Consider the following 205,471-nt stretch of genomic DNA (forward strand, 5'->3'; position numbering starts at 1 on the left):
TTGGCGGTCTGAAAATCACCCGTCACGCCCCTCTCCGCACCCACCCCCTCCACCGCCCCCTCCCGCAGCGCGTCCCTCTCGCCTGGGGCGAGGGAAGGGGGAGGGGGGTGGGGGGGTGGTTGGGGTGGGTGGGTTGGTGCGGGTGAGTGGGTGGGTGGGGTGGTGTGGGCGTGGGTGCGGGTGGGGTGGTGCGGGGGTGTGCGTCATAGGTGGGGGGTGTCGGGGGTATGGGCACGGCATGGGATTCGACGAGAAGTGGGTGCCGGTGACCGGGGCTGGGCGGGACGGGCTTCGGGGGATCCTTGCGGCGCCTGGGGATGCTGTGGTTGCGCTGGACTTCGACGGGACGTTGGCGCCGATCGTTGCGGATCCTTCGCAGGCCCGGGCGCATCCGGGGGTGCGGGGTGCCTTGGGGGTGCTGACGGGGAGGGTGGGGGCGGTGGTTGTCATCACGGGGCGGCCGGCGGCTTTGGCGGTCGAGTACGGGGGGTTGGCGGGGCTTCCCGGGGTGGTGGTGCTCGGGCACTACGGGGCTGAGCGGTGGGAGGGGGGTGAGGTCTCGGCGCCCGAGGTGCATCCGGGGGTGGCTGCGGTGCGGGGGGCGTTGCCGGGGGTGCTGGAGCGGGTGGGGGCGCCCGGGGGGACGTGGGTGGAGGACAAGGGGCGCTCGGTGGCCGTGCACACCCGGCGGGCGGCGGAGCCGGAGCGGGTGTTGGAGCTGTTGCGCGGGCCGGTCGGGGAGTTGGCGGCGGAGCACGGGCTGGTGGTGGAGCCCGGGAGGCTGGTGCTGGAGCTGCGGCCGCCGGGGGTGGACAAGGGGGCGGCGCTGACGGGGTTCCTGCGGGAGCGCGGGGCGCGGGCCGTGCTGTACGCGGGGGACGACCTGGGGGACGTCGCGGCCTTCGCGGCGGTCGAGAAGCTGCGGGGGGAGGGACTCGCGGGCGTGCTCGTGTGCAGCGGCGCGGTGGGGGACGCGCCGGTGCGGGAGCTGGCCGAGCGGGCGGATCTGGTGGTCGACGGGCCCGAGGGCGTGGTGGAGCTGTTGGCGGATCTGGGGGAGGTCCTTACAGGGCGTTGAGCTGGTCGAGGAACCACTGCTGCGGGGGGAGGGCGGTGGCCGCGGCGGCGAGGCGCTTGGTGCGGTCGGCGCGTTCCCCGCGGCTCATGGTGAGGCCGGTGTGCAGGGCCTCGGCGGTGGCGATGACGTCGTACGGGTTGACGGTGAGGGCGTCGTCGCCGAGTTCGGCGTGGGCGCCGGCCTCGCGGGAGAGGACGAGGGCGCAGCCGTGGTCGGAGACCACGGGGACTTCCTTGGCGACCAGGTTCATGCCGTCCCGGATCGGGTTGACGAGGGCCACGTCGGCGAGGCGGTAGGCGGCGAGGCTGCGCGGGAAGTCGTCGTTGACGTGCAGGATCAGGGGCTGCCAGGTGGGGGTGGCGAATTCGGCGCTGATGGCGGCGGCGAGGTCCTGGACCGCGGCGGTGTAGGCGCGGTACTCGGCGAGGTCGGTGCGGGACGGGTAGGCGAAGGCGATGTGGACCACCCGGTCGTGCCACTCGGGGCGGGTGCGGAGCAGGTGCCGGTAGGCCTGGAGGCCGCGGACGATGTTCTTGCTCAGCTCGGTGCGGTCGACCCGGACGATGGTGCGGCGGTCGCCGACGGCGGCCCGGAGGGCGGCGAGGCGTTCGTCGACGTCGGGGCGGTGGGCGCGTTCGCGCAGGAAGTCGGCGTCGGCCCCGAGGGCGTGGACGCCGAGGTGGGTGGTGCGGCCGTCGTGCGTGACGGTGAGGGCGGTGGGGTCGAAGGCGGCGCCGAGGAGGTCTTCGCAGCAGGCGGCGAAGGCGCGGGCCCAGCGTTCGGTGAGGAAGCCGGCCCGGTCGGCGCCGAGGATGCCGGTCAGGACGGCCCGGGCGACGTCGTCGGGGAGCAGCCGGTAGTACTCGGGCGGGGCCCACGGGGTGTGGGAGAAGTGGCCGATCCGCAGGTCGGGGCGGGCCGCGCGGAGCAGGGCCGGGGTCAGGGACAGGTGGTAGTCCTGGACCAGGACGGCGGCTCCCGGGGCTGCTTCGGCGGCCAGGGCGGCCGAGAAGGCGGCGTTGTAGGCCTGGTAGGCGGCCCATTCGGTGCGGAAGCCGGCGTCGAAGGAGGGCGCGGTGGGGGTCGCGTAGAGCAGGTGGTGGACGAACCAGAGGGTGGAGTTGGCGACGCCGTTGTAGGCGCGGGCGAAGGTCTCCGGGTCGATGTCGAGCATTCGTACGGCCTGGCCGCCGACCTCGTGCCCGGCGAGGTCGAGGCGGCCGTCGGGGGCTTCCCGGGCGGCTCTGCGGTCGGCGTCGCCCAGTGCGGCGCAGACCCAGACGGCGTTGGGGTCGTCGATCGCGGACAGGCCGGAGACCAGGCCTCCGCCGCCGCGGCGCAGGGTCAGGGTGCCGTCGTCGGCGGTGCTGAAGGACACCGGTCCCCGGTTGGAGGCCACCAGGACGGGGGCGGTTCCGGTCGCACTCGAACGTTCGGTCGTGAGATCGCCCATGGTTGGGATGTTGCCGGGGGGTCGGGGTGGCAAACCCCTCAGCGGTGGGTGGAGTACTCGGGGACGGTGTGCATCGGGGGGCGTTCCAGGGCCGTCACGGGGTGGGTGTGGGCGGTGAAGATGGGGGTCCCGCCGGCCGGGGTGCGGGTGAACTGGGTGAGGTGGGGGTGGACGAGGTCGGCGGAGGCCTTGAGGCGGTGGGTGCGGTCGAGGCGTTCGAGGGCGGTGCGGTAGATGGTGGCGGCCATCCGGCCGAGGGCCTGGCCGTCCTGGTGGCGGTGGTGCCGGACGCCGACGTCGACCTGGGCCAGGGCGTCCAGGCCGACCAGGTCCAGGGCGTCGACCAGCAGGCCGAGTTCGACGCCGTAGCCGGTGGGGAAGGGCAGCCGTTCGAGCAGTGAGCGGCGGGCCGCGTACTCGCCGCCGAGGGGCTGGACGAAGCCGGCGAGTTCCGGCCAGTGGAGGTTGAGCAGGGGGCGGGCGACGAGTTCGGTGACCCGGCCGCCGCCGGCCGGGACGACCGCGCCGCTCTCCGTCTCCAGGGGGCGGTCGTACATGGCCTTGACCAGGTGGATGTCGGGTTCGGTGAGCAGCGGGCCGACGATGCCGGAGACGAAGGCCGGGTCGAACTCGCGCAGGTCGGCGTCGACGAAGCAGACGATGTCGCCGTGGGTGACCAGCAGCGAGCGCCAGAGCACCTCGCCCTTGCCGGGGACGGCGGGCAGCCGGGGGAGGATCCGGTCGCGGTGTTCCACCCGGGCGCCGGCTGCGGCGGCGACGGCGGCGGTGGCGTCGGTGGAGCCGGAGTCGACCACGACGAGTTCGTCGACCAGCGGGATCCGGTCCATGAGCTCACGCCGGACGGTGCGGACGATGTCGCCGACGGTGGCCTCCTCGTCGAGGGCGGGGAGGACCACGCTGACCGTCTGGCGGGTGCGCCGCTTGGCGGCGAGGAGGGCGTCGACCGGCCGTTCGGCCGCGCTCCACGAGCGGCGGTGGAGCCAGGACGCCGCCTGCGGGAGAAGTGCGGGGGTCGGTTCGGCGGGCACGGTGACTCTCCTCGGCGGGATCGGTGGAACGGGCCATCTCGCTTGGCGGACGGTCCCTTTCGGGGTGGACGCCTTCGGATACAGTCTTCGTACAGCGGTCGGACCTTTGCACGCCGGGGTCGCCGCTGAACCATAACTTCACATGCTCATCCAGAGGGACTGAGGGAACGGCCCGTTGACGTCCCGGCAACCTTCTCGCTCGGCTGTCGTCGACAGGCCCCGGCGGGACAGGTGCCAATTCCGGCCTGTGGCGCGACCGCGCCGCGGGGAAGATGAGGAGAGAGGCCTCCGCCATCATGGCTATCGACATCGCCGCACCTGTTTCGGTCGACCTCGGCCCCGCCGCCGCCCTGTCCTGTCGGGAGTGCGGAACCCGCTTTCCGCTCGGCCCCAGCTTCGCCTGCCTGGAGTGCTTCGGGCCGCTGGAGATCGCCTACGAGTTCGGCAGCGAGCGCGCCGAGGAGCTGCGCAAGCGGATCGAGTCCGGTCCCGCGTCCATCTGGCGGTACGCGCCGCTGCTGCCGGTGCCGGCCGACGTCGCGTCGAAGCCGAACCTCAACCCCGGGTGGACCCCGCTGGTGAAGGCGGACAACCTGGGCCGTGAGCTCGGTTTCACCGCGCAGCTGCACGTCAAGGACGACTCGGGGAACCCGACGCACTCGTTCAAGGACCGGGTGGTGGCCTGCGCGATCGAGGCGGCCCGGGCGTTCGGGTACACCACGCTGTCCTGCTCCTCGACCGGCAACCTGGCCGGCGCGGTGGGTGCGGCGGCGGCCCGGGCCGGGTTCCGCTCCTGCGTGTTCATCCCGCACGACCTGGAGCAGGGCAAGGTCGTGATGGCCGGGGTGTACGGCGGCGAGCTGGTCGGCATCGAGGGCAACTACGACGACGTGAACCGGTTCTGCTCGGAGCTGATCGGGGACCCGGCCGGCGAGGGCTGGGGCTTCGTCAACGTCAACCTGCGGCCGTACTACGGCGAGGGCTCCAAGACGCTGGCGTACGAGATCTGCGAGCAGCTCGGCTGGCGGCTGCCGGAGCAGATCGTCATCCCGATCGCCTCGGGCTCGCAGCTGACGAAGATCGACAAGGGGCTGCAGGAGCTGATCAAGCTGGGGCTGGTGGAGGACCGGCCGTACCGGATCTTCGGCGCCCAGGCGGAGGGCTGCTCGCCGGTGTCGGCGGCGTTCAAGGCCGGCCGTGACGTGATCAAGCCGGTCAAGCCGGACACCATCGCCAAGTCGCTGGCGATCGGCAACCCGGCGGACGGCCCGTACGTGCTGGACATCGCCCGCCGGACGGGCGGCGCGGTGGAGGACGTGACGGACGCGGAGGTCGTGGCGGCGATCCGGCTGCTGGCCCGGACCGAGGGGATCTTCGCCGAGACCGCGGGCGGGGTGACCGTCGGGGTGCTGAAGAAGCTGGTCGAGTCCGGCCGGCTGGACCCGTCCAAGGAGACCGTCGCGATCAACACCGGGGACGGCCTCAAGACGCTGGACGCCGTCTCCGAGGCGGGCATGACCGCCGTCATCCGCCCGACGCTGGACTCCTTCCACGCCGCCGGCCTCGCGTCCGCCTGAACCACCCACCCCCGCTAGGAGAGCCATGAGCGCCAACGTCCGCATCCCCACCATCCTGCGCACCTACACCGGCGGCGCGGCCGAGGTGACCGCCGAGGGGGCCACCCTGGCCGAGGTGATCGCCGACCTGGAGCAGAACCACGCCGGCATCGCGGCCCGGATCCTGGACGACACCGGCAAGCTGCGCCGCTTCGTCAACGTGTACGTGAACGACGACGACGTGCGGTTCGCCGAGGGTCTGGCGACCGAGATCAAGGACGGCGCCGGCATCTCGATCATTCCGGCGGTGGCCGGCGGCTGCTGAGCCGTCCGGTCCGCTTCCCGGCCGCCCGCACGTACGGAGACTGGAATTCCGTACGCGTGGGCGGCCGCTTGCATTTCGGCGGGAATATTTCAGGGTCAAGTCGGAGTAGAGTGTGGCTCTGCTGGGAACAGGGTTCCTCTTCCGGCGCACGGGGTGCTTCACCGGAGGTCGTCCGGCTGCTCGGACCGGTTGCGGGCCGGGGCCGTGAAACATGTCAGGCAGATGTCAGAATTCCTGCGGGCATTTGGGTAATTCGTCCGCTATGCCCGGCGCGGAATGCCGAGTTTCTTCCGGTTTGTTCGCTCTTGTCTCTTGACGGGCCTAGGGAATTCCCGGCGGTTGACCCTGTTGCAGAGGGCGTCGATCCGGATACATTCAGCGGCGGTCGACGTAATCAGCCGCTCACGGAAGCCGTCCGGCACCCCCGTTGCGGAGGATTGCGGCGTGCACGGCTGCGCCCAGGGGGGGTTCCCCGGGCCGGCCTTCAAAACCAGACCCGGGCCCGCGACCTGCGGGACCGTGAAGGGCCAGCACAGCACTAGGGGAGTTCGGAATGGCTCAGGGCACCGTCAAGTGGTTCAACGCGGAGAAGGGCTACGGCTTCATCGCGGTCGACGGTGGTGCGGACGTCTTCGTCCACTACAGCGCGATCCAGATGGACGGCTACCGCACCCTCGAGGAGGGCCAGCGGGTCGAGTTCGAGATCTCCCAGGGACAGAAGGGCCCGCAGGCGGACATGGTCCGCGCGGCGGTCTGACCCCTTCCGGACCCAGGAGCTCGGCGCGGCCCACGGCTGGTGACCACTCGCTTCTCGACGGGCCCGTACGACACGCGTCGTACGGGCCCGTCGGCGTTCCCGGGGCGGGCCGGGCGGGGGCGGACGGCGGCTCGCGGGTTGGCTATTGGGCTTGCACTCGACCACCCGGAGTGCTAATCATTGGCGTTAGCACTCACAGTGTGAGAGTGACAGCGGACCGGGTCGGTGAGGCCCCCGGGAGCGGCAGGGGAATGGACCTCCGCACACCAGGGCCGTCCGTCGCGGGCACCCCTTGGTCCGAGCAGTCGACCGTGTCCCGGAGGACCACTTCTGATGGCCAAGATCATCGCCTTTGATGAGGAAGCTCGCCGCGGCCTTGAGCGTGGCATGAACCAGCTCGCCGACGCAGTGAAGGTCACGCTCGGCCCCAAGGGTCGCAACGTCGTGCTGGAGAAGAAGTGGGGCGCCCCCACGATCACCAACGACGGTGTCTCCATCGCCAAGGAGATCGAGCTCGAGGACCCGTACGAGAAGATCGGCGCGGAGCTCGTCAAGGAGGTCGCCAAGAAGACGGACGACGTCGCGGGCGACGGCACCACCACCGCCACCGTGCTCGCCCAGGCCCTGGTTCGCGAGGGTCTGCGCAACGTCGCCGCCGGCGCCAACCCGATGGCCCTGAAGCGCGGCATCGAGAAGGCCGTCGCCGCCGTCTCGGACCAGCTGCTGGCCCAGGCCAAGGACGTGGAGACCAAGGAGCAGATCGCCTCCACCGCCTCCATCTCCGCCGCTGACACCCAGATCGGCGAGCTCATCGCCGAGGCCATGGACAAGGTCGGCAAGGAAGGCGTCATCACCGTCGAGGAGAGCAACACCTTCGGTCTGGAGCTCGAGCTCACCGAGGGCATGCGCTTCGACAAGGGCTACATCTCCGCCTACTTCGCCACCGACCTGGAGCGCATGGAGGCGACGTTCGAGGACCCGTACATCCTCATCGCCAACTCCAAGATCGGCTCGGTCAAGGACCTGCTCCCGCTGCTGGAGAAGGTCATGCAGAGCGGCAAGCCGCTCGTCATCATCGCCGAGGACGTCGAGGGCGAGGCCCTGTCGACCCTGGTCGTGAACAAGATCCGCGGCACCTTCAAGTCCGTCGCCGTCAAGGCCCCGGGCTTCGGCGACCGCCGCAAGGCCATGCTCGGCGACATCGCCATCCTCACCGGTGGCACCGTGATCTCCGAGGAGGTCGGCCTCAAGCTGGAGAACGCCGGCATCGACCTGCTGGGCACCGCCCGCAAGGTGGTCATCACCAAGGACGAGACCACCATCGTCGACGGTGGCGGCGACAGCGACCAGGTCGCCGGCCGTGTGAACCAGATCCGTGCCGAGATCGAGAACAGCGACTCGGACTACGACCGCGAGAAGCTCCAGGAGCGCCTCGCCAAGCTGGCCGGCGGCGTGGCCGTCATCAAGGCCGGTGCGGCCACCGAGGTGGAGCTCAAGGAGCGCAAGCACCGCATCGAGGACGCCGTCCGCAACGCCAAGGCCGCCGTCGAGGAGGGCATCGTCGCCGGTGGTGGCGTCGCGCTGCTGCAGGCCGGTGTCGCCTTCGACAAGCTGGAGCTGGACGGCGACGAGGCCACCGGTGCCAACATCGTCAAGGTCGCGCTGGAGGCCCCGATCAAGCAGATCGCGACCAACGCCGGCCTCGAGGGTGGCGTCGTGGTGGAGAAGGTGCGCAACCTCCCCGCCGGTCACGGCCTGAACGCCGCCACCAACGAGTACGTCGACCTGGTCGCCGCGGGCATCATCGACCCGGCCAAGGTCACCCGCTCCGCGCTGCAGAACGCCGCCTCCATCGCGGCGCTGTTCCTCACCACCGAGGCCGTCATCGCCGACAAGCCGGAGAAGGCCGCCGCGGCCGCCGGCGGCGGCATGCCGGGCGGTGACATGGACTTCTGATCCTGATCGGACTCCGATCGGATCGGCTGATCCTCGTCCGCGTGGGCGGTTCCCTTCGGGGGGCCGCCCACGCGGCGTTTCGGCGCCGGGGCCGTTTTGAACCGGTGGGCGGGCCGCGGAGAATGGACGGATGGCTTCCGACGACATCGAGACCGCCCTGCACAACGCCCGGGCCCTGATCCTGGCCGACCTCACCGCGCGGGACGTGGCGGACGCCGCCGTCGTCTCGTTGGTGGAGCAGGCCGTCACCCACCGGCGGTGGTGGCTGGAGCAGTGGCCGGACGGCACCGACTACGTGCTCGGGCTGGTCGCCCAGGACGTCCAGGACGCGCTGCTGGAGGCGTACGGGCGGTGGCCGCTGTGCAGCGCCTGCGCGGCCGACGGGGACCCGCACGCGCTCGGCGTGGAGCCCGAGCTGGGGCCGGAGCCGCACTGGGTGTGCGGCAAGCAGGGGGCCGTGGTGGCGCCGGTGGGGGAGCTGGACTAGTCCTCCAGCGCCCGGAGTTCGGCGGCGAGGTTGGTGCGGGCGGCCGCGGCGAGGCGGCCGTGGGCGGCGGGGGTGCGGTAGAGCGCCGGGAGTGCCAGGAGGTGGCGCAGGACGGCGGCCCGGCCGGTGCGGAAGTCCGGTTCGGGGACGAAGGCGTACTCCTCCCGGACGGCGGTCGCGTACGCCGCGTAGGCCTCGGGGGCGCCGCCGAGGACGGCGAGGTCCGCGTCGCAGAGCACCTCGCCGTCGCGGTCGCCGGGGGCCGGGTCGTGGGCGACGGTGAGCAGGACCAGGCGTTCGACCTCGGCGACGCGCCCGGCGGGCAGGCCGGCGGCGGTCAGCGCGCGGACGGCGAGGGCGGCGCTGCGCTCCTCGTTCTCGGTGCGGTCGGGGCGGTACACGGCGTCGTGGAACCAGGCGGCGAGCCGGACGGTGTCGGGGTCGGCGGCGTGCCCGGCGAGCTCGTCGACGTGGCGCAGGACCGCGCGCAGGTGCTCGGTGGTGTGGTAGCGGCGGTCCGGAGCCGACCAGCGGCGCAGCAGCTCCCGGCCGTACGGGTCGGGGTCGTCGGTGGCGCCGCAGCGGTGCAGCAGGGCGGTCCAGGCGGTGAGCAGGTCCTCGGTCGGCATGGGGCACATTGTGGCGGGTCGGTCCGGTGGACGGGATGTGCCGTTCAACGATATATGTAGGTGTATGACAGAACGCTCCATGCAGGAGCCGACGCTGCTGCTGCTCACCGCGCTGGCGGACGCCCCGAGGCACGGCTACGCGCTCATCCAGGAGATCGCCGCGATCTCGGACGGCCGGGTCAAGATGCGCACCGGCACGCTCTACGGCGCGCTCGACCGGCTGCTGACCCAGGGCCTGATCGAGGTGGCCGCCGAGGAGGTCGTGGACGGCCGGGCCCGGCGCAGCTACGCGCTGACCGACGTCGGCCGAGCCGCCCTGGCCGCCGAGGCCGGGCGCCTGCGGGCGGTCGCCACCGAGGCCGAGCGCCGGCTGACGAAGATCCGGTCGATGCTGCCGGGGAACACCGGGTCCCAGGGGCGGCCCGCCGCGGGGGGAGGACTCTCATGACCGTGCCGGTGATCGGTCCGACCTCCTCGGGGCTGCTGCGGGCCGCGCTGCAGCTCTACCCGGCGCGGTACCGCCGTGAGCGCGGCGAGGAGCTGGCCGAGGTGTTCGCCGACACGACGGCCGAGGGCGGCCGCGCCGCGGTCGCCCGGGAGGTGCTCGGCCTGGCGGTGTACGGGCTGCGGGTGCGGCTCGGGCTGACCGGCGGGTCGGCGGCCGGACGGCTGCTCGCGCTGGTGGCGCCGATGATCGCCGGTGCGGTGGTCGGGGCGACCATGGCGCCCTGGGCGGCCACCCTGGAGCGGACCACCAGGTGGCTCGCCTGGGACGACTCGGTCGGGAACCACCTCCGGGCCTTCGCCCCGCCGGTGGCCGCGCTGCTGCTCGGGGTGGCGGCCCTGCTGGGGCGGTGGACGGCCGTCCGGGTCACCGCGCTGCTGCTGGGCGCCGTCGGACTGTACGACCTGGGCCGGGCCGTCTGGCGGCCGGACGTCTTCGACGTCTGGTGGGTCGGCTACATCGGGATGGCCGCGCTGCCGTTCGTGGCGGCCGCGCTGCTGCTGGTCGCCGCGCCGGCCGACCTGCTGCCCCGGCCGAACCTGCGGACCGCCGGACTGGTGCTGGTCTCGGCGGTCGTCGGCGGGCTGCTCCAGGCGGTCCAGGGCTGGGACGACGCGACCTTCCCGCTGGGCCTCCATTGGTTCGTGGTGATGCTGATCGCCCCGCTGCTGCTGACCCTCGCCGGGCTGCGCGGGCGGATGGGGCCGGCCGGGGTCGGGCTCGCGATGCTGGTGCTGACCGGGCCCGGCAGCGTCTTCAACATCTGGCGGGAGTCCCGTGGGATCTCGCACCTGCTGCCGGTGGCGGTGCCGGTGCTGGCCCTGCTGGTGCTGGTGGCGGTGGCGGAGCGCCGGTTCGGGCGGCGGGAGGCCGTCGGGGTGGTGCCCGGACGGGTGTGACGGCCGGCCCGGCCCGGCGCGGCGCAGCCGGATCGGGGGTGCCGCACCGGGGTGCCGGGCCGGGGGTGCGGTCTCGCCGGGGGCGGGCGGATGTGGCAGGCTGTCTGATATGTCTAGACCAATTTTCGAAGTCATCGCGCTGACGCCCCAGGACGCCCAGGCTGCCGAGTCCGGCGGCGCCGACCGGCTCGAACTGGTCACCGACATGGCCGCCGACGGACTCACCCCCTCCGTCGAGGACTTCGCCCGGATCCGGGCCGCCGTCGGCATCCCGCTGCGCGTCATGCTCCGGATCCGGGACGGCTTCGCCCCCGGCGACCTGGACGAGCTGTGCGCCCGCGCCGTCGCGCTGCGGGCCGAGGGCGCCGAGGAGTTCGTGCTCGGCTTCCTCGACGCCGGGGGCGCCGTCGACCTGGCCGCCACCACGGCCGTCGCCGAGGCGATCGCCGGCTGCCGCTGGACCTTCCACCGGGCGATCGACCACAGCGCCGACCGGGCCGCCCTGCGCGCCGCCGTCGGCGCGCTGCCCGGGCTGGACACCTTCCTCACCTCCGGCGCGCCCGCCGGGGTGGACGCCGGCCGCGAGGTGCTGGCCGCCGAACTGGCCCGCAGCGGCGAACCCGGCCACACCCAGCGGATCCTGATCGGCGGCGGCCTGCGGGCCGAGCACCTCAAGGAGCTGCGGGCCGAGGGCTTCGACGCCTTCCACGTCGGCGGTGCGGTGCGGGCCGACGGCTGGCGGACGCCGGTCGACGCGGCCAGGGTCGCCGAGTGGCGGGCGCTGATCGACGCGTGAGCGACCGGGAAGGGGCCGGTGACGCCACCGGCCCCTTCCCGGTCAGCCGAGCTGCTCGGGCAGCGGCTCGCGGTGCAGCACCGTGAGGCCGGAGACGGCGCGGGTGAGCGCCACGTACAGGCGGCGCAGGCCGGTCCGCTCGTCCGGCTCGCCGGCGACCACCGCGGCCGGCTCGTCCAGCACCACGTAGTCGTACTCCAGACCCTTGGCCAGCGAGGCCGGGACGAGGGTCAGCCGGGACTCGGTGCTGGTCTCGGTGCCGGGGGAGAGGTGCGCCAGCCCGGCTGCGGTGAGCAGCTCGGCGAGCCGGGGGATCCGGGCGTCGGCGGCGATCAGGCCGGTCGAGCCCTCGTGCTCCAGTGCCTCCCGGCAGGCCGCCAGGACGGCCTCCTCCCAGTCGTCGACCGGGCGGATCTCCAGCGCGCCGGGGGTGTCGCGGACGGAGGTCGCCGGGGCCAGGCCGGGGGCGATCGAGGGCAGCAGCCGGGAGGCGTAGGCGATGACCTCCTCGGGCACCCGGAAGCCCTTGGTCAGCTCCTCCACGTGCGCCTCCGGCTTGCCCAGGTGGAGCAGGGCGTCCGGCCAACTCGCCGTCGCCCAGGGGGTGGTGCCCTGGGCGAGGTCGCCGAGGACGGTCGCCGAGCCGGTGGTGCAGCGGCGGCCCACCGCGCGGTACTGCATCGGGGAGAGGTCCTGGGCCTCGTCCAGCACCACGTGCCCGAGTGAGGGCGTGCGCTGCACCAGGTCCGTCGCCTCGTCCACCAGGACGGCGTCGGCGGGGGTCCAGCGGGCGGTCTTCACCGAGCGGCCGGGCTTGGGCCACAGCACCGCCCGCTGCTCCTCGGCGGTCAGCACGCCCTCGGCGCACTCGGCCAGGAACTCCGGGTCGGAGAGCAGCCGCAGCACCAGCTTGGCCGGGTCGACGGCCGGCCAGCACTCCTTGACCACGGCCTTGACCGCGGTGTTGCGGGCCACCGCGTCCTGCACCCGGTCGTCCGGGGCCTCGCCGCCCTGCTCCATCTTGAGCAGCACGGCGTGCGCGATGCGCTGCGGCAGGGCGTCCCGGGCGGCGCCGTAGCGGACCTCTCGGCCCTTCAACTCCTCGATGATCTCGACCAGTTCGTAGGCCGGGACGCGCCAGCGGCGGGAGCCGCGGACCACCACGCAGGGCTCGGTGGGCAGTGTGATGCCCGCCCGCACCGCCCGGCGCAGCACCTCGGCCATCCGGGCGTCGCCCTTGAGCCGGGCCGCCTCCGGGTCGTCCTCGCCCCGCACCTCGACGTGGGCGACCAGCTGCTGGACGGTGGCCTGGGCGACCTCCAGCTCGCCGAGGGCCGGGAGGACCTGCTCGATGTAGGAGAGGAAGGCGTTGTTCGGCCCGATCACCAGGGTGCCGGTGCGGGCCAGCCGTTCGCGGTGGGCGTACAGCAGGTAGGCGACGCGGTGCAGGCCGACCGCGGTCTTCCCGGTGCCGGGCGCCCCCTGGACGCAGATGGTGCCCGTGAGGTCGGAGCGGACGATCTCGTCCTGCTCGGGCTGGATGGTGGCGACGATGTCGCGCATCGGGCCGACGCGGGGCTTCTCGATCTCGGCGGCGAGCAGGGCGGAGGAGGTCTCCTGCTCGGCCGGGTCGGTGAGGTGCTCGTCCTCGTAGGCGGTGAGCTCCCCGCCGGTGTAGCCGAAGCGGCGGCGGCGCTCGACGTCCATCGGCTCGACGCGGCTGGCCCGGTAGAACGGCTGGGAGACCGGCGCGCGCCAGTCGATCACCATCGGGTCGCCGTCGGCGTCGTGGACGTGGCGGCGGCCGATGTAGAAGCTCTCCCCGCCGCCGCCCTCGCTGAGCTCCTCGCTGACCGCGTGGAGGTAGTCGAGGCGGCCGAAGAACAGCGGGGTGTCGGAGAGGTCGGCCAGGGCGGCGATCCTGGCCTCGATCTGGTTCTGGAGGATGACGGCGGACACCCAGGTGCCGGTCACGTCGCGCAGGTCGAGGGACTGGACGTCCTCGCGCATCGCCCGCAGCGCGGACCGGGACGAGGCCAGGTGGTCGCGTTCGCGCTGGAGCGGGTCGGTGGTGGGGGTGGCGGGCACAGCGAACCTTCCCGGCTGCCCCGGTGGCGGGCGCAGCGGATCGATGGAGCTCACGGTGGGGTACAGCCGACCGGTTGCCGTGCGGTCGGCACCTCCCCCGGCTGCCGGCGGAACACGCCAGGTACCACGGTTCGGGAGGGGGCAGACGGACGATCTTAGACCTGTCGGTCTCGGGGTTCCAGCCCCGCAGGTCTCAGGGGGTGCCGTACACCAGGAGGAGGACGTCCGTCCTGGTGGATACGGCCTTCGGAGTGATGCCGTGGGCCGTCCGGGTGCCTACCGTTGAAGACATGAGCACCGAGAACCGCACCCCCCGTACGGGCCCGGCCGGCGCGACCGCCGTCCAGGGCCGCCACCGCAACCCGCTGAGCACCGCCGTGCGCAACGTCGGGATCGTGCTGGACACCGCCGCGCGCGTGATCTTCCTCGGGCGCGACGGTGTCCGGTACTGAGCGTGCCTGCTCCTGAGTTGCTGCTCCTGAAGCGCTGCTGCTGAGCGTGTCCGCGGCTACAGCACGTCGTCCGCGTCGATGATCCGGTACGCGTAGCCCTGCTCGGCCAGGAAGCGCTGCCGGTGGGCGGCGAAGTCCTGGTCCACCGTGTCCCGGGCGACCACCGAGTAGAAGTGCGCCGAGTGCCCGTCCGCCTTGGGGCGCAGCACGCGGCCGAGGCGCTGGGCCTCCTCCTGGCGGGAGCCGAAGGTCCCGGAGACCTGGATGGCCACCGTGGCCTCGGGCAGGTCGATCGAGAAGTTCGCGACCTTGGAGACGACCAGGACGCCGATCTCCTTGTTCCGGAAGGCCTCGAAGAGCTTCTCGCGCTGGGCGTTGCTGGTCTCGCCCTTGATCACCGGCGCGTCCAGGACCTCCCCGAGCTCGTCCAGCTGGTCGATGTACTGGCCGATGATCAGCGTCTGGTCCTTCTCGTGCTTCTTGACCAGGGCCTCCACCACCCGCCGCTTGGTCGCGGTGGTCGCGCAGTAGCGGTAGCGCTCCTCCGGCTCGGCGGTCGCGTAGGTGAGCCGCTCCGAGTCGGTCAGGGTGACCCGCACCTCGCAGCAGTCGGCGGGCGCGATGTAGCCCTGGGCCTCGATCTCCTTCCACGGGGCGTCGAAGCGCTTCGGGCCGATCAGGCTGAACACATCGCCCTCGCGGCCGTCCTCGCGCACCAGGGTGGCGGTCAGGCCGAGCCGGCGGCGGGCCTGGAGGTCGGCGGTGAACTTGAACACCGGCGCGGGCAGCAGGTGCACCTCGTCGTACACCACCAGGCCCCAGTTGCGGGCGTCGAACAGCTCCAGGTGCGCGTAGACGCCCTTCCGCTTGGTCGTCATCACCTGGTAGGTGGCGATGGTGACCGGGCGGATCTCCTTCCTGGTGCCGCTGTACTCGCCGATCTCGTCCTCGGTCAGCGAGGTGCGCTTGACCAGCTCGTGCTTCCACTGGCGGGCCGAGACGGTGTTGGTGACCAGGATCAGCGTGGTCGACTTGGCGTGCGCCATGGCGGCGGCGCCGACCAGCGTCTTGCCGGCGCCGCACGGCAGCACCACCACGCCGGAGCCGCCGTGCCAGAAGCCCTCGACGGCCTGCGCCTGGTACGGGCGCAGCTGCCAGCCGTCCTCGTCCAGGTCGATCGGGTGCGCCTCGCCGTCCACGTACCCGGCGAAGTCCTCGGCGGGCCAGCCGAGTTTGAGCAGCACCTGCTTGATCTGCCCGCGCTCGGAGGGGTGCACCACCACGGTGTCGGGGTCGATCCGGGCACCGACCAGCGGGACGATCTTCTTGGAGCGCAGCACCTCCTCCAGCACCGGGCGGTCGGTGGTGGTCAGCACCAGGCCGTGGGTGGGGTGCTTGGACAGCTGGAGCCGGCCGTAGCGGCCCATGGTGTCCGCCACGTCGACCAGCAGGGCGTGCGGCACCGGGTAGCGGGAGTACTTCACCAGGGCGTCGACGACCTGCTCGGCGTCGTGCCCGGCCGCCCGGGCGTTCCACAGCCCGAGCGGGGTCACCCGGTACGTGTGCACGTGCTCGGGCGCCCGCTCCAACTCGGCGAACGGGGCGATGGCGCGACGGCAGTCGGCGGCCCCGGGGTGGTCGATCTCCAGGAGGAGAGTCTTGTCGCTCTGGACGATGAGTGGTCCGTCGTTCACGCGGGGGAGCCCTCCACTGGCTGACAGGCTGGATTGACCGGCTGGGATCGCCAGACCGGACGGAAGCAGACCCTCCAGTGTCGCTCATTCCGCGCGGAATGTGTCGGGCTACTTCCACTCGTAGAACTTGCCGGTGGACTTGCCGCCGGCGTCGGTCTCGTACTCGAAGAGGCCCACGACGCCGTTGAGGCGTTCCAGGTCGGGGGAGACGGTGGAGAAGAAGAGCGCGCCGCGGAAGCTGGTGCCGCCGTCGGCGGTGAAGTGGCCGACGCCGCTGCCGTGCCAGGTGACGCCCTGGCCGTCGGCGGTCATGTCGACGCCCTGGCCCTCGCCGTACAGGGAGCCGTCGGAGCGCACTTCGGACTCGTAGGTGCCGAGGGAGTTGACGGTGATGCCGTAGTAGCTGCCGGTGCCGCGGAAGGACACTTCGACGACGGGGTGTCCGTCGGCGCCGCCGATGACGCGTCGGCCGCTGTCCTCGCCCTGGAATTCGCCGATCAGTTCGCCGAGCATGGTGGGTGCCTCCTTGTCGCGAACCCCCTGTTCCCGGAGTACGCCGGGTGCGTCCGCCCGTCAACTGCTCCGAGTGACCACGGTGCGTGCTCGCTCGTTGAGCCGGTCATGAAGACCTCCAAGCGCGTTCTCACCGCCCTCGCCCTGATGGGCACGGCCTTCGCCGCCACCGCCTCCTCGGCGGGCTCCGCCCATGCCCTCGCGGGCATCGGGGAGGGGCCCGGCGGCCTGCTGGCCGCTCCCGGATTCCTGATCGCCGACCAGGTCGGCGGCGGCTCGCTGCCGGTCGGGCAGGGGGAGATCGGCAGCCTGGCGGACCAGGCCGTCAAGCAGAAGATGAAGGAGTCGCAGGGTCACTGACGCCCGGTCGGCTCGATGGCGTCGGCTACTCGTCCAGCTCCGCGACGCCGGTGATCCGGTGCAGGGCGAAGGTGCGCAGTTCGTCGGCGTGGTGGTCGAAGGCGGTGACGAAGCCGCCTTCGACCTTGACCGGGTCGATGATCCGCTGGCTGGCGATGCCCTCGGCGTTGAGGTAGCCGATCCACATCCGCTCGCCGAGCAGGACGGCGGTCTGGAGGGCGGCGAGGGTCTCGGCGGCGGCGGTGCGGGGCAGGTGACGCGGGTCGGGGGTCGGCTCGCGGCGGGAGGCGGTGGCGGCGCGGTCGCCGGCCCGGATGGCCTTGATGGCGGCGGCGAGCAGGGTGTCGTCGGGGGCGGGCGGGCCGTCGGGGACGGGCGTGGGGGCGGTGCGGGGCGGGGTGCGGTGGCTGTCCGGCCGGGTGATCAGGACATCGCCCTCGGCGGATTCGGCGGCCGGGGCGTAGCCCATGGTGCGCAGGGCGGTGAGCAGGACGTCCGGGGCGGCCTGGGAGGCGAGGACGGTCGGGGCGAGCAGGCGCAGCCGCAGGTCGGCGGCGCGGCGGTCGGCGAGCACCTCGCCCAGCAGCGCAGGGTCGTCGCAGCGCAGGTAGGAGGAGGCGGCGCCGACCCGCAGGATGCCGTGCCGCCGGGCCACGTCGTCGATCAGGTAGGCGAGCGGCTGGGGGACGGGCGTGCGGCTGTGCTGGGCCAGGAAGGTCTGCAGGTCGGCGGCGGTGCGGCCGGCGTCCAGGGCGCGGCGTACGGAGGTCGGGGTGAAGCGGTAGACGGTGGCGCCGCCCTTGGACTCGATGTCGGCGCACAGGGCGAGCGCCTGGGCGAGCGGGGTGAGCAGCGGGCCGGGGGCGATCGCGGTGAGGTCCGGCTGGAGGATCACGTGGTCCAGCGGCTGCGGCAGCAGCGGGGCGAGCACCTCGGCCGGGTCGGACTCGGCGGTGAGCAGGGCCCGGGCGGGGGCGGCGAGGGCGCCGCGGCCGGTGATGCCGAGCAGTTCGGCCTCGGCGAGGGTCCAGGTGGTGAGGTCGTCGCGCAGTTCGCGGCCGTCCGGGCCGCTCGGGCCGCCGCGCAGCGGGCGCTGCCAGCGCAGGGTGGGCAGCAGTTCCGCGGCGGTGGCCGGGGTGCCGGGCGGGAGTTCGGCGAGCAGCGCGAGGGCGGCGCGGCGGACGGACGGGGCGAGGGTGCGGTCGAGTTCGGGTCCGAGGGCGGCGCGCGGCTTGCCCTTGCCGTCCTGGGTGCCGGTGAGGGCGGCGACGCGGGTGGCGGCGAGCCAGGCGGCGGCCAGGACGGACCAGCGTTCGGCGGTGTCCAGCTGGAGCCAGCCGTCGTACGCCGGGGTCGGCGCCCAGCATTCGTCGGCTTCGCCGTCGGGGGCCAACAGGCCTGCGGTGTAGGCGAGTTCGAGCCAGAAGGCGGCCTGCTGCTCGGTGGTCTCCAGGGTCTGGGCGGCGCGCTTGAGGTCCCGTACGCCGAGGCCGCCGGCCCGCAGGGTGGGCGGCGGGGTGAGGCCCCAGGTGTCGAGGAGTTCCTCGACGGTCTTGACGGCGGTGTGCGCCTGGCCGGCCGCGGCGCTGTCCACAGCCTGTGGATCGCGCGGGGGCGCGGCGGGCGCGGGCTCGGGCTGGAGCGGTTCGACGGTGCGGTGGGTGCGGCCGCCGCGCAGGTGCAGGGCCAGCTCGCGGGGCAGCACCACGCTGCCGGGGCTGGTGGGCAGCAGCAGGCCGCGGGCCAGCAGCCATTCGACCGGGCTCTGGGCGTCCTCGGCGGTGACCGGGCGGGTGGCGTCCGGGACGGTGCCGGTGGGCGGGCCCCAGACCAGCCGCTCCAGCAGCCGCAGCGCGGCCTCGGGGGCGGTGTCGAGCAGGGCGGCGCAGCGGGCGCGGTCGGTGAGCAGGGCGGTCAGGGCGGCGACCGCGGTGACCGGGTCCGGGGTGGCGGGCTGCCCGGCCGAGGCGAGCAGCTGCTGCAGCCGGGCCGGGGACATGCCGGTGGTGGCGTCGGCGAGGGTCGGGCCGAGGCCGGTGCGGCCCGGGTTGGCAGCGGTCGGGGCGAGTGCCTCGCGGACGGCCAGCACCAGCCGCAGGCCGTTGTCGGGGCCCCAGAGCAGGGCCCGGTCGCGCAGGACGGCGATGGCGCGGGGGAGGGCGGCGGTGACGGCGGCGCGGTCGGCCGGGGTGAGCGGGGTGGCGCCGGGGTGCGGCTTGACCTTGGCCGGGCCGGTCAGCAGGGTGCGGACGGTGGCCAGGCCGGTGCCGTCCGGGGTGGTCGCCAGGGCCTCGGCGACCTGGAGGGTGAACCGGTCGAGCCGCTCCAGGGCGCGCAGCGCGGAGGCGCGGGAGGACAGCCGGGCGGAGAGCTGGGCGAGGTCGCCGGGGACGGGGTTCAGCAGGTCGGGGCGGGACCGGAGCAGGGCGGCGAGTGCGTCGTCGGGGCGGGCGCGCAGCTCCTCGGCGAGGGTGCGGGGGCCGGCGGGCGTCCTGCTCTGGCGTTGAGGGCCCTGCTGTGTGGTCATTCGACCTAGGTTAGTCGGGCGCGCGGACGGTGGGGGCGCGCGTGGGGCGGGGCGGGCCGGGCCTGGGCGGGCCTGGCCGGGGCGGGCCGGGGCGACAGGTGGGGCGCCCGGCGGCCGGGTGCGCGGTGGGACTCGCGCGGGCGGGGCGCGGTGGGTAGCGTCACGGCCGAGGGCGGTCGGGTGGTCGCCGTACCCTCAGCATCAGCAGGCGGCGCGGGCGAGGCGGGGTGTCGGTGATGACGGACGGCGAGTGGTGGCGCAAGAGCGGGCCGTGGAGCGAGCGGGCGGGGGCGCCGGGTTCGGCCGTCCCGTCGACGCCGGCCATGCCGTCGACGTCGCCCGCCTCGTCTGCTCCGGCCGGCGCGCCGGAGGGGTCGTCGGCTGAGGACAGCGTGTACGGCCCGTCGGTCGCCTCCGGGTACACCGGGACGGGCGGCATCCCGAACGTGTCGCTGGACCTGCCGGGCGTCGCCTCGCCCGGGGGCGGCTCGGACGTCATCCCGCCGCCGACGGTGCAGAGTTCGAGCCCGTGGACGATGACGATGCTCGACTTCTCGGACACCCCGCAGGCCGCGCCCAAGCCGATCCCCGAGCAGCGCGCGGAGGAGGAGGCGGGGCAGCAGCCGCCGGTGGAGCCGGTCGGCGGGAAGGCGTCGCGCCCGTCGAGGCGGGAGCGGAAGGCGAGGGCCAGGGCCAACGCCAAGGCCGGCGCCGCGCCGGCCGCCGCCGCGGGCAAGGGCGCTCGCAAGCCGTCCCCGCTGATCCTGCTGTCCTGTGGGCTGCTGGTCGGCGGTGCGGTGTCCGGGTTCTTCCCGGCCATGCTGGCGGGTTGGGGGCTCGGCTACCTTTCCCGTCAACTCTCCGATCTGACGCGCAAGTTCGTGATCCTGGGCATTCCGCTGGCGACGATGAGCGCGACCGCGCTGTTCGCGATGCGAAGTGCCAAGCAGACGGCGGGCGGTGGCGGCGCCGGGGTGCAGGCCGGTTCCCCGCTGGGCCAGTTCAGCTGGTCGATGGCCCCGGGCGTGCTGCGCACCGCGGCGGTGCTGACGGCGGTGGTGCTGCTGCTGTTGAGCATGCGCCGACGTCCGCCGCAGCAGGGCTGAGCGCGGGGCCGCCACCGTGCCCGCGGGCGGCCCCGCGCCCGGGCTCAGGAGAGCGCAGTGAAGCCCGTGCAGAGCAGGCGCACGCTCCGGGTGTACTTCTCGTCCTGGCTCAGCCGCGGGATCAGGTCGCCCATGATCAGCGGGAAGTTCTCGCGGAGTTCGGCGTAGAGCTCGGCGGTGACGGTGGGCGGGGCCGCGGGCTGGTTCTGCTCCTGGAGCACGAAGCCGGTGATGTGGCTGAGCAGGGTGTCGGCGGCGATGCCGCAGTGCTCGGCGGGCAGGCCCGCGTCGAGGAGGGTGCGCAGCAGGCGTTCCATCAGGGAGAGGCCGCCGGTGCTGAGCACGCCGGGGCTCTCGGCGAGGAGTTGGGCGCCGCCGGGGTGCTGCTTGATCTCCTGGCGCAGGGTGGCGGCCTGGGCCTCGACGCGGTCCTGCCAGGTGGCATCGGGCGGGAGGGCGGCCAGGGCGGCGGTGCCCGCGTCGTATGCGCGGCGGCTGATCCGGTCGGCCATCAGGGCGAGCAGTTCGTCCTTGCCGCGTACGTGGTAGTAGAGGCTGCCGGCGTGGGCGTTGAGGCGGTCGGCGACCTGGCGCATGGACAGGTTCTGGTAGCCGACCTCGGCGAAGACGGCCATGCCCGCGTCGACGATGCGCTCCTTGGTGAGCTTCATGGGGTCCACCGTACAACTTTTTCCAACGCCGTTCGAAAACTGTGCTAGCTTTACCCCATCAGGTTTCGAACGGTGTTAGAAAATGCCGGAGGCAGGGGGAGGGGCCAGTCATGGAGGCGATCGTCTTCAACGTGACCACGGCTGCGCTGATGGTCATGATGGTCAACTGCGGGCTCGGCGTGGTCGGCCGCGACACCCTGCGCGGACGCCCGCTCCCGTGGGCGGCGATCGCCCTGACCGCCGTCGCCGTCGGCGGGGTGCTGCTCCAGCTGGTGTGGTCCGGCGCCATGGACGCGCTGGACGCGGACCCGGCCAAGTCCGGCTGGTGGCGCGAGCTCACCTCGGTGTTCATGCAGAACGGCGGCCTCTTCGGCGGCCTGTGGAACCTCGTCACCCTCGCCGCCGTCGCCGCGCTCGCCCAGTGGTACTGGGGCGGCCCGCTGACCCTCGGCTTCTTCCTGGCGGGCATCCTGCTGCCCGGCCGGATCGACACCCTGCTCGGCATCGGCGGCGGCCCCAGCACCGATCCGCGCAACTTCGCCGGCAGCTCCGGCGCCACCTACTTCCTCGGCGCCACCCTCGCCCTCGCCTTCCTCACCCGCACCCGGCTGCCCAAGGAGGTCGCCCTGGCCGCCGGTGTCCCGGCGCTCGGCCTGGCGATGTGGTTCGCCCAGGAGAACGGCCACGGGCTGGTGTCCGCCTACGGCTTCGTGCTCGGCGGGGCGGTCTGGGCGGTCCGGGGGCGGGTGGCGCGCCGCCAGGGGGTGCGGGGGCGGGCCGCGTGACGGTGTGAAGGTAATGTGTCGGACCCCGGGTCCGTCGTCCAACTCCCTTGCGGGGTACGGCGACGGGCCCGGTCCCGTTCCGCGACCCGGAGGTGCCCCGGTGGCCCGTCTGTACGTCCGCTCCGACCTCGACCCGAGCGACCGGGACGCGCACGTCGCCGTCCTCGTCGTCGACCCCGACGGCACCCCCGGCGAACGGGCACTGGACCGGCTCGGCTCGTACTGCTACGAGGGGGACGGCGTGTTCTTCCTGCTGCCGACCGACGGCTGGGCCGAACGCACCCTGGACGGAGGCCGGTTGACGGTGTCGATCGCGGTCTACCCGTACGCGCTGGAGCAGGTCAGGGTCGATCCGGCCGACTTCCCGGTCCGGTCGTCCGTCGACCCGGACGCCGCCGTCGTGCTGACCGCCGAGGTGGCCGTCCCGGCGCCGCCGGTCCGGTTCTCCGAGGCCACCGCCGTGTTCACCGGGGCGCCCGGCACCCCGCTGGAGGCCCTGTTGGCCGCCGGGGAGGACTGGCCGATGGTCCTCGCGGACGGGCCCGCCGAGGAGGAGCCGGTCAACTGACCTGGGATGCCGCCATGGTGAGGATCCCGTCGAGGACGGCCGCCGGGCTGCTGGCGATGGTCAACGGGCTGGGGGCGAGTGTGCTCGGCGGTCAGCGCACCGGCGAACAGGCGCTGGCCGTCCTCACCCACCACCTGGACGAGCTGTTCCGGGTGCCGCGCGGTTAGGGCGTCAGGCTCTGGTACAGCCCGTCCGCCCACTGCTCGGCGTACTCGCAGACATGGGTGGTGTCGTCGGCGTTGCGGGCCTGCATCACGGCCGAGGCGTAACCGCCGTTGGCCGTGGGCCACTCGACCCGGCAGAGGCTCATGTGGGGGTCGTTGAAGGTGTCGATGTACTCCTGGCCGGTGACGGCGTTCGCGATCCGCACCGGGTGGGACTTCGCGTTCACGCTGTACGGGCCACGGTAGGTCTGCGCGCTGGCGAAGTTGTACGGGAACTGGGAGGAGCCGTCGGTCCACCAGTCGCACCGGCGCCGTTCGGGCTTGACGTCCTCGCGGCCCGTGTTGGTGAGCCCGAGCTTGGCGGCGAGGACGGCGGAGACGCGGCAGGGGGTCGGCAGGTCCGGGAGGCCGGGCGGCCGGCTGCTCACCGGCAGTGCGGAGGTGGTGGACCCGGCCTTGGCCGCGGCTCCGGCCGTGGGCTGAGCGGTCCCGTCGTCCCCGGGGAGCGTGGCGATCAGCACCCCGGCCACCGCGGCCAGCATGACGCCGACGAACACGCCCATGGCCGTCCGGGCCGAGCGCGACATCGGGGGGCCGGTGGGGGCCGTCACCGCGAGGTCCTGTGCCGCCGGCGCGGGAATCGGCGAGGTTGTCACGGTCGGCGCCGGGAGCGGATGGTCGAGCGCGGTGGGCACGTCCGGGACGGACCGGTCGAGCATCGCCAACGCCTGTGCCGTGCTGGGCCGTTGCTCCGGCTCCTTGGCCAGCAGCGCCAGGATCAGCGGCGCCAGCCGGCCGGCGTTGCGCGGCGGCGCGGGCGGGTCGAACAGCACGGCGGTGAGCGAGGCCGTCGCCGAGTCCCGGCGGAACGGCGAGACGCCCTCGACCGCCTGGTACAGGGTGACGCCGAGGGAGAACAGGTCGGAGGCGGCCTGCCCGTCCACGCCGCGCGCCCGCTCGGGCGCGATGTACTCGATCGAGCCGACGAACGCCCCGGTCGCGGTGAGCGTCGTGTCGGCCTGGTGGACGGCGATCCCGAAGTCCGCGAGCAGCACCTCGCCGTCGTCGGCGAGCATCACGTTGGCGGGCTTGACGTCCCGGTGCACCACCCCGGCCGCGTGGGCGGCGCCGAGGGCGGTCAGCAGAGCGCGGGCGACCGCGGCCGCCCGCTCGACCGGCAGCGGCCCGTGCGCGGCCAGCCGGTCGCTCAGCGAGCCGCCCGACACCAGCTGCATCACCATCCACGGCATGCCGTCCTCGATCAGCACGTCGTGGACGGACACGACGTGCGGCCGGTCGCGCAGCCGGGCGGCGTTGCGCGCCTCCCGCTCGGCCCTGGCCAGCCGTTCGGCCCGCTCGCCATCGGAGGTCGCGGGCGGCAGCCACAGCTGCTTGACGGCCACGTCGATGCCCAGCGTCTCGTCGTGGGCCTGCCAGACCCGCCCGAAGCCGCCGGCCCCCAGCTGCCGGACCAGCCGGTAGCGACGGCCGATCAGCCGTCCTGCTGTCGCCTCTTCGGTCACGGCCCCGCCCCGCTCTCGATCGCTTCCGGCGCCCCCGATGCCGCCGCGAGCCGACAGTACGGGTACGGCTCCGGGCGGATCAACCGGCCGCGGGAAGGGACCCGGCCTCCGGGCCTGCCGCCACCCATCCCGCTGCGGGGGTTAACACCCGTACGGGAGGGGTGCTTTCCCCGTTCTGCGGCCCCGCCCGGCGCACCAGACTCGGGGCATGCCCACACAGTCCGTGACGATGACCAAGGCCGCGGCCGCCCCGGCGCCCGCCGCCCCGCAGCCGGAGAGCGGCGGCAGCGACTTCGCCCAGCTGAGCCGCCGGATCGCCGCCGAGGGCCTGCTCGACCGCCGCCCCGGCTACTACGCGGCCCGCATCGGGCTGGTGCTCTTCGCGTTCGTCGACGGCTGGTGCGCCCTGTTCGCGATGGGCGACACCTGGTGGCAGCTCGCCCTGGCCGCCGTGATGGCGGTCGTCTTCGCCCAGGTCGCCCTGTTGTCCCACGATCTGGCGCACCGCCAGGTATTCAGCCGGCGGGTGCCCAGCGAGGCCGGCGGGCGGATCGCCGCCAACCTGCTGCTGGGCCTGAGCTACGGCTGGTGGATGAACAAGCACACCCGCCACCACGCCAACCCCAACCACGAGGAGCGCGACCCGGACGTCTCGCCCGACCTCGTCGTGTGGTCCCGGCGGCAGGCCCGGCAGGCGAGCGGCCTCGCCCGGTTCATCGGCCGCCGGCAGGCGTACCTGTTCTTCCCGCTGCTCCTGCTGGAGGGCCTCAACCTCAGCTTCAACAGCTTCCGCGCGCTGCGCGGCCCCGCGGTGAAGCGCCCGGTGCTGGAGGGCGTCCTGCTGGTGGTCCACTTCGCGGCCTACTTCGGGCTGGTCTTCGCCGCGCTGCCGGTCGGCAAGGCCGTGGCCTTCCTCGCCGTGCACCAGGCACTGCTGGGCGTCTACCTGGGCTGCGTCTTCGCGCCGAACCACAAGGGCATGCTGATGGTGACGCCCGGCATGCGGCTCGACTTCCTGCGCCGCCAGGTGCTCACCTCGCGCAATGTCCGCGGCGGCCCGGTCCTCGATGTGGTGATGGGCGGCCTCAACTACCAGGTGGAGCACCACCTGTTCCCGAACATGCCGCCCCCCGCGCTCCGGCGGGCCGCCCGGATCGCCCGGGACTTCTGCGCCGAGAAGGGCATTCCGTACTACGAGGTCGGCCTGCTCCGCTCGTACCGCGAGATCCTCACCCACCTGCACCGGACCGGGGAGCCGATCCGCTCCGGGGGCTGAACCGCCCTGGGGTCGACCGCAACCGCAGTGACGTCCGGTCATTGCGCGCGGGGTCGATGGGGCCGGTCGGGGCCTTCGGCCTGGGCGGTTACGGGGCGACGGGGTACGGCCGCAGGACCATGAGCGAGTCCTCCACGGCCGCGACCATGGCGAAGGGGAACCGGTCGAGTTCGAGGCAGAGGGCGACGTCGTCGGGGTGTACTCCCTGCCGCACCCCCTCCGTGAGCTCGGCGGCGGCGCGCGACTCGGCGGCTCGGCGGCTCGGCGGAGGAAGGCGGAAGCGTCGGCCCCGGCGTCGGCCCCGGCGTCGGCCGACCTGAGGGCGATGTATTCGGCGCAGGCCAGGTCCTCATCGGCCTGTCCGTCCTCACCGGTGACCACGAAGGTGACGCCGCCGTGCCCGCCCGTCCGCAGGAGTCGGGCGGTCGCTTCCGCCACCACGAAGCCGGCGCACAGCACCAACGATGCGTCCTTCACAGCGAGGGCGCCGACCGTCCCCGCGGTGGTCTTCTGTACGACGGTGCGCCCGCGGAGGTCGGCAGTCCGCAGCAGGCCGGGGGAGTTGACCAGGTCGAACCCGGCCGTGGCCGGGCCGTCCTTGAGCGCGATCCAGTCCGGGTGGCGGGTTTTCAGCGCCAGGGCGTCGTCCAGTGACTCGGAGAGGACGATCTTCTCCGCGCCCTGGGCGAAGGCCCACGCGGCCACGGTGAAGGCGCGCATGACGTCGACCACGACCGCCACGGACGGGACTTCCACCAGCTCGGCGATGCCGACGAAACGTGTTTCCATTCCGATCATGCCGGCGCAGTGTACTCACGGTCCATGCGGCCGGAGCACTGGTTTTTCGGTTCGACCGGGCGGCTGGGGCCTCAGCGGACGTCGGCGACGGCGACCGTGGTGGTGCGGTCGTCGGCCTCGGCGAGGGGGGTGCCGTCGGGGGCCCAGAGGGCGGCGCCGCCGCAGCCGGTCCAGGGGCCGGAGGGGCCGACGTGGTTGGCCAGGACGACGTGCATGCCGGTCTGCTCGGCGATGCCCGGGTAGACGGTGGCGCGTTCGTGGATGCCGCCTCCGGTGCCGTACAGGGAGCTGGCGAGGTGGACATGGCAGCCGTCGGCGGCGCCGCGGCCGGTGAGGTCGGGGAAGTGGTTGTCGAAGCAGGTGGCGAGGGCGAAGCGGAGGCCGCCGAACTCGAAGCGGCCGTCCTGCTCGCCCGCGGTGAAGAGGCCCTGCTCGTTCTCGTAGAGGTGCTGCTTGAGGTAGGTGGTGATCAGTTCGCCGTCGGGCCCGTAGACGTAGGTGCCGATGGCGGGCCGGGGGCCGGAGGTGGGGACGGCGCAGTTGAGGACGACGGCGATTCCGGTGGCCCGGAGGGGTGCCAGGCGGGGGTCGTCCGGGGTGACCCAGAGGGTGGGGTCGGCGGCCAGGGCTTCGAGTTCGTAGCCGGTGAGAGCGAATTCGGGGAAGACGATCAGCTCGGCGCCCTGGGCGCGGGCCTGCTCGGCGAGGGTGACGAGTTGCCGGACGTTGGCGGGCAGGTCGGCGGGGACGCAGGAGAGCTGGGCGGCGGCGATCTTCATGGCGTCCAGCATGAGGGAGGGGTGCGGAGCGGGAAGTCGGCGGGGTCGACTTCCTGCTCCGGTGGCCTGCCCGAAAAAACTTCACGATCCACGGCAACCTGCTCGTGGGCGGTGGCAACTGGGGGGTGTCCGGACAGGCGGTCTGGTCAGAGGCAGCGGCTGAAAGCGAGCATCGACATGGTTCCTCCCCCTTCCACGTCGCCGGGGGCGTCGTCCCGTTCGGCCGCTCCGGGGCGGCGGCAGACGCACCGTCGCCGTCGGCTGTACCAGCGTCGGAGTCTCTGGGCGGCCGTCGGCCTGGCGATCGTGGGCGGTTCCGTGGCCGTGGTCAGCACCGCCTCCGCGGGGACCGTGGACACGAACGCCTGGTACGTGCTGGTCAACCGCAGTACCGGCGAGGCGCTGGACGCCTACGGCTACGCCGCCGCCGACGGTGCTCCGATGGTGCAGTGGGCCCGTCACGACGGGACCAACCAGCAGTGGAAGTTCATCGACGCGGGTGACGGGAACTACCGGCTGCAGAACCGGAACTCCGGCAAGGTGCTGGACGACTACAACTGGTCGAAGAGCGAAGGCTCCGAGCTGGTGCAGTGGCGTGACCTGAACGGCGCCAACCAGCAGTTCCACCTGGAGAAGTCCTCGGACGGCTACGTGCGTCTGATCAACCGCTTCAATGGCAAGGCCGTCGAGGTCCCGGGCGGCTACAAGGCCGACGGGAGCCACCTCGCCCAGTTCCACGACTGGAACGGGCCCCAGCAGCAGTGGAAGCTCGTCCCGGCCGGTAGTGCCGGTGGAGCCGCCGGCGCCGGGGGCTCCGGCAGCGGCGCCACGCCCACCCCGCCGGGCGGCGGTGCTCCGGCGGGGAACTCCGGCAGCAGCGCCACGCCCGCCAAGCCGGGCGGCGGCGCTCCGACGAGCCAGGCTCCGAGCGGCACCCGCCCGACGTCGGCGGCTCCGGCGTCCCCCGCCGCTCCGGCCCCGGCCCCGGCTGGCGGTGGCGGCAACTCGGCGAAGAGCTTCATGGGCAGCAGCACGGTGCTCGTCGGCGGTTCGATGTCCGACGCCTCGGCGAGCGCCGCGCCGTTCGACGCGCAGTACGCCTATGTGCACAGCCAGCCCGCGCCCTCCTCGGACTACTACACGGCGGCCCGCTGCCAGGACGGGTGGTCCGGCTGGTGGGGCTGCTGGACCGGCAGCACCACGGCGCCCGGCACCTACGTGACCTACCGGGACGCCAAGGCGGCCCAGGAGACCTACCAGGGCAAGCCGCGCCCGCAGAAGTTCCTCTGGACCTGGTACTCGCTGCGCGACCTCGGCGACGCGGCGGGCGAGGGCGACGGTCCGGGCGAGGTCAAGGCCATCAACAGGGCCGACCTGCTCACCCGGTACCTGAACGACTACCGCTTCTTCCTCCAGAAGATCGGCACCTCGCACGACATGATCGACCTGGAACCCGACTTCTGGGGCTACGTCCGGTCCCTCGGCGACCCGCACCAGGTCGCCGCGCAGGTCACCGCCGCGAACCCGACGGACTGCGGATCGCAGGAGAACAGCGCTGCCGGCCTGGCCCAGTGCCTGATCTCGATGGGGCACAAGTACGCGCCGAACACCGCCGTCGGAATGCACCTGTCCTGCTTCGACTGGGAGCAGAACACCCCGCAGTGCGTCAAGGACTACGCGAGCCTCGGGGCGCGGAACGCCGACTTCCTGGCCACGGACGTGTCGGACCGCGACGCGGGCTGGTACGCGCAGCCCGCCCACGGCGGCCTCGACAAGTTCTGGACCGACCAGAAGGCCGCCGCCCAGATGGCGTTCTACAAGACGATGGCCGAGTCCGTGGGCAAGCCGGTCGTCCTGTGGCAGATCCCCGTGGGCAACATGGCGCAGAACAACACCCTCAACCACTACAAGGACGACAAGGTGGACTGGTTCTTCGCGCACATGGACCAGGTGGCGAACGCGCACATCGCCGGCCTGATGTTCGGCTCGGGACAGCAGGAGCAGACCACGCCCGAGACCGACGGCGGCAACCTGATCAACAAGGCGACCGCGTACCGCAACTCGGGCGGCACGCCGCTCAAGTAGCCACCCGCAGCGGGAAACCGGGCGCACGAAAGGCAGAGCCCCAGGCCACTTGGCCTGGGGCTCTGCCCGTGGACGGAGCGCGCCGTCGTGGTGCGGGTCCTGCGGCTAGATGCTCGATCCGCCGCCGGAGGTGTTGTTCCACCAGGCGCTGTAGGCGTTCAGCGAGTACCGCTCCGGCGGCGCGGGGTGTCAGGAGTGGTGGTCGAACTCGCCGGCCTTGACGCCGTGGAGGAGGGAGGAGAGGGCGGCGGGGGTGGTGCGGAGGATGACGTGGCTCTCGTCGGACTCGCGGAGTTCGACTGCCTCGTTGGTTGCACGGACCTCCACGCATTCGCTGGACGCCCCGCTGTAGCTGGACTTCTGCCAGTTGGAGTCACGCATACTTGCCTCGCATTTCATCCCCGATGGATCGAATGAACTCCCGCGACTCGGCCTCGGAGAGGGCAGTGGAGTTCAGATGCTCAAAGACGCTCCGGTGGCGGATCAGGCTGGTCTGGGCGTCAAAGAACATGCATCCCGCGACAGTATCCATCTGGAGCGTGGCAAGCTCAGGCACGGGGCCTTCCACGAACATGATGTTCTCGCCGCAGCCGGGGAAGGTATCGAGGTCGAAGGGCACCACGCGTACTGAGATTCGGCCGCTCAGCGAGTCATCGATGAGGTGGTCGAGCTGATCGGCCAGGATCCGGGGGCCGCCGAACTGCATTCGCAGCGCCGCTTCGTGGATGACGGAGACATAGGGGATTCCACTTTGCCGGACCGCTTCCTTGCGGCGCATACGGAACGCCGTCCTGATCTCAAGATCGTGACTGGGGGTAAAGGGGGCGAATCGCGAGAACACCGCAGCTGCGTAGGCCTCGGTCTGTTGGAGCCCGGGAAGGTAGGTCGTGGCCCAGGTCGAGATGCTGCATGCGTTCGCCTCAAGCTCGGCGATCTCCAGATAGTCGGTGGACAGGGCTCCCCGATACTCCTCCCACCAGCCCTTTCCGCGTTCGGAGACCATGTCGGCCAGTGCGTCGATCAGGGGTTGGTTGTCGAACATGCAGGCTGCAGCGATGGTCCGGAGCCGCTCGACGCTGATTCCGCCCTTTCCGCTCTCCGTCTGCGTGATTTGTGCGGGTTGGATGCCGAGTTCGCGCGCCAGCTGACTGCCGCCGAGGCCAGCCTGCTCCCGCATCCTCCGCAGCTCGGTCCCGATCCGCCGCTGGCGAAGGGTTGGGTTCGGTCGTAGGGCCATGGTGACCAGTCTGCCGCAGGTGCCGAGAGCAGATGTGCCACGTTCGGGGGAATCCCCAGACGGCTGGCTCAAATTTGAGTCACTGTGCGCTATCGTCGTTCTCACGTCGATCCGACGGATCGTCAGTAATGCCTGCTAGCAAGCACCGCAGAGCAGCCATGCCCATTTGCCTGGCCTGGCTCACGGCGACGTGTGTCCGTCGGATCTCCACCCCACACCACGCCCGGGAGAACTCCCATGCGTCACCTCAACACGCCCTCGCTCGCCCTCGGCCGCCAGTCCCTCCAGGACGCCATGCTCCGTCTCGGCTGGCCGCCCTCCTCCACCTTCGACGCCGAACTCGCCCTGGGTGAGCTGATCGTGAACGCCTGGAACCACGCGAACACCCCCGCGCCGGTCGTCCAGATCCTCTCCGTCACCCCCGGCACCCTCCGGGTCGGCGTCTCCGACGAGAGCCCGATGCTGCCCGAGATGCAGTCCCTCGACCTCCTCGCCGAGTCCGGCCGGGGCCTCCAGCTGGTCGCGGCGCTCACCAGCCGCTGGGGCGTCGCCCCGCAGGAGCGCGGCAAGTGCATCTGGTTCGAGTGCGACCTGGACGCCGCCTGATGCCCGTTCCCCACCGTCCCATGCTGCCCACCGATCCCCGGATCCGGGCCTACACGGACGACCACATCCGCACGCTCCTCGCCGAACTCCAGGAGCGCGGCAAGAAGTTCGGCCTCCTCTTCCCCTCGGCCGACATCGACCACACCCTCGACGGCCGCGTCCTGGTCCGCTTCAACACGGCCCCGGCGTCGACCCTCCTGAACCTCCTCACCCTCCTCCTCCACGCCGACCGCGAGCGGAACACCCCGTGCGATTCCTGATCGCCGTCGCTTTCGCGACGCTCCTCGCCCTCGCGATCGCCACGGTCGTGCTGGGTGTCATCACCGCTCTCAGGGCGATGCCGCCCGACGAGGACGCCTGAGTCCGAACAGCCGAAGAGGGCCGTCACCGCCCCCCGGCGATCACGGCCACCCTGCTGTTCCGCCCGCCCCTCAGGCCTTCTTCTCGAACCCCGCCAGCACCTCGCGCGGGTCGAAGGTCACCCGGATCCGCGCGATCTTCCCGTCCTCCACGTGCATCCAGTTCGCCGTCGGCGCCGGCGGCGCGATGCTGGTGTTCAGCTCGAACCAGGTGATGACGTCGTCCCCCTCCGCCACCCGCACCTTCACGTCGATCTTCTCCAGCACCTGACCGAGCCCCCTGAGCCCGCCCAGCGCCTGTTCGATCCCTGCTGCCTTCCCGAGCGGCCCGACGAAGTCGACGTCCTCGGCCAGCAGGCCCCGGATGGTGTCGAAGTCGCCCGCCTCCCAGGCGGTGAAGTAGGTCTCGGCCAGCTCGCGTGCACTCTTCGTCGTCGTCATGCCTCCATCCTTCCGCCGCCCCTTCCATCCGTCCAACAGATAGATCCGATGCCAGCTATCATCATCAGATATGGAGATGCACCAGCTGCGCTACTTCGCCGCCGTCGTCGACGAGGGCTCCTTCACGGCGGCCGCCGCCCGCCTGCACGTCAGCCAGTCCGGCGTCAGTACCCAAGTGGCCAAGCTGGAGCGCGAGTTGGGCCAGCAGCTGCTGGACCGCGCCGGTCGCCGCATCCACCTCACCCCGGCCGGCGAGGCGATCCTCCCGCTCGCCAAGAACGCCCTGGCCAGCCTCGATGCCATCCGGCACACCGCCGCCGAGTTCGCCGACGCCGTACGCGGCCGGGTCCGGCTCGGGATGATCATGGGCTGCGCGATCCCGCCCTTCCTGGACACCGTCGCCGACCTCGGCCGTACTCACCCCGGCATCGAACTCAGCCTGCACGAGGGGCACTCCGACCTGCTCCAGTCCCAGGTCCTGGCGGGCGCCCTCGACCTGGCCCTGATCGGCTACGCGGGCGAGGTGGCCCCCGGACTGGAGGCCGGTGTGGTGGTGGACGACCCGATCGCCGCCGTCGTCCCGGCCGGGCACCCGCTCGACCGGACCGGCCTGAAACTCGCCGACCTGCGCGGTGAGAAGATCCTCTGCCTCTCCCCGGGCACCGGGCTCCGCGCCGCCTACGACCGCTCCTGCGCGCAACTGGGCCTCGATCCGCGCGTGGACATCGAGGCGAGCTCCCCGGCGGCGGTGCTCCGCCTGGCCGAGCGCGGCGCCGGGGTGGCGGTGCTCAGCCCCTCCGCCGTCGAGGGCGACGGCCTGCGGGCCGTCCCGCTCACCGACGCCGGTACGAACGCCCGCCTCGGCCTGGTCGCCCGCCGCGACCAGCACTCCCCGGCCGTCCGCCTCCTCCTCGACAAGCTCCGTACGGCGATGCGCCCCGCCTGACGATGCCCGGAAGCCGGGGCCCGAGCGCATAGGTGTGATGAAGTGGCCCTCAGTGTCCGCATCCAGGGAGGCCGCCGTGTCCCGCACGCCGCAACAGATCTTCGAGGGTTACATCTACGCGGGCACCGTGACCCGGAACGCCGACGCCTTCGCCGAGTGCTTCACCGAGGACGGCGTCTTCGAGGCGCCGCTCGTCCCGGCCGGTGCCGTCTTCCCCCGACGGCTGGTGGGCCGCGAGGAGATCCGCACCGCCATGGCGGCGCACTACGCGCAGCAGCAGGTGAAGGGCGACCGCGCGCCGAACTTCGAGAAGTCCGGGTACGTGCTGCACACCACCGCCGACCCCGACGTGTTCATCGCCGAGATCGACACGGTCTTCGACGGTGAGGGCGGCGAGGAGGACAGGGCCGTCTCCCTGGTGCAGATCTTCCGGGTCCGGGACGAGAAGATCGCCCGACTGCGGGACTACTTCGCGCCCGATCTCGTGAGCTGAGCGCCGGTACTCCTCGGCGCCGCAACTCCCCACCGCTGCGGGGCCGGTCAGCCCTTCCAGTGCGGGTCACGCCCCGAGGCCGCCAAGGCATGCTCCCACGCCGAGGCGTCCTCGGGCAGCGCGACGGGCTCGGCGAACCCGCCGTACTGCCGGAACAGTTCGGCGTTCTCCGCGACGATCTCGCCCGCCAGCAGCGCGAGTTCCTCGTCCACCTCGATGCTCCCGCCGACCGCCCGCGCCACGTCCCAGCCGTGCAGCAGCAGCTCCAGGATCAGCATCCGGGCGATCCCCACCGCCGGGAACGGCGACCCGCCGAGGTCGACGTCCCCCTCCCAGGCCGCCGGCTCGCCCCAGGCCGCGACCGCCCGCTCCAGCTGGGCCGCGTAGGCGGCGCGCCAGTCCGCGTCCGCGGTGAAGTCCCGTTCGACCAGCTCGGCGGGCAGGTCGAGGCGCCGGGCCCGGTGCTCCAGGCCGTGCGAGGTGTACAGCACCCAGTGGTTGATCAGGGCCCGGGTGTCGAACTCCCCGCAGGGGGTCGGCGCGTCCGACGGCACCTCGGCCGGGACGCCGGCGGCGACCTCGGCAGCGGCGGCGGCCGCACGGGCCAGGAAGGGATGCAGGGGGTGAGCGTTCATGCCCCCGATCGTGCGCCGGCGTGCGCTGCCCGGTCTTGAAGAAACGCGACGACTAGCCTGGCAACCATGGAGGATCCCGACCTCGGCCGGGGCGTGCTGCACCCGGCCCGCGCCGCCGAGCTGATCAGCGTCGAACGGCTCGCCCCGGCGCCCGCCGTGGCGCGCTTCGTGGAGTTCTACTGGCTGGTCCGCTGGGACTTGGCCGGCCACCCGCCGTACGACTCGAAGGTGCTCGCCCACCCGAACGTCCACCTGGTCTTCGAGGCCCCGAGGGCCCGCGTCTACGGCGTGGACCGCGCGCTCTTCGTCCGCCGGCTGGAGGGCGCCGGGCACGTGTTTGGCGTGAAGTTCCGGCCCGGCGCCTTCCGGCCCTTCGCGGGGCATCCGGTGGGCGAACTGGCCGACCGCTCCGTTCCCGCCGCCGACTACTTCGGCCCCGAGGCGGACGAGGCCAACGCCGAGATCCTGGACGGGCCGAGCGCCGCGCGGGCCGACGCCTTCCTGCTGCCCCGGCTGCCCGCGCCGGACCCGGTCGCGGAGGAGGTCGCCGCGATGGTGGAGCGGATCACCGGCTCCCCGGACCTGTGCCGGGTGGACGACCTCGCCCGCGAACTGGGCCTGACCGTCCGCCGCCTCCAGCGGCTGTTCGCCGAGTACGTCGGCGCCTCCCCGAAGTGGGTGCTGCGCCGCGCCCGACTGCACGAGGCCGCCGAACGGGCCTCGAAGGACGGCGAGTTGGACCTGGCCGCGCTCGCCGTCGAACTCGGCTACGCCGACCAGGCCCATCTCACCAGGGACTTCACCGCCGCGGTCGGCATCTCCCCTTCCCGCTACGCGAGTTCGCGCTAGATCAGGCGGCGGCGGCAGCCGCCTCGGCGGCGGCCCGGCCCCGGGCGCTGGCCCGCTTGGCATAGGTGATGGTGAAGTAGATCAGCCCGCCGAGCACCGCGAACGGCAGGATGCTGTTGATCGTGACCACCGTGCCGTGCGAGAGCGTGTAGACGAACACGATCCGCAGCGCGGCCTCCAGGATGAACGCGATGCCCCACACGACGGTCAGGTTGCGCTGCACCAGCCGGAAGCCCGGGTACTGCCACATCGAGTTCCACCAGGAGACCATCTCCGGGGTGCCGTCGGTGGCGAACTTGCGGCCGAAGTAGAACATGATCGGCTTCGGCGCGGCCAGCGAACCGAGGTAGAGCACGCCGAGCAGGCCCGAGACGAAGGAGTCCTTGGCCAGCAGCATCTTCGGGTCGGTCGGGCCGACCAGCGACACGATCAGGGTCAGCGCGACGAAGACCAGCGAGACGACGGCGAACTCGTCGATCCGGCGGTGCCAGGCCAGGTAGATCACGGTGTCGAGCACCGGGCCGAGACCGGAGAGCAGGATGGCGGTGGACTCGCTGTAACCGTGGTCGTGCAGCTGGTTGTAGACCATGATCGGCGCGACCACGTTGAAGGCGATGCTGATCAGCCAGCCGAGCGCGGCGGCCTTCCCCTTGCGGGCTGGAGCGGTCGGAGCTACCGAAGTCGACATGGTGGGTCCCCCGGAGTGAGTGCGAAAGTGGCGGCCCATTGTGGCGGACCGGCGGGTCCTCTGCCCACAGCCGTTCGCCTACGCCCCCAGGAAGCGCTGGAGTTCGTCCAGCATGACGTTGGCGCCGGTGTACCCGATGCCCTGGAACCAGAGCTGGTCGTCCACCGGGAACGCCCGGTGCGCCTTGACCGCGCCGAGCGCCTGCCAGCCCGGGCTGGCCAACGCCGCCTCGGCGCCCGCCTTCTCCGGGTCGCCGTAGGTCGCGTAGAGCAGCAGGTCGCCGTCCGCCCTGCCGATCTGGTCCAGCGGGATCTCGACGTCCGACTGGTCGACGTTCTGCGCGTCCGGCCGCCCCACCCCGGCGTCGGCGAGCACCGTCCCGGGGAAGCTCTGCCGCCCGAACAGCCGGATCCCGCCGCCCTCCGTGAACCGCACCAGGCTCACCTTGCGCCCCGACAGCTTCGCCGCCGACAGCGCCTCGCCCACCTGCCCGGCGTGCTTCTGGTACGAGGCGGCGAAGGCCGCCGCGGCCGCCACCCGGCTCAACGCCTGGGCGTGCAGCTGGAAGTTCGCCTTCCACGGCGCCCCGGTGGTCTGGGTGAGCACGGTCGGGGCGATCGCCCGCAGCTGCTCGTACCGGTCGCCGTCGCGGGCCTGGTTGGAGAGGATCAGGTCCGGCCGCAGTGCCCGGACGGCCGCGAGGTCGGGCGCGCCGGCCGGGCCGACCAGCCGGACGCCCGCCGTGCGGGAGACCGGCCAGTAGTCGGGGAGGCGGGTGTCGGCGGCCGGCAGCGCGGCGCCGACCGGGTCGATGCCCAGGGTCAGCGCGGAGTCGAGCACGTCGGTGTCCAGGACGACCACCCGCAGCGGCTCGCCCGGCACCTGCACCGGCCCGTTCGCGGCGTTCACCGTCACCGGCGGCAGCGGGGTGGGGGACGGCGAGCCGCTCGCCTCGAAGTCCGCGGCGGGCGGCTGTGCGCCCCCCGAGCCGCTGCACGCCGCGAGCGCGGCGGCCCCGCCGAGTCCGCCGAGCCCGGCGAGGAACGTACGGCGGGAGATCCGGTGCATCGGCGGGTCCTCGGGCGGGTGAGGCTGCGGTGGGCCCGTCGATTATGTCCGAAATGGGGTCTAAAGAGCCGTTAAACGTCCACGGCCCCGGCCGTTTCGGCCGTCGCCGCCCAGGGCGCCCCCGGGACGACCAGCGGAGTGCCCGTCACCGGATCGGGCACCACCACCGAGTCCAGCCCGAACACCTCCCGCACCAGCTCCGCCGTCACCACCTCGCCCGGCGGGCCCTCGGCGACCACCCGGCCGTCCCGCATCGCCACCAGGTGGTCCGCGTACCGGGCGGCCTGGTTGAGGTCGTGCAGCACGGCGACGACCGTCCGCCCGCGCTCGACGTTCAGCCGGCGCACCAGGTCCAGCACCTCCACCTGGTGCGCGATGTCCAGGTAGGTGGTCGGCTCGTCCAGCAGCAGGACGTCGGTGCCCTGGGCGAGCGCCATCGCGATCCAGGCCCGCTGGCGCTGCCCGCCCGACAGCTCGTCCATGCTGCGCTCGGCCAGCTCCGCCGTCGAGGTGCGCTCCAGCGCCTCGGCGACCGCCGCCTCGTCCTCCGCCGACCACTGCCGCCACCAGCTCTGGTGCGGCTGGCGGCCGCGCGAGACCAGGTCCGCCACCGAGATGCCCTCCGGAGCGGTCGGCGACTGCGGCAGCAGGCCGAGCCGCTGGGCGATCCGCTTGGTCGGGATCCGCGCCAGCTCCTCGCCGTCCAGCAGTACGGCGCCGCGCACCGGCTTCAGCAGCCGGCCCAGCGCCCGCAGCAGCGTCGACTTGCCGCAGGCGTTCGGGCCGACGATCACCGTGACCCGCCCGTCCGGGATGCCGACGTCCAGGCCCTCGACGACCGTGCGCGCCTCGTAGGCCAGGGTGAGGCCGCGGGCCTCCAAGCGGTGCGGGCCCGCCGTCGTACGCTGCGTGCTCGCGGTCATCGGGAACCTCCACGGCGGGATCGGATCAACAGCCACATCAGGTACGGCGCGCCGACCATGCCGGTCACCACACCCACCGGCAGCTCGGTCGGGGCGAGCAGGCGCCGGGCGATCAGGTCCGCCAGGACCACCACCAGCGCCCCGGTCAGCGCCGAGCACAGCAGCGGCACCTGCGCCGACCGGGCCAGCCGCAGGGCGATCTGTGGGGCCATCAACGCCACGAAGTCCACCGGCCCGGCGGCGCCCGCCGCACAGGAGGCCAGCACGATGCCCAGCAGTGCCATGCCCAGCCGGATCCGGTCCAGCCGCAGGCCGAGGCCCACGGCCGTCGCGTCGTCGAAGGAGATCGACCGCTGCGCCCGGGCCGCCCACAGCGCCACCGGCAGGGCCGCCGCCAGCACCCAGGCCAGCCACCCGGCCTGGTCGAAGCCGGTGCCGTTCAGACTGCCGGTCATCCACACCTTCGCGGCCTGCGCCTGGAAGCCGTCGCCCTTGGTGAGGAAGACGGAGGTGAGGGAGGACAGCGCCACGCTGATCCCGATCCCGATCAGCACGAACCGCTGGGCGTGCAGCCCCCGCCGCCAGGCCAGCGCGTACACCAGCAGCCCGGCCGCCAGCCCGCCGCCGACCGCCGCGTACGGGGCCTGCCCGGTGGAGCCGACCACGCCGTACGCCATCAGCCCGACCACGGTGACGGTCGCGCCCCAGGTCACGCCCACCACGTCCGGGCTGGCCAGCGGGTTGCGGGCGACCGTCTGGACCAGCGCCCCGGCCAGTCCGAGCGCCGCCCCGACCAGCAGCCCCACCACCACCCGCGGCAGCCGGAACTCCCCGACCACCAACTCGTCCGGACTCGGCTGCCCCAGCACCACCTTGACGACCTCGGCCGGCGAGACCGTCGACTCGCCCAGGCAGAGCGAGGCCACCACCGTCGCCGCCAGCACGACGACCAGCCCGGCGGCGGCCAGTGCCGACCGCCGGTGCAGCAGGAACGAGGCCCGCCCGGCCCGCACCACCGAGTACCCGCGCAGCGACACGGACGTCATGCGCCCACCCCGCTGCGCTCGGCCGGGGCATGCCCCGACGCGCGCCTCTCAACGGTTCTCCCCCAGCCTTCGGCCGGGGGGACCCCCATGCTCCGCCCGCTCACGCCGCCACCACCCTCCGCCGCCGGACCAGCGCCACCAGCACCGGCACCCCCACCAGGGCCGTCATCACACCCGCCGGGACCTCCGACGGCGGGAACAGCACCCGCCCCAGGGTGTCCGCGAGCAGCAGCAGGGCCGGGCCGAGGACGGCCGAGAAGGCCAGGATCCAGCGGTGGTCGGCGCCGGCCACCGCGCGGGCGGCGTGCGGTACGGCGAGGCCGATGAAGGCGATCGGGCCGGCCGCCGCGACCGCCGAGCCGGTCAGCACGGTGGCGCCGAGCGCGCCGACCGCCCGGACGGCGCCGGTCCTCGCGCCCAGCCCCTTCGCGGTGTCCTCGCCGAGCGCCAGCGCGTCCAGTCCGCGGGCCACCGCCACCACCAGCAGGGTGCCGACGGCCAGGAACGGCAGCAGCTGCCAGGCCACGTCCGCCGTCCGGCCGGAGAGCGAGCCGACGTGCCAGAACCGGAACTGGTCCATGGTGGCCGCGTCGGTGGTCAGCACCAGGGTGTTCAGCGAGGCGATGAAGGCGGACATCGCCGCGCCCGCCAGCGCCAGCCTGATCGGCGTGGCCCCGCCCCGGCCGCGCCCGGCCAGGCCGTACACCAGCACCGTGGCGACCACGGCGCCCGCGAAGCCGAACCAGACGTACCCGGTGAGGGTGGAGACCCCGAAACCGGAGATGGCGACCACGACGCCCGCCGCCGCGCCCTGTGAGACCCCGAGGATGCCCGGGTCTGCGATCGGATTGCGGGTCAGCCCCTGCATCACGGCCCCGGCCAGTCCGAGCGCGGCGCCCACCGCCAGCCCGACCACCGTCCGGGGCACCCGCAGCTCGCGGATCACCACGGCGTCCGCGGAGCCGCCGCCGTGCAGCAGCGCGTCGACGGTCCCCGACAGCGGCACGGTACGGCTGCCGACCGCCAGGCTCAGCAGCACCGCGACGGCCAGCACGGCCAGCGCGGCGGCGAGCCACAGTATTCGGTGACGGGGTGTCCGCCGCTTGCCCGGTGGTGCGGTGGTGTCGGTCATGAGCCCTCTCCGCGGAAAACTCAGGTAAACCTAAGTTCCGCCTCGGAGCCGGGGCAAATCGCCTCGTCCGCACCTGGACCCGTTGGATAGCCTGGCCCCATGCCAGCGACCGCGCACGCCCCGCTCACCATCGGCTTCGACCTCGACATGACGCTGCTGGACACCAGGCCCGGCATCCACGCCACCTACCGGGCGCTCTCCGCCGAGACCGGCACCCCGATCGACGCCGACCTGGTGGTCACCCGGCTCGGCCCGCCGCTGCTGGACGAGATCCGCAACTGGTTCCCGGAGGGCGAGGCGGAGCAGGCCGTGAACCGCTACCGCGAGCTCTACCGCGACCACGCCTTCGCCCCGACCGTGCCGCTGCCCGGTGCGCACGCCGCCGTCGAGGCGGTCCGCGCGCACGGCGGCCGGGTCGCCGTGATCACCGGCAAGTACGAGCCGAACGCGCACCTCCACCTGGAGCACGCCGGGCTGGCGGCCGACATCGTGATCGGCGACCTCTGGGCGGAGACCAAGGGCGAGGCGCTGCGCGCGCACGGCGCGAGCATCTACGTCGGCGACCACCTCGGCGACATCGTGGGCGCCCGGCACGCGGACGCCCTCGCGGTCGCCGTGGCCACCGGCCCGTACGGCGCGGACGAGCTGCGCGCGGCCGGGGCGGACGTGGTGCTGGCCGACCTCACCGGCTTCCCGGAGTGGCTCGACCGGCACCTCGGCTAGGACCGGCTAGGACTCCTGCGGCTCCACCCGGGCGCGCTGGGCCCGGGCGTTCAGGAACAGCCCGGTCAGCGCGGACAGGAAGCCGGCCGGCATCAGCATGCTCAGCCAGTACATGGCCGTCGGCAGCGGCGTCAGGTGCAGGAACAGCGGCACGAAGGTGACCAGGGTGGCGAGCGCGCCGATACCGAAGACGACCGTCCCGGCCTTGACGTACACGTCGCCGGGGTCGGCGCTCTGGCTGCTCACGTCCGCTCACTCCTCCGAGCCGCGCCGGGCCGCCCGTCCGGGGCCCGGTCCGCGCCCCAGTCTGGCAGAGCCGCCCGCGCGGCGGCCCACCGGAGCGGCTCGGTCACGTTGCGCAGTTTCCCGGCCGCGATGCGTTTTGATCCCTGCTGGGCGAGGGTATGCACGGGGTGCCGAGGGGCGCTACAAGTGCGTCCCGTGTCCTCAGACCCGGGGGTGAGAGCCGATGGACTGCGCCGAACCGCGCCCCGGCCGCGCCAGTACCGGGTCGTCCGTGACCGCGAGATCGCCGCGCTCCCGCCGGCCCGACCGGCCCTCGGAACGCGGATCCATCGCGGACCGCTGATGAGGCAGTGACGGACCGTTAGTCTGCTCCTGACAACGCGCCGGCCGTGAGCGCCCACGGGCACCGAGCCGAGGTCGGCCGCGTTCTTCCCACCCCACCCAGTGATCCCCGGCCAGGGCCGGGATCCCTCACACCCATTCGAGGACTGTTCGAGATGCCCACCGGCCAGGTCAAGTGGTTCAACGAGACGAAGGGCTTCGGCTTCCTGTCGCGCGACGACGGTGACGACGTCTTCGTCCACACCAAGGCGCTGCCCGCCGGTGTCACCGTGCTGAAGCCCGGCCAGCGGGTCGAGTTCGGCGTGGTCGCCGGCCACCGCGGGGACCAGGCGATGGCCGTGCAGCTGCTGGACGCGCTGCCGTCGGTGGCCGCCGCCCAGCGCCGGAGCGCCGACGACATGGCGCCGATCGTCCAGGATCTGATCACCACGCTGGACGCGGTGCTGCCCGGCCTCCAGCGCGGGCGCTACCCGGCCAAGCCGACCGGCCAGAAGCTGGCCGGCCTGCTGCGCGCGGTGGCGGATCAGTTCGACGTGTAGGCCCGCACCGGGCTCAGCACGCGAGCGTCGGAGCACGCGAGCGTCAGAACGCGAGCGCACCCGGGTCGAGCAGGGGCACCAGCCCCTCCGCGGCGGCCCGGGTGAGCAGCGCGCGGACGGCTTCGTAGCCCTCCTCGCCGAGGTCGGCGGTGAACTCGTTGACGTACAGCCCGATGTGCTGGTCGGCCACGGCCGGGTCCATCTCCTGGGCGTGCGCCAGCACGTACTCCCGGCTGGCCGCCGGATCCGCCCAGGCCTGCCGGACAGAGGCGCGGATCGTCGCGGCGAGCTCGCGCAGCCGCTCGGCGCCCAGCGAGCGCCTGGCCACGATGGCGCCCAGCGGGATCGGCAGGCCGGTCTCCGCCTCCCAGGCCTCGCCCATGTCGGCCAGGCTGTGCAGGCCGTACTGCTGGTACGTGAAGCGGGCCTCGTGGATCACCAGGCCGGCGTCCACCCGGCCGTCCCGGACGGCGGGCATGATCTCGTGGAACGGCAGGACGACGATCTCGCCGAAGCCGCCCGGCACCGCCCGCGCCGCCCAGAGCCGGAACAGCAGGTAGGCGGTGGAGCGCTCGGACGGCACCGCGACGGTCTTCCCGGCCAGGTCCGCGGGCGAGGCGACACCCGGCAGGGTGAGCACCAGCGGGCCGCAGCCGCGCCCCAGCGCCCCGCCGCAGGGCAGCAGGGCGTACTCCTCCAGGACCCAGGGCAGCGCGCCGTAGCTGATCTTCAGCACGTCCAGCTCGCCGCGCTCGGCCAGGCCGTTGGTGATGTCGATGTCGGCGAAGGTCACCTCGGGGGCGTCCGCCCCGGGGACCTCGCCGTGCGCCCAGGCGTGGAACACGAAGGTGTCGTTGGGGCAGGGCGAGTACGCGATGCTCAGCCGTTCAGCCACGGCCGGCCTCCTCGATCAGTTCTCGGACGGGCAGTGCGGCGAAGGCCCGCTCCAGGGCGGCCAGCGCCTCGCCGATCCGCCAGGCGGCCCGGTCGCGCGGGCCCACCGGGTTGGACACGGTGCGCAGTTCGAAGGCCGGCACGCCGAAGCGCGCGGCGGCCTCGGCCACGCCGAAGCCCTCCATCGCCTCGGCCGCGGCGCCCGGGTGGCGCGCCGCCAGCGCGGCGGCCCGCTCGGCGCTGCCGGTGACGGTGGAGACGGTCAGCACCGGGCCGGTCACGGCATGGCCGGTCCGGGCCGCCAGGGCCCGCTCCGCCACGGCGACGACGGCCGGGGGAGGGGTGTGCCGGGCGGTGCCGAAGCCCAGCTCGGCGACGTCGGCGAAGCCCTCGGGGGTCTCGGCGCCCAGGTCGGCGGCCACGATCGCCGCGGCCAGCACGGTGGCGCCGACCGGCGCGTGCGGGGCGAAGCCGCCGGCGATCCCGGCGGAGGCGACCAGGCCGTACGGGCCCGCGGCCAGCGCCGCGGCGGCGCCGGCCGCGGCGGCGGCCGGTCCGACCCCGGCGGCCAGCACGTCCACGGGTGCGCCCGCGCAGCGGTGCAGGGTGCCGCCGGGCAGCGGTATCGCACCGGCCCCGCCGGGCAGCCCGCGCAGCACCGCCTCGGCCTCGGCCTGCACCGCGACGACCACGAGCAGCCGGGCCCGTTCGGGGCCCGGCTGCCCGGGGTGCGCGTCGGCGACGTGCGCGGTCATCGCGGGAGCGTCAGCCGTTGCTGCCGGCGTCCTGGGAGTCCTGGGCGTTCTTGCCGTTCAGCTGGAAGTACCAGACCGCGATCGGGGCCTCGGCCTTCTTGTTGATCTCGACGACCGTGATCAGGGTGCGGCCGCTGGAGTTCAGCACCGTGCTGGCCGCCCGGAGGCCGGAGAAGGTCGGGCCCTGGGCGTACGAGAACAGGCTGGTCTGCCCGCCCTGGGCGGTCGAGCCGCCGTTGGAGGAGGCCCACCAGCCGGTGTCGGCCACGTTCGGGCTGACGCCGACGCCGATCCGGTCGCTCGCCGACACGTCGGAGGAGGGCAGCTTGCCGTCCTTCAGGGCCTGCGTGGCCTTGGTCTTGCACTCGTCCTGCTGGTCGTCGGTCAGCGGGCTGCCGTTGTTCCAGCAGAACGGGTCCGCTGCGATCGAGGTCGTGCCGACCGTCAGGGTGGCCCGGTGGCTGTTGTGCTCGGTCTTGCCGGCGGCGATCGCGACGGAGGTGCCCACCGTGGCGGCGCCGACCACGACGACGGCGCCGAGGGCGGCGATGACACGGGAATTGAGGCTCATGGGACAGAATCTACCGGGCCCGGGCGGTCACGCTACGCGGGGGTCGGCCACCGCGTGTTGCCCCGGGCGTGTCGAGCGCCCGGTTCAGGCCACCCTGGGTGCGGTCGGGTGCCGCCGCAGGCCCAGTCGGAGCAGCGAGCGGACCGTCCAGAGCAGCACCAGGCCGACCACCGAGGCGGCGATCGACAGGCCCAGCACCCCGTTCAGCGGCAGCACGATGCCGATCCCGCCGCCGGCCACCCAGGACAGCTGCATCAGCGTCTCCGACCGGGCGAACGCCGAGGTCCGCACCGCCTCCGGGACGTCCCGCTGGATCAGCGCATCCAGTGCCAGCTTGCCCAGCGAGGCGGCCATCCCGGACACCCCGGCGACCAGAACCACCGTCACCACGCCGTACCAGAGCGCGGCCGCGGCCGTCACGCACGTCGCCAGCAGCAGCATCGCGGTGACCGTCGCCTCCGGGCCGCGGGTGCGCAGCCAGGAGCCGAGCACCGAGCCCAGCGCGTTGCCCGTCCCGGCCGCCAGTGCCACCAGGCCCAGCGCCAGGGTCGGCCGCAGGCCGCCGATCGGGTCGGTGCGCAGCAGGAAGGCCAGGAAGAACACCAGGAAGCCGACCAGCCACCGCATCCCCGCCATCGCCCGCAGCGCCAGCACCACCGACGGGCCGACGGTGCGCAGCGAGGCCTTGACCTTCGGCGGCTTGTGGTGGATCAGGTGCGAGCCCCCGCCGGGCACCTCGGTGGACAACTCGGCGTGCAGCACGGCCCGCTGCTCGCCCTTCGCGGAGTCCACCGTGTGCGGCAGGTGGAAGGCCATCAGGGTGCCGACCACGAACACCAGGAAGGCGCCGCGCAGCGGCCAGCCCGGCCCGATCAGGTGCAGCAGCCCGCCCACCGCGGCCGCCACCCCGGTGGCCAGCAGCCCGGCCAGGGTGACCCGGGAGTTCGCCTTCACCAGGGACAGCCGGTGCGGCAGCAGCCGGGGCACCACGACGCTGCGCACCACCCCGTACGCCTTGGACGCCACCAGGACGCCCAGCGCCTCCGGGTAGAGCGCGATGCCGCCGCCGGCGATCACCCCGGCCATCGTCCAGGCCAGGACGGCCCGGGCGAGCATCGACATCGCCATGGCGGCCCGGCGGCCGTGCGGCAGCCGGTCCAGCAGCGGGCCGATCACCGGGGCGAGCAGGGCGAACGGGGCCATCGTGATCAGCAGGTAGAGCGCGACCCGGCCGCGGGCCTCGCCGGTGGGGACGGAGAAGAAGATGGTGGAGGCCAGGGCGATGGTGATCAGCATGTCGCCGAAGGAGTTCAGCGCGTGCAGCTCGATCAGCTTCGCCAGGCCCGATTCGCCCGCGCCCTCGGCCGAGGTGGCCCGGCGGATCCGGCGGCCGGTGCCGTGCACCAGCTTGCCGGTGCCCAGGCCGGCGGCGGAGGCGGTGCGGACCAGGAAGTTTCGGCGGGGCTCGGGGGACTCCTCCGCGGACTCCTCGTCGAGGTCCTCGTCGAGCGCGTGGAGGTGCCGGGTGCGGACCTCCTCGGGGGTGTTCCCGGGGGTTTCCGCTCCGGGTTCCGGCTCGGGTTCCGGCTCGGCGCCCGGGGCGGCGTCGGGTTCGGCGGCCCGGGTCTCCCCGGCGGCGCGGGCGGGTTTCTCCAGGCTGACCGGCGCGGTCGGGGACGGCCCGCCACCGCCCACCGGCTGCGGTTCGCCCGCAGCGGGGACGGGAAGCTGCTGTCGCGGCACGGCGTCCGCCTCGTCGGGGGTGCCGGCCTGCGAGGGGCGCAGTGCGTGCTGCGACGGGTTGTCGTCCGCCACAAGCCCATCCTGCCCCAGATTCACCGTGGTGACGCGGGATTCGGACCTGCTCGGCGCGGCCTCCGGAAGACCCGGCTCCGCCCCGGACTGTGCCGGGGTGCCGACCGGCGGGTAGCCTGCCCCAGGGTCCGCTCGTCGGGGCGCCGGGGCGCCGCCAGGCCGGACGAGCGGCGCGGTCGGTACCCGCGGCGGCCCCGGGTCGCGCAGAATGGACGCGGGACTACCGAGCCGCGACGGAGAAGGCAACACGCCGTGGGCGACAGAAGAACTGGGAGAGAATCGACGCCGTGAGTGCTGCGATGCGAAGCCGTACCCCCGACCGGCTCTGTGCCGAGGCCGTCGAACTCGCCCGCCAGGCTGCCGAGGAGGCCGTCGGGCCCGAGGTCGTCGGACCGCACCTCGGCGTGCAGGCGGACGCCGACCGCGTCGTGACCCACACCTTCGAGTGCCTGGACGCGGCCTACCGCGGCTGGCACTGGGCGGTCACCGTCGCCCGCGCTCCGCGCGCGAAGAACGTCACCCTGGACGAGGTCGTGCTGCTGCCCGGCCCCGACGCGGTGCTGGCGCCCGAGTGGGTGCCGTGGAGCGAGCGACTGCGCCCGGGCGACATGGGCCCCGGCGACCTGCTGCCCACCGGCGCCGACGACGCGCGGCTGGAGCCCGGCTGGAGCGGCGAGGACGAGCCCGCGCCGAACTCCGCGGTCGCCCTGGCGGCCCAGGAGGACGTGGTCGTCTCCGACCCGCACGTCCAGCCCGCCCCGGCCCGCGCCCAGATCAACGCCGTCGCCGAGGAGCTCGGCCTGGGCCGCAGCCGGGTGCTCTCCCGGCTGGGCCTGCACCTGGCGGCCGACCGCTGGGAGAAGGCCCACGGCCCGCAGACCCCGATGGCGCAGGCCGCCCCGGCCGCTTGCGGCAGCTGCGGCTTCCTGATCCCGATCGGCGGCTCGCTCGGCCAGGCCTTCGGCGTGTGCGGCAACGAGTTCGGCCCGGCCGACGGCCAGATCGTCTCCTTCGCGTACGGCTGCGGCGGGCACTCCGAGGCGGCCGTCATCCCGGCCCCGCCGGCGCCGTCCGAGCTGATCCTGGACGAGCTGGTGGTCGAGCCGCTGCAGCTGCACCCCGACCGCGCCTCCGGCTCGGTCGAGCCGGACGCCCCGGCGGAGGAGCTCGGCCACTCCTGAACCGGCCACTCCTGAACCGGCCACTCCTGCGCCGGCGCTGCCCGGGCCCGCTTCTTGATCCGCGGCCCGTCCCACTGAACCGGTGGGGCGGGCCGCGGCGTTCTTCCGGGTAGGGGCGCCTGCGAGGCCGCGGGGCCCCGCCCGCCTGCCGCCCATGGGGATTCCCCCAGCCCACGGGCGGCAGCAGGGTGGGCCGTCGGACCCGGCAGTGGGGTGCCGCCCCGACGGCCCCCCTACCCTCCCGCCGCCGCCTCCCCCCGTCCCCGCCTCCCGTCGCCGCCGCCGGTGCCCCCGGGGCGGGAGTGCCGGACCGTACGGTCGGGCCCGCCGCCGCCGCACCGTCCCCGCCTGCGGATTCCCGCGCCGGCCCAGCTGCGCGCCGCCCCCGGAGCGGGCCGTGGTCGGGAGCAGTCGGTGGGGCAGGGAAGAATGCCCTACGACGTACAGGGCGGCGGAAGGCGGCAGGTCCCGTGGAACCTCGGATCATCGGCAGCGGCACGGACGAGCACCTCGCCGACCCGTTCGGGAGCGCCGCGCTGCGCCGACGGGTGCTGGACGCCTGGGCCGCCTCGCCGGCCCGGTTCCGGGAGGACGCCAACGCCGAGGAGGAACTGGCGCTCGGCGGCTACCGCGACCGCCTGGTGGTCGAGTTGGCGCAGAACGCGGCCGACGCGGCGGTCCGGGCCGGGCACGGCCCCGGGCGGCTGCGGCTGACCCTGGCCGACGGCGTGCTCGCCGCCGCCAACACCGGCGCCCCGCTGGACGCGGCGGCCGTCGAATCGCTGTCCACCCTGCGTGCCTCCTCCAAGCGCGGTGAGGAGCCCGCCGTCGGCCGGTTCGGCGTCGGCTTCGCCGCCGTCCTGGCCGTCACCGACGAGCCCGCCGTGCTCGGCGCCGCCGGCGGGGTGCGCTGGTCGCTGGGCGAGGCCCGCTCGCTCACCGAAGCACAGCCCGCGCTGGCCGACGAGCTGCGCCGCCGGGACGGCCACGTGCCGCTGCTGCGGCTGCCGTTCGCGGCCGAGGGCCCGGCGCCGTCCGGCTACGACACCGTGGTGGTGCTGCCGCTGCGCGACGCCGCCGCCGAGGACCTGACCCGCCGTCTGCTGGCCGCCGTCGACGACGCCCTGCTGCTCACCCTGCCCGGCCTGTCCGAGGTCGTGGTGGAGACCCCGGAGGGCACCCGCACGCTCACCCGCGAGGCCGCCGAGCCCCGCCCGGACGGCGTCACCGAGGTCACCGTCACCGACGACGGGGGCGGCCGGCTGCGCCGCACCGTCTGGCAGACCGCCGGCGCCTCCGGCCGGCTGGACGCCGAGCTGCTCGCCGACCGGCCCACCGAGGAACGCGCCCGCCCGTACTGGACGGTGACCTGGGCCGTCCCGGTCGAGGAGGACGGCACCCCGCAGCGGCCCGCGATCGCGCCGGTGCTGCACGCGCCCACCCCGAGCGACGAGCCGATCGGCCTGCCCGCGCTGCTGATCGCCTCCTACCCGCTGGACTCCACCCGTCGGCACATCGCCCCCGGGGCGCTCGCCGACTTCCTCACCGAGCGCGCCGCCGACAGCTACACCGACCTGCTGCGCGCCCGCGGCGCCGACCTCGGCTCGCTCGGCCTCGTCCCCGGGCCGCTCGGGCAGGGCGCGCTGGACAACGCGCTGCGCGCGGCGGTGCTGTCCCGGCTGCCCGGCACGCCGTTCCTGCCGCACCCCGGCGGGGTCGAGGAGGGCACGCCCGCGCTGCGGCCGCAGGACGCCACGCTGCTGGAGGGCGCGGACGGCTCGGTGGTGGAGGCGCTGGCGCCGATCTTCCCCGGGCTGCTGCCGGCCGGACTGGAGCGCCGCACCGAGCTGCGGGTGCTGAACGTGCGTCGGGTGCCGCTGGCCGAGGTGGTCGACCAGCTCGGCGGCCTGGACCGGGACCCGGCTTGGTGGCGCAACCTGTACGCGGCGCTCGGCGCGGCCGACCCGGAGGCGCTCGGGGCGCTGCCCGTCCCGCTCGCCGACGGACGGACCGTCACCGGGCCCCGGCGGGTCCTGCTGCCCTCCGAGGACGCCGACTGGGCGGCCTTCCCCGGCTACCCCGAGTCGCTGGCCGGGGCGCTCGCCGCGCTCGACCTGCGGCTCGCCCACCCCGAGGCCGCCCACCCGCTGCTGGCCAAGCTGGGCGCCGGCACCGCCACCCCGGCCGGGGTGCTGGACACCCCCGAGGTGCGGGCCGCCGTCGCCCGCTCCTACGACCTGACCGACGACGACCTGGACGCCGCGCTGGAGCTGGCCGACGCCGTCCTGGCCCTGGTGAAGGCCGCCGCCCCGGCCGTCGGCGAGCACCCCTGGCTGGCCCGGCTGGCGTTGCTGGACGACGAGGGCGAGCCCGCCCGCGCGGGCGAACTGGTGCTGCCCGGCAGCCCGTTCGCCGCCCTCGCCCGCGAGGAGGACGCCGGCTGGGTGGACGACGAGCTGCTGGAGCGCTGGGGCCCCGAGGTGCTCACGGCGGTCGGCGTGCTGGCCGACTTCGTGCTGGTGCGCGCCGAGGACGTGGTGCTCGACCCGGACGACCTGGAGCGGCTCGACCCGACCGTCCCCGCCGACCGGGCGGCCGGCGGCCACCCCACCGGGCTGCTGGACGAGGCCCCCGACGGGCTCGCCGAGTGGGCCGAGGACGCGTTGGAGGCGCTGAACGCCGACGAGGTGGTCGGGGTGCCGCCGGTGGCCGCCGAGCTGCTGGCCGTCCGCGACCTCGACCTGGTGGACGACGACGCCTGGCCCGAGGCGCTCGCCGCGCTCGCCCGCCCGCCGTACCGGGACGCCGTGGTCAACCCGGTGCGCACCCTGCTGCCCGACGGCACCTACACCGACCTGCCGCCGTACACCGCCTGGTGGCTGCGCGACCACCCGGTGCTGGGCGGCCGCGAGCCCGCCGGGCTGCGCGCCGCCGGGGCCGACCCGCTGCTGCGCGGCCTGTACGACGAGGCCCGCACCACCCTGGACGACCAGTTCCTGCACGCGCTCGGGGTGCGCACCACCCTGGCCTCGCTGCTCGCCGAGCTGCACGGCCCGGACGAGGTGCTGGACCGGCTCACCGACCCGGCCGCCGAGGTCGGGCACCGCCAACTGCACGGCATCCACAGCGCGCTGGCCCGGGTCGACCGGGAGCGGATCGAACCGCTGGACGTGGTGAGGGCGTTGCCGCCGCTGGACCCGGCCACCGGGCGCCGCCCGGACCACACGGTGGTCGTGGACGCCACCGAGGCGGTCGTCGCCGACGCCCCCGACCTGGTCCAACTCCTGCACCCGTACCCGCTGTTGCCGGTCGCCCCGGCGCTCGCCGCGGACCTCGCCGAGCGGCTGCACGTGTCGCTGGCCAGCGAGGTGGCCGGCGGGCGGGTGCTCTCGGAGGGCGCGCTGCACCGCGTCCCGGCCGTGGTGCGGGAGCTGCTGCCCGGCTGCCCCGTCGCCTACGAGGAGCACGAGGAGCTGCTGGTGGTCGGCCCGGACGGCGGCGAGGCCGCCGTCGACTGGCGCTGGGACCGCGAGGCGGACGCCCCGGAGCCGCCGTACGACCCGGAGCTGGCCGAAGCCGGCGACGAGGACGACGAGTTCGAGGTGCCGCCGGTGCCCGGGCTGCTGCACGCCGCCACCCCGGAGGGCCTGGCCGCCGGGCTCGCCTGGTCGGTCGGGCAGTGGCACCGGCGCTTCGAGGTGCTGGCCGCGCTCAGCGAGCCGGACCGGGCGTACGAGCTGTCCGCGGCCCGGGACTTCGAGGGCTGAGCTCAGTCGTCGCGCGGCTTGAGCCGCAGGTAGACGGTGGTGGTGACGGTCAGCCAGACCGCGCCGAGCGTCACCATCGCCGCCGTCTTCAGCGCGGGCGTCGGCCTGACCGCCAGGCCGACGCCCGCCATCGCCAGCGCCGTCAGCCCGGCCGCCAGCAGTCCGCCCAGGAAGGCGGTGAACGCCTCCAACTCCCCACCCTTGCGCGCCATTCGGCACCCCCTCTCGGGGACATGCTACGAGCTGCGCGGCTGTTCGTGCCGCAGCGCTCCGTACCCCCTCACTCCATGCCGCGGCGCTTCATCCAGGCCCAGCCGAACTCCAGGACGATGCCGCAGACCACCGCGATGGCCACGCCCGTCCACGGGTCCCGCCGGCCGACCAGGGAGAGCTGGAAGAAGTCCGACAGCCACGGCACCACCAGCACCAGCGCGAAGGCGAAGCCCATGGCGCCGATCAGCAGCAGACGCCACCAGTTGTACGGGCGGGCGACGATGGCGAGCACCCAGATCGCGATCAGGAAGAGCGTCAGGGTGGCCACGCTGGTGTCGGCCTTGAGGTCGGTGGCGTGGTCGGCCCGGGCCAGCGCGTAGGCGACGAAGGTGCCGGTGCCGGCGATCACGCCGCCCGGGATCGCCAGCCGCAGCACCCGCTTCACGAAGCCGGTGCGGGCCCGCTCGTTGTTGGGGGCGAGGGCGAGGAAGAAGGCCGGCACGCCGATGGTGAGGGTGGACAGCACGGTCGAGTGCCGGGGCAGGAACGGGTACGGCGAGTGGGTGAAGATCACCAGCAGCGCCAACAGGACCGAGTAGACGGTCTTCACCAGGAACAGGCCCGCGACCCGCTCGATGTTGCCGATCACCCGGCGGCCCTCGGCGACCACCGAGGGCAGGGTCGCGAAGGAGTCGTTCAGCAGCACGATCTGGGCGACCGCCTTGGTGGCGTCCGAGCCGGTGCCCATCGCCACGCCGATGTCGGCGTCCTTGAGCGCGAGCACGTCGTTGACGCCGTCGCCGGTCATCGCCACGGTGTGGCCGCGCGACTGCAGCGCCCCGACCAGCTGGCGCTTCTGCTGCGGGGTGACCCGGCCGAAGACGCTGGTCCGGTCGGCGGTCTCGGCGAGCTGCTCCGGGTCCGTCGGCAGGGTGCGGGCGTCCAGCGGACGGTCCGCGCCGGGCAGTCCGAGGTGGCCGGCCACCGCACCGACCGAGACGGCCGCGTCGCCGGAGATCACCTTGGCCCGGACGTTCTGGCCCTCGAAGTAGCGCAGGGTGTCGGCGGCGTCCGCGCGCAGCCGCTGCTGGAGCACCACCAGGGCCAGCGGGGTGAGCCCGGCGGCCGGGTCGGGGGAGTCCAGCGGGACGGGCGTGCGGCCGAGCAGCAGCACCCGCAGGCCCTGGGCGCCCAGCTCGTCCACCTCGGCGAGCGCCGGGTGCCCGGCGGGCAGCAGCACGTCCGGGGCGCCGAGCAGCCAGCTGGCCTCGCCGCCCTGGGGCTCCAGCAGTTGCACGCCGCTCCACTTGCGGGCGGAGGAGAAGGGCATCGCCTCGATCACCCGCCAGCCGCCGCCCCCCGGGCCGTCGCCGTCGCCGCGCCCGTACGCGTCGATCACGGCCTGCATGGACGGGTTGGGGCGGGCGTCGGCCCCGGCCATCACGGCGAGCGCGTGCTTGACGGTCTCCGGGTCGACCGGGGCGGGCCCGCCGTCGGCGATCACCCGCAGGTCGATGACGTCCATGCCGCCCTCGGTGAGGGTGCCGGTCTTGTCCAGGCAGACGGTGTCCACCCGGGCCAGGCCCTCGATCGCCGGGAGCTCCTGGACCAGGCACTGCCGGCGGCCCAGCCGGATCACGCCGATCGCGAAGGCCACCGAGGTCAGCAGCACCAGGCCCTCGGGGACCATCGGCACGATGCCGGCCACCATCCGGCGCACCGCCTCGCGCCAGTCGCGGCCCTCGACGGCCAGCTGGCTGATGATCAGGCCGAGCGCGGTGGGGATCAGCAGGTAGGTGATGAACCGCAGGATGCTGTTGATGCCGCTGCGCAGCTCCGACTTCACCAGGGTGAACTTGCTGGCCTCCTCGGCCAGCTGCGCCGCGTAGGCCTCCCGGCCGACCCTGGTGGCGGTGAACGCGCCCGCGCCGGCCACCACGAAGCTGCCGGACATCACTTGCGCGCCGGGCTGCTTGAGGACGGGGTCGGGCTCGCCGGTGAGCAGGGACTCGTCGATCTCCAGGCCGTCCGCCTCGGTGACCTCGCCGTCGACGATCACCTTGTCGCCGATGCCGAGCAGCACGGTGTCGTCGAGGACGATCTCGGAGACGGCGATCTGCTGGACGGCGCCGTCCCGGCGGACCTGCGGCTTGGCCTCGCCGATCAGGGCCAGGCTGTCCAGGGTCTTCTTGGCGCGCAGCTCCTGGATGATGCCGATCGCCGTGTTGGCCACGATGACCAGGCCGAACAGGCCGTCCTGGAGCGGTCCGACGATCAGGATGATGCCGAACATGATGCCGATGATGGCGTTGAAGCGGGTGAAGACGTTGGCCCGGACGATCTCCTTGGTCGACCGGCTGGACCGTACCGGTACGTCGTTGACCTGTCCGTTCGCCACCCGCTCGGCCACCTCGGCGGCGGTCAGGCCGCCGCGCCGCCCGGGCAGCAGCCCGAGCGGGTGCGCTCCGTCGGGGCGGGCTCCGGCGGTCGGCTGCTCTTCCGCGGGCTGGGCAGGCTGCGTCATGGCACCGACTCTACGGGCGCCTTATGTCCGATGCGTGCTACTAAAGGACTATTCAGTCCGACTGGGTGGCAGGCCCGGAACCGTTCCCGGAACCGGTCCCGGAGTCGCCGCCGTCCGCCACCCGCGCGGCGGCGTCGGCGGCCTCGGCGGCGCGGCTGCGGGCGATCGCGTCCCGGCGGGCGCGGCAGTACCAGAGGCCGATCAGGCCGAGCAGGCCGCCGGAGAGGCAGATCCACGGCCAGGTGCCGTGGCCGTGGTCGGAGAGGGTGCCCTGGAAGGGGAGCAGGGCGAGGAAGGCGACGAACCACAGCACCGTGCCGGCGCCGACGATGGCGACGTCATTGGCCTCCAGCGGAGGGGGCGAGGGGTGCAGCGGCGTCTTGGGCATGGGGCCTAGCGTACGGTGCGCGGGGGCCCCGAGGGATGTGGTGGCCGGCCGGTCGGCCCGGCCCGGGCTCTACGCGCGAAGATAGCGCGTGTGCGACCGGGAAACCATACTTAAAGGTCCACGCCCGGCCACCGTCGCCCCGGGCGGTCCCCCCCTCCTCAGCTCCCCCACAGAGGACGCACGCATGCCTGTGGTCCAGTCGACCACCGAGTCGCCCGAACCCGCGGAATCCGCGCCCCCCACCGGCGCCCTGGACCGCTACTTCAAGATCAGCGAGCGCGGTTCCAGCCTGTCGCGCGAGATCCGCGGCGGTGTCGCCACCTTCTTCACCATGGCGTACATCCTGGTGCTGAACCCGATCATCCTGGCCAGCGCCACGGACATGACCGGGGCCCACCTGGACAGCGCCCAGCTGGTCACCGCCACCGCCCTCACCGCCGGCCTCACCACCCTGCTGATGGGCGTGGTCGGCAACGTGCCGATCGGCCTGGCGGCCGGACTCGGCGTCAACACCATCGTGGCGCTCCAGCTCGCGCCCAAGATGACCTGGCCGGACGCCATGGGCATGGTGGTGCTGGCCGGCTTCGCGATCATGCTCCTGGTCGCCACCGGCCTGCGCGAGCGGGTCATGAACGCCGTGCCGCTCGGCCTGCGCAAGGCCATCGCGATCGGCATCGGCTTGTTCATCAGCCTGGTCGGCCTGGTCGACTCCGGCTTCGTCAGCCGCATCCCGGACGCCGCCCACACCACCGTCCCGCTCCAGCTCGGCGGCAACGGCCACCTGCTCGGCTTCCCGGTGCTGGTCTTCGTGTTCGGCCTGCTGCTGACCCTGATCCTGGTCATCCGCAAGGTGCCGGGCGCCATCCTGATCAGCATCGCGGCCGCCACCGTGCTCGCCCTGGTGCTCGACAAGGTCGCCGACGTCCCGGCGCTCAAGTGGGGCCTCACCGTCCCCACCTGGCCCGGCAACCCGGTGGCCGCCCCGGACTTCGGCCTGGTCGGCAAGGTCAGCCTGTTCGGCGGCTTCGGGAAGGTCGGCGTGCTGACCGGCGCGCTGTTCGTCTTCACCGTGCTGATGTCCTGCTTCTTCGACGCGATGGGCACCATCCTCGGCGTCGCCGACGAGGCCCACCTGCTGGACGAGAAGGGCGACCTGCCCGGCATCAACCGGATCCTGATGGTCGACGGCATCGCCACCGCGGCCGGCGGCGCCACCTCCGCCTCCGCCAACACCTGCTTCGTCGAGTCCACCGCCGGCGTCGGCGAGGGCGCCCGCACCGGCTTCGCCTCGATCGTCACCGGCCTGCTCTTCGTGGTGGCGCTGTTCCTCACCCCGCTGGCCACCATGGTCCCGGCCCAGGCCGCCACCCCGGCCCTGGTCACGGTCGGCTTCCTGATCCTGGCCAACTCGATCAAGGAGATCGACTGGGCGGACTACACCATCGCGATCCCGGCCTTCCTGACCATCGTGATGATGCCGTTCACCTACTCGATCACCAACGGCTTGGGTATCGGGTTCATCACCTTCACGATCCTCCGCGTCGCCGCCGGCCGGGGACGTGAGGTGCCGGCGGCGATGTACGCCGTGGCCGGTGTGTTCGCCTTCTACTACCTGATGCCCGCGTTCGGTCTGATCTGACCCCGCACGGCCCCTCGACGGCCCCGCACCCGACCGGGTGCGGGGCCGTCTTGATATCGGGAGTGCGCCTGGACTGATATCGTTTTCTTGTTCTTGGCCGAGGGAGGAAGCCATGGCACGTACGGTGATCGATCTCGATGACGACCTTCTCGCCGAGGCACAGCGCCTCTTCGGCACGACCACCAAGGTCGCCACGGTCAATGCGGCACTACTGGAGGCCGTGAAGCTGGCCAGGCGGATAGAGCTCGCCGATGCCATCGCCAACGGGGAGTTCGACCTCCTCGACGAGTCGGGCGGGTCTGCGGCGGCGTGACCCGAGAGCGCTTCCTGATCGACAAGTCGGCCCTGGCGCGCTGGGGAAAGCCGACGGTGCGGCCCGTTCTCGACGATCTCTCGCAGCGCGCGCTGCTGGCTGTGAGCGCGGCCGTCGAGATGGAGGTCCTGCACAGCGCCCGAAGCGCGGCGGAGGCCGATCGACTGAGCCATCTGCTCCGGGGTTTCGACTACCTGCCGTGCACCGACGAGGTATGGGACCGGGCCAAGGAGATTCAGCACCGTGCCCTGTTCCGGGGCAACCACCGTGCCCTGTCCATGGCCGACATGCTGATCGCCGCCACGGCTGAGCGGCACGGCGTGACCGTCCTGCACTACGACGGCGACTACGACATGATCGCGGCCATCACGGGACAGCCCACGCGGTGGGTCGTCCCGGCCGGGGCGGCGGACTGAGTCCTCCTCGCACGGCCCCTCGACGGCCCCGCACCCGACCGGGTGCGGGGCCGTCGTGTCACTGGACGTCGAACTCGTTGCCCTCCGGGTCGGCCATGGTGGTCCAGGCGCCGCCGGGCTCGGCGACCTCGCGCAGGACGGTGGCGCCGAGGGCTTCGAGGCGGGTGACGGTGGCCGCGCGCTCGCCCGGGCCGGGGTGGAGGTCCAGGTGGAGGCGGTTCTTGGCCTGCTTGGCCTCCGGGACGGCCTGGAACAGGATGCGGCGCCCGAGGCCGGTGTCGGAGGCCGGGTCGTACGGGTCCTCGGGGTGGCGGACCGCGGCGAGGGTGCGCCAGGCCGGGTGGCCGTCCACCTCGGTGAGGGCGTCCGGGGTGATCGCGCCGGCCTCCAGCAGCCGGGCGATCAGGGCGGCGTGGTCCTCGACGGTGTAGTCGAGGGCGGCGCCCCAGAAGGCGGCCTGGCGGTGCGGGTCGGCGCAGTCGACGACGAGTTTCCAGTGCAGCGGCATGTAACCGGTTATATCGGTTACGACTGGGAGGGGCAATCACCGGCGGTCGGAAGGTGTCAAAAAGGCGACCGTGTAGGGCAGTTGGCGGCGGGAATACTGCCTGGACGGAGATGGGGAGGGGACTCGACCGATGGTGCAACAGGATCCGCCCGGGGGAGTGGAGGCGCGACTGCTGCCGGAGCTGTTCTGGCGGGCGGACAAGGCCTCGCTGGACGGGCAGCGCGAGACGCTCCGCTGGCACCGCGGACTGATCGCCATGCTGGTGGTCGCCGCGCTGATCGGCTCGCTCCCGGGCCCGGACCACAAGGGCGACAGCGATATCAAGCCACTGTTCTCGGTGGCCGCCTTCCTGATCGCCGGCTACTTCTGGTCCCGGCTGCGCCGCGGCAACCCGCAGGGCCGGTGGTACGAGGCGCGGGCGGCGGCGGAGTCGGTCAAGACGCTGGCCTGGAAGTACAGCGTCCGGGCCCGGCCGTTCGGCGGCGAGGCCGACTCGCCGGACGCCGACCGCGGCTACCTGCTGCAGGTCGAGGACGTGCTGCGGGCCTTCGAGGACCCGGAGATCGTGCCGCCCGGCAGTGTCCCGGAGATCACCGAGGAGATGCGCAACGCCCGGGCCGGGAACCTCACCTCCCGGCGCACCCTGTACCTGCGCACCCGGGTCGAGAGCCAGCGGACCTGGTACCGCTCCCGGGCCGACTCCTGCGAGTCCCAGGCGGTCTCCTGGGGGCTCGGCATCGCGGCGCTGATCATCATCGGCGCCGCGGCGGCGATCGCCCAGGCCACCGGTGCTCTGGAGGTGCACATCTTCGGCGCCAGCTCGGCCGCGGCCGCGGCGATCATCGCCTGGACCCAGCTCAAGCAGCTGCGTCCGCTGGCCGCCGCGTACCAACTGGCCGCGCGCGAACTGGAGAACGTCGGCAACCAGCTGTCCGACCTCGACCTCAAGACGCCGGACGCCGAGGAGCGCTGGGCCCGGCTGGCCGCCGAGGCCGAGGACGCGGTCTCCCGCGAGCACACCACCTGGCGGGCCCGCCGGGCGTTCCCGCGGTAGCGCTGCTCCTCCGGCGCCACCCCAACTCGGGGGAGGGGCTGGGGAGATCCGGCGAAACGGGGCCACGCCGGGGGCACAGGTGTGCGGGGTGCGTGAGAGTGGGGCGCCGGGGCGCGGAACGTGACCATTACGTGTCCATGCCCTGGTTTCATCGCCTCCGCGCGACCCGCAGTCCCTGCTCGGAGGCCCCCTGTGCGCATTCTCCTGATCGCCACCGCGTTCAACAGCCTGACCCAGCGCGTCCACCTCGAGCTGCGCGAGCGCGGCCACCAGGTCGCCGTCCAACTCGCCCTCGGCGACGAGCAGATGAGGGAGGCGGTGGCCCGGGTCGACCCGGAGCTGATCATCTGCCCGATGCTCACCAGGGCCGTCCCGGCCGACATCTGGTCGACCCGGACGGTCCTGATCGTGCACCCGGGCCCCAAGGGCGACCGCGGCCCCTCCTCGCTCGACTGGGCGATCACCGAGGACGCCCGGCGCTGGGGCGTCACCGTGCTGCAGGCCGTCGAGGAGATGGACGCGGGCGACATCTGGGCCTGCGTCGAGTTCCCCGTCCCCGACTGCGGCAAGAGCGAGCTGTACCGGGGCGAGGTCGCGGACGCCGCCGTCGAGGCCGTCCTGCTGGCCGTCCAGCGGTACGAGGGCGGGCTGTACACCCCCGAGCCGCTGGACTACGACCGCCCCGACGTGCGCGGCGAACTGCGGCCCCTGCTGCGCCAGGAGGCCCGCCGGATCGACTGGGGGCACGACGACACCGCCACCGTGCTGCGCAAGCTGCGCGCCGCCGACTCCCAGCCCGGCGTGCTGGACGAGCTGTACGGGCGCGAGTTCTTCCTGCACGGCGGCCACCCCGAGGACGAGCTGCGCGGCCCCGAGCCCGGCGCCGTGCTGGCCACCCGGGACGGCGCGATCTGCCGGGCCACCGTGGACGGCGCGGTCTGGATCCCCCAGCTGCGCCCGCGCCGCACCCCCGGCGGGCCGGTCACCTTCAAGCTGCCCGCCGCGACGGTGCTCGCCGACGAGCTGCACCGGGTCCGCGAAGTGCCGGTGACCCCGGAGCAGGCCGCCCGGCGGACCACCTGGTCGGAGCTGCGCTACCACGAGGACGGCGAGGTCGGCTTCCTCGAATTCGGCTACGCCGGCGGGGCGATGAGCACCGAGCAGTGCCGCCGGCTGCTGGCCGCCTACCGCGCGGCCGCCGACCGGCCCACCTCGGTGCTGGTGCTGGGCGCGCCCCGGGACTTCTACTCCAACGGGATCCACCTCAACGTCATCGAGGGCGCGGCCTTCCCGGCGCTGGAGTCCTGGGAGAACATCAACGCGATGGACGACCTGGTCGAGGCCGTCCTGACCACCGACGACAAGCTGACCGTCGCCGCGCTGGCCGGGAACGCGGCGGCCGGCGGCCTGATGCTGGCGCTGGCCGCCGACGAGGTGTGGTGCCGGGACTCGGCGGTGCTCAACCCGCACTACCGGCTGATGGGCCTGTACGGCTCCGAGTACTGGACGTACACCTTGCCGGCCCGGGTCGGCGCCGAGCAGGCCGAGCGGCTCACCACCGAGGCGCTCCCGGTCGGGGCCGAACACGCCCGCCGGATCGGCCTGGTGGACCGCACGGCCGGCGGGGACGCGGCGGAGTTCCGCCGCTGGACGGCCCGGGAGGCCGCCCGGCTGGCCGCCTCGCCGGAGCTCACCGGGCGGCTGGTGGACAAGAAGCGCCGCCGGGCCGAGGACGAGGAGGCGAAGCCGCTGGCCGAGTACCGGGCGGAGGAACTGCGCCGGATGCACGCCAACTTCTACCGGGCGGGCGAGCCGTACCACGCGCTGCGGCGGGACTTCGTGCGCAAGGCCTGCCCGGTGGCCACGCCGGAGCACCTGACCGGGCTGCTCGGCCGGCCCTGAGGGGGCTCCCGGAACGATGACGGCCGGCCGGGGTGGGGGACCCGGCCGGCCGTCGGCTTCGTGTGCCGCTCAGCGCCGGGCGGCGGCCCCGTCCAGCGGCCGGCGCCGCGGCTGCCGCTGCTCGGGGACGCGGGCCGCCCGCGGGGGCAGCGGGGCCGCCGGGCCGACGAGCAGCGGCTGGGTGGAGGGCTTGCTCGGGGAGACGGCGAAGGCCAGCGAGCCGAAGAACACGTAGCAGCCGAGTCCGACCCCGAGCGGGAAGATGAACTGCAGTGCCATCACCCCGTCCTGGGTGGACTGCGAGGCGTCCAGCCGGACCGAGAGCGCGGCCATGCCGGTGTAGTGCATCGCGCAGACCGCGACGCCCATCACCGGCGCGGCGGCCAGGACGGCGAGGGTGCCCCGGATGTTCAGCGCGGCCCAGAGCGCGGCCGTCGCCGCGAACACCGCGATGCCGACCGACAGCCACACCGTGACGTGGTCGTAGCCGAGCCGGCCGGGCAGCACCATCGCGGCCATGCCCAGGTAGTGCATCGCGGCGACCCCGAGCCCGGTGGTCAGCCCGCCGATCAGCAGGGACAGCACCGGACTGCTGCGCCAGTACCCGACGGTGAACAGCCCGATGCCGACCACCGCGACGGCGACCAGCAGGCTGAGCACGGTGAGCCCCGGCTGGTAGGTGATCTCGGCGCCGGTGACGGAGAAGCCCAGCATCGCGATGAAGTGCATCGACCAGATGCCGGCGCCGAGCGAGGTCGAGGCGAAGAGCAGCCAGACGGCCCGGGTCCGGCCCTGCGAGACGAGCGCCCAACGGGCGCTGCGCAGCGCCACGAAGGCGCCGAGGCAGGCGACGAAGTACGAGACCGCCGGTGTCACCCAGCCGTGGTCGGCATGGTGGATCTCACCCAATTGAGCTCCCTGGACGAGGGGTTGCGGGCGCCAGGGTTCGGGCGGAGGGGGTCGGCCGGAGGCCGTGGAAGGTGGGTTTCGCGCGCGGACGGGCGCGGAGGGGCTCCGCCGAAGGGGAGACCTGGCGTGGTGATGCCCCTGACAACCCGGGACAGTAACCACTGCCCGGTGGTCGCACAAGGTTCGCGCTTTTCGTGAAGTCCCAGGTCAGGATGGGCCTTTACGCGGCCTGCAAGATCTCGGCACCAAGCCCTGACACCGCCTGCGCACGACCTGCGGGCACGTTCGTACGTTACTCCAGCGGGGCCAGCCCGAACGGGTGGCCGGCCGGGTCGATCAACACCTTGAGCGTGCGGCCGTGCTGGTAGCTCGGTTCGGTCGCGCCGAGCGCGAGGGCCTTGGCGGTGGACTCCTCCAGGTCGTCGACGTAGAAGTCGAGGTGGAAGTGCTTGCTGCCGTCCGGCTCGGTCCACGGCTCCGGCCGGTAGCCCGTCACCCGTCCGAAGCCCAGGGGGCTGCCGCCCTCCGGGTTGTCCAGGATCGCGAAGCGCTCGTCCACGTGGCGGGTCTCCCAGCCCAGCAGCTCGCCGTAGAACGACGCCAGCGCGACCGGGTCGGCGCAGTCGATGGTGACCATGGCGAGCCGGGCGAAGCCGGAGTCGTCCGGCACTGACTGTGCGGATTGCGCGGGTTGCTCGGAGGCGAGGTCGGACATGTCTGGTCGGCCCTTCCGGGAGGGGGAACGATCACCCATCACCAATATGGCACCGGGCCGATCCTCCGGCGCGGTGGGCGGTCTCCCTCGGGCGGCGGGCGTTTTTCCTTAGCGAGGGTAATGACGTAAGCTAAAGAGATGCCCGAGATGTCCGAGCCGGACCTCGCAGCGATCTCACAGCTGCGGTCGTCCACGATGCGCCTCTCCCGACGACTCAAACACCAACGGGTGGAGGAGTCGCTGAGTCCTACCGAGATGGGGGTGCTGGGCACCCTCGCCCGGTGCGGGAAGGCGACGCCGGGTGAGCTCGCCCGGAAAGAGCACGTGCAGCCTCCTTCGATGACCAGGATCGTCGCGATGCTGGAGGAGAAGGGGCTGGTGCGGCGGGAGCCGCACCCCGAGGACCGCCGCCAGGTGGTCGTCAGCAGCACCGAGCAGGCCGAGGCGATCCTCGCGGAGAGCCGTCGACGCCGGAACGCCTGGCTCGCCGAGCTCGCCCAGGGGCTCGACGACGAGGAATGGGCCGTCCTCAGGGAGGCCGCGCCCGTGCTCTACAAGCTCGCCCACCTGTAACTCGCACAGCTCGAGGCACACCGACCCCGGCCGGCCGCCGGGAGGAGAAGGAGCCCGCATCACCGCAGGACCGACCACCGTAACCAGGAGCGCGACGGCCCCCGCCGGGGTCGTCGCGCCGCGAGGGGAGACCACCGTGACACCGCCGGCCGCAGCCAGCGCCGCCGCCCGTACCACCGACCCGACCACCGACCCCGCCGCGGACCGTACCGCGGCCGCCGACGCCCAGGCCCCCGCCCCCAGCGGACTGCCCGGCAGCGGCGACGACGACCCCGACGAACGCACCGCGGCGGACTCCGCCGCTCAGGGCCGAACCCGATCGGCCTCGTCCCCCACAGGCGCCGAGTTCACCAGGCCCCGGGGGATGTTCTCCTCCCTGCGCGTTCGCAACTACCGCTACTACTTCGCCGGCCAGGTGGTGTCCAACACCGGCACCTGGATGCAGCGGATCGCCCAGGACTGGCTGGTCCTGAGCCTGACCGGCAGCCCGCTCGCGGTCGGCATCACCACCGCCATGCAGTTCCTGCCGATGCTGCTGCTCGGCCTGTTCGGCGGCGTGCTCGCCGACCGGATGCCCAAGCGCCGGCTGCTGATCTACACCCAGGGCGCGATGGGCCTGCTCGCCGCGGGCCTGGCCGCGCTGACCATCGGCGACGTGGTGACCCCGTACTACGTGTACGGCTTCGCCCTGCTGCTCGGCCTGGTCACCGTGGTCGACAACCCGACCCGGCAGGCCTTCGTGTCCGAGATGGTCGGCCCCAAGGACCTCGCCAACGCCGTCAGCCTGAACGCCGCCAACTTCCAGACCGCCCGGCTGGTCGGCCCCGCCGTCGCGGGCCTGCTGATCGCCGCGGTCGGCAGCGGCTGGGCGTTCGCCGTCAACGCGCTGTCCTTCGCCGCCGTGATCGGCGGGCTGCTCGCGATGCGGGAGTCCGAGCTGCGCCCGACCGAGCCGATCGCCCGCGAGAAGGGCCAGCTGCGCGAGGGCCTGCGGTACGTGAAGGAGCGGCCCGAGCTGCTCTGGCCGATGGTGCTGGCCGGCTTCATCGGCACCTTCGGGTTCAACTTCCCGACACTGCTCGCCGGGTTCGCCCACGACACCTTCAAGGTCGGCGCCGGCGAGTACGGCCTGCTGAACACCGCGATGGCCGTCGGCTCGCTGGCCGGCGCGCTGCTCGCCGCCCGCCGCGGCGCGCCCCGGCTGCGCCGGCTGGTCGGCGCGGCGCTGGCCTTCGGCATCCTGGAGGTGGTCGCGGCCCTCGCGCCCGACTACTGGACCTTCGCGCTGCTGCTGACGCTGATCGGGGTGTTCGGGCTGAGCTTCAACACCTCGGTCAACTCGATGCTGCAGCTCGGCACCGACCCCGAGATGCGCGGTCGGGTGATGGGCCTGCTGGTGCTGGTCTTCACCGGTGGCACGCCGATCGGCGCCCCGGTCGTCGGCTGGGTCACCGCCTCGTACGGGCCCCGGCTGGGCCTGCTGGCCTGTGGCGCGGTGTCCGCGCTGGCGGCCGGCGCGGTCGGCCTGGTGCTGGCCCGCAGCGCGGACCTCAAGGTGCGGGTCGACCTGCACCCCGGCCGCGGCGGGCGCGTGGTGGCCGTCGTGCCGCGCGTCGTCCCGGCGCGCAGGTCCGAGCTGGCGCCCGCCTGCTGATGCCGCGTCAGGAAGCCTCGGGGTAGCCCCCCGGGGCTTCCTGACAGTGCGTCAGGGCGGGGCGTCGGGGTGGAACGTCAGAGCCGGATCTCCAGCACCTGGCCGGGCCAGACGCCGGCCGGCTGCTCGACCTCGAAGCCCTCCAACTCGGTGAAGCCGAGCGCCCGGTACCGGCCGACCAGCTTGCGGTCGTCGCCCGCGTAGCAGTCCACCCGCAGCAGCCCGTGGCCGCGCCGACGGGCCTCCTCGATCGCGTCGGCGATCAGCGCGGCGCCGATGCCGGAGCCCTTGCGGCTGCGGTCGGTGACCAGGAGGCGGACGAAGAGCTCGGGCTCCGCCGAGACGGGGACGTACTTGCCGCGCTGCTCGGCCAGCACGCAGCAGCCGACGGTGCGACCGTCCTCGTCCACGGCGAGGCGGATCAGGAAGGGCTCCTCGGTGTACCCGGTGACCTGGTCGATGCGGGCCCGGTCGGTACTGAAGGGCTGGTCGCCCCACTGGCCGGTGCGTTCCTGCCCGGCCAGCCAGGAGACGGCACCGTCGAGCAGGGACAGGATGTCGGGGACGTCCGCGGACCCCCCGTTGCGGATCTTCATGGAAATCCGTTCTACACCGGACGGCTGGGCGAGGGAAGCTTGGATCATGAGACTGTTCGTCGCGGTCCTGCCGCCCGGCGAGGCACTCCAGGGGCTCTCCGACGCCGTCGCGCCGCTGCACGGGCTGCCCGGGGCGGACCGGCTGCGCTGGACCACCGTCGAGGGCTGGCACCTGACCCTGGCCTTCCTCGGCCAGGTGCCGGCCGAGCGGCTGCCGGAACTGGAGACCGCGCTGGCGGCCGTCGCCGAGGCGCACCCGGCGCACCGGCTGCGGATCGCCGGGGCCGGCCGGTTCGGCGACCGGGTGCTCTGGGCCGGGGTCGAGGGGCGGACCTGGGCGCTGCGCGGGCTCGCGGAGGCCGTGGCCGGGGCCGCCGCCGAGCTGACCGGGGAGGCCGACGCCTTCGCCTTCCACCCGCACCTCACCCTGGCCCGGGCCGGATCCTCGCGCGGCCACCGGCGGGCGGTCCAGCGGGTCGCGGCGGCCGAGCTGGAGGGGCTGGCGGCGGCGCTCGCGGACTACCGGGGGCCGGAGTGGGAGGCCGCCGAGCTGCACCTGATGAAGAGCGACCTGGCCGGGGGCTTCGCCCACTACGAGTCGCTGCGCTCCTGGGCGCTGGCGGACTGGGGCTGAGCGGTCCGGTCCGGGGCGGGGCGGGGCGGTCCGGTCCGGGGCGGTCCGGGGCTGCACGGTCCGGGGCTGAGCCGTCCGGGGCGGGGCCGGGGGCTTCGGAGCGGGCGGTCCGGAGCGGGGCTGGGCGGGGCCTCGGATTCGCGTGGGTGTGAGCCGGAGGTACGCTCGTTGACCGTGGATCCCAAGACTCGAATGCGCATCGTCTCCGGCACCCTGGTGCTGCTGCTGGTCGTCGTGCTGATCAGCTCGCTGGCCGGCAAGTAGCCCCGGCCCGAGCCGGCCGGCACCCGGGCCTCGGCCGCCCCGGCCCGAGCCGGCCGCCGACGACCCTGGAACGGCGAGAGGGCCACCGCCCGCAGGCGGTGGCCCTCAGTCGTGTCCTCGGGGCGGGCTCAGCCGGCCAGCTGCTCGACCACGTGGTCGATGCAGTGGGTGAGCGCCTCGACGTCCGCCGGGTCGATCGCCGGGAACATCGCGATGCGCAGCTGGTTGCGGCCCAGCTTGCGGTAGGGCTCGGTGTCCACGATCCCGTTGGCACGCAGTGCCTTGGCGACCGCGGCGGCGTCCACCGACTCGTCGAAGTCGATGGTGCCGACCACCTGGGAGCGCTCGGCGGGGTTCGCCACGAACGGGGTCGCGAAGGAGGACTTCTCGGCCCAGGTGTACAGCCGGGACGAGGAGTCGGCCGTACGGGCGACGGCCCAGTCCAGCCCGCCGTTGCCGTTGATCCACTCCAGCTGGTCGGCCAGCAGGAACAGGGTGGCGAGCGACGGGGTGTTGTACGTCTGGTCCTTCGACGAGTTGTCGATGGCCGTCGGCAGCGAGAAGAACGGCGGGATGTAGCGGCCGGAGCCGGCGATCTCGGCGGCGCGCTCCAGGGCGGCCGGGGAGAAGGTGGCCAGCCACAGGCCGCCCTCGGAGGCGAAGGACTTCTGCGGGGCGAAGTAATAGACGTCCGTCTCGGTGATGTCCACCGGCAGGCCGCCAGCGCCCGAGGTGGCGTCCACCAGCACCAGCGAGCCCTCGTCCGCACCCACCGGACGCTTGATCGGCATCGCCACACCGGTCGAGGTCTCGTTGTGGGTGAGGCCGTAGACGTCCACGCCCGCCTCGGCGACCGGCAGCGGGTGGGTGCCCGGGGCGGTCTTGATCACCGTCGGCTCGGCCAGCCACGGGGCGGCCTTGACCGAGGAGGCGAACTTCGAGGAGAACTCGCCGAAGTCCAGGTGCTGGGACTTCTCCCGCACCAGGCCGAAGGCGGCGATGTCCCAGAAGGCGGTGGAGCCGCCGTTGCCGAGGACGACTTCGTAGCCCTCCGGCAGCGAGAACAGGCTGCTCACGCCCTCGCGCACGCGCTTGACCAGGTTCTTGACCGGGGCCTGGCGGTGCGAGGTGCCGAGCAGGGAGGTCTGGGTGGCGGCGAGGGCACTCAGGGCCTCGGGGCGCACCTTGGACGGTCCGCAGCCGAAACGGCCGTCTGCGGGCTTGATGTCAGCGGGGATCTGGATCTGAGCCACGCGCGCAGCCTACCGGCGGAGGGTTCGCCCGGGATACGGTCGTCCGCCCGCTGAGACTGTGATCTTCACTGCCCGGGACGCCGACAGCGGGCCCGGTTCGGAGCCGGACCCGCTGGTCAGAGGCGGTTGTTCAGGTGTTCCGCCGCGGGGTCAGTGCCCGATGGCGTCCCAGCCCTCGATCTCCTCGGGGCGGCGCGGGCCGGGGCCGATGTAGCGCGCGGCGGGGCGCACGAGCCGACCCGTGCGCTTCTGCTCCAGGATGTGCGCCGACCAGCCGGCGGTGCGGGCACAGGTGAACATCGAGGTGAACATGTGCGCCGGGACCTCGGCGAAGTCCAGCATGATGGCGGCCCAGAACTCGACGTTGGTGGCGAGCACGCGGTCGGGGCGGCGGTTGTGCAGCTCCTCCAGCGCGGCCTTCTCCAGCGCCTCGGCGACCTCGAAGCGCGGCGCGCCGAGCTCCTTGGCGGTGCGGCGCAGCACGCGGGCGCGCGGGTCCTCGGCGCGGTAGACGCGGTGGCCGAAGCCCATCAGGCGCTCGCCCTTGTCCAGGGCGTTCTTGACCCACGCGGTCGCGTCGCCGGTGCGCTCGATCTCCTCGATCATGCCGAGCACCCGGGAGGGGGCGCCGCCGTGCAGCGGGCCGGACATCGCGCCGACGGCGCCGGAGAGGGCGGCCGCGACGTCGGCGCCGGTGGAGGCGATGACGCGGGCGGTGAAGGTGGAGGCGTTCATGCCGTGCTCTGCGGCGGACGTCCAGTAGGCGTCGATGGCCTTGACGTGCTTCGGGTCCGGCTCGCCGCGCCAGCGGATCATGAACCGCTCGACGACCGTCTCGGCCTTGTCGATCTCGCTCTGCGGGACCATCGGCAGGCCCTGGCCGCGGGCGGACTGGGCGACGTAGGAGAGTGCCATCACGGCGGCCCGGGCGAGGTCGTCGCGGGCCTGCTCGGCGGAGATGTCGAGGAGCGGCTTGAGGCCCCAGACCGGGGCGAGCATGGCGAGCGCGGACTGGACGTCGACCCGGATGTCGCCGGAGTGCACGGGGATCGGGAAGGGCTCGGCGGCCGGCAGGCCGGGGTTGAACTTGCCGTCCACCAGCAGGCCCCAGACGTGGCCGAAGGAGACGTTGCCGACCAGGTCGTCGATGTCGACACCGCGGTACCGCAGGGCGCCGCCTTCACGGTCGGGTTCGGCGATCTCGCTCTCGAACGCGACGACTCCCTCAAGCCCGGGTACGAAGTCGGACATACGACGGCTCCTTCAGTTCTGCGATCGGTGCTCCGCTGTGGTGGGGCGGCGCTCCAGTGACCGAATCGTGGTTGGCACTCGGTGCCAGAGTGACAGGCACGGGGTGCATTGCGCCAGACACCACCGCGGTGATGTTTCCCCTCGGACCGCAAGGCCTTCCCGTTCAGGAGCCGGTCGGGCCCGGGGGACTCCCGCCACCGAGCACCCGGTTCCGGACAATTCCCCGCACGGCGGGCAGCCAAGCGGTGGCGAGTCACCATATCTCCGAGCGGGGTTTGTCCGGAGGTAGCGGTGCCGGTTGCTTGTCGTACGGGATGATGTTGGCGTGCAGACCCCGGAACGCGCCCAGTCGACGCCCCTGAGCCCCGCCACCCGGACCCCGGCCGACGAGCCCCGCCCCGGTCCGGACCCCACCGTGATGCGCGAGCACTACCGCCACGAGGGCCTGGCCGAGGAGGAGCTCGCGCCCGAGCCGATCGGGCAGTTCGCCCGCTGGTTCCACGAGGCGGACGCCGCCGGGGTGGTGGAGCCCAACGCCATGGTGCTCTCCACCGCGGACGCCCAGGGCCGACCCAGCTCGCGCACCGTCCTGCTCAAGGGCTTCGACGCCCGCGGCTTCGTGTTCTTCACCAACTACGGCTCCCGCAAGGGCTCCGAGCTCGCCGTCAACCCGTACGCCGCGCTGCTCTTCCCGTGGATCGCGCTGGGCCGCCAGGTGATCGTCCAGGGCCGGGTGGAGAAGGTCGGCCGGGACGAGACCGCCGCCTACTTCCGCACCCGCCCGCACGGCTCCCAACTCGGCGCCTGGGCCAGCGAACAGTCCAGCCCGGTCGACAGCCGCGCCGTCCTCGAACAGCGCTACGCCGACCTGGAGCGCCGCTACCCCGAGGGCGAGGGGGTGCCCGTCCCGCCGTTCTGGGGCGGCTACCGGGTCGTCCCGGAGGCGGTCGAGTTCTGGCAGGGGCGCGCGAACCGGCTGCACGACCGCCTGCGCTACCTCGCCGACCCGGCGGGCCCCGCCGGTTGGCGGGTGGAGCGGCTCTGCCCGTGACGGCGGGGGGTCGGGCCGCGGGGGTCGTGGGGTCGGGCCGCCGGACGGAGTGTCGCGTGTCCGGGCGCGGCGGTCACCCGGATCTGACGCACCGTCACCGTTTTGTGTAGAATGTGCGCGTCGCGGACCGGAGTCGAGGATTTTTCGGCTACCGGCCCGCGGTGCCTGCGTGATCGGGTCGTGCCTGCGTGCATCGTAGCGAGGGACTAAGGGACTGATGGGCGTCACCGGTGCGGAAACCGTCGCTGGACTCGACTCCGACCTGGTCGACGTCGCCGCCCTGCCGCTCGACGAGCTCGACGCCCTGCCCGACACCGTCCTCGGCGACCTGCTGCGCCGGGTCGTGGCGGACGCCCTGACTCCCGGGGCGGAGCCGCTCGCCGCCTTCCAGTCGGCGCTCGAACTCCGCTGACCCACCGCTGACCACGGGCTAAACCCCCGGAGGCGAACGAATTCGCCAACTCTCCCTCCTGCTGGTGCAGTTCACGACATGCTGGGTAAGTAACCAGCGCCGTCACGGCACCGTCAGGGTCGGGGGGAACAGGTGAGTGAACGGGAACAGCAGCAGCGCCCGTATTTCTTCTTCAGCTACGCGCGTCGGGACTTCGAGGCGGGGGACGCCTTCGTCGACCAGTTCTTCAACGACCTGAGAGACGAACTCGGCCGCATCCTCGGTCCGGCCGTCCAGGCCGACGAGCTCGCCTTCCGGGACACCGAGCGGCTCCGGCTCGGCGACGAATGGGCCGAGAAGCTCGCGCTGATGCTCGGCCGCAGCCGGACCATGGTCGCGCTCTACTCCCCGGCCTACTTCGCCAGCCTCTACTGCGGCAAGGAGTGGACGGCCTTCCGCGGCCGGGTGCGGCGCCACCACGAGGAGGCCGCGGAGCTGGTCTCGGCCCTGATCCCGGTGCTCTGGGAGCCGGTCGCGCCCGGGGACCTCGTCACCGAGGTCACCAAGATCCAGTGGGCCCAGCCGGACATGGGCGAGGCCTACGCCCGGCACGGCCTGCGCGCCCTGCTGCGCACCGCCCAGCAGGACGCCTACCGGCAGGTCGTCCGGGTCGTCGCCGGGCGGGTCCGGGACGCCGCCGTCCGGCGGCTCGCCGAACTGCCCGAGTTCGACCTGGACGCCGTCCGCGGCTACTTCCCCGGGCCGGCCGCGCCCGCACCCGCCGCCGAACCCGGCATGGTCCGGCTGTTCATCGCGGCCGGCCGGGCCTCGGAGGCCGCCGCCGAGGGCGGCTCCCGCCCGGGCGGCTGGTACGGGGCCAAGCCCTGGAACTGGACGCCGTTCTACCCGCCCGCCCAGCCCTCGCTGGCCTCGCGCGCCCAGCAGGTGATCACCAACGCCGGGCACATCACCACCCTGGAGGAGGTCGGCGCCGGGCTCGGCGAGAAGCTCGACCAGGCCCGGGAGGACAGCCAGGTCAGCGTCCTCCTGGTGGACCCGTGGGCGGCCGAGAACGAGCGCTACCGGCCGGCCCTGAGCGAGTACGACGACCAGAACCACCCGGTCACCGGCGTGGTCGTGCCGATCGGCGGCAGCGACCCGGACGGGGAGCGCGAAGCGCCGTGGACCGGCGTGCGCGCGGTGTTCCGCCGCAACTGGTTGCGCCGGCGCGACCCGGAGCACTTGTTCCGGGTCAAAGTGAGCCAGGAGAGCTTCGACAGCAACCTCGCCATCATGGTGACGGTTGCCCAGAACAAGCTCATGGACGACAACTTGGATTGGGGGGACGATGGCGGCGACGCCTTCGGCTTCGGCCCGGGCGGCGGCCCGGACATGCCGGGCCTGGCCATCCCGGCCGGCCCGCCCGACCCCTCCGGTGCGCCGCGGAGCCCGTCCGCGCGCCGCGAACCGGAACCGCCACCGAACGACCTGCCCGGCCAGCGCCCGGGCAGCCACGACGGCTCAGTCCCGCTGAGGGGAGACGGACGATGAGCATCGAGCCCGGCACGGAGCCGGGACGCGGCGGACCGGGTTCGGTCGTCACGTTCTACTCGTTCAAGGGCGGCACCGGCCGGACCATGGCGCTGGCCAACGTCGGCTGGATCCTCGCCAGTCGGGGCCTGCGCGTCCTGGTGGTCGACTGGGACCTGGAGGCGCCCGGCCTGCACCGCTACTACCACCCGCTGCTGGTCGACCCCGAACTCCACTCCACCGACGGCCTGATCGACCTGCTGCGCGGCTACGTCAAGCAGGCGCTGCCCTCCGCGTCCGGCCCCACCGGCCGGCCCCCGGCCGCCTGGCTGGACGAACCCGGGCGGCTGGAAGGCTACACCTGCGGCCTCGCCCTCGACCTGCCGGCCGGCGGCCGGCTCGACTTCCTCCCGGCCGGCCGCCAGAACGCCGCCTACGCGGCCGCCGTCACCAGCTTCAACTGGCGCAGCTTCTACCACGGCCGGGACATCCGCGGCGGCGAGTTCCTGCGCGAACTGCGCGAACGCTGGGCCCGCAACTACGACTACGTGCTCATCGACAGCCGCACCGGCGTCAGCGACACCTCCGGCATCTGCACCGTCCTGATGCCCGACACCGTGGTCGACTGCTTCACCTTCAGCGCCCAGAACATCCGCGGCGGCGTCGACGCCGCCAAGGCCATCGCCGAGGCCGAGGAGCGGGCCATCCGGGTCCTGCCGGTGCCGATGCGCGTCGAGGACGCCGAACAGGAACGCCTCGAAGCCGGACGGGACTTCGCCCGCGAGGCCTTCGCCCCCTACCTCGGCCGCTGGCTGCCCGGGGACCGCCGGGCCGCGTACTGGGCCGACGTGGAGGTGCCCTACAAGCCCTTCTACGCCTACGAGGAGGTGCCCGCCACCGTCGCCGACCGGCCGCAGGAGGCGCGCAGCCTGCTCAACGCCTTCGAGCGGCTGGCCGAGTGGATCACCGACGGGCGGGTCCGCTCGCTGCGCCCGCTCGGCTCCGAGGCCCGCCGCCGGCTGTACGGCGCCTACCTGCGCTCGGCCCGGGCGGTGCCCCGCCAGGTGTACGTCAGCTACGCGCCCGAGGACCGGATGTGGGCGGAGTGGGCGGCCGCCACCCTCACCCGCTTCGGCTACCAGACCTCCCTGCACAACGCCGCCGAACCGTACACCGGCCAGCGGCCGCCGGAGGTCGCCGGACCGCTCGACGGCCAGGGCCGGCTGCTCGCGCTGCTCTCGCCCGAGTACACCGCGCTGCCCCGGGCCGGCGAGGTCTGGCAGCTCCTCCAGGGGCGCGAACTCCTCTCCGGCACCTCGGCGTTGGTCGCGCTGCGGTTGCAGGACTCGGACGAGCCGGTGCCCCGCCCGTTCATCGGCCAGGCGGTGCCCGACCTGGTCCGCTCCTCCGCGACCGGCGCCGAGGCCCAGCTGTACGGCGAACTCGGCCCGCCGCCCGGCAGCAACCGCCAGTTCGACACCGACAGCGGCGAGTTCATCGCCCCCGCCCGGTTCCCCGGCACCGCCCCGCAGGTCCAGGAGGCGCCCTCGCGCAACGCCGCCTTCATCGGCCGCGGCAAGCTGCTCGAACTGCTCCGCAACCGCTTCACCGGCGGCCCCGCCGCCGTCCTCAGCCAGGTCCTCTACGGCTTCGGCGGCGCCGGCAAGTCCCAGATCGCCGCCGAGTACGCGCACCGCTTCAAGGCCGCCTACGACGTGATCTGGTGGGTGCCCGCCGAGGAGCCCGCCAACATCCCGCAGAAGCTCGCCGAACTCGCCCCCCGGCTCGGCGTGCCCACCAGCGACGACGTCGCCCACACCGCCGCCGCCGTGCTCGACGCGCTGCGCCGCGGCCACCCGTACCGCCGCTGGCTGCTGGTCTTCGACAACGCCGGCACCCCCGAGGAACTCGCCCCCTGGCAGCCCGGCGGCTCCTCCGGCGGGCACGTCCTGATCACCTCGCGCAACCAGGGCTGGGCCCGGCACGCCGGCCTGGTCGAGGTCGACGTCTTCCTGCGCGAGGAGAGCATCCGGCTGCTGCGCCGCTTCAACGGCGGGCTCTCCCCGGAGGACGCCGACCAGGTCGCCCAGCGGCTCGGCGACCTCCCGCTCGCCGTCGGCCAGGCCGCCGTCTGGCTCCAGGAGACGTCGATGCCGATCGCCACCTACCTCGAACTGCTCGACGACGAGCTCACCGAGATGCTCGAACGCACCCGGCTGCGCACCGCCGAGTACCCGCACTCCGCAGCCGCCACCTGGCGCATCTCGGTCGAGGAGCTGCGCCGGATGAACGCCCCGGCCGCCCAGATCCTGGAGATCTGCGCCTTCTTCGGCCCGGACGCCATCCCGATGCGGCTGCTCTACAGCCGGGCCGTCACCCGCGCCCTGCGGCTGCCCCCGCGCGCCCCGCGCGACAAGCTGGCGATCGGCGAGTTCCTGCGCGCCATCAACCGGTTCGGGCTGGCCCGCACCGACCAGGGCAGCGAGACCATCACCGTCCACCGGCTGGTCCAGGCCGTGCTGCGGGACCAGGTCGAGGAGGAGCGGCAGGCCGAACTGCGCGGCGTCGTCCACGCCGCCCTGGCCACCGCCAACCCCGGCGACCCGGACATCCCCGCCAACTGGGCCGAGTACGCCGAACTCCTGCCCCACCTCTGGCCGTCCGGCGCCGTCGACAGCGCCGACGAGGACGTCCGGCAGTGGATCATCGACTCGGTCCGCTACCAGTGGAAGCGCAGCCTGCACGAGTCCGGCCGGGAGCTCGCCGAACGCACCCTGGAGCACTGGCGCCAGGACGGCTACGGCGGGCCCGGCTTCGACGTCGACAACGACGCCCAGACCCTCATGCTGCGCACCCAGCTGAGCAACATCCGCCGCTCCCAGGGCGCCCTCCAGGAGGCGTACGAGATGGACCGGGACATCCTCGACCGGTTCACCGCCACCCTGGGCCCCGAGCACTCCCACACCCTCGCCGTCGCCAACAGCCTCGGCGCCGACCTGCGCTTCCTCGGCCGCTACGACGAGGCCCGGACGCTCGACCGCAGGACCCTCGACGCGGCCCGGCGCACCCTCGGGCCGGACCACCCGCGCACCCTGATGATCACCAACAACCTCGCCGTCTCCGACTACCTGGCCGGCGACCGCCGCGCCGCCCTGGAACGCCACCGCAGCAACTACCTCCAGCAGCGCGACGCCCTCGGCGCGCACAGCCTCTACGCCCTCTCCTCCGCCTCCAACTACGCCCGCGACCTGCGCGAGACCGGGCGGCTGCGGGAGGCGCTGGACCTGCTGGAGGAGACCGTCCGGATCTACCAGCAGACCATCGGCGACAACCACACCGACACCCTGCGGGCCCGGAAGAACCTCGCGGTGGCGCTGCGCCGGGCCGGGCGCTACCACGAGGCCCTGGAGATCGACGAGGACATCTACCAGCGCTACCTGGACATCAACGGCCCCGAACACCCCGACACCCTGGCCGCCGCCACCAACCTGGCCAGCGACCTCAACGCGCTCGGCGACACCGAGCGGGCGATACCGCTGGCCGAACGGGCCCTCGCGCGGTACCGCGACTACCTGGGCGAGGAGCACCCGGTCACCCTGGCCGGCGCCAACAACCTCGCGGTCTACCTGCGGCTGGCCGGCCGGGTCGCCGAGGCCCGCGAACTGTCCGGGCGGACGCTCGCCCAGCTCCGGGCCGTGCTCGGCGCGCACCACCTCTACATCCCGATCGCGATGATGAACCACGCGAACGACCTGGCGCTGGGCGGCGAGATCCGGGCCGCCCTCGCCCTGGAACAGGAGGCGGCGCCGCTGATGACCGAGGCGCTCGGCCCGGACCACTACGACTCGATCGGCATCAACTCCAACCTGTCGCTGACCCTGGCGGCGGTCGGGGAGACCGAACGGGCCGCCGACCTGCGGGCCGACTGCATCCGGCGGGCCCGGGTCACCCTGGGGGAGGAGCATCCGACCACGGTCGCCGTGAAGGCGGGCACCAGGCTCGACTCGGACGTGGAACCCCCGCACGTGTGACGGGCGGTCGGGAACTCTCGCCGGGCGGTGCTAGGTTCACGCGCATGGTGCCGTTCCGGCAGTTCCTGCTGAAGATCCACAGCCGCTGCAACCTCGCCTGCGACTACTGCTACGTGTACGAGGGGGCCGACCGGAGCTGGCGCGAGCGGCCGCGGCGGATGGAGCTCGCCACCGTCCGCCGCACCGCCCGGCGGATCGCCGAGCACGCGGCCGGACAGGGGCTCGGTGAGGTCTCCGTGGTGCTGCACGGCGGCGAGCCGCTGCTCGTCGGGGCGGCCCATCTGGACGCCCTGCTGGCCGAGTTGGCCCGGATCGCCGACGACGGGCCGCAGGTCCGGTTCAGCCTGCAGACCAACGGGCTGCGGCTGCTGGACGAACCCGCGCTGCTCGACGTGCTGCACCGCCACCGGGTCGGCGTGGCGGTCTCACTGGACGGCACCCGGACCGACCACGACCGGCACCGTCGGCTGCCCTCCGGCGCCGGCAGCTGGGAGCGCACCGCGGCGGCGGTCCGGCTGCTCGGCTCCGACCGGCACCGGGAGCTGTTCGCCGGCCTGCTGTGCGTCGTCGACCTGGCCGCCGACCCGGTCGCCACCTACGAGGCGCTGCTGGAGTTCGCCCCGCCCCGGCTCGACCTGCTGCTGCCGCACGCCACCTGGGCGGCCCAGCCGGCCGGCGTCCACCGCGCCCTTCCGGTCGGGCCGCCCGGCCTCACCGAGCCGGCACCGTACGGGGACTGGCTGACCGCCGCGTTCGACCGCTGGTACGACGCGCCGTGCCGGGAGACCGGGGTGCGGCTGTTCGAGGAGCTGTCTGTCCTGCTGCTCGGCGGGCGGGCCGCCAGCGAGGCGGTCGGGCTGGCGCCGGTCGACCTGGTGGTGATCGAGGCGGACGGCACCATCGAGCAGGCCGACAGCCTCAAGGTGGCGTACGACGGCGCCGCCGGGACGGGCCTGGACGTGTGGCGGCACGGCTTCGCGGAGGCCGCCGCCCACCCGGCCTTCCGGGCCCGCCAGCGCGGCCTGGACGGACTCGGGCCGGTGTGCGCGGCCTGCCCGCTGGTGCGGGTCTGCGGCGGCGGGCTCTACGCCCACCGCTACGCGGAGGACGGTTTCGGGCACCCCTCCGTCTACTGTGCCGACCTGGACCGGCTGATCCGGCACATCGCGGGGCGGCTGCGGGCCGGGGTGGCGGAGCTGGCCGGGGCCGGGTGGCGGCGGTAGCGGGCGGCGGCGAGGAATGCGCTCGGCCGTCCGGGTCATGCGCGGGCCCGGACCGGCTGAGTCGGCGCCGCGTGGGGAGACTGCGGGCGGACCGGGCGGGGTGCCCGGCCCACTCACGAGTTTTCGGGAGAGGACGGACCGGTGACGGGAACGGGCGAGGCGGTGGCGACCGGGGTGCCGGGTGCGCGCGAGCGGAAGGGGAGCGGCCCGGCCGGCCGGGCCGGGGGCGTGCCACCGCGGCACGAGGCGCCCCCGGAGGCCCGCCTGGCGGTCGTGGACGCCTTGCCGAAGCACGCGGTGCCCCCGGAGACCTTCCTGGCGATCGCGGGCGCGCGCGGCGGCCCGCAGGCCGTCCGACTCCTGCGTGCGGGGCAGTTGAGCAAGCGGATGCTGCTGCTGCTGGCGCTGGGGCGGGCGGAACCGCGGGACGAGGGCTACCGGAGGGCCTTCGATGAACTGTGCACGCTCCAGCGGACTGACCCCGAGCGCTGGGAAGAGGTGATGTTCCAGCCGGAGTTGGACGCCTGGGTGACCGATCGTCTGAACGAGTCGTGGCACGGCACGGCGGCGGCGCTGGACGGGCTGGGCGAGTTCCTGCGGGCGGATGCCGGGGTCGTGCTCGACCTGGAGTGCGACGGCCTGCGCTGGAGGCCGTTGATCGACCACCTCGGACCGCGCCGGGTCGACTACGGGCGCCCCCCGGTCGGGCCGCTGTCCGCCGCCGAACTGAGGCTGTGGGAGCAGAAGTTGGCGGCAGCTTGGGAGATCCTGGTCCGCCGTCACCGGCGGCACGCGGAGGCGGTGGCGGCCTGCGTGTCCGTCGTGGTGCCGCTGCTGCCGGCCCCCGGGGGAGAGGCGGCCAGCGCCGCCGCCCGGCGGGCGTACGGTGCGGTGGCGACCTCGCTGCCGGCCGATCCGGTCCTGCTCGCGCTGGCCCTGGTGCACGAGTTCCTGCACATCCAACTCGGCGCTCTGCTGGACCTTGTACCGCTGCACCGGCCCAACGGCCCGGCGATCTACCACGCCCCCTGGCGACCCGACCTGCGCCCGGCCGGGGCGCTGCTCCAGGGAACGTACGCGCACCTGGGCGTGGCCTCCTTCTGGTGTGCCGAGGCGGTCGCCGGGGTGAGCGAACCGGCCCGCGCGGAAAGGGAGTTCACGCTCTGGCGGACCCACACCCTGACCGCGGCCGGAATCCTGCTGGAATGCGGCGAACTGACCGGGCACGGAACGGAGTTCACCGAGGAGCTGGCGCGTTCCGTCCGCGAACTGGGTGCTTGAGGCGCGGCGCCCGGAGGGATTCGGCCGACCGGGCGACGGTGCGGGGCCTCCGGTGGCGACCGCGGCCGCGCCGCCCGTACCCCCGGCGTGCGTCCGTACGGGGAACGGTGGAAGGGGCTCGAACGCCTGCTCCGGTCAACGCGCTTCGGCGCGCGCAACGGTGAAGTGCGCGACCGCTGAACGGGTGAATTCTCAGGCTTTCGCGCGCCGTGGTACTGCGTCGGCTGGCTGGGCAGACCAACTTGAGAGGGCAAGGTGCCGCGCGGAGTCCTCGCGGGCACTACATTGGTCGCAACCGGGTGGCCTACCCGCACTCGGCAGGTCCTAACCGCGCCTAAGGAAACGAATATGACTCCGGTAACCAGCACCAGGCCGGCCGGCAACCTCACTGACACTCAGGAGATGCCGGAACGCCCGTCCCTCGCCGAGCTCGCCGCCCTGGGCGCGGAGGAACTCGCCGCCCGGCTGCAGCGCGCCCTCCCCGGCGCGGAATCCGGCCTCGTGCCGGTCGCGGCCTTCAACTCCTCGATCTGAGCCGCTCCGAACCTCGAAACGGACCCCAGGCCGAGCTGAACCCGCCACACCCATGACGACGCGAATTCCGGTGCCTCTGACGCAATTCGTCGTCAAGATGCACAGCCGGTGCGATCTCGCCTGCGACCACTGCTACGTCTACGAGCACGCGGACAGCAGTTGGCGCTCCCGCCCCAAGGTCATCGGGGAGGGCATCCTGGCCAAGGCCGCCGAGCGGATCGGCGAGCATGCGGTCGCCCACCGGCTGTCCGCCGTCCGGGTCGTCCTGCACGGGGGAGAACCCCTGCTCGCCGGCCCGGAACGGTTGAGCCGCGCGGCCGAAGCGCTCCGGGCGGCGCTCCCGCCCGGTTGCGCCCTCGACCTGCGCATCCACACCAACGGCGTGCTGCTCAGCCGCGCCTTCCTCGCGGTGTTCGCCGCCCACGACATCCGTGTCGGCGTATCGCTCGACGGCGACAGGATCGCCAACGATCGCCACCGGCGCTTCGCCGACGGCCGCAGCAGCCACCCCCAGGTGCTGCGGGCGGTCGGGCTGCTGAACGAGCCCGAGTTCCGGCACCTGTTCGCCGGGCTGCTGTGCACCATCGACATCGAGAACGACCCGGCGGCCGTCTACCGGGCACTGGTCGAACTCCGTCCCCCCGCCGTGGACTTCCTCCTCCCGCACGCCACCTGGGAGGAGCCGCCGAAGCGGCTCCCGGGCGGTGCGGAGCACCCGTACGCGGACTGGCTGCTGGCCGTCCACAGGCTGTGGGAAACGGACGCGCGGCCGTTCGCCGTGCGCACCTTCGAGTCCGTGCACCGGACGGTGCGCGGGCTGTCCAGCCTCACCGAGTCGCTCGGGCTGGAGCCCTCGGACCTCGCCGTGCTGGAGACGGACGGGACCTTCGAGCAGGCGGACAGTCTCAAGACCGCGTACGACGGGGCGCCCGCCACCGGGATGAACGTTTTCGCGCACAGCCTCGACGACCTCGCCCGCCACCCCGGCATCGCCGCCCGCCAGTCCGGCCTGGCCGGGCTCAGCGCGGCCTGCCGGGCCTGCCCGGTGGTCCGGGCCTGCGGCGGCGGACTGTACGCCCACCGCTACCGGGCGGACAATGGCTTCGACAATCCCTCCGTCTACTGCGGTGACCTCATGACGCTCATCAACGGCATTGCGGGCAGCGGGGGTTCGTCCCCGGCGCCGGCGGCGGTGCCCGCCCAGGGCGGCCGTCCGCTGCTGCCGGCCGCGCTCACCCCGGGCCAACTCGACGAACTGGCCCGGGGGTACGGCGGGGCCGACACCGTCGCCGCGCTCGGGGAGTCCCAACTCTCGCTGACCCGGGCGATGCTGGCCGCCGCCTGGGACGCCTCCGGGCAGGGCCGGGCGGCCGCCTGGGAGCTGCTGTCGGAGCTCGACGGGGCGGCGGACCCGGCCGTGGACGCGGTGCTGGCACACCCGTACGCCCGGGCCTGGGCCGCCCGGCGGCTTGCCGGGGACCTCTCGGTCGGCCTCGGGCCGATGGCGGCACTGGCCGCCGCGGCGGCGGTGCGGGCCGGGCGCGGGGACGCCGTCACGGTGCCGGCCCGGGGTGGCTGGCTGCACCTGCCGACGCTGGGGCGGATCGCGGCGCCGGACGGCGAGACGGTGGTCACCGGGCGGGCGGACGGCTTCGAGGTGCGGGCCGCCGACGGGACGGTCCGCACCGTGCTGGACCAGCCGCTGCGACGGGTCCGGCTGGCCGGTGGCTGGACGGTCGCCCTGGAGGACGTCGACCCGCTCCGCGACAGCCACGACCACCCGGTGGCCGACCGGCTGCCCGAGACCGAACTGCTCGGCTGGACAGGCGCGTTGCGCGAAGCCTGGGAGCTGCTCGGGCGCGACCTGCCCGGCTACGCGGAGGGCATCCGGGCCGGGTTGGCGACGATCACCCCGCTGCGGCCCGGCCCCACCGGGCGCGACGTCAGCTCCGCGGCGCGGCAGGCCTACGGCGCGGTCGGCATCGCCCGGCCCGCCACGGCGCCCACGCTGGCGCTGCTGCTCGCCCACGAGTTCCAGCACGTGAAGCTCGGCGCGGTGCTCGACCTGTACGACCTCCACGACCGGGCCGACGACCGGCTGTACTTCGCCCCCTGGCGGCCCGACCCGCGCCCGCTGGAGGGCCTGCTCCAGGGCACGTACGCCCACCTGGCGGTCACCGAGTACTGGGGCACCCGGACGGCCGCGTACGACGGCGTGGCGGGCGAGGCCGCCGACCGGGCGCGGGCGCAGTTCGCGCTCTGGCGGCAGTACACCGCAGAGGCGGTCGAGCGGCTGACCGGATCCGGGGCGCTGACCGGGCTGGGGGCCCGGTTCGCGGCGGGGATGGGGGAGAGCGTCGCGCCGTGGCTCGCCGTGCCGCTGCCCGCGGCGGCGGAGCGGGAGGCCGAGCGGGCGCGGCAGGAACGCGGGCGGCCGCGGTTCGTCGAGGCCTGAGCCGGAGTTCGAGGAGCCGAGGGAGCCGAGGGATTTCGGCGGACTCGTTTCGATGGACTCGTTCGACGGACTCGAAGGATTCGAAGGATTTGTAGGAGGGGCAATGATCTCCGTCGCCGAACTCGCCGACCGGTTCGCCCGCTTGGGCGTCCGGCCGGGCACGGTGCTGCACGTCCAGGCCTCGCTGCGGGCACTCGGACCGGTCGAGGGCGGGGCGGGCGGGGTGGTCGACGCCCTGCTTCAAGTCCTCGGCCCGGACGGGACGTTGGTGGCCTTCACGTCCACGCCCGAGAACTCCTCGACCTCGCGGGTCTACCAGGCCGCAGTCGCCGGGCTGTCGGCGGCGGAGGTCGAGGAGTACCGGGACCGGATGCCGCGCTTCGACCCGGCCACCACCCCGGCCTCCCCGACCGTGGGCGCCCTCTCGGAGGCCGTCCGGAGCAGGCCGGGCGCCCGGCGCAGCAGCCACCCGCAGACCTCCTGGGCCGCCCTCGGGCCCCGGGCCGAGGAGATCACCGCCCGGCACCCGCTCACCTCCCACCTCGGGCCGGACTCCCCGCTCGGGCGGCTGTACGAGCTGGACGCCCGGGTGCTGATGCTCGGCGTCGGGATGGCCCGCTTCACCGCCTTCCACCTCGCCGACCTGCGCCAACCCGACGTCAAGGTCCGGGAGTACCGCTGCGTCACGGCGGACGGGTGGGTCGGCTTCCAGGCCCCCGACCTGGACGACCTGCACTTCGCCGAGCTGGGCGACCGGGTGCTCGCGCAGGCGGAGGGCGTCACCGCCGACCGGATCGGCGGCGCCGACTGCCGGCTCGTCCCGGTCCGGGAGGCCGTGGACCTCGCCGACCGGCTGCTGCGGGATCCTGTCCTCGGCTGATCCGTCGCAGGCCCGGGGCGCCGGGGTCTCAGCCCAGCGGGGCGCTCAGCTCGATGGACCGCAGGGCGGCCGCCAGGGCCGGTGCGTCGCCGACGTCGAGGGCCGTGTCCGTCAGCTTGATGACGTGCTCGTCGCCGTGCGCCAGGGCCCGTTCGAAGACCTCCTCGGGGGTGAGGGCGCCGGGCGGGGCGGAGCGGACCGGCGCGGCCGGGGCGTACATCGCGGTCACCGCGGCGGAGGCGGTCCAGGCCGCCCGCAGGCCGGCCGGCCACAGGGCGGGCGGGAGCGCGGGGAGGGTGCGCAGGACGGCGTTGGGGGCCGTGGCGGCGTGGACCAGCATGGTCTCCTCGCCGTGGCCGTGGGTGGCGTACCGGTGGGTCGCCGCGCGCACGAGTTCGGTGAGGCGGCGGCGGGCCTCGTCCGGGTCGGTGACCCCGGCTGCCCACGTCGGTAGCGCCTCGACGCGGTCGAGCCGGGCGGGGAAGCCGCCGTCCTGTACGGCGATGGGCGGGACGGCGTCGAGGGCGCCGGCCGCGCTGTCGGCGGTGTCGGTGCTGTCGGTGCTGTCGGCGCTGTCGTCGCCCGGAAACGGGGCGGGAGCGGCGAGGGGCCGGTGGCGGGCGGCCCAGTAGCCCAGGCCGTGGGCGAGTTCGGCCAGCCGGGGTGCGGTGGCCTCGCCGGACAGCAGGGTGCGGACGGCGTGGCCCACGCGGATCACCGGATGGGTCGAGCCGCCGTACAGGCCGGGCAGCAGCCGGGGCCACCACTGGCCGAGGACCTCGCGCCAGGGGCGTTCGGTGACCTCCCGCTCGAAGTGGTCGATCCAGTCGGCCGCGCGGCGCGGATCGCCGAGTGCGGAACGCCAGTCGGCGGCGGTGACCGGTTCGACGCGGGAGGGGAAGTCTTCGAGCTTGCCCGCGTACAGGTCGAGCCAGCGGTGCACCGCGCGCGCCTGTCCGCGGGCGGCGAGGGCCTCGACGGCCATCGGTGCGTGGTTGGTGAGCCGCCCGAGCCGTTCGGGCCCCGAGTGGTGGAGGCGTTCGAGTGCTTCGTCCAGGGTTCCGGTGGCGTCCATGGCAGGGACGGTAGGCGGGGCACAGCGGCGGCGTAACGGGCCGGAGGCGTAGGTCCCGGCCTAGGACCTGGGGCCCGGTGGTGCGTCGGCATAGCGTTCACCGTCATTCCATTGCAACGAGTGTGGCGGGTTTCGTTGCATTCCCGGCAGAGTTGTTGCAATGAAATCCTGCCCTCTACCTGCACTGATGTTCTCTTGGTGGGGGTTGGCCGTTGCCTGATCGTTGAACGCAACGTAGCGTTTCCTCTGTCAGAAAGCAGCGGGCCGTCGGGTCCGCGACGCGGAGGAGAAGGAGAGCACGATGCAGAAGTTCGCCACCCCCACCCCGGTCTCGGCCGTCTTGGACATCCCCGCCGGCCGCGTCCGGTTCATCGCCGCCGACCGGGCCGACACCGTGGTCGAGGTCCGGCCCGCCGACGCGGGCAGCGGCCGGGACGTCAAGGCGGCCGAGCGGGTCGAGGTCGCCTACGCCGACGGCGTGCTCCAGGTCCGGGCCGCGGAGCCGAAGCACCGGATCCTCGGCGACTCCGGCTCCGTCGAGGTCACCGTCCAGCTGCCGTCCGGCTCCCGGGTCGACGCCACCGCCGCGCTGGGCGAGTTCCGGGGCGTCGGCCGCCTCGGCGACGTCACCCTCAAGGCCGCCCGGGGCACCGTCAAGCTCGACGAGACCGCCGGCGCCCGACTCGCCCTCCAGGACGGCGACATCGCCGTCGGCCGACTCGGCGGCCCCGCCGAGATCCGCACCCTGAAGGGCGACCTGCGGATCGCCGAGGCCGTCAGCGGCACCGTCACCCTGCGCACCGAGTACGGGCAGATCGCCGTCGGCGCCGCCCGCGGCGTCTCCGCCGCCCTCGACGCCGGCACGAGCCACGGCCGGATCCACAACGCGCTGCAGAACACCGACGGCACCCCCGGCCTCACCATCCGGGCCACCACCTCCTACGGCGACATCACCGCCCGCAGCCTCTGATCCGCACCCCACGATCCGCGAGAGAAGGAACGACAATGAACACCACCGCCACCACCGCCACCGCCACTCAGGACCGCCCCGAACTCCAGAAGGCCGCCCAGGACTTCGTCGACGCCGGCTTCGCAGGCGTCCAGCTGCGGGTCCGCGACGAGCGCGGGGAGTGGACCGGCAGCGCCGGGGTGCACAAGCTCGCCGAGAGCGCGAAGCCGTCCACGGACGGGCTGTTCTGGATCGGCAGCACCACCAAGACCTTCGTCGCCGCCCTGGTGCTGCACCTGGTCGCCGACGGCCTGGTCGAGCTGGACGCCCCGGTCGCCGAGCACCTCCCCCGGTTCGGCCTGGACGAGCGGATCACCGTACGGATGCTGCTCCAGCACACCAGCGGCGTCTACAACTGCACCGGCGAGCTCGACGAGAAGGGGGAGTTCGTGCCCGGGCTGCCCTCGATCGGCAAGGCGTGGGTCGACAACCGCTTCCACGACTACCGGCCCGACGAACTGGTGGAGTTCGCGCTGGCGAAGCCCGCCCGGTTCGAGCCCGGCACCGACCAGAGCTACTCCAACACCAACTACACGCTGGCCGTGCTGCTGGTCGAGGCGCTCAGCGGGCACTCCTACGGGGAGGAAATGCAGCGGCGGATCCTGCGGCCGCTCGGCCTGCGGGACACCCTGGTGCCGGGCAGCCTCTCCGAACTCCCCGGCCCGCACGCCCACGGCTACTACCGGTACCAGGACGGCGAGGAGTGGAAGGTGGTCGACGTCGCCCGGCAGAACCTCTCCCTGCTGTGCGGCGCCGGGGACATGATCTCCACCACGCGCGACCTCCAGGTGTTCTTCACCGCCCTGCTCGGCGGTCGGCTCCTGCCGGCCGCGCTGCTGGAGCAGATGCGGACCCCGCACGGGATGCTCGGATACGGACTCGGCCTGTTCGTCCAGGAGTTGGGACCGGAGGCCGGCGACGTCACCATCGTCCACCACAACGGCGGCGCCCCCGGCGGCTACGGCGCCCTGATGATCGCCACCCCGGACGGCACCCGCACCCTCACGGCCGGCCTCACCACCGGCGACTCCGCAATGGACCCGGCGGTGGAGTTCCCGAAGGCGCTCGACCAGCTGATCAAGGCGGTCTTCTGCTGACCCGGCCACGGTTGCCCACGGCCACCTTCGCCGCTCCGGCCCCGCCGGAGCGGCGAAGGGCCGGCAGGCATACGCAGGTATGAATGCGAACGCTGCCCTCACGGACCGGGGCGGCGGGGTGGCGGCCTCAGGCTGTGAAGTGGTCGAACTCGCCGGCCTTGGCGCCGTTGATCCAGGCGTGGAGCTTGGCGCGGGTGGTGGTGACGACGGTGGTGGGGTCGTCCGACTCGCGGATGTAGACGAGGCCATCGTCGGAAGCGATTTCGAGGCAGTTGGCCTGATCGCCGCTGAAGCTCGACTTCTGCCAGCTGAGCCGGTGCATGTCCACCGTCCTTGGGAGTGGGGAGGGGTTCAGGCGGTGAGGTGGTCGAACTCGCCGGCCTTGGCGCCGTTGATCCAGGCGTGGAGCTTGGCGCGGGTGGTGGTGACGACGGTGGCGGGGTCGTCCGACTCGCGGATGTAGACCAGCTCGCCTGCAGAAGCGATTTCGACACAGTTCGCCTGGTCGCTGCTGAAGCTGGACTTCTGCCAGTTGAGCTGGTGCATGGCTATCTTCCCTGGACCTTGTAGCGGATGTGCTGGATCAAACCCAGTGAGTCGCGCTGGGCTGGCGATGACTCGGATGTCGCCGCCGACAGGGGAGGAAGTGCCAAGCCCCTGAGACGGTCGAACTTCCGGTCAAATGTTGTCACGACCTCAGGGTCTCCGATGAAGTCGGACCCATGGGGGTGTTCGAGTAGAACCGTGTCAAGCCGGGTGTGAGTCCCACGGATGAGCAGGAAGGGAGTGTCATTCGAGGCGTATGTGGTGCAGTCGAACGGGAGGATCTGAATCGTCACGTTCGGCAGTCTGCTCATCTCGATCAGATGAGTCAGCTGGTCCCGCATGACCGTCGGCCCGCCATACATCATGTGCAGGGCGGCCTCATGGATCACGGCCCGGTAGGGAGGCGCGTTCGTGCCCGTCAGTACCTTGTGCCGCTCGTGGCGGAACTCGACCTTCTTCTCGTTGTAGCCCTGGATGACCTCACTGTAGGCCTTGGTCTGCAAGAGCCCTGGAACCAGGAGGGATTCGTAGTTGTCCAGGGCAGTTGCGCACGCTTCCGACTCTGCCAAGTCGAGCGCGCTGCGCGTCGTGTGGTGCTTGAACTCGGTCCACCAGCCCTTCCCGGTGCTCTCGCTCATGGCGATGAGGCCGGCCCGGTACTCGGGGTCCGTCACCTTGCAGATGTCGAGCCAGGCGTTCAAGCGTTCAGTGTTGAGGCCGAGCCTGCCGGCTTCGGTGTGGCTGATGTTCGGACCCTTCACTCCCAGGGCCTCGCCGATCTCCAAGGCTGAAAGGCCTGCGGCATCTCGGAGGCGGCGAAGTTCCTCGCCGAAGCGGCGTTGGCGCTCGCTGATCCCAGTCCTGAATCCCATGGACACGTCCTTCCCACGATCTGTGCCTACGGAAAGTGTAGGTGCATGTGCGGAGTGTGTTGCAGAGTTGAGGCAGATTCGCCTACAGTTCAAAACATGCCGTCGATCAGACGGATCGTCAGTAGTGTTTGGGAGACTCCCCATGTGTGACCCCAACCTCAACTCCCCCTCCCTCACCGTGTCCCGCGAGTTGTTGCGCGACGCCATGGCGCGCGCCGGGTACGACCTGTCGTCGATCGCGGACGCCGAACTCGCCCTGGTCGAACTGATCGTGAACGCCTGGAGGCACGGCCGCACCCCCTCGCCGGCCGTCGTCATCTCCATCGAGTCCCGCACCCTCCGGGTCGACGTGGCCGACCGCAGCCCCATGCTCCCCGAGCGCTGCAAGCCCACCGAACTCTCCGAGTCTGGAAGGGGATTGCAGCTGGTGGAGGGCCTCACCCACCGCTGGGGTGTCGAGCCGCAGGCGCTGGGCAAGCGGGTCTGGTTCGAGCTGTCGCAGGGTGGCGCCGCGTGAACGCCCTTCACCCGATCCACCCGGCCGATCCGGCGATCCACCACCTCACCGGCCCGCAGCTCACCGAACTCATCGTGGAACTCCGGATCGAGGGCCGGGAGTTCGGCATCCTCTGGCCGTCCGCGAAGCCGGGCGAGACCGTCCTCAACGGTCGGGTGCTCGTGGATCTCGGCAACGTTCCCGCCAGTACCGTGATCAACCTCCTCGCGCTGCTGCGGGAGTTCAAGCGGCACCGAGGCTGATAGGTGCCAAGTTTGCTACCGGCATGGACTCGCGCACAGGGCGCTTGACCTCAAGCGGGCTTCACCTCCTAGCGTCGGTCGTGTCGAAGTGACCGACGTCAAGGAGAGGGGCCGGCCGTGGAGTACTCGCACAGCGACACCGAATTGATCAAGCAGCCCATCGGCTACTGGAGTTGGGCCGCGTACAAGGCCGTGGTCAGCCGCACCCGTGGCGCTCTGGCCGAGCTCGGCACCACGCAGCCGCAGTGGTGGGTGCTCGCCCAGCTCGCCCGGGCCGAGGAGCCGAGGACCCGCGACGAGGTGTCCGCCGTGCTGCGCGACTACCTCGACACCGGGCAGGAAGCTCTCGACGCCGAGATCGACGCGACCGTCCAGCGCGGTTGGGTCGTCGCCGAGCCCGCCGGAGGAGCGCTCGTACTGACCTCCGAAGGCCGGGAGTTCTTCGACCGGGTCGCCGCCCTCCAGGGCGAGCTGTGGGCCGAGCGCCACGCAGGTGTCTCCGACGAGGAGTACCTGACCACGCTGAAAGTCCTGCAGCGCTTCGTCCACAACACGGGAGGGCAGGCCTGGCACCACTGAGGGCCCGGAGCCCGGCTGTCCGACCCCGTTCCTAGGATCGGCGCCATGGGCGAGCTGCTCGGGCAGCTCACCTGGCGCAACCAGCGGGGCAAGGCCCGGGGGTTGAAGCACCTGGTCGAGGGGCGCCTCGAACGCTTCGTCAGCCTCCAGGGCTTCTACCGCTCACCCCCGAGTCGGCCGACGCGCTCGCGGAGCTCGTCGGCCCGTGACCCGTGAGCCCGTGAGCCGCACGGCGGCGGTCAGGGGCCGATCCGCCCGGCGAGGTTCAGGGCCACCGCGATGTGGCTGTAGCCGGGCAGGGGCGACCCGACGGCCTTCTCGTAGCGGACGACGTCGGCGAGGCCGAGCTTCTCCCCGCCGGGGAGGGTGCGGTTCGACGTCCACAGGAGCAGCTGCAGCTGCTCGTTCTCCGCACTGAGCATCGCGGCCGAGGAGTCCAACGGTTTGCCGTTGGTGGCCCGCCAGTCGGCCACCTCGGCCCAGAAGCCGGCCACGGTGTCCCAGCAGGCCGCGCTCCGGGGCCCGAGCAGGAGCCGGGTCTCCTCGGGTGAGCGGAACGTGTCCAGGCCGTGGGAGACGAGGTTCTGCACGTCCTCCAGGAAGGTGACCGCGAACACGTACTCGGCCTCGTCCGCCAGCAACTCCTCCACGAAGGCCAGGACTTCGGCGGCTCCGCCGTGATCCCGCCGGGCCACCCGGAAGGCGACCTGGCGACAGACGTCCAGGTCCTCGTGGGTGTCCACCGAGCGCGGGTCGACACCCGCGAGGTCGAGCAGCCCCGCCGATCGCCCGACCGGTCGTCGGCGCCATGGGAAACGCATGATGTTCCTCTTCCTCGGGGAGCGGTCAGCGGTGCTGTTGCCAGGCGGCGCGGGTGAGCTCGTACTCGACCTCGCCGTGTTCGGAGCCGGGGATCGCGTCGGGCCAGTCGCCGGTGAAGTTCCGCAGGAACGTCAGGCCGGACTTCTCCATCACGCGCCGGGAGCGGGAGTTGACCGCCATGGTGTTCGCGGTGACCCGCTCCACCCCGAGCTCGGTGAAGCCCTTGTCGATCAGCGCCCGCGAGCCCTCGGTGGCGTAGCCCTTGCCCCAGGATGCCTGGTTCAGCCGGTAGCCGAGCTCGACGACGGCCGGGCTCTGCTCGTCGAGCGGGCGGAACTCGAACCAGCCCAGGAAGATCCCGGTGGTCTGCTCCTCGGCGGCCCAGAAGCCGCGGGTGCCGGTGCACGGGTGCTCGTGGAGGAGGCGGGGGAGGACCTTCGCCTCGACCGTCTCCCGGCTGGTCGGCTCACCCCCGTTGATGAAGCGCATGACCTCGGGGTCGTTGTCCAACGCGAAGAGGCGGTCGGCGTCGGCTTCGGTGAACGGGCGCAGCACGAGCCGCTCGGTGTGCAGGAAGGCAGGCATGCCGTGATCTTCGTCGCCGCCCGCCGACCACGCCACCGGATATCCGGCGGGGCACCGGGCGCCGGGTGTTGGAAGTCGGACGGGCCGACTTCCTGCGCGGTGCCCCGGCCGGCCGCTGTGCGGCGGCCCAGCCCGGGAGGGTCGGCAGCGGGGTCTCGGCGAGGCGGTTCAGGGTCGTGTCGTCGATGGTCTCGCCGTCCGCGCGGAAGACCACGAGTTCGAAGGCCCGGCCGCCGGACGCCGGCGTCCGCACCAGACCCCTGGCCTGCGGGTTCTCCCGGCTAGCCGGTCACCGGCTCCAGCCGGAGTCGCTGGAACGGCCCCGGCGGCGGTGCGTCGGCCGGGCCGAACCACACCCGGACGTCCTCGCCGGTGCGGACGGGGAGGGTGGGGAAGTCGTTCTCGGCGTGCTCGGTCCGGTGGAGGGCGTGCGCCGGGCCGAGGTGCCGGGCGGCGTAGGCGTCGAAGTCGGCGGGGCCGGGATGGCAGACGGTCGCCAGCACCTCGCGGACCCCGCTCGGCGGCAGGAAGCCGGGCCCGCGCAGCAACAGGACGTCGTCGCTGTCGACCATGGTGGCGTTGGCCGCGTCGCGGTGCGCCCGCCAGACCGGGCCGCCGTAGAAGGCCTCCAGCGCCCGGCGGCGCGCGGCCATGTCGGGGAAGGCGCGCAGCCAGACGAAGCGGTCCGGGTCGTCCAGGTCGCGGAAGCGGCCGCCGAGGGTGATGCCGACGGCCTCCTGCCCGGTCACGAACTCCCGCTCGAAGAGCTCGATCAGGGCCTCCCGGGCGCCGGGGTGCAGGGTGTACTGGCGCAGTTCGACGATGAGGTTCATGCGGCGAGCCCGTCGAAGGCCGCCCCGGTGCGGGTGAGGTCCATCGGGTCGTTCGGGTCGTTCATGGCGTTCATGGCGTTCATGCGCCGCAGGCTAGGGGCACTCCGCTGACACCTCCTGTCAGTGGAGCCGGGGATACTCGGCGGCATGCGCGCCAGCCGACTGGTCACCCTGCTCCTGCTGCTCCAGAACCGGGGCCGGATGACCGCCCGGCAGCTGGCCGAGGAGCTGGAGGTGTCCGTCCGGACCGTCTACCGGGACGTGGAGGCGCTGGCCGCCGCCGGGATCCCGCTGTACGGCGAGGCCGGGCACCAGGGCGGCTACCGGCTGGTCGACGGCTACCGGACCCGCCTCACCGGGCTGACCGCCGAGGAGGCCCAGGCGGCCTTCCTCGCCGCGCTCCCGGGCACCGCCGCCGACCTCGGCCTCGGCGAGGCCCTCGCCACCGCCCAGCTCAAGCTGCGGGCCGCGCTCCCGGTGGAACTGCGCGTCCACGCCGGCCGGATCCAGGAGCGCTTCCTGCTGGACGCCCCCGGCTGGTACGGCGATCCGGACGAGACCCCGCACCTGGCGGGCGTCGCCGCGGCGGTGTGGGCCCGGCGGGCGGTGGTCCTGCGGTACCGGCGGTGGCGGGCGCCGGAGGAGGTCGAGCGGCGGGTGGAGCCGTACGGGCTGGTGCTCAAGGCGGGCCGCTGGTACCTGGTGGCCGGCGGACCGTCCGGGACGCGCACCTACCGGGTCGACCAGGTCATCGAACTCACGCCGTCGGAAGAGGAGTTCACCGTCCCGGACGGCTTCGGACTGGCCGCGTACTGGCAGGCCTACCTGGCGGGCTTCCGGGCCCGGCTGCACACGGGGGAGGCGCTGGTGCGGCTCACCCCGGAGGGCGCCCGGCGGCTCGGGGTGACGCCGGTGGAGGGCGGCTGGACGCAGGCCCGGGTGCCGATCGAGTCGGTCGACCACGCCCACGGGGAGTTCCTGCGGCTGGGCGCCGAGGCCGAGGTGCTGGAACCGGCCGAACTCCGCGAGCGGATCGCGGCGACGGCCCGGGCACTGGCCGCCCGCTACGGATCCGAGGGGTGAGGGATCAGAGGTCGACGAAGTGGTCGAACTCGCCGTCCTTGGCGCCCAGGATCCAGGCGTTGAGCTTGACCCGGGTGGTGGTGACGACCAGGTCGGGGTTGTCGGACTCGCGGATGTAGACGAGGTCGCCCTCGGAGGCGATCTCCAGGTAGTTGGGCTGGTCGGTGCCGAAGCTCGACCGCTGCCAGTTGAGCTGGTCCATCGAGTGCCCTTCCTGATCGTTCACGGTGGCCGCAACGAGGGTACTGCTCCACACAAGAGGGCAGCGGCATCGTTTCGGTCATGTCAATTCGTGCGGGTCGTTGTGCTATTCCATTGGGGTGTCAGTCGTTCCTACACTGAGACCCCGCCGCACGGGGGCTGCGGGAGCCAGGTTGCCGACGGGCCCGGGGGAGGCACGTGTGACTGACCGGGGCTGGGACGAGGACGAGACCCGGCCGTACTTCTTCCTCTCCTACGCGCACACACCGAAGTCCGGTGCGCGGGGCGCCGGCGACCCGAACCACTGGGTGCGCCAGCTGTACCGGGACCTCTGCGAGGCGGTGCTCCAACTCACCACCGTCCCGGCCGGGGTGCCGGTCGGGTTCATGGACGAGTCCATGCACCAGGGCGAGTTGTGGGCCGATCGGCTCTCCGAGGAGCTGGCGACCTGCCGCGTCTTCGTACCGTTGTACTCCCCGCGCTACTTCAACAGCGTGCCGTGCGGGCAGGAGTGGCACGCCTTCACCCGCCGACCGGTCTACCCGGCGACCATGGACGTGGAGCGCACCAGCGGCATCGTCCCGGTGCTGTGGGCGCCGATGAGCCGGTACCGGCTGCCCAGGGTCGCCAGCGAACTCCAGTTCAACCATGCGGGGTTCGGGCCCGACTACGCCACCGAGGGCCTGTACGCGCTGATGAAGCTCAGCTACTTCCGGGCCGCCTACGAACTGGCCGTGCACCGGCTGGCCGCGCGGATCGTCCAGGTGGCGGAGGAGACGGTGATTCCGGTCGGGAGGCGGCTGGAATTCAACGGGCTGCCCAGCGCGTTCAACGTGTCCGCCCCCACCAAGCAGCTTCGAATCTCCGTACTCACCTACCATCAGGGCGAGTTGCCGCAGGACCGCAATCCCGACTTCTACGGCGCCCGGCGCGCCGACTGGCACCCCTACCGCCCGGCCGGCTCGCCCATCGCGCAGCACGCCGTCCGGCTGGCCCGGCAGTTGGGGTTCCAGCCGACCGTGCACGAGTTCGACGACGAGGTCGAGTCCATCATCGAGGGCAACGCCGAGGCCCCCGGGCTGCTGCTGCTCGACCGGTGGGCGCTGCGCGACCCGCGCCGGCGCGAACTGGTCCGCCGCTTCGACCGTTCCGACGCCACCTGGGTCAGCGTCCTCGAACCGTGGAACACCGACGACCGTGAGTGCCTCGAACGGGACGGCGAGTTCAGCGGGTTGAGCGACCAGACGCTGCGCAAGACCCGGCGGGCAGGCCGGCCGAGCTTCCTCGGCGTGACCGGCCCGACCGGGCTGAACAGCCTGGAGGACTTCGACGACGCGCTGCCCCGCGCCGCGATGAAGGCCAAGTACGCCTTCGAGAGCCGGACCAGGGCCGAACCGGAGGAGCCGCCGGCGCCCCGGCCGAGCCTGCGCGAGGCCTTCCGGCACGGCCCGGGGGCTTACGGCCCGGACGGCTTCGGCGGGCACCGCACCGAACCCTTCGGACCGGACCCCTTCGACCGAGACCACGACCCCGACCGGGACCGCGACCGGGACCGGGACCGCGACCGCGACCGCGACCGCGACCGGGACCGCGACCGCGACCACGACCGCGACCGGGACGACCGCACCACGCGGGACGACTACGGCGCCCCCGACGACCGCACCGTCCGCATCACGCGGGACGACCACGGCCTCGGCAACGTCCGCAACATCCGCGACGACCGCACCAACCGCACCGCCCGTGAGAACGATCGCTACCACCGCAACGACCGTGACGACGGCGATGACCCCGATGCTGGGATGGCGCCCTTGGGAGGACCGCACCGATGAGCGACAACACCACCAGGAACCTCCGACTCGGCGCCGCCGAGCTGGCCGCCGCGCGCGAGGCCGCCCGGCGGGCCGCCGAACAGGACCGCCAGGGCCGGATCATCACCTTCTACTCGTACAAGGGCGGCACCGGCCGCACCATGGCCCTGGCCAACACCGCCTGGATCCTGGCCGCCAACGGCTACCGGGTGCTCACCGTCGACTGGGACCTGGAGGCGCCCGGCCTCGCCAAGTTCTTCCACCCGTTCCTGGACCCGGCCTCGCTGGCCGGCACCACCGGGATGATGGACCTCATCGCCGAGTACCGCGAGGAGGCGCTGCGCCCGGTCGAGCACGCCGAGGGCTGGCACCTGGACTTCGCCCGGGTGCACCCGCACGCGCTCTCGCTCTCCTGGCCGCACTTCCCGGCCGGCGGCAGCCTGGACTTCCTCTCCGCGGGCCAGTTCAACCGCGACTACTCCGAGGCCGTCACCCACCTCGACTGGGACATCTTCTACGACCGCTTCGACGGCGGGCAGTTCTTCGACGCGCTCAAGGCCGACATGGCCAAGCGCTACGACTACGTGCTGATCGACTCCCGCACCGGCCTGTCCGACATCGCGGAGATCTGCACCGTCCAGATGCCCGACGACCTGGTGGTCTGCTTCACCCTCAGCGACCAGTCCATCGACGGCGCCTCCCGGATCGCCCAGCACATCCACGACCGCTACCGCGACCGCGGCATCCGCATCCTGCCCGTCCCGATGCGCATCGACGAGGGCGAGAAGGAGAAGGCCGACGCCGGCCGCGCCCTCGCCCGGGTCCGCTTCGACGGGCTGCCCGCCGGCCTGAGCGGTGAGGAACTCGCAGGCTACTGGGGCTCGGTGGAGATCCCGTACCGGCCGTTCTACGCCTACGAGGAGATCCTCGCCACCTTCGGCGACCAGAGCGGCACCCCGACCTCGATGCTGGCCGCCTGCGAGCGGCTCACCTCGGTGATCACCGGCCGGCCCACCGCCCTGCCGCCGCTGGACGAGGAGGTGCGGCTGCGCTTCGTCGACGCCTTCACCCGCCGCCGCCCGTCCGTCCCCGCCGACCTGTACCTCTCGTACGTGCCCGAGGACCGGATGTGGGCGGACTGGATCGAGTCCGTGCTGACCAGGGCCGGCTTCCGGGTGCTGCCGCGAGACCTCAGCGCCGGCACCGACACGCGCGAGGAGACCGAGCGCGGCATCGACTCCGCCTACCGCACGGTCGCCGTGCTCTCGCCCGCCTACCAGCGCTCCCCGCAGGCCCGGGCACTGTGGGAGTCGGTGGTCAACTCCGACCCCTCCGGCACCCGGCGCCAGCTGCTGCCGGTGCGCGTCGGCGACGTCCGGCTCACCGCGCCCTTCAGCAACCGCAACCCCGTCGACCTGGTCGGCCGCGACGAGACCCAGTCCATCCAGAGCCTGCTGCGCGCCCTCGGCCGCGGCGACGCGGTGCTCGGCGACGCCCCGGCCGGCGGTCCGCGCTTCCCCGGCAGCAAGCCCTCGGTGTGGGACGTCCCGCCGCGCAACCCCTCCTTCACCGGCCGCGCCGCCGTCCTGGAGCAGCTGCGCAACCAACTGCGCGGCGGCATGGCGGCCGTGCTGCCCACCCCGCAGACCCTGTACGGGCTCGGCGGCGTCGGCAAGACCCAGGTGGCGCTGGAGTACGCCCACCGCTTCATGTCCGACTACGACCTGGTCTGGTGGATCGACGCCGAGCAGACCGAACTGGTCGCCCCGGCGCTCGCCGAACTCGCCCGCCGGCTGGGCCTGCGGGTCGGCGACTCCGTCACCGAGGCCGCCGAGGCCGCCCGGGAGGCGCTGCGCCGCGGCGTACCCACCTCGCGCTGGCTGCTGATCTTCGACAACGCCGACGAGCCCTCCGAGATCCGCCGCTTCTTCCCCGGCGGCTCCGGCCACATCCTGGTCACCTCCCGCAACCAGGCCTGGACCGGGCACGCCGAGGCGCTGGAGGTCGACGTCTTCACCCGCGGCGAGAGCGTCGAGCACCTGTGCCGGCGCGCCCGCAGCCTCTCCCGGCCGGACGCCGACCGGGTCGCCGAGGCCGTCGGCGACCTGCCGCTGGCCGTCGAGGTGGCCGCCGCCTGGCTGGACACCACCGGCACCCCGGTGGACACCTACGTCGCCCAGCTGCACGCCGAGGCCGCCCGCGCCCTCGCCGTCGACCACCCCACCGACTACCCCACCCCGGTCGCCGCGACCTGGAACGTCTCGATCGGCCGGCTGCGCCAGCAGTCCCCGGCCGCCGTCCGGCTGCTCCAGCTGTGCGCCTTCTTCGCGCCCGAGCCGATCTCGATGAACCTCTTCTACAGCGACCAGATGATCCGCGCCCTGGTGCGCTACGACGCCGACCTCAGCGACAAGTTCATGCTGGGCAAGGTCATCCAGGCGATCGGCCGGTACGCGCTGGCGAAGGTCGACGCCGGCAGCAACAGCTTCCAGGTGCACCGCCTCGTCCAGGCGGTGATCCGGGCCGGGATGACCGACGACGAGCAGGAGATCGCCGTCCACGAGGTGCACCGCATCCTCACCGGCGCCCGGCCCGTCCTCGGCGACACCGACGACCCCGCCAACTGGCCCGCCTTCGACGAGATCTGGCCCCACCTGTCGCCCTCCAAGGCGCACAACTGCGACGAGGCCGACACCCGCCAACTGCTCATCGACCGGGTCCGATACCTGTGGAAGCGCGGCGAACTCGACCGCGCCCGCGACCTCGGCCACGCCCTCGACGCCGAGTGGACCAGCAAGCTCGGCGAGGACGACCGGCAGACCCTGCTGCTGCGCTTCCAACTCGCCAACGTCCTGCGCTCCCAGGGCAACTACGCCGAGGCGCTGGCCCTGGACGAGGCCACCCTGGAGCGCCAGCGGGTGCTGCTCGGCGAGCACCACCCGTACACCCTGATGACGGCCGGCTCGCTCGGCGCCGACCGGCGGGCGCTCGGCCGGTTCCAGGCCGCGCTCGACCTCGACCAGGAGATCCTGGAGCAGTTCCGCGAACTGTTCGGCGACGACAACCCGCGCACCCTGTCCATGGCGAACAACCTGGCCATCGACTACCGGCTGGTCGGCAACAGCGAGGCCGCCCGCGAACTCGACCAGGAGACCCTCGACCGGCGCACCGCCGTCCTCGGCCCCAAGCACCCCTACACCCTGTCCACCAAGTCCAACCTGGCCCGCGACCTGCGCGAACTCGGCGACTACCGCGGCTCGGTGGACCTGCTGCAGGAGGTCACGTCCGACCTCGGCGACGTCCTCGACCCCGACCTGCCGGAGAACCTGCGCAACGCCAAGTCGCTGGCCGTCTCGCTGCGCCGGATCGGCCAGCTCGCCGAGGCCCGCCGGATCACCCGGGAGACCTACGAGCGCTACCTGGAGCGCTACGGCGCCGACGCCCCCGACGCGCTCGCCTGCGCGCTCAACCTGGCCGCCGACCACAGCGCCTCCGGCGACAAGGAGGCCGCCCGCGACCTCTGCTCCACCGTCTTCGAGGGCCACCGGCGGCTGTTCGGCGACGAGCACCCGTTCACCCTGGCCTGCGCCAACAACCTCGGCATCTACCTGCGCGGCAGCGGCGACGTCCAGGGCGCCATCGAGCGCGGCCGGCTCACCGTCGACGGACTGACCCGCTCGGTCGGGGCGGAACACCCGTACACCCTCAACGCGGTGATCAACCTGGCCAACGCCTACGGCGACGCCGGACAGAACGACCTCGCCGAGGAACTCGGCCGGGCCGCCTACGCGGGCCTGTGCGGGCGCTACTCGCCGCAGCACCCGGACGCGGTCGCCTGCGAGGCCAACCTGGCGATCACCCTGCGCTCGGCCGGACGGCACACCCAGGCCGCCGAACTGCGCGCCCGGGCGATCTCCGAGCTGATCCGGCAGTTCGGCGAGGAGCACCCCAACACCGTCTCCGCGCGCGGCTGGAAGCGGATCAACCGCGACCTGGAACCGCAGCCCGTGTGACCGGGGGAGGGGCGGGGTACGCTCCGGAGCCATGAGCGAGCGCAGCGAGCGAATCATGGGAAGGCGCGCGTGGGCGAACGCCCCTGCCGAGCGAAGCGGGGCGGGCGCATGAGCGATACCCCGCCCCCCGTTCTGGTCACCCGGCACCCCGCGCCCGGCGTCCTCGAACGGCTCACCGACCGGTACGCCGTCACCGTGCGCGAGACCGACGAGGAGCTGGAGCGGGCCGAACTGCTCGACGCCGTCCGCGGCCGCCGGGCCGTCCTCACCACCCTCAACAACCGGGTGGACGCCGAGTTCCTGGAAGCCGCCGGCCCTCAGCTGGAGATCGTCGCCAACCACGCCGTCGGCTACCACAACGTCGACCTCGCGGCCTGCGCCGAGCGCGGCGTGATCGTCACCAACACCCCCGGCGTGCTCACCAACGCCACCGCCGAGACCGCCTGGGCGCTGCTGCTGGCCGCCGTCCGCCGGCTCGGCGAGGGCGAGCGGCTGCTGCGCTCCGGCACGCCCTGGACCTGGAGCCCGAACTTCCTGCTCGGCCTGGAACTGGCCGGCACCCCGCTCGGCGTGCTCGGCATGGGCCGGATCGGGCAGTCGGTGGCCCGCCGGGCGAGCGCCTTCGACATGCCGGTCAGCTACCACAACCGCCGCGCCCTGCCGCCCGAGCAGGCCGGCGGCGCCGAGTGGAAGCCGCTGGAGGACCTGCTCGCCACCTCCACCGTGCTGGTCGTCACCTGCCCGTGCACCGAGGAGACCCGGCACCTGCTGGACGCCCGCCGGCTGGCCATGCTGCCGCCCGGGGCGGTGGTGGTCAGCATGACCGCCGGCGTGGTGGACGAGGAGGCGCTGGCCGCCGCCCTGGAGTCCGGCGCGCTGTTCGCCGCCGCCGTGGACAACTTCGAGCACGAGCCCGAGGTGCCGTCCGCGCTGCTCGCCCAGGAGCGCGCGGTGCTGGTCCCGCACCTGGGCAGCGCCACCGTGCGCACCCGGCAGGCGATGGGCGGCCTGGCGGTGGACAACATCCTGGCGGTGCTGGGCGGTTCCGAACCGCTGACCCCGGTCAAGCCCTGACCCCGGTCAAACTCCGACCCGGTCAAGCCCTGACCCGGTCAAGCCCTGACCCGGGTCAAGCCCTGGCCCGGTCAAGCCCTGAGCGGCCGAGCGCGCCCGGTGAGGCGCTAGCCCGCCGCCCAGGCCAGCGCCGTGGTCATCACCCGGAACGCCCCGAAGTGCGCGGCGCCGGGCTCCAGGAAGAGCTCGGCGCCCGGGATGTGGTCGGCCAGCCAGCGGGAGTGGTCGACCGGCGAGAACTGGTCGTCCGCGCCGTGCCACAGCCAGGTCGGCACCCCGATCGACCCGACGTCGAAGCCCCACTCGGCGGTGAAGGCCAGCACGTCGTCGATCCAGCCGTCCGCGCCGTGCCGGAACGCCTCCCGGTAGTTGCTCTGCAGCATCCGCCGCAGCCCGCTGTCCGCCACCACCTCCCGGTCGGCGGGGGAGAGTTCGGTGCGCAGCCCGTTCAGCAGCCGGACCGGGTCGTCCTTGATCTGCCGGGAGCGGAACTCCATCGCGTCGGCGATCCGGCCGTGCCCGCGCTCCGCCTCCCGGTAGGCGCGGACGTTGGACGGGGTCATCCCCGCGTACCAGTCCAGGCCGGCCGCGTCGCGCGGCGCCAGCCCCACCAGCACCGCCACCCGGCTGACCCGCCCCGGCAGCATCGCCGCGCAGGCCAGCGCGTGCGGGCCGCCGCCGGACCGGCCCAGCACCGCGAAGTCGGCCAGCCCCAACTCGTCGGCGATGGTGCGCACATCGGCCGCCGCGTGGGACACCCGGCGGCCGAACAGCCGGGTCGAGTCGCCGTAGCCGGGCCGGTCGTAGGAGATCAGCCGCACCCCCAGCCGGTACAGCACGGTGCTGCGCGGATGCGGTCCGACCCTGCTGCCCGGCATGCCGTGCAGCAGGAACACCGGACGGCCGCGCGGGTCGCCGAGGGACTCGACGGCGAGGGCGCGGCCGTCCGCCGCTTTGACCATCCGTAACGCCACGCGTTCCTCCTCAGTGCTCCCGGTCGGTGGTGGTGCGCACCTCCCGGCGGGCCTGCCAGGTGGTGTGCTCGCGGGACACCGCGTCCTCGGCGTCCCGGGCCAGCCGGGCCCAGATCTCCTCGGCGTCCATCGACTCCAGGTCCAGCCGGGCGAGTTGGAGGCGGATCAGCTCCAACTCCTGGGCCGCCAGCCCGTACGCGGCGGCCAGCGGTCGGTACTGGCGCAGCTGCGCCCAGGCGGTGACCGAGGCGGCCACCGCCGAGACCGTGCCCAGCGCGTCGTAGCCGAACGCGCCGAGCGCCCGCAGTACCGCCAGCGCCAGGCCCAGCGCCGGCAGCAGCACGCCCAGCACGCCGGTCCAGTACCCGGCGCGGGCGCAGTAGCGGGCCTTGTCGCGGTACCAGTCGTGCTGCACCCGGATCCGCTCGTTCAGGTACACCTCGCGGCGCACCGCGAGCGGCTGTTCGCGCAGGTCCCGCATGGCCGGGGTGATGTCCACCCCGGTCGCCGGCACGGCCACCGGGCTGTCCCGGAACGCGCCCAGCACCCGGGCGAGTTGGAAGCGGTACAGCCCCTCGGCGTCCGGCAGGCTGTGCGGCGGCGGCTGGTGGGCGTCCGCCCGGACGGCGAACTTCCAGGCCAGCGTCTTCACCGACTCGGCGGCCGCCCGGCCCTCGTACCAGAGGCCCTGCGGGTTCTGCCGGCCGATCACCACCGCCAGGGCCACCGCGCCGAGGTAGCCCGCGGCGGCGGCCCAGGCCCACGGCTCGCCGTCGGCCGAGCCGGTCGCGGCGGCGACCAGCAGCAGGAGCAGCTCCCAGGCGGAGAGCCGCACGGCGCGGCGCTGGCCGCGCAGCGAGGCCGCGTCGGCGGCCCAGAAGAACTCGGGCAGCAGCTCCCGCTCGCTCACCCACCCGGTCCGTCCCGCACCAGACGCCATGCTCGGCCCCCACCCGTCGCTCCGGTCCCTCCGCTCTCCTGCCCCGGGCGGGTTCCCGGTACGCCTGGCCGCAGCCTGGGCGTCGAGCAATGGCCGGGAAGCCCCGGTGGATTGTCCGGTACGCCCCGTAGTCGGACGGTTGCGGGTGGTCAGCGGGCCGGTGTGCGCCGTCAGTAGGTGTAGAGGATGCGACCGGCGTTGTCGGCCATCTGCTTGGCGTTCCACTCGGTGCCCCCCGGGACGTTGCCGGAGCGGAACAGCGGCGGCGCGGCGGCGTCCCCGGCGGCCGCCCGGTCCGCCAGCCGGCCGACCGCCGAGGCGACCACGGCCTGCATCAGCGCGCTGGTGACGATGGTGGAGACCGGGCCGAAGGAGGTCTCGGCACCCGGGTGGGTCAGTTCGCCGTCGCCCACCGCGACCTTGCTGTCCAGCACCACGTCGCAGTGGTCCTTGAGGTAGGTGCCGGAAGGGTGTGCCGAGGGCACCTCGTCGGGGTAGGCCAGCGAGGTCACCCCGATCACCTTCAGGCCGCGGTCCCGGGCGTACCGGGCCAGCTCGACCGGCATCACCTGGCGGCCGGAGAGCGAGATCAGGAACAGCAGGTCCCCGCTGGTCGCCGGGGTCAGGTCCAGGGTCGAGGTGGCCAGCCCGGACACCCGCTCCAGCGCGCTGGACAGCGGCGCGGGCATCATCGTCACCCCGGCCATCCCGGGCACGTTCAGCAGGTTCATCGGAACCAGCCCGCCGGCCCGGTAGACCACGTCCTGGGCCGGCAGCGAGGAGTGCCCGGCGCCGAAGGTGAAGACCCGACGACCCTCGGTGATCGCCTCGGCCAGCAGCGCGGCCGCCGCCTCGATGGTGTCGGACTCCTCCGCGCGGACCCGGTTCAGGTGGGCGATCGCGGCGTCGAAGTACCGGCCGACCAGGTCGTTCATCGGTTGCCTTCGCTCTCTGCCGGTGGGGGCGCCGGCCGGGTGGGGCGGCCGGGGTGGCCCGGGCCGCCAGTGGAGAAAGCTACGGCGAGCACGGTCGCGCCCCGGCGGTACCGCTGTCAACAGGAACGAAAACCGGTGCCGGCGACCCCTCGGCGGGCCCGGTTGTCGGTGCGGTACGTCAGAATTGGCGGTGAGGACACCGAAGAACGGAGCCAGCGGCGATGTCTGGGCTGATCGACACCACTGAGATGTACCTTCGCACCATCCTGGAGCTGGAGGAAGAGGGCATCGTCCCGATGCGTGCCCGGATCGCGGAGCGGCTGGAGCAGAGCGGCCCCACGGTCAGCCAGACGGTCGGCCGGATGGAGCGCGACGGGCTGCTCCAGGTCGCCGGGGACCGCCACCTCGAGCTCACCGAGGAGGGCCGTCGGCTCGCCGTGCGCGTGATGCGCAAGCACCGCATCGCCGAGTGCCTGCTGGTCGACGTGATCGGCCTGGAGTGGGACCAGGTGCACGAGGAGGCCTGCCGCTGGGAGCACGTGATGAGCGAGACGGTCGAGCGCAAGGTGCTCGCCATGCTCGGCCACCCGACCCAGTCCCCGTACGGCAACCCGATCCCGGGGCTGGACGAGCTGGGCGACACCAAGGCCGAGGGCGAGGGCTTCGACGCCGCGCTCGTCCCGCTGGACACCGTCAAGCCGGGTGAGGCCGGGGCCGACGTCGTGGTGCGCCGGATCGGCGAGCCGATCCAGACCGACAGCGAGCTGATGAGCACCCTGCGCCGGGCCGGCGTCCGGCCGGGCTCCACGATCAAGGTGGCCGTCGGCACCGGCGCCGGCGGCGTGCTGGTCGGCACCGGGGACAACGCGGCGGAGCTGGGCAAGGACATCGCCCAGCACGTGTTCGTCGCCCAGGCCTGAGCCCGCCGCCCGACCCGTCGACCACCGACCGGGCCCGGGCCCCTCGCTCCGTGGCTCTCGGTACGACGGTCGGGGCCCGCTGCTCCCCGTGCAGCGGGCCCTTCCCGCCCCTCCCCGGTCCCCTCCGGCCCCTCCCGCTCCCTCCCGGCCCCTCCACCGCCTCGCCCGGCTTCCCCGTCCGAGCGACCCTTCCGGCGACCCCACACACCGCAATTCCTCCCCTCGGCCGATCATGGCAATCCTTGAGCGCTGTCACTCGTACGAGGGGCTTTCCCGGTTGACCAGCGGGTAGACCGAGGCCTTATCCGCACATGCGTATGACGGGCCCTGCCTCCGGTGGGAGACAAGGCCCGTCACTCGCGCGCGTGGTGTCGCGCGCTGCACGCCCTCACCCGATCGGCGCAGGGCGGCATGCTCCGGGTGGCCGACGGCCGGTCCGCGGGGCGGGTCCGCACGGACCGGCGGGCGGACGGCGGGCCGCCGACCGGGCGGTCAGACGCCGGCCGGCTGGGCGGTCTGGAGCTGCTGGGCGGGCGCCTCCCGGCCGCAGGCGTAGGCGAGCGGGCTGATCAGCTCGGCGGCGTCCGGCAGCCAGCGGTTGGACTCGGAGGGGGAGCGGGCCCACTGGGCGTAGCCGGTGGAGCCGATCCGCGAGGGCGGGGCGACCGTCCAGTCCCCCTCGCCGCGGGCGACCAGGTCCAGCCGCCCGGGCGGCCAGCCGAGCTTGCGGAGCATCTCCGGCAGCTTGGCCGCGACCCCGGGCAGCACCAGGAAGTGCAGCCGCCGCCCGACCCGGCCGGGCGAGGTGGGCAGCACCACGACCGGGCCGAGCTGGAGGTCCATCCGCTCCATCCGGGCCAGCGCCAGGCACCCGGCCGTCTCCGGCACGTCCAGGACGTCGAAGGACCGGCCGGTGGGCAGCAGGATCGAGGCCCGGGGCCGCTCGGTCCACCAGCGCCGCACCGCGCCGGGCCCGGCGCTCGCCTTGCGGGCCCAGTCCGCGTCCAGCGGGTGGGCGCCCGGCTGGGGGCAGCGCTGGTCGCCGCAGGAGCAGCGGGCGGGTCCGTCGCCGTCGATCAGCCAGGCGCCCGGGGCCACCTCCCAGTGGCGGTTCTCGGCGTAGCCGACGGCTTCGATCAGCAGCGGGGGCAGGCCGGCGTTCTTGTCCTGGCCGGGGGCGTCGGGGATGTCTTCCACGGGCTGCTCAACTACCGTGCGTGAGGCTGGTTACGGCCCGGCGGGCCCCGGTCGGCCGCATCCCGGCAATGTCACCCGAACCGGTGACTCAAGCGAGTTGGCGCGGGCGGAGGCGGGCGCAGCGGGGGCGCACGGAAGCATTCCCCAGGGCGCGTGGGGGGTGCGGTTCGTCACCGTGGGTATCCCGCTGGCGTTGCTGATCGCTAACCTGATGTCAGATTCCTTGGACGGTCGGACAGTCGGCAACAGATCAGCACATCGTCGCCCGCCGGCCGGGACCGGAGGGTGTGGGGAGGCGAAGCCCAATGGCCGCGAGACCACTCGTCGCACGACAGCCCAACGAGCGCCTGCAGCAACTGATCCAGGAGGCCAGCTGCTCCAACGCCGGCCTGGCCCGCAGGGTCAACCTGTGCGGCGCGGAGCACGGACTGGACCTGCGCTACGACAAGACCTCCGTCGCCCGCTGGCTGCGCGGGCAGCAGCCGCGCGGGCAGGCGCCGGCCGTGATCGCCGAGGCGCTCGGGCGCAAGCTCGGCCGCAGCGTGTCGGTCGAGGAGATCGGCATGGCCGACGGCAAGAACCTCAGCTCCGGCATCGGGCTGCAGTTCGCGCCGACCCTGAACGCCGCCCTGGAGCAGGTCTGCGAGCTGTGGCGCAGCGACGTCGGCCGACGGGACTTCCTGACCGGGGCGACGGTCGCCGCCTCCGCGCTGGTGGAGCCCAGCCGGGACTGGCTGATCACCCCGCCCGACCCGGTGGTGGCCCGCGCGGGCGGCCCCAGGGTCGGCCCGACGGACGTGGCCGCGATCAAGGCGACCACCACGATGCTGGTCGACCTGGACCACCGCTTCGGCAGCGGTCATGTCCGCCCGGTCGTCGTGCACTACCTCAACTCGGTGGTCTCCGGCCTGCTCGGCGGCGCCTACCGGGAGGAGACCGGCCGCCAACTCTTCGCCGCGGTGGCCCGGTTGACCGAACTGGCCGGCTACATGGCGGTGGACACCGGACAGCCCGGACTCGCCCAGCGCTACTACATCCAGGCCCTGCGGCTCGCCCAGGCCGCCGACGACCGCGGCTACGGCGGCTACGTGCTGGCCGCCTCGATGAGCCACCTGGCGGCCACCCTCGGCAACCCGCGGGAGATCGCCCAGCTCGCCCGCGCGGCCCAGGAGGGCGCCCGGACGGTGGCCACCCCGACGGCGATGGCGATGTTCTACGCCGCCGAGGCCCGCGGCCACGCCCTGCTCGGCGACGCCCGCTCCTGCGAGGCGGTGTCGGCCAAGGCGCTGGAGATGATGGAGAAGCGCCGCCCCGAGGACGACCCGGACTGGATCGCCCACTTCGACGACGCCTACCTCGCCGACGAACTCGCCCACTGCCACCGGGACCTGGAACAGGCCGGTCCGGCCGAGCACTACGCCCGCCGGGCGCTCGACCTGCACCCGCCGACCAGGGTCCGCCGCCGCGCGGTGGACCTCGTCCTGCTCGCCACCGCCCAGCTCCAGCAGCGCGACCTGGAACGTGCCTGCGAGACGGGCACCCAGGCGGTGCGGCTGCTGAGCGGGCTGCGCTCCAACCGGGGCGTGGAGTACCTGGACGAGTTCCGGCGGCGGCTGGAGCCCTACCGGGAGCAGCGGGTGGTGCGCGAGTTCCACGCCAGGGCGGACGCGGAGGCGGCCTGAGCGTCGTCTGTGCAGGGAGCGTGTGGGAATGTCCCGCCCGCGTGGTCACCCGGTGAGGCGAACCGGTAGCGTGGGCGCGACGTCCAAGGAACTGTGATGCTCCCAAGAACCGACGAGATGTGGTCCGCCGCCAGTGCGCGGTCCTGCACAGGTGAGGAATCGCGTTGAGTCAGCGCCGCTCGTACAACTCGGGTGACTTCAACCTGGACGACCTGTTCCGCCCCGAGCCCGGCCAGCCCCAGGGCCAGCCGGGCCAGCAGCAGGGCCCCACGGCCGTGCCGCCGGTGGGCCAGCCGTCCGGGCAGCCCGAGTACCTGGGGGAGGGCGCGCACGCGCAGCCGACCCAGGCCGTGCCCGCCCAACAGCCCGGGTGGGGCGCCGCACCGCAGCCCGGTTACGGCGTCCCGCCGCAGGCCCAGCCCGCCCCGGAGACCCAGCACCTGCCGCCGTACCCGGCCGGCGACCCGCAGGGCGGCTACCCGGTGCCGCAGCCCGGCTACGGCGTCCCGCCGCAGGCCGCGCCCGGCTACCAGGGCTACCCGCAGGCCGCACAGCCGCAGCCGCAGCACCACCAGCCGGGCCACCCGGCGCCGGGCTACCCCCAGCAGGACGGCTACGCCCCCGACGGCTACGCCCAGGACGGGTACGCCCCCGGCGGCTACGGGCCGGATCAGGACGCCACCCAGGGGGGACGCGGCGGCCGGGGCGGCCGGTCCTCCAACAAGCTGATCATCGGCGGTGTGGTGGCGGGCTTCGCGGCCGCCGGCGTGCTGGTCGCCGTGCTGATGAGCGGCGACGACACCGCCACGGGCGGCCAGAAGACCGCCCCGGTCGCCGCCACCGGCAGCACCGCCCCCGGCACGGCCGGCGCGAGCGGCTCCGGCGCCGCCGCCGACCCGGAGGTCAAGGCGCAGGCCCAGCCGCTGTCCGACCTGCTGGGCACCGCGAGCGACAGCCGCAGCGCGGTGGTCTCCGCGGTCGCCTCGGTGCAGAAGTGCGACAAGCTCCCCGACTCGCAGCAGGCGCTGGCCGCCGCGGCCGGCAAGCGGCGCGAGCTGCAGACCAAGCTCGGCCAGCTGAAGACCGACAAGCTGCCCGGCGGCCAGCAGCTGATCGAGCAGCTCAACGCGGCCTGGACCGCCTCGGCCCAGGCCGACGACGAGTACGCGGCGTGGGCGACCGACGCCCAGGCCTCCTGCGACCCGAAGAAGCCGGACAGCGGCAACCAGCACTACAAGAACGCGGTGCAGGCCAGCGGCACGGCGACCACCGCGAAGAAGCAGGCCTCGACCCTGTGGAACGCGATCGCCACCCAGACCGGCCTGCCCAGCCGCGGCGACGGCGACCTGTAGCGGCGGGACCCCCGGAACGCCGGAGGGCGAGCCCTTCGGCGTTCCGGGGGTCCGTGGCGCGGGGCGCCGGTCCGTGGCGCGCGGAGGTCAGGACGGGCCGCGGGCTCCGGTGAGCACCCAGCGGACGTCCACGAAGCCCGGCTGCTGCAGGGTCATCCGGCCGTTCTTGACCACCTGGTAGGTGACCCAGGTGTTGACCAGCCGCGGCGACTCGGTGCTGGGCAGCATGTTGGTGGTGCCCCAGTTCAGCGGCGGCGTGAGGCCGACGTCGATGCCCTCGCCGCTGTCCAGCAGGGCGTCGACGGTCTTCGCGTCGACCGGCTTGCCGGCCGCGGTGAGCTTCTCCGTCACCACCCGGAACACCTCGTAGGCGACCCAGGTGGTCTGCACGCCCGGGTCGGAGACGTCGATGGCGTGCCCGTCCGCGGCCTGGGAGCGCACGACCGCGCGCAGCCCGTCCCAGGTCTTGGCCGACTCCGGCGGGTACCAGCTGGTGACGAACGCGCCGGCCAGCGGGCCGGAGTCGCCGCCGGTGGAGTCGACCACCGACTGCTGGACGCTGCCGATCACCGAGGCGACCCGGGTGTTCCGCGGGTTCTGCCGGCGGTAGGAGTCCAGCAGGTTGCCGGTCGGCTCGGCGGCCAGGGCGCTGGTGATGCAGTTGCCCGGCTCGTCCTTGCCGACCGCCTTGCGGATCACCTGGCTGTAGTCCGAGGACTGCTCGGGCGCCTTGACGTCCAGCAGCTTGATCCCGGCCGGCTTGAGCGCGTTGCCCAGGTAGCCGAGCAGGGTGTCGCCGGCCGGGGTGTCCGGGCGGATCAGCGAGACGGCCCTGCAGCCGGCGTCGACCAGCTGGCGGCCGCTGCCGGCGATCAGCGCGGGCATGCCGCCGTCCACCGGGTAGGACAGCGGGCTGGAGAACTCGGGCTGGGACAGGCCGTAGCCGCCGAGCAGCGGGATGCCCGCCCGCTCCAGCACCGGCATGAAGGCGTCGCCCCACTGGCTGTAGGAGCCGATCACGGCGACCGCCTTGGCGTCCACCGCCTGCTGGGCGCAGGCCTTGGCACCGTCGGCGGTGTTGTGCTCGTTGCAGGTGATCACGTGCAGCCGGTGACCGCTCAACCCGCCCTTGACGTTGACGTCCCGGCCGATCGACTCGGCGAGCGCGGTCATGCCGGGGCGGTCCGCCGAGCCGGTGCCGGACGGCGCCCAGGTCATCACGGTCAGGTCGTCGGCACTGGTGGAGGCATCGGCCGGTCCGCCGCACGCGGAGGCCGTGAAGAGGGTGGGGAGCAGCACCGCGGCGGTCACCGCGGCAGCGATCGGACGCCGCGGGCGGCGTCTGCTGATCGTCGGACGGGCCTGGGACGAGTCCCTTCGGCTGGTCATCGGTCTTCCCTCTCTGGGGCGCCATCCGGCGCACCGGGGAACAAGCCAAGCCCCGGAGCGACACGTCGAGAGGGCAGAAATGCGAACGCTCGGCAAACGGAGGCTGAAATCCGGAGCGGTACGCGTGTAGATCGCGAGTGGAGCACGAACAGACGGGGAACGTACGATCGTTCACCATGTCCGCCAGCACAGATTCTTCGCACCGGTCCGCCCGAAACCCTTCTCGTCCGGGCCACCGCTCCAGCACGATGGGCGGCATGCCGCTCAACGACCTGCCCTGGTGGCGCTGGCGAGCCCGACTCCGCTCGGCGCTGCACATGCTGTCCGACCCCGGTTTCCAGCACGAGGCCTGGCTCACCGGCCGGGAGGGCTACGGCGACGTGACCGACGCCGTCTACCGGCTGGTCGAGGACACCTGGCTGGACCGCTGGTCCGCCGAGAAGTACGTGGGCACCATCTTCCGCGACTCCGCCGAGGCCGCCCTGGTCGACGTCGCGGTGCTGCGCGCGGTGCAGATGCTGCACGAGGTCGGTGCCGACGCCCCGGCCTCCGCCTACCTCGGCCACCCCGGCTGGCCGGAGACCGTCCGGGCCGCCCGCGAGGCGCACGTCGCCCTCGCCACCGGGGACGGGGACGACCCGGACGCGACCCCCAAGTCCCTCGACGTGCTGCGCATCCTGACCCAGGTCTGAACCCGGGGCCGAACCCGGGGCCGAACCCGGGGCCGAACCCGGGGCCGAGGCCTGCCGCCGGTCGGCGCCGTCCCGCAGTACGGGCAGCGGGGCGGCGACTGTCCAGGATGTGACACGCTGGACCATTCACGCACGCGCGTCACGCATTCGTACGACCTCAGGACGGGATACCCGCAGTGGAACAGCAGCCGGCCAGCGCCCAGTACGTCCTCACGCTGTCCTGCCCCGACAAGCAGGGCATCGTCCACGCTGTCTCCAGCTACCTCTTCATGACCGGCTGCAACATCATCGACAGCCAGCAGTTCGGCGACGGGGACACCGGACTGTTCTTCATGCGGGTGCACTTCTCCGCCCCCGAGCCGGTCACCGCCGACAAGCTGCGGGCCAGCTTCGCCGCCATCGGCGCCTCCTTCGGGATGGACTGGCAGATCCACCCGTCCGAGCAGCGGATGCGGATCGTCCTCATGGTCAGCAAGTTCGGGCACTGCCTGAACGACCTGCTCTACCGCACCCGGATCGGCGCCCTGCCGGTGGAGATCGCCGCGGTGGTCTCCAACCACACCGACCTGCGGGACCTGACCGAGAGCTACGGCGTCCCCTTCCGCCACATCCCGGTCACCCGGGACACCAAGGCCGAGGCCGAGCGCCAGCTGCTCGACCTGGTCGAGAAGGAGCAGGTCGAACTGGTCGTGCTGGCCCGCTACATGCAGGTGCTCTCCGACCAGCTGTGCACCGAGCTGTCCGGCCGCGTGATCAACATCCACCACTCCTTCCTGCCGAGCTTCAAGGGCGCCAAGCCGTACCACCAGGCGCACGCCCGCGGCGTGAAGCTGATCGGCGCCACCGCGCACTACGTCACCGCCGACCTCGACGAGGGCCCGATCATCGAGCAGGAGGTGGCCCGGGTCACCCACGACGTCAGCCCGGACCAGCTGGTCGCGCTCGGCCGGGACGTCGAGTGCCAGGCGCTGGCCCGCGCGGTCAAGTGGCACAGCGAGCACCGGGTGCTGCTCGACGGGACCAGGACGGTCGTCTTCGCGTAGGCGGCGGTCGTCCGCGGACCGGCGGCGGCCGTCCGGGCGCAGCCGACGTCGTCTGCGCGCAGGCGCTGCAGGACCGTTACGGTCGCGAGAGCAGCGGCAGCGCGTGCAGCACCTCGCGCACCGCGGCCCGGTCGCCGTGCTCGCCCACCGGCAGCCGGTCCGGGTCGCGGTGCGCGGCCGCCAACTGGCACAGCTCCAGGCCGTCCAGCACCATCGAGGCCACCGGCTCCCCGGTGGCGGGCCCGGCCGGCCCGGCCGGCTCGCCGTCCAGCGGCACCAGCCACTCGCCGGCCGCCGGGCCGTCGACCACCAGCCGCACCCGTCGGCCGGTGGCGTGGCCGTCCTCGGACGGCGCCCCGACCGGCTGGGGCCGCGCCGCGCGCAGCCCGGCCAGCGCCCGCGGCAGCAGCCGGACCACCAGCTCCACCATCTGCCGCAGGTGCTGCGGCGACGGCGGGTCGTACGGGTAGGCCACCGCGCGAGCCACGTCCTCGCCGTGCACGAAGCACTCCAGGGCGCGCTCCACGAAGGCGTCGCGCAGCGGCAGCACCGTGAAGCCCAGGTCCACCGGGGTGCTGCCCTGCGGGGCCAGCGCGGCGCTGCGCACCAGGTCGTGGGTCTGCTGCCGCCACCGGGCGCGCACCGACCGGGGCGGCAGCCCGGCCTGGTCGGCCAGCAGCCGGGCGGTCCGCGCGGCGTCCGCCGAGTACCGGCCGCCCTGCGAGGGCACCCGCGGCGCCGGGGCGGCGGCCTCCTGCGGCGGCACCCGCCGCTCCGCGACCGGCGCCGACCCGGGCAGGGCGGCGGCCGGCACCGGGTCGGGCAGGCCGAGGGCGAGCGCCAGGAAGCCGTCCGCCGCGGTCAGCCGGCCCAGCACCTCGGCCGGGCGCAGCAGCTCGGTGCCGCCGTGCCACGGCAGTTCGGCCACCTCCTGCCACTCCTCCGGGCCGAGGTCGCGCAGCAGCGCGTCCAGCTTGGCGGTCTCCGCGGTGTACGGCATCCCCCAGGCGGGGACGGGCAGTTCGGCCGGGCGGCGGGCCAGGCACCAGTCCAGCACCTGCTGGCGCAGCGGCCCCGGCTGGTCCAGCGGCTCCTCCAGGGAGAGCCAGCCGGCCGCCTCGCGCAGCCGGGCCGCCTCCTCGGCGCACTCCGGGCAGGCCGGCAGGTGCCGCTCCAACTCGGCGGCCTCGCGCGGCGGGCAGGCGCCGAGGGACCAGGCGCCGAGCAGCGAGCGCAGGGCGTCGTGCAGCTCCTCGCTCATCCGCCCGCGCACCTCTCGACGATCCGCACGCTCACCTTCACCTGCCCCCGTCCCCATCGCTGTGCTCCTGGCGGGCGCGTTCGTCGGCCAGTTCGGTGGCCAACAGCTCCAGGCCGAGCCGCATCCGCTGCTTGGCGGCCTGCTCGCTGATGCCGAGCAGCCGGGCCGTCTCCTGGTAGGTGCGGCCGTCGTAGTACGTCACCGCGATGGTCTCACGCAGGGGTTGGGGCAGGGAGTCCACCACGTACTGCATGCGCGCGGCGGTGGCCACGGCGCGGATCTCCTCCTCGGCCGCGCCGCCGCGCCCCGGTGCCAGCTCGGCGCCGCGCCGCGTCCGCAGCCGTTCGACCGCGCGGCGGTGGGTGAGCGCGCCGAGCCAGGAGCGCAGCGAGCCCCGGGCGGGGTCGAAGTCCTCGGGGTGCTCCCAGACGTGGGCGAAGACCTCCCGGGTGAGCTGGGCGGCGGCCGTCTGGTCGGCGAGTATCCGGCCGGCCAGGCCGTGCACCATCGGCGCGAGCCGGTCGTAGAGTTCGCCCAGCGCGGTCTCCTCACCGCGGGCGAGGCGTCGCTGCAACTGCTCGTCCCAGCGCGGGATCCGGTCCGGGGTGGCCATCGAGAACCACCCTCCTGCCCGGTTCGCTGGCGTTACCCAACGGTATCCCGTGGCAGGTCCGCGGCGGGAGGGATTCGGGCAAGAACGGAACCGGGCCTCGTGGTTCGGGCCGGCTCCTGGTGTCGGTGCGGCTTCTGGTGTCGGGCCGGCTCCTGGCGTCGGTGCGGCACCGGAGGGCGGTCCGCCGGCGGACGGCTGATCGTCCGATGGTGGGACGGTCCGCCGATGCCGCTGTTCGAGGACCCCTGGACATATGTCGCACGGGTGGTTAGCGAGTGGCGGGCGGGGGGTCGGGGGTGTCCGGCGGTAGGTTCCCGCCCAGGGCGTGTCCGACACGCTCCGCGGGACCGGCGTCGGCCCGGGCCGGACGAGTGCCGGTGCGAGGCTCGCGAGAGTGAACGGGACAGTATGCACTGCCCTGTCCCCCGATCGCCGGAATATGCCCGAAGCGCTTGCTGCGGCTCGTCCGCCCACCCATCCTGAGGCGTATTCGTGTCGTGGCCGGTGCGCTGCCGACGAGTTGACGCGGGCGAGTGGCGCGGGCGGACGGGTCGGCGAGCGCCCCGGTGAGCCCCGGTGGCACCGGGCGAAGTGCGAGGGCCCCGCCGGCCGGCTGATCCGGCCCGATCGGGACGTTGGCCGAACTGCGAGTGCGGGTGGTGGAGCGGTGCAGGTTCTACAGGTACAGCTTGCGGTGCAGGCGGACCCCGCCGAGGTCGGCCGGGCCCGCCGGTGGGTGCGCTCGCGGTTGCTGAACCACGGGGTGGACCCGGACGCGCCGATGGCCGAGACGGTGGTGCTGGTGGTCTCGGAGCTGGTGACCAACGCCGTGGTGCACACCGGCTGTCCGGCCGTGCTGAGGCTCTGCCTGCCGGTGGCCGAGGGCCCGGCGGCCGCCGCTCCGCCCGGCCCGCTGCGGGTGGAGGTGGCCGACGCGAGCCAGGCCGCCCCGGCCCCCCGGCACGCCGGGGCGGACGAGGACGCGACCAACGGGCGCGGCCTGGAGCTGGTCGAGCTGCTCTGCGAGCGCTGGGGCTGGTACCCGGACGGCTCGGGCAAGCGGGTCTGGTGCGAGATCGGCGCCGAGGCGCGGCCGGCCGATCCGCTGGCCGGCGTGGACTGGGCGGCTTTGGCGCAATAGCGGCTTCCGGCATCGGTCTCCGGCACCGGCTTCCGGCACCGGCCGAAAGTTGACGCAACCATTCCGAATTTCGGACTACCCATTGACGTGACGTATCCGACTGATCACGCTTGGGTGCGGCTCTCCGTTGCGAGGGGACGCCGAGGGGACGCCCGTCCGCCGTCACGGTGCTGCTGTCCAGGGGAATCGCGCCAGCAGGGGGGATCGTGGACTGCCGGGCGCGGTCGGGTCCTCGGCGAGTGCGGAGCGTCCGGCGCGGCTTCAGGGCCCATGCGCCGCGATCGGACGGCGGCCCGCCACGCTGCGCTCGGCGCGCACGCGGCCGGCCGCCGTCCGAGGCGCCGCTCCGGAGGGGCGGGTTCCGGCCACCGGCTGGTCGGGAGTGGTCTCAGGGGCGGTCTCCGGGGTGGTCTCAGAGCAGAGTGGTCCGGAAGGTGCGGCGGTAGGCGCTCGGAGCCACGTCCAGCCGGCCGCGCAGTTGCAGCCGCAGCGAGGCGGCGGTGCCGAAACCGGACTCCCGGGCGACCTGGTCGATGGTCAGGTCGGTGCGCTCCAGCAACTGCCGGGCCCGCTCGGTGCGTTGGGTGGTGATCCACTGGCCGGGGCTGGCCCCGGTCTCCTCGCGGAACCGCCGGGTGAAGGTCCGCACGCTCATGCCCGCCCGCTCCGCGAGCCGGCGCAGCGGCAGCGGATCGTCCAGGTGCTCCAGCGCCCAGGCGCGGACGGCGGCGGTGCCGGAGCCGCCGGTCTCCACCGGGCTCGGGGCCTCCACGTACTGCTTCTGGCCGCCGTCGCGCCACGGCGGCACCAGGCAGTTGCGGGCCACCGCGTTGGCCACCGCGCTGCCGTGGTCGCGGCGCACCACATGCAGGCACAGGTCCACCCCGGCGGCCACCCCGCCGGAGGTGAGGACGTCGCCGTCGTCGGTGTAGAGCACGTCCGGGTCCAGCCGGACCTTGGGGAAGGCCCGGGCGAAGCGCTCGGTGTAGCGCCAGTGGGTGGTGGCCGGGCGGCCGTCCAGCAGGCCGGCGGCGGCCAGCAGGAACGAGCCGGTGCAGATCGACATCAGCCGGGCGCCGGGCCGGATCCGCCGCAGGGCGGCAGCCAGTTCGGGGGTGAAGGCGGCGTCCGCGCCGTCCGGGTCGGCGTCGTGGGAGGCCGGGACCACCACCGTGTCGGCCCGCGCCAGCAGTTCGGGCCCGTGGTCGACCGCGATCCGGAAGTCGGCGCTGGTGGCGACCGGCCCGCCGTCCAGGGTGCAGGTGGCCACCTCGTAGAGCGGCCGGCCGGATCCGTCCTTGGCGTTGCCGAAGATCCTTGCGGGGATGCCGAGTTCGAAGGCGATCACGCCCCGCAGGGCGAGTACCGCGACCAGGTGTGGCATGCCGTTCCCTCCCAGGGGTCGTCGTTCCCGGCGGCCGGGGCCGGGGCCGGGGCCGGGGCTGTTCCCGGGGGCCGGGTCCGGGCCAGGGTATGCGACGGGCATGGCCCGATCCTTGCGAAAGCTGTCATTCAGGCCACTCGTCCGGTCGGCGCCGGCTCGGGACACTCGTCCATGTGACCGAACGCAGTGCCCTCACCGCAGCCCCCACGCCGACCGCCCCCACGCCGACCGCCCACGCAGGCGCCCCCGGCCGACGCCCCCGGGTGCACTACGCCTGGGTGGTGGCCGCCGTCGCCCTGGTCGTCCTGCTCGGCTCGGCCGGCTTCCGCTCCACGCCCAGCCTGATGATGGACGCCCTGCACAACGAGTTCGGCTGGTCGCTCGGGACGATCGCCGGCGCCACCTCCGTCAACCTCACCCTCTACGGCCTCACCGCCCCCTTCGCCGCCGCCCTGATGGACCGGTTCGGCGTGCGGCTGGTGGTGGTCTGCGCGCTGCTCACCATCTCGGTCGGCGCCGGCCTCACCATGCTGATGCGCCAGCCCTGGCAGCTGATCCTCTGCTGGGGCGTGCTGGTCGGCCTCGGCAGCGGCTCGATGGCCGGCGCCTTCGCCACCACCATCACCGGCCGCTGGTTCCAGGCCCGCCAGGGCCTGGTCACCGGGGTGCTCACCGCCGCCGGGGCCGCCGGGAACCTGGTCTTCCTGCCGGTCGGCGCCTGGCTGGTCGAGCAGCACGGCTGGCGCGCGGCCGTGGTCGTGGTCTCACTCGCCGCCAGCGCCGTCGCCGTGCCCGTCCTGCTGCTGATGCGCGAGCGCCCGGCCGACCTCGGGCTGCTCCCGTACGGCGCCACCGAGGCCCCGCCCGAGCCGGTGCGGGACGGCCGCGCCCTGGCCCGCACGCTGCGGGTGCTGCGCGACGCCGCCCGCACCAGGGCCTTCTGGCTGCTCGCGGGCTCCTTCGCGATCTGCGGCGCCACCACCGCCGGCCTGGTCGGCACCCACTTCATCCCGGCCGCACACGACCACGGCATGCCCGTCACCACCGCCGCCGGCCTGCTCGCCCTGATCGGCGTGTTCGACGTGGTCGGCACCGTGTTCAGCGGCTGGCTCACCGACCGGGTCGACTCCCGGCTGCTGCTCACCGTCTACTACGGGCTGCGCGGCCTCTCCCTGCTCCTGCTGCCGCAGCTGCTGGCCGGCTCGCTCCACCCGCCGATGCTCGCCTTCGTCGTCTTCTACGGCCTGGACTGGGTGGCCACCGTGCCGCCGACCGTCGCGCTGTGCCGCCGGCAGTTCGGCGAGGACGCCCCGATCGTCTTCGGCTGGGTGCTCGCCGCCCACCAGATCGGCGCGGCCGTCGTCGCCGGGCTGGCCGGCCTGGCCCGCGACGCGCTCGGGAACTACGACCTCACCTGGTACGGCGCCGGCGCGCTGTGCGCGGTCGCGGTCGGGCTCTGCCTGGCGCTGCGCACCGGGCGGCCGACGGACCGGGCGGTGCCCGCCCTGCCGTAACGGGGCCCTAGGCTCCGTTTCATGGCACTCACCTTCACCCTCGACCCGAAGCCCGACCCCGACCTGCGCACCGCCGTGGTCAGGTTGTGGACGGACGTCACCAACGCCGGCGGCGCGGTCGGCTTCGTGGCCCCGGTCACCGAGGAGGAGGTCTGGGACACCGCCGACCGCCAGTTCGCCGGGCTCGCCCCCGACGGCCCCGACCGCCTCCTGGTCGCGCACGAGAGCGCCACCGGCCGGCTGGTCGGGGTGCTGTTCTTCGCGTCGATGCGCTTCGAGCCGATGGAGCACTGGCGGATGCTCAAGCGGGTCATGGTGCACCCCGACTTCCAGGGCCTCGGCTACGGCGCCGAACTGCTCGCCGAGGCCGAGCGGGTCGCCCGGGCGTGGGGCCTGGAGTCGCTGCGGCTCACCGCCCGCGGCGGCCTCGGCCTGGAGCGCTTCTACGCCCGCTGCGGCTACCGGGAGGTGGGCCGGGTGCCGGCCGCGATCCGGGTCGCCCCCGGGGACGACCGCGACGACATCACCATGTGGCTCGACCTGCGCTGACCGGCCCGGAGGGAGGGGCGGGCGCCCCCTGGCCCGCGCCGGGTGTCAGGCATGCTTGACTGGGAGACCCGCCCCGGCTCGAACCAGAAGGATGTGTCCCAGTGAGCAGCAACGGCCCGCAGAAGTCGCACGCCACGCTCCGCTACACCTCCATGCGGGCCAGCATCTTCCTCGGCTGTCTGCTGGTGGCCCTGCTGCTCGGGCACTTCGGGGTCATCCCGGTGAGCGGCGAGGCCGGGGTGATCTTCCTGTTCCTGCTGGCCGCGGTCGCCTCCGCGCCGCTCAGCTACGTGCTGCTGAGCAAGCAGCGCGACGAGATGTCCTCCCAGATCACCACCAAGGTCGCCGGGCTGCGCAGCCGCACCGCCGAGCGGATCGCCACGCAGAACGCCGAGGAGGACGCCGCGGACGACGCCGCCCGCGCGGCCGCCTCCCGGCAGAGCTGACCCCGGGCGCAGCCCGACGTGCCCGACGTGCCGAACGTGCCCGACGTGCCTGCTGTATCCGACGTGCCCGCCGCACCCGCTGATCCGCGGCCGGGCGTTGGGGCCGGGGCCGGGGCCGGGCGTGCCGCCGGGACCTGGCCGGCCCCCGTGCGCCGGCCCACCGGGCGGGATGTGGCCCGGCTCGCCGGGGTCTCCCAGGCCACCGTTTCGCTGGTCTTCTCCGGTGCCGAGGCCGGTCGCCGGGTCTCCGAGGCGACCCGGGAGCGGGTCCGCGAGGCCGCCCGTGGCCTCGGCTACCGCCCGCAGGCGGCGGGCCGGCAGCTGCGGCTGGGCCGCAGCGGGATGATCATGCTCGCGGTCCCGAACCTCCAGGGCCCGTTCTTCGGCCGGGTGCTGGAAGGCGTCCACCACGAGGCCGGCCGGCACGGCCTGGCGGTCGTGGTCAGCTCCGGCTGGGGCAGCGCGACCCTCGCCGAGGCCGCCACCGCGGGCCGCTTCGACGGTCTGCTGATCTGCTCCCCGGACGACAGCCAGCTCGGCGAGCTGCCGCCGGACACCCCCGCCGTCTTCCTGGACGCCGACCCCGGCACCGACCTGGCGCGCCCGACCGTCGAGCTCGACGTGGCCGGCGGGATGCGGGCGGCCGTCGAGCACCTGGCCGCCCTGGGCCACCGCCGGATCGGGCGCCTGCGGTCCACCCACGCCGCGTACACCTTCCGGGTCCGGCAGGCCGCCTTCGAGCAGGCCGTCCGCGAACTCGGGCTGGAGGTCGTGGAGTTGGGCGTGAGCCTGAACGACGGCCACGCGGCCGCGCGGAGCGTGGCGGGGGAGCTGCTGGAGCGGGCGGACCGTCCGCGCGCGGTGATCTGCGACGACGACGTGGTCGCCTCCGGGGTCTACCAGGCCGCCGCCGAGCGGGGGTTGCGGGTGCCGGACGACCTGTCGGTGGTCGGCATGGACAACGTGGCGGTCTCCGGGCTGCTCGCCCCGCCGCTGACCACCGTCGACCTGCCCGGCGAGGAGCTGGGCCGGGCGGGGGCGGCCGCGCTCGCCGGTCTGCTGCGCGGCGAGCGGGTGGAGCCGGTGGCGCCGCTGGCCACCTCGCTGGTGCGACGCTCCTCGACGGCGCCGGCGCGGCCCTGACGGTTCCGGCGCGTCCGGGCTGTTCCGGTGGTTCCGGTGCGTCCCGGCGGTCCGGGCTGCCCCGGCGGTCCTGACGGTCCTGTGCCTCCTGCGGCTTCCGCGGCTTCCGGGTCGCCGCCCGTCGCGCCTCGGCCCGATCGCGGGAGGGCGACATGACTGCGCCCGCCGGCCAGACCCCCGGCGGGCGCAGTCGTCTGCGGGGTGGGCGTCAGCCCACCGGGACGGGCTCGGCGAGCGGCGCGACCGGCGCGCCGCGGAACCAGTGCCGGGCGCCGAACAGCACCAGTGCGCCGAGGGCGATCCCGCCGACCGCGCACACCGCAACCGGGCGCAGCGAGTCCTCGGCGAGGTGGCCGGAGACGGCGTAGCCGAGCGAGTTGCCGGTGGCGAACAGGGTCACCAGCCAGGCGAACGCCTCGGTGACCGTCCCGGTCGGGGCCAGTTCGGCGACCAGGACGAAGGCGGCCGCCAGCAGCGGGGCCAGCATGACGCCGGAGAGGAAGGCCAGCGCGGCCATCGGGTACGGGCCGGGCAGCGTGACCAGCGGCAGGTAGGAGGCGGCCATGGCGAGGGCCATCAGCCAGGTGCGGGTCGCGGTGCTCTGCCGCCAGGTGACCATGCCGTAGGCCAGCGCGCCGAGCAGTCCGCCGAGCGCGGCCAGGGCCAGCAGGGTCCCCCCGCCGCCGGGCAGGCCGCCGGCGTGCTGCTCGGCGTAGGCGATGAACAGCACGTTCTGCGCGCCGACCGCCCAGCCGGCCCCGGCGAGCCCGATCAGCAGCAGCACCAGGCCGGGGGAGCGCAGCGGGCCGAGCAGTCCGGCGGACTGCGCGCGGGCGGGGGCGCGCCAGGCGCGGGCGGGGGCGGCGGTGGCCACGACCAGTGCCCCGGCCAGTCCGAGTCCGGCGGCCACCCAGAGCGCGGCGACCGGGCTGAACAGCCCGGCGATCGCGGCGACGGCCAGCGGTCCGGCCACATAGAGGATCTGCTGGGAGGCGGAGTCGAAGGCGTACGCGGTGTCGAGCTGCTCCTCCTCGACCACGTCCGGCCAGAGCGAGCGCAGACAGGGCTCCAGCGGCGGCATCGCGAGGCCGGCGACGGCGGCGCCGAGCGGCGCGGCGAGCGCGGAGCCGGGGGCGAGGGCGAGCAGGGCGTACCCGCCGCCGGCCACCACGGCGGAGACCAGCAGGACGCGCGGCTGGCCGGTGCGGTCGACGATCCGCCCGAGCACCGGTCCGCCGACGGCGGCGGCGATCGCGTAGGCGGCGGTGGCCAGGCCGATCCGGCTGTACGGGACGCCGGCCTCGCGCAGGGCGAGGGCGATCACCAGGGCGGTCATACCGGCGGGCAGGCGGCCGAGCAGGGTGCCGAGCAGGAGTCGGGTGACGTGCGGGGCGCGGAGCAGGGCGAGGTAGCCCATCGGTGGTCTTCTCCGGTCAGGGCAGGGGAGGGCGGGGACGTCGTCAAAGTTATACGTATAACCATCGGTCGGTCAATCCGACCGGAGGGCTGAGCTGATGGTGCGTCAGCTTCGTTCGTGTCCGGATCTCACTCTCGGGTGGCGGCCGGATGTGGCCTGATCTCAAACAACTACTTTGAACATCTCAAACCTTTCCTGCTAACGTTTCGGCCGTGACCACCTCAGACGCACTGCGGATGCACGGCCCGGGCCCGCTGCCCGGCGCCGCCCGCCCCGGTGCTCTGACCGGTGCTGTGGACAGCCCGCGCCGCTGTCGCGCCATCAGCTGTACGGCCATGAGCTGTATCGCGGCGGCACGCCCCTGAACCGGGGTTCGTGACCTCTCCCCGTCCGGCCCCGTGCCGTGCCGCCCCCTCCGCCCCACACCCCACCGTCAGCAACGCCCTCCCCCGGAGTCGCACCCCCATGTCCACAGCGCCCGAGGTGACCTCGTCGCCGTCCGTGCTCGCCCGCATCCGCAAGACACCGTTCTGGGTGCAGATCGTCGCCGGCCTCGTGCTCGGCATCGGCCTCGGCTACCTGGCCCGTGCCGCCGACGTCTCCTGGCTGGCCACCACCCTGGAGACGATCGGCAAGATCTTCGTCCAGCTGCTCAAGCTGGCCGTGCCGCCGCTGGTCTTCACCGCGATCGTGGTGAGCGTCGCCAACCTGCGCAACGTCACCAACGCGGCCCGGCTGGCCACCCGCACGCTGCTCTGGTTCATGATCACCTCGCTGATCGCGGTCGGCATCGGCCTGGGCCTGGGCCTGCTGACCAACCCCGGCCGGGGCACCAACCTCAAGACCGAGGGCCTCAAGGCACTCGACTCCAAGGGCACCTGGATCGACTTCCTGACCGGGATCTTCCCGACCAACATCGTCGACGCCTTCGTCAAGGTGAACGTGCTGCAGATCGTCTTCATGGCGGTCGTGGTCGGCGCCGCGATCATCAAGCTCGGCACCAAGGCCGAGCCGGTCCTCAAGCTCAGCGAGACCGTGCTGGAGCTGACCCAGACCGCCCTGTGGTGGGTCATCCGGCTCTCCCCGCTCGGCACCCTCGGCCTGATCGGCAAGTCCGTCGCCAAGTACGGCTGGGACCTGCTCAAGCCCTTCGCCACGCTGACCCTCGACATCTACGTCGGCTGCGCGCTGGTGCTGTTCGTCGTCTACTCGCTGGTGCTGCGCTTCGCCGCGGGCCTCAACCCGCTGCACTTCTTCAAGGGCGCCTGGCCGGCCATCCAGCTGGCCTTCGTCTCGCGCTCCTCGGTCGGCACCCTGCCGGTCACCCGCCGTGTCACCGAGCGCCTCGGCGTCCCGAGCGAGTACGCCTCGTTCTCGGTGCCGTTCGGCGCCACCACCAAGATGGACGGCTGCGCCTCGATCTACCCGGCCGTCGCCGCGATCTTCGTCGCCCAGGTCTACAACATCGAACTGGGCATCAGGGACTACATCCTGATCGCCTTCGTCTCGGTCGTCGGCTCGGCCGCCACCGCGGGCCTCACCGGTGCGATCGTCATGCTGACGCTGACCCTCTCCACCCTCGGCCTGCCGCTGGAGGGCGTCGGCCTGCTGCTGGCCATCGACCCGATCCTGGACATGATGCGCACCGCCACCAACGTGGCCGGTCAGGTGGTCGTGCCGGTCGTGGTCGCCGCGCGGGAGCGGATCCTGGACGTGGCCGCGTACAACAACCCCTCCGGGGACCTGTACGAGGAGGACGCGCCGAAGGCCGCGGTCCCGGCCGTCGCCTGATCGGCCCGTACGACCTGTACGACCTGTACGACCCTGAAGGGTCCTCTCCCGGTGCACGGGGAGGGCCCTTCGGTGCTTCGCAGGGGCGCCGGGGAAAAGGCAGGGGGCCCGCCGCGATGGGCAGGCCCCCTTGGGTGTTGCTCTTGTGCTCATGGTGACGGCTGTCGGGAGCCGTCGGCGGACCCGAAGGGGTCCCGAGCGATCAGAACATCAGAGGAAGGTCAGACAGCGCTGACGGTGACGTTCTCCGCCTGCGGGCCCTTCGGACCCTGGGTGACGTCGAAGGTGACCGCCTGGTTCTCCTCCAGCGAACGGAAGCCGTTCGCGTTGATGGCGGAGTAGTGGACGAAGACGTCGGGGCCGCCGCCCTCCTGGGCGATGAAGCCGAAGCCCTTCTCAGCGTTGAACCACTTGACGGTTCCCTGAGCCATGCCGTTCTCCTTGCGATGCGTGTCGGGGGCCACACCGTGTGGTCCCCGGTCCGCTGCGCTGATCGCCCTGCCTCCGGACGAGTCCGAAGTTTTTCGATATTGCTGAAAAACTACAAAAAGCCTGCGGTTACATGCTCCGCAGGCTTCAAGTACTGCAAGGGGAATCAAACTGCAACTGAGGGCAACGCTAGCATGCGGCAGCTGTGACGACCAGGGGTCACTTGCCCTCCGGACAGCGCGTGTCGGAGGCCCCCCGAGTGGGCTGGGAGCGGGCGCGGGCAGGCGCGTTGAGGATGTGCGCGGGTTCGCCGGGAAGCGCCCGCGCGCGTGTCGGGCGGCCGGTGCGAGCCGTCGCGAACAGCAGGCATACGCTGCGGTGAAGCGCACGGACAGCGCTGTGGGGAAGCGCACGAACAGCAAGGGAGCGGCGCAGTGGCAGCACCGGACGGACAAACGCGGGAGCCCGAACCCCAGCAGAACACCCCGGTCAGGCCCAGGGTCGGCCATATTCAGTTCCTGAACTGCGTCCCCCTCTACTGGGGCCTCGCCAGGACCGGCAACCTGCTCGACCTCGACCTCACCAAGGACACCCCGGAGAAGCTGAGCGACCAGCTCGTCGCCGGCTCCCTCGACATCGGTCCGATCACCTGCGTGGAGTACCTGCGCAACGCCGACGACCTGCTGGTCCTGCCCGACATCGCGGTCGGCAGCGACGGCCCGGTGATGTCCTGCCTGATCGTGAGCAAGGTCCCGCTCGCCGAACTCGACGGCCGCCGGGTCGCCCTCGGCTCCACCAGCCGCACCTCCGTCCGGCTCGCCCGGCTGCTCCTGGAGGAGCGCGAAGGCGTCCGCCCGGACTACTTCAGCTGCCCCCCGGACCTCAGCGCGATGCTCGCCGAGGCCGACGCGGCCGTCCTCATCGGCGACCCGGCCCTGCGCGCCTACCTGGGCCAGGCCGCCGACCTCGGGCTGACCGTCCACGACCTCGGCGAGATGTGGAAGGAGTGGACCGGCCTGCCGTTCGTCTTCGCGGTCTGGGCCGTGCGCCGCGAGTTCGCCGAGCGCCGCCCCGAACTCACCGCGGCCGTCCACCGGGCCTTCCTGGAGTCCCGCGACCTCTCGCTGGTCGAGGCCGCCAAGGTCGCCGAACAGGCCGCCCGTTGGGAGGCCTTCGGGGCGGACGTGCTGGAGCGGTACTTCAGCGAGGCGCTCGACTTCTCGCTCGGCGGGCGGCAGCTCGCCGGGGTCGCCGAGTTCGCCCGGCGGGTCGCGCACGACAGCGGCTTCGCGCCGGACGTGGCGGTGCGGCTGCTGGAGCCGGCGGCGCTGCCGGTCGGGTCGTAGGGCTCGTAGGGCAGGGGGCGGTTCAAGGGCTGGTTGGTCCGGGGTCGGTCCGGGGCCGCTCCTACTGCTGGGCTGACCGTCGGGCCGGATGTCGGGCAGGGGTTGGATCGGGGGCCGGGCCGGGGCCGGGGCCGGATGTCGGGCCGGGGAGGGCGGGGGGTCGGTCCGGCCCGGTACGGTCTGCTCCCGAGGCGTGCCCGCCGGGTGCCGCGCAGGTGCGGGGCAGGCGCGGGGGCAGGCGCGGGGCGGGCGAGGGGAGCGTGCGGGGCATGCGGGCACTGGGGTCGGACGATCCGCGCCAGGTGGGCGCCTACCGGCTGCTGCGGCGGCTCGGCTCGGGCGGAATGGGCCGGGTCTACCTCGGCCGGACGGCCGGCGGGCGCACCGTCGCCGTCAAGGTGGTCCGGACCGAACTCGCGGACGACGCCGAGTTCCGGGCCCGGTTCCGCCAGGAGGTGGCCGCCGCCCGCCGGGTCGGCGGGGCCTGGACCGCCCCCGTCCTGGACGCCGACACCGAGGGCGAACAGCCCTGGGTCGCCACCGGCTACGTCGCCGGCCCCGCACTCGCCGCCGCCGTCCGGACCCACGGTCCGCTGCCGGAGTCCGCCGTCCGCGCCCTCGGCGTCGGGCTCGCCGGGGCGCTCGCCCACGTGCACGGGCTCGGCCTGGTGCACCGCGACGTCAAGCCCTCCAACGTGCTGCTCACCCTGGACGGCCCGCGGCTCATCGACTTCGGGATCGCCCGGGCCCTGGACGCGACCAGCGGCCTCACCCGTTCGGGTTATGTCGTGGGCTCGCCCGGCTTCATGTCGCCCGAACAGGCGAACGGCCAGTCGGCCGGACCGGCCGGGGACGTCTTCTCGCTCGGCGCCGTCCTGGCCTTCGCCGGCACCGGCGTCCACCCCTTCGGCGAGGACGTCAGCGCGGCCGTCCTGCTCTACCGGGTGCTGCACGAGGAACCGGACGTGACCGGACTGCCCGAGCCGCTGCGGGCGATCGTCCTCGACTGCCTGGCCAAGGACCCGGCCGCCCGGCCCACCCCGCAGCAACTGGCCGCACGCCTCGACCCGGCCGGCGCGGGCGCCGCCCTGCTCGCGCGCGGCGACTGGCTGCCGCCGGCGCTGGCGGCCGGAGTGGGGCGCAGCGCGGTGGAGCTGCTGGACCTGGAGGGGGAGCAGGGGGATCCGCCGCCAGGGGCGTTCCGGGCGGCGGGCGTGGCCTCGCCGGGGGCTTTGCAGAGGGCCTCGCGGGGGGATTCGCAGGAGGATTCGCCCGGGGGTCCGCCCGGGGATTCGCAGGGGGAGGGGACACCTGGAGCGGCGGACGGGGCCGGGGCAGCCGGGGAGGGGGCCGGGCCGTTGCCGCTGTGCAGCTATCCGTTCGGGACGGGCGACGACCAGCGGCTCGCCCGGCAGCGCCGCCGGCGGGTCGGGATCGCGGTGGCGGCGGTGCTGGCGGTCGCGGCGCTCGGGGGAGCCGGGTACGGGTGGTACGCGATGAGCGGGCCGTCCGATCCGGTGGTGTCGGCGCCGACCGCGGCGCCCGTACCGCTTCCGTCCGTGGACCCGAGCGACGCCGTCGCCTCGCCCGGGGTCTTCGTGCCGGGCGGGGCGGACGGGGCCTCGCCCGCTCCGGCGTCTGCTCCGGCGTCCGCTCCGGCCTCCGCGACTACGTCCGGGGCGGCGTCGGTGTCCGCTCCGGGTGGGCCGGGCGCGGTGCCCGCGGCGTTCCTGGGCACCTGGAGCGGCGACATGGTCACCGAGAAGGGGCTGCCCGGCGGCACCACCACGCTCGACATCCACCAGGCGGCGATCGGTCAGGAGGCCACCACCAGCCGCAACGCCGTCTCCGGACTGATCTCGATCAGCTGCGAGGGCGCCTGGACGCTCACCTCGGTCTCCGACACCAAGCTGGTGTTCCGGTCCCGGCTGGTGCGCTCCTCGATCCCCGGCGCCTGCACCGGCGGCTCCAACGCGGAGACGCTCACCCTGGAAGCCGACGGGACGATCCGCTTCACCTCCGCCGACCCGGCCGCCGGCAACCCGGCCGGCACGCTGCGGAAGACGGGCGGGGCGGCCCGCTGAGGCGCAGTCCAGCGGGCTGACGCGGGCGCCCGAAAGGCCTGGCGTAGGCTGGTTCGGCCGTACCCGAGTTGCACTTGAGAGAGAGAAGGCCGCCAGGTGACCGAGCTCGCAGCGACCACCCTCGATGCGTCCAGCACCGACCTGCAGGCCGTGCTCGACCGGGCCGCCGCCGGCGGCCGGATCACCCCGGAGGAGGCGCTGGAGCTCTACCGCTCCGCGCCGCTGCACGCGCTCGGCTCCGCCGCCGACGCGGTGCGCCGCCGCCGCTACGCGGGCACCGAGCACATCGCGACCTACATCATCGAGCGCAACATCAACTACACCAACGTCTGCGTGACGGCGTGCAAGTTCTGCGCCTTCTACGTGCCGCCGAAGAGCGACAAGGGCTGGTCCCGCGAGCTCGACGAGATCCTGCGCCGCTGCGCCGAGACGGTCGAGCTGGGCGGCACCCAGATCATGTTCCAGGGCGGCCACCACCCGGACTACGGCGTGGAGTACTACGAGCGCGCGTTCTCGGCGATCAAGGCCGACTTCCCGCAGCTGGTGATCCACTCGCTGGGCGCCTCCGAGGTCGAGCACATGTCCCGGATCTCGGGCGTCTCCATCGAGGAGGCCATCACCCGGATCCACAAGGCGGGCCTGGACTCCTTCGCCGGCGCCGGCGCCGAGCTGCTCCCCGAGCGGCCGCGCAAGGCGATCGCCCCGCTCAAGGAGTCCGGCGAACGCTGGCTGGAGATCATGGAGGCCGCGCACGGCCTCGGCGTGGAGTCCACCTCCACTATGCTGATGGGCACCGGCGAGACCAACGCCGAACGGATCGAGCACCTGCGGATGATCCGCGAGGTGCAGGACCGCACCGGCGGCTTCCGCGCCTTCATCCCGTACACCTACCAGCCGCAGAACAACCACCTCAAGGGCTCGACCCAGGCCACCGTCTTCGAGTACCTGCGGATGATCGCGATCGCCCGCCTGTTCCTCGACAACATCGCCCACATCCAGGGCTCCTGGCTCACCACCGGCAAGGAGGCGGGCCAGCTGTCGCTGCACTACGGCGCCGACGACCTCGGCTCCGTGATGCTGGAGGAGAACGTCGTCTCGGCGGCCGGCGCCAAGCACCGCTCCAACCTGACCGAGCTGATCCACCTCATCCGCGCCGCCGACCGCGTCCCGGCGCAGCGCTCGACCACGTACGAGCACCTGCGGGTGCTGGACGACCCGGCCAACGACCCGGTCGACCCCCGCGTCGCCTCGCACATCGCCTCCACGGCGATCGAGGGCGGCACGGCGCACCCCGAGCTGAAGATCCTGGACAACTGAGCGGCCGGGACCAGGCCGACACGCTTCTGACGTCGCCGTGCTGACCCTGCACCGGGCGGAGTTCCTGCTGCCCGACCCTGCCGGTCCCGCCGGTCCCACCGACCCCGCCGACCCCGCCGACCCCGCCGACCCCGCCGGTCCCGCCGGTCCCACCGCCCCGTCCTTCGCCGACGGGGCGGTGGTGGTGCGCGGTGAACTGGTCGAGGCCGTCGGGCCGTACGCGGAGCTGGTGGCGGCGCACCCGACGGCCCGGGTCCGCGACTGGGGCCGGGCGCTGCTCGCGCCCGGCCTGCGCAACCCCTGCGGGCAGCGGCTGTTGGAGCGGGACTACCACCCGGACCCGCGCGAGGAGATCGGCGTCGAGCCGGTCGTGGACGGGCTGGTCGGCTGCGCCGACGAGACCCGGTACGGGGCCAGCGCCCGGCGCGGCCTGCAGCGGATGCTCGGGTACGGCGTGACGGCGGTGGCCGGGCCGTTCGCGCGAGCCGCGGTGCGGACGGCGGTGGCGCGGTCCGGGCTGGTGGCCCTGCCGGGGGCGGGGGACCCGCTGGAGTCGGGGGCGGGGGACCCGCTGGATCCGGTGGTGGCGCTGGACCCGGTAGCGGTGCTGGATCCGCTGGAGGTGCTGCCGCTCGCCCGGGCCGTGCACGGTCGGGTCGCGGTCGGTGGGCGGGCGGACTTCGCGGTGTTCCCGGTGGTGGCGGAGGAGGGCGGGGTCCGGCCGGTGGCCGGGGGGTGCCTGGCGACCGTGCTGGGCGGGCGGTTGGTGTACCGGCGGCGGTGACGGCCCGCAGGGCGGCGTGTGGAGGTGGCGTGTGGAGGTGGCGTGCAGGTGTGCTCGCGGGGCGGCGTGCGGGGGCGGTTGCCCGCGGGGGAGGCGTTCGTGAGCTCTCCGGTGTGACGTACCCGTCAGTAGGCGGATTGCCTTGCCGCGCAAGGGACTTCCTTCGTATGCATCTGAACTGCCGTGCCCTCCCAGGGGGGTGATTGCCTCTTCGCCGTGACCTGAGGGCCCGCCAGCGGATACGATCCCGGACAGCTCACTCCGTACCCTCACCACACCACCACCCGTGCCCGCGGGCGGCGGGGCCGAGTCCCAGGCCCCGGAGGCAAGCCAGGACAGGAACCATGCGAACCGCGACCGTCCCCCCGCCGCGAACCCCGCGGTTGGGCCGTGGTTGGTACCTCGCCGCCGTGCTCAGCGCTGTGCTGGCCGTCGGGATGTGCCTGCTCGGTTGGCGCCAGGCCGACCAGGCCGACCGGATCGCGGCCCACCCGGTGAGAGTCGAGGGCGTCGTCACCCAGCTGCCGACCGGCGGGGGCACCTACAGCGCCGTCAGCTACACGGTGAGCGGCCAGCCGCACACCGCCGCCGCGCTGCCGCTCGCCGACGGCGCCAAGCTCGGCGACGCGGTCTGCCTGGAGCACGCAGCCGACGACCCGGGCGCCGTCCGGATCTGCGGCGACACCTACCCGCAGCCCGTCGGCGTCGGACTGGCCCGGTTCAGCGTGCCCGTCGCCGTCGTGCTGTTCGTGATCTGCATGCTGCGCATCCGGCGCCACCGGCGGGATGTCGCCGTCCGCGGCGGGCAGGGCCGGCTCGCCGCCAACCTCGCGCTGGCGACCGGGGCGCTGGCCGAGGGGATGCCCGCGATTACCCAGGGCAAGCGCTCGCGCCGCCGGCGGCGCGCGGGCGGGCGGCGGGGGTCGGGGTCGCATTAGACCGGGCTGCGGTCGCCGGTGCCCCTTGGAGTGCCCTTTGGAGTGCCCCTTGGTGTGCCCCGTTGGTCGGGGTGTCCGTCACAGGGTGAACAATGGGGGCGTGACCCGAGCCTCTCTGGACAAGCAGCCGCACGAAGTCGCCGCCATGTTCGACGACGTCGCGGCCAAGTACGACCTCACCAACGACGTGCTCTCCCTCGGCCAGGCCCGTGCCTGGCGCCGGGCGGTGGCCGAGGCTGTTGCCGCCGGACCCGGGGACCTCGTGCTCGACCTCGGAGCCGGCACCGGCACCTCCTCGCTGCCCTTCGTCGAGGCCGGGGCCAAGGTCGTCCCGTGCGACTTCTCGGTCGGCATGCTCACCGAGGGCAAGCACCGCCACCCCGATCTGCCGCTCACCGCCGGCGACGCCACCCGGCTGCCGTTCGCGGACGACACCTTCGACTCGGTGACGATCTCCTTCGCCCTGCGCAACGTCCATGAGACCGACGCCGCGCTGCGCGAGATGCACCGGGTCACCAAGCCCGGCGGCAAGCTGGTGATCTGCGAGTTCTCCACGCCGACCTGGACGCCGTTCCGGACCGTCTACACCGAGTACCTGATGCGCGCGTTGCCGCCCGTCGCCACCGCCGTGAGCAGCAACCCCGACGCGTACGTCTACCTCGCCGAGTCCATCCGGGCCTGGCCGGACCAGCCCGCGCTGGCCGCGCGGATGCAGGAGAGCGGCTGGTCGAAGGTCGCCTGGCGGAACCTGACCGGTGGGATCGTCGCGCTGCACCGCGGGTACAAGCAGGCGTAGCCGGGCGGGGCGCGTGCGGCGGGGCGGGCGTTCGGGTCGGGGAGGCGGGCGTTCGGGGTGGGGGCGGGTGTTCCTGCCGGGGACGAGCGCGATTCCGTCCGGGACGCGGGCGTTTCCGTCCGGGACGCGGGCGTTTCCGGCGGCGTGAGCGGAACTAGACTGCCGGAGACAAAAGCCGCCATCCCCCCGCCGCAGCTCCAGGAGTGTGTCCACGTGTCCGAGACCGCAGCCGATCTGACGAAGCCGGACAGCACGGTCGAGAGCACCGCCGACGTCATCGTGGTCGGCGCGGGCCCGGCCGGCTCCACCACCGCGTACTACCTCGCCCAGGCCGGGCTGGACGTACTGCTGCTGGAGAAGACCGCCTTCCCGCGCGAGAAGGTCTGCGGCGACGGCCTCACCCCGCGCGCCACCAAGCAGCTGGTGGACATGGGCATCGACGTCTCCACCGAGAACGGCTGGCTGCACAACAAGGGCCTGCGCATCATCGGCGGGGGCGTCCGGCTGGAGCTGGACTGGCCCGAGCTGGCCTCCTTCCCCGACTACGGCCTGGTCCGCAAGCGCGCCGACTTCGACGAACTGCTCGCCCGTCAGGCCGAGAAGGCCGGCGCCCGGCTCTACGAGCGCTGCAACGTCAGCGGCCCGGTCCTGGACGACCGCACCGGCCGGATCATCGGCGTCACCGCCAAGCTCGGCGAGGAGAAGCGGCCGGTCACCTTCCGCGCCCCGCTGGTCGTCGCCGCCGACGGCAACTCCACCCGGCTTTCCCTCGCCATGGGCCTGCACCGCCGCGAGGACCGCCCGATGGGCGTCGCCTACCGCACCTACTTCAACTCGCCGCGCCACGACGACGACTACCTGGAGTCCTGGCTGGAGCTGTGGGACACCCGCGGCGGCCAGCGCAAGCTGCTGCCCGGCTACGGCTGGGTCTTCGGCATGGGTGACGGCACCTCCAACGTCGGCCTCGGCATCCTCAACTCCTCGCCCGCGTTCGGTGAACTCGACTGGCGCGAGGTGCTCAAGGCCTGGTGCGCGAGCATGCCGGCGGAGTGGGGCTACACCCCCGAGAACATGACCGAGCCGATCCGCGGCGCCGCCCTGCCGATGGCCTTCAACCGGCAGCCGCACTACACCCGCGGTCTGCTCCTCGTCGGCGACGCGGGCGGCATGGTCAACCCGTTCAACGGTGAGGGCATCGCCTACGCGATGGAATCCGGCCAGATCGCCGCCGGTGTCATCGTGCAGGCCCACGCCCGCCTCACCGACGGCGGCCGCGAACGCGCCCTGCACGCCTACCCGCGCATCCTCAAGGACGTGTACGGCGGCTACTACACGCTCGGCCGCGCCTTCGTGAAGCTCATCGGCAACCCCAAGGTGATGCAGCTCGCCGCCCAGCACGGGCTGCCCCGACCGCTGCTGATGCGCTTCACCCTCAAGCTGCTCGCCAACCTCACCGACCCGCAGGGCGGCGACGCCATGGACCGCGTGATCAACGGGCTGGCGAAGGTCGCGCCGAACGCCTGATTCCGGCGGTTGCGCCCGCGGGTTGCGGGTTGCGGGTTGCGGGTTGCGGGTTGCCGGTTGCGGGACGCGGTGGGCGGGGGTGGGGGCAGGGGCCGGGGCCGGGGCGGCCCGCTGCCCCGGCGACCTAGCGCGGCTCCGGTGCCGTCTCCAGTGCCGTCTCCGGTTCGGCCTTCTGCGGTTCCGGGGTCTCCCGTCCTGCCGTCTCCCCTTCCGCCGTGTCGCGGGAGGCGGCGGAGCGCTGCTCGACGTAGGCGAGGCGCTCGTCGAACACCCGGGCCGCGTCGGGGGTCAGCGTCCTCAGGGCGACGAGGGCGCTGAACACGACGTCGCACAGCTCGTGCTGGACGTCCTCCCAGGTGTGGGTGACGCCTTTTCGCGGGTTCTGGCCGGTGGCGCCGATCACCGCAGCGCCGACCTCGCCGATCTCCTCGGAGAGCTTGAGCAGCCGCAGCAGGCGCTCCTCCTGCGGCGACTGCGTGCTGTGCTCGTCCAGCCACGCGACCAGGTGGTCGACGCTCTCCCAGATCCGGCTGTCCATGCGGTGCTGCTCCCCTGTGGTGTCGTTGGTGCTGTCACCGTACGGGAGCGGCAGCGGGGGTGCGCCGGACCGGTGCGCCCGGCCCGGCGCACCTCCTTCGCCGGTGTTCGCTGCTCAGTGCTCGCTGTTCAGTTGTCGGCCAGGATCGGTCAGCGCTTGCTGATCTTCACGTGGCTGATGTTCACCGGGACGTTGGGGTAGCCGTCGCCGGGGCTGTTCTGGTCGTCCTCGCCGGCGGCCGCGATCTTCTGCAGGACGTCCAGGCCGGCCGTGACCCGGCCGAACGGGGTGTAGGCGGGGGAGAGCTTGGTGTCCTTCCAGACGATGAAGAACTGGCTGCCGTTGGTGTTCGGACCGGCGTTGGCCATGGCAACGGTGCCGGCTGGGTAGGTGGCGCCGGTCAGGTTCTCGTCCGGGAAGGAGTAGCCCGGTCCGCCGCTGCCCGTCCCGGTCGGGTCACCGCACTGCAGAACGTAGATCCGCTGGGTGGTGAGCCGGTGGCAGTGGCTGCGGTCGAAGTAGTCGTGCTCAGCGAGGAAACGGAACGAGAAGGTGGTGCAGGGCGCCTTGTCGGTCAGCGCTTCGAAGGTGATCGGGCCCTGATTGGTCCGCAGGGTCGCGTGGTACGGGCGGGCGGCCTTCCCGGCGTCGAACACCGGGATGCCCTTGAAGTTGTCGGCCGGGACGGCGGGTGTGTAGGTGCAGGCCGCGGTCTGGGCGGGGGCGGCGCCGGAGGGGGCCGCAATGGCCGTGCCGGTGCTCGCCGCGAGCGGGAGAACGGTGGCGGCGGCGACCAGTGCCCAGTGCTTGCGCTTCACGTGACGGGCCTTCCGTGGGGTGGTGGACGGCGTGCTTGTCATGGAGGAATCATCCACGGCCGGATGGGTCTTCGGTAGGGGGTGGGGCGGCCGGGGCTCCTTCGGGTGCGAGTGTTGAGGGGGCGTCATGTGTACGTTGGGGCAGGAGCGTTCGGTGGCCCTCGCGCGGGTTGGGTGCTGGTGGCGGCGCGGGGGTTCGGGTCCGGGGCTGCGGCTACAGGATCGGGGCGGTCGGCGCGGTGCCGCGGGCGGTGTCGAGGGTGATGTCGGAGGTGGTGTCGGAGGCGGTGTCGGCGTCGACGGGGTCGGTCGGGGTGGATGTGAACAGTCCGGCGCGGGCGGCGAGCGTGGCGGCGTCGGCGGCCCGTTCGGCGGTGCGGGCGTCCAGAGGTTCACCGGTGACGAACAGTCGGTAGTAGAGCGGGGCGGTGGCGGCCCTGATCACCTCGGCGCCCTCCGTCCCGGCAGGCAATTCGCCGCGGGCGACGGCCCGTTCGGCCACCTCGGCGGCCTGGCGATGGCGGGCCTCGAAGAAGTCGCGCAGGGCGGCCGCGCCGGTGTCGGAGCGCTGGGCGGCGGAGATCAGCGCGGTGGGGGTGGAGCCCCGCTCCGGGTCCGTGAAGACGCTGAACACCTCCTGGGTGATCCGGCGGAGGTCCCCCTGGAGGTCTCCGGTGTCGGGTAGCGGCCAGGGCTGGTCGGCGGAGGCGGTCAGGGCGTCGGCGACCAGGCCGTCCACTCCGCCCCATCGCCGGTAGAGGGTCGCCTTGTGGACGCCGGACCGGGCCGCTACCGCCTCGGCGGTGAGGCCGTCGTACCCCTTCTCCGTGACCTCGGCGAGCGTGGCGGCGACCACGTCCGCGCGGACCCGGGCGCTGCGGCCGCCCGGGCGAGAGGTCGGGGTGCGGGGCTGCCGGCCGGGGTTGATGGCCTCACTCAAAGTCGACTCCAGTCGCATTAAGACTTGCTGTGGGGTGGCGGTCGTGCCATGCTCATCGTAATGCGACTCAGGTCGCATTACGAGAGGAGCCTGTGTGACCACCCATGCCGTCCCCGACCCGACCGCCCTCCACCCACTCGCTGGCCACGACCGGGTGGTCCTGCTGCGCCCGCTCGTCACCGACCCGAGGATCGAGGTCGGCGAGTACACCTACTTCGACGACCCCGACGGAGCCACCCGCTTCGAGGAGCGCAACGTCCTCTACGCCTACGGCCCCGAACGGCTGGTGATCGGCAAGTACTGCGCGATCGCCACCGGCACCCGCTTCCTGATGGCCGGGGCCGCCCATCCGACCATCGGCGTCTCCACCTTTCCCTTCGCGATGTTCGGCGGCAGCTGGACCGAGCAGACCCTCGACATCGTCACGGGCCTGCCCGGCCGAGGCGACACCGTGGTCGGCAACGACGTCTGGTTCGGCTTCGGCGCCACCGTCCTGCCCGGCATCCGGATCGGCGACGGAGCGATCATCGCGGCCGGTGCGGTGGTCACCGCCGACGTCGAGCCCTACACGATCGTCGGCGGCAACCCCGCCCGTCCGATCCGGCGCCGCTTCGACGGCGCCGACATCGAACGCCTCCTCCGTGCCGCCTGGTGGGACTGGCCGGCCGAGCTCGTCACCGAGCACGTCCGGGTCATCATGTCCGGCACCCCAGCCGACATCGAGGCCATCGCCGAGACGAACGGCCTGCTCGCCGCTTGACCCGCCGGCACCTTGCGGGGGCATTGATCACCGGCGGCCCGGTGCGCGAAGATGGCGCCTCCTTGTTCCACCCTTCGCCTCGTCCGCCGCTGAGCCACACGCCCAGCTCCCGGGTCCGTCCGACGCCGTACGGTCCGCGCACCCGCCGGTCCCGTTCGTACGGAGGGATCCTCCTCATGCGTGCCTCCCTGTCCTCGTCCTCATCGGTCCTTCGCGATCTGCCGGTCCTCTTGGTGGCAGTGGTGTGGGGGTCGAGCTTCCTCGCCGTTCAGCGGGTGGCCGAACCGGAGACGGTCGTGGCCATGCTCGTCCTGCGTTTCGGGCTGGTCCTGCCGGTGCTCGGGCTGGTCGCCTGGCGCTCCCTTCGGAAGCTGAGCCGCGCCGAGTGGCTCGGCGGCGCCGGGCTGGGCGTCGTCCTCAGCGGGATCTTCCTGCTGGAGACCTACGGCGCCGTGCACACCTCCGCGACCAATGCCGGGCTGATCATCAGCCTCGCGATGGTGCTCACTCCGCTCGGCGAGAGCGCCCTCGCCCGGACCGCACCGCCGCGGGCCTTCCTCGCGGCCGCCGGGCTGGCCGTTCTGGGCGTCGCCCTGCTCACGGGTGACGGCGGGCTGCGCCCTCCGACACTCGGTGACCTGCTGGTACTGGGCGCAGCCCTCGTCCGCTCGGCGTACGTCCTGGCGATGGCCCGCACCCGTGCCATCCGTGAGACCGACACGCTCGCCGTCACCTGGGTCCAACTCGCGGTGGCCACCGGAGTATTCGCCGTCGTCGCGCTGTCCGTCGGGCCCGCACCGTGGACGGTCGCCCGCTCGTACGGGGTCGGCCAGTGGGCCTGGCTGCTGCATCTGTCCCTGTTCTGCACCCTGTTCGCCTTCTTCGTTCAGATGTGGGCCGTCCGGGCCACCTCGCCGTCCCGGGTGAGCCTGCTGCTCGGTACCGAACCGCTGTGGGCCGCCGTCTTCGGCATCACGGTGGCCGGGAACCGGATGGGCCCGCTCGCCCTGATCGGCGGAGCCCTGGTGCTGATCGCGACCGAATGGGGCCGGCGGACCGCTCCTGCGCCGCGCTCGGCCACGGCTGACTTCGAGAACACACCTGACTCGGTGGGGTCGAGCCGGGAGCCGTCCCCGGTGTGAACCAGGCGCTCGTCACCGCCACCGCCACAGCGTCCGGCGGGCGTAGTCGATGGTGACCGCGCCGAGCAGCGGACCCCAGGCGACCAGGGGCAGGTAGGCGAGCGTCATCACCAGGGCGCCGAAACCGTGCGGTGAATCCGCGTCGGCCAGGTTCCTGGCCCAGCCGCCGAACAGGCCGAGCAGCCCCAGCCTGGTCAGAAAGAGCGAGCCCAACAGAGCCGGAACGATGGCGAACAGCGGGCGCACCCTCCGGCCGCCTATCAGTGGGATCCAGCGCGGCACCACCTGTCCCCAAGGCCGGACCAGGCCCACGGTCAGGAAGGCCAGCGCCTCCGTCAGGGCACTCAGCACCACGCAGTAGACCGTGCCCCAGCCCGGTTGGTGCGCGGCGTACGCCGCAGCCGTCGCGCCACTGAAGCCGACCGGGACGCCGAAGCCGAAGACGATCCGCCACAGCCCCGAGGGAAGCGTGCTGAGGACGGCGGCTTTGGCGGCGATCCGGGCCCAGCGCGGGGCGGGCGGGACGTCCGGGGCGGGGGTCTCGACCCGATGGGTGGCGGTGCGGGCGTTGATCATGAGCTTGGACATGGTGGTGGACTCCCTTCGACCCCGGCCCCCGTGGCCGGTGCGATGTCTCAAGACTGGAGGCCGGAGAGGCCCGGCGGCAGATGCCGATCGGGCTGTTCCCCCTGCTCAACCGGCCTTTGAAATATGCCGATCGGCACAGGCGTGCCGCCCCGGCGGCGCCGTAGTGTGACGGCAGTCGAGGAGTCGAAGAGAGGTGATGACGATGACTCAGATCCTTTCCGGGGTCGTTCTGGTCCTGGCGCCGCCGGCCTGGTTGGCGCGGAGGCGCTACGGCGCGGCGGCGGTGACCTCGGTGCTCGGTGCGTCGTCGGTCGCGGTCACGGTCGCGGTCTGGATCCTCGGCCGCTGGGCGGAGGGGGACCGCTGGGCCGGACTGCTGGGCCTGGTCGAACTCGCGGTCCTGCTGCTGTCGGTGATCATCACCCTGCGCGGCGAGGACGGCCCACGGTGCGCGGCGGCGGCCTGGACGGCGTGCGGAGCAATCGCTCTCTGGCTGACCCGGTTCTCCTTCGTCGAAGGGCCCGGGGACGTGATCACGATCTTCGGCTTCGGCTCGATGCTCTCCCTGCCGGCTGTCCTGATCGGGCTCTACCTGCGGGGCCTGGACGAGGGGCGCAACAAGGCGGTGGTTGAGGCCAGGCGTGCCCAGCGGCTCGAACTGGCCCACGACCTGCACGACTTCGTGGCGCACGACGTCAGTGGCATGGTCGCCCAGGCCCAGGCCGGCGCCTACCTGGCCTCGGTCGACCCGGCCCGAGCGGTCGCCATGTTCGAACGGATAGAGCAGGCCGGGCAGCGGGCCCTGGCATCGCTCGACCGGACGGTCCAACTGCTGCGCACGGAGGAGGGGGCGGGGCGCGGCCCACAGCCGGGGCTCTCGGAACTCGCCGAGGTGGCCGAGCGGTTCACCGCCTCCGGCGGCGCGGAAGTCCGGCTGGACCTGCCGGACCAACCGGTTCCGAGGGAACTGGGAGGGACGATCCACCGGATCGTCGTCGAGGCTCTTACCAACGTCCGGCGGCATGCCCATGGAGCTCGCCGGATCGACGTCCGGGCGCGCCACGCAGGCGTGTGGCTGGAGCTGACCGTGACGAACGACGGCCGAGCACCGGGGTCGGACAGCCGGCCCCGACATGGTGGCGGCAGCGGGCTGCCGGGCCTGGCAGCGCGGGTCGAGGCGCTCGGCGGCACCTTCGAGGCTGGAGCGTACGAGCAGGAGGCCTGGCGTGTGACGGCGAGGCTGCCGTTGGCAGGGCGGGAGGGACCGGAGCAGCCGGATACCCCGATGAGGACGAGTGCGGGTGCAGGGGAGAAGAGCGGATGAGCAACAGTGCAAGGCCGATCCGGATCCTGGTCGCCGATGACCAGGCGGACATCCGCAGCGCGTTCAGGATGATCCTGGACGTCCAGCCGGACATGACGGTGGTGGCCGAGGCGGCGGACGGTGCCGCGGCGGTACAGGAAGCGAAGAGACTACGGCCGGACGTGGTGCTCGCGGACATCCGGATGCCGAAGCTCGACGGACTGGAGGTCACGCGGCAACTGGCCGGCCACTGCAAGGTGATCGTGGTGACCACCTTCGACCTGGACGAATACGTGCACACGGCCTTGCGCCATGGTGCGGCGGGCTTCCTGCTCAAGCGCTCGGGGCCGGTCCTGCTGATCGAGGCGGTCAGAGCGGCCATGGCCGGAGACGCATTGATCAGCCCGCAGATCACCGTGCGGCTGCTGCAGCACATGGCGCTGCCGGGCCCCGCCAGGGCCTCCGGGGCCGCGGGCGGCGCCGGGGTGCCGGGTCCGCTGATAGCCGGCCCGGTGGAAGAACTGACCGAAAGAGAAAAGGAGATCGCTGAGCTCGTGGCCGATGGAGCGACCAACGCGGAGATCGGCGCCGGGCTGTTCATCTCACCGGGAACGGTGAAGAACCACCTCGCCAACATCCAGCGCAAGCTCGGCGCCCGTAACCGGGTGGGCGTCGCGAGCTGGGTGTGGGAACAGGCAGTCGGCAACCGGTAGCCGGCCGTTGGCCCGAGGGGCGAGAGCGAACAGTGGAGGCGGCCCGCACAAGGGCGGGGCCTGCGAGGGAGAAGGAGGCGGGGCGGAGGGAGGCGGAGGCGAGCCGAGAGGTTCGAGGGCCGCATCGGGAAGTTGGGCCTGCCCGACACGGGAGGCGGAGCCGCGAGGGCGGCATGTGAGGCGGAGGAGGGGCGGCCCCCAGGGGGCCACAGGCTGCCAGGGCTGCGAGCGCGCAGCGGCCCCGCGCTGGGACCGGCCGGCCCAGCGCAGGTGACACCGGCGGCAGGTGGGCAACCCTGGCGCGGGCGGCAGGTGGGCAACCCTGGCGCGGGCGGCGGGCGGCGGGCGGCGGGCGGCGGGCGGCGGGCGGCGGGCGGGGAGGGGGAGGGGGAGGGGGAGGGGAGACCCCCACGACAACATCGCGCGCTTGTGAACGAAGGGTCAAGCAAGCGTTCATCCCCCCACCACCCCTCCGAGTGAGCCCCTATAACACGTCAACATGGCGCCTTGAAATTTGCTATCCACGAAGCACAGTTGATATAGGAACACGCCCCTGACCAGCCGCTTCCAAGATAATTGCGACTGCTTGTGACCATTTGACTCCTTTGCGTTGACAACTCTGGGCATGTTCACATTCGCCACCATTCACATGGTGTCGTAGATCACAAAGATGACGATGAACTGCGTGTCGCAGATCACAAGCCACCGGGCATAGGATGCGCTCGTTCCAGGCTTTGTGAACTGCCTCACATGAGGTGGATCTCGGGAACTGGAACGCGGGTTCACCCCAGTGTGACCCGCCGGTTCCGATCTGCAGTCAAGGACGACTGGACGGAGGGAGCGGAGGCTATGAATGCCTACGCGCCGATCCTCGTACTCGGTGCCATCGCGGCGGCGTTCGCGGTCGGTTCCGTCGTGATGGCCTCACTCACCGGCCCCAAGCGCTACAACCGGGCCAAGTTGGAGGCGTACGAGTGCGGCATCGAGCCGACCCCGCAGCCCGTGGGCGGCGGTCGGTTCCCGATCAAGTACTACCTGACGGCGATGCTCTTCATCGTCTTCGACATCGAGATCGTCTTCCTCTACCCCTGGGCGGTGACCTTCGACTCCCTGGGGATCTTCGGGTTGGTCGAGATGCTCCTGTTCATCGCCACCGTCTTCGTCGCGTACGCCTACGTCTGGCGCCGCGGCGGCCTGGAGTGGGACTGAGGCAGGGGTGGCGCCGCCGCCCTTGTGAACGAGCGGACAAGCTCGGACGGGCCGGACGTTCCCCCGGACGCTCCGTGGGCGCATCGCCGGACGTACCAGAGGACTTGAGGGCATTGAGAGGGATCTGATGGGAATCGAGGAGAAGCTGCCGAGCGGCTTTCTGCTCACGACCGTGGAGACGGCCGCCGGCTGGGTGCGCAAGGCGTCACTCTTCCCGGCCACCTTCGGTCTGGCCTGCTGCGCGATCGAGATGATGACCACCGGCGCCGGCCGCTACGACCTGGCCCGGTTCGGCATGGAGGTCTTCCGGGGCTCCCCCCGGCAGGCCGATCTGATGATCGTGGCGGGTCGGGTGAGTCAGAAGATGGCCCCGGTGCTGCGCCAGGTGTACGACCAGATGGCCAACCCCAAGTGGGTCATCTCGATGGGCGTCTGCGCCTCCTCCGGCGGGATGTTCAACAACTACGCGATCGTCCAGGGCGTCGACCACATCGTCCCGGTGGACATCTACCTGCCCGGTTGCCCGCCCCGCCCGGAGATGCTGATGGACGCCATCCTGAAGCTGCACGACAAGATCCAGCACGAGCCGCTGGGCGTGAACCGGCGCCGCGCCGAGGAGTTGGGCGAGGCTCTGGCCCTCAAGGCCACCCCGATCAGCGAGATGCGGGGGCAGCTGCGATGAACGAGCAGGTACCCGAGACCCGCCGCGAGCAGCCGGTCCGCGAGATCCCGGTCGAGGTGGTCGGCCGTCGGCAGGGCATGTTCGGCGCCGCCGGCACCGGCGACACCTCCGGCTTCGGCGGTCTGGCCGCCCCGATCGTGCTGCCCGGCCCGAGCGAACGCCCGTACGGCGGCTGGTTCGACGAGGTCGCCGACGAGTTCGAGGGCGCGCTGGAGGAGCAGGGCCTGGACCCCGTCGAGGTGATCGAGAAGACCGTGGTCGACCGCGGCGAGCTCACCTTCCACCTCGACCGCACCCACCTGCTGAAGGCGGTGCGGATCCTGCGCGACGATCCGGCGCTGCGCTTCGAACTGTGCCTGGGGGTGAGCGGGGTGCACTACCCGGGCGACCGGGGTCGCGAGCTGCACGCGGTCTACCACCTGCGCTCGATCACCCACGGCCGGCTGATCCGGTTGGAGGTCACCGCGCCGGACGCCGACCCGCGGATCCCCTCGGTGGTGAGCGTCTACCCGACCAACGACTGGCACGAGCGCGAGGCCTACGACTTCTTCGGCCTGGTCTTCGACGGCCACCCGGCGCTGACCCGGATCATGATGCCGGACGACTGGCTGGGCCACCCGCAGCGCAAGGACTACCCGCTCGGCGGCATCCCCGTCGAGTACAAGGGCGCCCAGATCCCGGCACCCGACCAGCGGAGGTCGTACAGCTGATGAGCACCCAGCACTTCGCAGAGGCCCATCACGAAGCCCACCACGAAGCCCACGTGGACGCCCACGGGGGAACCGGCGCGGACACCCCCGGCGGGGCCGAGGAGGCGCACGCCCGCGACACCACCGAGGGCCGGGTCTTCACCGTCACCGGCGGCGACTGGGGAGAGGTGGTCGAGGCGGTCGGCCGGGCCGACGACGAACGCATCATCGTCAACATGGGCCCCCAGCACCCGTCCACCCACGGCGTGCTGCGGCTGATCCTGGAGATCGACGGCGAGACGGTGACCGAGGCCCGCTGCGGCATCGGCTACCTCCACACCGGCATCGAGAAGAACATGGAGTTCCGCAGCTGGGTCCAGGGCACCACCTTCGTGACCCGCATGGACTACCTGACCCCGCTGTTCAACGAGACCGCCTACTGCCTGGCGGTCGAGAAGCTGCTCGGCATCACCGACGACGTCCCGGACCGGGCCAGCGTCATCCGGGTGATGATGATGGAGCTCAACCGGATCGCCTCGCACCTGGTCTGCCTGGCCACCGGCGGCATGGAGATCGGCTCCACCACCCTGATGATCTACGGCTTCCGGGACCGCGAACTGATCCTGGACGTCTTCGAGCTGGTCACCGGCCTGCGCATGAACCACGCGTACGTGCGCCCGGGCGGCCTGGCCCAGGACCTGCCGCCCGGCGCCGTCGACCAGATCCGCGAGGCGGTCCGCACCTTCCGCTCCCGGATGCACGAGTACGACAAACTCGCCACCGGCAACCCGGTGTTCAAGGCCCGCCTGGTCGACGTCGGCTTCCTGGACCTGGCCGGCTGCCTGGCCCTCGGCGCCACCGGTCCGATCCTGCGCGCCGCCGGCCTGCCGCACGACCTGCGCAAGACCGACCCGTACTGCGGCTACCAGGACTACGACTTCGAGGTCGCGACCGCGGACACCGCCGACTCCTACGGCCGCTTCCTGATCCGGCTGGAGGAGATGAAGCAGTCGCTGCGGATCGTCGAGCAGTGCCTGGACCGGCTGCGCCCGGGCCCGGTCATGGTGGCCGACAAGAAGATCGCCTGGCCGGCCCAACTCGCCGTCGGCCCGGACGGGATGGGCAATTCGCTCGACCATATCCGCAAGATCATGGGCACCTCGATGGAGGCTCTGATCCACCACTTCAAGCTGGTCACCGAGGGCTTCCGGGTCCCGGTGGGCCAGGCGTACGCGGCGGTCGAGTCGCCCAAGGGCGAGCTGGGCGTGCACGTGGTCAGCGACGGCGGGACGCGCCCGTACCGGGTGCACTTCCGGGACCCGTCGTTCACCAATCTGCAGTCGATGGCGGCGATGTGCGAGGGCGGCCAGGTGGCCGACGTGATCGTCGCGGTGGCCGGGATCGACCCGGTGATGGGAGGCGTGGACCGGTGACGGACGTCGAACTGGGACTGCCGGCGATGCCGGCCCCGCCGTACCCCGAGGAGGTGCGCACCCGGCTGGCCGCCGACGCCGCCGAGCTGATCGGACGCTACCCGCAGGCCCGTTCGGCGCTGCTGCCGCTGCTGCACCTGGTGCAGGCCGAGGAGGGCTTCGTCAGCCCGACCGGGATCCGGTTCTGCGCCGAGCAGTTGGAGCTCACCACAGCCGAGGTGACCGCCGTCGCCACCTTCTACACGATGTACCGGCGGCGCCCGGCCGGGAAGTACCACGTCGGGGTCTGCACCAACACCCTGTGCGCGGTGCTCGGCGGCGACCGGATCTTCGCCGATCTGCAGGAGCACCTGGGCATCGGCAACAACGAGACCACCGAGGACGGCGAGATCTCGATCGAGCACATCGAGTGCAACGCCGCCTGCGACTACGCCCCCGTGGTGATGGTCAACTGGGAGTTCTTCGACGACCAGACCCCGCAGAGCGCCCGTCGGCTGGTCGACGACCTACGGGCCGGCCGTGAGGTGCGGCCCACCCGCGGCGCCCGGCTGTGCGGCTTCAAGGAGACCGCCCGGATCCTGGCGGGCTTCCCGGACGAGCGCCCGGGCGCCAACGACGAGTCCGGCGCCGGCGGCGCCCCTTCGCTGGCCGGTCTGCGGCTGGCCCGCGGCGAGGCCCTGCCCGGCACCGGCGGTACCAAGGTGGTCTCCCCCCGCCACGAGGCCTCCCGCCGCGAAGGCCCAGGCCCCGAAGCCACCGGCCCCGAAGCCACCGGCCACGACGCCAACAGCCACGACGCCACCGGCACCGGCGGCGAGGTCAAGGGCGGCGAAGCCAAGGGTGGCGACGCCGACGGCACCGGAGCCACCGGCACCGGCCAGGAAGGGACCGAAGCGTGATGACCTCCGCCGAGCCGGCCGAGAAGCTGCTCACCCCCGTCCTCTCCGACTCCTGGGACGACAGCCGCCCCTGGACCCTCGCCACCTACCGCCGCCACCACGGCTATGAGGGCCTCAAGGCGGCCCTCGCCCTGCCCCCGGACGAGGTGATCGCCCTGGTCAAGGACTCCGGCCTGCGCGGCCGCGGCGGCGCGGGCTTCCCCACCGGGATGAAGTGGCAGTTCATCCCGCAGAACGACGGCAAGCCGCACTACCTGGTGGTCAACGCGGACGAGTCCGAGCCGGGCACCTGCAAGGACATCCCGCTGCTGTTCGCCAACCCGCACGCGCTGATCGAGGGCATGATCATCGCCTCCTACGCGATCCGCTGCGACCACGCGTTCATCTACCTGCGCGGCGAGGTCGTCCCGGTGCTGCGCCGACTGCACGCGGCGGTCGCCGAGGCGTACGCGGCCGGGCTGCTGGGCCGCGACATCCAGGGGTCCGGGGTGAACCTGGACATCACCGTGCACGCCGGCGCCGGCGCGTACATCTGCGGCGAGGAGACGGCGCTGCTGGACTCGCTGGAGGGCCGCCGCGGCCAGCCGAGGCTGCGCCCGCCGTTCCCGGCGATCGCCGGCCTGTACGCCTGCCCGACGGTGGTCAACAACGTCGAGTCGATCGCCTCGGTACCGCCGATCCTGGCCCGCGGCAAGGAGTGGTTCAAGGGCCTGGGCACCGAGAAGTCCCCGGGATTCACGCTGTACTCGCTCTCCGGCCACGTCACCAACCCGGGCCAGTACGAGGCGCCGCTGGGCATCACCCTGCGCCAGCTGCTGGACCTCAGCGGCGGCGTCCGGGCCGGGCACCGGCTGAAGTTCTGGACGCCGGGCGGCTCCTCCACCCCGATGTTCACCGACGAGCACCTCGACGTCCCGCTGGACTACGAGGGCGTCGGCGCGGCCGGTTCGATGCTCGGCACCAAGGCGCTGCAGGTCTTCGACGAGACCACCTGCGTGGTGCGGGCGGTCACCCGCTGGACGGAGTTCTACGCCCACGAGTCCTGCGGCAAGTGCACCCCCTGCCGGGAGGGCACCTACTGGCTGGTCCAGTTGCTGAAGCGGATCGAGGCGGGCGAGGGCGTCGAGGGGGACCTGGAGAAGCTCCTCGACATCGCCGACAACATCAACGGCAAGTCCTTCTGCGCGCTGGGCGACGGCGCGGCGAGCCCGATCGTCTCCTCGCTCCAGCACTTCCGGGCCGAGTACGAGCAGCACCTGGCCGAGCGCCGTTGCCCGTTCGACCCGGCCGCCTCCACCGTCTGGGCCGACGGCCCCCGCCCCGGCCACCAGTCCGCCACCGAGAGGGAGGTGCACGCGTGACGATCACTGAGCCAACCGCCCCCGACACCGCGGTCGAACTGGTCACGCTCACCATCGACGGCGTCGAAGTGAAGGTCCCCAAGGGCACCTTGGTGATCCGGGCCGCCGAGACCATCGGCACCCAGATCCCGCGCTTCTGCGACCATCCGCTGCTGGATCCGGCCGGCGCCTGCCGGCAGTGCATCGTGGAGGTCGAGGGCCAGCGCAAGCCGGTCGCCTCCTGCACCATCCCGGTCGCCGAGGGCATGGTGGTGCGCACCCAGCTGACGTCGCCGGTGGCCGAGAAGGCGCAGCGCGGCGTGATGGAGCTGCTGCTGATCAACCACCCGCTGGACTGCCCGGTCTGCGACAAGGGCGGCGAGTGCCCGCTGCAGAACCAGGCGATGAGCAGCGGCGCGGCGGACTCCCGCTTCGAGGGGCTGAAGCGCACCTACCCGAAGCCGCTGCCGATCAGCAGCCAGGTGCTGCTGGACCGGGAGCGCTGCGTGCTGTGCGCGCGCTGCACCCGCTTCTCGCAGCAGATCGCCGGGGACCCGTTCATCGACCTGGTGGAGCGCGGGGCGCTGCAGCAGGTCGGCACCGGGGAGGGGGACGACTTCGAGTCGTACTTCTCCGGGAACACCATCCAGATCTGCCCGGTGGGCGCGCTGACCTCGGCGGCTTATCGTTTCCGCTCGCGCCCCTTCGACCTGGTGTCCTCGCCGAGCGTGTGCGAGCACTGCTCGGCGGGCTGCGCGCAGCGCACCGACCACCGGCGGGGCAAGGTGCTGCGCCGGCTGGCGGGCGAGGACCCGGCGGTGAACGAGGAGTGGAACTGCGACAAGGGCCGGTTCGCGTTCCGCTACGCCCAGCAGCGGGACCGGCTGACGACCCCGCTGGTGCGGGTGGACGGCGAGCTGGTGCCTGCCTCCTGGCCGGAGGCGCTGGCCCGGGCGGCGGAGGGGTTGCGCGGGGCCCGTACGGGTGTGCTGGTGGGTGGCCGGGTGACGGTGGAGGACGCGTACGCGTACGCGAAGTTCGCCCGGGTGGTGCTGGGCACCAACGACGTGGACTTCCGGGCCCGGCCGCACAGCGGTGAGGAGGCGGACTTCCTGGCCGCGGCGGTCGCCGGGCGCGGGGTGGACGTGGACGGCTCGGGCCTGACCTACGAGCGGCTGGAGCAGGCTCCGGCGGTGCTGCTGGCGGGGTTCGAGCCGGAGGAGGAGTCGCCGATCGTCTTCCTGCGGCTGCGGAAGGCGTCCAGGGGCAACGGGTTGAAGGTGTTCTCGGTGGCGTCGTTCGCCTCCCGGGGGCTGGCGAAGCTGCGCGGTGCGCTGCTGCCGGCGGCGCCGGGGACGGAGCCGGAGTGGTTCGCGGCGCTGGCGGCGGACGAGCCGTTGAGCGACGACGCGGGGCGGGCGGCCGAGTTGTTGCGGCTGCCGGGTGCGGTGATCCTGGCGGGTGAGCGGCTGGCGTCGGTGCCGGGCGCGTTGACGGCGGTGCTGCGGCTGGCGCACGCGACCGGGGCGGCGCTGGCGTGGGTGCCGCGCCGGGCCGGGGAGCGCGGGGCGGTGGAGGCGGGTGCCCTGCCGGGGCTGCTGCCGGGCGGCCGTCCGGTGGCGGCCGAGGCGGCGCGGGCGGAGGCGGCCGCGGTGTGGGGGGTGGCGGAGCTGCCGTCGCGCCCGGGCCGGGACACCGGCCAGATCCTGACCGCGGCCGCGCGCGGCGACCTGGACGCGCTGCTGGTCGGCGGGGTGGATCCGGACGACCTGCCGGATCCGGCGCTGGCCGGGGAGGCGTTGGCGGCGGTGCCGTTCGTGGTGTCGCTGGAGCTGCGGCCCTCGGCGGTGACCGCGCGGGCGGATGTGGTGCTGCCGGTGGCGGCGGTGGCGGAGAAGGCGGGGACCTTCCTGGACTGGGAGGGCCGGGTGCGGATGTTCGAGGCCGCGCTCAAGCCGGACCAGCAGATGGGCCGTCACCTCCAGTCGGACCTGCGGGTGCTGTCGATGCTGGCGGACGCATTGGGGCACCGGCTGGGTCTGGCGGACGTGCGGGCGGCCCGGCTGGAGCTGGACCGCTTCGAGCCGTGGCGGGGTGACCGCGCGGCGGATCCGGCGGCGCACCGGGGTGTGCTGCCGCGCCCGGCCACCGGCCAGGCGGTGCTGGCGGGTTGGCGCCTGCTGCTGGACGAGGGCTCGCTGCAGTACGGCGATCCGCACCTGGCGGGGACGCGGCACCGGGCGGTGGCCCGGGTCTCCTCGGCCACCGCGAAGGAGGTCGGGGCGGACGCCGCCGGGGCGCTGCGGCTGACCGGTCCGGCGGGTTCGCTGGTCCTGCCGCTGGAGATCGCCGACTCGGTGCCGGACCGTACGGTCTGGATCCCGCTCAACTCGACGCCGGGCGGCGCCCATCGCGCGCTCGGCACCACGGTCGGCCACCTGGTGACGATCGCCGCGGCCGAGCCCGTGCCGGCCGCCGCCCCGGCCGGGGCCCGGGAAGGGGAGGTCCGATGATGACTCCGCAGCCGTACGAGACGCTCCACTTCTTCGGCCAGGACCCGTGGTGGCTGGTGCTGTTGAAGGCGGTGTTCTGCTTCGTCTTCCTGCTGCTGACGGTGCTGGTGGCGATCGTCTGGGAGCGCAAGGTGGTGGCCTGGATGCAGTTGCGCATCGGGCCGAACCGGCACGGGCCGTGGGGCCTGCTGCAGTCGCTGGCGGACGGCGTGAAGCTGGCGCTGAAGGAAGACCTGGTGGTCAAGGGCTCGGACAAGGTGGTCTACATCCTGGCCCCGATCGTCTGCGCGATCCCGGCGTTCATGGCCTTCGCGGTGATCCCGTTCGGTCCGCCCGGCAACGAGGTGTCGGTCTTCGGGACCAGGACGCCGCTGCAGCTGACGGACTTCCCGGTGGCGCTGCTGTACGTGCTGGCGACGGCTTCGGTGGGCATCTACGGCATCGTGCTGGCGGGCTGGTCCTCGGGTTCGACGTACCCGCTGCTGGGCGGGCTGCGCTCCTCGGCGCAGATGATCAGCTACGAGATCGCGATGGGCCTGTCCTTCGCGGCGGTGTTCGTCTACTCCGGGTCGATGTCGACCTCGGAGATCGTGGCGCACCAGCAGCCGAAGTGGTTCGCGGTGCTGCTGCCGGTGTCGTTCATCGTCTACGTCATCGCGATGGTCGGGGAGACCAACCGGGCGCCGTTCGACCTGCCGGAGGCCGAGGGCGAGCTGGTGGGCGGCTTCAACACCGAGTACTCGTCGCTGAAGTTCGCGATGTTCATGCTGGCCGAGTACGTCAACATGGTGACGGTCTCGGCGGTGGCCTCGACCCTGTTCCTGGGCGGCTGGCGGGCCCCGTGGCCGGTGTCGACCTTCTGGGAGGGCGCCAACCACGGCTGGTGGCCGATGCTGTGGATCACCTTGAAGATCCAGCTGCTGCTGTTCTTCTTCATCTGGCTGCGCGGCACGCTGCCGCGGCTGCGCTACGACCAGTTCATGAAGCTGGGCTGGAAGGTGCTGATCCCGGTCTCGCTGGTGTGGCTGGTGTTGATCGCCAGCGTGCGGGCGCTGCGCAACGAGGGCTACGGCTTCGGCGACGTGGTGCTGTACGTGGGTGCGCCGGTCGGCGCGGTCCTGCTGCTGGTGCTGGTCCGGGACTTCCTGCGGAAGGAGTCCGCGGAGGAGCAACCGGCGCCTCCCGGGGGGGAGTTCGATCCGATGGCGGGCGGGTACCCGGTGCCGCCGCTGCCCGGGCAGGTGCTCCCGCCGGTGCCGCGCAGGCCGAGCCGGGCCAAGAAGCAACTCCAGGACGCCCTCAACGGGGCCGACCATTCCGAAGGGAGCTGATCCGCGATGTCGTCCGACCAGACGGGCCGGCCCGAGCGGGCCGACCGGCCGTCGGTCCTCGGCCCGGCCGCCGGCTTCGGCGTGACCTTCAAGGCCATGTTCAAGAAGCGGTTGACCGAGCAGTACCCGGAGCAGAAGAAGCCCACCGCTCCGCGCTTCCACGGCCGTCACCAGCTGAACCGGCATCCGGACGGCCTGGAGAAGTGCGTCGGCTGCGAGCTGTGCGCGTGGGCCTGCCCGGCCGACGCGATCTACGTGGAGGGCGCGGACAACCGGGACGAGGAGCGCTACTCGCCGGGTGAGCGCTACGGCGCGGTGTACCAGATCAACTACGCCCGCTGCATCCTGTGCGGGCTGTGCATCGAGGCCTGCCCGACCCGGGCGCTGACCATGACGAACGAGTACGAGCTGGCCGACTCCTCCCGCAAGGACCTGATCTTCACCAAGGAGCAGCTGCTGGTGGGCCTGTCCGAGGGCATGGTCGACACCCCGCACGCGATCTTCCCGGGCACCGACGAGGGTGCGTACTACCGGGGCGAGGTGACCGCGGCGGCGCCGGGGACGGTCCAGCAGGAGCGCACCGACCGGGAGAAGGAGGTGCGGCAGTGATCGCACAGCTGGCGGCGGCGAGCGGGACGACCTCCACGGGTGAGGCCGTCCAGTTCTGGGTGCTCGCGGTGATCGCGGTCGGCGGCGCGCTGGGCATGCTGCTGATGCGCAAGGCGGTGCACAGCGCGCTCTGCCTGGCGGCGACGATGATGGCGCTGGCGGTCTGTTATATGGCCCAGGGTGCGGTGTTCCTGGGCGTGGTGCAGATCGTGGTCTACACCGGCGCGATCATGATGCTGTTCCTGTTCGTGGTGATGCTGGTCGGCGTGACCAGCGAGGACTCCCTGAAGGAGCAGTTGAAGGGCCAGCGGTTCGCGGCGGTGCTGTGCGGGCTGGGCTTCGGGGTGCTGCTGATCGCGGGCATCGCCAAAGCCAAGCTGGACCACTTCACCGGGCTGTCCGAGGCGAACGCCGAGGGCAACGTGCCGGGCCTGGCCCGGCTGATCTTCACCCGGTACGTGTGGGCCTTCGAGGTCACCGGCGCGCTGCTGATCACCGCGGCGATCGGCGCGATGGTGCTGACCCACCGGGAGCACGTGAAGGCGCCGAAGACCCAGCGCGAGCTGGCGGAGCAGCGGGTGCGGGACAACATCCAGGTGCCGCCGCTGCCGGCCCCGGGCGTGTACGCCCGGCACAACGCGGTGGACGTCCCGGCGCTGCTGCCGGACGGCACCATCGCGGAGGACTCGGTGATGGCGACGCTGCGCGAGCGCGGCCAGGTGCGGGACGTCAGCCCGGCGATGCTGCGGCGGATGGCGGAGCTGGAGAACAGCACGGCGGACTGGCTGGGCCGTCCGTCCTCGGAGCGCCCGGCGGTGGCGGCTCCGCGCAAGTCCCTGGAGCCGGCGCCGGCCGGTGCGGGTGCCGAGGGCAGCCGTGAGGGCGATCAGGAGGGGGAGCGGTGAATCCGGTCAACTACCTTTATCTGTCAGCCCTGTTGTTCACCATCGGCGCGTCCGGGGTGTTGATCCGGCGGAACGCGATCGTGCTGTTCATGTGCGTCGAGCTGATGCTGAACGCCTCGAACCTGGCACTGGTGACGTTCTCCCGGCTGCACGGGACCCTGGACGGCCAGATCATCGCCTTCTTCACCATGGTGGTCGCGGCGGCCGAGGTCGTGGTCGGCCTCGCCATCATCGTCTCCATCTTCCGGACCAGGCACTCCGCTTCGGTCGACGACAGCAATCTGATGAAGCTGTAGGCGGAGGGCCTTCGGTGAACTCTCTCATTCCGCTGCTGGTGGCGGCCCCGCTGGCCGGTGCCGCCCTGCTGCTCCTGGGCGGTCGGGCATTCGACCGCTTCGGCCACTGGCTGGCCACCGCGCTCGCCGCGCTCTCGTTCGGCTTCGGCCTGGCACTGTTCTCGGACATGCTGGGCCGGGACGCCGAGCACCGGGCGGTGACGAAGCACCTGTTCAGCTGGGTGCTGGTGAACGGCTTCCAGGCCGACGTCTCGTTCCGGCTCGACCAGTTGTCGATGACCTTCGTGCTGCTGATCACCGGGGTGGGCACGCTGATCCACCTGTACTCGGTGGGCTACATGGCGCACGACGAGCGCAGGCGCCGCTTCTTCGCGTACCTGAACCTGTTCCTGGCCGCCATGCTGCTGCTGGTGGTCGCGGACAACTACCTGCTGCTGTACTTCGGTTGGGAGGGCGTGGGCCTGGCCTCGTACCTGCTGATCGGCTTCTGGCAGCACAAGCCGAGCGCGGCCACGGCGGCCAAGAAGGCGTTCCTGGTCAACCGGGTCGGCGACATGGGCCTGTCGATCGCGATCATGCTGATGTTCGCGGAGTTCGGCTCCTTCGCCTTCACCCCGATCCTCGGTTCGGAAGGCGCGGTCGGCGCGGCGCACGAGGCGAGCCAGGGCAAGCTGACGGCGATCGGCCTGATGCTGCTGCTGGCCGCGTGCGGCAAGTCGGCGCAGGTGCCGCTGCAGTCCTGGCTCGGGGACGCGATGGAGGGCCCGACCCCGGTCTCGGCCCTGATCCACGCGGCCACCATGGTGACCGCCGGCGTCTACCTGATCACCCGCTCCTCGGCGATCTTCGACCTGGCGCCGGACGCCCAGACCGCGGTGGTGGTGGTCGGTGCGGTGACGCTGCTGTTCGGTGCGATCGTCGGTTGCGCCAAGGACGACATCAAGAAGGCGCTGGCCGGCTCGACCATGTCGCAGATCGGCTACATGGTGCTGGCGGCCGGGCTCGGCCCGATCGGCTACGTCTTCGCGATCATGCACCTGGTGACCCACGGCTTCTTCAAGGCCGGGCTGTTCCTCGGCGCCGGGTCGGTCATGCACGGCATGGACGACGAGGTGAACATGCGCCACTACGGCGGCCTGTGGCGGAAGATGCCGTGGACCTTCGCCACCTTCGGCCTCGGCTACCTCGCGATCATCGGCTTCCCCGGTCTGTCCGGCTTCTTCTCCAAGGACAAGATCATCGAGGCGGCCTTCGCCAAGGGCGGCACCGAGGGCTGGATCCTCGGCCTGTGCGCGCTGGTCGGCGCGGCCGTCACCGCGTTCTACATGACCCGGGTGATGCTGCTGACCTTCTTCGGCGAGAAGCGCTGGCAGCCGGACGCGGAGGGCAAGCTCCCGCACCCGCACGAGTCGCCGAAGACGATGGTCGTCCCGATGGTCCTGCTGGCCTTCGGCTCGGTGTTCGCGGGCGGGCTGTTCGCCTTCCACGACTCCTTCCTGAAGTGGCTGGAGCCGGTCACCGGCCACAGTGAGGGCAACTCGCCGCTCGGCTCCTGGACGGTCACCGGACTGACCACGGCCTGCATGCTGGCCGGCGTGGCCCTGTCGTACCTGATGTACGGGCGCTCGCCCGTCCCGGTGGTGCCGCCGGTCGGCTCCCCGCTCACCCGGGCGGCCCGTCGCGACCTGCTGCAGGACGACTTCAACCACGCCGTGCTGGTGCGGCCGGGCTCGGCGCTCGCCGCGACCCTGGTCTACTTCGACAGCCGCGGCCTGGACGGCTTCGTCAACGGCCTGGCCGCCCTCATCGGGGGCCTGTCCGGCCGGCTCCGGCGGGTGCAGAACGGCTTCGTCCGCTCGTACGCGCTGTCCATGTTCGGCGGCACGCTGGTGCTGGTCGCCTCGACTCTCCTGATGAGGTCCGTGTGATGACTGTTATTCGCCCGCTCGCCTCCGGGCGCTCGGACCCGGCGCCGACACTCCTCGCTCCGGCACTCCCTCCTTCGTCGGTCGCTTGTCGCTCATCGCTTTCGGCACCGGCGCGCCCTTCGGCTCGGGGCGGTGTTCGCCCGCTCGCCTCCGGGTGCTCGGACCCGGCGCCGACACTCCTCGCTCCGGCACCGGCGCGCCATGCGGCTCGGGGCGGGGAAACGCGTCAGGAGGCCAGGCCGTGAGCGTTCTGCTGACCACCACCTGCGCCGTCCCGGCGGCCGGCGCGGTGCTGACCGCCGCTCTGCCCGCCGGGTCGAACGAGGCCCGGCGGCGGACCATCAAGACCGTCGCGCTGGCCGTGTCGGGGCTGACCCTGGTGCTGGCCGCCCTGGTGGCGCTGCGGTTCGACCCGCACGGCGCCCGGTTCCAGCTGACCGAGTCGTACAGCTGGATCCGCTCCTTCGGCATCACCTTCTCGCTCGGCGTGGACGGCATCGGAGCGGTGCTGGCCCTGCTGACGGCGGTCCTGGTGCCGGTGGTGATGCTGGCCTCCTGGCACGACGCCGACCCGGCCGCGCCGGGTTCCGGCGGCGGCTTCGAGGCTGCCACATTCGAAGGGGGGAGGCGCACCCAGGCCTTCTTCGCCCTGATCCTGGCGGTGGAGGCGATGGTGGTGGTCTCCTTCTACGCCACCGACGTCTTCCTGTTCTACGTGTTCTTCGAAGCCATGCTGATCCCGATGTACTTCCTGATCGGCGGCTTCGGCGACCGGGCCGGCGGCCCCGAGTCGGCGCGCCAGCGCTCCTACGCGGCCGTCAAGTTCCTGCTGTACAACCTGCTCGGCGGCCTGGTGATGTTGGCCGCGGTGATCGGGCTGTACGTGATCGCCCAGGACCAGGGCTTCGGCACCTTCGACCTGCCGACCCTCACCGGGGCGATCGCCGACGGCAGTCTGAAGCTGTCCGGGACGGCGCAGAACGCGCTGTTCCTGGGCTTCTTCTTCGCCTTCGCGGTGAAGGCCCCGCTGTGGCCGCTGCACACCTGGCTGCCGAACGCGATGGGCGAGGCGACGGCCGGCACCGCGGTGCTGATCACCGCCGTGGTGGACAAGGTCGGCACCTTCGCGATGCTGCGCTTCTGCCTCGGGCTGTTCCCGGACGCCTCGAAGTCCTTCGCCCCGGCGATCCTGGTGCTGTCGCTGATCGGGATCGTCTACGGCGCGCTGCTGGCGGTCGGCCAGAAGGACATCAAGCGGCTGGTCGCCTACGCCTCGATCTCGCACTTCGGCTTCATCATCATGGGCATCTTCGCGATGACCAGCCAGGGGCAGAGCGGCGCGACCCTCTACATGGTCAACCACGGCCTCTCCACCGCCGCGTGGATGCTGGTGGCCGGCTTCCTGATCTCGCGCCGCGGCTCGCGGCTGATCGCCGACTACGGCGGCGTGCAGAAGGTCGCCCCGGTGCTCGCCGGGACCTTCCTGATCGGCAGCCTGGCGACCCTGTCGCTGCCGGGGCTGGCCCCGTTCGTCAGCGAGTTCCTGGTGCTGGTGGGGACCTTCACCCGCTACCCGGCGATCGGCGTGGTGGCCACCTTCGGCATCGTGCTGGCCGCGCTGTACGCCCTGCTGCTGTACCAGCGCACCATGACCGGCCCGGTGAAGGAGGGCGTGCGCGCGATGCCCGACCTCAAGGTCCGCGAACTGGCCGTGGTGGCACCGCTGGTGGCGCTGACGATCCTGCTCGGCGTCTACCCCAAGCCGCTCACCGACCTGGTGAACCCCTCGGTGGACGCGACGCTCTCGCAGGTCCACCGGACCGATCCGGCGCCGGCCCACCCGGTCGCCGCCACCTCAGGAGGTGAGCAGAAGTGAGTGCCACCGCAGTGCTCGCCGCCGTCGGCGGCAACACCCCGAGCATCCCGGCCCCGCACATCGAGTACGGCCAACTCTCCCCGATGCTGGTGGTCTTCGGCGCCGCCGTGGCCGGCGTCCTGGTCGAGGCCTTCGTCCCGCGCCGGCTGCGGCACTGGACCCAGGTCTCGCTGGCGCTGGCCGCGCTGGTCGGCGCGTTCGTCGCCGTGGTGGTGCTGGCGACCCAGGGCCACGGCGCGCCGCGGATCGACCTGCTGGCCATGGAGTCGGTCGCGCTGGACGGCCCGGCGCTGTTCCTCCAGGGCGTGATCCTGCTGGTCGCCGTCGTGGCGGTGCTCACCTACGCCGAGCGGAAGCTGGAGCCCAAGGCGGGCGGCCTGCCCGCCGACGCCTTCGCCGCCCAGGCCGCCGCCACTCCCGGCGGGGAGCAGGAGCGGGCCGCGGTTAGGGCCGGTTTCGCCACCAGCGAGGTGTTCCCGCTGACCATGTTCGCGGTCGGCGGCATGCTGCTCTTCCCGTCCGCCAACGACCTGCTGACCATGTTCGTGGCGCTGGAGGTCTTCTCCCTCCCGCTGTACCTGCTGTGCGCGCTGGCCCGGCGCCGCCGGCTGCTGTCCCAGGAGGCGGCGGTCAAGTACTTCCTGCTGGGCGCCTTCGCCTCGGCGTTCTTCCTGTTCGGCACCGCGCTGCTGTACGGCTACGCCGGCAGCGTGAAGCTCGGCGACATCGCGGACGTCATCGCCGGCAAGGCGATGACCACTCCGGCGCAGCTGAGCAGCACCCAGAGCGACGTGCTGCTGCTGACCGGCCTGGCGATGCTGGCGGTGGGTCTGCTGTTCAAGGTCGGCGCGGTGCCGTTCCACTCCTGGACCCCGGACGTCTACCAGGGCGCGCCGACCCCGGTGACCGGCTTCATGGCCGCGGCCACCAAGGTCGCCGCGTTCGGGGCGCTCCTGCGGCTGTTCTACGTGGCCTTCCCGGGCCTGCGGCTGGACTGGCGGCCGGTGCTGTGGGGCGTGGCGATCCTGACCATGGTGGTGGGCGCGGTGCTGGCGGTGACCCAGCAGGACGTCAAGCGGCTGCTGGCGTACTCCTCGATCGCGCACGCCGGGTTCATCCTGACCGGGGTGATCGCGGTCAACAAGCAGGGCCTGTCCTCGGTGCTGTTCTACCTGGCGGCGTACTCCTTCGTGACGCTCGGCGCCTTCGCCGTGGTCACCCTGGTGCGCGACTCCAAGGGGGAGGCGACCCACCTGTCCAGCTGGGCGGGGCTGGGGCGGCGTTCGCCGCTGGTGGCGGCGGTGTTCGCGCTGTTCCTGCTGGCCTTCGCCGGGATCCCGCTGACCTCCGGGTTCACCGGGAAGTTCGCGGTGTTCCAGGCGGCGGCGGCCGGCGGGGCGACGCCGCTGGTGATCGTCGGTGTGCTGAGTTCGGCGGTGGCCGCGTTCTTCTACATCCGGGTGATCGTGCTGATGTTCTTCTCCGACCCCCAACCGGGCGGTCCGACGGTGGCGATCCCGAGCGCCTTCACGGCGACCGCGATCGGGGTCGGGGTGTTGGTCACGCTGGGCCTGGGCCTGCTGCCGCAGTACTTCCTGGACCTCGCGTCCAAGGCCTCGCTGTTCGCGTACTGACCGGCGCCGGTCGGTTTGTCGGAGATCGGTCCGGATCCGCGGGCCGATCTCCGGCTTTTGTTCACCGATGAATTCGCCCCCACCGCCGCTTCGCCCGCGCAGGCCTCCTGACCAGGGCTTCCGGCGCGGTCATGACGGGATCCGCACGCCCGTGCAGTGATCCACTCACGACCGGATACCCTGCCTGTATGGCCAGCGGCGGCACTCAGGGACCAGGCCGCTAGATCGACCAGGGACAGAGGAGTGGTCTTCGTGACCGTCGTGGGACCCTTCGGGCTCAGCGTGCAGGACCGCGACCTGACCCGGGACGTCCAGGCCGGACTGGACGCGGTGGAGGCGGCGCTCTCCGAGGCCGTCAAGAGCGACGTCCCCTTCATCACCGTCACCGCCAGCCACCTGATCGAGGCCGGGGGCAAGCGCTTCCGTCCGCTGCTCCTGCTGCTGGCCGCCCAGTTCGGCGACCCGGGGGCGCCCGGCGTGGTGCCGGCCGCGGTGGTCGTGGAGCTGACGCACCTGGCCACGCTGTACCACGACGACGTGATGGACGAGGCCCCGGTGCGCCGCGGCGCGGAGAGCGCCAACTCCCGCTGGGACAACTCGGTGGCCATCCTGACCGGTGACTTCCTGTTCTCCCGCGCCTCCCAGGTGCTGGCCGACCTCGGCCCGGAGGCGGTGCGGATGCAGGCCGAGGCCTTCGAGCGGCTGGTGACCGGCCAGATCCTGGAGACCCGCGGCCCCGGCGAGTCCGACCGGCTGCTGCACTACCTGGACGTGCTGGCCGGCAAGACCGGATCGCTGATCGCCGTCTCCTGCCGGATAGGAGCACTGATGTCCGGCGCCTCGCCCGCGCTGGTGGACACCCTCGGCGAGTTCGGCGAGCGGATCGGCATCGCCTTCCAGCTGGCCGACGACGTGCTGGACATCGCCAGCGACGGCCACGAGTCCGGCAAGACCCCCGGCACCGACCTGCGCGAGGGCGTGCCGACCCTGCCCACCCTGCTGCTGGAGCAGATGCCCGCCGACCCGTCCGACCCGGACGACACCCGGCTGCGCGAACTGCTCGCCCAGGACCTCTCCGACGACGACCTGCACGCCGAGGCGCTGCGCCTGCTGCGCGCCCACCCCGCCCTGGAGCGCGCCCGCCGGGAGACCCTGCGGCACGCCGAGGAGGCCCGGGCGCTGCTGGCCCCGCTGCCGGACTGCGCGGCGAAGGCCGCCCTGGACGGGCTGTGCGACGCGGTGGCGATCCGCACCATGTGACCGCCCCCGGGCGGATCCCACCCCGAGCCCGTACGGGGGCGGGCGGATGGGGGAGACTGACTCCCGTCAGCTCTCGCCTGCCCGGAAGGTCGCCATGCGCCGCGTCGTCATCGCCGAGGACTCCGTACTGCTGCGGGAAGGTCTGACCCGGCTGCTCACCGACCGCGGTCTGGAGGTCGTCGCGGGGGTCGGGGACGGCGCCGCCCTGGTGAAGACCATCCACGACCTGGCGGCGGCCGACGCCCTGCCGGACGTGGTGGTCTCGGACGTGCGGATGCCCCCGACCCACACCGACGAGGGCCTGCGCGCCTGCGTGGAACTGCGCGGGCGCTACCCGCAGCTGGGTGTGCTGGTGCTGTCGCAGTTCGTGGAGGAGCGGTACGCGTCCGAGCTGCTGGCCGGGTCTACCCGGGGCGTCGGCTACCTGTTGAAGGACCGGGTCGCCGAGGTGCGCGAGTTCGCCGACGCGGTGGTGCGGGTCGCCGACGGCGGCACCGCGCTGGACCCGGAGGTGGTGCAGCAGTTGCTCAGCCGCAGCCGCAAGGGCGACGTTCTGGCCAATCTCACGCCGCGCGAGCGCGAGGTGCTCGGTCTGATGGCGGAGGGGCGCACCAATGCGGCTGTGGCCAAGCAGCTGGTGGTGTCCGACGGGGCGGTTGAGAAGCACGTCAGCAACATCTTCCTCAAGCTGGGTCTGGCGCAGAGCCCGGAGGACCACCGCCGGGTGCTCGCGGTGCTCACCTATCTCAACTCCTAGTCCGGGGCCGCCCGGCGCGGCGCGGTCCGGGGCCGTCCCGGGCTGTCGCGGGCCGGTCGGTCCGGGCCGGGGGCGCCCCGGGGTCCAGGCGCGGGGCGCATGGTCTGTATGCGGAATGATCTCCGGCGGCGGGGCGTTGAAGCCGAGTGCGGTACCGGCCACGGGCAGGTGAAATTCCGGCCCGAGTTCCAGCCGGGCCCGAGTCCGCGCGCATAGGATGCGAACGGTGCACCAAGCGGACGGGGCACGGGGCCGCGCCCGCGGTGGTGCGTCCACGAGGAGGTCCGCGGCAGTGACCAGTCAGGTCGATCAGTCAGAGGCAGTGGACGGATCGGGCGGCGACGGGGGTCGTTCCGGCAGTGGTGACGGACGCCCGGGATCGACGGCCGGACCGGCAGGTCCGCACGCCCCGGGCAGCCCACCGGAGAGGCGCGCCAAGCCCGTTCGCAGACTCGACCGGGTGATCATCCGGTTCGCCGGGGACTCCGGTGACGGCATGCAGCTCACCGGTGACCGCTTCACCTCGGAGACGGCCGCGTTCGGCAACGACCTCTCCACGCTGCCGAACTTCCCGGCCGAGATCCGGGCCCCCGCCGGCACCCTGCCGGGCGTCTCGTCCTTCCAACTGCACTTCGCCGACCACGACATCCTCACACCGGGCGATGCCCCGAACGTGCTGGTGGCGATGAACCCGGCGGCGCTGAAGGCCAACCTGCCGGACCTGCCGCGCGGCGCGGAGATCATCGTCAACACCGACGAGTTCACCAAGCGCGCGCTGGCCAAGGTCGGTTACGCGGCGGACCCGCTCGGCGACGACTCGCTGGACGCCTTCCACCTGCACCGGGTGCCGCTGACCACACTGACCCTGGAGGCGCTCAAGGACAGCGGGCTGGCCCGCAAGGACGCCGAGCGGGCGAAGAACATGTTCGCCCTGGGGCTGCTGTCCTGGATGTACCACCGGCCCACCCACGGCACCGAGACCTTCCTGCGCTCCAAGTTCGCCAAGAAGCCGCAGATCGCCGAGGCCAACATCAGCGCCTTCCGGGCGGGCTGGAACTTCGGCGAGACCACCGAGTCCTTCGCGGTCTCCTACGAGGTGCCGCCGGCCAAGCTGCCGGCCGGGCGCTACCGCAACATCTCCGGCAACCTGGCGCTGTCCTACGGGCTGATCGCCGCCGGGCAGCGGTCCGGCCTGCCGCTGTACCTGGGCTCGTACCCGATCACCCCGGCCTCGGACATCCTGCACGAGCTGAGCCGGCACAAGAACTTCGGGGTGCGCACCTTCCAGGCCGAGGACGAGATCGCCGGCATCGGCGCGGCGCTCGGCGCGGCCTTCGGCGGGGCGCTGGGCGTGACGACGACCTCGGGGCCGGGCGTGGCGCTCAAGTCGGAGACGATCGGACTGGCGGTCTCGCTGGAACTGCCGCTGCTGGTGGTGGACATCCAGCGCGGCGGCCCGTCCACCGGCCTGCCGACCAAGACCGAGCAGGCGGACCTGCTGCAGGCGATGTTCGGCCGCAACGGCGAGGCGCCGGTGCCGATCGTGGCCCCGGCCACGCCCGCCGAGTGCTTCGACGCGGCGCTGGAGGCGGCCCGGATCGCGGTGACCTACCGCACCCCGGTGTTCCTGCTCTCGGACGGCTACCTGGCGAACGGCTCGGAGCCCTGGCGGATCCCGGAGGTCGGTGAACTGCCGGAGATCGACCCGAAGTTCGCCACCGGCCCGAACCGCGAGGACGGCGCCTTCTGGCCCTACCTGCGGGACCCGCACACCCTGGCCCGGCCCTGGGCGGTGCCCGGCACGGCCGGCCTGGAGCACCGGATCGGCGGCATCGAGAAGCAGGACGGCACCGGGAACATCTCCTACGACCCGGCCAACCACGACCTGATGGTCCGCACCCGGCAGGCGAAGATCGACGGGATCACGGTCAAGCCGGTGGAGGTCGACGACCCGACCGGCGACGCCCGGGTGCTGGTGCTCGGCTGGGGCTCGACCTACGGCCCGATCACCGCGGCGGTGCGCCGGGTGCGCGCGGACGGCGGCGAGGTGGCCCAGGCGCACCTGCGCAACCTCAACCCGTTCCCGGCCAACCTGGGCTCGGTGCTGCGCAGTTACGAGAAGGTCATCGTGCCCGAGATGAACCTGGGCCAGCTCGCGCTGCTGCTGCGGGCGAAGTACCTGGTGGACGCCGAGTCCTACAACCAGGTGCGTGGACTGCCTTTCAAGGCGGCACAGTTGGCGGACGTGCTGGGGGCGGCGATCGGCAGCCTGGACGAGGAGGACCACCGATGAGTGACGTCGATCCCGAGAAGCGCGGCTTCCCGTCGCTGAAGCTGGTGCCCAAGGCCGAAGGCCCGCAGAGCGCCCGGGACTTCAAGACCGACCAGGAGGTGCGCTGGTGCCCGGGCTGCGGGGACTACGCGATCCTGGCGGCGGTGCAGTCCTTCATGCCGGAGCTCGGCATCCGGCGCGAGAACACGGTGTTCGTCTCCGGCATCGGCTGCTCCTCGCGCTTCCCGTACTACATGAACACCTACGGGGTGCACTCGATCCACGGCCGGGCGCCGGCGATCGCCACCGGGCTGGCCTCCTCCCGGCGCGACCTCAGCGTGTGGGTGGTCACCGGGGACGGCGACGCGCTGTCGATCGGCGGCAACCACCTGATCCACGCCCTGCGGCGCAACGTCAACCTGAAGATCCTGCTGTTCAACAACCGGATCTACGGGCTCACCAAGGGCCAGTACTCGCCGACCAGCGAGCTCGGGAAGATCACCAAGTCGACCCCGATGGGTTCGCTGGACGCGCCGTTCAACCCGCTGTCGCTGGCGATCGGCGCCGAGGCCTCCTTCGTCGCCCGCACCATCGACTCGGACCGCCAGCACCTCCAGTCGGTGCTCCGGGCGGCGGCCGAGCACCAGGGCACCGCGCTGGTGGAGATCTACCAGAACTGCAACATCTTCAACGACGGCGCCTTCGAGGTGCTCAAGGAGGCCGGGACGCGGGACGAGGCGCTGATCCGGCTGGAGCACGGGCAGCCGATCCGCTTCGGCGCGGAGGCGGCCAACGGCGTCTTCCGGGGAGAGGACGGCGAGCTGTTCACCGCCCCGGTCACGGCGGAGAACGAGGCGCGGGTGCTGGTGCACGACGCCCACGCGGCCGGCCCGACCGGCGCCTTCGCGCTCTCCCGGATCGCCGACGCGGACACCCTGCACCACACGCCGATCGGCGTGCTGCGCGATGTCCGGCGCCCGGTCTACGACGACCTGATGGAGAGCCAGCTGGCCACCGCCGCCGCCCACCGCGGGCCGGGCGACCTGGCGACGCTGCTGGCCGGCGCCGACACCTGGACGGTGGACTGACCGTCCGTCGCACGCGCGCAGGCGCCCCCGTCCGGAGAGGGACGGGGGCGCCTGCGTGCGCGTGCCGTCACTGCTCGGGCCACTCCACCAGTTCGACCAGGACCCCGTTCGGGTCGGTGACCTGGAACAGCTTCTCGCCCCACGGCTCCTCGCGCAGCGGCAGGGTGATCGCGACCCCCTCGCCGCGCAGCCGCGCCTCCTGGGCGGCGACGTCCTCGACGGTGAACGCCAGGATCACCCCGTCCGCGGTGCGCTCCCGCTGCTCCTCGGGCAGCACCTCCAGGCCGCGCCGCAGGTAGACGACGTCGACCCCGCCGCCGGGGTGGCCGAGCGAGACGAAGCCGTCGGCGGACATTCGCTCGGTGTAGCCGAAGTGCCGCTGGAGGAAGGCGGCGGAGGTGCCGGTGTCCTCGACGGTGAGGGAGACGACGGTGCCGGTGATCTGCATGCGGAGCCCTTTCGTCAATGCGCACGGTTATCCCGTACGCAGTACACTATACATAGTACGGAGAATGTTGTCAGGAATGGGCTTGGGAAAGACTTGAGGGAGGCCCCCGGTGGGGACCTCCCTCGGCCGTGCTGCGGATCGCGTCAGAAGACGCAGGGGATGCCGCCGTCCGACGTGGCGTCGACGCCGGGGCCCTGCATCGGCAGGTTGGCGGCCGGGTCGCCGGTGGGGGCGGGGCCGGGCGTGGTGGGCTTGTCGCCGGCGACACCGGTGAAGGTGGAGCCCAGGGTGACCACCACGTGGTCCGAGGCGGCGGTGGCGGACTCGGTGGCGGTGACGCCGTAGCGGGCGGCGATCTGGTCGGCGGCCTCCTTGGCGCCCTTGCCGTAGGTCACCGTGGTGGTCTTCGGCTTGGTGTGCGCCGGGCCGCTCGTGCCCTCCTTGAAGCCCATCGCGACCAGCGCCTTGGACTCGGCGGAGGAGGAGACCCCGGCGGCCGAGGAGGCGTTGAACACGTCCACGGTGGCCGGGGAGGCCGCCTTGGCCGGGGTGGTCGCGGTCGGCGCCGGGGCGGGGGCCTCGGTGGTCGGGGCGTCGGTGGCGCCGTCCGCCGGGGCGGCGGGGGCGGCCGCGTCGGCGTAGCCGAACACCTGCTTGACCACCTTCTGGATCTTCGAGGGGGTGACCAGGTTGACGTCCTGGCCGTTCCTGGTGCCGAAGCCGTCGAAGGTCAGGGTGTTGAACTCGACGTTGCCGCCGGTCAGCGCCGGGGCCTGCTGGGCGAAGTCCAGGACGTTCCACTCGTTGTCGATCACCAGGTCCTTCTGGACGACGCCGAACAGGTCCTTGAGCTTGCCGAGGTCGCTGATGATGCCGTCCTGCTTGAGCTTGTGCACGACGGAGGAGATGAAGGCCTGCTGGCGGTGGGTGCGGGCGAAGTCGCCGGTGTTGCCCTTGCCGTCGTCCAGGTTGTGGCGCTGGCGGACGAAGGCCAGTGCCTGGGAGGCGTTGAGGGTGTTGATGCCCTTCTTGAAGTCGGCGCCGGAGCCCTGGCCCTCCATCGCCGGGTCCTTGGTGTCGTGGGTCAGGCAGACCTGGATCGGCTGCACCGCCTTGGCGATGTCGTAGAAGCCCATCAGGTTGACCTCGGCCACGTGGTCGACCGGCTGGTTCACGAAGGTCTGGACGGTGCGGATGGTGGCCGCGCGGCCGGCGTCGCGGCCGGCCTTCTCCAGGTCGGCGCCCTTCAGGCCCTTGGCCTTCGAGCTCCGGTCGAAGGCGTCCTTGGCGTTGCCGTACGCCTCCTTGATCTTGTGCATGCCCTGCTGGGAGCCGTCCCCGTTGTACGTCATGACGTAGTCGTCGCGGGGGATGGAGATCGCCTGCACCTTGCCGCCGTTGGCCGGTATGTGCAGCAGGATCAGGGAGTTGGTGTTGTAGCCGCCGATGTCCGAGCTGTGGCCGGCGTGCAGTTCGTCCTGGACGAACTCCGGGGGCAGGTCGGAGCCGTCCATGTTCTTGCGGCTGTCCAGGCCGATCAGCAGCAGGTTGACCGAGTTGTCCAGGTGCTTCGGGGCGTCCTTCTTGGTCACCGAGATCGCGTTGGACGTGGTCATCCCGTCGGTCAGCGAGGTGTACTCGTACCAGACCACGCCGCTGGCCGCGAATACCGCGAAGCCGACCGTGGTGGCCACCACCCGGCCGGCGATCAGCAGCGGGGAGCCGCCGCTGCGCCCCGTCCGGGCCTCCTGGGCCTTGCGGTTGGCGGCCCGGCCGCCCGCCGGGCGCTCACGCTCGTCAGCCATGCTGCCTCCTCCGGTCCCGGACCACCCGGACCACGATCACCAGCAGGGCCGCCGCGGCGGCCTGCGCCATCACCGGGAAACCGTGCACCACCCACTTGGCGCCGCCGGTGGCCAGGGCCTTGCCCTGGTACTTGTCGCCGTTGGCCGCCAGTTCGGCCACGGCCGTCACGCCGAGCACTATGACCGGGGAGGCGGCGAGCACCCACCACCAGCCGCGGTGGGTGCTGAGCACGGCCGCCAGGCCGGTGCCGAGCACCGCGCAGACCGCGAAGGCCAGGCCCATGCCCGGACCGGAGAGCTCGTCGATCACGGCGCCCACCAGCGGCAACCCGACGGCCACCACCGCGGGCAGCGCGGGCCCGCCGGAGAAGGGACGTGTGGGGCCCGCGGGCCGGGCCGCCGCCCGCCGTCGTGAACCCTGGTCGGACGACCGTCCTCGCTGCCCCGCCACTCACTCACCCCCGGGTGTTCCCGTGCTTCGCGCGCCACGTCGGTGCTGCGCCGGGTCTGCTGTGGGAGAGCGGTTGCGGCGCTGCCAGTACGGGACGCTGGTGTTCGGCCGGCCGGTTCCCGTTCTCGGTTTCCCGCTGCTGCTCGGGGGCAGGCACGTTTTCGGATTTGCTCTACAGAGGTGTAGAGATCGTACGCAGCATAGAGCACGCCTGTTCGGTGGCAAGCCCGCTCGTGAACGGGCCTGCAGACACTACACCGGGCAGTTTATGAGACGGTCGGCGGGGCGCCGACGGAGAAGGAGAACGTCGTGGCGACCACGGGCGCAACGGGACGGCCGGAGAAGCGCAAGGCGATCACCCGGGCCGCGACCACGGTGTTCGGACGGGAGGGGTACGTCCGGGCCAGCATGGACGCGATCGCCGCCGAGGCCGGGGTGTCCAAGCGCACGGTCTACAACCACTTCGCCGACAAGGAGACCCTCTTCCTGTCGGTGGCCCTGCAGAACTCGGCGGAACTGGCCGAGCGGATGCGCGAGTTGCTGGCCGAGCACCTCGACGGGGCGGTGGACGTGCGGCGCGCCCTGACCGACTTCGCGGTGGAGCGGGCGAACGCGGTGCCGGCCGCGGGCGAGCTCGGTGCGCTCGGCCGGGCCATCCGCGCCGAGGTGGCCAACATCCCGGCGGACGTCCTGGAGGCCTGGCTGGAGACCGGCCCGGCGGCCGCCCAGCGCGCCCTCGCGCAGTGCCTGGCCGCGCTCACCGGGCGCGGGCTGCTGGCCGTCACGGATCCGGGGCTCGCCGCCGAGCAGTTCACGCTGCTCACCTTCCACGGCGTGGCCGAGCGCTCCTTCTGGGGCGCCCTGCCGGTGGCCGAGGAGGAGGTCCGGCGGATCGCCGGGTCCGGGGTGGACGCCTTCCTGCGGATCCACGGCGGGCCGACCGCGGGCTGAGCGCGGGCTGAGCGCGGGCTGAACGCGCGTCGGCGGGCGGGGCGGCGTCGGACCAACCCCGCCCGCCGGTCATCGCGGGTCACCGCCGGTCACCGTCGGTGGGTCACTTCCAGTTGACGCCCTTGCCCAGGGTGTACGGCTCGCCCCAGTACTCGGCGCCCGACACCTTGGTGGCCGCCGGGGCCAGCGCCAGCACGCAGGAGGTGATCGACTGCCCGTTGGTGAAGCCCTTCGGGAAGGACGGGTGCGGGCACTTGTCGAAGCTGCCGATCAGCATCACCTCGGCGGCCTCCGAGCCGTCCGGCAGGGTGCCCTTCAGCTGGGTCAGGCTGGCGAAGGACAGATCGGTGCTGCCGGTGTTGGTGACCTTGAAGCGGACGTAGTACGGCACCATGCCCGCGGCCTTGTCGCCGAGCTTCAGCGGGGTGAGGTCGGCCGGGTCGCCCTTGTCGATCGAGGTGACCGCGAGCGAGACGGTGCCCTTGGTGCTGCCCGAGCTGAACGGGATGGTGGCCGCGGCACCGATCTTCACCGTGGAGCCGGGCGCCGCCGTCGGCCCGGCCTGGGCGGGGGCGCCGCCGGTCGCCGCACCGCCCGTGCCGCCGGTCGGGGCGTCCGCCGAGGCGGAGGCCGCCGGGCTGGTCGGCGCGGCGGACGGCGTGGCCGGCGCCTGGGTGGCCGGCGGGGTGGTGGCGGCGCTGTCGGACGACGCGGCGTCGTCGTTGCAGGCGCTCATGGTGAGCGCGCCGACCACGACCAGGCCGGCCAGGGCCATGGTGCGACTGTTGCGGATGGTCTTCATGTGACGTCCCCCGTGCATGCGGACCACCTGGCGGCAGTCCTCCTGAGGGACGTTCATAGCGCAGTGGGAAAGCCGGGCGCCATTGCTTTGGCGCCGTCTTGACCCCGCCGTGACGAGTCCCACGCGGGTCCGTGACAAGGGATGCCGAGTCGTGACCAGTGGTACCCGAACCGCCTGCCACCTCGGCGGATCCCGCGTCGTGCGATTCCGACCACCCCGTGTACGGACCTTGCGATGACGATCGATCGGGCCCGTCGGCCGGCGGTGGGCTACCGGCGTGCTGCCATGGTCAGTTCGGTGTAGGTGGTGACGGCGGTGAAGCCGAGCCGCCGGTAGAGGTGGATCGCCGGGGCGTTGTCGGTGCGGACGTTGAGGCCCAGGTGGTCGGTGGTCGGGGCGAGTCGGCGGGACAGCGCGGTGACGCAGGCGCGGGCCAGACCGCGGCCGCGGGCGTCGGGGTGGGTGACGACGTTGCCGAGCACGGCGACCCGGTGGGCGGGCGAGTGCACGTGCACCCCGGCGGCGGCCAGCAGCCGGCCCCGCTCCCGGACGCCGACGTAGCCGCCGCCCGCGAGCAGCCGCTGGTCGAACCAGGACTCGGGGTGGCCCGCGGCCAGCAGGGCGCGCAGGTCGTCCAGGTCGGACAGGTCCAACGGCTCGGCCCGGTGGGCCTGTTGGGCGGGATCGGCGTAATCGGCGGGATCGGTGGGCTCGGCCGGCAGCCGGTTCGGGTCCGGGAGGATCATCCGCAGCAGCGGGGTGCGGCGCTCGGCGGCGTAGTCGGGGGCGAGGGCCCGCTCGGCGCCGTCCGGGAGCCCGGCCGTGAAGCGGCGCGGGAGGAAGGGGCGCAGCGCGCCGAGCAGCTCCTCCAGGGCGGGGACGGCGGCGGGCCGGGCGAAGGCGAGCAGCACGGGGGTGTCGCCGCCGCTGTAGAGCAGGGCGACCGGCCCGCGCTCCGGATCGGCCGTGTACCAGGCGGTGTTGGGCCAGAGCGTGTCGTCCAGGTCGCCGAGCTCGAACAGGTGCAGGGCGGGGTCGGTGCGGAACCGCGCGGCGAGGGCGGTGCGGTCGTGCAGGCTGATGAGGGGCACGCGGTGAAGGATAGGCCCGTTCCGCCGGAGGGGCGGTCGGCGGAACGGGAGCCGTGGGGCGGCTACTTGTGCCAGCGCTGAGCCGGGTCGTTGCCGTCGCAGGAGGTCACCGAGGTGTACTGGGCGATGCCGTTGCCCTTGAGGCACTGCCCGGTGGCGACGTTGCGGATCAGGTACCAGCCGCGGTCCTCGTCGGTGAGCCGCCACTTCTGGTTGGCGCCCATCCAGGGGCCGTTCTGCTGGTTGAGGCCGTCCAGGCCGCCGGGGGTGTCCCAGAGCTGGACGGCGCCGCTGCCGTGCGAGTCGAGGTCGAGCACCTTGCCGCTGCCGCCGTGCGAGATGGCGGTGGTGCCGTCGCAGTAGTCCCAGAACGTCCAGGTCTGGGCGGGGGACTGGTTGGCGGTGTAGGTGCCGACCCGCTTGCCGTTGGTCTCGTCGTTGGAGGGCAGGTCGAGGGCGCCGGCGGAGCCGTTGAAGACGCTGACGGTGGCGTTCACGGACGGCCCGAGGTCGCAGGGGCCGGGCGTGGCGGCCTGGGCGGCCGGGGCGGCGACCAGGACGGTGGCGGCCAGGGCCGCGGCGGCCCCGAGTCCGGCGAGCAGGCGGCGGGCGGGGGTGGGGGTGGTCATGGCGGTTCTCCTTCGGGTGGGTGGGGTGAGGTGGGGTGCGTGGCGGTCCGTGGTGCGCGGTGGCCCGTGGTGTGCGGCGGCCCGTGGTGTGCGGCGGTCCGTGGTGCGCGGTGGCCGTCAGACCTGGCCGAGGGTCAGCACGTAGCGGCCCGGGGTGCCGTCCCGGCCGGGCGCGAAGCCGATGCCGAGGTGGTTGAAGCGCGGGTCGAGCACGGTCTCCCGGTGCCGGGGGCTGGTCATCCACAGCTGGACGGCCTGGGGCACGCTGTCGGCCGGGGCGACGAGTTCGGCGGCGAAGCGGAAGGCGAAGCCGGCTGCCCGGACCCGGCGCCAGGGCGTGCTGCCGTCGCTGCCGTCCTGCTGGAGCAGGTCGTGCGCGGCGAGGTCGGCGGCGTGGCGCTGGGCCGCGGCGTTCAGCCGTTCGTCCGGGTTCAGGAGCCGGGCGCCGCCGTGGACGCGCCGGAAGTTGACGGAGGTCAGCATCTCGGTGCGGAAGTCGCCGCCGGCGGTCCAGCCCGCCGTCGCGGGCGGCACGGCCCGGCTGTTGCGCTCGAGCGTGGTCATGGGTCGCGTCTCTCCTCGGGGTGTCGCCCCGGGGCCGCGTGGTCCGCGGTCCGGGGCCGGATGAGGAGTACGGTCCCGGACCGCGGTAGACAGGCGGTCAACGCGCGTAGCGGATGATCACCCCAACTCGGCCAGCTGCGCGCTGACCTGGGCCGCGTCCTCGTCGAGGCCGAGCCGCCGGTACCCGTCCATCGCGTCGGTGAGGCAGGCGCGGGCCTGCCGCGGGCGGCCGAGGCCGGTGAGCGCGGTGCCGAGGGTGCGCAGCAGTCCGGCCTCCAGGGCGGGGCTGGTGCGGCGGGCCTGCGGCAGGGCTGCCTCGGCGACGTCGGCGGCGAGCAGCCAGCGCTTGGCCTCGACGTGGATCCGGGCGGCGAGGTCCCCGGCGGCGGCCTCGAACACGGTGACCCGGAGGGCGGCGAACTCGTCCCGGGCGCCGAGCGCGTGGGTGAGGGCGGCCGGGCCGTCCCCGCACAGCCGCAGCACCCGGGCGAGGTAGTAGCGGCCGGTCGCGGCGGAGACCGGTCCGGCGGCGGTCATCAGCCGGGCGCCGCGTTCGGCGGCGTCCCGGGCCTCGGCGAGGCGTCCGCTGTGGGCGGCGTTGAACGCGAACTCGCCGAGCGCGCTGCCTTCGGCGCGTTCGGCGCCGAGGCGGTGGAAGAGTTCGGCGGCGCGGCCGGCGTGCTCGGCGGCCTCGGCGTGGCGGCCGTGGACGCGGGCGTTGCCGCCGAGGTTGACCAGGGCCTTGGCGAGGACCCGTTCGGTGTCGGGCGTGGTGCAGAGGTCGACGGCGCGGCGCAGCTCCGCCTCCGACTCGGCGTAGTGGTTGACGTGCCAGAGCATGGCGCCGCGCAGGTAGCGGGCGAGGGCGAGCGGGCCCGGTTCGCCGCGGGCCCCGGCCTCGTCGGCGAGGCGTCCGGCGAGGTCGACGATGATGCCGGTCTGGGTGCGTTCGGCGAGCACCGCGCCCATCCGGTCGGCGAGTTCGGCGGCGCGGTCGAGCGGCAGGGCGGGGTCGTCGCAGCTGAGCGCGATCGCGGCGGCGTGCACCTCGGCCTGGTCGCGCATCCAGCGCACGGCCTCCGGGCCGTCGGCGATGGGCACGCCGGGGGAGGTCACGGGGGCGCGGAGCAGGCAGAGTTCGGCGTCCTCGGCCTTGCGGGCGGCCCGGTCGGCGTTGCGGGCGGCGGCCAGGCAGAAGTCGGTGAGCCGGTCGGCGGCGGCGGTGTGTTCGGCGGGGGGCTCCTCGGCGGCGAGCCGGCCGCGGGCGTAGTCGCGGACGAGGTCGTGGAAGCCGTAGCGGCCGAAGCGGGGGGAGTGCAGCAGGTTGAGGTCGACGAGGGTTTCGAGGAGCTGGTCGGTCTCGTCCTCGGTGCGGCCGAGCAGGGCGGCGGCGCAGGGCAGCGGGAGGTCGGGGGCGTCGGGCAGGGAGAGCAGCCGGAAGGCGCGGGCGAGTTCCGCGTCGAGGCGGTGGTAGGAGAGGGCGAAGGTGGCCTCCACGGTCCTTTCGCCGTCGCTGAGTTCGGCCAGCCGGTGCTCGTGGCACAGCCCTTCGGCGAGGGCGGCGAGGGTGAGGGCCGGGTCGGCGGCGAGCCGGGAGGCGGCGATCCGGACGGCCAGCGGCAGCAGCCCGCAGGCCCGGACGACCTCCTCGGCGGCCTCGGGTTCGGCGGTGACGCGTTCGGCGCCGACGATCCGGGTGAGCAGTTCCAGGGCCTCGGCGGGCGGCAGGGTGTCCAGGCGCAGGTGGTGGGCGCCGGAGAGGCCGGTGAGCCGCCGTCGGCTGGTGATGAGGACGGCGCAGCCGGCCGCGCCGGGCAGCAGCGGTTCGACGTGGTCGAGGGTGGCGGCGTTGTCGAGGACGACCAGGACGCGCCGTCCGGCGAGGGCCGAGCGGTAGAGGGCGCTGCGTTCGCCGGTGTCGTCGGGGATCTCGCCGGGCGCGACGCCGAGGGCGCGCAGGAAGCCGGCCAGCACGGTGCCGGGGTCGGGCGGGGTGCGGTCGGCGCCGCGCAGGTCGGCGAAGAGCTGGCCGTCGGGGAAGCGGGCGCGGACCTGCCGGGCGGTGTGCACGGCGAGGGTGGTCTTGCCGACGCCGCCCATGCCGTCCAGGGCGGAGACCACGACGGCGCGTCCGCCGGCGCCGGCCAGCCGGTCGGTGAGGGCGTCCAGTTCGTCGGAGCGGCCGGTGAAGTCGGGCAGGCCGGAGGGGAGCTGGTCGGGCGCCTGCCAGGTGTCGGCGGCGGCCGGTTCGGGGGCGGTGGCGGCCCGGACGGGCAGCAGGGTGGCGTCCTCGCGCAGGATGCGCAGCTGGAGTTCGGCGGCGGCCCGGTCGTGCGGGGGCAGGGCGGAGCGGGCGTCCTCGTAGGCGGCGAGGGCCTCGGCCTTGCGCCCGGCCTGGTAGAGGGCGCGCATCAGGACGGCGGTGAGCCGGGGCCGGCCGGGGTGTTCGAGGGCGAGCGCGGTGGCCTCGGCGGTGAGGTCGGTGCGGTCGCCGAGCTCGGCGTCCAGTTCGAGCTGGGTCTCCTTGGCCGAGATCCGCTGTTCGGCGAGGTGGGCCCGGACGGCTTCGGCGTGCGGTCCGGGGAGTCCGGCGAGTGCTTCGCCGGCCCACAGCCGCTGGGCCTCCCGCAGGACCTCCCGGACGTCCTGCGGGGGCGCGTCCGCCCGGCGCAGGTCCTCGACCTCGGCGAGCAGGGCCTGCCACCGCTGGGTGTCGGTGGGGGCCGGGCGGAGCGCGTAGCCGTCCCCGACGCGGAGCAGCGGCAGCTGCTCGGGGTCGTCGCCGGTGTGCGGCTTGAACGCGGCGCGCAGCCGGGAGACGGCCAGCTGGACGGCCTTGCGCGGGTCGGACGGCGGGGCGCCGCCCCACACCCCCTCGACCAGCACCGAGGTCGCGACCGTCCGCCCGGCGGCGCCGATCAGCACGGCGAGCAGGGCGCGCTGCTGCGGGCGGCCGAGCTCCACCTCCTCGGTTCCGTACCAGGCCCGTAGCGGGCCCAGCAGCGCGAAGCGCAGCCCGGCCCCCCCGATGTCCACCATGTCGTCCCGTTCCGTGAGTCGTCCCGTGCCGGGTTCTCGCCACTTCCGTCCGGACAGCGGCGCCCCCTTACCGCGGCTTCTATGCTCTGTTCACAGATTGTGCCCTGGACGTCGGAATTCCGAGAGGGTGGGGAGTGGAGCTCGATTTCCGCGTGCTGGGGCCGTTGCGCGCCCGGTGCGAGGGCCGTGAGGCCGACCTCGGCAGGCCGCAGCAGCGGGCGGTGCTGGCCGCGCTGCTGCTCGCCCCTGGGCAGTTGGTGCCGACGGACCGCCTGGTAGAAGGCCTGTGGGGTGAGGACGACGCCCGCTGGCCGAAGGATCCGGTGGGCCAGATCGGCACCCACGCGCACCGGTTGCGGCGGGCGCTGGACGCCCCCGGACTGCTGGTGGCGGCGGCCGGCGGGTACCGCCTGTCGGTGCCGCGCGGCTCGGTGGACCTGTTCCGTTACGAGGCCGCGGTGGCCGAGGCCGTCGCGCTGCGTCACCGGGATCCGCTGCGGGCGCGGGAGCTGCTGGGCGAGGCGCTCGGCTCCTGGGAGGGGCCGCGGGCGCTGGACGGCGTGCCCGGTCCGCTGGCCGAGCGGGCCCGGGAGCGGCTGGCGGCCGGGCGGCTGGCGGCGCTGAACGTGCGCTACGACCTGGACCTGACGCTCGGCCGGCACGCGGAGGCGCTGGAGCCCCTGGGCGAGCTGGCACGGGCGTACCCGCTGGACGAGGAGGTGCACCGGCTGCACCTGCTGGCGCTGTACCGCTGCGGCGAGGCCGAGCGGGCGCTGGCGGCGTACGAGGGGCTGCGGGAGCGGCTGGACCGGGAGCTGGGCCTCGAACCGGGGGCCGCGGTCGCGGAGTTGGCGGAGCGGATCCGGGGCGGGGAGCCGGTGGCGGCGGCCCGGCAGCTGCCCCGGCCCTGCCAGCTGCCGCCGGACATTCCGGACCTGGTCGGGCGGGCGGGGCTGGTACGGGAGGCGGAGCGGGCGCTGCGGGCGCTGCCGGCCGGCGCCTCGCCGGTGGTCGGGCTGTCGGGGCCCTCCGGCAGCGGGGCCTCGGCGCTGGCCGTGCACGTCGCGCACGCGGTGCAGGACGCCTTCCCGGACGGGCAGTTGTACGCGGCCGGCGGGCAGGCCTGTGCGGTGGTGGCCGGCTTCCTGCGCGCGCTGGGGGAGCGGCCCGGCGAGGGCGCGGGCGCCGAGGAGCTCGGCGCGCGCTACCGCGAACTGCTCGCCGGGCGCCGGGTGCTGGTGGTGCTGGACGGGGTGGCCGACCCCGCGCTGCTGCTCCCGGAGGTGCCGGGCTGCGCGGTGGTGGTGGCGGGCGCCGAGCCGGGGGCGCTGCCCGGCGACGCCGTGCGGCTCGCGGTGGGACCGCTGGAGCCGCACGACGCCTACGAGCTGCTGGCCCGGATCGTGGGCGCGGAGCGGATCCGCCGCGAGCCGGACGCGGTGGCCGAACTGGCCGCGCTCTGCGGGTACCTGCCCGTCCTGCTGCGGACGGCGGCGACCCGGCTGGCGGCCCGCCCGCAGTGGTCGGTGGCCGACCTGGTGCAGTGGTTCGCGGGGCGGGGGTGAGCCTCGGGCGCCGGGGTCAGTACAGGTCGGAGGAGAGCAGGACGGTGGTCGGGTCGCCGCCGCCGTTGCGGGGGATGATGCCGCCGTTCCAGTGGACGCCGGAGCGGCCGGAGTCGAAGACCATCAGCCTGGCGTGCGGGTGGCCGTCCGTGCCGAGGGCCCAGCAGAAGCCGCCGGTGGCGGAGTACACCACGAGGTTGCCGTCGGACTGCATGACGGCCTTGTAGCCGCAGCCGACGGTGCCGCTGGCCCTGGCGACCTTGGTGAACTGCCCGTTGCCGTCCTTCTGGTAGACGACGAAGTTGCCGTCGGTCTGCATGATGACGCGCGTGCTCATGGAGTCGACGTGCCAGCCCGGGTAGAGCGGTTCGTCGTCGTAGATCGCCGTGTAGCCGTTGCCCTGTTCGAGCGCCGCCTGGGCGGTGCCGGTGGTGGCGACCGTCCCGGCCAGGACGAGCGCGGCGGTCGCGGCGGCCGTGGCCGTGCGCCGGAGTGCCTTCTTGGTCTTCATGTCCCCGTGTCCTCTGTTCTCCGAGCCGATGTCAGTACAGGTCGGAGCTGCGCAGGCCGATCCACTGGACACTGTGGCCGGGCGGGGTGGCGAAGCCGATCGCGAGGCCGCCCTTGTCGAAGACCCCCACGGAGGCCAGGCTGTTGGGGTCGGACTTGAAGGTGTTGCTGGCCCAGCAGGGCTTGCTGGCGGCGTTGTAGACGACGAAGTTGCCGTCGCCCTGCATGATCGCCTTGTAGCCGCAGCCGAGAGTGTTGGGGGCGACCCACACCGGGTAGGGGGCGCTCGGGACGCCCCGGTAGAGGACGAGGTTGCCGTCGCCCTGCATGATCAGGCTGGTGTCACCGGCGGTCAGGCGGTCGCCCTGGAAGAGGATTCCGGGCTCGTTCATGCCCGAACGGTCCTCCGCCTGCGCGGTCCCCGCCGACACCATCGTCCCGGCCAGCGCCAGCACGCCCGCGGTGACGGCCATGGCCATGTGCCGCAACGTCTTCTTCGTCGTCTTCATGTCCCCGTGCTGCCTCTCTCGGTCCTCCGCGCCCGTGATCCCCCGGGGCGCCCTGTCGAGAAGATCATGGCGCAGGTCGGTAGACAAGCGATGAACGCGGTACCGGGGGGTGCCGGAGGCAGGAGGACGGGCAGCGGGCGGGACGGCGGCCGGGACCGCCGTGGGGCCGTCCCGCCTTCACGGTGTCGGTGTTCGTCCGGGCGTCGTCAGGGGACGGGGGCGCCGTCGATGAGCGTTGCTATCCTCGCGGAGGGCCCCACATCGCCCCGGAAGTGGTACCTGTCCCTGGTCGCGATGTTGGGGACGAGTCGCCTGCGACCGTCGATTCCCAGATAGACGTTGGGATCGTCGTCGGCGATTCGGCCGAGAACCGCGTCATCGATGTCCGGGCCCCTGGGGATGTCTTCGAGGAAGGTTTCGCTGTAGATGCCGTCGGTATCCGGGAACAGACCGTCGTAGATCGCCTGATCCACGATCCAGCGGCGCTGGCTGTCGATCACCAGGTAGACCGGGGACGGGTCTTCACCGGGGGCGTTGCTCCGATAGCGTCGGCCGTTAAGGGTGGCCATGTCAACCATGACTGCCTCCTGGTACAGGAGTGTCAACGGGCCCGACGGGCCCTCTCTTCCATGCTCCCACCGATCCGCGCATTCGGCGGGGGTGGATTTCCGGCCGGGCCGCCCGCCTGCCCGTCTGCCTGCCCGCCCGCGCGCCCGCCCGCCCGCCGAAGCGGCGAGCGGGCGGGGTGCGTTGCGGGTACGTGTCAGCAGCACCCGCCGTTGGTGCCCCAGGCGGGCTGGGCGTGCGACACGGGGGCGGGCGCCGGGGCGGCGTTGCCGGGCGCCGTGGCGAAGAGGAGCGTGGCGGCGAGGGCGAGGCCGCCGGCAGCGGCGATCAGCATCTTGCGCATGGTGAAGTCCCCCTGGCAAATAGGGCGTTGGGGGTTCGAGTCAAGGCCGTGATGGTGGCCTGTCAACGGATCTGGCCTCGCCCGGATCGTTGGAGGCCAACGATCCGGGCGGGGAGGCCGATGGGCGAGGCGTCCTCCCGGCGCTGCGGCCTGGGGGTCAGCGCAGGGTGTTGTCGGGGGCGTCCAGCCACACGTGTTGATCGCCGTCAGCCGTGACGGTCAGCCCGAAACGGGTCAGCTCCGGCTTGCCGTCCTCCAGCCATGCCCGGCGTGCGGCCACCACTTCGTCCCACAGGCGGCGAGGCCCGGCCTGGTGGACGGCGTCGGCTTCGTGCCAGTCGCGGAAGCGCACGGACGCCCAGGACCCCGCGTCGTCTGAGAGCCGGAAGCGGTGGGTGCCGGACGGGTCGGCCTCCTGCCAGGAGTGCAGGGTGCGGACCCCCGGCGTCCGGAGGCCGATGGCGAACGCCGCGTGGACGTTCTCCTCCGCCAGATCGGGGTCCAGCTGTGAGGGGCCCTGGTGGTCCGGTGAGCGGTCCGGGTCCTGGAGCTCGTGGGGTCGCTGGGCCCGCATCCACATGAACGACACGTCGCCCACGAATCGCCCGTGCGACTCCCGGCCTCGCTTGCCGACCTCCAGCCGGAGCAGTCCGGCGTTGGCGTACGGGGTGCCCCAGGGGGTCACGATGACGCCGCCGGGGCGGGTCTGTTCGATCCACGCGAGCGGCACCCGCTGAACGGCTGCCGTCGAGTGGATGCGGTCGTAGGGGCCACCGGCCGGGTAGCCGAGCAGGCCGTCGCCGACGACCCGGTGGGGCTTCAGTCCGAGCCGCTCCAGGCGCTCCGAGGCAGCCGCGGCCACCGCCGGGTCGACCTCGACCGTCGTCACGGCCCCGTCGCCGAGTCGGGCGCACAGCAGGGCGCTCGTCCAGCCGGTGCCGGTGCCGATGTCGAGCACCGTGTTCCCGTCCGCCACGTCCAGGTGGCGGAGCATCGACGCGACCAGGCGCGGCATGGACCCCGACGACGTCGCGGTGCCGGGCCCGTCCGCCCGGCCGTCGTCGAGCTGGGTGACGACCTGTCGGCCGGAGTTGACCTCCGCCCACCACTCGGCCGGGTCGGCGTCCTTGTCGACCAGGCGGTATCCGTTGGAGGTGTCACTGTCCTCGACCCAGATTTCGTCCGGCACGAAGGCAGAGCGCGGGGCGCGCTCGAAGGCGCCCCGCCACTCCTCGCCCAGCGCGCCGGTCTCCGCGAGGCCGGCGAGCAAGTGCGTGTAGTCGTCCATCAGGTCGGTCTCACTTCTTGGGCGGGTCGGTGACGGGCTTGGTCCACTGGCCGTCCGACTCCTTCGGGGACTGCTTCTTGTCCCCGGATCCGCCGCCCTTGCCATCGCCGTGCTTGCCCATGTCGGCCACTCCCTCGGAGTCGCTGGAATCGATAGCAATACGCTAGGAGGGCAGGCTAGTTGGGATCCACAGGATTCTACGAGATTGCACGACATCACCCGATCGCATCAATCGCAGCCGTGATCAACGCGCGAGCCTTCGAGCCGTGGACCGCCATGTCCGCCAGTGCCGCGAACGCATCGGCGTACATGGCCACTTCGCTGGGCTGCGTCAGAGTGAGGTGTCCGGACACCAGCTCCACGTTCACCTGGGCCGTGTCGAAGATCCAGAACCCTTCCGCAGGCATCCTTGTGCGGTGCAGCCGAGTAGGGACGATCCCGACGCTGACATTCGGCAAGGCGCTCACCGTGATCAGCCGCTCAAGCTGCGCGGCCTGGGTATCGGCGTTGCCGAGCCCGTTGCGCAGCACGGACTCCTCAAGCAGGAACGCGAAGCGCCGCTGCCCCTCGCGGAGCACGCGTTGCCGTTCCATCCGAACGGCCACGGCATCGGCCACGTCATCAACCGGCACTCGCCTGAGCTGGACAGCGCGCAACACGTCCTCGGTGTAGCCGTGCGTCTGGAGGAGCCCGGGGACGAGCCACGACGAGTAGGCCCGGAACCAGTGCGTTCGCTCGAACAGAGGCAGAACGGCTTCCTGCGCCCTTCGCAGCCCCGTGCGCTCCATGCGGCGCCACTCCACCCACATGCCTTCCACGGTCCGCAGCGAGGCCACCAGGTCGGCTTCCTGGTCTTCCCTGCCGCAGGCGCGGCACCAAGTGCGCAGGTCATCGGCGGACGGCGAGGTTCTGGCGCCGGTGATCCGGGACACCTTGGACGGGTGCCAACCGCACAGCGCCGCAAGCTGCTTGCCGTCGAGCCCGGCGTCCTGGCACATCTCCCGAAGGCGATCTGCGAGGACCCGCCGGGCGGCTTGGACGTGAGACGATCCGGAAGCGGACATGAGGGGTCAGGTCAGCTTGTAGTCCTCGTGCGGGGTGGCCCTTTCCCATACGGTCTCGAAGGCGGAGCTGACCAGATCCACGGCGGCCCGGTCCGTCCGCCACTCCCGGTCAACGACCTCGCCGATGCCGGAGAAGTACGTGAACAGCACGGCTGATTCGTCGAACATCCAGAGGTCCGTTCCTGGCAGCGCGATGTCGGCGGCCCTCCGTCGTGGCAGCCAGCGGACCAGCTCACCTGCGGCGATGTTGGCGAACGTGAGGTCGTGCTCGTACCGGATGTAGTCCGTCACCGGCTCCGAGACGATCCGGGCCCGTCGCATGACCACACCGCGCCCGGTGGTCGCGGCTGCAAGGTCGGCCCAGGATCCGCACCAGTCGGGCAGTTTGGCCGGGTCATTGTCGTACCGATGGCCGGCGCGCCAGCGAGCGAACTCCGGATCATCCGGCGTGTAGCTGTCACGCATCTCCAAGTGCACGGCGGAGCGCTGTGCACCGGCCAAGCCCTCACGAACGGGGTACTTCACCGGTTCCGTCCTTCAGTCGCGGAATGAACCGCCGCATCACGGCCGGGAGCCGGACGATCGTCTCGTGGTCCGGAACATCCGCGCTGTGACCGGGGATCGATCCGATCTCCTGGCATGCCTTCACGTCTTCTTCCGTGGCTCTGTAGGACTGGATCAGCAGATCCCCGCTGTCCTCGTCCAGCCAGATCGTCGGCGAGTCGTCAACGGGGGTGTTCGGGATGATGCCCAGGAAACGCAGCCTCATGACTTCTCCCTGTGCCGGACCGATTGCACTCAGTCGCACGACTATCACCCCCGACAGCCGACGGGCGCAAGAACCACGGGTGCGGCTGACTCGGCGCGGTGGTGGTGAAGCGAACCCCCCGCCCGCTCGTTGGAGGCCAACGAGCGGGCGGGGGAGAAGGGCGAGTCAGGCGAGGTGGTCGAACTCGCCGGCCTTGGCCCCGAGGAGGAAGGCGTACAGCTTGGCGGTCGTGGTGGTGATGACGAGGGACGGGTCGTCGGACTCGCGAACGTGGCGTAGGCCGTCGATTCCGGTGGCGAGTTCTAGGCAGTTGTTGCCGTCATCTCCGCCGCTGAACGATGACTTCTGCCAGGAGAGTTCGGGCATCTGTGGCGCCTCTCACAGTTGTAGCGGGTAGAGAAGGTGTTGGAGAAGCCCCCATGAGCTCTGTGAGTTGCGACCGCGTGCTGCTGTTGCGTCGACGGCTGGCAATGCGATCTCACTCAACTGCTGGAACTTCCGTCGGTACGCCACAATATTCTCAGGGGTGCCGCTGTGCTCTGCACGCCCGGGCACGTCCAGGACGATCGTCGCAAGGTCGACACAGCCGGGATCGCACAGGAGGAAGGTGCCTGAGTGGGAGGGCTTGCTAGGTGCGGCGAACGGAAGAATCTGGATGGTGACGTTGGGGTGCTCTCCCATGTCCAGCAGATGCTCCAGCTGCGCCCGCATGACCTCTACGCCGGGGAAGAGCATTCGCAGGGCCGCTTCGTGGATGACGAAGTGGAACTCCCTCTGTTGCCCGTCGGTCAGAATTTGCTGCCGTGCGATGCGGAACTCGATCTGAGTCGCGGTATCCCATTTCCCAGAGCCGCCGTCGTAGATCGCCTCGGTGTATTGAGGCAGCTGGAGCAATCCCGGGATGTATAGGGTCTCGTAGTTGTCGAGGCGGGTCGCGCGGTCTTCCAGCTCTGCCAGATCCAGCGACAGGTCCGGAACCTTGCTGTCGAAGTTGCTCCACCACCCCTTGCCGGTGCTTCGTCCCATCTCGGCAAGGACCTTGCGATAGGTCAAGTCTGTGCAGCCGTAGGCGTCGAGCCAGACTTCGAGGCGCTCGGGGTTGAGGGTGATACGGCCTGCTTCGGTGTGGCTTACTGCCGGACCCTTCATGCCGACCAAGGCTCCGGCCTCTGGTGCGGACAGCCCCGCAGCTGCACGTAGCCGTTGCAGTTCCTCGCCGAACCGGCGCTGTCGCTGGCTGATTGGTCCCTTGTAACCCACGGTCTTCCCTTCCCTGTCGGCGCAGTCTGGCGCACAACCCATGCGCGGTGCCACTAACGAGTGAGCTTCGCTGATCTGCTTGCAACATTGCCAACTACGCCCCTACTCTCAGTGTTGCACCGATCACATGACGGAGCGTTGGCTTCGTCGATTCCCCTCCTCTCCCATCCCTGGGGTCTCTCATGTGTGCCTTCAATCCCCCCGACTGCTCCGCCGCCCGGAGCGAGCTCTCCTCCCTCCTCGCCGCCGCCGGGTGGCCGCCGTCCCTCATCTCCGACGCCGAACTCGCCTTCCACGAGCTCTTCGTCAACGCCTGGGAGCACTCGGGCAGCCTCGCGCCGCTCTGCACGTTCTCCCTCTCCCCGGGCCGCCTCCGGGTCCAGGTCTGCGACGACAGCCCGATCCTCCCGCCCGAGCCCCACCTCCCCCTGGATCCGCTCTCCCTCTCCGGCCGGGGCCTCCACCTCGTCCGTGCGCTCACCCACCGTTTCGGTGCCGACCCCCGTAAACACGGCAAAGCCATTTGGTTCGAGATGGAGTCCCTCGCGTGACCGACCGCAACCACCGCCAGCGCCGCCCGATGAAGCCCACTGACCCCCGCCTGCGCGCCTACCGCGACGAGCACGTCCGCGCGCTGCTCGCCGAACTGCACGAGCGCGGACAGGACTTCGGCCTGGTCTTCCCCTCTGCCACCACCGACAAGACCCTCGACGGCCGAGTCCTGGTCCGCTTCAACACGGCCCCGCTCTCGACCCTGCTCAACCTCCTCACCCTCCTCCTCGACGCCGACCGCGAGCGCTCGTGCGGTTCCTGATCGGCGCCGCCTTCGCCGTCCTGCTCGCCCTCGCGCTGGCCACTGTCGCCCTGGGCGTGATCACCGCACTCAACGTTGCAAGGCCTGATGAAGAGGAGCCCCGGGATGTCTGACCCCGCCGTCGAGAACGCCCTCGCCGCCGCGCAGTACGCCGTCGCGGCCGCCTTCAACTCTCTCTCACCCATCCCCACCCCGGTCACCCCGCCCGTCCCCGATGACTTCGACTGGCCGACCCTCGAAGCCTTCGTCTTTCACCTGGGCTTCGCCGCCGACGACTCGGACGCCGCCCTCAACCTCTACCGGCTCCTCTTCGCCGTCCAGCGGATCGCCTACCGCGAGGCCGCCGGCCGTAACGCCCCTTGGCCGGCCACCCGGCTCGGCCCCCGCGCGCCCGTGTGAAACCCTCGCCCCACCCGTGTGAAACCCTCGCCCCATGGGGGACGAGTTCACGCGCCGGATGGCCGCTGCCTGGGAATGGTGGGACGCCGCCATCGAGGACTCCCAGGAGGGCCGGTGGATCCGCACCGATGCCGAGCGCCGGATGATCGACGACATCGCCGCCGCTACCGTCGGCTGCCCCACCCCGTCCACCGATCTCCCCTGGCGGGCCCGGCTCGCCCGGATCGTCCGCTGGGCCGCCGTGTTGCGGCTCGCCGCCCGGGCCGGCGGCTGGGAGCTGACGCCCGTCGGCGACACGCCCCCGCCCCGGCCGGCCGGCATGGCCGTCCTGCTCTCCGCCCTCTATGCGGTCGGAGAGCAGGGCGAACTCTGGCTCGATGCCCTGCGTACGGACGGTCCGCCTTCGCTCGCCGAGGTCGTCCGAGCGGAGGCCTTCCTCTTCGGGCCGGGTTCCGCCGAGGACCTCCGCCAGTTCTTCTACGACTGATCGATTCCCCACAGGCTCCCGGAACAGGAAGTCGGCCCGTCCGACGTCCTGCTCCGGTACGAGTCGCTGCGGCCGGGATTTGTCCGGCGATCACGACGCGGGGTCAGGGGTGAGTCCCGAGGCGGGGTCGGGGCCGGCTCAGGGGCCGGTCAGGGGCGGACCCGATATCCGACGCCCGGGCGGCTCGGCAGGATGGACGACGTCGCAAGCACCCGCCGAGCCGATCCACGGAGTCCCGCCCATGAAGCCCCTCGCTCGTCGTGCCGCCACCCTCGCCCTGGCCTGCTCCGCCCTCGCCGCCCTCACCGTCGGCGCGGGCGGCGCCCAGGCCTTCGCCGCGAGCGGGCCGAACACCGGTGCCACCGAGGCCCCCGGGGGCACCGCGGCATTTCCGGCGCTGAACCCGGCCGCCCTGGAGGCCGCGATCCAGACCCGGCCCGCCGACGGCTCCGCCGGTGCGATCGTCCGGGTCGGCGAGCCGGGCCAGTTGTGGAAGGGCTCCACCGTCGACAGCCAGACCGGCCGCAAGATCCCGGAGAACGCGCACTTCCACGCCGGCAGCATCTCCAAGGTCTTCCAGTCGACCGTCACCCTCCAGCTCGCGGCCGAGGGCCGGCTCGACCTCGACCAGACCGTTCAGCACTACCTGCCCGGCCTGCTCCCGGACACCTTCCAGCCGATCACCGTGCGTCAGCTGATCAACTACACCAGCGGCCTGCCGGACGTGGACGAGGGCAAGCCCGACGCCGGCGTCGACGACACGATCGCGAACCGCTACACCTTCCGGACCTTCGACGAGGTCATCCAGGACACCCTGCGCCCCGCCGACCGCCCGTGGCCCGGACCGCACTTCGCCCCCGGCACCGAGCAGGAGTACAACTCGCTCGCGTTCCGGATCGGCGGCAAGCTCATCGAGCGGATCACCGGCAACTCCTTCAAGGAGGAGGTCACCGACCGCATCCTGGGGCCGCTGCACCTCGACCAGACCTCGGTGCCCGAGGACGACTCCGAGCTGCCCCGGCCGTACCTGCACGGCTATATGACCGACAGCCGGGGCGAGGCGGTGGACGTCAGCGAGCAGGGCGGCACCCCGTCCAACATGATCTCCACCCCGGCGGACCTGGACCACTTCATGACCGCGCTGTTCCAGGGCCGCCTGCTGCCCGCCGCGCAGCAGAACGAGCTGTTCACCCTGCCCAAGGACGACGAGGGCAAGCTCGTCCCGTTCGTCGGCGGCACCTCCTGCAACAAGGTGGCCTGCTTCGGTGCCGGTCTGATGTCCACGCCGCTGCCGAACGGCGCCGTGCTCTGGGGCAAGACCGGCCACGACGACGGCTACGCCAACGGCATGTTCGCCACCCGCGACCTGTCCATCCGGGCCGTGTACTCGGTCTCGAACCTCAGCTCCGACTTCGCGGTCCCGAGCCCGCTGGCCGACCGCCTGCTGGGAGCCGTCCTGGCGCCTCCGGCCTGGTAGGTGCCCCGGCCGGGGACCGTCTCCGGGGAGCGGGAAGTCGGCCCCGCCGACTTCCGGTGCGCGATTCGTGACCGCCTCGGGTGCAACCGAACACCCGTTGCCACCCGTTTCAGCTGGTGTGAAGCTCACCGGCACCCCGTTCTTCGTCCTCGCGCTCCTCCTCGTCCCGCTCTCCGTGGGCCTCCTGATGTACCTGTGGAACCGGGTGCGCGGGCCGCAGGCCCTGCGCTTCGGGTCGCGGCTGCTGATGGTGGCCTTCGCGCAGGCCACGGCGGTGACGCTGGTGTTCGTGGTGGTCAACAACGACAACCAGCTGTACGGCAGCTGGGACGACCTGCTCGGCACCGGCAACCACGTGCGCGCCGTGCCCGTCCCGCCCCCGGCGGACGCGACGGCGGCGGCGAACGCGCCCGACCAGCCCAAGGTGGTGCAGCAGTTCGGGCCGGTGGACGACGACGCGGTGCCGAAGGACGTGAAGACGACCCAGCTGAAGGGCCGGGTGTCCGGGGTGGACGGCGAGGTGCTGGTCTGGACGCCGCCGCAGTACGACGACCCGGCGTACAAGGACAAGAAGTTCCCGGTGGTCGAACTGCTCGCGGGCTTCCCCGGCTCGTCCAGCGCCTGGTTCGGCAGCATGAACGTCTCCAAGCAGCTGGCGCCGCTGATGAAGTCCGGCCAGATCGCGCCGTTCATCCTGGTCTCGCCGCGCGTCGTGCTGCTCGGCAGCCACGTCGACACCGGCTGCGCGGACGTGCCGGGCAAGGTCAACGCCGAGACCTGGCTGGCGCGCGACGTGCCGCAGATGGTGCTCGACAACTTCCGCGCCGAGCCCGGCCCCGAGCACTGGGGAGTGGCCGGCTACTCGGCGGGCGCGCACTGCGCCGCCCGGCTCGCGCTGGGGCACCCGAACCGGTACCACGCGGGCGTCAGCCTCTCCGGCTACAACGACCCGGCGGGCGAGCCTGCCTCGCTGACCGCCAAGGACGCTCACCTGCGCGAGATCTCCAACCCGGTCTACCTGCTCCAGCACGCCCAGACGCCGCCCAACGTCGCCCTGTACGCGACGGGCAAGAAGGGCGACGGCTTCGAGGACGCCCAGGCGCTCCAGAAGAACGCCAAGGCGCCCACGGTCATCACCCCGGTGGAGGTCAACGGCCCGCACCTGACCTCCACCTGGCAGCCGCTGGTGCCGTCGGTGTTCACCTGGCTCACCCAGACCATCGGCAAGACCGGCTGAGCGGCCGGAGCCCGGTCACCGCTGCGGCAGCTCGCAGCCGTCCGGCCCGCAGGCCTCGGCGTCGCCGGGCGCGCCGACCTGGACCAGCGGGGTCGGCACCCGGCTCTCCCAGGCCTGCTCCAGCGCCATGGTGAAGGTCTCGGCGGGCTGGGCGCCGGACACCCCGAGCCGCCGGTCGAGGACGAAGAACGGCACGCCCGTCGCCCCCATGGCGCTCGCCGTCGCCTCGTCCTCGCGCACCGCCTCCGCGTACGCCTCCGGGTCGGCCAGCACCGCGGCCGCGGCCTCGCCGTCCAGCCCGGCCCCGACGGCCAGCTCGACCAGTCGGCCGGGGTCGAAGGCGGAGCGCTCCTCGGCGAAGTTGGCCCGGTACAGCGCGTCCAGCAGCTCGGCCTGCCGGCCGTGCTCGGCGGCGAAGTGCAGCAGCCGGTGCATGTCGAAGGAGTTGGCGGCGTCCCGCCCGTCGGACAGGTACGGCAGGCCCTCGCCGCGCGCGTTCTCGGCGATCCGGGCCTCCGCCGCCTCGGCCTCGTCCAGGCTCAGCCCGTACTTGGCGGCGAGCAGCGGGATCAGCGGGCGGGCCGTGCTCGGCGCGTGCGGGTCCAGCTCGAAGGAACGGTGGACGACCTCCACCTCCTCGCGGTGCGGGAACGCCGCCAGGGCCCGCTCGAACCGGGCCTTGCCGATGTAGCACCACGGGCAGTTGATGTCGCTCCAGATCTCCACGCGCACGGCGCCGCGCTCCTTCCAGCCGCACGCGGACCGTCCGCGCCGACCTCCTTGCCAACACCGTCGCCGACCTGAATATTTCTTGACCTGAAATGTTCAGGTCCTCGGAGTCGGCCACCCGGCGACCGCCCGCTCGTAGCGGCTCGTCCGGAGGGCCCGGTACGTCCTCCCGTGGCTGCCGCCTGAGCGGCGTCAGGTGAAGGACGGCCAGCGGTCGGCGGCCCAGCTGTGCCAGTCGGCCCAGGGGGCCGGGGGCGGGTCGAGGCGGTGGCCTGCCAGCTCTCCGGCGTCGGGTTCTTCGAAGTGGGCGCGGCCGTCCAGGATGGCGGCCTCGGTCATCGGGAAGGTCTCGTCCGGGGTGGTGGCCCAGCGGTGGGCGATGCGGGCGCGTTGGGTGTCCTGGTCCACCGGGAGGTAGAGCAGCCGGCAGGACGCCCCGGCCGAGGCCGCCAGCCAGCGGATCGCGGAGCGTTCATCGCGCCCCCAGCAGCCGAAGTCGACGACGACATCGGCCCCCGCGCGCAGGGCGCCCAGGCCGAGGGAGAGCAGGCGGCCTTCGAGGACGTCCCGTTTGCCGTCGGCCTCGGCCAGGCCGAACAGCGGGAGCATCCACTCGTCGGGGCTCAGCCGGACCGCTCGGTGCTCCTCGGCGAGCCGGCGGGCGAGTGTCGTCTTGCCGGCGCCGGGCAGCCCGACCAGCAGGAACAGGGTCGTCATGCTCGCATGGTGGCAGCCGCGGCGTGCCCGGTGCGAACGCTTTTGCCCGTGGAACGGGAGGTCGGCCGGCCGACCTCCCGCTCCGGGGGCAGCGCCGCCCGGGGCGGCGGATCGGGGTCAGCAGGAGATGCTGCCGCCGCCGACGTCGGTGCCGAGCACGCCGGTGAACTGCTTGAACAGGTTGATCCGGTCGTTGCGCTCGTCCGGGTTCTTGCCGTTGCACTCCAGGTCGCCGTTGATGCTGCGGATGGTCTCGCCGAAGCCCCGGTTGTTGACGATGGCGTCGTGCGGGGTCATCGTGCCGGCGCCCTTCTGGGTGTCCCAGAACCAGAGGGCGGTCTTCCAGGAGACGGCCGGGTCGGTCTGCACCAGGTTCGGGTTGCGCAGCAGGTCGATGTGCAGGGCGTCGCCCGCGGCCTTGTAGTTGAAGTTCCAGCTGATCTGCAGCGGTCCGCGCCCGTAGTAGGCGGACTTCCCGGCCGGACAGCCGTAGGGCTGGGAAGTGTCGCAGTAGTGGCTGTAGTTGGCGGTGTTCTGCTCCACGACGTACTTGAGCCCGCCGGTCTCGTGGCTGACGTTGGCCAGGAAGGCGGCGGCCTCGCGCTTGCGGGTGGCGTTGTCGCCGGTGGCGGTGAAGGCGGGGTAGGCGCCCAGGGCGTCGGTGAGGCCCCGGTACGTGTAGAAGGAGTTCCGGCTCGGGAACATCTTGTTGAACTGGGCCTCGCTGACCACGAACGAGCCTGCGGCGGAGGCCGGGGCGGCGGTCGGGCCGGTCAGGGCGAGGGTGCTCAGCACGGCCACCGAGGCGGCCGTGGCGAGGGTGCGGGAAAGCGTCATCGTTCCTCGTCGGGTGTCGTGGAGGGAGAGGTGCTTCGCGCTCGAAGCGCCGGTGCCATCGTGGTCGGCGGCGCCCCGGGATCCGCACTCTTCCGAGGTCTAAACCACTCGTACGGGTTATATCCGGTCGGGGAGTTGGGGCGATCTCACCGCAGGGTGATCATCCGGCAGTCGTACACACCGGATAGCCTCATCCGCGCACGACACCAGAGCGGACCCCGGGGGACAGGGCATGGCGCACACCGACGACGAGGGCGACGACCGGCTGGCGGCCGAGGGCGAGGTGGCCGTCGCCCGGCTGGCGATCGACTCCGGCGACCTCGGCCACGCCGCCGACCACCTCGCCGACGCCATCCTCGCCGACCCCCAGCTGCCCGAACTGCACGAAGCCCTGGCCGAGTTGTGCGCCGCCGCGGGCGGCCCCGCCGCGGCCCGCGAGCTGTTCCCGCTGGACGGCGAGGTCTACCTGGGCACGGTCGTCTGCCGCGCCCACGTGGAGGCCGCCGCCGGGGACTGGGACACCGCCGTCAGCCTGCTCGCCTCGGCGATCCAGTACGAGCCGGCCCGCCCCTGGGCGCACGCCGCCTGGCTCGCCCGCGAGGACCTGCCCGTCCTGGTCGACCCGGACGCCGTCGCCCAGGCGGCGGCCCGCGCCGCCGGAGCGCTGCCCGACCCGCTGCCCACCGAACTCGCCGACGCCGTCAGGCCCTTCGAGCGCTTCCTGCGGGCCGTGGTGGCCCACCACCCCGAGCACCCGCTGCTGCTGGCGATGGCCTCCGGCCTGACCCGCCGCTTCGGCGCCACCACCCGGGCGGTCGAACTCGCCGAGCGGGCCCACCGGCTGGCCTCCGGCTACCTGCCCTCCGTGATGCTCGGCAACGCCCTGCGCGCCGACGGCCGCCCCGAGGAGGCGCTCGCCGTCTGGGAGGCCGAACTGGCCCGGGTCGCACCGGACGACGGCAACTCCAGCAGCTACCTCGCCGTGGACGTCGCCGAGCTGTACGGCACCCTCGGCCGGCCCGCCGAGGGCCTGCCCTGGCTGGAGCGCGTCCTCGCCACCGAACCGGGCCACCCCAAGGCCGGCCCCGCCGTGCACGGGCTGCGGCACGCCCTCGACGGCGACGCGGCCCACCTGCTCGCCCTCGCCGACCACCACCGCGACCACCCCGACCACGAATACGCCCAGGACCTGCTGGAGCGGCTCAGCCACCGGGAGCCCTGGCTCGGCATGGTCTCCGGCGCCACCGAGGCGACCGTCAACGTGCTGCACCAGGTGCTCGGTTCCGCCGGCACCGGCCGCGACACCGAGATCGACTGCACCGCCTCCGCCGTCGAGCCGCCCAGCTCGGTGCTGGCCGTGCAGCTCGCGCTGCCGCGCTCCACGGTGTCCTACCGGTCCGTCGGCGAGCCCGACCCCCGGCTGCCGCTGACCGAGCCCACCACCCGGATCTGGGCCTGGGACGGCACCGACCCCCGCCCGGCCGTCGCCGCGCCCGCCCCGTCCAGCGCCGACCTCGTGCGCGCCACCGCCGAGATCGTCTGGCCGACCGTCCCCGCCGCCTACGACCACGCCGTCCGGCTGGCCGGGCTCCCGCTGGACGAACTGCTCGGCGTGCTGGTCCACCCGCCGACGCCCCGGGAGGACGACCTCGGCCGCGCGCTGCTCGCCCACCAGCCCGAGCTGTGGGTGCGCGCCGTCCAGGCCTTCGCCTGCCTCGGCATCGCCCACCACCGCACCGACCAGCCCTGGGAGGGCTCCGAGCGCCGCCGGGTGCTGCGCGACCTGCTGCTCGGCCCGGAGGACTGGGTGGTCGAGGCGGCCGGCTTCGCCCTGGTCGCGATCGGCTGGACCCACCCCGACGCGCGCGCCGACGTCGCCGGACTGCTGCGGCAGCGGCTGCACTACAGCGCGGAGGCGAGCCGAAGCCGGGTGGTGACGATCCTCCGCTCGTACTGCGCCCTGGTGCTCGCCGCGCCGTGGGCGGAGCAGCCCGACCGCGAGCTCGCCCGGCGACTGCTGGACGAGGCCGACGCGCGGGACGAGGCCGACGCGCGGGACGCCGAGGAGGTGGAGGAGGCCCGGGAGGTCGAGGCGGCCGGGGAGGGCGAGGAGCCCGGTCCGACGGAGCCCGAACCGCCGCAGCGGCAGTACCAGCAGCGGTCGGAGGAGCCGGGGCCGTCCCGCCCCGGCCTGTTCCGCCGGCTCTTCGGCCGCTCCTGAGGCCCGCGCCTGACGCCCGTTCCCGAGCCCGTTCCTGAGGTCCGTTCCTGAGCCCGTTCCTGAGGCCCGCCCCGACGGCCGGACGGCCTGGACGCCGGACGGCCCTACACGCCCGGCAGGGTCTCCTGGTCGACGTCGTACCGGGCGACCCGCTCCGCCGGGTCCCGGCACTCCGGCCCAAGCCGGAGCATCCGCGACTCCGGGTCGTGCAGCGGCCGGTGGCAGCGCCGGCAGGTCACCCGGGGGCGGAGGGCCTGGGTGGTGTCCGTGCCGGGGAGTGGCTCAGGGCTCGTCATGGGGAGACGGTAGCCGCCGCCTCCCGTGGGAGGATCCTCCGCATGGCCACCGACCGCAGCAGTGCCGGAGACCCGGCGCGCACCCTCGCCCTGCTCTGGGGGCTCACCGCCGAGGAGAAGCCGGGCCGGCGCGGCCCCCGGCAGGCCCGTTCGACCGGCGAGATCGCCGCCGTCGCCATCGCCCTGGCCGACTCCGAGGGCGTGGACGCCGTCACCATGCGCCGGGTCGCCCAGGAGCTGGGGCTGTCCCCGATGGCCCTCTACACCTACGTGCCGGGCAAGGCCGAGCTGCTCGACCTGATGCTGGACACCGTCTACGCCACCATGCCGCGCAGCACCCCGGCGGACGCGGGCTGGCGGTCCCGGGCCACCGCGGTCGCCGACGACAACCGGGCGCTGTTCCGCGCCCACCCGTGGGTCGCCGCCGTGTCCACCAGCCGTCCGCCGCTCGGCCCGGGCCTGATGGCCAAGTACGAGTACGAGCTGCGCGCCCTGGAGGGCACCGGCCTGCCCGACGTCGAGCTGGACGCCGCGCTGACCCACCTGCTCGGCTTCGTCCAGACCTGCGCCCGGATGGCCGCCGACGAGCGGGCCGCCCGGCAGGACAGCGCGCTGACCGACGCCCAGTGGTGGCAGGCCAACGCCGAGCTGCTGGCCCGGGTCTTCGACCCCGAGCGGCACCCGGTCGCCGCCCGCGTCGGCGCCGCGGCCGGGGAGGCGCACGGCGGCGCGTACAGCGCGGACCACGCGTACGCCTTCGGCCTGGCCCGCGTGCTGGACGGGCTGGAGGCCCTGATCAGGGAGCGGTAGCGGGGAGCGGTAGACGCGTCCTGGTCAGGACGCGGCGGCCCGCCCGTCGTACTCCTCGCGCGCCGTGAGCACGGCGGCCACCCGCCGCTCCGACCAGTGGGCGAGCGCCGCGACCAGCTCCGCCGCCTCCCGCCCGAGCGGGGTGAGGCTGTAGTCGACCCTGGGCGGGATCACCGGGTGCGCCTCGCGCAGCACGAAGCCGTCCCGCTCCAGCGTCTGGAGGGTCTGGGCGAGCATCTTCTCGCTGACCCCGGAGACCTGCCGCCGCAGTTCGCTGAACCGGTAGCCGCGTTCGCGCAGCGCGCCGAGGACGAGCACGCCCCAGCGGCTGGTGACGTGCTCCAGCACGCCCCGGGACGGGCACATCCGGTCGAAGACGTTCGCCGGGGGCAGCTCGCTCACCTGCATGACGCTTACCTTCATATCAGTACCATACTTTGAAGTGCGTACTTTCGAAAGGTTAGTGCAATCCCTAGGGTTAGTTCCGAGGCCAGAGCCACCAACCGAAGGAGCACCCCATGTACGTCGTCACCGGAGCCACCGGCCAGCTCGGCCGTCTCGTCGTCGAGGGCCTGCTGGCCGCGGTCCCCGCGAGCGAGGTGGCGGTCGCCGTCCGCTCCGCCGGGAAGGCCGCCGATCTGGCCGAGCGCGGGGTCGACGTCCGGGTGGTCGACTACGACCGGCCGGAGAGCCTGGCCGGCGCCTTCGCCGCCGGAGACCGGGTGCTGCTGATCTCGGGCAGCGAGGTCGGCCGCCGCATCCCGCAGCACCGCGCCGTGGTCGAGGCCGCGAAGGCCGCCGGGGTCGCCCTGCTCGCCTACACCAGCATCCCGGGGGCGGCGACCTTCCGGCTGGCCGACGAGCACAAGGCGACCGAGGAGCTGATCCTCGCCTCCGGCCTCCCGTACGCCTTCCTGCGCAACGGCTGGTACACCGAGAACTACCTGGGCGACGCGGCCGGCACCGTCGAGCGCGGCGTGGTGCTCGGCAGCGCCGGGGACGGGCGGGTCGCCACCGCCCCGCGCCAGGACTACGCGGACGCGGCGGTCGCCGTGCTGCTGCGGGAGGACGGGCCGAACCGGGTGTACGAGCTGAGCGGCGACGCTGCCTGGAGCCTGCCCGAGCTGGCCGCCGAGCTGGCGCAGGCCTCCGGCAAGCCGGTCGCGCACCGGAACGTCACCCCGGCCGAGCACCTGGACGTCCTGGTCGGCGCGGGCCTGCCGCAGGGCTTCGCGGAGGCCCTGGTCGACGTGGACGCGGGCATCGCGCGCGGCGAGCTGGCCGGCACCCCGGGCGACCTGGCCCGGCTGATCGGCCGCCCGACCGTCCCGCTGGCGGAGTCCGTCCGCGTCGCGCTCGGCGCCTGAGGCGGACGCCGGCCCGGCCCGGCCCCGGCGACCTCCGACCGTCGCTGACCGGCCCGAACGCCGGGCCTGTCCCAGCATGCAAGCACTGTCATGACCAAAATCCGGAAACGGAGATGACAGGCTGCCCTCCCGCCCGCTACCGTCGCATCGATATTCGCGCGCGCGGGAGGGCACTCGGCCATGCCACAGACGACCCAGCAGGACAGCGGCCGAGGCCTCTGGTACGGCATGGCGGCCTACGGGATCTGGGGGCTCTTCCCCCTGTTCTGGCCCCTGCTGGAGCCCGGCGCCGCCGACGACATCCTGGCCAACCGGATGGTCTGGTCCCTGGTCGCGGTGGTGCTGATGCTGGTCGCCCAGCGGCACTGGAGCTGGATACGCCCGCTGCTGCGCCAGCCCCGCCGGCTCGCCATGCTGGCCGGCGCGGCCACCGTGATCTCCGTCAACTGGGGCGTCTACATCTGGGCCGTCAACAACGGCCACGTGGTGGAGACCAGCCTCGGCTACTTCATCAACCCGCTGGTCACCATCGGCTTCGGTGTCCTGGTGCTCAAGGAGAAGCTGCGCGGTGCGCAGTGGACGGCCGTCGGCATCGGCGCGGCCGCCGTCGCGGTGCTCACCGCCGCCTACGGGCAGCTGCCCTGGATCGCGCTCACCCTGGCGCTCTCCTTCGCCACCTACGGCCTGCTGAAGAAGCAGGTCGGGCTGAGCGGGCTGGAGAGCCTGGCCGCGGAGAGCGCCTTCATGTTCCCCTTCGCCCTCGGCTACCTGGTCTACCTCGAGGTCAGCGGGCGCGGCACCTTCGGGCACACGGTGGCCGGCTCGTACGGCTGGGGGCACTCCGGGCTGCTGATGCTCAGCGGGGTGATCACCGCGATCCCGCTGCTGTTCTTCGGCGCGGCCGCCGTCCGGGTGCCGCTGACGGTGCTCGGCCTGCTGCAGTACCTGGCGCCGGTGTTCCAGTTCCTGATCGGCGTCGCGGTGTTCCACGAGTCGATGCCGCCCGCACGCTGGGCCGGCTTCGCCCTGGTGTGGGCCGCGCTCGCGATGCTCACCTGGGACGCGCTGCGCCAGGTGCGGGCCGACCGCGCCGGGCGGGCCGCGGCCGTGCCGCAGCCCGCCCCTGCGGCGGAACCCGTGGCGGAGCCCGCGGCGGAACCCGTGACGGAGCCCGTCACCCGCTGACGGGCCCGCCGGTCACGCGCTGATGTCGCGGCTGGTGAACCGGGCCCAGGCCGCCGAGCCGAACACGGCGACGTAGGCGGCCTGCAGGCCGAGGTCCTTCCACACGCCGTCCCAGTACATCGGCTCGCGCAGCAGGTCCGAGAAGCTCATCCAGTAGTGGGTGAACAGGAACGGCCGGATCGCGTCCAGCTGCGGGAAGGCGTCCAGGATCTGCACCGTGATCACCAGCCCGACGGTCGCGGCCATCGCCGCGATGCCGCTGCCGGTGAGGGTGGAGACGAACAGCCCGATCGCCACCAGCCCGGCCAGCGAGACCGCGACCACCCCGGCCACCAGCACCGCCCGCAGCAGGGCGTCGCCGAAGCCGATGGTGTCCCCGGAGATCAGAGTGACCTCGCCGAGCGGGAACAGGGTGGCGCCGGTGGCCAGCGCCGTCACCGCGACCGCCGCGGTGGCCGCCAGGCAGAACACCAGCCCGGCGGTGAACTTGGCGGCCAGCAGCCTGGTCCGCCCGGCCGGGGCGACCAGCAGGTAGCGCAGCGTCCCGGTGGCCGCCTCGCCCGCCACCGAGTCCCCGGCGACCACGCCGACCGTCATCGGCAGGAAGACCGGCAGGGCCACCGCCAGCGCGGTGAACACCAGGAACAGGCCGTTCTGGGTGGTCTGCGCGATGAAGCTCGGGCCGCCGCCGCCCTCGTGCGGGCTGTCGGTGTTGAGCTTGACCACCACGCCGATCAGGATCGGCAGCAGCGCCAGGATGCCCAGCAGCACCTTGGTGCGCATCCGGCGGAACGTCAGGTGCAGCTCGTTGCGGAACAGCGCCAGGAAGCCGGACGCGGTCTGCGGCCGCCGACCGGTCACCGGCACCGTGCCGGCCCCCGTCGTCCCGGCACCCGCCGTTCCGGCACCCGTCGCCGCGGCGCCGGTCACCGCAGCCCCCGTCGCCTCAGCCTGCGACATCGAAGCCCTCCCCGGTCAGCGCCACGAAGGCGTCCTCCAACGTGCCCCGCTCCAGCCCGAACCCGTGCACCCGGACCCCGGCCTCGACCAGTGCCGCGCACAGCTTGGGCAGCGCCTCGTCGTCGCCGGCGCCCAGCTCGCCGTCGACCCGGTCCTCGCCGGGTACCAGCGCGCCCACCTGGTGGGCGGCCAGCACCTCGGCGGCCTGCGCCACGTCGGGGGTGCGGACCACCAGCCGCCCCTGGGCCCGGGCGGCCAGCTCGGCCACGGTGCCCTGGACGACCAGCCGGCCCCGGGACATCACCGCCGCGTGGGAGCAGACCTGTTCGATCTCGTCCAGCAGGTGCGAGGAGAGGAACACCGTGGTGCCCTCCGCCGCGACCTCCCGGACCAGCGCCCGGATCTCCCGCATGCCCTGCGGGTCCAGCCCGTTGGTCGGCTCGTCCAGCACCAGCAGCTCGCGCGGCTGCAGCAGCGCGGAGGCCAGGCCCAGGCGCTGCTTCATGCCGAGCGAGTAGGCGCGGGCCTTCTTCCCGGCGGCGGCGCTCAGGCCGACCCGCTCCAGCGCGGTCTCGACCCGCTGCCGGCGGGTGCGCGGGTCGGCGGTCGGGTCGGCGGCGTCGAAGCGGACCAGGTTGTCCCGGCCGGAGAGGAAGCCGTACAGCGCCGGGCCCTCGATCAGGGCGCCCACCCGGGGCAGCACGGTGGCGACGGACCGCGGCATCGACTCGCCGAGCACGGTGGCCGCGCCGGAGGTGGGGGCGATCAGGCCCATCAACATCCGGATGGTGGTGGTCTTGCCGGAGCCGTTGGGGCCGAGGAAGCCGAACACGGAGCCGCGCGGCACGGTCAGGTCCAGGCCGTCGACGGCGAGCTGACCGCCGGGGAAGCGCTTGGTCAGGCCGCGGGTCCTGATCACGTCGTCGGTGAGGGAGACGGGGGGAGCGGAAGGAGCGGGGGCCGGGCGCGACGCGGCGCCCGGGCCCCCGGCCGACTCCGTAACGTCCCCCGTTACGGGAGCCTCGGTCATCCGTCAGTTCACCCCGGCGGCGTGCTGGAGGACCGGCAGGGTCACCGCACCGGCGAAGACCCGGCCGTCGTCGGTGAGCAGGACGTTGACGACCTTGGTGCTGATCAGGGTGCCGCCGCCGACCGGCTTGCCGAGCGACTTCACCAGCGCCTGCGGGTTCATCGAGGGCTTGCTGCGGTGCTTGCCCTGCTTGCCGTCGGCCTTGCCGTCGCCCTGCGAACCCTGCTCGGGCGCACCGACGCTGCTGGGCAGCTCGGTGGAGACGACGGCCGTCCAGCCCTCGCCGATCACGTCGACCCCGTCGTGGCCGCCCTTGCCCTGCTCGCCCTGGGCGTCGTGCTTGCCCTGCTTGCCCTCGGCGCCCTTGGCCGCCTCGTCCGCCTTCTTCTCCGTCACCTTGGCGCCCTTGGGCACGGTGAAGTCGAAGGTCTTGGCGGCCGGCTTGGCGAAGGAGACGTCGGTGAAGTGCACGTCCAGCACGGTGGAGCCGTCGGTGGACTTCACCGCCACGGCCAGCGGCACCCCGTTGTCGGCGGCGACCGAGATCCGCACCTCGGCGATGGTCGAGCCGGACTGGGTCGGCTTGACGCTCAGCTGGTAGGCCTTCTGCCCGGCCACGTTGGCCGTCCCGGCCACGGTGACCGAGGTGGTGCCGGCGCTGCCGGTCAGGAACTGCTTGGCGGCCTCCTGCGGGGTGGTCGGCACCCCGGTGAGCGGGGTCTTCGGCTTCCCGGCGTGGTCGGCGTGGTCGGCCGGCCGCCCGGTCATGTGCAGGGCGGTGTTGGTCGAGCTGTCCCAGGCCCAGCTCTGGTCGCCGTTGTGGACCAGGGTGTAGCCCGCCATGTCCTCCATCAGGTCGACCCGCTGACGGTCCGGGCCGTCCACCGCGACCCGCAGCGTCCGGTCGCCGCCGAGCAGGCCGAGCAGCTTGGCCTGCGGGTCCGCGGTCGCGCCGCCCCCGCCGCCGCCGTGCCCGGCCGCCGCGCCGAGGCTGCCCGCGGCCGCGCCCAGCAGCTGGCTGGGCACCCCGAGGTCGGTGGAGACGGAGACCGTCCCGGACAGGGTCTGGGCGTCGGAGCCGAGCGCCTTGGCCACCACCTGCTCGGCGGACAGCTGCGGCAGGTCGGGCGGCGAGTCGGCGGCCAGCGCCGGCACCAGCCCGACCCCGGCCGCGATCACCGCGGCGACCGCCACCGGCACCCCGGCGCGCACCAGGGTGCGCCGCCGCGAGCGGTACGGCACCCCGCCGTCCGAACGGTCGTCCCCCGCCGTCTCATTGGTCATGGCGTCCTCAACTCCTCTACGAACCCGTGCGTTTGGTCCTGCTCCTCCATTAGAGGCCGGTGCCGCCGCCACGTCATCGCCCTGCAGGGGCACTTCGAGGTGAACCTGGTGGGTACATCGACCCTGAGAGCGCCTCAGGGTTCCGTCATCCCGCCGTACCACCCTGGCGTAGGGTCGCGCCATGGACGGAACCGCCACGGACGCAAGCAACCCTCCGACCGCGAACGCCATGCGACGCGCCCTTCGTCGCGCCCGGGACGGCGTGGCCCTCGACCTCACCGAGGCCGCCGTGCTGCTCCAGGCCAGGGGCGCGGACCTGCTCGACCTCTGTGCGAGCGCCGCCCGGGTGCGCGACGCCGGCCTGGAGGCGGCCGGCCGCCCCGGCGTCATCACCTACTCCAAGAGCGTGTTCATCCCGCTCACCCGGCTCTGCCGCGACAAGTGCCACTACTGCACCTTCGCCACCGTCCCCGGCAAGCTGCGCCGGGCAGGCCACGGGATGTTCATGTCCCCGGACGAGGTGCTGGAGGTGGCCCGGCGCGGGGCCGAACTCGGCTGCAAGGAAGCCCTGATCACGCTCGGCGACAAGCCCGAGGACCGCTGGCCCGAGGCCCGCGAGTGGCTGGACGCGCACGGCTACGACGACACCATCGCCTACGTCCGGGCGATGTCGATCCGCATCCTGGAGGAGACCGGCCTGCTGCCGCACCTCAACCCCGGGGTGCTCAACTGGACGGACTTCCAGCGCCTCAAGCCGGTCTCGGCGTCCATGGGCATGATGCTGGAGACCACCGCCACCCGGCTGTGGAGCGAGCCCGGCGGCCCGCACTTCGGCTCCCCGGACAAGGAACCCGCCGTCCGGCTGCGGGTGCTGGAGGACGCGGGCCGCAGCTCCGTCCCCTTCACCAGCGGCCTGCTGATCGGCATCGGCGAGACCTACCAGGAGCGCGCCGAGTCGCTGTTCGCCCTGCGCAAGGTCTCCCGGGCCTACCACGGCGTCCAGGAACTGATCCTGCAGAACTTCCGCGCCAAGCCGGACACCGCGATGCGCGGCATGCCCGACGCCGAACTGGACGAGCTGGTCGCCACGGTGGCGGTCGCCCGGCACCTGCTCGGTCCGACCGCCTGCCTCCAGGCGCCGCCGAACCTGGTCGACGGCGAGTACGAGCGGCTGATCGCCGCCGGCGTGGACGACTGGGGCGGCGTCTCCCCGCTCACCCCGGACCACGTCAACCCCGAGCGCCCCTGGCCGCAGATCGACCGCCTCGCCGAGCGCTCCGCCGCGGCCGGCTTCACCCTGCGCGAGCGCCTCGCCGTCTACCCCGAGTACGTGCTGCGCGGCGAACCCTGGCTGGACCCGCGGGTGCTGCCGCACGTCCGCGCCCTGGCCGACCCGGCCACCGGCCTGGCGAACCCGGACGCGTCCGTCCAGGGCCGCCCCTGGCAGGAGCCCGAGGACCTGCCGGAGTCGTACGGCCGGACCGACCTGCACACCGCCGTCGACACCGAGGGCCGCACCGGCGACCGCCGGGCCGACTTCGAGGACGTGTACGGCGACTGGGAGGTGCTGCGCGAGCAGGTGCTGGCCAAGGGCGCGCCCGAGCGCCTCGCCGGGGACCTGCGCGAGGCGCTGGCGGTGGCCGCCGACGACCCGACCAGGCTCACCGACGAGCACGCGCTGGCGCTGTTCCACGCGGACGGCCCGGCCCTGGACGCCCTGTGCCGGATCGCCGACGACGTCCGCAGGGCGGCGGTCGGCGAGGACGTCACCTACTGCGTCACCCGGAACATCAACTTCACCAACGTCTGCTACACCGGCTGCCGCTTCTGCGCCTTCGCCCAGCGCCGCACCGACGCCGACGCCTACACCCTCTCCCTGGAACAGGTCGCCGAACGGGCCGCGCAGGCCTGGGAGGTGGGCGCCACCGAGGTGTGCATGCAGGGCGGCATCCACCCGGACCTGCCCGGCACCGCCTACTTCGACATCGCCCGCGCGGTGAAGGAGCGGGTGCCCGGCATCCACGTGCACGCCTTCTCCCCGATGGAGGTGGTCAACGGCGCCACCAGGACCGGCCTGTCGATCCGCGACTGGCTGCAGCGGGCCAAGGAGTCCGGCCTGGACACCATCCCCGGCACCGCCGCCGAGATCCTCGACGACGAGGTCCGCTGGGTGCTCACCAAGGGCAAGCTGCCGGCCGCGACCTGGGTCGAGGTGGTCACCACCGCGCACGAGCTGGGCATCCGCTCCTCGTCCACCATGATGTACGGGCACGTGGACACCCCCGCGCACTGGCTCGGGCACCTGCGGCTGCTCGCCGGGATCCAGCAACGCACCGGTGGTTTCACCGAGTTCGTCACCCTCCCGTTCATCCACACCAACGCCCCGGTCTACCTGGCCGGCATCGCCCGCCCCGGCCCGACCGCCCGGGACAACCGGGCCGTGGTCGCGATGGCCCGGCTGCTGCTGCACCCGCACATCCCCAACATCCAGACCAGCTGGGTCAAGCTGGGCGCGGAGGGCGCCGCCGAGATGCTCCGCTCCGGCGCCAACGACCTCGGCGGCACGCTGATGGAGGAGACCATCTCGCGGATGGCCGGATCGGCGTACGGCAGCTACAAGTCGGTGCGCGACCTCCAGGCGATCGCCGAGGCGGCCGGCCGCCCGCACCGCCAGCGCACCACCCTCTACGGCGAGGTGCCCGCCGAGCGGCGGGAGGCGGCACTCGCCTCGGACGGGCACCTGCCGGAGCTGCTGCCCGTCCTCGACTGAGACCGGGCAACCGGGACCCCGGCCGCCGTTCGGGCGGCGGCCGGGGCGTGGGCCGTAGGGGGCGGTACGGGCAGGGGCTGTGCGGGTAAGGACGGTTCCGGCCGGGGCCGGGCGGGGGCGGCGGACTCCGTGGGATGCCGTCCTTTCGTTCAAGCCTTCGAAGTACAGTGCCAGGGCGCATCGGCGGCCCCGGCCGTGCGCGCGGCCCCCGACCCCGACGAAAGGCGCCCCGTCGTGATGCCACTGTGGTCACGAGCCCAGCAGCAGGACTTCCGCAGCCGTGTGCGCGGCTGCCTGCTCGGCGGTGCCATCGGTGACGCACTCGGCGCCGGCGTCGAGTTCGAATCGCTTGAGAAGATCCGGGCCCAGCACGGTCCGCAGGGCGTCACCGGCTACCTCCCCGCCTACGGGCGCACCGGCGCCGTCACCGACGACACCCAGCTCAGCCTGTTCACCGTGGACGGCCTGATCCGCGCCCACATCCGGCGTGACACCGGCAGCTGGCACCCGCCGACCGACCTCCACCTGGCCTACCTGCGCTGGGCCGCCACCCAGCGCGACTGGGGCCCGGACGAGCGCCGCCCCGACCTCGGCTGGCTCGGCCGCGAGGAGTGGCTGTACGCCCAGCGCGCCCCCGGCCAGGGCTGCCTGACCGGCCTCTCCGGCCCGGACGGCGAGCGGCTCGGCACCCTGGAGCGGCCCAAGAACCCGCACTCCAAGGGCTGCGGCACGGTGGTCCGGGCGGCGCCCTTCGGGCTGCTCACCACCTGGGAGCCGGGCCTGGTGTTCCAGCTCGCGGTGGAGTGCTCGGTGCTCACCCACGGCCACCCCACCGGCTACCTCGCGGCGGGCGCGTTCGCGGTGATCGTCCAGGCCGTCGCCCGCGGCGGCACCCTGGAGGAGGGCGTCCACCTGGCGCTGGCCCTGCTCTCCGAGCGGCATGCGCACGAGGAGACCACCGCCGCGCTGCGGGCCGCGCTGGACGCGGTCCGGGCCGGCGAGCCGTCCGCCGAGCGGGTCGAGGCGCTGGGGGAGGGCTGGGTGGCCGAGGAGGCGCTGGCCATCGGGGTCTACTGCGCGCTGGTCGCCCACGACGTCCGCTCGGGCCTGCTGCTGGCCGTCAACCACTCCGGGGACAGCGACTCCACCGGCGCGATCTGCGGCAACCTGCTCGGCGTGCTGCACGGCGACACCGCCCTGCCGCCGGGCCTGGTCGCGGGGCTGGAGGGGCGCGGGGCGATCCTCGAACTCGCCGACGACTTCGCCCTGGAGCTGACCCACGGCACCGAACTGCACGACCGGCAGAGCCAGGAGGGGGCCGACTGGGCCGTCCGCTACCCGGTGGCGCACTGAGCAGTGCCGACCCGGGGCGGCGTCCTCCTGGTCGACGCCCGAGTGAAGGACAGCCCCCGGAACGGCAGTTGCCCGTAGCGCCGACCGCCGCTCGGGGCGACGGACAGCGCTACGGGCAACTGGGCCGAGCACGGGTCCCGTTCAGACCTCGCCGAAGGCCCCCGCGGCCGCAGCCGAGGCGAAGGCGTTCCAGGCCTGGGTGGAGAAGCGCAGTTGCGGCCCGGCCGGGTCCTTGGAGTCCCGGACCGCGACCGCTCCCGCGGCCGGTCCGGCGATCTCCACGCAGGCGCCCTGGCCTCCGCTGTGACTGCTCTTGCGCCAACGGGTTCCGTGCTCGGCGGGGGTGCTCATTCGTGGTATCCCTTTTCGATGTCGGCTATCAGCGACCGGCTCTCCGCGACACCGAGCGCGGCCGCTCTCAGGTAGTCGTACAGACCGGTATAGCGGCGCACATCGGCCTCCTTCTCCAGGTAGAGATCGCTCGTCACACCTTCGAAGTAGACAACCGTGGAATCGGCTGACTCCGGGAACTCCAGCAGGGAGAATGTCCCGGTCATGCCGGGGTGGGCACCGTGCGAGAACGGGATCACCTGGATGGTGATGTTCGGGCGCAGGCTCAGCTCCAGCATCTGCCGCAGCTGGCGGGCCATCACCTCGCGACTGCCGACCTCGCGGCGCAGCGCCGCCTCGTCTATGACGGTCCACAGGCTGCCGAGCTGGTTCTCGCCGTGGACGCGCTCCTGGCGCTTCATCCGCACCTGCACCCGGCGCTGCACCGCGATCGCGTCGGTGTCCGGCTGGGTGCCCTCGACCACCGCCTGGGCGTACTGCTCGGTCTGCAACAGCCCGGGGATGAAGGAGGACTCGTACGCGCGGATCGAGGAGGCCTCGGCCTCCAGCCCGATGTAGACGCTGTACGGGGTCGGCATGTCGTTGAAGTCGTGCCACCAGCCGCGCTGGCGGGACTCCTTGGCCATCTCCATCAGGCTGCTGCGCATCTGTTCGTCGGCCACGTTGTACACATCGCAGAGGTCGCGCACGTCGCGCTGGCTGATGCTGCGGCGGCCGTTCTCCAGCCGGCTGATCTTCGACTGGGAGACCATCAGCCGGCCGGCCACCTCCTCCGCCGTCATCCCCAGGCCCTCGCGGAGTTTGCGCAGCTCGGAGCCGAGCCTTCGGCGGCGCACGGTGGGATTGATGTTCGCGGACACGTCGACCTCCGGCCGAACCTCTGGTGATCGTTGGAACGGCAGCCCTCGGAACACTTCGGACATTGGGACCAACCCCCCTGACTTGGAGCAGCATGTCACCTTGGGCCAGGTCGGCGCCGGGGAATCACAGCAGCGCAGTAGAACAGATCATCGGAAAAGCGCGTCCGTGAGACAGCGGAAGCTCCCAGGTGGTAATGCGGCTCGGCGACTCGAACCGGGTACGTGCGATGGGCCTCGACGGGCCTGCGGGAACGGCAGAGGGGCGGTCGCCGGGCGACTTGCGTCGCGGGGCGACCGCCCCTCTGTGCTCCTCGTGCTTCTCGTGCTTTTCGCGGTGCGGATGGTGCCGGAGGTGCGGGTGGTACCGGTCGTCCCGGTGGTGCGGAGACGTGCGATGGGTCGTTCAGCGCCGCCGAGGGGCGCGAACGGTGTGCTGCGCGCCGGGTGTGCCCGGTGCGTCGCCGGACGTTCCGTCGGGTGCGCCGTGCAGGCCGTCGCCCGGTACGGGCCCGGCGGCCCTCCCGGTCAGCGCACCCCGACCCGGGGAGCGGAGACCCGCCCGCCCGGGGCCCGGCCCGCGGCCCGGGCGCCGGAGCGACCGGAACCAGCCCCGGCCCCGGAACCGGCCCCGGAACCCTGGGATGAACGGTTCTGCTGCGCGGGCAGGCCGTTCTGCACGTCCATCACGGCGTGCGCGACCATCCCGCCCAGCGGGTCGTACCGGATCAGGTCGCGCAGCCGCGACCGTGAGGACCGGCCCTCGTTGCCCGGGTACAGGTGCTTGCCCAGCCCCACCGAGTGGGCGAGGGCCGCGAGCGCGGCCGTCCGCGGGTCCGGCGGCACGCCGGTGCGGATCGCGGTGTCGAGCCGCTGCTTGATCGCGGCGTTGGTGCAGTCGTCGGACGCCTGGTACCGGGTCGTCGGCAGCACCCCGCACATCTGCCCCGGCACGGCCGTGACCATGCCGCAGCGCTCCAGGTGCGCCAGGTACGTCTGTCGCAGCCCCAGCCGGGGCCCGCCGATCCAGTGCGCCGCACGGACCGGACTGCCGCGTCGGCGCAGCAGTTCCAGTGCGTGGTCGAGGGTCGGGTCCCCGGTCGGCCGTGCGAGCACGACGGCGATCCGGTCGCCCTCCGGTACGATCCGTCCGGCCAGGGACAGCTCGACGAGCTGGGCCCCGGCGAGTCCGAGGTCGAGGGTCTGCGGCTGCGCCGTGGTACCCGTGGTCGGGTCCAAAGCGAGCAGCAAGAGTTCCTCGGGAACAGTTCTGCGGCTCTTGCCCATCCAAGCCTCCCCGCGTGGATGAGAGACAGGGTGACGCCTCTCACACGGGCTTGTCGAGTACGCCTCCGAATCGTGACCTTGCGGTGAAGGCGCGGAACCGGCGGCCTCGGGCCCGGCGTCTGACCCTTGAACAGACCGCGTTGCGGCCGTGCGGCGGCAATAAGCCCCGGTCGGGCGGGGTGTGCGCGGCTGGATCGGCCGCCGGTGGCGGAGACTGTACAGGTACACGGGGCGGGGCGTCGGCTTCCCGAAATCGGGTCTGCCGATGCCCCGCCGGGCGTTGAGGAGGCTGGGATACGTGGGCGAGTCCCCCGACAGGGTGCTGAGGGACGACGAGCGGGAGCGGGACCGCGAACGCGAAGAGACGGGCGCGACTGCCCCCGGGGCGTCAGCCGGGGCTCCCGCTGACGCCTCCTCCGACGCGTCCGCTGACGCCTCCTCCGGTGCCGACACCTCCGTCGAGGCCGCCGTCGGCGCGTCCTCCGAGGGAAGCGCCGAGGGAGGCGCCGACGCGCCGAAGGCGGGCGCCAAGGGCGGCCTGACCGTGGAGCTCCGTGTCCGGGATGTGGACAGCCGGACGACGATGCTGCGCCTCCCGGTGGACAACAAGACCACCGCGCTGCGACTGCCGGCGGAGCTGCTGAAGCCCGCCGACGAGGACGGTTCCGACGGCGACGCGGGGGAGGAGAAGGACGCGCCGGAGGCGGACGGAAAGAAGGGGACCGCCGAGCGGCCGCCCGTCGCCGACCCGCGTCTCGCCATGCGGACCACCGCGGTGGCCGAGGAGGCCGCCGGGAAGGCCGCGGACAAGCCGGCCGGCAGCGCCGAGAAGCCGGCACAGGCCGAGCGGGCCGCCGAGACCGACACGGCGGACGACGGAGCCGACACGCCCGACGACGACGCCACCGCCGCCGCCGACACGCCCGACGACGCCACCGCCACCGCCGACAAGGCCGCCGCACCCACCGAACCCGTCGCACTGACCAAGAGCGGGCAGCCTGGTCAGGAGTCGGGCCGGTCCGAGAAGCTGGAGAAGCCCAAGCCGCTGCGCGCTCCCGCAGCTCCCGCGACTCCGCCCGCCGCTGCCGCTCCCGGTACCGTCCCCGAGCCCCCGGAGCCCGCTCCGCTGCCCGAGCCGGACCCGACCCCGGAACCGCTGCCCGCACCGGCCCCGAAGCCGAAGCCGGGCCCAGCGCCTGCGCCGACGCCGCTGCCCGAGCCGGACCCGCGGCCGGTGCCGCCCGTCCCGCCGCTGCCCCGGCCCGAGCCGCTGCCCTCCCCGCAGCTGCCGCCCCAGCCCCAGCCCCAGCCCCAGCCCCAGCCCCAGCCCTCGCCGGAGAACACGGCCGAGGCGATGGAGGTGCTGGCCACCCTCAACGCCCGCCCGGTCTCGCCGCTGCGGCGCGCGCTCAAGCGAATCACCATCTGGACGGTGTTCCTGGCCGTGGTGCTCGGCGCGGTCGTCGTGGCCCAGCTGCTGCGCCCGCTGCCGGACCCGAAGCTGCGGATGACGGCCGCGGGCAGCTTCAGCTTCTCCGGCGACCAGCTCGACCTCGCCTGGCCGGCCAAGGGCCAGTCCGCCGCCGAGGTGGTCGGCGTCGGCAGCCTCGGCAGCTCGGGCCAGGAGACGCCGGCCTCGATCGCCAGCGTCACCAAGGTGATGAACGCCTACCTGATCCTGCAGAAGTACCCGCTCAAGAAGGGGGAGAGCGGTCCCAAGATCAAGGTCGACAAGCAGGCCGCGCAGGAGTCCGGCAACGCCGACGAGTCCCGGGTGACGCTGGTCGAGAACCAGGAGCTCACCGAGTACCAGGCGCTGGAACTGCTGATGCTGCCGTCCGCCAACAACGTGGCCCGGCTGCTCGCCCGCTTCCACTCCGGCTCCGAGGAGGCGTTCGTCAAGCAGATGAACGACACCGCGGCCAAGTTCGGCATGACCAACACCACCTACGCCGATCCGGCGGGCTTCAACGCGGACACCAAGTCCACCGCGAAGGACCAGCTGAAGCTGGCCGAGCAGGTCATGCAGGACGAGATCTTCCGGCAGATCGTCTCCACCCCGGACACCACGTTCAACAACGTGAAGATCTCCAACACCAACAACCTGATCAACCCGAAGACCGGCGTCATCGGCGTCAAGACCGGCTCCAGCACCCCGGCCGGCGGCTGCCTGATGTGGGCCGCCTACAAGGACATCGGCGGCGTGAAGCGGCTGATCCTCGGCGTCACCCTCGGCCAGCAGGCCACCTCCCCGAACCCGGGCGACGGCATCCTGCCCACCGTCCTCAAGGTCAGCGGCAAGCAGATCCAGGCCGCGCAGAACGGGCTGACCGGCCAGACCGTGGTGAAGAAGGGCGACGTCGTCGGCACCGTGGACGACGGGCTCGGCGGAAAGGTCCCGGTCGTCGCGACCAACGACCTCGTGGTGCCCGGCTTCCCGGGCGTCAACGGCACCATCACCATGGACCCCTTCGCCCTGCACCACCACGAGGCGGCGGGCAAGGAGGTCGGCACGCTGCGGGTCGGCGCGGGCGACAGCAAGACGGAGGTCCGGGTGGCCCTCCAGTCCGACCTGGACCCGCCGTCCATCCAGTCCCGCCTGCTGCGCCTCCTCTGACCCTCCCGGCGGAGGGGGAGCCCGGCCCGCCCGGCTCCCCCTCCGCTGCCCCCGTCACATGCGTCGGCCCTGACAGCACCCACCGGCACCCCTCGGCCCGCGGCCTCGACGAAACCCGTTGTACAGGTACGGAGTTCGTCCCGGCGTCGGCCGTGCGAGCGCCGCGAGCCGACGAGTGGTCATCGAGCCGGCAACAGTCGGCGAGTCGGAGACGCCCGCCGCCGCCCTGCACACGTGTGGTGCTGCCGCACGCCGTCCTGTGACAGGCTCATGAGCCTGGTCACTCGCTCGGTGTGCACATCCATGGAAGGCTGCCGCGCCGCGGCGAAGCCCAGGTCCGCATACGGGTCGTCCGCCGGCGCGACGAAGCCGAACTCATCGGCCGGCGAGGCAGGATGACGGCGGCGTGCGGCGGAGAGCACCTGAGGGGCGGGGGCACCCGTCGCGGTCTCCGCCGCGCCCGCGGGTGACCCGGCTCAGGCCTCCGGCTCGTACACGTACGGAGTGGTCGAGGTGACCGCCCGGAAGCCGCGCTTGCGGAGGATGGGCTCCGAGGTCGGGAGCGCGTCGGTGACCAGCACCGTCCTGCCCCGCTCCCGGGCCTCCTTCAGCCTGGCGCCCACGACCGCCGAGAACAGCCCCCGCTCCCGGTGGGTCGTCTTGGTGCGGCCGCCCGCCAACTCCGCGAAGGGGGTGCCGTCCTGGAAGTGGACCCGACCGCAGGACACCGGTTCGCCGTCCACGTAGGCGATGTGGACGCTCATCGCCCCGGGTTCCTCCCGCAGGAGGAGCGCCAGCTGCTGCCGCTCCCCTTCCGGGTTCTTCCGGCCGATCTCCCGGGCGATCTCGGCGTAGTCGTCGAGCCCCGACTCGTCCTGCACGCGACGGACGTCGTACCTGTCGGTGTCGAACGCCGCCAGGGCAGCCTCATCGGCCGGGAGCACCAGGACCTGCTCCTCATCGTCGGGCTCGAAGCCCGCGGCCACCAGGAGCGCGCCCAGGCCGGACGGCACGTCGTGGCCGTAGACCTTTCACTCCAGGGTGTAGCCGCCCTCCCGGGCCAGCGCCTGCTCCGTGCGGATGACCTCCTCGGCCTCGCCCTCGGCCAGGCGCGAGTAGACGATGCGGCACTCCGAGCCGTCGGCCGTGAACTCGCGCACCACCTCGCCGTGCCCGGCGGCCACCCCGGCCACACGGCGGGCGGCGTCCAACTCCGCCAGGATCTCGGCGTTCTGGGTCTCGCTCATACTGTCCGTTCCTCCTGCTCGAGGATCTCGACGACGGGCCGGTCGGCAGCCATGGCCTCGACGACCGCACGCAGGCGGACGAGGTAGGCCTCGGCCCGCTCGGGGGAGAAGACCTCGCTGTCGTACGTCAACGCGAGGTCGAGGCTATCCGCAGACCGGAGGGAGACGAACTGCAGGTCGGCCTCCTTCGACCGCGGCAACTCCTTCGCCTCGAAGGCGACGCCGGCGTCGGTGAGGAGCCCCATGACGCCGACGGCACCACCCAGCTCGTCCCCATCGCCATCACCGAACTCGAACACCGCGGCACCCGCACCCACCAGACCCGCTACGGAGGCCGCAACGACTCCGAATCCGGAAACGCCCAACTCGACGCCTCACTCCGGAACCGCCGCCTGATCTCCTACGGCGTTCCCGCCCAACACCTGCTCACCCTCGGCTTCGTCCTCGCCCGGAACTCCACCGGCCGGGCCCTCCACGCCACCCGCAGCGAGTTCCAGCTCACCACCTGACCAACCCCGGACCGGCCGGTCCCACAACCTCCACGCCCGCCAGACCCCCGATCCGGTACTCTGTGGATCGAGCGTCCAGGCGGGCGTCTCATCACCCCCGACGGGGTGTACCCAAGGCTCCGCCGACACGACACTCACCGCCTTGCCCGAGGCCCACGCACCCGACTCGCGCAGCGAGTTCCGTGCAAGGTTTCAGACAAGCCCCGCCTCAGTAGCTCAGGGGATAGAGCACGGCTCTCCTAAAGCCGGTGTCGCAGGTTCGAATCCTGCCTGGGGCACAACAGCACCGCAGCTCGCAGGCCCTCCCCCCACCCCGGGGCGGAGGGCCTGCGGCATTCCCCCCTCCACCCGTCCCGCCATGCCCCGGTCTCCGGCGCTCCCGCCGAATGAGGCGTTCAGCCGGGCTCCGTTTCGGAATACCCGCCTTCGTTTGTATCCGGAGGGTAAGGGAAACCTCCGGTCGCCGCAGTGGAATTGCGATGTGGCGCCGCAGGATGGTGAAGGCCATGGGGGTGGGCGCTGGAATGGCTGTTCTTCGGGCCAACGGCGTGGGGAAGAACTACAGCGGCGGGGAGCCTCCAGGGCGGCGGGTTCGCATTGCCGATTCGTCCCGCTCCCGGATCAGGGCCCTGCCTGCGCCTTGAGGCCTCCGGTCATCCCGGACTCGAAACATTGCACCCCTTGAACCGGGGTGTTGCAACGATCGCTAGAACCCAAGGGCCTCGGGGGGCCTCCGGCGTTCCGGGCCCGGACGGGTGCGTCAGCGGACGCGAGACGAGGCGAGACGAGACGAGGCGGGTCGGGCCGGCGGAGGCAGGTCAGGTCAGGTCAGCGAACCGGACCGTCCAACTCGCCCTCGTCCAGCGGCCCGTCGGTCTGCGGCGTCCGGACGGGCGACACGATGACCCGCTGTACCCGGGGCCTGGTGCGCCAGTTGACCCGCCGTACGTCCCGGGCCAGCGCGCCGGGCCGCCAGAGTTCGATCACGGCCGTCACGACGCCCAGCACGGCGCCGGCGGCCAGCCAGCCGGCCACCACGTCGCTGGGCCAGTGCACCCCGAGGGCGGTCCTGGTCCAGCCGATGGTCAGCACCGTCGCCGCGGCCACGGCGCAGGCGGCGGTCCGGCCGCGCCGGTCGACCCGGTACCAGACCAGGCCGACCAGGACGGCGCAGGTGATCGCCGAGGCCATGGCGTGCCCGGAGGGGAAGGCCGGACCGCCGGCGTGCGACACCGGGTCGGCGAAGGCGGGCCGCTGCCGGTCGACGGCCAGCTTGAGCGCCCACTGGGCGCCCCAGCCGACCAGCGCCTGGGCGGCCACCCAGCCGGCCAGCATCCGGGCGCCGATCAGCAGGAGCCAGGCGGCCGCGAAGCCTAGGAGGATACGCATCGTGACGGGGCCGCCGATGTCGGAGAGGGTCTGCACCGCTGCGGTCCAGATCCGGTGTTCCCGCGCATAGGTGTGGAGTTCGCCGATCCACTCCTGGTCGAACTGGTGCAGGGGGTACCAGCGGCCCGTCACCAGCACCGCCAGGAGGCCGAACAGCGCGGCGCAGCCCAGCGCGACCGACGCGTCCCGGAGGAGACGGCGATGACGCACGGTGACGGGTGTCGTGCTGTTGGTCAGGTGCATGCCTGACACCTTCCCAGCGCGCCGCGCTGTTCAGGAGCCGGAGTGATAGCGATTCGGCATCATTTGTGCGGAGGACCTGCGTGCGCCGGGGGGCGGGCGCGGGCGGATTCCGGGGGAGCCCGGGAACGTCCGCGATCGTTCGCCTGTTCAACCAATGGGCGACGGTTGCGTGTGCGGTGGGTGAAGAAACGTTCCACGAACAGTCGCGAACGGGCACCCGAGGTGCCTGGGTGGTCACCGAGCGTCCAGAACCGGGGTGAAAACCGGCAGGATACTGCATCGCGAGGAAGAATCTGAACGACTTGGGAATGTTGTCCGGAATCTGTTCGTTGGATCGTTACGTGTGAGCCCCCCGGGGCCCGCACTTCTTGCCCTCCTGGGGGGCAGGCAGGCAGACCTCGGCAACACCAGCAAAGGGAGCAAGCATGGCCACCCGTGCCGTCGTTCGCGACAGGGCCGACCGGACTCGCGCGGCCCGCCCGACCAACCTTGAGGCCGACCGCGACCTGGTCGGTATGTACCTCGACGAGATCGCCAGGACGCCCCTGCTCGATGCCGCCGAGGAGGTCGAGCTCTCGCTGCGGATCGAGGCCGGTGTGTACGCCCAGCACCTGCTGGACGAGAGCGAACTCCCCGACGGTCAACTCCCCGACGGCGTCACGCGCGAGGAGTTGGAGGCGATAGCCGCCGACGCCGAGCGCGCCAAGGACGTCTTCATCCGCTCGAACCTCCGCCTGGTGGTGGCCGTCGCCCGGCGGTACCCGCGCAGCGGCCTGCCCCTGCTGGACCTCATCCAGGAGGGCAACGCCGGCCTGGTGCGTGCCGTCGAGAAGTTCGACTACGCCAAGGGCTTCAAGTTCTCCACCTACGCGACGTGGTGGATCCGGCAGGCGATCACCCGCTCGATCGCCGATCAGTCCCGCACCATCCGGTTGCCCGTGCACCTGGTCGAGGAGCTCGGCCGGATCCGCCGGGTGCAGCGCGAGAAGTCCAAGGAGCTGGGCCGCGAGGCGGAGCCGGCCGAGATCGCGGCCGAGCTGGACACCACCGAGGCCCGGATCAAGGACGTGCTGGACTGGGCGCGCGACCCGGTGAGCCTCAACATGTCGGTCGACGACGAGGGCGAGACCCAGTTCGGCGACCTGGTGGAGGACACCGGGGCGACGTCCCCCGAAGACGCCGTGATGGTCATGCTCCGCCGTGAGGAACTGGACGGCCTGATCGGGCGGCTGGACGACCGCACCGCCTCGATCATCCGCTCCCGCTACGGGATGGAGGACGGCCGCGAGCGCACCCTCACCGAGGTGGGCAAGCAGCACGGCCTCACCCGGGAGCGGATCCGGCAGATCGAGAAGCACGCCCTGGCGGAGCTGAAGAAGATCGCCGACCACGCGGGCTTCGAAGCCGCCTGACGGCCGACGGCCGAGGTCGACCACCCGGGCCCGGGGGGGGGGGGGGGGCGCCCCCGGGGCGGGGGCCGGGGCCGGGGGGGGGGGGGGGGGGGGGTGAACACGTGTGTATTGAGTACAATGCCGGGCAAGTGGGG

General features: G+C 73.0%; 200 protein-coding genes, 1 tRNA gene, 1 pseudogene and 1 riboswitch. Of the genes and pseudogenes, 112 read left to right on the plus strand and 90 right to left on the minus strand.

Annotated features, from left to right (window positions below):
* Positions 1-238 precede the first annotated feature (238 nt).
* On the plus strand, positions 239-1,078 hold the full coding sequence (gene otsB / locus ABTY61_RS12445) for a trehalose-phosphatase (protein ID WP_350504921.1): 840 nt from the start codon (positions 239-241) through the stop codon (positions 1,076-1,078).
* On the opposite strand, the gene ABTY61_RS12450 is transcribed toward otsB, so the two are convergent.
* On the minus strand, positions 1,065-2,531 hold the full coding sequence (locus ABTY61_RS12450; protein WP_350504922.1) for an alpha,alpha-trehalose-phosphate synthase (UDP-forming): 1,467 nt from the start codon (positions 2,529-2,531) through the stop codon (positions 1,065-1,067). The two genes, otsB and ABTY61_RS12450, sit on opposite strands and share 14 nt — an antisense overlap.
* Positions 2,532-2,569: 38 nt before the next feature.
* Positions 2,570-3,580 carry a glucosyl-3-phosphoglycerate synthase gene (locus ABTY61_RS12455; RefSeq protein WP_350504923.1) on the minus strand — a complete coding sequence of 337 codons (1,011 nt, stop codon included), beginning with the start codon at positions 3,578-3,580 and terminating at the stop codon, positions 2,570-2,572.
* Between the two features lie 143 nt (positions 3,581-3,723).
* Positions 3,724-3,859: riboswitch (SAM riboswitch) on the plus strand.
* 17 nt (positions 3,860-3,876) lie between these two features.
* On the opposite strand from ABTY61_RS12455, the gene thrC reads away from it, so the two are divergent.
* The 5 genes from thrC to ABTY61_RS12480 all read left to right on the plus strand — a co-directional run bounded on the left by thrC (position 3,877) and on the right by ABTY61_RS12480 (position 8,661).
* Positions 3,877-5,157 (plus strand): threonine synthase, encoded by a 1,281-nt coding sequence (thrC, locus tag ABTY61_RS12460; RefSeq protein WP_350504924.1) that lies wholly within the window; start codon positions 3,877-3,879, stop codon positions 5,155-5,157.
* A 25-nt stretch (positions 5,158-5,182) separates the two neighbouring features.
* Positions 5,183-5,461: a MoaD/ThiS family protein gene (locus ABTY61_RS12465; RefSeq protein WP_350504925.1), complete on the plus strand. Its 279-nt coding sequence runs from the start codon at positions 5,183-5,185 to the stop codon at positions 5,459-5,461.
* Positions 5,462-6,014: 553 nt separating this feature from the next.
* The gene (locus ABTY61_RS12470; protein WP_030289665.1) at positions 6,015-6,218 is read left to right on the plus strand and encodes a cold-shock protein; all 204 of its coding nucleotides are present in this window, start codon (positions 6,015-6,017) and stop codon (positions 6,216-6,218) included.
* Positions 6,219-6,551: 333 nt separating this feature from the next.
* A complete protein-coding gene (gene groL / locus ABTY61_RS12475) occupies positions 6,552-8,174 on the plus strand; it encodes a chaperonin GroEL (protein ID WP_350504926.1) in 1,623 nt (540 codons plus the stop codon).
* 130 nt (positions 8,175-8,304) lie between these two features.
* Complete coding sequence (locus tag ABTY61_RS12480) at positions 8,305-8,661, plus strand: DUF8819 family protein (RefSeq protein WP_350504927.1); 357 nt, start codon at positions 8,305-8,307, stop codon at positions 8,659-8,661.
* Here the strand turns inward: ABTY61_RS12480 and ABTY61_RS12485 are convergent.
* Positions 8,658-9,290, minus strand: coding sequence for an HD domain-containing protein (locus tag ABTY61_RS12485; protein ID WP_350504928.1), 633 nt, complete (start codon positions 9,288-9,290; stop codon positions 8,658-8,660). The genes ABTY61_RS12480 and ABTY61_RS12485 overlap by 4 nt on opposite strands.
* A 64-nt stretch (positions 9,291-9,354) precedes the next feature.
* On the opposite strand from ABTY61_RS12485, the gene ABTY61_RS12490 reads away from it, so the two are divergent.
* The 3 genes from ABTY61_RS12490 to ABTY61_RS12500 all read left to right on the plus strand — a co-directional run bounded on the left by ABTY61_RS12490 (position 9,355) and on the right by ABTY61_RS12500 (position 11,490).
* Complete coding sequence (locus ABTY61_RS12490) at positions 9,355-9,738, plus strand: PadR family transcriptional regulator (protein ID WP_350504929.1); 384 nt, start codon at positions 9,355-9,357, stop codon at positions 9,736-9,738.
* Positions 9,735-10,694 (plus strand): hypothetical protein, encoded by a 960-nt coding sequence (locus ABTY61_RS12495; protein ID WP_350504930.1) that lies wholly within the window; start codon positions 9,735-9,737, stop codon positions 10,692-10,694. The genes ABTY61_RS12490 and ABTY61_RS12495 overlap by 4 nt, the downstream gene beginning before the upstream one ends.
* Before the next feature lie 109 nt (positions 10,695-10,803).
* Positions 10,804-11,490 (plus strand): copper homeostasis protein CutC, encoded by a 687-nt coding sequence (locus tag ABTY61_RS12500; protein WP_350504931.1) that lies wholly within the window; start codon positions 10,804-10,806, stop codon positions 11,488-11,490.
* Positions 11,491-11,532: 42 nt separating this feature from the next.
* Here the strand turns inward: ABTY61_RS12500 and ABTY61_RS12505 are convergent, their stop codons facing one another.
* Positions 11,533-13,578: a HelD family protein gene (locus tag ABTY61_RS12505; RefSeq protein ID WP_350504932.1), complete on the minus strand. Its 2,046-nt coding sequence runs from the start codon at positions 13,576-13,578 to the stop codon at positions 11,533-11,535.
* Between the two features lie 290 nt (positions 13,579-13,868).
* On the opposite strand from ABTY61_RS12505, the gene ABTY61_RS12510 reads away from it, so the two are divergent.
* A complete protein-coding gene (locus ABTY61_RS12510; protein ID WP_350504933.1) occupies positions 13,869-14,030 on the plus strand; it encodes a hypothetical protein in 162 nt (53 codons plus the stop codon).
* Between the two features lie 56 nt (positions 14,031-14,086).
* Here ABTY61_RS12510 and ABTY61_RS12515 read toward each other — a convergent pair whose 3' ends face one another.
* Together ABTY61_RS12515 and ABTY61_RS12520 are read right to left on the minus strand one after the other, a co-directional pair.
* Positions 14,087-15,724, minus strand: a complete 1,638-nt coding sequence (locus tag ABTY61_RS12515; protein ID WP_350504934.1) for a DNA repair helicase XPB — start codon at positions 15,722-15,724, stop codon at positions 14,087-14,089.
* 108 nt (positions 15,725-15,832) lie between these two features.
* Complete coding sequence (locus tag ABTY61_RS12520; RefSeq protein ID WP_350504935.1) at positions 15,833-16,237, minus strand: hypothetical protein; 405 nt, start codon at positions 16,235-16,237, stop codon at positions 15,833-15,835.
* A gap of 108 nt (positions 16,238-16,345) precedes the next feature.
* On the opposite strand from ABTY61_RS12520, the gene ABTY61_RS12525 reads away from it, so the two are divergent.
* Complete coding sequence (locus ABTY61_RS12525; protein WP_350504936.1) at positions 16,346-16,597, plus strand: hypothetical protein; 252 nt, start codon at positions 16,346-16,348, stop codon at positions 16,595-16,597.
* Between the two features lie 25 nt (positions 16,598-16,622).
* Here the strand turns inward: ABTY61_RS12525 and ABTY61_RS12530 are convergent, their stop codons facing one another.
* A complete protein-coding gene (locus tag ABTY61_RS12530) occupies positions 16,623-19,124 on the minus strand; it encodes a helicase-associated domain-containing protein (protein ID WP_350504937.1) in 2,502 nt (833 codons plus the stop codon).
* Between the two features lie 236 nt (positions 19,125-19,360).
* Between ABTY61_RS12530 and ABTY61_RS12535 the strand changes: the two genes are divergently transcribed.
* Positions 19,361-20,230, plus strand: a complete 870-nt coding sequence (locus tag ABTY61_RS12535) for a hypothetical protein (RefSeq protein ID WP_350504938.1) — start codon at positions 19,361-19,363, stop codon at positions 20,228-20,230.
* Positions 20,231-20,274: 44 nt separating this feature from the next.
* Here the strand turns inward: ABTY61_RS12535 and ABTY61_RS12540 are convergent, their stop codons facing one another.
* Positions 20,275-20,901 carry a TetR/AcrR family transcriptional regulator gene (locus ABTY61_RS12540; protein ID WP_350504939.1) on the minus strand — a complete coding sequence of 209 codons (627 nt, stop codon included), beginning with the start codon at positions 20,899-20,901 and terminating at the stop codon, positions 20,275-20,277.
* A 110-nt stretch (positions 20,902-21,011) separates the two neighbouring features.
* On the opposite strand from ABTY61_RS12540, the gene ABTY61_RS12545 reads away from it, so the two are divergent.
* From ABTY61_RS12545 to ABTY61_RS12555, 3 genes are all read left to right on the plus strand, one after another.
* Positions 21,012-21,686: a hypothetical protein gene (locus ABTY61_RS12545; protein ID WP_350504940.1), complete on the plus strand. Its 675-nt coding sequence runs from the start codon at positions 21,012-21,014 to the stop codon at positions 21,684-21,686.
* 100 nt (positions 21,687-21,786) lie between these two features.
* Positions 21,787-22,254: a hypothetical protein gene (locus ABTY61_RS12550; RefSeq protein ID WP_350504941.1), complete on the plus strand. Its 468-nt coding sequence runs from the start codon at positions 21,787-21,789 to the stop codon at positions 22,252-22,254.
* 14 nt (positions 22,255-22,268) lie between these two features.
* Positions 22,269-22,421, plus strand: coding sequence for a hypothetical protein (locus ABTY61_RS12555; protein WP_502895285.1), 153 nt, complete (start codon positions 22,269-22,271; stop codon positions 22,419-22,421).
* Here the strand turns inward: ABTY61_RS12555 and ABTY61_RS12560 are convergent.
* Positions 22,418-23,941, minus strand: coding sequence for a serine/threonine-protein kinase (locus ABTY61_RS12560; protein ID WP_350504942.1), 1,524 nt, complete (start codon positions 23,939-23,941; stop codon positions 22,418-22,420). The genes ABTY61_RS12555 and ABTY61_RS12560 overlap by 4 nt on opposite strands.
* Before the next feature lie 208 nt (positions 23,942-24,149).
* On the opposite strand from ABTY61_RS12560, the gene ABTY61_RS12565 reads away from it, so the two are divergent.
* Positions 24,150-25,217 (plus strand): fatty acid desaturase family protein, encoded by a 1,068-nt coding sequence (locus ABTY61_RS12565; RefSeq protein ID WP_502895286.1) that lies wholly within the window; start codon positions 24,150-24,152, stop codon positions 25,215-25,217.
* Positions 25,218-25,305: 88 nt separating this feature from the next.
* On the opposite strand, the gene ABTY61_RS41975 is transcribed toward ABTY61_RS12565, so the two are convergent.
* The 3 genes and pseudogenes from ABTY61_RS41975 to ABTY61_RS12575 all read right to left on the minus strand — a co-directional run bounded on the left by ABTY61_RS41975 (position 25,306) and on the right by ABTY61_RS12575 (position 26,794).
* Positions 25,306-25,431 carry a hypothetical protein gene (locus tag ABTY61_RS41975; protein ID WP_502895287.1) on the minus strand — a complete coding sequence of 42 codons (126 nt, stop codon included), beginning with the start codon at positions 25,429-25,431 and terminating at the stop codon, positions 25,306-25,308.
* A gap of 125 nt (positions 25,432-25,556) precedes the next feature.
* A pseudogene (locus ABTY61_RS41980) lies at positions 25,557-26,015 on the minus strand (2-phosphosulfolactate phosphatase); the annotation flags it as partial.
* 71 nt (positions 26,016-26,086) lie between these two features.
* Entirely contained in the window at positions 26,087-26,794 is a 708-nt protein-coding gene (locus ABTY61_RS12575) for a carbon-nitrogen hydrolase family protein (protein WP_350504943.1), read from the minus strand.
* 318 nt (positions 26,795-27,112) lie between these two features.
* Between ABTY61_RS12575 and ABTY61_RS12580 the strand changes: the two genes are divergently transcribed.
* Positions 27,113-28,879 carry an RICIN domain-containing protein gene (locus tag ABTY61_RS12580; protein WP_350504944.1) on the plus strand — a complete coding sequence of 589 codons (1,767 nt, stop codon included), beginning with the start codon at positions 27,113-27,115 and terminating at the stop codon, positions 28,877-28,879.
* Positions 28,880-29,068: 189 nt separating this feature from the next.
* Here the strand turns inward: ABTY61_RS12580 and ABTY61_RS12585 are convergent, their stop codons facing one another.
* Entirely contained in the window at positions 29,069-29,260 is a 192-nt protein-coding gene (locus ABTY61_RS12585) for a DUF397 domain-containing protein (protein ID WP_350504945.1), read from the minus strand.
* On the minus strand, positions 29,253-30,116 hold the full coding sequence (locus ABTY61_RS12590; RefSeq protein ID WP_350504946.1) for a helix-turn-helix domain-containing protein: 864 nt from the start codon (positions 30,114-30,116) through the stop codon (positions 29,253-29,255). The genes ABTY61_RS12585 and ABTY61_RS12590 overlap by 8 nt, the downstream gene beginning before the upstream one ends.
* A 237-nt stretch (positions 30,117-30,353) precedes the next feature.
* Between ABTY61_RS12590 and ABTY61_RS12595 the strand changes: the two genes are divergently transcribed.
* The gene (locus tag ABTY61_RS12595) at positions 30,354-30,722 is read left to right on the plus strand and encodes an ATP-binding protein (RefSeq protein ID WP_350504947.1); all 369 of its coding nucleotides are present in this window, start codon (positions 30,354-30,356) and stop codon (positions 30,720-30,722) included.
* A 20-nt stretch (positions 30,723-30,742) separates the two neighbouring features.
* Positions 30,743-30,982: a hypothetical protein gene (locus ABTY61_RS12600; RefSeq protein WP_350504948.1), complete on the plus strand. Its 240-nt coding sequence runs from the start codon at positions 30,743-30,745 to the stop codon at positions 30,980-30,982.
* Positions 30,983-31,153: 171 nt separating this feature from the next.
* On the opposite strand, the gene ABTY61_RS12605 is transcribed toward ABTY61_RS12600, so the two are convergent.
* Positions 31,154-31,522: a nuclear transport factor 2 family protein gene (locus tag ABTY61_RS12605; RefSeq protein ID WP_350504949.1), complete on the minus strand. Its 369-nt coding sequence runs from the start codon at positions 31,520-31,522 to the stop codon at positions 31,154-31,156.
* A 70-nt stretch (positions 31,523-31,592) separates the two neighbouring features.
* Between ABTY61_RS12605 and ABTY61_RS12610 the strand changes: the two genes are divergently transcribed.
* Positions 31,593-32,468, plus strand: a complete 876-nt coding sequence (locus tag ABTY61_RS12610; protein ID WP_350504950.1) for a LysR family transcriptional regulator — start codon at positions 31,593-31,595, stop codon at positions 32,466-32,468.
* A gap of 76 nt (positions 32,469-32,544) precedes the next feature.
* Entirely contained in the window at positions 32,545-32,961 is a 417-nt protein-coding gene (locus tag ABTY61_RS12615) for a nuclear transport factor 2 family protein (protein WP_350504951.1), read from the plus strand.
* Positions 32,962-33,008: 47 nt separating this feature from the next.
* Here the strand turns inward: ABTY61_RS12615 and ABTY61_RS12620 are convergent, their stop codons facing one another.
* Complete coding sequence (locus ABTY61_RS12620) at positions 33,009-33,596, minus strand: TIGR03086 family metal-binding protein (RefSeq protein ID WP_350504952.1); 588 nt, start codon at positions 33,594-33,596, stop codon at positions 33,009-33,011.
* Between the two features lie 66 nt (positions 33,597-33,662).
* Between ABTY61_RS12620 and ABTY61_RS12625 the strand changes: the two genes are divergently transcribed.
* Positions 33,663-34,445, plus strand: a complete 783-nt coding sequence (locus ABTY61_RS12625; RefSeq protein ID WP_350504953.1) for an AraC family transcriptional regulator — start codon at positions 33,663-33,665, stop codon at positions 34,443-34,445.
* A 1-nt stretch (position 34,446) separates the two neighbouring features.
* Here ABTY61_RS12625 and ABTY61_RS12630 read toward each other — a convergent pair whose 3' ends face one another.
* From ABTY61_RS12630 to ABTY61_RS12650, 5 genes are all read right to left on the minus strand, one after another.
* The gene (locus ABTY61_RS12630) at positions 34,447-35,133 is read right to left on the minus strand and encodes a VC0807 family protein (RefSeq protein WP_350504954.1); all 687 of its coding nucleotides are present in this window, start codon (positions 35,131-35,133) and stop codon (positions 34,447-34,449) included.
* Positions 35,134-35,211: 78 nt separating this feature from the next.
* Positions 35,212-36,201 (minus strand): ABC transporter substrate-binding protein, encoded by a 990-nt coding sequence (locus tag ABTY61_RS12635; RefSeq protein ID WP_350504955.1) that lies wholly within the window; start codon positions 36,199-36,201, stop codon positions 35,212-35,214.
* A gap of 71 nt (positions 36,202-36,272) precedes the next feature.
* The gene (locus ABTY61_RS12640) at positions 36,273-37,124 is read right to left on the minus strand and encodes an ABC transporter ATP-binding protein (RefSeq protein ID WP_350504956.1); all 852 of its coding nucleotides are present in this window, start codon (positions 37,122-37,124) and stop codon (positions 36,273-36,275) included.
* On the minus strand, positions 37,121-38,170 hold the full coding sequence (locus ABTY61_RS12645) for a FecCD family ABC transporter permease (RefSeq protein WP_350504957.1): 1,050 nt from the start codon (positions 38,168-38,170) through the stop codon (positions 37,121-37,123). The genes ABTY61_RS12640 and ABTY61_RS12645 overlap by 4 nt, the downstream gene beginning before the upstream one ends.
* 100 nt (positions 38,171-38,270) lie before the next feature.
* The gene (locus ABTY61_RS12650) at positions 38,271-39,302 is read right to left on the minus strand and encodes a FecCD family ABC transporter permease (protein WP_350504958.1); all 1,032 of its coding nucleotides are present in this window, start codon (positions 39,300-39,302) and stop codon (positions 38,271-38,273) included.
* 99 nt (positions 39,303-39,401) lie between these two features.
* Between ABTY61_RS12650 and ABTY61_RS12655 the strand changes: the two genes are divergently transcribed.
* Positions 39,402-40,025, plus strand: coding sequence for an HAD family hydrolase (locus ABTY61_RS12655; protein ID WP_350504959.1), 624 nt, complete (start codon positions 39,402-39,404; stop codon positions 40,023-40,025).
* Positions 40,026-40,031: 6 nt separating this feature from the next.
* On the opposite strand, the gene ABTY61_RS12660 is transcribed toward ABTY61_RS12655, so the two are convergent.
* A complete protein-coding gene (locus ABTY61_RS12660) occupies positions 40,032-40,271 on the minus strand; it encodes a hypothetical protein (RefSeq protein ID WP_350504960.1) in 240 nt (79 codons plus the stop codon).
* 497 nt (positions 40,272-40,768) lie between these two features.
* Between ABTY61_RS12660 and ABTY61_RS12665 the strand changes: the two genes are divergently transcribed.
* A complete protein-coding gene (locus ABTY61_RS12665) occupies positions 40,769-41,152 on the plus strand; it encodes a cold-shock protein (RefSeq protein WP_350504961.1) in 384 nt (127 codons plus the stop codon).
* A gap of 43 nt (positions 41,153-41,195) precedes the next feature.
* Here ABTY61_RS12665 and ABTY61_RS12670 read toward each other — a convergent pair whose 3' ends face one another.
* The 4 genes from ABTY61_RS12670 to ABTY61_RS12685 form a co-directional block, all read right to left on the minus strand.
* Complete coding sequence (locus ABTY61_RS12670; RefSeq protein ID WP_350504962.1) at positions 41,196-42,047, minus strand: menaquinone biosynthesis family protein; 852 nt, start codon at positions 42,045-42,047, stop codon at positions 41,196-41,198.
* Positions 42,040-42,801, minus strand: a complete 762-nt coding sequence (locus ABTY61_RS12675) for a futalosine hydrolase (protein ID WP_350504963.1) — start codon at positions 42,799-42,801, stop codon at positions 42,040-42,042. Before ABTY61_RS12675 ends, ABTY61_RS12670 begins: the two co-directional genes overlap by 8 nt.
* Positions 42,802-42,811: 10 nt before the next feature.
* Positions 42,812-43,372, minus strand: a complete 561-nt coding sequence (locus ABTY61_RS12680) for a hypothetical protein (protein WP_350504964.1) — start codon at positions 43,370-43,372, stop codon at positions 42,812-42,814.
* Between the two features lie 84 nt (positions 43,373-43,456).
* A complete protein-coding gene (locus ABTY61_RS12685) occupies positions 43,457-44,821 on the minus strand; it encodes an MFS transporter (protein WP_350505130.1) in 1,365 nt (454 codons plus the stop codon).
* Positions 44,822-45,486: 665 nt separating this feature from the next.
* On the opposite strand from ABTY61_RS12685, the gene ABTY61_RS12690 reads away from it, so the two are divergent.
* On the plus strand, positions 45,487-46,368 hold the full coding sequence (locus ABTY61_RS12690) for a DUF3027 domain-containing protein (protein WP_350505131.1): 882 nt from the start codon (positions 45,487-45,489) through the stop codon (positions 46,366-46,368).
* A gap of 470 nt (positions 46,369-46,838) precedes the next feature.
* Positions 46,839-50,135 (plus strand): sacsin N-terminal ATP-binding-like domain-containing protein, encoded by a 3,297-nt coding sequence (locus ABTY61_RS12695; RefSeq protein WP_350504965.1) that lies wholly within the window; start codon positions 46,839-46,841, stop codon positions 50,133-50,135.
* 2 nt (positions 50,136-50,137) lie between these two features.
* On the opposite strand, the gene ABTY61_RS12700 is transcribed toward ABTY61_RS12695, so the two are convergent.
* From ABTY61_RS12700 to ABTY61_RS12710, 3 genes are all read right to left on the minus strand, one after another.
* The gene (locus tag ABTY61_RS12700) at positions 50,138-50,347 is read right to left on the minus strand and encodes a hypothetical protein (RefSeq protein ID WP_350504966.1); all 210 of its coding nucleotides are present in this window, start codon (positions 50,345-50,347) and stop codon (positions 50,138-50,140) included.
* 68 nt (positions 50,348-50,415) lie between these two features.
* A complete protein-coding gene (locus tag ABTY61_RS12705; protein WP_350504967.1) occupies positions 50,416-52,872 on the minus strand; it encodes an HAD-IC family P-type ATPase in 2,457 nt (818 codons plus the stop codon).
* 52 nt (positions 52,873-52,924) lie between these two features.
* On the minus strand, positions 52,925-53,260 hold the full coding sequence (locus ABTY61_RS12710) for a DUF2530 domain-containing protein (protein ID WP_350504968.1): 336 nt from the start codon (positions 53,258-53,260) through the stop codon (positions 52,925-52,927).
* A 184-nt stretch (positions 53,261-53,444) separates the two neighbouring features.
* Between ABTY61_RS12710 and ABTY61_RS12715 the strand changes: the two genes are divergently transcribed.
* From ABTY61_RS12715 to ABTY61_RS12725, 3 genes are all read left to right on the plus strand, one after another.
* Positions 53,445-54,899 carry an NCS2 family permease gene (locus tag ABTY61_RS12715; protein ID WP_350504969.1) on the plus strand — a complete coding sequence of 485 codons (1,455 nt, stop codon included), beginning with the start codon at positions 53,445-53,447 and terminating at the stop codon, positions 54,897-54,899.
* Positions 54,900-55,011: 112 nt separating this feature from the next.
* Positions 55,012-55,212 carry a type II toxin-antitoxin system VapB family antitoxin gene (locus tag ABTY61_RS12720; RefSeq protein WP_350504970.1) on the plus strand — a complete coding sequence of 67 codons (201 nt, stop codon included), beginning with the start codon at positions 55,012-55,014 and terminating at the stop codon, positions 55,210-55,212.
* A complete protein-coding gene (locus ABTY61_RS12725; protein WP_350504971.1) occupies positions 55,209-55,628 on the plus strand; it encodes a PIN domain nuclease in 420 nt (139 codons plus the stop codon). The genes ABTY61_RS12720 and ABTY61_RS12725 overlap by 4 nt, the downstream gene beginning before the upstream one ends.
* Before the next feature lie 58 nt (positions 55,629-55,686).
* Here ABTY61_RS12725 and ABTY61_RS12730 read toward each other — a convergent pair whose 3' ends face one another.
* Entirely contained in the window at positions 55,687-56,136 is a 450-nt protein-coding gene (locus tag ABTY61_RS12730; protein WP_350504972.1) for a VOC family protein, read from the minus strand.
* Between the two features lie 130 nt (positions 56,137-56,266).
* Here ABTY61_RS12730 and ABTY61_RS12735 point away from each other — a divergent pair, with 130 nt between their 5' ends.
* The gene (locus tag ABTY61_RS12735) at positions 56,267-57,190 is read left to right on the plus strand and encodes a DUF4231 domain-containing protein (protein ID WP_350504973.1); all 924 of its coding nucleotides are present in this window, start codon (positions 56,267-56,269) and stop codon (positions 57,188-57,190) included.
* A 192-nt stretch (positions 57,191-57,382) separates the two neighbouring features.
* Positions 57,383-59,092: a hydrogenase maturation protein gene (locus ABTY61_RS12740; protein WP_350504974.1), complete on the plus strand. Its 1,710-nt coding sequence runs from the start codon at positions 57,383-57,385 to the stop codon at positions 59,090-59,092.
* Between the two features lie 69 nt (positions 59,093-59,161).
* Here ABTY61_RS12740 and ABTY61_RS12745 read toward each other — a convergent pair whose 3' ends face one another.
* Positions 59,162-60,001, minus strand: coding sequence for an MHYT domain-containing protein (locus tag ABTY61_RS12745; protein ID WP_350504975.1), 840 nt, complete (start codon positions 59,999-60,001; stop codon positions 59,162-59,164).
* Between the two features lie 292 nt (positions 60,002-60,293).
* A complete protein-coding gene (locus tag ABTY61_RS12750) occupies positions 60,294-60,716 on the minus strand; it encodes a VOC family protein (protein ID WP_350504976.1) in 423 nt (140 codons plus the stop codon).
* Positions 60,717-60,854: 138 nt separating this feature from the next.
* On the opposite strand from ABTY61_RS12750, the gene ABTY61_RS12755 reads away from it, so the two are divergent.
* Both ABTY61_RS12755 and ABTY61_RS12760 read left to right on the plus strand, forming a co-directional pair.
* Entirely contained in the window at positions 60,855-61,289 is a 435-nt protein-coding gene (locus ABTY61_RS12755) for a MarR family winged helix-turn-helix transcriptional regulator (RefSeq protein WP_350504977.1), read from the plus strand.
* A 136-nt stretch (positions 61,290-61,425) separates the two neighbouring features.
* Positions 61,426-62,943, plus strand: a complete 1,518-nt coding sequence (locus tag ABTY61_RS12760; protein ID WP_502895288.1) for an MFS transporter — start codon at positions 61,426-61,428, stop codon at positions 62,941-62,943.
* Positions 62,944-63,020: 77 nt separating this feature from the next.
* Here ABTY61_RS12760 and ABTY61_RS12765 read toward each other — a convergent pair whose 3' ends face one another.
* Positions 63,021-63,539, minus strand: coding sequence for a GNAT family N-acetyltransferase (locus ABTY61_RS12765; protein WP_350504978.1), 519 nt, complete (start codon positions 63,537-63,539; stop codon positions 63,021-63,023).
* A 46-nt stretch (positions 63,540-63,585) separates the two neighbouring features.
* On the opposite strand from ABTY61_RS12765, the gene thpR reads away from it, so the two are divergent.
* Positions 63,586-64,173 carry an RNA 2',3'-cyclic phosphodiesterase gene (gene thpR, locus ABTY61_RS12770; protein WP_350504979.1) on the plus strand — a complete coding sequence of 196 codons (588 nt, stop codon included), beginning with the start codon at positions 63,586-63,588 and terminating at the stop codon, positions 64,171-64,173.
* A 392-nt stretch (positions 64,174-64,565) separates the two neighbouring features.
* Here the strand turns inward: thpR and serC are convergent, their stop codons facing one another.
* A complete protein-coding gene (gene serC / locus ABTY61_RS12775; RefSeq protein WP_350504980.1) occupies positions 64,566-65,690 on the minus strand; it encodes a phosphoserine transaminase in 1,125 nt (374 codons plus the stop codon).
* Positions 65,691-65,840: 150 nt separating this feature from the next.
* Complete coding sequence (locus tag ABTY61_RS12780; RefSeq protein ID WP_350504981.1) at positions 65,841-66,941, minus strand: citrate synthase 2; 1,101 nt, start codon at positions 66,939-66,941, stop codon at positions 65,841-65,843.
* A gap of 418 nt (positions 66,942-67,359) precedes the next feature.
* Between ABTY61_RS12780 and pdxH the strand changes: the two genes are divergently transcribed.
* The 9 genes from pdxH (at position 67,360) to ABTY61_RS12825 (ending at position 80,317) form a co-directional block, all read left to right on the plus strand.
* Positions 67,360-67,992 carry a pyridoxamine 5'-phosphate oxidase gene (gene pdxH, locus ABTY61_RS12785; RefSeq protein ID WP_350505133.1) on the plus strand — a complete coding sequence of 211 codons (633 nt, stop codon included), beginning with the start codon at positions 67,360-67,362 and terminating at the stop codon, positions 67,990-67,992.
* Between the two features lie 217 nt (positions 67,993-68,209).
* Positions 68,210-68,404, plus strand: a complete 195-nt coding sequence (fxsA, locus tag ABTY61_RS12790) for an FxSxx-COOH cyclophane-containing RiPP peptide (protein ID WP_350504982.1) — start codon at positions 68,210-68,212, stop codon at positions 68,402-68,404.
* A 132-nt stretch (positions 68,405-68,536) separates the two neighbouring features.
* Positions 68,537-69,934: a TIR-like protein FxsC gene (locus ABTY61_RS12795; protein ID WP_350504983.1), complete on the plus strand. Its 1,398-nt coding sequence runs from the start codon at positions 68,537-68,539 to the stop codon at positions 69,932-69,934.
* The gene (fxsT, locus tag ABTY61_RS12800) at positions 69,931-73,944 is read left to right on the plus strand and encodes an FxSxx-COOH system tetratricopeptide repeat protein (RefSeq protein WP_350504984.1); all 4,014 of its coding nucleotides are present in this window, start codon (positions 69,931-69,933) and stop codon (positions 73,942-73,944) included. The genes ABTY61_RS12795 and fxsT (ABTY61_RS12800) overlap by 4 nt, the downstream gene beginning before the upstream one ends.
* Before the next feature lie 44 nt (positions 73,945-73,988).
* On the plus strand, positions 73,989-75,167 hold the full coding sequence (locus ABTY61_RS12805) for an FxsB family cyclophane-forming radical SAM/SPASM peptide maturase (protein WP_350504985.1): 1,179 nt from the start codon (positions 73,989-73,991) through the stop codon (positions 75,165-75,167).
* 141 nt (positions 75,168-75,308) lie between these two features.
* Complete coding sequence (locus ABTY61_RS12810; RefSeq protein WP_350504986.1) at positions 75,309-76,448, plus strand: aKG-HExxH-type peptide beta-hydroxylase; 1,140 nt, start codon at positions 75,309-75,311, stop codon at positions 76,446-76,448.
* A gap of 402 nt (positions 76,449-76,850) precedes the next feature.
* On the plus strand, positions 76,851-76,982 hold the full coding sequence (locus ABTY61_RS12815) for an FxSxx-COOH-like cyclophane-containing RiPP peptide (RefSeq protein ID WP_350504987.1): 132 nt from the start codon (positions 76,851-76,853) through the stop codon (positions 76,980-76,982).
* Positions 76,983-77,034: 52 nt separating this feature from the next.
* The gene (locus tag ABTY61_RS12820) at positions 77,035-79,437 is read left to right on the plus strand and encodes an FxsB family cyclophane-forming radical SAM/SPASM peptide maturase (protein WP_350504988.1); all 2,403 of its coding nucleotides are present in this window, start codon (positions 77,035-77,037) and stop codon (positions 79,435-79,437) included.
* A gap of 103 nt (positions 79,438-79,540) precedes the next feature.
* Positions 79,541-80,317 (plus strand): AAC(3) family N-acetyltransferase, encoded by a 777-nt coding sequence (locus tag ABTY61_RS12825; RefSeq protein ID WP_350504989.1) that lies wholly within the window; start codon positions 79,541-79,543, stop codon positions 80,315-80,317.
* Between the two features lie 28 nt (positions 80,318-80,345).
* Here the strand turns inward: ABTY61_RS12825 and ABTY61_RS12830 are convergent, their stop codons facing one another.
* A complete protein-coding gene (locus ABTY61_RS12830) occupies positions 80,346-81,392 on the minus strand; it encodes a questin oxidase family protein (RefSeq protein WP_350504990.1) in 1,047 nt (348 codons plus the stop codon).
* A 301-nt stretch (positions 81,393-81,693) separates the two neighbouring features.
* Between ABTY61_RS12830 and ABTY61_RS12835 the strand changes: the two genes are divergently transcribed.
* Both ABTY61_RS12835 and ABTY61_RS12840 read left to right on the plus strand, forming a co-directional pair.
* The gene (locus ABTY61_RS12835; RefSeq protein ID WP_350504991.1) at positions 81,694-82,362 is read left to right on the plus strand and encodes a DUF4097 family beta strand repeat-containing protein; all 669 of its coding nucleotides are present in this window, start codon (positions 81,694-81,696) and stop codon (positions 82,360-82,362) included.
* Positions 82,363-82,397: 35 nt separating this feature from the next.
* On the plus strand, positions 82,398-83,498 hold the full coding sequence (locus tag ABTY61_RS12840) for a serine hydrolase domain-containing protein (protein ID WP_350504992.1): 1,101 nt from the start codon (positions 82,398-82,400) through the stop codon (positions 83,496-83,498).
* Positions 83,499-83,625: 127 nt separating this feature from the next.
* Here the strand turns inward: ABTY61_RS12840 and ABTY61_RS12845 are convergent, their stop codons facing one another.
* Genes ABTY61_RS12845 through ABTY61_RS12855 form a run of 3 tightly spaced genes read right to left on the minus strand, consistent with a single transcriptional unit; the run spans position 83,626 to position 84,916 of the window.
* The gene (locus ABTY61_RS12845) at positions 83,626-83,820 is read right to left on the minus strand and encodes a DUF397 domain-containing protein (RefSeq protein ID WP_350504993.1); all 195 of its coding nucleotides are present in this window, start codon (positions 83,818-83,820) and stop codon (positions 83,626-83,628) included.
* Between the two features lie 29 nt (positions 83,821-83,849).
* Entirely contained in the window at positions 83,850-84,044 is a 195-nt protein-coding gene (locus ABTY61_RS12850) for a DUF397 domain-containing protein (RefSeq protein ID WP_350504994.1), read from the minus strand.
* A gap of 2 nt (positions 84,045-84,046) precedes the next feature.
* The gene (locus tag ABTY61_RS12855; protein WP_350504995.1) at positions 84,047-84,916 is read right to left on the minus strand and encodes a helix-turn-helix domain-containing protein; all 870 of its coding nucleotides are present in this window, start codon (positions 84,914-84,916) and stop codon (positions 84,047-84,049) included.
* Positions 84,917-85,058: 142 nt separating this feature from the next.
* Between ABTY61_RS12855 and ABTY61_RS12860 the strand changes: the two genes are divergently transcribed.
* The 4 genes from ABTY61_RS12860 (at position 85,059) to ABTY61_RS12875 (ending at position 86,470) form a co-directional block, all read left to right on the plus strand.
* A complete protein-coding gene (locus ABTY61_RS12860; RefSeq protein WP_350504996.1) occupies positions 85,059-85,433 on the plus strand; it encodes an ATP-binding protein in 375 nt (124 codons plus the stop codon).
* Positions 85,430-85,675 (plus strand): hypothetical protein, encoded by a 246-nt coding sequence (locus tag ABTY61_RS12865; RefSeq protein ID WP_350504997.1) that lies wholly within the window; start codon positions 85,430-85,432, stop codon positions 85,673-85,675. Before ABTY61_RS12860 ends, ABTY61_RS12865 begins: the two co-directional genes overlap by 4 nt.
* A gap of 117 nt (positions 85,676-85,792) precedes the next feature.
* Positions 85,793-86,254: a MarR family winged helix-turn-helix transcriptional regulator gene (locus tag ABTY61_RS12870; RefSeq protein ID WP_350504998.1), complete on the plus strand. Its 462-nt coding sequence runs from the start codon at positions 85,793-85,795 to the stop codon at positions 86,252-86,254.
* A gap of 45 nt (positions 86,255-86,299) precedes the next feature.
* Positions 86,300-86,470, plus strand: coding sequence for a hypothetical protein (locus ABTY61_RS12875; RefSeq protein WP_350504999.1), 171 nt, complete (start codon positions 86,300-86,302; stop codon positions 86,468-86,470).
* A 23-nt stretch (positions 86,471-86,493) separates the two neighbouring features.
* On the opposite strand, the gene ABTY61_RS12880 is transcribed toward ABTY61_RS12875, so the two are convergent.
* The 3 genes from ABTY61_RS12880 to ABTY61_RS12890 all read right to left on the minus strand — a co-directional run bounded on the left by ABTY61_RS12880 (position 86,494) and on the right by ABTY61_RS12890 (position 88,494).
* Positions 86,494-87,075, minus strand: a complete 582-nt coding sequence (locus tag ABTY61_RS12880) for a hypothetical protein (RefSeq protein WP_350505000.1) — start codon at positions 87,073-87,075, stop codon at positions 86,494-86,496.
* 25 nt (positions 87,076-87,100) lie between these two features.
* Complete coding sequence (locus tag ABTY61_RS12885) at positions 87,101-87,661, minus strand: GNAT family N-acetyltransferase (protein ID WP_350505001.1); 561 nt, start codon at positions 87,659-87,661, stop codon at positions 87,101-87,103.
* Positions 87,662-87,942: 281 nt separating this feature from the next.
* The gene (locus ABTY61_RS12890; RefSeq protein ID WP_350505002.1) at positions 87,943-88,494 is read right to left on the minus strand and encodes an NIPSNAP family protein; all 552 of its coding nucleotides are present in this window, start codon (positions 88,492-88,494) and stop codon (positions 87,943-87,945) included.
* Between the two features lie 147 nt (positions 88,495-88,641).
* Here ABTY61_RS12890 and ABTY61_RS12895 point away from each other — a divergent pair, with 147 nt between their 5' ends.
* On the plus strand, positions 88,642-89,577 hold the full coding sequence (locus ABTY61_RS12895; RefSeq protein WP_350505003.1) for a helix-turn-helix transcriptional regulator: 936 nt from the start codon (positions 88,642-88,644) through the stop codon (positions 89,575-89,577).
* Between the two features lie 4 nt (positions 89,578-89,581).
* Here the strand turns inward: ABTY61_RS12895 and ABTY61_RS12900 are convergent, their stop codons facing one another.
* Positions 89,582-89,803: a DUF397 domain-containing protein gene (locus tag ABTY61_RS12900; RefSeq protein WP_350505004.1), complete on the minus strand. Its 222-nt coding sequence runs from the start codon at positions 89,801-89,803 to the stop codon at positions 89,582-89,584.
* A 175-nt stretch (positions 89,804-89,978) separates the two neighbouring features.
* On the opposite strand from ABTY61_RS12900, the gene ABTY61_RS12905 reads away from it, so the two are divergent.
* The 3 genes from ABTY61_RS12905 (at position 89,979) to ABTY61_RS12915 (ending at position 96,673) form a co-directional block, all read left to right on the plus strand.
* A complete protein-coding gene (locus ABTY61_RS12905) occupies positions 89,979-91,607 on the plus strand; it encodes a TIR-like protein FxsC (protein ID WP_350505005.1) in 1,629 nt (542 codons plus the stop codon).
* Positions 91,604-95,599, plus strand: a complete 3,996-nt coding sequence (gene fxsT, locus ABTY61_RS12910) for an FxSxx-COOH system tetratricopeptide repeat protein (RefSeq protein WP_502895289.1) — start codon at positions 91,604-91,606, stop codon at positions 95,597-95,599. Before ABTY61_RS12905 ends, fxsT (ABTY61_RS12910) begins: the two co-directional genes overlap by 4 nt.
* A gap of 108 nt (positions 95,600-95,707) precedes the next feature.
* Positions 95,708-96,673 carry a 2-hydroxyacid dehydrogenase gene (locus ABTY61_RS12915; protein WP_350505006.1) on the plus strand — a complete coding sequence of 322 codons (966 nt, stop codon included), beginning with the start codon at positions 95,708-95,710 and terminating at the stop codon, positions 96,671-96,673.
* Positions 96,674-96,780: 107 nt separating this feature from the next.
* On the opposite strand, the gene ABTY61_RS12920 is transcribed toward ABTY61_RS12915, so the two are convergent.
* The 3 genes from ABTY61_RS12920 to ABTY61_RS12930 all read right to left on the minus strand — a co-directional run bounded on the left by ABTY61_RS12920 (position 96,781) and on the right by ABTY61_RS12930 (position 99,522).
* On the minus strand, positions 96,781-97,635 hold the full coding sequence (locus ABTY61_RS12920) for an alpha/beta fold hydrolase (RefSeq protein ID WP_350505135.1): 855 nt from the start codon (positions 97,633-97,635) through the stop codon (positions 96,781-96,783).
* A 22-nt stretch (positions 97,636-97,657) separates the two neighbouring features.
* The gene (locus ABTY61_RS12925) at positions 97,658-98,557 is read right to left on the minus strand and encodes a DUF4231 domain-containing protein (protein WP_350505007.1); all 900 of its coding nucleotides are present in this window, start codon (positions 98,555-98,557) and stop codon (positions 97,658-97,660) included.
* A 200-nt stretch (positions 98,558-98,757) separates the two neighbouring features.
* Entirely contained in the window at positions 98,758-99,522 is a 765-nt protein-coding gene (locus ABTY61_RS12930) for a sugar isomerase domain-containing protein (RefSeq protein WP_350505008.1), read from the minus strand.
* A gap of 221 nt (positions 99,523-99,743) precedes the next feature.
* Between ABTY61_RS12930 and ABTY61_RS12935 the strand changes: the two genes are divergently transcribed.
* Entirely contained in the window at positions 99,744-100,442 is a 699-nt protein-coding gene (locus ABTY61_RS12935) for an iron-dependent transcriptional repressor DtxR (RefSeq protein WP_350505009.1), read from the plus strand.
* A gap of 492 nt (positions 100,443-100,934) precedes the next feature.
* On the opposite strand, the gene ABTY61_RS12940 is transcribed toward ABTY61_RS12935, so the two are convergent.
* Positions 100,935-101,639 carry a bifunctional DNA primase/polymerase gene (locus ABTY61_RS12940; RefSeq protein ID WP_350505010.1) on the minus strand — a complete coding sequence of 235 codons (705 nt, stop codon included), beginning with the start codon at positions 101,637-101,639 and terminating at the stop codon, positions 100,935-100,937.
* Between the two features lie 305 nt (positions 101,640-101,944).
* Between ABTY61_RS12940 and ABTY61_RS12945 the strand changes: the two genes are divergently transcribed.
* Both ABTY61_RS12945 and ABTY61_RS12950 read left to right on the plus strand, forming a co-directional pair.
* Positions 101,945-103,321, plus strand: coding sequence for an NsdA family TPR-like regulatory protein (locus ABTY61_RS12945; RefSeq protein ID WP_350505011.1), 1,377 nt, complete (start codon positions 101,945-101,947; stop codon positions 103,319-103,321).
* A 164-nt stretch (positions 103,322-103,485) separates the two neighbouring features.
* Positions 103,486-104,673 (plus strand): hypothetical protein, encoded by a 1,188-nt coding sequence (locus ABTY61_RS12950; RefSeq protein WP_350505012.1) that lies wholly within the window; start codon positions 103,486-103,488, stop codon positions 104,671-104,673.
* A gap of 87 nt (positions 104,674-104,760) precedes the next feature.
* On the opposite strand, the gene ABTY61_RS12955 is transcribed toward ABTY61_RS12950, so the two are convergent.
* Positions 104,761-106,062, minus strand: a complete 1,302-nt coding sequence (locus ABTY61_RS12955) for an ABC transporter substrate-binding protein (RefSeq protein WP_350505013.1) — start codon at positions 106,060-106,062, stop codon at positions 104,761-104,763.
* Positions 106,063-106,319: 257 nt separating this feature from the next.
* On the opposite strand from ABTY61_RS12955, the gene ABTY61_RS12960 reads away from it, so the two are divergent.
* Together ABTY61_RS12960 and purU are read left to right on the plus strand one after the other, a co-directional pair.
* A complete protein-coding gene (locus ABTY61_RS12960) occupies positions 106,320-106,754 on the plus strand; it encodes an SCO4402 family protein (RefSeq protein ID WP_465657237.1) in 435 nt (144 codons plus the stop codon).
* Positions 106,755-106,930: 176 nt separating this feature from the next.
* Positions 106,931-107,797: a formyltetrahydrofolate deformylase gene (gene purU, locus ABTY61_RS12965; protein ID WP_350505015.1), complete on the plus strand. Its 867-nt coding sequence runs from the start codon at positions 106,931-106,933 to the stop codon at positions 107,795-107,797.
* Positions 107,798-107,873: 76 nt separating this feature from the next.
* Here the strand turns inward: purU and ABTY61_RS12970 are convergent, their stop codons facing one another.
* A complete protein-coding gene (locus tag ABTY61_RS12970) occupies positions 107,874-109,058 on the minus strand; it encodes a zf-HC2 domain-containing protein (protein ID WP_350505016.1) in 1,185 nt (394 codons plus the stop codon).
* Positions 109,059-109,095: 37 nt separating this feature from the next.
* On the minus strand, positions 109,096-109,671 hold the full coding sequence (locus tag ABTY61_RS12975) for a sigma-70 family RNA polymerase sigma factor (protein ID WP_350505017.1): 576 nt from the start codon (positions 109,669-109,671) through the stop codon (positions 109,096-109,098).
* Positions 109,672-110,338: 667 nt separating this feature from the next.
* On the opposite strand from ABTY61_RS12975, the gene ABTY61_RS12980 reads away from it, so the two are divergent.
* The gene (locus ABTY61_RS12980) at positions 110,339-110,812 is read left to right on the plus strand and encodes an ATP-binding protein (RefSeq protein ID WP_350505018.1); all 474 of its coding nucleotides are present in this window, start codon (positions 110,339-110,341) and stop codon (positions 110,810-110,812) included.
* Positions 110,813-111,224: 412 nt separating this feature from the next.
* Here the strand turns inward: ABTY61_RS12980 and ABTY61_RS12985 are convergent, their stop codons facing one another.
* Complete coding sequence (locus ABTY61_RS12985; protein WP_350505019.1) at positions 111,225-112,196, minus strand: GlxA family transcriptional regulator; 972 nt, start codon at positions 112,194-112,196, stop codon at positions 111,225-111,227.
* A gap of 173 nt (positions 112,197-112,369) precedes the next feature.
* Here ABTY61_RS12985 and ABTY61_RS12990 point away from each other — a divergent pair, with 173 nt between their 5' ends.
* From ABTY61_RS12990 to ABTY61_RS13005, 4 genes are all read left to right on the plus strand, one after another.
* Positions 112,370-113,710: an MFS transporter gene (locus ABTY61_RS12990; RefSeq protein WP_350505020.1), complete on the plus strand. Its 1,341-nt coding sequence runs from the start codon at positions 112,370-112,372 to the stop codon at positions 113,708-113,710.
* Positions 113,711-113,731: 21 nt separating this feature from the next.
* Positions 113,732-114,259, plus strand: a complete 528-nt coding sequence (locus ABTY61_RS12995) for a GNAT family N-acetyltransferase (RefSeq protein WP_350505021.1) — start codon at positions 113,732-113,734, stop codon at positions 114,257-114,259.
* Positions 114,260-114,360: 101 nt separating this feature from the next.
* Entirely contained in the window at positions 114,361-114,705 is a 345-nt protein-coding gene (locus ABTY61_RS13000) for a DUF4229 domain-containing protein (RefSeq protein ID WP_350505022.1), read from the plus strand.
* Positions 114,706-114,852: 147 nt separating this feature from the next.
* Positions 114,853-115,848, plus strand: coding sequence for a LacI family DNA-binding transcriptional regulator (locus ABTY61_RS13005; protein WP_350505023.1), 996 nt, complete (start codon positions 114,853-114,855; stop codon positions 115,846-115,848).
* Positions 115,849-116,056: 208 nt separating this feature from the next.
* Here the strand turns inward: ABTY61_RS13005 and ABTY61_RS13010 are convergent, their stop codons facing one another.
* A complete protein-coding gene (locus ABTY61_RS13010) occupies positions 116,057-117,265 on the minus strand; it encodes an MFS transporter (protein ID WP_350505024.1) in 1,209 nt (402 codons plus the stop codon).
* Between the two features lie 212 nt (positions 117,266-117,477).
* On the opposite strand from ABTY61_RS13010, the gene ABTY61_RS13015 reads away from it, so the two are divergent.
* Positions 117,478-117,630, plus strand: a complete 153-nt coding sequence (locus ABTY61_RS13015; protein ID WP_350505025.1) for a hypothetical protein — start codon at positions 117,478-117,480, stop codon at positions 117,628-117,630.
* 100 nt (positions 117,631-117,730) lie between these two features.
* A complete protein-coding gene (locus tag ABTY61_RS13020) occupies positions 117,731-119,056 on the plus strand; it encodes a dicarboxylate/amino acid:cation symporter (RefSeq protein WP_350505026.1) in 1,326 nt (441 codons plus the stop codon).
* A 221-nt stretch (positions 119,057-119,277) separates the two neighbouring features.
* Here the strand turns inward: ABTY61_RS13020 and ABTY61_RS13025 are convergent, their stop codons facing one another.
* Positions 119,278-119,487 (minus strand): cold-shock protein, encoded by a 210-nt coding sequence (locus ABTY61_RS13025; RefSeq protein ID WP_350505027.1) that lies wholly within the window; start codon positions 119,485-119,487, stop codon positions 119,278-119,280.
* A 432-nt stretch (positions 119,488-119,919) separates the two neighbouring features.
* Between ABTY61_RS13025 and ABTY61_RS13030 the strand changes: the two genes are divergently transcribed.
* The 7 genes from ABTY61_RS13030 to ABTY61_RS13060 all read left to right on the plus strand — a co-directional run bounded on the left by ABTY61_RS13030 (position 119,920) and on the right by ABTY61_RS13060 (position 128,274).
* On the plus strand, positions 119,920-120,831 hold the full coding sequence (locus ABTY61_RS13030) for a menaquinone biosynthetic enzyme MqnA/MqnD family protein (protein WP_350505028.1): 912 nt from the start codon (positions 119,920-119,922) through the stop codon (positions 120,829-120,831).
* Positions 120,832-121,100: 269 nt separating this feature from the next.
* On the plus strand, positions 121,101-122,915 hold the full coding sequence (locus ABTY61_RS13035; protein WP_350505029.1) for a serine/threonine-protein kinase: 1,815 nt from the start codon (positions 121,101-121,103) through the stop codon (positions 122,913-122,915).
* 96 nt (positions 122,916-123,011) lie between these two features.
* The gene (gene mqnC, locus ABTY61_RS13040; RefSeq protein ID WP_350505030.1) at positions 123,012-124,232 is read left to right on the plus strand and encodes a cyclic dehypoxanthinyl futalosine synthase; all 1,221 of its coding nucleotides are present in this window, start codon (positions 123,012-123,014) and stop codon (positions 124,230-124,232) included.
* Positions 124,233-124,269: 37 nt separating this feature from the next.
* A complete protein-coding gene (locus ABTY61_RS13045; RefSeq protein WP_502895293.1) occupies positions 124,270-125,016 on the plus strand; it encodes an imidazolonepropionase-like domain-containing protein in 747 nt (248 codons plus the stop codon).
* Positions 125,017-125,360: 344 nt separating this feature from the next.
* Positions 125,361-125,954, plus strand: coding sequence for a hypothetical protein (locus ABTY61_RS13050; RefSeq protein WP_350505031.1), 594 nt, complete (start codon positions 125,361-125,363; stop codon positions 125,952-125,954).
* A gap of 100 nt (positions 125,955-126,054) precedes the next feature.
* On the plus strand, positions 126,055-126,750 hold the full coding sequence (locus tag ABTY61_RS13055) for a demethylmenaquinone methyltransferase (RefSeq protein WP_350505032.1): 696 nt from the start codon (positions 126,055-126,057) through the stop codon (positions 126,748-126,750).
* Between the two features lie 234 nt (positions 126,751-126,984).
* Positions 126,985-128,274, plus strand: a complete 1,290-nt coding sequence (locus tag ABTY61_RS13060; protein ID WP_350505137.1) for a geranylgeranyl reductase family protein — start codon at positions 126,985-126,987, stop codon at positions 128,272-128,274.
* 124 nt (positions 128,275-128,398) lie between these two features.
* Here the strand turns inward: ABTY61_RS13060 and ABTY61_RS13065 are convergent, their stop codons facing one another.
* The 3 genes from ABTY61_RS13065 to ABTY61_RS13075 form a co-directional block, all read right to left on the minus strand.
* Positions 128,399-128,812, minus strand: coding sequence for a MazG-like family protein (locus ABTY61_RS13065; RefSeq protein WP_350505033.1), 414 nt, complete (start codon positions 128,810-128,812; stop codon positions 128,399-128,401).
* A 149-nt stretch (positions 128,813-128,961) separates the two neighbouring features.
* Complete coding sequence (locus ABTY61_RS13070; RefSeq protein ID WP_350505034.1) at positions 128,962-129,672, minus strand: peptidylprolyl isomerase; 711 nt, start codon at positions 129,670-129,672, stop codon at positions 128,962-128,964.
* Between the two features lie 172 nt (positions 129,673-129,844).
* Positions 129,845-130,570 carry a TetR/AcrR family transcriptional regulator gene (locus ABTY61_RS13075; protein ID WP_350505035.1) on the minus strand — a complete coding sequence of 242 codons (726 nt, stop codon included), beginning with the start codon at positions 130,568-130,570 and terminating at the stop codon, positions 129,845-129,847.
* A gap of 94 nt (positions 130,571-130,664) precedes the next feature.
* Between ABTY61_RS13075 and ABTY61_RS13080 the strand changes: the two genes are divergently transcribed.
* Together ABTY61_RS13080 and ABTY61_RS13085 are read left to right on the plus strand one after the other, a co-directional pair.
* Complete coding sequence (locus tag ABTY61_RS13080) at positions 130,665-131,330, plus strand: CatB-related O-acetyltransferase (protein WP_350505036.1); 666 nt, start codon at positions 130,665-130,667, stop codon at positions 131,328-131,330.
* A gap of 176 nt (positions 131,331-131,506) precedes the next feature.
* Entirely contained in the window at positions 131,507-132,472 is a 966-nt protein-coding gene (locus tag ABTY61_RS13085) for a DMT family transporter (protein WP_350505037.1), read from the plus strand.
* 12 nt (positions 132,473-132,484) lie between these two features.
* Here ABTY61_RS13085 and ABTY61_RS13090 read toward each other — a convergent pair whose 3' ends face one another.
* A complete protein-coding gene (locus ABTY61_RS13090) occupies positions 132,485-133,060 on the minus strand; it encodes a hypothetical protein (RefSeq protein ID WP_350505038.1) in 576 nt (191 codons plus the stop codon).
* Between the two features lie 202 nt (positions 133,061-133,262).
* On the opposite strand from ABTY61_RS13090, the gene ABTY61_RS13095 reads away from it, so the two are divergent.
* From ABTY61_RS13095 to ABTY61_RS13190, 20 genes are all read left to right on the plus strand, one after another.
* The gene (locus ABTY61_RS13095; protein WP_350505039.1) at positions 133,263-134,384 is read left to right on the plus strand and encodes a sensor histidine kinase; all 1,122 of its coding nucleotides are present in this window, start codon (positions 133,263-133,265) and stop codon (positions 134,382-134,384) included.
* Positions 134,381-135,076, plus strand: a complete 696-nt coding sequence (locus ABTY61_RS13100; protein ID WP_350505040.1) for a response regulator — start codon at positions 134,381-134,383, stop codon at positions 135,074-135,076. Before ABTY61_RS13095 ends, ABTY61_RS13100 begins: the two co-directional genes overlap by 4 nt.
* 849 nt (positions 135,077-135,925) lie before the next feature.
* On the plus strand, positions 135,926-136,285 hold the full coding sequence (locus ABTY61_RS13105) for an NADH-quinone oxidoreductase subunit A (protein WP_188306789.1): 360 nt from the start codon (positions 135,926-135,928) through the stop codon (positions 136,283-136,285).
* A gap of 127 nt (positions 136,286-136,412) precedes the next feature.
* Positions 136,413-136,967, plus strand: a complete 555-nt coding sequence (locus ABTY61_RS13110) for a NuoB/complex I 20 kDa subunit family protein (protein WP_031079294.1) — start codon at positions 136,413-136,415, stop codon at positions 136,965-136,967.
* Positions 136,964-137,677 (plus strand): NADH-quinone oxidoreductase subunit C, encoded by a 714-nt coding sequence (locus ABTY61_RS13115; protein ID WP_350505041.1) that lies wholly within the window; start codon positions 136,964-136,966, stop codon positions 137,675-137,677. The genes ABTY61_RS13110 and ABTY61_RS13115 overlap by 4 nt, the downstream gene beginning before the upstream one ends.
* Complete coding sequence (locus tag ABTY61_RS13120) at positions 137,677-139,089, plus strand: NADH-quinone oxidoreductase subunit D (protein ID WP_350505042.1); 1,413 nt, start codon at positions 137,677-137,679, stop codon at positions 139,087-139,089. The genes ABTY61_RS13115 and ABTY61_RS13120 overlap by 1 nt, the downstream gene beginning before the upstream one ends.
* A 26-nt stretch (positions 139,090-139,115) precedes the next feature.
* A complete protein-coding gene (gene nuoE / locus ABTY61_RS13125; RefSeq protein ID WP_350505138.1) occupies positions 139,116-139,988 on the plus strand; it encodes an NADH-quinone oxidoreductase subunit NuoE in 873 nt (290 codons plus the stop codon).
* The gene (gene nuoF, locus ABTY61_RS13130) at positions 139,988-141,349 is read left to right on the plus strand and encodes an NADH-quinone oxidoreductase subunit NuoF (RefSeq protein ID WP_350505043.1); all 1,362 of its coding nucleotides are present in this window, start codon (positions 139,988-139,990) and stop codon (positions 141,347-141,349) included. The genes nuoE and nuoF overlap by 1 nt, the downstream gene beginning before the upstream one ends.
* Positions 141,346-143,841: an NADH-quinone oxidoreductase subunit G gene (locus tag ABTY61_RS13135; RefSeq protein WP_350505044.1), complete on the plus strand. Its 2,496-nt coding sequence runs from the start codon at positions 141,346-141,348 to the stop codon at positions 143,839-143,841. Before nuoF ends, ABTY61_RS13135 begins: the two co-directional genes overlap by 4 nt.
* Complete coding sequence (nuoH, locus tag ABTY61_RS13140; protein WP_350505045.1) at positions 143,838-145,172, plus strand: NADH-quinone oxidoreductase subunit NuoH; 1,335 nt, start codon at positions 143,838-143,840, stop codon at positions 145,170-145,172. The genes ABTY61_RS13135 and nuoH overlap by 4 nt, the downstream gene beginning before the upstream one ends.
* Before the next feature lie 6 nt (positions 145,173-145,178).
* Positions 145,179-145,781 carry an NADH-quinone oxidoreductase subunit NuoI gene (gene nuoI / locus ABTY61_RS13145; RefSeq protein WP_350505046.1) on the plus strand — a complete coding sequence of 201 codons (603 nt, stop codon included), beginning with the start codon at positions 145,179-145,181 and terminating at the stop codon, positions 145,779-145,781.
* The gene (locus tag ABTY61_RS13150) at positions 145,781-146,686 is read left to right on the plus strand and encodes an NADH-quinone oxidoreductase subunit J (RefSeq protein WP_350505139.1); all 906 of its coding nucleotides are present in this window, start codon (positions 145,781-145,783) and stop codon (positions 146,684-146,686) included. The genes nuoI and ABTY61_RS13150 overlap by 1 nt, the downstream gene beginning before the upstream one ends.
* Positions 146,683-146,982, plus strand: a complete 300-nt coding sequence (gene nuoK, locus ABTY61_RS13155; RefSeq protein ID WP_188309222.1) for an NADH-quinone oxidoreductase subunit NuoK — start codon at positions 146,683-146,685, stop codon at positions 146,980-146,982. Before ABTY61_RS13150 ends, nuoK begins: the two co-directional genes overlap by 4 nt.
* 14 nt (positions 146,983-146,996) lie before the next feature.
* Complete coding sequence (gene nuoL, locus ABTY61_RS13160; protein WP_350505047.1) at positions 146,997-148,910, plus strand: NADH-quinone oxidoreductase subunit L; 1,914 nt, start codon at positions 146,997-146,999, stop codon at positions 148,908-148,910.
* A 241-nt stretch (positions 148,911-149,151) separates the two neighbouring features.
* Positions 149,152-150,786: an NADH-quinone oxidoreductase subunit M gene (locus tag ABTY61_RS13165; RefSeq protein ID WP_350505048.1), complete on the plus strand. Its 1,635-nt coding sequence runs from the start codon at positions 149,152-149,154 to the stop codon at positions 150,784-150,786.
* A complete protein-coding gene (gene nuoN / locus ABTY61_RS13170) occupies positions 150,783-152,420 on the plus strand; it encodes an NADH-quinone oxidoreductase subunit NuoN (protein WP_350505049.1) in 1,638 nt (545 codons plus the stop codon). Before ABTY61_RS13165 ends, nuoN begins: the two co-directional genes overlap by 4 nt.
* 252 nt (positions 152,421-152,672) lie before the next feature.
* Positions 152,673-153,680: a polyprenyl synthetase family protein gene (locus ABTY61_RS13175; RefSeq protein WP_350505050.1), complete on the plus strand. Its 1,008-nt coding sequence runs from the start codon at positions 152,673-152,675 to the stop codon at positions 153,678-153,680.
* Positions 153,681-153,774: 94 nt separating this feature from the next.
* Entirely contained in the window at positions 153,775-154,437 is a 663-nt protein-coding gene (locus tag ABTY61_RS13180; protein WP_350505051.1) for a LuxR C-terminal-related transcriptional regulator, read from the plus strand.
* 292 nt (positions 154,438-154,729) lie between these two features.
* Positions 154,730-156,730: a 2-oxoacid:acceptor oxidoreductase subunit alpha gene (locus ABTY61_RS13185; protein WP_502895294.1), complete on the plus strand. Its 2,001-nt coding sequence runs from the start codon at positions 154,730-154,732 to the stop codon at positions 156,728-156,730.
* Positions 156,727-157,797, plus strand: coding sequence for a 2-oxoacid:ferredoxin oxidoreductase subunit beta (locus tag ABTY61_RS13190; protein ID WP_350505053.1), 1,071 nt, complete (start codon positions 156,727-156,729; stop codon positions 157,795-157,797). Before ABTY61_RS13185 ends, ABTY61_RS13190 begins: the two co-directional genes overlap by 4 nt.
* Positions 157,798-157,864: 67 nt before the next feature.
* Here ABTY61_RS13190 and ABTY61_RS13195 read toward each other — a convergent pair whose 3' ends face one another.
* The 3 genes from ABTY61_RS13195 to ABTY61_RS13205 all read right to left on the minus strand — a co-directional run bounded on the left by ABTY61_RS13195 (position 157,865) and on the right by ABTY61_RS13205 (position 160,369).
* Positions 157,865-158,245, minus strand: coding sequence for a VOC family protein (locus tag ABTY61_RS13195; protein WP_350505054.1), 381 nt, complete (start codon positions 158,243-158,245; stop codon positions 157,865-157,867).
* A gap of 143 nt (positions 158,246-158,388) precedes the next feature.
* A complete protein-coding gene (locus ABTY61_RS13200; protein ID WP_350505055.1) occupies positions 158,389-160,050 on the minus strand; it encodes an LCP family protein in 1,662 nt (553 codons plus the stop codon).
* On the minus strand, positions 160,043-160,369 hold the full coding sequence (locus ABTY61_RS13205; RefSeq protein WP_502895295.1) for a DUF6542 domain-containing protein: 327 nt from the start codon (positions 160,367-160,369) through the stop codon (positions 160,043-160,045). Before ABTY61_RS13205 ends, ABTY61_RS13200 begins: the two co-directional genes overlap by 8 nt.
* 441 nt (positions 160,370-160,810) lie before the next feature.
* Between ABTY61_RS13205 and ABTY61_RS13210 the strand changes: the two genes are divergently transcribed.
* On the plus strand, positions 160,811-161,452 hold the full coding sequence (locus ABTY61_RS13210) for a TetR/AcrR family transcriptional regulator (RefSeq protein WP_350505057.1): 642 nt from the start codon (positions 160,811-160,813) through the stop codon (positions 161,450-161,452).
* Positions 161,453-161,555: 103 nt separating this feature from the next.
* On the opposite strand, the gene ABTY61_RS13215 is transcribed toward ABTY61_RS13210, so the two are convergent.
* From ABTY61_RS13215 to ABTY61_RS13235, 5 genes are all read right to left on the minus strand, one after another.
* Positions 161,556-162,254, minus strand: coding sequence for a single stranded DNA-binding domain-containing protein (locus ABTY61_RS13215; protein WP_350505058.1), 699 nt, complete (start codon positions 162,252-162,254; stop codon positions 161,556-161,558).
* 269 nt (positions 162,255-162,523) lie between these two features.
* Positions 162,524-163,345: a GNAT family N-acetyltransferase gene (locus ABTY61_RS13220; protein WP_350505059.1), complete on the minus strand. Its 822-nt coding sequence runs from the start codon at positions 163,343-163,345 to the stop codon at positions 162,524-162,526.
* Positions 163,346-163,407: 62 nt separating this feature from the next.
* Complete coding sequence (locus ABTY61_RS13225) at positions 163,408-163,974, minus strand: RICIN domain-containing protein (protein WP_350505060.1); 567 nt, start codon at positions 163,972-163,974, stop codon at positions 163,408-163,410.
* A 117-nt stretch (positions 163,975-164,091) separates the two neighbouring features.
* On the minus strand, positions 164,092-164,538 hold the full coding sequence (locus ABTY61_RS13230) for a CAP domain-containing protein (protein ID WP_350505061.1): 447 nt from the start codon (positions 164,536-164,538) through the stop codon (positions 164,092-164,094).
* A 117-nt stretch (positions 164,539-164,655) separates the two neighbouring features.
* The gene (locus ABTY61_RS13235) at positions 164,656-167,577 is read right to left on the minus strand and encodes an AfsR/SARP family transcriptional regulator (RefSeq protein ID WP_350505062.1); all 2,922 of its coding nucleotides are present in this window, start codon (positions 167,575-167,577) and stop codon (positions 164,656-164,658) included.
* Between the two features lie 134 nt (positions 167,578-167,711).
* Between ABTY61_RS13235 and ABTY61_RS13240 the strand changes: the two genes are divergently transcribed.
* The gene (locus tag ABTY61_RS13240; protein WP_350505063.1) at positions 167,712-169,142 is read left to right on the plus strand and encodes an AfsR/SARP family transcriptional regulator; all 1,431 of its coding nucleotides are present in this window, start codon (positions 167,712-167,714) and stop codon (positions 169,140-169,142) included.
* Between the two features lie 16 nt (positions 169,143-169,158).
* Here ABTY61_RS13240 and ABTY61_RS13245 read toward each other — a convergent pair whose 3' ends face one another.
* The 10 genes from ABTY61_RS13245 to ABTY61_RS13290 form a co-directional block, all read right to left on the minus strand.
* On the minus strand, positions 169,159-169,653 hold the full coding sequence (locus tag ABTY61_RS13245) for a hypothetical protein (RefSeq protein ID WP_350505064.1): 495 nt from the start codon (positions 169,651-169,653) through the stop codon (positions 169,159-169,161).
* Between the two features lie 31 nt (positions 169,654-169,684).
* Entirely contained in the window at positions 169,685-170,161 is a 477-nt protein-coding gene (locus tag ABTY61_RS13250) for a hypothetical protein (RefSeq protein ID WP_350505065.1), read from the minus strand.
* Between the two features lie 206 nt (positions 170,162-170,367).
* A complete protein-coding gene (locus ABTY61_RS13255) occupies positions 170,368-170,739 on the minus strand; it encodes a hypothetical protein (protein WP_350505066.1) in 372 nt (123 codons plus the stop codon).
* 185 nt (positions 170,740-170,924) lie between these two features.
* The gene (locus ABTY61_RS13260; protein ID WP_350505067.1) at positions 170,925-171,071 is read right to left on the minus strand and encodes a hypothetical protein; all 147 of its coding nucleotides are present in this window, start codon (positions 171,069-171,071) and stop codon (positions 170,925-170,927) included.
* Positions 171,072-171,228: 157 nt separating this feature from the next.
* Positions 171,229-172,359, minus strand: coding sequence for a methyltransferase domain-containing protein (locus tag ABTY61_RS13265; protein ID WP_350505068.1), 1,131 nt, complete (start codon positions 172,357-172,359; stop codon positions 171,229-171,231).
* 215 nt (positions 172,360-172,574) lie between these two features.
* Positions 172,575-173,423, minus strand: a complete 849-nt coding sequence (locus tag ABTY61_RS13270; protein WP_350505069.1) for a helix-turn-helix domain-containing protein — start codon at positions 173,421-173,423, stop codon at positions 172,575-172,577.
* A gap of 6 nt (positions 173,424-173,429) precedes the next feature.
* Positions 173,430-173,948, minus strand: coding sequence for a DUF6879 family protein (locus ABTY61_RS13275; RefSeq protein ID WP_350505070.1), 519 nt, complete (start codon positions 173,946-173,948; stop codon positions 173,430-173,432).
* Positions 173,929-174,192: a hypothetical protein gene (locus ABTY61_RS13280; protein ID WP_350505071.1), complete on the minus strand. Its 264-nt coding sequence runs from the start codon at positions 174,190-174,192 to the stop codon at positions 173,929-173,931. The genes ABTY61_RS13275 and ABTY61_RS13280 overlap by 20 nt, the downstream gene beginning before the upstream one ends.
* 165 nt (positions 174,193-174,357) lie before the next feature.
* Complete coding sequence (locus ABTY61_RS13285; protein WP_350505072.1) at positions 174,358-174,558, minus strand: DUF397 domain-containing protein; 201 nt, start codon at positions 174,556-174,558, stop codon at positions 174,358-174,360.
* Between the two features lie 12 nt (positions 174,559-174,570).
* Positions 174,571-175,452: a helix-turn-helix domain-containing protein gene (locus ABTY61_RS13290; protein ID WP_350505073.1), complete on the minus strand. Its 882-nt coding sequence runs from the start codon at positions 175,450-175,452 to the stop codon at positions 174,571-174,573.
* A 182-nt stretch (positions 175,453-175,634) separates the two neighbouring features.
* On the opposite strand from ABTY61_RS13290, the gene ABTY61_RS13295 reads away from it, so the two are divergent.
* From ABTY61_RS13295 to ABTY61_RS13325, 7 genes are all read left to right on the plus strand, one after another.
* On the plus strand, positions 175,635-176,003 hold the full coding sequence (locus ABTY61_RS13295; RefSeq protein WP_350505074.1) for an ATP-binding protein: 369 nt from the start codon (positions 175,635-175,637) through the stop codon (positions 176,001-176,003).
* Positions 176,000-176,266: a hypothetical protein gene (locus ABTY61_RS13300; protein WP_350505075.1), complete on the plus strand. Its 267-nt coding sequence runs from the start codon at positions 176,000-176,002 to the stop codon at positions 176,264-176,266. The genes ABTY61_RS13295 and ABTY61_RS13300 overlap by 4 nt, the downstream gene beginning before the upstream one ends.
* A complete protein-coding gene (locus tag ABTY61_RS13305) occupies positions 176,254-176,379 on the plus strand; it encodes a hypothetical protein (protein ID WP_350505076.1) in 126 nt (41 codons plus the stop codon). Before ABTY61_RS13300 ends, ABTY61_RS13305 begins: the two co-directional genes overlap by 13 nt.
* Positions 176,372-176,665, plus strand: a complete 294-nt coding sequence (locus ABTY61_RS13310) for a hypothetical protein (RefSeq protein WP_350505077.1) — start codon at positions 176,372-176,374, stop codon at positions 176,663-176,665. The genes ABTY61_RS13305 and ABTY61_RS13310 overlap by 8 nt, the downstream gene beginning before the upstream one ends.
* A 34-nt stretch (positions 176,666-176,699) precedes the next feature.
* Complete coding sequence (locus tag ABTY61_RS13315; RefSeq protein WP_350505078.1) at positions 176,700-177,152, plus strand: hypothetical protein; 453 nt, start codon at positions 176,700-176,702, stop codon at positions 177,150-177,152.
* A gap of 241 nt (positions 177,153-177,393) precedes the next feature.
* Positions 177,394-178,629, plus strand: coding sequence for a serine hydrolase domain-containing protein (locus tag ABTY61_RS13320; RefSeq protein ID WP_350505079.1), 1,236 nt, complete (start codon positions 177,394-177,396; stop codon positions 178,627-178,629).
* Between the two features lie 118 nt (positions 178,630-178,747).
* On the plus strand, positions 178,748-179,866 hold the full coding sequence (locus tag ABTY61_RS13325) for an alpha/beta hydrolase (RefSeq protein ID WP_350505080.1): 1,119 nt from the start codon (positions 178,748-178,750) through the stop codon (positions 179,864-179,866).
* Positions 179,867-179,881: 15 nt separating this feature from the next.
* On the opposite strand, the gene ABTY61_RS13330 is transcribed toward ABTY61_RS13325, so the two are convergent.
* The 3 genes from ABTY61_RS13330 to ABTY61_RS13340 all read right to left on the minus strand — a co-directional run bounded on the left by ABTY61_RS13330 (position 179,882) and on the right by ABTY61_RS13340 (position 182,149).
* Positions 179,882-180,598 (minus strand): DsbA family oxidoreductase, encoded by a 717-nt coding sequence (locus ABTY61_RS13330; protein WP_350505081.1) that lies wholly within the window; start codon positions 180,596-180,598, stop codon positions 179,882-179,884.
* 189 nt (positions 180,599-180,787) lie between these two features.
* The gene (locus ABTY61_RS13335; RefSeq protein WP_350505082.1) at positions 180,788-181,312 is read right to left on the minus strand and encodes a P-loop nucleotide/nucleoside kinase family protein; all 525 of its coding nucleotides are present in this window, start codon (positions 181,310-181,312) and stop codon (positions 180,788-180,790) included.
* A 117-nt stretch (positions 181,313-181,429) separates the two neighbouring features.
* Entirely contained in the window at positions 181,430-182,149 is a 720-nt protein-coding gene (locus tag ABTY61_RS13340) for a chitinase (RefSeq protein ID WP_350505083.1), read from the minus strand.
* Positions 182,150-182,381: 232 nt separating this feature from the next.
* Here ABTY61_RS13340 and ABTY61_RS13345 point away from each other — a divergent pair, with 232 nt between their 5' ends.
* Positions 182,382-184,370: a tetratricopeptide repeat protein gene (locus ABTY61_RS13345; RefSeq protein WP_350505084.1), complete on the plus strand. Its 1,989-nt coding sequence runs from the start codon at positions 182,382-182,384 to the stop codon at positions 184,368-184,370.
* 104 nt (positions 184,371-184,474) lie between these two features.
* Here ABTY61_RS13345 and ABTY61_RS13350 read toward each other — a convergent pair whose 3' ends face one another.
* Positions 184,475-184,666, minus strand: a complete 192-nt coding sequence (locus tag ABTY61_RS13350; RefSeq protein WP_350505085.1) for a DUF6011 domain-containing protein — start codon at positions 184,664-184,666, stop codon at positions 184,475-184,477.
* Positions 184,667-184,708: 42 nt separating this feature from the next.
* On the opposite strand from ABTY61_RS13350, the gene ABTY61_RS13355 reads away from it, so the two are divergent.
* The gene (locus tag ABTY61_RS13355; RefSeq protein WP_350505086.1) at positions 184,709-185,476 is read left to right on the plus strand and encodes a TetR/AcrR family transcriptional regulator; all 768 of its coding nucleotides are present in this window, start codon (positions 184,709-184,711) and stop codon (positions 185,474-185,476) included.
* A 24-nt stretch (positions 185,477-185,500) separates the two neighbouring features.
* Here ABTY61_RS13355 and ABTY61_RS13360 read toward each other — a convergent pair whose 3' ends face one another.
* Positions 185,501-185,899, minus strand: coding sequence for a winged helix-turn-helix transcriptional regulator (locus tag ABTY61_RS13360; protein WP_350505087.1), 399 nt, complete (start codon positions 185,897-185,899; stop codon positions 185,501-185,503).
* A gap of 95 nt (positions 185,900-185,994) precedes the next feature.
* Between ABTY61_RS13360 and ABTY61_RS13365 the strand changes: the two genes are divergently transcribed.
* Positions 185,995-186,843, plus strand: a complete 849-nt coding sequence (locus tag ABTY61_RS13365) for an SDR family oxidoreductase (RefSeq protein WP_350505088.1) — start codon at positions 185,995-185,997, stop codon at positions 186,841-186,843.
* 180 nt (positions 186,844-187,023) lie between these two features.
* Complete coding sequence (gene rarD, locus ABTY61_RS13370; protein ID WP_350505089.1) at positions 187,024-188,028, plus strand: EamA family transporter RarD; 1,005 nt, start codon at positions 187,024-187,026, stop codon at positions 188,026-188,028.
* Between the two features lie 12 nt (positions 188,029-188,040).
* Here rarD and ABTY61_RS13375 read toward each other — a convergent pair whose 3' ends face one another.
* From ABTY61_RS13375 to ABTY61_RS13385, 3 genes are read right to left on the minus strand one after another with little or no spacing between them, the layout of a single operon-like run.
* Positions 188,041-188,988 (minus strand): ABC transporter permease, encoded by a 948-nt coding sequence (locus tag ABTY61_RS13375; protein WP_350505090.1) that lies wholly within the window; start codon positions 188,986-188,988, stop codon positions 188,041-188,043.
* Positions 188,975-190,018 carry an ABC transporter ATP-binding protein gene (locus ABTY61_RS13380; RefSeq protein WP_350505091.1) on the minus strand — a complete coding sequence of 348 codons (1,044 nt, stop codon included), beginning with the start codon at positions 190,016-190,018 and terminating at the stop codon, positions 188,975-188,977. The genes ABTY61_RS13375 and ABTY61_RS13380 overlap by 14 nt, the downstream gene beginning before the upstream one ends.
* A 3-nt stretch (positions 190,019-190,021) precedes the next feature.
* Positions 190,022-191,302 (minus strand): LolA family protein, encoded by a 1,281-nt coding sequence (locus tag ABTY61_RS13385; RefSeq protein WP_350505092.1) that lies wholly within the window; start codon positions 191,300-191,302, stop codon positions 190,022-190,024.
* Between the two features lie 181 nt (positions 191,303-191,483).
* Between ABTY61_RS13385 and ABTY61_RS13390 the strand changes: the two genes are divergently transcribed.
* Entirely contained in the window at positions 191,484-194,072 is a 2,589-nt protein-coding gene (locus tag ABTY61_RS13390; protein WP_350505093.1) for a bifunctional FO biosynthesis protein CofGH, read from the plus strand.
* 237 nt (positions 194,073-194,309) lie between these two features.
* Positions 194,310-195,425, plus strand: coding sequence for an ADP-ribosylglycohydrolase family protein (locus tag ABTY61_RS13395; RefSeq protein ID WP_350505094.1), 1,116 nt, complete (start codon positions 194,310-194,312; stop codon positions 195,423-195,425).
* Positions 195,426-195,566: 141 nt separating this feature from the next.
* Here the strand turns inward: ABTY61_RS13395 and ABTY61_RS13400 are convergent, their stop codons facing one another.
* The 3 genes from ABTY61_RS13400 to ABTY61_RS13410 all read right to left on the minus strand — a co-directional run bounded on the left by ABTY61_RS13400 (position 195,567) and on the right by ABTY61_RS13410 (position 197,920).
* Entirely contained in the window at positions 195,567-195,776 is a 210-nt protein-coding gene (locus ABTY61_RS13400) for a DUF397 domain-containing protein (protein ID WP_350505095.1), read from the minus strand.
* A complete protein-coding gene (locus tag ABTY61_RS13405) occupies positions 195,773-196,636 on the minus strand; it encodes a helix-turn-helix domain-containing protein (protein WP_350505096.1) in 864 nt (287 codons plus the stop codon). Before ABTY61_RS13405 ends, ABTY61_RS13400 begins: the two co-directional genes overlap by 4 nt.
* A gap of 525 nt (positions 196,637-197,161) precedes the next feature.
* Entirely contained in the window at positions 197,162-197,920 is a 759-nt protein-coding gene (locus ABTY61_RS13410) for a GOLPH3/VPS74 family protein (RefSeq protein WP_350505097.1), read from the minus strand.
* Between the two features lie 298 nt (positions 197,921-198,218).
* On the opposite strand from ABTY61_RS13410, the gene ABTY61_RS13415 reads away from it, so the two are divergent.
* Entirely contained in the window at positions 198,219-200,537 is a 2,319-nt protein-coding gene (locus ABTY61_RS13415) for a D-alanyl-D-alanine carboxypeptidase (protein ID WP_350505098.1), read from the plus strand.
* A 476-nt stretch (positions 200,538-201,013) separates the two neighbouring features.
* Here the strand turns inward: ABTY61_RS13415 and ABTY61_RS13420 are convergent, their stop codons facing one another.
* From ABTY61_RS13420 to ABTY61_RS13430, 3 genes are read right to left on the minus strand one after another with little or no spacing between them, the layout of a single operon-like run.
* Entirely contained in the window at positions 201,014-201,550 is a 537-nt protein-coding gene (locus ABTY61_RS13420; RefSeq protein ID WP_350505099.1) for a GNAT family N-acetyltransferase, read from the minus strand.
* An 18-nt stretch (positions 201,551-201,568) separates the two neighbouring features.
* The gene (locus ABTY61_RS13425) at positions 201,569-201,784 is read right to left on the minus strand and encodes a hypothetical protein (protein WP_350505100.1); all 216 of its coding nucleotides are present in this window, start codon (positions 201,782-201,784) and stop codon (positions 201,569-201,571) included.
* Entirely contained in the window at positions 201,781-202,083 is a 303-nt protein-coding gene (locus tag ABTY61_RS13430; protein WP_350505101.1) for a hypothetical protein, read from the minus strand. The genes ABTY61_RS13425 and ABTY61_RS13430 overlap by 4 nt, the downstream gene beginning before the upstream one ends.
* 415 nt (positions 202,084-202,498) lie before the next feature.
* Here ABTY61_RS13430 and ABTY61_RS13435 point away from each other — a divergent pair.
* Positions 202,499-202,571, plus strand: a tRNA-Arg gene (locus tag ABTY61_RS13435).
* 550 nt (positions 202,572-203,121) lie between these two features.
* Here ABTY61_RS13435 and ABTY61_RS13440 read toward each other — a convergent pair.
* A complete protein-coding gene (locus tag ABTY61_RS13440; RefSeq protein ID WP_350505102.1) occupies positions 203,122-203,925 on the minus strand; it encodes a phosphatase PAP2 family protein in 804 nt (267 codons plus the stop codon).
* Positions 203,926-204,350: 425 nt separating this feature from the next.
* Here ABTY61_RS13440 and ABTY61_RS13445 point away from each other — a divergent pair, with 425 nt between their 5' ends.
* Complete coding sequence (locus ABTY61_RS13445) at positions 204,351-205,337, plus strand: sigma-70 family RNA polymerase sigma factor (RefSeq protein ID WP_350505103.1); 987 nt, start codon at positions 204,351-204,353, stop codon at positions 205,335-205,337.
* The last annotated feature ends 134 nt before the right edge of the window (positions 205,338-205,471 follow it).

The sequence above is a fragment of the Kitasatospora sp. NPDC096128 genome, from assembly GCF_040303105.1.
Taxonomy (GTDB): Bacteria; Actinomycetota; Actinomycetes; order Streptomycetales; family Streptomycetaceae; genus Kitasatospora.

Excerpts from the sequence above, each read along its gene's own strand:
- ABTY61_RS12985 (WP_350505019.1), bottom strand. The coding sequence starts at position 112,196 with ATGCCACACCTGGTCGCGGTACTCGCCCTGCGGGGCGTGATCGCCTTC.
- ABTY61_RS13315 (WP_350505078.1), top strand. The coding sequence starts at position 176,700 with ATGGGGGACGAGTTCACGCGCCGGATGGCCGCTGCCTGGGAATGGTGG.
- ABTY61_RS12765 (WP_350504978.1), bottom strand. The coding sequence starts at position 63,539 with ATGAAGATCCGCAACGGGGGGTCCGCGGACGTCCCCGACATCCTGTCC.
- ABTY61_RS13375 (WP_350505090.1), bottom strand. The coding sequence starts at position 188,988 with ATGTCGCAGGCTGAGGCGACGGGGGCTGCGGTGACCGGCGCCGCGGCG.
- ABTY61_RS12915 (WP_350505006.1), top strand. The coding sequence starts at position 95,708 with ATGAGCGATACCCCGCCCCCCGTTCTGGTCACCCGGCACCCCGCGCCC.
- ABTY61_RS12640 (WP_350504956.1), bottom strand. The coding sequence starts at position 37,124 with ATGACCGCGAGCACGCAGCGTACGACGGCGGGCCCGCACCGCTTGGAG.
- ABTY61_RS12605 (WP_350504949.1), bottom strand. The coding sequence starts at position 31,522 with ATGACGACGACGAAGAGTGCACGCGAGCTGGCCGAGACCTACTTCACC.
- thrC (WP_350504924.1), top strand. The coding sequence starts at position 3,877 with ATGGCTATCGACATCGCCGCACCTGTTTCGGTCGACCTCGGCCCCGCC.
- ABTY61_RS13385 (WP_350505092.1), bottom strand. The coding sequence starts at position 191,302 with ATGACCAATGAGACGGCGGGGGACGACCGTTCGGACGGCGGGGTGCCG.
- ABTY61_RS12485 (WP_350504928.1), bottom strand. The coding sequence starts at position 9,290 with ATGCCGACCGAGGACCTGCTCACCGCCTGGACCGCCCTGCTGCACCGC.
- ABTY61_RS13180 (WP_350505051.1), top strand. The coding sequence starts at position 153,775 with ATGCGCCGCGTCGTCATCGCCGAGGACTCCGTACTGCTGCGGGAAGGT.
- ABTY61_RS12700 (WP_350504966.1), bottom strand. The coding sequence starts at position 50,347 with ATGGCGCGCAAGGGTGGGGAGTTGGAGGCGTTCACCGCCTTCCTGGGC.
- ABTY61_RS13280 (WP_350505071.1), bottom strand. The coding sequence starts at position 174,192 with ATGAGGCTGCGTTTCCTGGGCATCATCCCGAACACCCCCGTTGACGAC.
- ABTY61_RS12875 (WP_350504999.1), top strand. The coding sequence starts at position 86,300 with ATGGGCGAGCTGCTCGGGCAGCTCACCTGGCGCAACCAGCGGGGCAAG.
- ABTY61_RS13270 (WP_350505069.1), bottom strand. The coding sequence starts at position 173,423 with ATGTCCGCTTCCGGATCGTCTCACGTCCAAGCCGCCCGGCGGGTCCTC.
- nuoH (WP_350505045.1), top strand. The coding sequence starts at position 143,838 with ATGATGACTCCGCAGCCGTACGAGACGCTCCACTTCTTCGGCCAGGAC.
- ABTY61_RS12715 (WP_350504969.1), top strand. The coding sequence starts at position 53,445 with ATGCCTGTGGTCCAGTCGACCACCGAGTCGCCCGAACCCGCGGAATCC.
- ABTY61_RS12450 (WP_350504922.1), bottom strand. The coding sequence starts at position 2,531 with ATGGGCGATCTCACGACCGAACGTTCGAGTGCGACCGGAACCGCCCCC.
- ABTY61_RS13020 (WP_350505026.1), top strand. The coding sequence starts at position 117,731 with ATGTCCACAGCGCCCGAGGTGACCTCGTCGCCGTCCGTGCTCGCCCGC.
- ABTY61_RS12885 (WP_350505001.1), bottom strand. The coding sequence starts at position 87,661 with ATGCCTGCCTTCCTGCACACCGAGCGGCTCGTGCTGCGCCCGTTCACC.
- ABTY61_RS13110 (WP_031079294.1), top strand. The coding sequence starts at position 136,413 with ATGGGAATCGAGGAGAAGCTGCCGAGCGGCTTTCTGCTCACGACCGTG.
- ABTY61_RS13100 (WP_350505040.1), top strand. The coding sequence starts at position 134,381 with ATGAGCAACAGTGCAAGGCCGATCCGGATCCTGGTCGCCGATGACCAG.
- ABTY61_RS12995 (WP_350505021.1), top strand. The coding sequence starts at position 113,732 with ATGGCACTCACCTTCACCCTCGACCCGAAGCCCGACCCCGACCTGCGC.
- ABTY61_RS12880 (WP_350505000.1), bottom strand. The coding sequence starts at position 87,075 with ATGCGTTTCCCATGGCGCCGACGACCGGTCGGGCGATCGGCGGGGCTG.
- ABTY61_RS13190 (WP_350505053.1), top strand. The coding sequence starts at position 156,727 with ATGAGTGACGTCGATCCCGAGAAGCGCGGCTTCCCGTCGCTGAAGCTG.
- ABTY61_RS12920 (WP_350505135.1), bottom strand. The coding sequence starts at position 97,635 with ATGGTCAAAGCGGCGGACGGCCGCGCCCTCGCCGTCGAGTCCCTCGGC.
- ABTY61_RS12655 (WP_350504959.1), top strand. The coding sequence starts at position 39,402 with ATGCCAGCGACCGCGCACGCCCCGCTCACCATCGGCTTCGACCTCGAC.
- ABTY61_RS12970 (WP_350505016.1), bottom strand. The coding sequence starts at position 109,058 with ATGAGCGAGGAGCTGCACGACGCCCTGCGCTCGCTGCTCGGCGCCTGG.
- ABTY61_RS12635 (WP_350504955.1), bottom strand. The coding sequence starts at position 36,201 with ATGCACCGGATCTCCCGCCGTACGTTCCTCGCCGGGCTCGGCGGACTC.
- ABTY61_RS13320 (WP_350505079.1), top strand. The coding sequence starts at position 177,394 with ATGAAGCCCCTCGCTCGTCGTGCCGCCACCCTCGCCCTGGCCTGCTCC.
- ABTY61_RS12530 (WP_350504937.1), bottom strand. The coding sequence starts at position 19,124 with ATGACCACACAGCAGGGCCCTCAACGCCAGAGCAGGACGCCCGCCGGC.
- ABTY61_RS12540 (WP_350504939.1), bottom strand. The coding sequence starts at position 20,901 with ATGAAGCTCACCAAGGAGCGCATCGTCGACGCGGGCATGGCCGTCTTC.
- ABTY61_RS12675 (WP_350504963.1), bottom strand. The coding sequence starts at position 42,801 with ATGACCGCGCACGTCGCCGACGCGCACCCCGGGCAGCCGGGCCCCGAA.
- ABTY61_RS12710 (WP_350504968.1), bottom strand. The coding sequence starts at position 53,260 with ATGCCCAAGACGCCGCTGCACCCCTCGCCCCCTCCGCTGGAGGCCAAT.
- ABTY61_RS13285 (WP_350505072.1), bottom strand. The coding sequence starts at position 174,558 with ATGCCCGAACTCTCCTGGCAGAAGTCATCGTTCAGCGGCGGAGATGAC.
- ABTY61_RS13025 (WP_350505027.1), bottom strand. The coding sequence starts at position 119,487 with ATGGCTCAGGGAACCGTCAAGTGGTTCAACGCTGAGAAGGGCTTCGGC.
- ABTY61_RS13120 (WP_350505042.1), top strand. The coding sequence starts at position 137,677 with ATGAGCACCCAGCACTTCGCAGAGGCCCATCACGAAGCCCACCACGAA.
- ABTY61_RS12480 (WP_350504927.1), top strand. The coding sequence starts at position 8,305 with ATGGCTTCCGACGACATCGAGACCGCCCTGCACAACGCCCGGGCCCTG.
- ABTY61_RS12855 (WP_350504995.1), bottom strand. The coding sequence starts at position 84,916 with ATGGGATTCAGGACTGGGATCAGCGAGCGCCAACGCCGCTTCGGCGAG.
- ABTY61_RS12840 (WP_350504992.1), top strand. The coding sequence starts at position 82,398 with ATGAACACCACCGCCACCACCGCCACCGCCACTCAGGACCGCCCCGAA.
- ABTY61_RS13245 (WP_350505064.1), bottom strand. The coding sequence starts at position 169,653 with ATGAAGACCAAGAAGGCACTCCGGCGCACGGCCACGGCCGCCGCGACC.
- ABTY61_RS12730 (WP_350504972.1), bottom strand. The coding sequence starts at position 56,136 with ATGCCGCTGCACTGGAAACTCGTCGTCGACTGCGCCGACCCGCACCGC.
- ABTY61_RS13235 (WP_350505062.1), bottom strand. The coding sequence starts at position 167,577 with ATGGTGGACATCGGGGGGGCCGGGCTGCGCTTCGCGCTGCTGGGCCCG.
- ABTY61_RS12495 (WP_350504930.1), top strand. The coding sequence starts at position 9,735 with ATGACCGTGCCGGTGATCGGTCCGACCTCCTCGGGGCTGCTGCGGGCC.
- ABTY61_RS13365 (WP_350505088.1), top strand. The coding sequence starts at position 185,995 with ATGTACGTCGTCACCGGAGCCACCGGCCAGCTCGGCCGTCTCGTCGTC.
- ABTY61_RS12575 (WP_350504943.1), bottom strand. The coding sequence starts at position 26,794 with ATGAAGATCGCCGCCGCCCAGCTCTCCTGCGTCCCCGCCGACCTGCCC.
- ABTY61_RS13360 (WP_350505087.1), bottom strand. The coding sequence starts at position 185,899 with ATGAAGGTAAGCGTCATGCAGGTGAGCGAGCTGCCCCCGGCGAACGTC.
- thpR (WP_350504979.1), top strand. The coding sequence starts at position 63,586 with ATGAGACTGTTCGTCGCGGTCCTGCCGCCCGGCGAGGCACTCCAGGGG.
- ABTY61_RS12600 (WP_350504948.1), top strand. The coding sequence starts at position 30,743 with ATGCTGCCCACCGATCCCCGGATCCGGGCCTACACGGACGACCACATC.
- ABTY61_RS12545 (WP_350504940.1), top strand. The coding sequence starts at position 21,012 with ATGGAGGCGATCGTCTTCAACGTGACCACGGCTGCGCTGATGGTCATG.
- ABTY61_RS13445 (WP_350505103.1), top strand. The coding sequence starts at position 204,351 with ATGGCCACCCGTGCCGTCGTTCGCGACAGGGCCGACCGGACTCGCGCG.
- nuoF (WP_350505043.1), top strand. The coding sequence starts at position 139,988 with ATGACCTCCGCCGAGCCGGCCGAGAAGCTGCTCACCCCCGTCCTCTCC.
- ABTY61_RS13065 (WP_350505033.1), bottom strand. The coding sequence starts at position 128,812 with ATGGACAGCCGGATCTGGGAGAGCGTCGACCACCTGGTCGCGTGGCTG.
- ABTY61_RS12585 (WP_350504945.1), bottom strand. The coding sequence starts at position 29,260 with ATGCGTGACTCCAACTGGCAGAAGTCCAGCTACAGCGGGGCGTCCAGC.
- ABTY61_RS12630 (WP_350504954.1), bottom strand. The coding sequence starts at position 35,133 with ATGTCGACTTCGGTAGCTCCGACCGCTCCAGCCCGCAAGGGGAAGGCC.
- ABTY61_RS12935 (WP_350505009.1), top strand. The coding sequence starts at position 99,744 with ATGTCTGGGCTGATCGACACCACTGAGATGTACCTTCGCACCATCCTG.
- ABTY61_RS12825 (WP_350504989.1), top strand. The coding sequence starts at position 79,541 with ATGATCTCCGTCGCCGAACTCGCCGACCGGTTCGCCCGCTTGGGCGTC.
- ABTY61_RS12850 (WP_350504994.1), bottom strand. The coding sequence starts at position 84,044 with ATGCACCAGCTCAACTGGCAGAAGTCCAGCTTCAGCAGCGACCAGGCG.
- ABTY61_RS13255 (WP_350505066.1), bottom strand. The coding sequence starts at position 170,739 with ATGGTTGACATGGCCACCCTTAACGGCCGACGCTATCGGAGCAACGCC.
- ABTY61_RS12510 (WP_350504933.1), top strand. The coding sequence starts at position 13,869 with ATGAGCACCGAGAACCGCACCCCCCGTACGGGCCCGGCCGGCGCGACC.
- ABTY61_RS12555 (WP_502895285.1), top strand. The coding sequence starts at position 22,269 with ATGGTGAGGATCCCGTCGAGGACGGCCGCCGGGCTGCTGGCGATGGTC.
- ABTY61_RS13425 (WP_350505100.1), bottom strand. The coding sequence starts at position 201,784 with ATGAGCGAGACCCAGAACGCCGAGATCCTGGCGGAGTTGGACGCCGCC.
- ABTY61_RS12525 (WP_350504936.1), top strand. The coding sequence starts at position 16,346 with ATGAAGACCTCCAAGCGCGTTCTCACCGCCCTCGCCCTGATGGGCACG.
- ABTY61_RS12895 (WP_350505003.1), top strand. The coding sequence starts at position 88,642 with ATGCGCGCCAGCCGACTGGTCACCCTGCTCCTGCTGCTCCAGAACCGG.
- fxsA (WP_350504982.1), top strand. The coding sequence starts at position 68,210 with ATGGGCGTCACCGGTGCGGAAACCGTCGCTGGACTCGACTCCGACCTG.
- ABTY61_RS13195 (WP_350505054.1), bottom strand. The coding sequence starts at position 158,245 with ATGCAGATCACCGGCACCGTCGTCTCCCTCACCGTCGAGGACACCGGC.
- ABTY61_RS12620 (WP_350504952.1), bottom strand. The coding sequence starts at position 33,596 with ATGAACGCTCACCCCCTGCATCCCTTCCTGGCCCGTGCGGCCGCCGCC.
- ABTY61_RS13050 (WP_350505031.1), top strand. The coding sequence starts at position 125,361 with ATGCGAACCGCGACCGTCCCCCCGCCGCGAACCCCGCGGTTGGGCCGT.
- ABTY61_RS12815 (WP_350504987.1), top strand. The coding sequence starts at position 76,851 with ATGCCGGAACGCCCGTCCCTCGCCGAGCTCGCCGCCCTGGGCGCGGAG.
- rarD (WP_350505089.1), top strand. The coding sequence starts at position 187,024 with ATGCCACAGACGACCCAGCAGGACAGCGGCCGAGGCCTCTGGTACGGC.
- ABTY61_RS12735 (WP_350504973.1), top strand. The coding sequence starts at position 56,267 with ATGGTGCAACAGGATCCGCCCGGGGGAGTGGAGGCGCGACTGCTGCCG.
- ABTY61_RS12945 (WP_350505011.1), top strand. The coding sequence starts at position 101,945 with ATGGCCGCGAGACCACTCGTCGCACGACAGCCCAACGAGCGCCTGCAG.
- fxsT (WP_502895289.1), top strand. The coding sequence starts at position 91,604 with ATGAGCGACAACACCACCAGGAACCTCCGACTCGGCGCCGCCGAGCTG.
- ABTY61_RS13225 (WP_350505060.1), bottom strand. The coding sequence starts at position 163,974 with ATGACCACCCCCACCCCCGCCCGCCGCCTGCTCGCCGGACTCGGGGCC.
- ABTY61_RS13010 (WP_350505024.1), bottom strand. The coding sequence starts at position 117,265 with ATGGGCTACCTCGCCCTGCTCCGCGCCCCGCACGTCACCCGACTCCTG.
- ABTY61_RS13215 (WP_350505058.1), bottom strand. The coding sequence starts at position 162,254 with ATGAAGACCATCCGCAACAGTCGCACCATGGCCCTGGCCGGCCTGGTC.
- ABTY61_RS12645 (WP_350504957.1), bottom strand. The coding sequence starts at position 38,170 with ATGACGTCCGTGTCGCTGCGCGGGTACTCGGTGGTGCGGGCCGGGCGG.
- ABTY61_RS13085 (WP_350505037.1), top strand. The coding sequence starts at position 131,507 with ATGCGTGCCTCCCTGTCCTCGTCCTCATCGGTCCTTCGCGATCTGCCG.
- ABTY61_RS12590 (WP_350504946.1), bottom strand. The coding sequence starts at position 30,116 with ATGGCCCTACGACCGAACCCAACCCTTCGCCAGCGGCGGATCGGGACC.
- ABTY61_RS12750 (WP_350504976.1), bottom strand. The coding sequence starts at position 60,716 with ATGTCCGACCTCGCCTCCGAGCAACCCGCGCAATCCGCACAGTCAGTG.
- ABTY61_RS13440 (WP_350505102.1), bottom strand. The coding sequence starts at position 203,925 with ATGCACCTGACCAACAGCACGACACCCGTCACCGTGCGTCATCGCCGT.
- ABTY61_RS12890 (WP_350505002.1), bottom strand. The coding sequence starts at position 88,494 with ATGAACCTCATCGTCGAACTGCGCCAGTACACCCTGCACCCCGGCGCC.
- ABTY61_RS12470 (WP_030289665.1), top strand. The coding sequence starts at position 6,015 with ATGGCTCAGGGCACCGTCAAGTGGTTCAACGCGGAGAAGGGCTACGGC.
- ABTY61_RS13070 (WP_350505034.1), bottom strand. The coding sequence starts at position 129,672 with ATGACAAGCACGCCGTCCACCACCCCACGGAAGGCCCGTCACGTGAAG.
- ABTY61_RS13340 (WP_350505083.1), bottom strand. The coding sequence starts at position 182,149 with ATGACGCTTTCCCGCACCCTCGCCACGGCCGCCTCGGTGGCCGTGCTG.
- ABTY61_RS12500 (WP_350504931.1), top strand. The coding sequence starts at position 10,804 with ATGTCTAGACCAATTTTCGAAGTCATCGCGCTGACGCCCCAGGACGCC.
- ABTY61_RS12665 (WP_350504961.1), top strand. The coding sequence starts at position 40,769 with ATGCCCACCGGCCAGGTCAAGTGGTTCAACGAGACGAAGGGCTTCGGC.
- ABTY61_RS13095 (WP_350505039.1), top strand. The coding sequence starts at position 133,263 with ATGACTCAGATCCTTTCCGGGGTCGTTCTGGTCCTGGCGCCGCCGGCC.
- ABTY61_RS12955 (WP_350505013.1), bottom strand. The coding sequence starts at position 106,062 with ATGACCAGCCGAAGGGACTCGTCCCAGGCCCGTCCGACGATCAGCAGA.
- groL (WP_350504926.1), top strand. The coding sequence starts at position 6,552 with ATGGCCAAGATCATCGCCTTTGATGAGGAAGCTCGCCGCGGCCTTGAG.
- ABTY61_RS13250 (WP_350505065.1), bottom strand. The coding sequence starts at position 170,161 with ATGAAGACGACGAAGAAGACGTTGCGGCACATGGCCATGGCCGTCACC.
- ABTY61_RS13410 (WP_350505097.1), bottom strand. The coding sequence starts at position 197,920 with ATGGGCAAGAGCCGCAGAACTGTTCCCGAGGAACTCTTGCTGCTCGCT.
- nuoI (WP_350505046.1), top strand. The coding sequence starts at position 145,179 with ATGTCGTCCGACCAGACGGGCCGGCCCGAGCGGGCCGACCGGCCGTCG.
- ABTY61_RS13390 (WP_350505093.1), top strand. The coding sequence starts at position 191,484 with ATGGACGGAACCGCCACGGACGCAAGCAACCCTCCGACCGCGAACGCC.
- ABTY61_RS12625 (WP_350504953.1), top strand. The coding sequence starts at position 33,663 with ATGGAGGATCCCGACCTCGGCCGGGGCGTGCTGCACCCGGCCCGCGCC.
- ABTY61_RS13355 (WP_350505086.1), top strand. The coding sequence starts at position 184,709 with ATGGCCACCGACCGCAGCAGTGCCGGAGACCCGGCGCGCACCCTCGCC.
- ABTY61_RS12535 (WP_350504938.1), top strand. The coding sequence starts at position 19,361 with ATGACGGACGGCGAGTGGTGGCGCAAGAGCGGGCCGTGGAGCGAGCGG.
- nuoE (WP_350505138.1), top strand. The coding sequence starts at position 139,116 with ATGCCGGCCCCGCCGTACCCCGAGGAGGTGCGCACCCGGCTGGCCGCC.
- ABTY61_RS13350 (WP_350505085.1), bottom strand. The coding sequence starts at position 184,666 with ATGACGAGCCCTGAGCCACTCCCCGGCACGGACACCACCCAGGCCCTC.
- ABTY61_RS13115 (WP_350505041.1), top strand. The coding sequence starts at position 136,964 with ATGAACGAGCAGGTACCCGAGACCCGCCGCGAGCAGCCGGTCCGCGAG.
- ABTY61_RS12845 (WP_350504993.1), bottom strand. The coding sequence starts at position 83,820 with ATGCACCGGCTCAGCTGGCAGAAGTCGAGCTTCAGCGGCGATCAGGCC.
- ABTY61_RS12610 (WP_350504950.1), top strand. The coding sequence starts at position 31,593 with ATGGAGATGCACCAGCTGCGCTACTTCGCCGCCGTCGTCGACGAGGGC.
- otsB (WP_350504921.1), top strand. The coding sequence starts at position 239 with ATGGGATTCGACGAGAAGTGGGTGCCGGTGACCGGGGCTGGGCGGGAC.
- ABTY61_RS12650 (WP_350504958.1), bottom strand. The coding sequence starts at position 39,302 with ATGACCGACACCACCGCACCACCGGGCAAGCGGCGGACACCCCGTCAC.
- ABTY61_RS12680 (WP_350504964.1), bottom strand. The coding sequence starts at position 43,372 with ATGAGCCTCAATTCCCGTGTCATCGCCGCCCTCGGCGCCGTCGTCGTG.
- ABTY61_RS13200 (WP_350505055.1), bottom strand. The coding sequence starts at position 160,050 with ATGGCTGACGAGCGTGAGCGCCCGGCGGGCGGCCGGGCCGCCAACCGC.
- ABTY61_RS12960 (WP_465657237.1), top strand. The coding sequence starts at position 106,320 with ATGCCGCTCAACGACCTGCCCTGGTGGCGCTGGCGAGCCCGACTCCGC.
- ABTY61_RS13230 (WP_350505061.1), bottom strand. The coding sequence starts at position 164,538 with ATGACCACGCTCGAGCGCAACAGCCGGGCCGTGCCGCCCGCGACGGCG.
- ABTY61_RS12705 (WP_350504967.1), bottom strand. The coding sequence starts at position 52,872 with ATGACGCAGCCTGCCCAGCCCGCGGAAGAGCAGCCGACCGCCGGAGCC.
- ABTY61_RS13395 (WP_350505094.1), top strand. The coding sequence starts at position 194,310 with ATGCCACTGTGGTCACGAGCCCAGCAGCAGGACTTCCGCAGCCGTGTG.
- ABTY61_RS13105 (WP_188306789.1), top strand. The coding sequence starts at position 135,926 with ATGAATGCCTACGCGCCGATCCTCGTACTCGGTGCCATCGCGGCGGCG.
- ABTY61_RS12930 (WP_350505008.1), bottom strand. The coding sequence starts at position 99,522 with ATGAACGACCTGGTCGGCCGGTACTTCGACGCCGCGATCGCCCACCTG.
- fxsT (WP_350504984.1), top strand. The coding sequence starts at position 69,931 with ATGAGCATCGAGCCCGGCACGGAGCCGGGACGCGGCGGACCGGGTTCG.
- ABTY61_RS12780 (WP_350504981.1), bottom strand. The coding sequence starts at position 66,941 with ATGTCCGACTTCGTACCCGGGCTTGAGGGAGTCGTCGCGTTCGAGAGC.
- ABTY61_RS13265 (WP_350505068.1), bottom strand. The coding sequence starts at position 172,359 with ATGGACGACTACACGCACTTGCTCGCCGGCCTCGCGGAGACCGGCGCG.
- ABTY61_RS13295 (WP_350505074.1), top strand. The coding sequence starts at position 175,635 with ATGTGTGCCTTCAATCCCCCCGACTGCTCCGCCGCCCGGAGCGAGCTC.
- ABTY61_RS13335 (WP_350505082.1), bottom strand. The coding sequence starts at position 181,312 with ATGACGACCCTGTTCCTGCTGGTCGGGCTGCCCGGCGCCGGCAAGACG.
- ABTY61_RS12820 (WP_350504988.1), top strand. The coding sequence starts at position 77,035 with ATGACGACGCGAATTCCGGTGCCTCTGACGCAATTCGTCGTCAAGATG.
- ABTY61_RS13090 (WP_350505038.1), bottom strand. The coding sequence starts at position 133,060 with ATGTCCAAGCTCATGATCAACGCCCGCACCGCCACCCATCGGGTCGAG.
- ABTY61_RS12465 (WP_350504925.1), top strand. The coding sequence starts at position 5,183 with ATGAGCGCCAACGTCCGCATCCCCACCATCCTGCGCACCTACACCGGC.
- ABTY61_RS13345 (WP_350505084.1), top strand. The coding sequence starts at position 182,382 with ATGGCGCACACCGACGACGAGGGCGACGACCGGCTGGCGGCCGAGGGC.
- ABTY61_RS13310 (WP_350505077.1), top strand. The coding sequence starts at position 176,372 with ATGTCTGACCCCGCCGTCGAGAACGCCCTCGCCGCCGCGCAGTACGCC.
- ABTY61_RS13380 (WP_350505091.1), bottom strand. The coding sequence starts at position 190,018 with ATGACCGAGGCTCCCGTAACGGGGGACGTTACGGAGTCGGCCGGGGGC.
- ABTY61_RS12755 (WP_350504977.1), top strand. The coding sequence starts at position 60,855 with ATGCCCGAGATGTCCGAGCCGGACCTCGCAGCGATCTCACAGCTGCGG.
- ABTY61_RS12830 (WP_350504990.1), bottom strand. The coding sequence starts at position 81,392 with ATGGACGCCACCGGAACCCTGGACGAAGCACTCGAACGCCTCCACCAC.
- ABTY61_RS12975 (WP_350505017.1), bottom strand. The coding sequence starts at position 109,671 with ATGGCCACCCCGGACCGGATCCCGCGCTGGGACGAGCAGTTGCAGCGA.
- pdxH (WP_350505133.1), top strand. The coding sequence starts at position 67,360 with ATGCGCGAGCACTACCGCCACGAGGGCCTGGCCGAGGAGGAGCTCGCG.
- ABTY61_RS12860 (WP_350504996.1), top strand. The coding sequence starts at position 85,059 with ATGTGTGACCCCAACCTCAACTCCCCCTCCCTCACCGTGTCCCGCGAG.
- ABTY61_RS13035 (WP_350505029.1), top strand. The coding sequence starts at position 121,101 with ATGCGGGCACTGGGGTCGGACGATCCGCGCCAGGTGGGCGCCTACCGG.
- ABTY61_RS12835 (WP_350504991.1), top strand. The coding sequence starts at position 81,694 with ATGCAGAAGTTCGCCACCCCCACCCCGGTCTCGGCCGTCTTGGACATC.
- ABTY61_RS12490 (WP_350504929.1), top strand. The coding sequence starts at position 9,355 with ATGACAGAACGCTCCATGCAGGAGCCGACGCTGCTGCTGCTCACCGCG.
- ABTY61_RS12720 (WP_350504970.1), top strand. The coding sequence starts at position 55,012 with ATGGCACGTACGGTGATCGATCTCGATGACGACCTTCTCGCCGAGGCA.
- ABTY61_RS12690 (WP_350505131.1), top strand. The coding sequence starts at position 45,487 with ATGCGAAGCCGTACCCCCGACCGGCTCTGTGCCGAGGCCGTCGAACTC.
- ABTY61_RS13400 (WP_350505095.1), bottom strand. The coding sequence starts at position 195,776 with ATGAGCACCCCCGCCGAGCACGGAACCCGTTGGCGCAAGAGCAGTCAC.
- ABTY61_RS12565 (WP_502895286.1), top strand. The coding sequence starts at position 24,150 with ATGCCCACACAGTCCGTGACGATGACCAAGGCCGCGGCCGCCCCGGCG.
- ABTY61_RS12595 (WP_350504947.1), top strand. The coding sequence starts at position 30,354 with ATGCGTCACCTCAACACGCCCTCGCTCGCCCTCGGCCGCCAGTCCCTC.
- ABTY61_RS12520 (WP_350504935.1), bottom strand. The coding sequence starts at position 16,237 with ATGCTCGGCGAACTGATCGGCGAATTCCAGGGCGAGGACAGCGGCCGA.
- ABTY61_RS13260 (WP_350505067.1), bottom strand. The coding sequence starts at position 171,071 with ATGCGCAAGATGCTGATCGCCGCTGCCGGCGGCCTCGCCCTCGCCGCC.
- ABTY61_RS12805 (WP_350504985.1), top strand. The coding sequence starts at position 73,989 with ATGGTGCCGTTCCGGCAGTTCCTGCTGAAGATCCACAGCCGCTGCAAC.